This window comes from Agrobacterium sp. CG160-95, from assembly GCF_053521725.1.
Map to the genome: position 1 here is coordinate 451,539 of NZ_JBNWDU010000001.1, position 221,025 is coordinate 672,563.

224 protein-coding genes, 2 tRNA genes, 1 pseudogene and 1 riboswitch (2 of these 228 running past the window's edge) are annotated in these 221,025 nt (G+C 60.1%); of the genes and pseudogenes, 87 read left to right on the top strand and 140 right to left on the bottom strand.

All coding sequences use genetic code 11. From position 1 onward, the window contains the following. The 3 genes from amn to vapC all read left to right on the top strand — a co-directional run. On the top strand, positions 1-1,272 hold the 3' portion of the coding sequence (gene amn, locus ACQZ63_RS02275) for an AMP nucleosidase (protein ID WP_003512205.1). It extends 234 nt beyond the left edge of the window; 1,272 of the gene's 1,506 nt are visible here — the last part of the coding sequence; its start codon lies beyond the left edge, outside the window; its stop codon occupies positions 1,270-1,272. 67 nt (positions 1,273-1,339) lie between these two features. Next, on the top strand, positions 1,340-1,570 hold the full coding sequence (locus ACQZ63_RS02280) for a type II toxin-antitoxin system VapB family antitoxin (protein ID WP_113555899.1): 231 nt from the start codon (positions 1,340-1,342) through the stop codon (positions 1,568-1,570). Further along, complete coding sequence (gene vapC, locus ACQZ63_RS02285; RefSeq protein WP_013635778.1) at positions 1,567-1,956, top strand: type II toxin-antitoxin system VapC family toxin; 390 nt, start codon at positions 1,567-1,569, stop codon at positions 1,954-1,956. The genes ACQZ63_RS02280 and vapC overlap by 4 nt, the downstream gene beginning before the upstream one ends. Positions 1,957-1,960: 4 nt before the next feature. Here the strand turns inward: vapC and ACQZ63_RS02290 are convergent, their stop codons facing one another. The 3 genes from ACQZ63_RS02290 to ACQZ63_RS02300 form a co-directional block, all read right to left on the bottom strand. Then, positions 1,961-2,431 (bottom strand): OsmC family protein, encoded by a 471-nt coding sequence (locus ACQZ63_RS02290; RefSeq protein WP_025592887.1) that lies wholly within the window; start codon positions 2,429-2,431, stop codon positions 1,961-1,963. A 59-nt stretch (positions 2,432-2,490) separates the two neighbouring features. Continuing rightward, complete coding sequence (locus ACQZ63_RS02295; protein WP_038490419.1) at positions 2,491-3,867, bottom strand: aspartate aminotransferase family protein; 1,377 nt, start codon at positions 3,865-3,867, stop codon at positions 2,491-2,493. Positions 3,868-4,078: 211 nt separating this feature from the next. Next, on the bottom strand, positions 4,079-4,987 hold the full coding sequence (locus ACQZ63_RS02300; RefSeq protein WP_003512196.1) for a diacylglycerol/lipid kinase family protein: 909 nt from the start codon (positions 4,985-4,987) through the stop codon (positions 4,079-4,081). Positions 4,988-5,222: 235 nt separating this feature from the next. Here ACQZ63_RS02300 and ACQZ63_RS02305 point away from each other — a divergent pair, with 235 nt between their 5' ends. Both ACQZ63_RS02305 and mgtE read left to right on the top strand, forming a co-directional pair. Then, complete coding sequence (locus ACQZ63_RS02305; protein ID WP_013635774.1) at positions 5,223-6,467, top strand: MFS transporter; 1,245 nt, start codon at positions 5,223-5,225, stop codon at positions 6,465-6,467. Positions 6,468-6,753: 286 nt separating this feature from the next. Continuing rightward, entirely contained in the window at positions 6,754-8,127 is a 1,374-nt protein-coding gene (mgtE, locus tag ACQZ63_RS02310) for a magnesium transporter (protein ID WP_013635773.1), read from the top strand. A 68-nt stretch (positions 8,128-8,195) separates the two neighbouring features. Here mgtE and ACQZ63_RS02315 read toward each other — a convergent pair whose 3' ends face one another. Both ACQZ63_RS02315 and ACQZ63_RS02320 read right to left on the bottom strand, forming a co-directional pair. Further along, positions 8,196-9,032, bottom strand: a complete 837-nt coding sequence (locus ACQZ63_RS02315; RefSeq protein ID WP_003512187.1) for an undecaprenyl-diphosphate phosphatase — start codon at positions 9,030-9,032, stop codon at positions 8,196-8,198. 120 nt (positions 9,033-9,152) lie between these two features. Next, complete coding sequence (locus tag ACQZ63_RS02320) at positions 9,153-9,542, bottom strand: winged helix-turn-helix transcriptional regulator (protein ID WP_003512185.1); 390 nt, start codon at positions 9,540-9,542, stop codon at positions 9,153-9,155. 103 nt (positions 9,543-9,645) lie between these two features. On the opposite strand from ACQZ63_RS02320, the gene ACQZ63_RS02325 reads away from it, so the two are divergent. Beyond that, positions 9,646-10,662 (top strand): zinc-binding alcohol dehydrogenase family protein, encoded by a 1,017-nt coding sequence (locus ACQZ63_RS02325; RefSeq protein WP_013635768.1) that lies wholly within the window; start codon positions 9,646-9,648, stop codon positions 10,660-10,662. A 55-nt stretch (positions 10,663-10,717) separates the two neighbouring features. On the opposite strand, the gene ACQZ63_RS02330 is transcribed toward ACQZ63_RS02325, so the two are convergent. From ACQZ63_RS02330 to ACQZ63_RS02345, 4 genes are all read right to left on the bottom strand, one after another. Next, positions 10,718-11,458, bottom strand: a complete 741-nt coding sequence (locus ACQZ63_RS02330) for a pentapeptide repeat-containing protein (RefSeq protein WP_013635767.1) — start codon at positions 11,456-11,458, stop codon at positions 10,718-10,720. Between the two features lie 302 nt (positions 11,459-11,760). Further along, positions 11,761-13,425, bottom strand: coding sequence for an electron transfer flavoprotein-ubiquinone oxidoreductase (locus ACQZ63_RS02335; protein WP_113555900.1), 1,665 nt, complete (start codon positions 13,423-13,425; stop codon positions 11,761-11,763). Between the two features lie 504 nt (positions 13,426-13,929). Further along, complete coding sequence (locus tag ACQZ63_RS02340; RefSeq protein ID WP_065658115.1) at positions 13,930-14,694, bottom strand: isocitrate lyase/PEP mutase family protein; 765 nt, start codon at positions 14,692-14,694, stop codon at positions 13,930-13,932. Between the two features lie 217 nt (positions 14,695-14,911). Continuing rightward, entirely contained in the window at positions 14,912-15,832 is a 921-nt protein-coding gene (locus tag ACQZ63_RS02345; RefSeq protein WP_113555901.1) for a cation diffusion facilitator family transporter, read from the bottom strand. 143 nt (positions 15,833-15,975) lie between these two features. Between ACQZ63_RS02345 and ACQZ63_RS02350 the strand changes: the two genes are divergently transcribed. Beyond that, positions 15,976-16,764: an SDR family oxidoreductase gene (locus ACQZ63_RS02350; RefSeq protein WP_013635763.1), complete on the top strand. Its 789-nt coding sequence runs from the start codon at positions 15,976-15,978 to the stop codon at positions 16,762-16,764. Between the two features lie 22 nt (positions 16,765-16,786). Here the strand turns inward: ACQZ63_RS02350 and ACQZ63_RS02355 are convergent, their stop codons facing one another. Next, positions 16,787-17,764 carry a sensor domain-containing diguanylate cyclase gene (locus ACQZ63_RS02355; RefSeq protein ID WP_038490403.1) on the bottom strand — a complete coding sequence of 326 codons (978 nt, stop codon included), beginning with the start codon at positions 17,762-17,764 and terminating at the stop codon, positions 16,787-16,789. Positions 17,765-18,063: 299 nt separating this feature from the next. Here ACQZ63_RS02355 and ACQZ63_RS02360 point away from each other — a divergent pair, with 299 nt between their 5' ends. From ACQZ63_RS02360 to ACQZ63_RS02370, 3 genes are all read left to right on the top strand, one after another. Further along, entirely contained in the window at positions 18,064-19,362 is a 1,299-nt protein-coding gene (locus ACQZ63_RS02360) for an Hsp70 family protein (RefSeq protein ID WP_113556035.1), read from the top strand. 43 nt (positions 19,363-19,405) lie between these two features. After that, positions 19,406-20,305, top strand: a complete 900-nt coding sequence (locus ACQZ63_RS02365; protein WP_113555902.1) for a uracil-DNA glycosylase — start codon at positions 19,406-19,408, stop codon at positions 20,303-20,305. A 153-nt stretch (positions 20,306-20,458) separates the two neighbouring features. Continuing rightward, entirely contained in the window at positions 20,459-20,650 is a 192-nt protein-coding gene (locus ACQZ63_RS02370) for a hypothetical protein (RefSeq protein ID WP_003497027.1), read from the top strand. A 161-nt stretch (positions 20,651-20,811) separates the two neighbouring features. On the opposite strand, the gene ACQZ63_RS02375 is transcribed toward ACQZ63_RS02370, so the two are convergent. Next, complete coding sequence (locus ACQZ63_RS02375; protein WP_003512165.1) at positions 20,812-21,750, bottom strand: DMT family transporter; 939 nt, start codon at positions 21,748-21,750, stop codon at positions 20,812-20,814. A gap of 492 nt (positions 21,751-22,242) precedes the next feature. Here ACQZ63_RS02375 and pepN point away from each other — a divergent pair, with 492 nt between their 5' ends. The 3 genes from pepN to ACQZ63_RS02390 all read left to right on the top strand — a co-directional run bounded on the left by pepN (position 22,243) and on the right by ACQZ63_RS02390 (position 27,930). After that, positions 22,243-24,891, top strand: coding sequence for an aminopeptidase N (gene pepN / locus ACQZ63_RS02380; protein ID WP_113555903.1), 2,649 nt, complete (start codon positions 22,243-22,245; stop codon positions 24,889-24,891). Between the two features lie 143 nt (positions 24,892-25,034). Next, positions 25,035-25,355, top strand: a complete 321-nt coding sequence (locus ACQZ63_RS02385; protein ID WP_111798950.1) for a carboxymuconolactone decarboxylase family protein — start codon at positions 25,035-25,037, stop codon at positions 25,353-25,355. Between the two features lie 238 nt (positions 25,356-25,593). Beyond that, positions 25,594-27,930, top strand: coding sequence for a PAS domain-containing sensor histidine kinase (locus tag ACQZ63_RS02390; RefSeq protein ID WP_019564062.1), 2,337 nt, complete (start codon positions 25,594-25,596; stop codon positions 27,928-27,930). Between the two features lie 62 nt (positions 27,931-27,992). Here the strand turns inward: ACQZ63_RS02390 and ACQZ63_RS02395 are convergent, their stop codons facing one another. After that, positions 27,993-30,962, bottom strand: a complete 2,970-nt coding sequence (locus ACQZ63_RS02395) for a bifunctional [glutamine synthetase] adenylyltransferase/[glutamine synthetase]-adenylyl-L-tyrosine phosphorylase (protein WP_111783209.1) — start codon at positions 30,960-30,962, stop codon at positions 27,993-27,995. 323 nt (positions 30,963-31,285) lie between these two features. Between ACQZ63_RS02395 and ACQZ63_RS02400 the strand changes: the two genes are divergently transcribed. Then, the gene (locus ACQZ63_RS02400) at positions 31,286-32,149 is read left to right on the top strand and encodes a MipA/OmpV family protein (protein WP_162763629.1); all 864 of its coding nucleotides are present in this window, start codon (positions 31,286-31,288) and stop codon (positions 32,147-32,149) included. 113 nt (positions 32,150-32,262) lie between these two features. Here ACQZ63_RS02400 and ACQZ63_RS02405 read toward each other — a convergent pair whose 3' ends face one another. The 21 genes from ACQZ63_RS02405 to ACQZ63_RS02505 all read right to left on the bottom strand — a co-directional run bounded on the left by ACQZ63_RS02405 (position 32,263) and on the right by ACQZ63_RS02505 (position 52,149). Continuing rightward, entirely contained in the window at positions 32,263-32,688 is a 426-nt protein-coding gene (locus tag ACQZ63_RS02405; RefSeq protein ID WP_065704910.1) for a thiol-disulfide oxidoreductase DCC family protein, read from the bottom strand. A gap of 191 nt (positions 32,689-32,879) precedes the next feature. Further along, positions 32,880-34,289: a sensor histidine kinase gene (locus tag ACQZ63_RS02410; protein WP_034501730.1), complete on the bottom strand. Its 1,410-nt coding sequence runs from the start codon at positions 34,287-34,289 to the stop codon at positions 32,880-32,882. A 9-nt stretch (positions 34,290-34,298) separates the two neighbouring features. After that, on the bottom strand, positions 34,299-35,057 hold the full coding sequence (locus ACQZ63_RS02415) for a response regulator transcription factor (RefSeq protein ID WP_013635754.1): 759 nt from the start codon (positions 35,055-35,057) through the stop codon (positions 34,299-34,301). A 271-nt stretch (positions 35,058-35,328) separates the two neighbouring features. Further along, positions 35,329-36,882, bottom strand: coding sequence for a Do family serine endopeptidase (locus ACQZ63_RS02420; protein WP_113555904.1), 1,554 nt, complete (start codon positions 36,880-36,882; stop codon positions 35,329-35,331). Positions 36,883-37,038: 156 nt separating this feature from the next. Then, a complete protein-coding gene (locus ACQZ63_RS02425; RefSeq protein WP_019564066.1) occupies positions 37,039-37,503 on the bottom strand; it encodes a cytochrome c-type biogenesis protein in 465 nt (154 codons plus the stop codon). Beyond that, positions 37,500-39,494, bottom strand: coding sequence for a heme lyase CcmF/NrfE family subunit (locus ACQZ63_RS02430; protein ID WP_111796152.1), 1,995 nt, complete (start codon positions 39,492-39,494; stop codon positions 37,500-37,502). Before ACQZ63_RS02430 ends, ACQZ63_RS02425 begins: the two co-directional genes overlap by 4 nt. Beyond that, positions 39,491-40,003, bottom strand: coding sequence for a cytochrome c maturation protein CcmE (gene ccmE, locus ACQZ63_RS02435; protein ID WP_003512141.1), 513 nt, complete (start codon positions 40,001-40,003; stop codon positions 39,491-39,493). The genes ACQZ63_RS02430 and ccmE overlap by 4 nt, the downstream gene beginning before the upstream one ends. Beyond that, entirely contained in the window at positions 40,000-41,154 is a 1,155-nt protein-coding gene (gene ccmI, locus ACQZ63_RS02440) for a c-type cytochrome biogenesis protein CcmI (RefSeq protein WP_162693163.1), read from the bottom strand. Before ccmI ends, ccmE begins: the two co-directional genes overlap by 4 nt. Positions 41,155-41,297: 143 nt before the next feature. After that, positions 41,298-41,726 carry a membrane protein gene (locus tag ACQZ63_RS02445; RefSeq protein WP_025592860.1) on the bottom strand — a complete coding sequence of 143 codons (429 nt, stop codon included), beginning with the start codon at positions 41,724-41,726 and terminating at the stop codon, positions 41,298-41,300. 107 nt (positions 41,727-41,833) lie between these two features. Continuing rightward, positions 41,834-43,234 (bottom strand): sensor histidine kinase, encoded by a 1,401-nt coding sequence (locus ACQZ63_RS02450; RefSeq protein WP_003512137.1) that lies wholly within the window; start codon positions 43,232-43,234, stop codon positions 41,834-41,836. Then, on the bottom strand, positions 43,224-43,895 hold the full coding sequence (locus ACQZ63_RS02455) for a response regulator transcription factor (RefSeq protein ID WP_003512135.1): 672 nt from the start codon (positions 43,893-43,895) through the stop codon (positions 43,224-43,226). Before ACQZ63_RS02455 ends, ACQZ63_RS02450 begins: the two co-directional genes overlap by 11 nt. Positions 43,896-43,991: 96 nt before the next feature. Next, the gene (locus ACQZ63_RS02460) at positions 43,992-44,246 is read right to left on the bottom strand and encodes a hypothetical protein (protein ID WP_003497070.1); all 255 of its coding nucleotides are present in this window, start codon (positions 44,244-44,246) and stop codon (positions 43,992-43,994) included. Positions 44,247-44,385: 139 nt separating this feature from the next. Further along, the gene (locus ACQZ63_RS02465; protein ID WP_003512133.1) at positions 44,386-44,592 is read right to left on the bottom strand and encodes a hypothetical protein; all 207 of its coding nucleotides are present in this window, start codon (positions 44,590-44,592) and stop codon (positions 44,386-44,388) included. A gap of 34 nt (positions 44,593-44,626) precedes the next feature. Beyond that, positions 44,627-48,430 carry a baseplate multidomain protein megatron gene (locus ACQZ63_RS02470; RefSeq protein ID WP_448799079.1) on the bottom strand — a complete coding sequence of 1,268 codons (3,804 nt, stop codon included), beginning with the start codon at positions 48,428-48,430 and terminating at the stop codon, positions 44,627-44,629. Positions 48,431-48,447: 17 nt separating this feature from the next. Beyond that, the gene (locus tag ACQZ63_RS02475) at positions 48,448-48,882 is read right to left on the bottom strand and encodes a C40 family peptidase (protein ID WP_113555906.1); all 435 of its coding nucleotides are present in this window, start codon (positions 48,880-48,882) and stop codon (positions 48,448-48,450) included. Continuing rightward, complete coding sequence (locus tag ACQZ63_RS02480) at positions 48,879-49,763, bottom strand: DUF2163 domain-containing protein (RefSeq protein ID WP_113555907.1); 885 nt, start codon at positions 49,761-49,763, stop codon at positions 48,879-48,881. The genes ACQZ63_RS02475 and ACQZ63_RS02480 overlap by 4 nt, the downstream gene beginning before the upstream one ends. Then, positions 49,760-50,398 (bottom strand): TIGR02217 family protein, encoded by a 639-nt coding sequence (locus ACQZ63_RS02485; RefSeq protein ID WP_013635745.1) that lies wholly within the window; start codon positions 50,396-50,398, stop codon positions 49,760-49,762. The genes ACQZ63_RS02480 and ACQZ63_RS02485 overlap by 4 nt, the downstream gene beginning before the upstream one ends. 90 nt (positions 50,399-50,488) lie before the next feature. Then, a complete protein-coding gene (locus tag ACQZ63_RS02490) occupies positions 50,489-51,070 on the bottom strand; it encodes a phage tail tape measure protein (protein WP_111783215.1) in 582 nt (193 codons plus the stop codon). 97 nt (positions 51,071-51,167) lie between these two features. After that, a complete protein-coding gene (locus ACQZ63_RS02495) occupies positions 51,168-51,389 on the bottom strand; it encodes a rcc01693 family protein (RefSeq protein ID WP_013635743.1) in 222 nt (73 codons plus the stop codon). Next, entirely contained in the window at positions 51,386-51,742 is a 357-nt protein-coding gene (locus ACQZ63_RS02500) for a gene transfer agent family protein (RefSeq protein ID WP_111783216.1), read from the bottom strand. Before ACQZ63_RS02500 ends, ACQZ63_RS02495 begins: the two co-directional genes overlap by 4 nt. Continuing rightward, positions 51,742-52,149, bottom strand: a complete 408-nt coding sequence (locus ACQZ63_RS02505; protein ID WP_003512111.1) for a phage major tail protein, TP901-1 family — start codon at positions 52,147-52,149, stop codon at positions 51,742-51,744. The genes ACQZ63_RS02500 and ACQZ63_RS02505 overlap by 1 nt, the downstream gene beginning before the upstream one ends. 107 nt (positions 52,150-52,256) lie before the next feature. Between ACQZ63_RS02505 and ACQZ63_RS02510 the strand changes: the two genes are divergently transcribed. Then, positions 52,257-53,456, top strand: coding sequence for an MFS transporter (locus ACQZ63_RS02510; protein WP_162763630.1), 1,200 nt, complete (start codon positions 52,257-52,259; stop codon positions 53,454-53,456). A gap of 7 nt (positions 53,457-53,463) precedes the next feature. Here the strand turns inward: ACQZ63_RS02510 and ACQZ63_RS02515 are convergent, their stop codons facing one another. From ACQZ63_RS02515 to ACQZ63_RS02565, 11 genes are all read right to left on the bottom strand, one after another. After that, on the bottom strand, positions 53,464-53,859 hold the full coding sequence (locus ACQZ63_RS02515) for a DUF3168 domain-containing protein (protein ID WP_113555908.1): 396 nt from the start codon (positions 53,857-53,859) through the stop codon (positions 53,464-53,466). Continuing rightward, positions 53,856-54,191, bottom strand: coding sequence for a phage head closure protein (locus tag ACQZ63_RS02520; RefSeq protein WP_113555909.1), 336 nt, complete (start codon positions 54,189-54,191; stop codon positions 53,856-53,858). Before ACQZ63_RS02520 ends, ACQZ63_RS02515 begins: the two co-directional genes overlap by 4 nt. A 3-nt stretch (positions 54,192-54,194) precedes the next feature. Beyond that, positions 54,195-54,764 (bottom strand): head-tail connector protein, encoded by a 570-nt coding sequence (locus tag ACQZ63_RS02525; protein WP_113555910.1) that lies wholly within the window; start codon positions 54,762-54,764, stop codon positions 54,195-54,197. 112 nt (positions 54,765-54,876) lie between these two features. Next, entirely contained in the window at positions 54,877-56,145 is a 1,269-nt protein-coding gene (locus ACQZ63_RS02530) for a phage major capsid protein (RefSeq protein WP_113555911.1), read from the bottom strand. A gap of 37 nt (positions 56,146-56,182) precedes the next feature. Further along, positions 56,183-56,773 carry an HK97 family phage prohead protease gene (locus ACQZ63_RS02535; protein WP_112155263.1) on the bottom strand — a complete coding sequence of 197 codons (591 nt, stop codon included), beginning with the start codon at positions 56,771-56,773 and terminating at the stop codon, positions 56,183-56,185. 40 nt (positions 56,774-56,813) lie between these two features. Next, positions 56,814-57,134 (bottom strand): DUF6107 family protein, encoded by a 321-nt coding sequence (locus tag ACQZ63_RS02540; RefSeq protein ID WP_003512100.1) that lies wholly within the window; start codon positions 57,132-57,134, stop codon positions 56,814-56,816. A gap of 187 nt (positions 57,135-57,321) precedes the next feature. Next, positions 57,322-58,488, bottom strand: a complete 1,167-nt coding sequence (locus ACQZ63_RS02545; protein ID WP_013635734.1) for a phage portal protein — start codon at positions 58,486-58,488, stop codon at positions 57,322-57,324. Positions 58,489-58,675: 187 nt separating this feature from the next. Then, positions 58,676-58,999: a Dabb family protein gene (locus ACQZ63_RS02550; protein WP_003512096.1), complete on the bottom strand. Its 324-nt coding sequence runs from the start codon at positions 58,997-58,999 to the stop codon at positions 58,676-58,678. Positions 59,000-59,042: 43 nt separating this feature from the next. Beyond that, positions 59,043-59,681, bottom strand: a complete 639-nt coding sequence (locus tag ACQZ63_RS02555; RefSeq protein ID WP_113556040.1) for a lysozyme family protein — start codon at positions 59,679-59,681, stop codon at positions 59,043-59,045. Between the two features lie 449 nt (positions 59,682-60,130). Continuing rightward, entirely contained in the window at positions 60,131-61,390 is a 1,260-nt protein-coding gene (locus ACQZ63_RS02560) for a DNA-packaging protein (RefSeq protein WP_162763631.1), read from the bottom strand. Continuing rightward, positions 61,387-61,914, bottom strand: coding sequence for a hypothetical protein (locus ACQZ63_RS02565; RefSeq protein ID WP_013635731.1), 528 nt, complete (start codon positions 61,912-61,914; stop codon positions 61,387-61,389). The genes ACQZ63_RS02560 and ACQZ63_RS02565 overlap by 4 nt, the downstream gene beginning before the upstream one ends. 253 nt (positions 61,915-62,167) lie before the next feature. Between ACQZ63_RS02565 and ACQZ63_RS02570 the strand changes: the two genes are divergently transcribed. Continuing rightward, a complete protein-coding gene (locus tag ACQZ63_RS02570; protein WP_162763641.1) occupies positions 62,168-63,808 on the top strand; it encodes an alpha/beta-hydrolase family protein in 1,641 nt (546 codons plus the stop codon). 26 nt (positions 63,809-63,834) lie between these two features. On the opposite strand, the gene ACQZ63_RS02575 is transcribed toward ACQZ63_RS02570, so the two are convergent. Then, positions 63,835-64,674 carry an SDR family oxidoreductase gene (locus ACQZ63_RS02575; protein ID WP_113555913.1) on the bottom strand — a complete coding sequence of 280 codons (840 nt, stop codon included), beginning with the start codon at positions 64,672-64,674 and terminating at the stop codon, positions 63,835-63,837. A gap of 143 nt (positions 64,675-64,817) precedes the next feature. On the opposite strand from ACQZ63_RS02575, the gene ACQZ63_RS02580 reads away from it, so the two are divergent. Further along, on the top strand, positions 64,818-65,189 hold the full coding sequence (locus tag ACQZ63_RS02580) for a winged helix-turn-helix transcriptional regulator (protein WP_019564087.1): 372 nt from the start codon (positions 64,818-64,820) through the stop codon (positions 65,187-65,189). Between the two features lie 103 nt (positions 65,190-65,292). Here the strand turns inward: ACQZ63_RS02580 and ACQZ63_RS02585 are convergent, their stop codons facing one another. Further along, positions 65,293-65,724, bottom strand: coding sequence for an Lrp/AsnC family transcriptional regulator (locus ACQZ63_RS02585; RefSeq protein ID WP_003512084.1), 432 nt, complete (start codon positions 65,722-65,724; stop codon positions 65,293-65,295). 147 nt (positions 65,725-65,871) lie between these two features. On the opposite strand from ACQZ63_RS02585, the gene ACQZ63_RS02590 reads away from it, so the two are divergent. Next, positions 65,872-66,972: a saccharopine dehydrogenase family protein gene (locus ACQZ63_RS02590; RefSeq protein WP_003512083.1), complete on the top strand. Its 1,101-nt coding sequence runs from the start codon at positions 65,872-65,874 to the stop codon at positions 66,970-66,972. A 137-nt stretch (positions 66,973-67,109) separates the two neighbouring features. Here ACQZ63_RS02590 and ACQZ63_RS02595 read toward each other — a convergent pair whose 3' ends face one another. After that, positions 67,110-68,570, bottom strand: coding sequence for a protein adenylyltransferase SelO (locus tag ACQZ63_RS02595; RefSeq protein WP_113556044.1), 1,461 nt, complete (start codon positions 68,568-68,570; stop codon positions 67,110-67,112). Positions 68,571-68,747: 177 nt separating this feature from the next. On the opposite strand from ACQZ63_RS02595, the gene ACQZ63_RS02600 reads away from it, so the two are divergent. The 3 genes from ACQZ63_RS02600 to ACQZ63_RS02610 all read left to right on the top strand — a co-directional run bounded on the left by ACQZ63_RS02600 (position 68,748) and on the right by ACQZ63_RS02610 (position 71,831). Then, a complete protein-coding gene (locus ACQZ63_RS02600; RefSeq protein ID WP_448799080.1) occupies positions 68,748-69,818 on the top strand; it encodes a sensor histidine kinase in 1,071 nt (356 codons plus the stop codon). A gap of 63 nt (positions 69,819-69,881) precedes the next feature. Next, positions 69,882-71,600, top strand: a complete 1,719-nt coding sequence (locus ACQZ63_RS02605) for a glycoside hydrolase family 32 protein (protein WP_038490330.1) — start codon at positions 69,882-69,884, stop codon at positions 71,598-71,600. A 57-nt stretch (positions 71,601-71,657) separates the two neighbouring features. Next, positions 71,658-71,831, top strand: coding sequence for a hypothetical protein (locus tag ACQZ63_RS02610; protein ID WP_003512077.1), 174 nt, complete (start codon positions 71,658-71,660; stop codon positions 71,829-71,831). A 22-nt stretch (positions 71,832-71,853) separates the two neighbouring features. On the opposite strand, the gene ACQZ63_RS02615 is transcribed toward ACQZ63_RS02610, so the two are convergent. Beyond that, positions 71,854-73,242, bottom strand: a complete 1,389-nt coding sequence (locus tag ACQZ63_RS02615) for an MFS transporter (RefSeq protein ID WP_448799107.1) — start codon at positions 73,240-73,242, stop codon at positions 71,854-71,856. 175 nt (positions 73,243-73,417) lie between these two features. Here ACQZ63_RS02615 and ACQZ63_RS02620 point away from each other — a divergent pair, with 175 nt between their 5' ends. After that, a complete protein-coding gene (locus ACQZ63_RS02620) occupies positions 73,418-73,666 on the top strand; it encodes a hypothetical protein (protein ID WP_003512073.1) in 249 nt (82 codons plus the stop codon). A gap of 28 nt (positions 73,667-73,694) precedes the next feature. Here ACQZ63_RS02620 and cueR read toward each other — a convergent pair whose 3' ends face one another. The 4 genes from cueR to ACQZ63_RS02640 form a co-directional block, all read right to left on the bottom strand. Further along, a complete protein-coding gene (gene cueR, locus ACQZ63_RS02625) occupies positions 73,695-74,120 on the bottom strand; it encodes a Cu(I)-responsive transcriptional regulator (protein WP_003512071.1) in 426 nt (141 codons plus the stop codon). A gap of 139 nt (positions 74,121-74,259) precedes the next feature. Then, entirely contained in the window at positions 74,260-74,868 is a 609-nt protein-coding gene (locus tag ACQZ63_RS02630; protein ID WP_113555915.1) for a class I SAM-dependent methyltransferase, read from the bottom strand. Between the two features lie 34 nt (positions 74,869-74,902). Continuing rightward, entirely contained in the window at positions 74,903-75,724 is an 822-nt protein-coding gene (gene blaOXA, locus ACQZ63_RS02635) for a class D beta-lactamase (protein WP_019564094.1), read from the bottom strand. Between the two features lie 150 nt (positions 75,725-75,874). Then, on the bottom strand, positions 75,875-76,354 hold the full coding sequence (locus ACQZ63_RS02640; RefSeq protein ID WP_019564095.1) for a YcgN family cysteine cluster protein: 480 nt from the start codon (positions 76,352-76,354) through the stop codon (positions 75,875-75,877). A 255-nt stretch (positions 76,355-76,609) separates the two neighbouring features. Between ACQZ63_RS02640 and ACQZ63_RS02645 the strand changes: the two genes are divergently transcribed. After that, positions 76,610-78,805 (top strand): transglycosylase domain-containing protein, encoded by a 2,196-nt coding sequence (locus ACQZ63_RS02645; protein ID WP_013635720.1) that lies wholly within the window; start codon positions 76,610-76,612, stop codon positions 78,803-78,805. Positions 78,806-78,986: 181 nt separating this feature from the next. Continuing rightward, on the top strand, positions 78,987-79,445 hold the full coding sequence (locus ACQZ63_RS02650; RefSeq protein ID WP_003512061.1) for a VOC family protein: 459 nt from the start codon (positions 78,987-78,989) through the stop codon (positions 79,443-79,445). Positions 79,446-79,451: 6 nt separating this feature from the next. Here ACQZ63_RS02650 and ACQZ63_RS02655 read toward each other — a convergent pair whose 3' ends face one another. Then, the gene (locus tag ACQZ63_RS02655; protein WP_113555916.1) at positions 79,452-80,351 is read right to left on the bottom strand and encodes a LysR family transcriptional regulator ArgP; all 900 of its coding nucleotides are present in this window, start codon (positions 80,349-80,351) and stop codon (positions 79,452-79,454) included. A gap of 297 nt (positions 80,352-80,648) precedes the next feature. On the opposite strand from ACQZ63_RS02655, the gene ACQZ63_RS02660 reads away from it, so the two are divergent. Then, positions 80,649-81,257, top strand: a complete 609-nt coding sequence (locus tag ACQZ63_RS02660; RefSeq protein ID WP_003512058.1) for a LysE/ArgO family amino acid transporter — start codon at positions 80,649-80,651, stop codon at positions 81,255-81,257. On the opposite strand, the gene ACQZ63_RS02665 is transcribed toward ACQZ63_RS02660, so the two are convergent. Then, positions 81,254-82,642 carry a M20 family metallopeptidase gene (locus ACQZ63_RS02665; protein ID WP_113555917.1) on the bottom strand — a complete coding sequence of 463 codons (1,389 nt, stop codon included), beginning with the start codon at positions 82,640-82,642 and terminating at the stop codon, positions 81,254-81,256. The genes ACQZ63_RS02660 and ACQZ63_RS02665 overlap by 4 nt on opposite strands. 108 nt (positions 82,643-82,750) lie before the next feature. On the opposite strand from ACQZ63_RS02665, the gene ACQZ63_RS02670 reads away from it, so the two are divergent. Both ACQZ63_RS02670 and ACQZ63_RS02675 read left to right on the top strand, forming a co-directional pair. Next, the gene (locus tag ACQZ63_RS02670) at positions 82,751-83,338 is read left to right on the top strand and encodes a DUF1214 domain-containing protein (protein WP_003512054.1); all 588 of its coding nucleotides are present in this window, start codon (positions 82,751-82,753) and stop codon (positions 83,336-83,338) included. Then, a complete protein-coding gene (locus tag ACQZ63_RS02675; RefSeq protein ID WP_013635715.1) occupies positions 83,331-83,879 on the top strand; it encodes a DUF1254 domain-containing protein in 549 nt (182 codons plus the stop codon). The genes ACQZ63_RS02670 and ACQZ63_RS02675 overlap by 8 nt, the downstream gene beginning before the upstream one ends. A gap of 20 nt (positions 83,880-83,899) precedes the next feature. On the opposite strand, the gene ACQZ63_RS02680 is transcribed toward ACQZ63_RS02675, so the two are convergent. Then, positions 83,900-84,088, bottom strand: coding sequence for a hypothetical protein (locus tag ACQZ63_RS02680; RefSeq protein ID WP_003512051.1), 189 nt, complete (start codon positions 84,086-84,088; stop codon positions 83,900-83,902). Between the two features lie 555 nt (positions 84,089-84,643). Here ACQZ63_RS02680 and ACQZ63_RS02685 point away from each other — a divergent pair. Next, positions 84,644-85,552: a DUF2336 domain-containing protein gene (locus tag ACQZ63_RS02685; protein WP_003512047.1), complete on the top strand. Its 909-nt coding sequence runs from the start codon at positions 84,644-84,646 to the stop codon at positions 85,550-85,552. A gap of 58 nt (positions 85,553-85,610) precedes the next feature. On the opposite strand, the gene ACQZ63_RS02690 is transcribed toward ACQZ63_RS02685, so the two are convergent. The 3 genes from ACQZ63_RS02690 to ACQZ63_RS02700 form a co-directional block, all read right to left on the bottom strand. Then, a complete protein-coding gene (locus ACQZ63_RS02690) occupies positions 85,611-85,964 on the bottom strand; it encodes a DUF1491 family protein (RefSeq protein ID WP_003512046.1) in 354 nt (117 codons plus the stop codon). Positions 85,965-86,076: 112 nt separating this feature from the next. Next, complete coding sequence (locus tag ACQZ63_RS02695; protein ID WP_013635711.1) at positions 86,077-87,000, bottom strand: peptidoglycan-binding domain-containing protein; 924 nt, start codon at positions 86,998-87,000, stop codon at positions 86,077-86,079. Then, positions 86,972-88,501, bottom strand: a complete 1,530-nt coding sequence (locus tag ACQZ63_RS02700; protein ID WP_003512044.1) for a sensor histidine kinase — start codon at positions 88,499-88,501, stop codon at positions 86,972-86,974. Before ACQZ63_RS02700 ends, ACQZ63_RS02695 begins: the two co-directional genes overlap by 29 nt. 485 nt (positions 88,502-88,986) lie before the next feature. Between ACQZ63_RS02700 and ACQZ63_RS02705 the strand changes: the two genes are divergently transcribed. Both ACQZ63_RS02705 and ACQZ63_RS02710 read left to right on the top strand, forming a co-directional pair. Further along, positions 88,987-89,412, top strand: coding sequence for a DUF5330 domain-containing protein (locus tag ACQZ63_RS02705; protein ID WP_025592804.1), 426 nt, complete (start codon positions 88,987-88,989; stop codon positions 89,410-89,412). A 196-nt stretch (positions 89,413-89,608) separates the two neighbouring features. Beyond that, the gene (locus ACQZ63_RS02710) at positions 89,609-90,025 is read left to right on the top strand and encodes a SufE family protein (RefSeq protein WP_025592801.1); all 417 of its coding nucleotides are present in this window, start codon (positions 89,609-89,611) and stop codon (positions 90,023-90,025) included. A 4-nt stretch (positions 90,026-90,029) separates the two neighbouring features. Here the strand turns inward: ACQZ63_RS02710 and ACQZ63_RS02715 are convergent, their stop codons facing one another. The 10 genes from ACQZ63_RS02715 to ACQZ63_RS02760 form a co-directional block, all read right to left on the bottom strand. After that, on the bottom strand, positions 90,030-90,887 hold the full coding sequence (locus tag ACQZ63_RS02715; protein WP_113555918.1) for a DUF6456 domain-containing protein: 858 nt from the start codon (positions 90,885-90,887) through the stop codon (positions 90,030-90,032). Then, on the bottom strand, positions 90,880-91,302 hold the full coding sequence (locus ACQZ63_RS02720; RefSeq protein WP_003512040.1) for a helix-turn-helix domain-containing protein: 423 nt from the start codon (positions 91,300-91,302) through the stop codon (positions 90,880-90,882). Before ACQZ63_RS02720 ends, ACQZ63_RS02715 begins: the two co-directional genes overlap by 8 nt. Positions 91,303-91,693: 391 nt before the next feature. Beyond that, a complete protein-coding gene (gene ros, locus ACQZ63_RS02725) occupies positions 91,694-92,122 on the bottom strand; it encodes a MucR family transcriptional regulator Ros (protein ID WP_113555919.1) in 429 nt (142 codons plus the stop codon). A gap of 431 nt (positions 92,123-92,553) precedes the next feature. After that, positions 92,554-92,886, bottom strand: a complete 333-nt coding sequence (mnhG, locus tag ACQZ63_RS02730; protein WP_003512029.1) for a monovalent cation/H(+) antiporter subunit G — start codon at positions 92,884-92,886, stop codon at positions 92,554-92,556. Continuing rightward, positions 92,883-93,269, bottom strand: coding sequence for a cation:proton antiporter (locus ACQZ63_RS02735; protein WP_003512027.1), 387 nt, complete (start codon positions 93,267-93,269; stop codon positions 92,883-92,885). The genes mnhG and ACQZ63_RS02735 overlap by 4 nt, the downstream gene beginning before the upstream one ends. Then, on the bottom strand, positions 93,266-93,745 hold the full coding sequence (locus tag ACQZ63_RS02740; RefSeq protein WP_013635705.1) for a Na+/H+ antiporter subunit E: 480 nt from the start codon (positions 93,743-93,745) through the stop codon (positions 93,266-93,268). The genes ACQZ63_RS02735 and ACQZ63_RS02740 overlap by 4 nt, the downstream gene beginning before the upstream one ends. Next, positions 93,742-95,319, bottom strand: a complete 1,578-nt coding sequence (locus ACQZ63_RS02745; RefSeq protein WP_113555920.1) for a Na+/H+ antiporter subunit D — start codon at positions 95,317-95,319, stop codon at positions 93,742-93,744. Before ACQZ63_RS02745 ends, ACQZ63_RS02740 begins: the two co-directional genes overlap by 4 nt. A gap of 20 nt (positions 95,320-95,339) precedes the next feature. Next, positions 95,340-95,717, bottom strand: a complete 378-nt coding sequence (locus ACQZ63_RS02750) for a Na+/H+ antiporter subunit C (protein WP_003509263.1) — start codon at positions 95,715-95,717, stop codon at positions 95,340-95,342. After that, on the bottom strand, positions 95,717-96,136 hold the full coding sequence (locus ACQZ63_RS02755) for a Na(+)/H(+) antiporter subunit B (protein WP_003512013.1): 420 nt from the start codon (positions 96,134-96,136) through the stop codon (positions 95,717-95,719). Before ACQZ63_RS02755 ends, ACQZ63_RS02750 begins: the two co-directional genes overlap by 1 nt. After that, a complete protein-coding gene (locus tag ACQZ63_RS02760) occupies positions 96,133-98,502 on the bottom strand; it encodes a putative monovalent cation/H+ antiporter subunit A (RefSeq protein WP_113555921.1) in 2,370 nt (789 codons plus the stop codon). Before ACQZ63_RS02760 ends, ACQZ63_RS02755 begins: the two co-directional genes overlap by 4 nt. A gap of 205 nt (positions 98,503-98,707) precedes the next feature. Between ACQZ63_RS02760 and msrB the strand changes: the two genes are divergently transcribed. Together msrB and ACQZ63_RS02770 are read left to right on the top strand one after the other, a co-directional pair. After that, the gene (gene msrB / locus ACQZ63_RS02765; protein ID WP_003512009.1) at positions 98,708-99,115 is read left to right on the top strand and encodes a peptide-methionine (R)-S-oxide reductase MsrB; all 408 of its coding nucleotides are present in this window, start codon (positions 98,708-98,710) and stop codon (positions 99,113-99,115) included. Positions 99,116-99,231: 116 nt separating this feature from the next. Continuing rightward, positions 99,232-99,858, top strand: a complete 627-nt coding sequence (locus ACQZ63_RS02770; RefSeq protein ID WP_113555922.1) for a LysE family translocator — start codon at positions 99,232-99,234, stop codon at positions 99,856-99,858. A gap of 19 nt (positions 99,859-99,877) precedes the next feature. Here ACQZ63_RS02770 and ACQZ63_RS02775 read toward each other — a convergent pair whose 3' ends face one another. From ACQZ63_RS02775 to ACQZ63_RS02795, 5 genes are all read right to left on the bottom strand, one after another. Further along, positions 99,878-100,375, bottom strand: a complete 498-nt coding sequence (locus ACQZ63_RS02775) for a GNAT family N-acetyltransferase (RefSeq protein ID WP_003512007.1) — start codon at positions 100,373-100,375, stop codon at positions 99,878-99,880. A 107-nt stretch (positions 100,376-100,482) separates the two neighbouring features. Then, positions 100,483-101,151, bottom strand: coding sequence for a PAQR family membrane homeostasis protein TrhA (gene trhA / locus ACQZ63_RS02780; protein ID WP_003512005.1), 669 nt, complete (start codon positions 101,149-101,151; stop codon positions 100,483-100,485). 188 nt (positions 101,152-101,339) lie between these two features. Next, positions 101,340-101,660, bottom strand: coding sequence for a TraR/DksA family transcriptional regulator (locus tag ACQZ63_RS02785; protein WP_003512004.1), 321 nt, complete (start codon positions 101,658-101,660; stop codon positions 101,340-101,342). Positions 101,661-101,721: 61 nt separating this feature from the next. Beyond that, positions 101,722-102,132, bottom strand: a complete 411-nt coding sequence (locus ACQZ63_RS02790; protein ID WP_003512003.1) for a universal stress protein — start codon at positions 102,130-102,132, stop codon at positions 101,722-101,724. Between the two features lie 41 nt (positions 102,133-102,173). Next, positions 102,174-102,422, bottom strand: a complete 249-nt coding sequence (locus ACQZ63_RS02795; protein WP_141566650.1) for a hypothetical protein — start codon at positions 102,420-102,422, stop codon at positions 102,174-102,176. Between ACQZ63_RS02795 and ACQZ63_RS02800 the strand changes: the two genes are divergently transcribed. Together ACQZ63_RS02800 and ACQZ63_RS02805 are read left to right on the top strand one after the other, a co-directional pair. Continuing rightward, positions 102,405-103,265: a VOC family protein gene (locus ACQZ63_RS02800; protein ID WP_113555923.1), complete on the top strand. Its 861-nt coding sequence runs from the start codon at positions 102,405-102,407 to the stop codon at positions 103,263-103,265. The two genes, ACQZ63_RS02795 and ACQZ63_RS02800, sit on opposite strands and share 18 nt — an antisense overlap. Before the next feature lie 83 nt (positions 103,266-103,348). Continuing rightward, the gene (locus tag ACQZ63_RS02805) at positions 103,349-104,533 is read left to right on the top strand and encodes an AI-2E family transporter (RefSeq protein ID WP_003512001.1); all 1,185 of its coding nucleotides are present in this window, start codon (positions 103,349-103,351) and stop codon (positions 104,531-104,533) included. 7 nt (positions 104,534-104,540) lie between these two features. Here the strand turns inward: ACQZ63_RS02805 and ACQZ63_RS02810 are convergent, their stop codons facing one another. The 4 genes from ACQZ63_RS02810 to ACQZ63_RS02825 form a co-directional block, all read right to left on the bottom strand. Further along, positions 104,541-105,617, bottom strand: coding sequence for a trifunctional transcriptional activator/DNA repair protein Ada/methylated-DNA--[protein]-cysteine S-methyltransferase (locus ACQZ63_RS02810; RefSeq protein ID WP_113555924.1), 1,077 nt, complete (start codon positions 105,615-105,617; stop codon positions 104,541-104,543). 116 nt (positions 105,618-105,733) lie between these two features. Beyond that, entirely contained in the window at positions 105,734-106,459 is a 726-nt protein-coding gene (locus tag ACQZ63_RS02815; RefSeq protein WP_113555925.1) for a polysaccharide deacetylase family protein, read from the bottom strand. Between the two features lie 52 nt (positions 106,460-106,511). Then, on the bottom strand, positions 106,512-107,420 hold the full coding sequence (locus tag ACQZ63_RS02820; protein WP_003511998.1) for a dihydrodipicolinate synthase family protein: 909 nt from the start codon (positions 107,418-107,420) through the stop codon (positions 106,512-106,514). 105 nt (positions 107,421-107,525) lie between these two features. Then, complete coding sequence (locus tag ACQZ63_RS02825; RefSeq protein WP_003511997.1) at positions 107,526-107,927, bottom strand: DUF930 domain-containing protein; 402 nt, start codon at positions 107,925-107,927, stop codon at positions 107,526-107,528. A gap of 223 nt (positions 107,928-108,150) precedes the next feature. Between ACQZ63_RS02825 and ACQZ63_RS02830 the strand changes: the two genes are divergently transcribed. The 5 genes from ACQZ63_RS02830 (at position 108,151) to ACQZ63_RS02850 (ending at position 114,651) form a co-directional block, all read left to right on the top strand. After that, positions 108,151-110,250 (top strand): S9 family peptidase, encoded by a 2,100-nt coding sequence (locus ACQZ63_RS02830; protein ID WP_113556048.1) that lies wholly within the window; start codon positions 108,151-108,153, stop codon positions 110,248-110,250. 495 nt (positions 110,251-110,745) lie between these two features. After that, positions 110,746-111,756 carry an ABC transporter substrate-binding protein gene (locus tag ACQZ63_RS02835; RefSeq protein ID WP_111803562.1) on the top strand — a complete coding sequence of 337 codons (1,011 nt, stop codon included), beginning with the start codon at positions 110,746-110,748 and terminating at the stop codon, positions 111,754-111,756. Between the two features lie 241 nt (positions 111,757-111,997). Next, the gene (locus ACQZ63_RS02840; RefSeq protein WP_003511991.1) at positions 111,998-112,906 is read left to right on the top strand and encodes an ABC transporter permease; all 909 of its coding nucleotides are present in this window, start codon (positions 111,998-112,000) and stop codon (positions 112,904-112,906) included. Then, positions 112,899-114,005, top strand: a complete 1,107-nt coding sequence (locus ACQZ63_RS02845) for a quaternary amine ABC transporter ATP-binding protein (protein WP_113555926.1) — start codon at positions 112,899-112,901, stop codon at positions 114,003-114,005. Before ACQZ63_RS02840 ends, ACQZ63_RS02845 begins: the two co-directional genes overlap by 8 nt. 364 nt (positions 114,006-114,369) lie before the next feature. Further along, positions 114,370-114,651, top strand: a complete 282-nt coding sequence (locus ACQZ63_RS02850; RefSeq protein WP_003511987.1) for a hypothetical protein — start codon at positions 114,370-114,372, stop codon at positions 114,649-114,651. Between the two features lie 10 nt (positions 114,652-114,661). Here ACQZ63_RS02850 and dmeF read toward each other — a convergent pair whose 3' ends face one another. Beyond that, positions 114,662-115,672, bottom strand: coding sequence for a CDF family Co(II)/Ni(II) efflux transporter DmeF (gene dmeF, locus ACQZ63_RS02855; protein WP_025592771.1), 1,011 nt, complete (start codon positions 115,670-115,672; stop codon positions 114,662-114,664). A gap of 81 nt (positions 115,673-115,753) precedes the next feature. Next, the gene (dmeR, locus tag ACQZ63_RS02860; RefSeq protein WP_003494395.1) at positions 115,754-116,026 is read right to left on the bottom strand and encodes a Ni(II)/Co(II)-sensing transcriptional repressor DmeR; all 273 of its coding nucleotides are present in this window, start codon (positions 116,024-116,026) and stop codon (positions 115,754-115,756) included. 127 nt (positions 116,027-116,153) lie between these two features. On the opposite strand from dmeR, the gene ACQZ63_RS02865 reads away from it, so the two are divergent. The 4 genes and pseudogenes from ACQZ63_RS02865 to ACQZ63_RS02880 all read left to right on the top strand — a co-directional run. Next, positions 116,154-116,507, top strand: a complete 354-nt coding sequence (locus tag ACQZ63_RS02865; protein WP_111783235.1) for a hypothetical protein — start codon at positions 116,154-116,156, stop codon at positions 116,505-116,507. Positions 116,508-116,603: 96 nt separating this feature from the next. Then, positions 116,604-117,017 (top strand): MerR family transcriptional regulator, encoded by a 414-nt coding sequence (locus tag ACQZ63_RS02870; RefSeq protein ID WP_065658158.1) that lies wholly within the window; start codon positions 116,604-116,606, stop codon positions 117,015-117,017. 205 nt (positions 117,018-117,222) lie between these two features. Beyond that, positions 117,223-117,711 carry a GNAT family N-acetyltransferase gene (locus tag ACQZ63_RS02875; RefSeq protein ID WP_003511975.1) on the top strand — a complete coding sequence of 163 codons (489 nt, stop codon included), beginning with the start codon at positions 117,223-117,225 and terminating at the stop codon, positions 117,709-117,711. Between the two features lie 21 nt (positions 117,712-117,732). After that, positions 117,733-118,287: pseudogene (locus tag ACQZ63_RS02880) on the top strand (type 1 glutamine amidotransferase family protein); the annotation flags it as partial. A gap of 116 nt (positions 118,288-118,403) precedes the next feature. Here the strand turns inward: ACQZ63_RS02880 and ACQZ63_RS02885 are convergent. The 6 genes from ACQZ63_RS02885 to ACQZ63_RS02910 form a co-directional block, all read right to left on the bottom strand. After that, entirely contained in the window at positions 118,404-118,718 is a 315-nt protein-coding gene (locus ACQZ63_RS02885) for a hypothetical protein (protein WP_111783237.1), read from the bottom strand. A 4-nt stretch (positions 118,719-118,722) separates the two neighbouring features. Beyond that, positions 118,723-119,439 carry a CbtA family protein gene (locus tag ACQZ63_RS02890; protein ID WP_113555927.1) on the bottom strand — a complete coding sequence of 239 codons (717 nt, stop codon included), beginning with the start codon at positions 119,437-119,439 and terminating at the stop codon, positions 118,723-118,725. A 10-nt stretch (positions 119,440-119,449) separates the two neighbouring features. Then, complete coding sequence (locus ACQZ63_RS02895) at positions 119,450-119,632, bottom strand: CbtB domain-containing protein (RefSeq protein WP_113555928.1); 183 nt, start codon at positions 119,630-119,632, stop codon at positions 119,450-119,452. A 166-nt stretch (positions 119,633-119,798) separates the two neighbouring features. Continuing rightward, a riboswitch (cobalamin riboswitch) is annotated at positions 119,799-120,023 on the bottom strand. Positions 120,024-120,114: 91 nt separating this feature from the next. Beyond that, positions 120,115-121,035: a c-type cytochrome gene (locus ACQZ63_RS02900; RefSeq protein ID WP_113555929.1), complete on the bottom strand. Its 921-nt coding sequence runs from the start codon at positions 121,033-121,035 to the stop codon at positions 120,115-120,117. An 86-nt stretch (positions 121,036-121,121) separates the two neighbouring features. Further along, on the bottom strand, positions 121,122-121,556 hold the full coding sequence (locus ACQZ63_RS02905; protein ID WP_025592760.1) for a c-type cytochrome: 435 nt from the start codon (positions 121,554-121,556) through the stop codon (positions 121,122-121,124). A 115-nt stretch (positions 121,557-121,671) separates the two neighbouring features. Beyond that, the gene (locus tag ACQZ63_RS02910) at positions 121,672-122,301 is read right to left on the bottom strand and encodes a LysE family translocator (protein ID WP_113555930.1); all 630 of its coding nucleotides are present in this window, start codon (positions 122,299-122,301) and stop codon (positions 121,672-121,674) included. A gap of 133 nt (positions 122,302-122,434) precedes the next feature. Between ACQZ63_RS02910 and ACQZ63_RS02915 the strand changes: the two genes are divergently transcribed. Continuing rightward, positions 122,435-123,160, top strand: coding sequence for a helix-turn-helix transcriptional regulator (locus ACQZ63_RS02915; RefSeq protein WP_113555931.1), 726 nt, complete (start codon positions 122,435-122,437; stop codon positions 123,158-123,160). A gap of 105 nt (positions 123,161-123,265) precedes the next feature. On the opposite strand, the gene ACQZ63_RS02920 is transcribed toward ACQZ63_RS02915, so the two are convergent. Both ACQZ63_RS02920 and ACQZ63_RS02925 read right to left on the bottom strand, forming a co-directional pair. Further along, positions 123,266-124,135 carry a metallophosphoesterase gene (locus tag ACQZ63_RS02920; protein WP_113555932.1) on the bottom strand — a complete coding sequence of 290 codons (870 nt, stop codon included), beginning with the start codon at positions 124,133-124,135 and terminating at the stop codon, positions 123,266-123,268. Between the two features lie 132 nt (positions 124,136-124,267). Continuing rightward, positions 124,268-124,870, bottom strand: a complete 603-nt coding sequence (locus ACQZ63_RS02925) for a superoxide dismutase (RefSeq protein ID WP_003511955.1) — start codon at positions 124,868-124,870, stop codon at positions 124,268-124,270. Between the two features lie 220 nt (positions 124,871-125,090). Between ACQZ63_RS02925 and ACQZ63_RS02930 the strand changes: the two genes are divergently transcribed. Continuing rightward, positions 125,091-125,435: a hypothetical protein gene (locus ACQZ63_RS02930; RefSeq protein WP_448799081.1), complete on the top strand. Its 345-nt coding sequence runs from the start codon at positions 125,091-125,093 to the stop codon at positions 125,433-125,435. Between the two features lie 4 nt (positions 125,436-125,439). Here the strand turns inward: ACQZ63_RS02930 and ACQZ63_RS02935 are convergent, their stop codons facing one another. Continuing rightward, positions 125,440-125,982, bottom strand: a complete 543-nt coding sequence (locus ACQZ63_RS02935) for a GNAT family N-acetyltransferase (RefSeq protein ID WP_019564126.1) — start codon at positions 125,980-125,982, stop codon at positions 125,440-125,442. A gap of 95 nt (positions 125,983-126,077) precedes the next feature. On the opposite strand from ACQZ63_RS02935, the gene ACQZ63_RS02940 reads away from it, so the two are divergent. Next, complete coding sequence (locus ACQZ63_RS02940) at positions 126,078-126,965, top strand: LysR family transcriptional regulator (RefSeq protein WP_113555934.1); 888 nt, start codon at positions 126,078-126,080, stop codon at positions 126,963-126,965. A gap of 173 nt (positions 126,966-127,138) precedes the next feature. On the opposite strand, the gene ACQZ63_RS02945 is transcribed toward ACQZ63_RS02940, so the two are convergent. Next, positions 127,139-129,487 (bottom strand): methyl-accepting chemotaxis protein, encoded by a 2,349-nt coding sequence (locus ACQZ63_RS02945; protein ID WP_003511949.1) that lies wholly within the window; start codon positions 129,485-129,487, stop codon positions 127,139-127,141. 260 nt (positions 129,488-129,747) lie between these two features. Next, complete coding sequence (locus ACQZ63_RS02950) at positions 129,748-130,629, bottom strand: branched-chain amino acid aminotransferase (RefSeq protein ID WP_025592748.1); 882 nt, start codon at positions 130,627-130,629, stop codon at positions 129,748-129,750. A gap of 393 nt (positions 130,630-131,022) precedes the next feature. Here ACQZ63_RS02950 and tam point away from each other — a divergent pair, with 393 nt between their 5' ends. Next, on the top strand, positions 131,023-131,793 hold the full coding sequence (gene tam / locus ACQZ63_RS02955; RefSeq protein ID WP_003511945.1) for a trans-aconitate 2-methyltransferase: 771 nt from the start codon (positions 131,023-131,025) through the stop codon (positions 131,791-131,793). A 108-nt stretch (positions 131,794-131,901) separates the two neighbouring features. On the opposite strand, the gene ACQZ63_RS02960 is transcribed toward tam, so the two are convergent. Both ACQZ63_RS02960 and ACQZ63_RS02965 read right to left on the bottom strand, forming a co-directional pair. Next, positions 131,902-132,273, bottom strand: a complete 372-nt coding sequence (locus ACQZ63_RS02960; protein WP_112751916.1) for a VOC family protein — start codon at positions 132,271-132,273, stop codon at positions 131,902-131,904. A gap of 49 nt (positions 132,274-132,322) precedes the next feature. Further along, positions 132,323-133,033 (bottom strand): helix-turn-helix transcriptional regulator, encoded by a 711-nt coding sequence (locus ACQZ63_RS02965; RefSeq protein WP_112751915.1) that lies wholly within the window; start codon positions 133,031-133,033, stop codon positions 132,323-132,325. Positions 133,034-133,219: 186 nt separating this feature from the next. Between ACQZ63_RS02965 and ACQZ63_RS02970 the strand changes: the two genes are divergently transcribed. Next, complete coding sequence (locus ACQZ63_RS02970; RefSeq protein WP_013635670.1) at positions 133,220-134,047, top strand: aldo/keto reductase; 828 nt, start codon at positions 133,220-133,222, stop codon at positions 134,045-134,047. Between the two features lie 21 nt (positions 134,048-134,068). On the opposite strand, the gene ACQZ63_RS02975 is transcribed toward ACQZ63_RS02970, so the two are convergent. The 3 genes from ACQZ63_RS02975 to ACQZ63_RS02985 all read right to left on the bottom strand — a co-directional run bounded on the left by ACQZ63_RS02975 (position 134,069) and on the right by ACQZ63_RS02985 (position 136,441). Then, positions 134,069-134,680 carry a LysE family translocator gene (locus ACQZ63_RS02975; RefSeq protein WP_038490223.1) on the bottom strand — a complete coding sequence of 204 codons (612 nt, stop codon included), beginning with the start codon at positions 134,678-134,680 and terminating at the stop codon, positions 134,069-134,071. A gap of 125 nt (positions 134,681-134,805) precedes the next feature. After that, positions 134,806-135,612 (bottom strand): AraC family transcriptional regulator, encoded by an 807-nt coding sequence (locus ACQZ63_RS02980; protein WP_112751914.1) that lies wholly within the window; start codon positions 135,610-135,612, stop codon positions 134,806-134,808. Between the two features lie 70 nt (positions 135,613-135,682). Beyond that, complete coding sequence (locus ACQZ63_RS02985) at positions 135,683-136,441, bottom strand: SDR family oxidoreductase (protein ID WP_112751913.1); 759 nt, start codon at positions 136,439-136,441, stop codon at positions 135,683-135,685. 103 nt (positions 136,442-136,544) lie between these two features. On the opposite strand from ACQZ63_RS02985, the gene ACQZ63_RS02990 reads away from it, so the two are divergent. Continuing rightward, a complete protein-coding gene (locus ACQZ63_RS02990) occupies positions 136,545-136,976 on the top strand; it encodes a winged helix-turn-helix transcriptional regulator (protein ID WP_013635666.1) in 432 nt (143 codons plus the stop codon). Between the two features lie 9 nt (positions 136,977-136,985). Here the strand turns inward: ACQZ63_RS02990 and ACQZ63_RS02995 are convergent, their stop codons facing one another. Further along, positions 136,986-137,378, bottom strand: a complete 393-nt coding sequence (locus ACQZ63_RS02995; protein ID WP_003511926.1) for a hypothetical protein — start codon at positions 137,376-137,378, stop codon at positions 136,986-136,988. A gap of 311 nt (positions 137,379-137,689) precedes the next feature. Between ACQZ63_RS02995 and ACQZ63_RS03000 the strand changes: the two genes are divergently transcribed. Next, positions 137,690-139,252, top strand: coding sequence for a helicase HerA-like C-terminal domain-containing protein (locus ACQZ63_RS03000; protein ID WP_019564138.1), 1,563 nt, complete (start codon positions 137,690-137,692; stop codon positions 139,250-139,252). Between the two features lie 60 nt (positions 139,253-139,312). Here ACQZ63_RS03000 and ACQZ63_RS03005 read toward each other — a convergent pair whose 3' ends face one another. Both ACQZ63_RS03005 and ACQZ63_RS03010 read right to left on the bottom strand, forming a co-directional pair. Then, positions 139,313-139,663 (bottom strand): Atu4866 domain-containing protein, encoded by a 351-nt coding sequence (locus ACQZ63_RS03005; protein ID WP_162763632.1) that lies wholly within the window; start codon positions 139,661-139,663, stop codon positions 139,313-139,315. 14 nt (positions 139,664-139,677) lie between these two features. Beyond that, the gene (locus tag ACQZ63_RS03010; RefSeq protein ID WP_065658170.1) at positions 139,678-140,400 is read right to left on the bottom strand and encodes an SDR family oxidoreductase; all 723 of its coding nucleotides are present in this window, start codon (positions 140,398-140,400) and stop codon (positions 139,678-139,680) included. Between the two features lie 122 nt (positions 140,401-140,522). Here ACQZ63_RS03010 and ACQZ63_RS03015 point away from each other — a divergent pair, with 122 nt between their 5' ends. Beyond that, complete coding sequence (locus ACQZ63_RS03015; RefSeq protein ID WP_113555935.1) at positions 140,523-141,419, top strand: LysR family transcriptional regulator; 897 nt, start codon at positions 140,523-140,525, stop codon at positions 141,417-141,419. A 46-nt stretch (positions 141,420-141,465) separates the two neighbouring features. Here ACQZ63_RS03015 and ACQZ63_RS03020 read toward each other — a convergent pair whose 3' ends face one another. From ACQZ63_RS03020 to ACQZ63_RS03030, 3 genes are all read right to left on the bottom strand, one after another. Beyond that, positions 141,466-142,248: a VOC family protein gene (locus ACQZ63_RS03020; RefSeq protein ID WP_025592729.1), complete on the bottom strand. Its 783-nt coding sequence runs from the start codon at positions 142,246-142,248 to the stop codon at positions 141,466-141,468. Positions 142,249-142,348: 100 nt separating this feature from the next. Further along, the gene (locus ACQZ63_RS03025) at positions 142,349-142,837 is read right to left on the bottom strand and encodes a DUF1579 domain-containing protein (protein WP_003511919.1); all 489 of its coding nucleotides are present in this window, start codon (positions 142,835-142,837) and stop codon (positions 142,349-142,351) included. Between the two features lie 26 nt (positions 142,838-142,863). Then, on the bottom strand, positions 142,864-143,592 hold the full coding sequence (locus tag ACQZ63_RS03030; protein WP_025592728.1) for a DUF899 domain-containing protein: 729 nt from the start codon (positions 143,590-143,592) through the stop codon (positions 142,864-142,866). Positions 143,593-143,742: 150 nt separating this feature from the next. Here ACQZ63_RS03030 and ACQZ63_RS03035 point away from each other — a divergent pair, with 150 nt between their 5' ends. From ACQZ63_RS03035 to ACQZ63_RS03050, 4 genes are all read left to right on the top strand, one after another. Beyond that, positions 143,743-144,189 carry a MarR family winged helix-turn-helix transcriptional regulator gene (locus ACQZ63_RS03035; RefSeq protein WP_013635660.1) on the top strand — a complete coding sequence of 149 codons (447 nt, stop codon included), beginning with the start codon at positions 143,743-143,745 and terminating at the stop codon, positions 144,187-144,189. Positions 144,190-144,289: 100 nt separating this feature from the next. Beyond that, complete coding sequence (locus ACQZ63_RS03040) at positions 144,290-144,712, top strand: YciI family protein (protein WP_111783340.1); 423 nt, start codon at positions 144,290-144,292, stop codon at positions 144,710-144,712. A gap of 25 nt (positions 144,713-144,737) precedes the next feature. Continuing rightward, positions 144,738-144,926, top strand: coding sequence for a hypothetical protein (locus tag ACQZ63_RS03045; protein ID WP_111783250.1), 189 nt, complete (start codon positions 144,738-144,740; stop codon positions 144,924-144,926). Positions 144,927-145,085: 159 nt separating this feature from the next. Further along, positions 145,086-146,600, top strand: coding sequence for an ABC-F family ATP-binding cassette domain-containing protein (locus tag ACQZ63_RS03050; RefSeq protein WP_113555936.1), 1,515 nt, complete (start codon positions 145,086-145,088; stop codon positions 146,598-146,600). A 42-nt stretch (positions 146,601-146,642) separates the two neighbouring features. Here ACQZ63_RS03050 and ACQZ63_RS03055 read toward each other — a convergent pair whose 3' ends face one another. The 3 genes from ACQZ63_RS03055 to ACQZ63_RS03065 form a co-directional block, all read right to left on the bottom strand. Next, a complete protein-coding gene (locus ACQZ63_RS03055; RefSeq protein WP_065661265.1) occupies positions 146,643-147,404 on the bottom strand; it encodes an RES family NAD+ phosphorylase in 762 nt (253 codons plus the stop codon). Beyond that, on the bottom strand, positions 147,364-147,747 hold the full coding sequence (locus ACQZ63_RS03060; protein WP_003511907.1) for an MbcA/ParS/Xre antitoxin family protein: 384 nt from the start codon (positions 147,745-147,747) through the stop codon (positions 147,364-147,366). Before ACQZ63_RS03060 ends, ACQZ63_RS03055 begins: the two co-directional genes overlap by 41 nt. A gap of 96 nt (positions 147,748-147,843) precedes the next feature. Further along, positions 147,844-148,266: an organic hydroperoxide resistance protein gene (locus ACQZ63_RS03065; protein ID WP_006312234.1), complete on the bottom strand. Its 423-nt coding sequence runs from the start codon at positions 148,264-148,266 to the stop codon at positions 147,844-147,846. Positions 148,267-148,459: 193 nt separating this feature from the next. On the opposite strand from ACQZ63_RS03065, the gene ACQZ63_RS03070 reads away from it, so the two are divergent. Then, on the top strand, positions 148,460-148,918 hold the full coding sequence (locus tag ACQZ63_RS03070; RefSeq protein ID WP_113555937.1) for a MarR family transcriptional regulator: 459 nt from the start codon (positions 148,460-148,462) through the stop codon (positions 148,916-148,918). A 54-nt stretch (positions 148,919-148,972) separates the two neighbouring features. Here ACQZ63_RS03070 and ACQZ63_RS03075 read toward each other — a convergent pair whose 3' ends face one another. Both ACQZ63_RS03075 and ACQZ63_RS03080 read right to left on the bottom strand, forming a co-directional pair. Beyond that, positions 148,973-149,698 carry a L,D-transpeptidase gene (locus ACQZ63_RS03075; protein WP_013635657.1) on the bottom strand — a complete coding sequence of 242 codons (726 nt, stop codon included), beginning with the start codon at positions 149,696-149,698 and terminating at the stop codon, positions 148,973-148,975. Between the two features lie 159 nt (positions 149,699-149,857). Further along, entirely contained in the window at positions 149,858-150,766 is a 909-nt protein-coding gene (locus ACQZ63_RS03080; RefSeq protein WP_113555938.1) for a L,D-transpeptidase, read from the bottom strand. Between the two features lie 167 nt (positions 150,767-150,933). On the opposite strand from ACQZ63_RS03080, the gene ACQZ63_RS03085 reads away from it, so the two are divergent. Then, positions 150,934-153,654 carry a heavy metal translocating P-type ATPase gene (locus tag ACQZ63_RS03085; protein ID WP_448799082.1) on the top strand — a complete coding sequence of 907 codons (2,721 nt, stop codon included), beginning with the start codon at positions 150,934-150,936 and terminating at the stop codon, positions 153,652-153,654. 45 nt (positions 153,655-153,699) lie between these two features. Here the strand turns inward: ACQZ63_RS03085 and ACQZ63_RS03090 are convergent, their stop codons facing one another. The 4 genes from ACQZ63_RS03090 to ACQZ63_RS03105 form a co-directional block, all read right to left on the bottom strand. After that, the gene (locus tag ACQZ63_RS03090) at positions 153,700-154,665 is read right to left on the bottom strand and encodes an alpha/beta hydrolase family protein (protein WP_113555940.1); all 966 of its coding nucleotides are present in this window, start codon (positions 154,663-154,665) and stop codon (positions 153,700-153,702) included. A gap of 260 nt (positions 154,666-154,925) precedes the next feature. Continuing rightward, on the bottom strand, positions 154,926-156,551 hold the full coding sequence (locus ACQZ63_RS03095; protein ID WP_113555941.1) for a cisplatin damage response ATP-dependent DNA ligase: 1,626 nt from the start codon (positions 156,549-156,551) through the stop codon (positions 154,926-154,928). Position 156,552: 1 nt separating this feature from the next. Beyond that, positions 156,553-157,569 carry a ligase-associated DNA damage response exonuclease gene (locus ACQZ63_RS03100; RefSeq protein ID WP_038490174.1) on the bottom strand — a complete coding sequence of 339 codons (1,017 nt, stop codon included), beginning with the start codon at positions 157,567-157,569 and terminating at the stop codon, positions 156,553-156,555. A gap of 226 nt (positions 157,570-157,795) precedes the next feature. After that, complete coding sequence (locus tag ACQZ63_RS03105; RefSeq protein ID WP_019564151.1) at positions 157,796-159,328, bottom strand: MDR family MFS transporter; 1,533 nt, start codon at positions 159,326-159,328, stop codon at positions 157,796-157,798. 141 nt (positions 159,329-159,469) lie between these two features. Here ACQZ63_RS03105 and ACQZ63_RS03110 point away from each other — a divergent pair, with 141 nt between their 5' ends. Together ACQZ63_RS03110 and ACQZ63_RS03115 are read left to right on the top strand one after the other, a co-directional pair. Then, a complete protein-coding gene (locus ACQZ63_RS03110) occupies positions 159,470-159,985 on the top strand; it encodes a MarR family winged helix-turn-helix transcriptional regulator (protein WP_003511890.1) in 516 nt (171 codons plus the stop codon). 81 nt (positions 159,986-160,066) lie between these two features. Beyond that, the gene (locus ACQZ63_RS03115) at positions 160,067-160,726 is read left to right on the top strand and encodes a glutathione S-transferase family protein (RefSeq protein WP_113555942.1); all 660 of its coding nucleotides are present in this window, start codon (positions 160,067-160,069) and stop codon (positions 160,724-160,726) included. Positions 160,727-160,825: 99 nt separating this feature from the next. Here ACQZ63_RS03115 and ACQZ63_RS03120 read toward each other — a convergent pair whose 3' ends face one another. Together ACQZ63_RS03120 and ACQZ63_RS03125 are read right to left on the bottom strand one after the other, a co-directional pair. Next, on the bottom strand, positions 160,826-161,446 hold the full coding sequence (locus ACQZ63_RS03120; protein WP_111789400.1) for a glutathione S-transferase family protein: 621 nt from the start codon (positions 161,444-161,446) through the stop codon (positions 160,826-160,828). A 225-nt stretch (positions 161,447-161,671) separates the two neighbouring features. Next, on the bottom strand, positions 161,672-162,664 hold the full coding sequence (locus tag ACQZ63_RS03125) for an asparaginase (protein ID WP_111789401.1): 993 nt from the start codon (positions 162,662-162,664) through the stop codon (positions 161,672-161,674). A 73-nt stretch (positions 162,665-162,737) separates the two neighbouring features. Here ACQZ63_RS03125 and ACQZ63_RS03130 point away from each other — a divergent pair, with 73 nt between their 5' ends. Next, a complete protein-coding gene (locus ACQZ63_RS03130; RefSeq protein WP_003511884.1) occupies positions 162,738-163,490 on the top strand; it encodes a DUF3750 domain-containing protein in 753 nt (250 codons plus the stop codon). Between the two features lie 7 nt (positions 163,491-163,497). On the opposite strand, the gene ACQZ63_RS03135 is transcribed toward ACQZ63_RS03130, so the two are convergent. Continuing rightward, on the bottom strand, positions 163,498-164,841 hold the full coding sequence (locus tag ACQZ63_RS03135; RefSeq protein WP_162763633.1) for a chloride channel protein: 1,344 nt from the start codon (positions 164,839-164,841) through the stop codon (positions 163,498-163,500). Positions 164,842-164,987: 146 nt separating this feature from the next. Here ACQZ63_RS03135 and ACQZ63_RS03140 point away from each other — a divergent pair, with 146 nt between their 5' ends. Next, positions 164,988-165,260 (top strand): YlcI/YnfO family protein, encoded by a 273-nt coding sequence (locus ACQZ63_RS03140; RefSeq protein WP_003511882.1) that lies wholly within the window; start codon positions 164,988-164,990, stop codon positions 165,258-165,260. After that, a complete protein-coding gene (locus ACQZ63_RS03145; RefSeq protein ID WP_113555943.1) occupies positions 165,257-165,556 on the top strand; it encodes a type II toxin-antitoxin system RelE/ParE family toxin in 300 nt (99 codons plus the stop codon). The genes ACQZ63_RS03140 and ACQZ63_RS03145 overlap by 4 nt, the downstream gene beginning before the upstream one ends. A gap of 3 nt (positions 165,557-165,559) precedes the next feature. Here the strand turns inward: ACQZ63_RS03145 and betA are convergent, their stop codons facing one another. From betA to betI, 3 genes are all read right to left on the bottom strand, one after another. Further along, positions 165,560-167,209 (bottom strand): choline dehydrogenase, encoded by a 1,650-nt coding sequence (betA, locus tag ACQZ63_RS03150; RefSeq protein WP_113555944.1) that lies wholly within the window; start codon positions 167,207-167,209, stop codon positions 165,560-165,562. A 71-nt stretch (positions 167,210-167,280) separates the two neighbouring features. Further along, on the bottom strand, positions 167,281-168,762 hold the full coding sequence (gene betB / locus ACQZ63_RS03155) for a betaine-aldehyde dehydrogenase (RefSeq protein ID WP_113555945.1): 1,482 nt from the start codon (positions 168,760-168,762) through the stop codon (positions 167,281-167,283). Between the two features lie 11 nt (positions 168,763-168,773). Next, entirely contained in the window at positions 168,774-169,394 is a 621-nt protein-coding gene (gene betI, locus ACQZ63_RS03160) for a transcriptional regulator BetI (protein ID WP_003511878.1), read from the bottom strand. A 346-nt stretch (positions 169,395-169,740) separates the two neighbouring features. Here betI and ACQZ63_RS03165 point away from each other — a divergent pair, with 346 nt between their 5' ends. From ACQZ63_RS03165 to ACQZ63_RS03175, 3 genes are all read left to right on the top strand, one after another. Beyond that, a complete protein-coding gene (locus ACQZ63_RS03165) occupies positions 169,741-169,980 on the top strand; it encodes a ribbon-helix-helix domain-containing protein (RefSeq protein WP_025592709.1) in 240 nt (79 codons plus the stop codon). Between the two features lie 182 nt (positions 169,981-170,162). After that, the gene (locus ACQZ63_RS03170) at positions 170,163-171,965 is read left to right on the top strand and encodes a GGDEF domain-containing protein (RefSeq protein ID WP_013635646.1); all 1,803 of its coding nucleotides are present in this window, start codon (positions 170,163-170,165) and stop codon (positions 171,963-171,965) included. 88 nt (positions 171,966-172,053) lie between these two features. Beyond that, positions 172,054-173,067, top strand: coding sequence for an NAD(P)H-quinone oxidoreductase (locus tag ACQZ63_RS03175; RefSeq protein ID WP_162632936.1), 1,014 nt, complete (start codon positions 172,054-172,056; stop codon positions 173,065-173,067). 383 nt (positions 173,068-173,450) lie between these two features. Here ACQZ63_RS03175 and ACQZ63_RS03180 read toward each other — a convergent pair whose 3' ends face one another. From ACQZ63_RS03180 to ACQZ63_RS03200, 5 genes are all read right to left on the bottom strand, one after another. Then, entirely contained in the window at positions 173,451-174,491 is a 1,041-nt protein-coding gene (locus ACQZ63_RS03180; protein ID WP_003511873.1) for a sulfate/molybdate ABC transporter ATP-binding protein, read from the bottom strand. A gap of 11 nt (positions 174,492-174,502) precedes the next feature. Next, entirely contained in the window at positions 174,503-175,372 is an 870-nt protein-coding gene (gene cysW, locus ACQZ63_RS03185; RefSeq protein ID WP_003511871.1) for a sulfate ABC transporter permease subunit CysW, read from the bottom strand. After that, positions 175,365-176,222, bottom strand: coding sequence for a sulfate ABC transporter permease subunit CysT (gene cysT / locus ACQZ63_RS03190; protein ID WP_038490139.1), 858 nt, complete (start codon positions 176,220-176,222; stop codon positions 175,365-175,367). Before cysT ends, cysW begins: the two co-directional genes overlap by 8 nt. A 201-nt stretch (positions 176,223-176,423) precedes the next feature. Beyond that, positions 176,424-177,449, bottom strand: coding sequence for a sulfate ABC transporter substrate-binding protein (locus tag ACQZ63_RS03195; RefSeq protein ID WP_113555946.1), 1,026 nt, complete (start codon positions 177,447-177,449; stop codon positions 176,424-176,426). Between the two features lie 245 nt (positions 177,450-177,694). Continuing rightward, complete coding sequence (locus ACQZ63_RS03200; RefSeq protein ID WP_025592702.1) at positions 177,695-178,135, bottom strand: RrF2 family transcriptional regulator; 441 nt, start codon at positions 178,133-178,135, stop codon at positions 177,695-177,697. A 204-nt stretch (positions 178,136-178,339) separates the two neighbouring features. Between ACQZ63_RS03200 and ACQZ63_RS03205 the strand changes: the two genes are divergently transcribed. From ACQZ63_RS03205 to cysN, 3 genes are read left to right on the top strand one after another with little or no spacing between them, the layout of a single operon-like run. Continuing rightward, positions 178,340-179,122 carry a phosphoadenylyl-sulfate reductase gene (locus ACQZ63_RS03205; RefSeq protein ID WP_162763634.1) on the top strand — a complete coding sequence of 261 codons (783 nt, stop codon included), beginning with the start codon at positions 178,340-178,342 and terminating at the stop codon, positions 179,120-179,122. 27 nt (positions 179,123-179,149) lie between these two features. After that, positions 179,150-180,103 carry a sulfate adenylyltransferase subunit CysD gene (gene cysD, locus ACQZ63_RS03210; RefSeq protein WP_003511863.1) on the top strand — a complete coding sequence of 318 codons (954 nt, stop codon included), beginning with the start codon at positions 179,150-179,152 and terminating at the stop codon, positions 180,101-180,103. After that, complete coding sequence (cysN, locus tag ACQZ63_RS03215; RefSeq protein ID WP_003511861.1) at positions 180,103-181,584, top strand: sulfate adenylyltransferase subunit CysN; 1,482 nt, start codon at positions 180,103-180,105, stop codon at positions 181,582-181,584. Before cysD ends, cysN begins: the two co-directional genes overlap by 1 nt. A 79-nt stretch (positions 181,585-181,663) precedes the next feature. On the opposite strand, the gene ACQZ63_RS03220 is transcribed toward cysN, so the two are convergent. After that, positions 181,664-181,891 (bottom strand): hypothetical protein, encoded by a 228-nt coding sequence (locus ACQZ63_RS03220; protein ID WP_113555947.1) that lies wholly within the window; start codon positions 181,889-181,891, stop codon positions 181,664-181,666. A gap of 103 nt (positions 181,892-181,994) precedes the next feature. On the opposite strand from ACQZ63_RS03220, the gene ACQZ63_RS03225 reads away from it, so the two are divergent. Continuing rightward, positions 181,995-182,216 carry a hypothetical protein gene (locus tag ACQZ63_RS03225; RefSeq protein ID WP_003511857.1) on the top strand — a complete coding sequence of 74 codons (222 nt, stop codon included), beginning with the start codon at positions 181,995-181,997 and terminating at the stop codon, positions 182,214-182,216. Next, positions 182,213-182,533, top strand: a complete 321-nt coding sequence (locus tag ACQZ63_RS03230; protein WP_112751906.1) for a hypothetical protein — start codon at positions 182,213-182,215, stop codon at positions 182,531-182,533. The genes ACQZ63_RS03225 and ACQZ63_RS03230 overlap by 4 nt, the downstream gene beginning before the upstream one ends. Before the next feature lie 160 nt (positions 182,534-182,693). Here ACQZ63_RS03230 and ACQZ63_RS03235 read toward each other — a convergent pair. Beyond that, a tRNA-Pro gene (locus tag ACQZ63_RS03235) sits at positions 182,694-182,770 on the bottom strand. A 264-nt stretch (positions 182,771-183,034) separates the two neighbouring features. On the opposite strand from ACQZ63_RS03235, the gene ACQZ63_RS03240 reads away from it, so the two are divergent. After that, positions 183,035-183,454, top strand: coding sequence for a hypothetical protein (locus ACQZ63_RS03240; RefSeq protein ID WP_003511854.1), 420 nt, complete (start codon positions 183,035-183,037; stop codon positions 183,452-183,454). 389 nt (positions 183,455-183,843) lie between these two features. Further along, entirely contained in the window at positions 183,844-185,577 is a 1,734-nt protein-coding gene (gene mqo, locus ACQZ63_RS03245) for a malate dehydrogenase (quinone) (RefSeq protein ID WP_162701096.1), read from the top strand. 263 nt (positions 185,578-185,840) lie between these two features. Here mqo and ACQZ63_RS03250 read toward each other — a convergent pair. Beyond that, positions 185,841-185,915, bottom strand: a tRNA-Gln gene (locus ACQZ63_RS03250). Between the two features lie 202 nt (positions 185,916-186,117). Between ACQZ63_RS03250 and ACQZ63_RS03255 the strand changes: the two genes are divergently transcribed. After that, the gene (locus tag ACQZ63_RS03255; protein ID WP_111783261.1) at positions 186,118-187,026 is read left to right on the top strand and encodes an MBL fold metallo-hydrolase; all 909 of its coding nucleotides are present in this window, start codon (positions 186,118-186,120) and stop codon (positions 187,024-187,026) included. A gap of 122 nt (positions 187,027-187,148) precedes the next feature. On the opposite strand, the gene ACQZ63_RS03260 is transcribed toward ACQZ63_RS03255, so the two are convergent. Further along, a complete protein-coding gene (locus tag ACQZ63_RS03260; RefSeq protein ID WP_111783262.1) occupies positions 187,149-188,069 on the bottom strand; it encodes a DUF1499 domain-containing protein in 921 nt (306 codons plus the stop codon). 507 nt (positions 188,070-188,576) lie between these two features. Here ACQZ63_RS03260 and ACQZ63_RS03265 point away from each other — a divergent pair. The 3 genes from ACQZ63_RS03265 (at position 188,577) to ACQZ63_RS03275 (ending at position 190,923) form a co-directional block, all read left to right on the top strand. After that, positions 188,577-189,941 carry a dicarboxylate/amino acid:cation symporter gene (locus ACQZ63_RS03265; protein WP_111783263.1) on the top strand — a complete coding sequence of 455 codons (1,365 nt, stop codon included), beginning with the start codon at positions 188,577-188,579 and terminating at the stop codon, positions 189,939-189,941. A 162-nt stretch (positions 189,942-190,103) separates the two neighbouring features. Further along, on the top strand, positions 190,104-190,466 hold the full coding sequence (locus ACQZ63_RS03270) for an MliC family protein (RefSeq protein ID WP_111783264.1): 363 nt from the start codon (positions 190,104-190,106) through the stop codon (positions 190,464-190,466). A 184-nt stretch (positions 190,467-190,650) separates the two neighbouring features. Then, entirely contained in the window at positions 190,651-190,923 is a 273-nt protein-coding gene (locus ACQZ63_RS03275) for a hypothetical protein (RefSeq protein WP_111783265.1), read from the top strand. Here the strand turns inward: ACQZ63_RS03275 and ppdK are convergent. After that, positions 190,901-193,627, bottom strand: coding sequence for a pyruvate, phosphate dikinase (gene ppdK / locus ACQZ63_RS03280; RefSeq protein ID WP_003511838.1), 2,727 nt, complete (start codon positions 193,625-193,627; stop codon positions 190,901-190,903). The genes ACQZ63_RS03275 and ppdK overlap by 23 nt on opposite strands. Positions 193,628-193,855: 228 nt before the next feature. Here ppdK and ACQZ63_RS03285 point away from each other — a divergent pair, with 228 nt between their 5' ends. Beyond that, the gene (locus ACQZ63_RS03285; RefSeq protein ID WP_113555948.1) at positions 193,856-194,833 is read left to right on the top strand and encodes a VOC family protein; all 978 of its coding nucleotides are present in this window, start codon (positions 193,856-193,858) and stop codon (positions 194,831-194,833) included. 271 nt (positions 194,834-195,104) lie between these two features. Here the strand turns inward: ACQZ63_RS03285 and ACQZ63_RS03290 are convergent, their stop codons facing one another. The 3 genes from ACQZ63_RS03290 to ACQZ63_RS03300 form a co-directional block, all read right to left on the bottom strand. Continuing rightward, on the bottom strand, positions 195,105-198,572 hold the full coding sequence (locus tag ACQZ63_RS03290; protein ID WP_113555949.1) for a chromosome segregation SMC family protein: 3,468 nt from the start codon (positions 198,570-198,572) through the stop codon (positions 195,105-195,107). Positions 198,573-198,656: 84 nt separating this feature from the next. Continuing rightward, positions 198,657-199,337 (bottom strand): DsbA family protein, encoded by a 681-nt coding sequence (locus tag ACQZ63_RS03295; RefSeq protein ID WP_113555951.1) that lies wholly within the window; start codon positions 199,335-199,337, stop codon positions 198,657-198,659. 128 nt (positions 199,338-199,465) lie between these two features. Beyond that, on the bottom strand, positions 199,466-199,978 hold the full coding sequence (locus ACQZ63_RS03300) for a DUF721 domain-containing protein (RefSeq protein ID WP_003511832.1): 513 nt from the start codon (positions 199,976-199,978) through the stop codon (positions 199,466-199,468). Positions 199,979-200,075: 97 nt separating this feature from the next. On the opposite strand from ACQZ63_RS03300, the gene mutY reads away from it, so the two are divergent. Next, a complete protein-coding gene (mutY, locus tag ACQZ63_RS03305; RefSeq protein WP_065658247.1) occupies positions 200,076-201,179 on the top strand; it encodes an A/G-specific adenine glycosylase in 1,104 nt (367 codons plus the stop codon). Continuing rightward, the gene (locus ACQZ63_RS03310) at positions 201,176-201,787 is read left to right on the top strand and encodes an HAD family hydrolase (protein ID WP_003511829.1); all 612 of its coding nucleotides are present in this window, start codon (positions 201,176-201,178) and stop codon (positions 201,785-201,787) included. Before mutY ends, ACQZ63_RS03310 begins: the two co-directional genes overlap by 4 nt. A gap of 336 nt (positions 201,788-202,123) precedes the next feature. Here ACQZ63_RS03310 and ACQZ63_RS03315 read toward each other — a convergent pair whose 3' ends face one another. Next, a complete protein-coding gene (locus ACQZ63_RS03315; RefSeq protein ID WP_003511827.1) occupies positions 202,124-203,266 on the bottom strand; it encodes a site-specific DNA-methyltransferase in 1,143 nt (380 codons plus the stop codon). Between the two features lie 232 nt (positions 203,267-203,498). Between ACQZ63_RS03315 and ACQZ63_RS03320 the strand changes: the two genes are divergently transcribed. Next, positions 203,499-204,599 (top strand): hypothetical protein, encoded by a 1,101-nt coding sequence (locus ACQZ63_RS03320; protein ID WP_065702730.1) that lies wholly within the window; start codon positions 203,499-203,501, stop codon positions 204,597-204,599. On the opposite strand, the gene ACQZ63_RS03325 is transcribed toward ACQZ63_RS03320, so the two are convergent. Together ACQZ63_RS03325 and ACQZ63_RS03330 are read right to left on the bottom strand one after the other, a co-directional pair. Further along, on the bottom strand, positions 204,559-205,020 hold the full coding sequence (locus ACQZ63_RS03325; RefSeq protein ID WP_041694521.1) for a DUF1284 domain-containing protein: 462 nt from the start codon (positions 205,018-205,020) through the stop codon (positions 204,559-204,561). The two genes, ACQZ63_RS03320 and ACQZ63_RS03325, sit on opposite strands and share 41 nt — an antisense overlap. Before the next feature lie 215 nt (positions 205,021-205,235). Next, positions 205,236-205,916 carry a GntR family transcriptional regulator gene (locus ACQZ63_RS03330; protein ID WP_013635630.1) on the bottom strand — a complete coding sequence of 227 codons (681 nt, stop codon included), beginning with the start codon at positions 205,914-205,916 and terminating at the stop codon, positions 205,236-205,238. Between the two features lie 191 nt (positions 205,917-206,107). Between ACQZ63_RS03330 and ACQZ63_RS03335 the strand changes: the two genes are divergently transcribed. Next, a complete protein-coding gene (locus ACQZ63_RS03335) occupies positions 206,108-206,797 on the top strand; it encodes an HAD-IA family hydrolase (RefSeq protein WP_448799083.1) in 690 nt (229 codons plus the stop codon). A 196-nt stretch (positions 206,798-206,993) separates the two neighbouring features. Here the strand turns inward: ACQZ63_RS03335 and ACQZ63_RS03340 are convergent, their stop codons facing one another. Next, positions 206,994-207,533 carry a hypothetical protein gene (locus tag ACQZ63_RS03340; protein ID WP_003511819.1) on the bottom strand — a complete coding sequence of 180 codons (540 nt, stop codon included), beginning with the start codon at positions 207,531-207,533 and terminating at the stop codon, positions 206,994-206,996. A gap of 276 nt (positions 207,534-207,809) precedes the next feature. Between ACQZ63_RS03340 and thrC the strand changes: the two genes are divergently transcribed. Genes thrC through ACQZ63_RS03360 form a run of 4 tightly spaced genes read left to right on the top strand, consistent with a single transcriptional unit; the run spans position 207,810 to position 214,070 of the window. Then, on the top strand, positions 207,810-209,207 hold the full coding sequence (gene thrC, locus ACQZ63_RS03345; protein WP_003511817.1) for a threonine synthase: 1,398 nt from the start codon (positions 207,810-207,812) through the stop codon (positions 209,205-209,207). Between the two features lie 19 nt (positions 209,208-209,226). Then, positions 209,227-210,525 carry a M16 family metallopeptidase gene (locus ACQZ63_RS03350; RefSeq protein WP_003511816.1) on the top strand — a complete coding sequence of 433 codons (1,299 nt, stop codon included), beginning with the start codon at positions 209,227-209,229 and terminating at the stop codon, positions 210,523-210,525. A 33-nt stretch (positions 210,526-210,558) separates the two neighbouring features. Continuing rightward, positions 210,559-211,158: a GNAT family N-acetyltransferase gene (locus tag ACQZ63_RS03355; protein WP_003511814.1), complete on the top strand. Its 600-nt coding sequence runs from the start codon at positions 210,559-210,561 to the stop codon at positions 211,156-211,158. After that, positions 211,155-214,070 (top strand): sensor domain-containing phosphodiesterase, encoded by a 2,916-nt coding sequence (locus ACQZ63_RS03360; RefSeq protein ID WP_113555953.1) that lies wholly within the window; start codon positions 211,155-211,157, stop codon positions 214,068-214,070. The genes ACQZ63_RS03355 and ACQZ63_RS03360 overlap by 4 nt, the downstream gene beginning before the upstream one ends. A gap of 123 nt (positions 214,071-214,193) precedes the next feature. Here the strand turns inward: ACQZ63_RS03360 and ACQZ63_RS03365 are convergent, their stop codons facing one another. The 3 genes from ACQZ63_RS03365 to ACQZ63_RS03375 form a co-directional block, all read right to left on the bottom strand. Further along, positions 214,194-215,300: a zinc-binding metallopeptidase family protein gene (locus ACQZ63_RS03365; protein ID WP_113555955.1), complete on the bottom strand. Its 1,107-nt coding sequence runs from the start codon at positions 215,298-215,300 to the stop codon at positions 214,194-214,196. Positions 215,301-215,467: 167 nt separating this feature from the next. Beyond that, the gene (locus ACQZ63_RS03370) at positions 215,468-215,659 is read right to left on the bottom strand and encodes a CsbD family protein (protein WP_003511808.1); all 192 of its coding nucleotides are present in this window, start codon (positions 215,657-215,659) and stop codon (positions 215,468-215,470) included. 107 nt (positions 215,660-215,766) lie between these two features. Further along, positions 215,767-216,372, bottom strand: coding sequence for a YqgE/AlgH family protein (locus tag ACQZ63_RS03375; RefSeq protein WP_003511807.1), 606 nt, complete (start codon positions 216,370-216,372; stop codon positions 215,767-215,769). A gap of 162 nt (positions 216,373-216,534) precedes the next feature. Here ACQZ63_RS03375 and ACQZ63_RS03380 point away from each other — a divergent pair, with 162 nt between their 5' ends. Both ACQZ63_RS03380 and ACQZ63_RS03385 read left to right on the top strand, forming a co-directional pair. After that, positions 216,535-217,383 (top strand): protein-disulfide reductase DsbD domain-containing protein, encoded by an 849-nt coding sequence (locus tag ACQZ63_RS03380; protein ID WP_111798846.1) that lies wholly within the window; start codon positions 216,535-216,537, stop codon positions 217,381-217,383. A 122-nt stretch (positions 217,384-217,505) separates the two neighbouring features. Then, positions 217,506-217,991 carry a peroxiredoxin gene (locus tag ACQZ63_RS03385; protein ID WP_003511803.1) on the top strand — a complete coding sequence of 162 codons (486 nt, stop codon included), beginning with the start codon at positions 217,506-217,508 and terminating at the stop codon, positions 217,989-217,991. Between the two features lie 64 nt (positions 217,992-218,055). On the opposite strand, the gene ACQZ63_RS03390 is transcribed toward ACQZ63_RS03385, so the two are convergent. From ACQZ63_RS03390 to ispH, 4 genes are all read right to left on the bottom strand, one after another. Continuing rightward, the gene (locus ACQZ63_RS03390; RefSeq protein ID WP_013635620.1) at positions 218,056-218,364 is read right to left on the bottom strand and encodes a Dabb family protein; all 309 of its coding nucleotides are present in this window, start codon (positions 218,362-218,364) and stop codon (positions 218,056-218,058) included. Between the two features lie 128 nt (positions 218,365-218,492). Then, positions 218,493-218,933, bottom strand: coding sequence for a ribonuclease HI (gene rnhA, locus ACQZ63_RS03395; RefSeq protein ID WP_003511799.1), 441 nt, complete (start codon positions 218,931-218,933; stop codon positions 218,493-218,495). Beyond that, entirely contained in the window at positions 218,930-219,898 is a 969-nt protein-coding gene (locus tag ACQZ63_RS03400) for a homoserine kinase (protein WP_003511797.1), read from the bottom strand. The genes rnhA and ACQZ63_RS03400 overlap by 4 nt, the downstream gene beginning before the upstream one ends. 92 nt (positions 219,899-219,990) lie before the next feature. Next, a protein-coding gene (gene ispH, locus ACQZ63_RS03405) for a 4-hydroxy-3-methylbut-2-enyl diphosphate reductase (protein ID WP_019564182.1) crosses the window boundary here: on the bottom strand, positions 219,991-221,025 show its 3' portion. The gene runs 12 nt beyond the window's last position; only the last 1,035 of its 1,047 coding nucleotides appear in the window; its start codon lies beyond the right edge, outside the window; the stop codon is at positions 219,991-219,993.

The window sequence follows — 221,025 nt, forward strand, 5'->3', positions numbered from 1 at the left end:
GTTGATTCGCGCCTTTCCTATGGCCATGTCACCTCCCCCGGCGTCTATACGACGACGATCACCCGGCCGGAGCTTTTCCGCCACTACCTGAAAGAGCAGCTGGGGCTTCTGATCAAGAACCACGGCGTTCCGGTGACGGTTGCCGAATCGGCCACGCCCATTCCGCTGCATTTCGCCTTCGGCGAAGGCGCTTATGTCGAGGCGGCGGCGGCATCCTCGCTGTCCGACGTGCCGTTGCGCGATCTTTTCGACACGCCCGATCTCAACAACACCGACGATCTCATCGCCAATGGCGAATATGATCAGGTGCCCGGCGAACCCGCGCCGCTTGCGCCGTTCACCGCGCAGCGCATCGATTATTCGCTGGCCCGCCTCAGCCATTATACGGCAACGAGCGCCAGCCATTTCCAGAACTTCGTGCTGTTCACCAACTACCAGTTCTATATCGACGAATTCGCCGCATGGGCGCGGCAGTTGATGAAGAATGGTGGCGAAGGCTACACGGCCTTCGTGGAGCCGGGCAACATCATCACCCCCGCCGGTTCCGACAGGCCGGACACGGATGCGGTGCTTGGCCGCCTGCCGCAGATGCCAGCCTATCACCTGAAGAAAAAGGGCCATGCCGGCATTACGCTGGTCAATATCGGCGTTGGCCCTTCCAACGCCAAGACGATCACCGACCATATCGCCGTGCTGCGCCCGCATGCCTGGCTGATGGTTGGCCATTGCGCCGGCCTGCGCAACAGCCAGCGCCTTGGCGATTATGTGCTGGCACACGCCTATGTGCGTGAGGACCACGTTCTGGACGACGACCTGCCGGTCTGGGTGCCGATCCCGGCTCTCGCGGAAGTGCAGCTGGCGCTGGAAGGTGCGGTTGCGGAAGTCACCGGTTACGAGGGCTTCGAGCTGAAGCGCATCATGCGTACCGGCACCGTCGCCACGATCGACAACCGCAACTGGGAGCTTCGCGACCAGGCGGGCCCGGTCAAGCGCCTGTCGCAATCGCGCGCCATCGCACTCGACATGGAATCGGCCACCATCGCGGCCAACGGCTTCCGGTTCCGCGTGCCCTACGGCACCCTCCTCTGCGTCTCCGACAAGCCGCTGCACGGCGAATTGAAGCTGCCGGGAATGGCGACGGAGTTCTACCGCACGCAGGTTGCCCAGCATCTGCAGATCGGCATCCGCGCCGTGCAGAAACTCGCCGCCATGCCAACGGAAACGCTGCATTCGCGCAAGCTCAGAAGCTTCTACGAGACGGCATTCCAGTAAAAATTGATATCGCTAAAAACGTCCTTGGTGTATTGTTTCGAAAATCGATACACCAAGGGTTTTCCCAATGCGCACCAACATTGAACTTGATGACGCCTTGATCGCCGAGGCGATGGAAATAACCGGTCTCTCCACCAAAAAAGCGACGGTAGAAAAGGCATTGCGGGATCTCGTGCGCATTCACCGTCAAATGCGTGCGCTTGATGCATTAGAGGGCATGGGCTGGGAAGGCAATCTGGATGAGATGCGGACGGACTGGGATGCTGAAACGGATTGGGACGTAGAGGATTCCAAATGATCGTCGCAGATACGTCTGCATGGATTTCGCTCATTCGAAAAGATTCACCCGCCCTCGCTTTAAAGCTTCGCACCGCCATAACGCAGAGTAACATCCTTGTCGGAGACATTGTTCTCCTGGAGGTTCTTCAGGGTGCACGCGACGGCCAACATGCTCGCCGTCTGGAGCAAATGTTAAGCGAATTTCCCTGCGTCGCGATGATGTCTCCCCAACTCGCTATCAAGGCTGCCTCGAATTACCGCTTCCTACGGGGGCGCGGTTATACGATCCGTAAAAACAACGACCTCATCATCGGCACTTACTGCATCGAAAACGGATACGAACTGCTGCACAACGACCGAGACTTTCAGCCTATGGCCGATCATCTCGGTCTGCGACTGGCCTGATCTTTCAAACCACCTTCACTGTCCCCTCCACACGCACGGGAAAATTCACCGACCGGGCGATGAAGCATTTGTCGTGGGCATCGTGGTGCAACTCATCAGCCCGCGCAAGATCACCCTTCGAGATGGTGATGACCGGTTTCAACACTACCTCGCTGAATTGCCCGGCGCCGTCCTTTTCCATAACCAGCGTGCCTTCGGCATTGTCGACATAGTCTTCAACGATGATGCCGTTGACGGAGCAGAAATGCAGGTACCATAGCTTGTGGCAGGCCGAGAGCGAGGCAACCAGAAGGTCTTCCGGGTTCCAGCGGGAGGCATCGCCGCGAAAGGCGGGATCTGAAGAGCCAGCGATATCCGCTTTTCCGGACGTGGAAATCGTGTAGTCGCGTTCATAGTCACGGTAGCCCGAGGTACCCTTGCCGCGATTGCCGGTCCACTTCACCTGAACGGCATAGTGATGTTCCTGTCCTGCCATTTCATTTCTCCCTTAGAGTTTTTGTCGCATTTCCCGGACGTAAAAAACAACTACGCGCTTTATTGGAAATGCTCTGGTGTATCGCGCAGGTGATCGAGCCCCTTGCGCAGAGTCTCGATGATCTGGTCCACCTCCGAGCGGCTGATCGTCAGCGCCGGTGATGCCAGCATGCGGTCGCCGGTGGCACGCATGACGAGGCCGTTTGCCAGGCAATGGTTGCGCACGGCGGTGCCGATGTCATCCGGCTTGGCAAAACGCCTGCGGGTCGCCTTGTCGGCCGCAAGCTGCAGGCCACCCATGAGGCCGACATTCACTGCCTCACCCACCAACTCGTGGTCGGTGAGGCTTTTCCAGCCTTGCGAAAAATAAGGGCCGATATCATCCCGCACCCGTTCCACCAGCCCCTCATCCTCGATGATACGAATATTTTCCAGAGCGGCGGCGGCGCAGACGGGGTGGCCGGAATAGGTGAAGCCATGGTTGAAATCACCGACCTCGGACAACATCACCTCCGCCACGCGGTCGGAAACGAGGACGCCGCCAATCGGCAGATAACCGGATGACAGGCCCTTGGCGACGGGCGCGAGGTCCGGCTCCACCCCGAAATGCTGGTAGCCGAACCAGGAACCGAGGCGGCCGAAACCGCAGATCACCTCGTCGGACACCAGCAGAATGTTGCGCGCCTTGCAGATGCGGGCGATTTCCGGCCAGTAGGTTTCCGGTGGCACAATGACCCCACCGGCGCCCTGAATGGGTTCCGCCACGAAAGCCGCGACATTCTCTTCACCGAGCTCGTCTATCTTCGCTTCCAGTTCGCGGGCCACCTTCAGGCCGAATTCCGCGGGTGAGAGATCGCCGCCTTCCGCATACCAATAGGGTTGGCCGATATGGGCGATACCCTCGATCGGCAGATTGCCCTGCTCGTGCATCCACTTCATGCCGCCGAGCGAAGCGCCGGCGACCGTAGAGCCGTGATAGCCGTTGCGGCGAGCGATCACCTTGGTCTTCGTCGGATGGCCGAGCGCTTTCCAGTAGACCCGCGCCATGCGGAACCAGGTGTCGGTGGCTTCCGAACCGGAATTGGTGAAGAACACATGGTTCATCTTCGGCCCGGCACGGGAAGCGATCTTCTGAGCCAGAAGTGTGGCTGATGGTGTCGTAGTGCCGAAAAAGGCGTTGTAATAGGGCAGTTCGTTCATCTGGCGCTGCACGACATCGGCGATCTCGCGGCGTCCGTAACCGATATTGACGCACCACAGTCCGGCAAAGGCGTCGAGATACTTCTTGCCGGTGCTGTCATAGATGAAGACGCCTTCTGCACGCTCGATGATGCGGGTGCCGCTCGCGTTCAGCTTACCCATATCGGAAAAGGGGTGCAGGTGATGGGCGGCATCGATGGCGGCAAGGTTGGACACCGGCTTGGAGACTTCATTCATGACAGATCGCACTCCCGCAAAGACGACGGCGCCTTCCGGAGCCGCACCCAACCGAACATGGCCGGGCGGCTTCGATTTGGCAAGACTGGCGTTTTTTGGGGGATCGAGACGATGAGTCGGCCTTGCCGCTTGTTTCTTCTCCCCCGCCGGGGAGAAGAAATGCGCCGCTACCTTTAAGCAGGTTCGATTCCAGCGTTATGGAGGTGGTGCGCTACGCCAAGACCCCTCGCCCCACCAGCACCTTCAATTCGCCGGCATGGACTTCAAGTGCCACGTCGCGCTCCATCGGCAGCAATTCGCCATCGATGACGCAACGCACGTCATGGCGCTTCTTGGGGAAATGAAGTTCCACACCCGTAACGGTCGTGGCCGTTACAGCAGCGTTTTCCTTCAGCTTGCCGCGCAGGATGTCGAAAGCGAGCCTTGCGACGCCCGAGGGGCGCAAGGGATCGGTGAGATAGAAGCCGAGATGGCCGCCCGAGACATTATCCGCGACCAGAAGTGAGTTCTGCCCGAATTCATTGTTGGAGACGGAAATTGCTGACACCTTGCGGCGCTGCGTCTTGCCATTGACCGTATATTCCACCTCGAAGACCGGCGGATTGAGAATGACGCTGATGGCGGCGCGGACGCTTGCCTTGATCTTGCCAAGGCGGGAGGCGAAGGCGAGATTGTTGCGATAGCGCACCATGCGCGAATGCAGGCCTGCGGAAAACTGGTGGACGAAAAGACGGCCGTTGGCGCTGGCGATATCGACATTGGCGATCTCGCCATTCGCCAGTGTCTCCAGGACCTGGCGGATATCGAGCGGCAGCTTCAGCGAGCGGGCGAACAGGTTCATGGTGCCGGCCGGTACGATACCGAGCGCGATGCCGTGTTTCCAGGCGATACCGGCAGCGGCCGAAATCGTTCCATCACCACCGCCGGCAATGATGCCTTCGATATCAGGCTCATCGGCGGCGCGTTCCATCTCCTCGACAACTTCCTTGCCGGAGACCACGCGGCAGTCGATCGTGTGGCCGGCGCGGGAAAAGACCTCGCGGGCGTGGTCGCAATAGGCGTCCATATCCGTGGTGCGGAAGGTGCCGCCGTCACGATTGAAAATTGCAATGAGCTTCATATTTCCAACCTGATCCTGTGAGGCAGCCGCGCGTAAATGCTTGGGGTTATATAGGGTTCCAAACACCATCGCGTGAAGATGCTCTTTTGCCGAGAATCGCTCTACCGCAATGCATCATTTCATGTTAGATATCACTTAAGGTCATTTTCATGACCGCGCATCTCCAGTCAGGGCAGGCCGTTCCCATACGGTCTTGCCCTTTTTTCTGTGGGGTCCTCCCCCTTTTCAGGTCGCAATGAGCCATTCGAATTTGTCGGAAGCCCGCCTCGAGGCGGAGAGTGAAACCGTTGTTGCGGCAAGGCCTGCCGTGGCACTGACGCCGTTTGCCGTCGCACTCATCGAACTGGCGCTTGCCGCCGGCGGTTTCGGCATCGGCACCGGCGAATTCGCCATCATGGGCCTGCTGCCTGACGTCGCAACGACCTATGGCGTCACAGTGCCCCAGGCAGGTTACGTCATCACGGCCTATGCACTGGGGGTCGTCATCGGTGCTCCCATCATCGCGGTGCTGGCTGCGCGCATGACGCGGCGCACCCTGCTTCTCGGCCTCATGGGACTTTTCGCACTCGGCAATATCTTGAGCGCCGTCGCACCCGATTTCCTGAGCTTCACCGTGCTGCGCTTCATCACCGGCCTGCCGCACGGCGCCTATTTCGGCGTTGCAGCGCTGGTGGCTGCCTCCATGGCGCCAATCCACAAACGTGCCCGCGCCGTTGGCCGCGTCATGCTTGGCCTCACCATCGCCACGCTGCTTGGAACGCCGCTTGCCACTTTCTTCGGGCAGATGCTTTCCTGGCGCGCAGCCTTCATGCTGGTGGGCGGCATCGGGCTGTTGACAGTCGCCCTGCTGTGGCTGTTCCAGCCGCGCGACAGGGTAGAGGAAGGTGCCAGCGTTTGGCGTGAACTCGGGGCTTTCCGCCGCGTGCAGGTGTGGCTGACGCTCGCCATCGCATCGGTCGGTTTCGGCGGCATGTTCTCGGTTTTCAGCTATATCGCCAAGACCACCACCGATGTCGCGATGATGCCGGTTTCCACCGTCTCCATGGTCCTCGCCCTCTTCGGCATCGGCATGAATGTCGGCAATGTGGTCGGCTCGCGGCTGGCCGATATCTCGCTCAACGGCACGATCGGCGGCATGCTCGCCTTTAACGTGGTGGTCATGGCCGTGTTCGGCATGACGGCGCATGACCCATTCATGATGTGTCTCTGCGTCTTCCTGATCGGCTGCGGTTTTGCCGCCTGCCCCGCCGTGCAGACGCGGCTGATGGATGTGGCAGCGGATGCGCAGACGCTTGCGGCTGCCTCCAACCACTCCGCCTTCAACATCGCCAACGCGCTCGGCGCATGGCTTGGCGGCATGGTCATCGCCATGGGCTATGGATATGCCTCCACCGGTTATGTGGGCGCTGTTCTTTCGCTTCTCGGGCTTGGCGTTTTCCTTGTGTCCGTCACCGTCGAACGGCGCGCAAAAGCCGGCTGAAAGCCGGTTTTTCAGCGGCCGCAACACCCGTTCCGGCACCTGCAATAAACCTTACGGAAATTTCACGATCGGCTCGCTTGACTCTTTTTGGTTTCGGGCGCAACACGGCGTTACGCGCAGGCCGTGACCCGGCACAGCGCGGATTTTAACGGAGCATCATTTGATGTCTAGCGACAGTAGTAGTCGATTGCCTTTGCCGAAAGCGGCGAACGGGAACTGATCCGGCACCTGTCGGCTCACCACCGCGTTCGTCGTAATCGGCGAATCGACGGAAAGGTGAGCAATCATGAACTTCCACACCCTCTCCCAGAGAGCCAGCAAGGCCGCACGTCTTCTCCGCAGCGGAAATGCCGGTTCCACCACCATTGCAGAACGCGTCGAGCATCTCAACACACTCGATACGCATGAGGCAGTCGCCGCCCTGCTCGCCATGCCGCAGGCAAAGGCCGTCGCCATTCTCGACCGGCCGGAACTGCATGACGCAGCCGCCATCATTGCCGGTATTCCGCTTGACCAGGCCGCCCGCTTCGTCAACCTGATGTCTGACGACCGCGTTGCCGACGTCATGGCGGAAATGGACGAAGAGCCGCGCGCAAAGCTGTTTTCCCGGCTGGACCGCACGACCGCGCTCTCCATCAAACATCTGATGGGTTATCCGCCGCGCACCGCCGGCTCGATCATGACCACGGAATTCGTCAGCGTGCCGGATAACTGGACGGTGGAACAGACCCTTTCGCACATCCGCGTCGTCGAGCGGTCGCGTGAAACGGTCTATGCCATCTATGTGCTGGCGCAGGACGGAACGCTGTCCACCGTCGTGACGCTGCGTCGCCTGCTGACCGGCGAGGCCGGCGCCTCCATTCTCTCCGTCGCATCGAAGGAAGGCATCGTCTGTGCCAGCCCCTTGATGTCGCAGGAGGATGTTGCCCGGCTCATCCGCAAGCACGACCTTCTGGCGCTTCCCGTCGTTGACGATCATTCGCACATTCTCGGCATCGTCACGGTCGACGACGTGATCGACACCATGATCGCCGACACCACGGAAGACGCTCACAAGTTCGGTGGTATGGAAGCACTCGGCAAGCCCTATATGGCAATGGGCTTTCCGGACATGATCCGCAAGCGCGCAGGCTGGCTGGCTGCCCTGTTCCTGGGTGAAATGCTGACGGCAAGCGCTATGCAGCATTTTGAAGGCGAGCTGGAAAAAGCCGTCGTGCTGACTCTGTTCATACCGCTCATCATGTCATCAGGCGGCAACTCCGGTTCGCAGGCCACCTCGCTCATCATCCGGGCGCTGGCGCTCGGCGAACTGAAGCTTTCGGACTGGTGGCGGGTGCTGCTGCGGGAAATCCCGACGGGCCTGACGCTCGGCTGCATTCTCGGCGCCATCGGCTTCCTGCGTCTGACCATCTGGCAGCAGGCAGGCTTTTATGATTATGGCGACCACTGGCTGCTGGTGGGCGCCACCGTCTTTGCCGCACTCGTCGGCATCGTCACCTTCGGCTCGCTGGCCGGCTCCATGTTGCCATTCCTGCTGCAGCGTCTGCGGCTGGATCCAGCCAGCGCATCTGCGCCGTTCGTCGCCACGCTGGTGGATGTCAGCGGCCTCGTCATCTACTTCTCGGTGGCGCTGGTCATCCTCAGCGGCACGCTGCTCTGAAACACAAAAGGCCCGCTCGAAAGAGCGGGCCTTTTCATTTGCAGAGTTTTCGACAGGGCAACCACCCCTCAACCGCCGGCGCTGATAACGCCCGTTCCGAGAAGTCCCAAAAGAATGACGCCGATGACCACCCGGTACCAGACGAAGGGCATGTAGCTCTTGGTGGAGACCAGCTTGAGGAAGACAACGATCACGGCGTAACCGACGACGAAGGCGATCAGGGTTGCGAGCCCCGTCTGGCCCCAGCCTACAGGGTTCTCCTCGCCGATGCTTTTGAACAGCTGGTAGAAACCGGAACCGAAGACGGCGGGAACGGCGAGCAGGAAGGAATATCGTGCGGCCGCCTCGCGCGTGTAGCCTAACAGCAGGCCGGCGCTGATGGTGCCGCCCGAGCGCGAGACGCCGGGGATGAGCGCCATGGCCTGCGCGAAACCGAACAGGATGCCATCACGCCAGATCAGCTGGTTCAGCTTGTAGCGCTTCTTGCCGATCCTGTCGGCGACGCCGAGAATGATGCCGAAGACAATCAGCATTACGGCGGTGATATAGAGATTGCGCAGCGAATGCTCGATGGCATCCTTGAAAAACAGGCCGAGCAGCACGATCGGCACCGAGCCGACGATGATCAGCCAGCCAAGCCGCGCATCGGACTTGTCATAGGGTCCGAGGCGAAGGTTCTGCCGGAGCCAGGCGGCGGCGATCCGCATGATATCGGACCAGAAATAGACCAGCACCGCCGCTTCCGTGCCGATCTGCGTAATCGCCGTGAAGGCGGCACCCGGATCCGCACCGGAGGGCAGAAACTCCCCGGCTATCCTCAGATGCGCGCTTGAAGAAACCGGAAGAAATTCCGTAAGTCCTTGCAAAAGGCCGAGAAATCCGGCCTCCAACCAACCGATGCTCATGTGATTTGGTGTCCCTGCTGCGAATCGAATTCGCAGCATTATGCATCAAACCGGGCAAATCCGTGTTGCATCGCACCATGAAAAAGAAGTGCGGGAGGGCTTGGTTTTACCCGTTATTTTTCAGGCCGCCTTCTCCGCAGCCTCGGGATGAAGGGTGTATTTCGCACCGTTCTTGCACACAACATGGGCGTCGCCCCAGCTTTTCAGCGCCGAGATCACCGGCTTCATGGTTTCGCCAAGTGGCGTCAGCGCATAGTCCACGCGCGGCGGCACAACCGGGAAGACGGTGCGCGAAATCAGGCCCGCCTCTTCCAGTTCCCGCAGCTGCTTGGTGAGCATGCGCTGGGTGACGCTTGGGATGTGGCGGCGCAACTCGTTAAAGCGCAGGGTGCCCTCGTTGATGAGGTGATAGAGGATCACGCCTTTCCATTTGCCGTCGAGAAAACTCAAGGCAGACTCCACCGGGCAGCCCGGAAAATTGCCGGTAAGCTTGGCGCGCGGTCGCGACATCACAGTATCCTTTTTGTATGTATCATCACAAAATGTGCATTCTTGCGATCGATGTTCATATGTATCAAGTAAGAGGCACGCAAACAAGTAAAGGAGACTGTTCATGCGCGCCATCGGTTACAAGACGAGCCAGCCCATTACCGCAACGGATGCCCTTATCGACCTCGACCTGCCGCAGCCGGAGGCGACGGGGCATGATATTCTGGTGGAGGTGAAGGCCGTTTCGGTCAATCCTGTTGACACCAAGGTTCGCCGCAACCAGGCGCCGGAAAACGGTGCTGCCCGCGTGCTGGGCTTCGATGCGGCGGGCGTGGTGAAAGCCGTCGGCGACAAGGTATCGCTGTTCAAGCCCGGCGACGAGGTGTTTTACGCTGGTGTCATCAACCGCCCCGGCTCCAACAGCGAATTCCATCTGGTCGATGAGCGCATCGTCGGCGCCAAACCGAAGTCGCTGAATTTCGAGGAAGCAGCGGCACTGCCGCTGACCGCGATCACGGCCTACGAGACGCTGTTCGACCGGCTGCGGGTGACAGAGCCCGTTCCGGGTGCGGCAAATGCCGTTCTGGTGATCGGTGGCGCCGGCGGCGTCGGCTCGATTGCCATCCAGCTTCTGCGCGCACTGACCGATCTCACCGTCATTGCCACGGCTTCGCGGCCGGAAACGATGCAATGGGCCAAAGACCTCGGCGCGCATCATGTCGTCGATCACAGCAAGCCGATTGCCCCGCAGGTGGAAGCGCTTGGCCTTGGTGCACCGGGCTTCGTATTCTCGACCACCCATAGCGACATTCACGCCGCAGACAGCGTGGCGACCATTGCGCCGCAGGGCCGTTTTGCGCTGATCGACGATCCGGCCGGCGGTTTCGACGCCATGGCGTTCAAGCGCAAATGCGTTTCAATCCATTGGGAAATGATGTTCGCCCGCGCGGTTTTCCAGACGCCTGACATGATCGAACAGCACAAGCTGCTCAATCACGTTGCGGAACTGGTCGATGCCGGCAAGATCAAGACGACGTTGACCGAGGTTTTCGGCACCATCAACGCCGCAAACCTCATCAAGGCCCACGCCTTGATTGAAAGCAACACGGCCAAGGGCAAGATCGTGCTTTCGGGCTTTTGATCTTCACGTCACACGAAGTGGGAGGTGCGCGCCTGATAAAGCGCGCCCTTCCCGGTCAATCGTCTTCCGGATCTTCCGGGCATGGCCATGCGGCAGGCGTCGTCAGGCCGCTCGGCAGTTTTGTCTTGGCGTCGCCGCAGGCGATGTCGATCTGTTTCTGCTCAAGGCCGGTGGCGGCGGAAAGATCGACCCCCTCTATGCGGGTCAACAGCAGGAAGGCGTTGGCAAAATCCACCGCGCCGCCGAGCTTTGCGCCCTGGAAGCTGGCACGCGACAGATTGGTCAGCGAAAATTTCGAGCCGGACAGGCTGGCATCTTGAAACTCGGCACGCCCGAGTTCAGCCTTGGTAAAATCCGCGCCGTCCAGCTTGGCCTTGTTGAAATTGGTCCGCTGCATTTCCGCATTGATGAATTTTGCGCTGGTGGCGTCGGCGGCGGAAAAGTCACTGCGGTAGGCTTCCACCTTCGTCAGGTTGGCGCCCTGCAGGTTCGCCTCTCCAAGAGCCGTCCGGATGAGTTTCGCCTTTTCAAGATTGGCGCCCTTCAGCGAGGAGCCGCGCAAATCCGTATAGGTGAAATCCGTGCCGTACAGCATCGCCGAATCGAGGTTGCTGCCGCCCAGCATCAGGAGCCGCTTGTTGCATTCGCGCCAGTCGATGCCGGCCATGGCGTCGGCGCGGCAGCTGGCGGCCATCAGCGGGCTGCCACTGAGCGAAACGGCAACTACCATACCTGCCGCCAGACCGGCGACGATCCTTGTATTCCGCACGATATTCAGCCTCTGAAAGCCGGACATTCCATCACTCCTGCCGCCGGGCGACGGCCCAAACGCAACATATGCACATTCAAGGCGTTACCGCATTCCTGACCCACAATCCATGGACCATGCAAAGCTACAACACCCCAACATCCTATATGTAAGAAATCGAAGGGCAATCCACAAATACTAGGGGGGACGAGACTTTCGATGCCTCGCGCACGCGACGTCATCCTTTCGCTCGTCGCGAGGATCCAACCACGTATCGTGAAATCAATCGGTTGCAGATGCCCTGGACTAGCCCGGGCAAGACGAAGGTTGCCGGCAGACCAGCACCACGATCACATATTGGCGTAAACCGGCCCTTCGCCACCCTGCGGCGGAACCCAGTTGATGTTCTGGTTGGGGTCCTTGATATCGCAGGTCTTACAGTGCACGCAGTTCTGCGCGTTGATCACGTAGACCTCCTCACCGTCCTTCTCCACCCACTCATAAACGCCGGCAGGACAATAACGTGTCGAGGGACCGGCATAGACGTCGTGTTCGGAACGCTTCTGCAAGTCCATATCCTTCACCTGAAGATGCACCGGCTGGTCTTCCTCATGGTTGGTGGAGGACAGGAACACCGATGACAGCCGGTCGAAGGTCAGAACACCGTCCGGTTTCGGATAGGCGATCGGCTTATGTTTGGAGGCCGGTTCAAGGCTCTGCGCATCCGTCTTGCCGTGTTTCAGCGTGCCGAAAACAGAGAAACCGAACATCTGGTTGGTCCACATGTCGAGACCGCCAAGACCGACGCCAACAAGCGTGCCGAACTTCGACCACAGCGGCTTGACGTTGCGCACACGCTTCAGGTCCTTGCCGATATCGCCGTCGCGCCATTCCGCCTCGATCTCGGCCACTTCATCATGGGCGCGACCGGCGGAAATAGCCGCGGCGATCTTTTCCGCCGCCAGCATGCCCGACAACACCGCATTGTGGCTGCCCTTGATGCGCGGCACATTGACGAAACCGGCCGAACAGCCGATCAGCGCGCCGCCGGGGAAAGTCAGCTTCGGCACCGACTGGTAACCGCCCTCGGTAATCGCGCGCGCGCCATAGGAAATGCGCTTGCCGCCCTCGAAAGTGTCGCGGATGGCCGGATGCGTCTTGAAGCGCTGGAATTCCTCAAACGGATAAAGATAGGGGTTCTTGTAATTGAGATGCACCACGAAGCCGACGGCGACGAGATTGTCCTCCAGATGATAGAGGAACGAGCCGCCGCCGGTCTTGAAACCGAGCGGCCAGCCGAAGGAGTGCTGCACGAGGCCCTGTTTGTGGTGTTCCGGCTTGACCTGCCAGAGTTCCTTGATGCCGATGCCGAATTTCTGCGGTTCGCGATCTTTCGAAAGGTCAAACCTGGAAATCAGCTGCTTGGCGAGCGAACCGCGCACACCTTCGCCGATCAGCACATATTTGCCATGCAGCTCCATGCCGCGCGTGAAGGCGGGGCCGGGTTCACCGTTCTTCTCGATACCCATATCGCCGGTGGCGACACCGATCACTGCGCCTTCTTCATTATAAAGCACTTCGGTGGCGGCAAAGCCCGGATAGATCTCGACGCCGAGCGCTTCCGCCTTTTCCGCCAGCCAGCGACAGACCAGCCCAAGCGAGACGATGTAATTGCCGTGATTGTTCATGAGCGGCGGCATCATGAAGTTCGGCAGACGGATGGAGCCCGCAGGGCCTAAGAACATGAACTGGTCGTCTTTGACCTCGGTCTTGAAGGGATGCCCCCCTTCCTCACGCCAGCCGGGCAGAAGCCGGTCGATGCCGATGGGATCAACCACGGCACCTGAGAGAATATGCGCGCCGACTTCAGCACCCTTTTCCAGAACGACGACCGAAAGCTCCGGCTCGACCTGCTTCAGACGGATCGCGGCGGCAAGGCCCGCAGGACCCGCACCGACGATCACAACGTCGAATTCCATCGCTTCGCGTTCCGGCAGTTCCATCGCTTCCGTCATCTTGTCCTCTCACCTCGCCGGTCCCATCCGGCTGTTGTTATATCCGCTTCCGGCATTCGCACCGTGTTGCCTGCACTGGCCGAAAAGTCAGTCTGCGACAACACATTCGCCCTAGCCTGTCTTCGCAAAGCACGACGCCTTTGTCGAGCTTCCATAGCGGCAAAACATGTCGCACGCCACTCAATTGTCAGACAACCTGATGAGTATTTTATTACTTTTACGTGCACGTAAGATTGAGAATAGGAGTTGAGTGGGTGGGCGTCAAGGTTTGTCATTATTTGATGGCAAAGGATTGCCAATTCCAAGGATTGCACCGAGCCTAAGTCGCCAGGGCGGTCAGGACGCTTCCCGCCATTCATTGCAGCTCGCACTCCCAGCCATCCAGTCGGCCGAAAACTCGAGCTGCAAAGTGTTTTTCCGCCAAGGCCGACCCAGCCGGGCTAACGCCGCTCTTCCGACTCTGACCTCAGCAATGACGAGATCAGGTCAGTACAAGAGTTGCTTTCAGGCAAAAACGCGTGCGCTGTTTTCCAAGTCTCCGGCAACTTTGATGTATGGCGTGGGGCCAAAACTGATCCGGGCCACACCAAGGTCTGCCAGCTCTCGTATATCTTTCAGGTCGCCCGATATCATAACATTGACCGGTAAAGTCGTGCGGTCGCATATTTCTTTGATCAGCTTTTTGTCTTTTAGCCCGGGCACGAAAAAACCATCTGCTCCTGCCGCCTTATAGGCTGCCCCGCGAGCGAGCACCTCATCCAGCAAGACCGCATGATCGATGCCCTCATCTGCCTTGAGAAACACGTCCGTTCTCGCATTGATAAAGACCGGGACACGGTGGTCTTCGGCAGCGCTGCGAATAGCTCGAAGCCGGTCCACCTGATAATCGACATCATAGAGGCCCGTCCCGTGCACCACCTGATCCTCGAAGTTCAATCCGATGACACCGAGGGTGAGCAGACGACCTACGTTGCGCCTGACCGTTGCAGCATCACTCGAATAACCGCCTTCAAAATCCACAGTGAGAGGCAGATCGATGCATTTCATTATTCGAGCGACGACCGCCAGTGCGTCATCAAGCGGCATCTCCTCACCATCCGAATAGCCTTGCGCGGCAGCAACGGACCAGCTTCCGGTTGCAATGGCCTTCGCACCGCTACGGGCAACGGCCATCGCGCTTCCTGCATCCCAGATGTTATAAAGGACGATGGGATCGCCCGGAATGTGCAAGCTTCGAAACTTTTCTGCACGTTCAATCTGATTGCTCATTTTGGTGTCTCCCGTGTGCTATCTTTGAGCTTTCGCTCATTTCGATCAGCCGTCGCCTGTTCTAAAGGCCGCAGCCGTTACCTGGAAACGACTAGCACCGGGAAAATGCTCAGAACGCCGATTTTCGGGCACCTATTTCTTTTTGTCTAAAATTTCGAAAGTCCTCTACTTGCGAATCAGGATGAGTACCGCAAGCAGCTAAAATCAAACATCCCGTTCAAACCGCCCATTCCTCATCCGTCGTAAACACAATCGTCAGCCACCGATCCGTCCCCTCGCCGCTGAGTGCATCGCCGATCTCGTCGCGGATCGCGTCCCATTCTTCGAGACGCCGGGGTGGCCAGTTTTTCGGGACGATGAAGAAGAGTTCGATCTGGCGGCCTCGGCCCACGCGGGCGACATAGGAATAGTGCGAGGCGAAGCCGAATTTTTCGACGGTTTCGGCCGCTACCCTGTCCACATGCTGCTTGAATTCAAACGGCGTCACCAGAAGGATGTCGGCGAGCGCCTGCTTCACATTGCCGAGCGGCATGGGAATGATGATGAGGCAGACCAGCGCCAGAACGGCGGGGTCGATATAGGGCGCGATCCACTGATGCGCCGTTCCCGTCAGCCCGTAGCCGATGGCGAAGGCGAGGAACAGGGCTGCGCTCAGGAGCGCGCTCATCAGCCAGCTTTTGGCGTCCAGCGCCACGAAGGCCGATTTCATTCTGCGGTTCTGGCGTTTGACGAACCATGCCATGATGAGCGAAACGGCAAAGCTGACGAAGGTGACGATGATGGCGTAATCGAACTCGATCGATCTGCCGCCGTCCATCAGGCTGTCGATGGCGTTGATCAGGGCATAGATCGCAGCGCCCATCAAAAGCGTGCCGTTGAGGCCGAGGACCATCGGCTCCAGATGCCAGAAGCCCATGGTGAAACGCTCTGCCAGCCGGCCACCGGGCCGCGGGGCGGCGGAAGCCGCGATCAGCCGCGCCACCAGTAGCGCCAGCACCGTCATGAAGGCATCCGTCAGGGCATAAACGCCATCGAACACCACCGCGAAAGAGCCGGAAAACAGGCCTGCACCAATGCCGAACGCGGCCAGAAGAACCGTGATGGCAATTGAGAATTTCAGCAGAGATTGTTCGGTCATGACGCGTATTTAACCTTCAAAAGCGGGCGCCGCCTTCCTATAAACAGCACAGATGGAGCGGGATAGCGAAAACTGTGGAAGGTTTTCGCCTGTAGTCACGCTTCGATTCTTTGATCTGCTGCAAACAAGACAGGACAAAACCCATGGATCTCGGCATTTCCGGCAAACGCGCCCTCGTTCTCGCCTCCTCTCGCGGCCTTGGGCTGGGCATCGCCACGGCGCTGGCGAATGAAGGCGTGAATGTTCTTCTCGTTGGCAGAAGCAGCGAAAAGCTGGACGCGAACTGCAAGACGATCAATGCACTCGGCAAGGGCAAGGCCGACTGGGTGCGGGGCGATCTTGGCGATGACAATTTCGTCGAGGCCATGGTTCAGGCCGTGAACGACAAGCTCGGCGGCATTGACATTCTCGTCAACAACACCGGTGGCCCGACGCCGGGTCTTGCGCAGGAGATCACGACCGAGAAGCTGGAGAGCTTCTTCCAGTCGATGGTGCTGCGCGTCATCACGCTCACCAATGCGCTGCTGCCGCAGATGAAGGAACAGGGCTTTGGCCGCATCCTGACCGTTGCCTCCTCCGGCGTGTTCGAACCCATCCCCAATCTGGCGCTCTCCAACACGCTGCGTGGGGCGCTGGTGGGCTGGAGCAAGACATTGTCGAGCGAAGTGGCCGGTTTCGGCATCACCTCCAACCTTCTTCTGCCCGGCCGCATCCATACCGACCGCATCGACGAGCTGGATGGCGCCAATGCCAAGCGCCTGGGTAAAAGCATGGAGGAAATCCGCGAGGCTTCGGTCAAGAGCATTCCGGCAGGCAGGCTTGGCACGGTGGAAGAATTCGCCGCCGCCGGGGCTTTCCTCTGCTCGGTTCCGGCAAGCTACATCACCGGCACAATGCTGCGGGTGGATGGCGGCGCGGCGAAATCGAACTGACGCCGGTGCGACGCCGGAGCGGTCAAGAGGCCGCTCCGTAGACTACGAAGCGGTTTCTGCCGGTATTCTTGGCTTCATAGAGTGCCGTGTCGGCGCGGCGCAGCACATCGCTCGCGCTCTCGCCGGGATCGGCAAAGGCAATGCCGGCCGAACAGCTGTAACGGAAATCCGGCACATCGCTCAGCGGCGATGCCTCGGTCAACGTCGCCAGCAGCTTCTGCATAGTGCTTTCCGCGCTCAGCATTCGCGACCCGCTGAGAACGAGCAAAAACTCCTCACCGCCGATCCGCCCCACCAGATCGTCCCGGCCGATCGCGGCGGAAAGCCGGGTGGCGAAATCCTTGAGGACGAGATCGCCGCAGGCATGCCCGAAACGGTCGTTCACCGCCTTGAAATGGTCGATATCCATGATGATCACCGCAAGCGCCTGCGCCTTGTTGGGGCCAAGCATCTGGTTGAGGATATCCATGGCATAGCGGCGGTTGCCGAGGCCCGTGAGTTCGTCGCTCAGCGCCGATTTCAGCGCCCTGTCGCGTTCCTGCCGCAGATCGCGCAACTGGATGCCAAGCTCGGAAACATCGGTCACGACACACAACATCCAGCCGCCCGGCAGCGTCGTTTCCGTCGTCAGCATCCAGCGTCCATCATTCAGGCTGGTTTCGATGGTGCGGTAAGGCAACTTGCCGCGCCTTGTCCGCGCCGAGCGCAACCACAGTTCGAAATCGGTGGTTTCGACCGCCGTTCCTGTCGAGCTGCGATACCCGCCGCGCATAAGCTCCATCCAGTTCGGAAAACCGTCCGGAGCCATGCCCAGCGCCTCGCGGAAGGCCGCATTGGCAAAGCGCAACTCATCGCTGCCATCGAAAAGGGCATAACCCTGCTGCGATGACGCCATGAGGTTCATAAGCTGGGAATGGAAAATTTCCACGTCGCCGCGAATGAGGACCTCCGGCCCGGGCGGCACATCTTGGAGGGCGGAACATGCCTGCTTGCGGGACATCTGGACTTCCGGGTTACAACGCGACAGCTACAATTAAGAAAGCTCCCTGAGGATATAGCCTTTATCTATACTTTGCGATTGCGAAAAAATATTTAATTTGCATCGCAAAACTGTATTTATAACGGAAAATTACTTTATTCTAATGTTTTAATAAACCGAGAACTGGCGCTTGCCATTCTGCCGGGCCTGTGCAATCAACCGCCCTCCTCTGACATCGGGATGCCAAATGCGTCCCTTATTCTCACGCCGGGCCGCCTTTGGGCCGGGCGAGCATTTCTATCGGCGACAAGGATATGGCGATGACGCAAAAGCGGGCACTGGGCCTCGATTTCGGCACGACCAACACGGTCATGGCTCTTTCCTACGGCGGCGGCGAAAGCCGCTCCATGCAGTTTACCAGCAGCGCTGGCACGGATGACAGCATGCGCACCGCGCTCTCCTTCATGAAGGATTCGGGCCTTGGTGCGGCTGCCCTGCACGTGGAAGCGGGCCACGCAGCCATCAGGCAATTCATCGACAATGCGGGCGATTGCCGCTTCCTTCAGTCGATCAAGACATTTGCGGCCTCGCCGCTCTTCCAGGGTACGTTGATCTTCGCCAAGCGCCAGAGCTTCGAGGATTTGATGGACGTGTTCCTGCGCAAGCTGAAAACCTATGCGGGCGCAGAGTGGCCAAGCGACGTCTCGACCGTCATCGCCGGTCGCCCCGTGCGTTTCGCCGGCAGCAATCCGGATGAGACGCTGGCGCTCTCCCGCTACAACGAAGCGCTGACGCGTGCCGGTTTTCCGGAAATCCACTATGTCTACGAGCCGGTGGCGGCCGCCTATTATTTCGCCCAGAGCCTGAAGAAGGACGCCAATGTGCTGGTGGCGGATTTCGGCGGCGGCACCACCGACTATTCGCTGATCCGCTTCGAGAGCCATGCCGGCAAGCTCTCCGCCACCCCCATCGGCCATTCAGGCGTCGGTGTCGCCGGTGACCATTTCGACTTCCGCATGATCGACAATCTGGTTTCGCCGGAAATCGGCAAGGGCAGCAAGTTCAAGAGCTTCGACAAGGTGCTGGACGTGCCTTCCGGCTACTACGTGAATTTCGGTCGCTGGAACCAGCTGTCGATCTTCAAGACCTCGAAGGAATTCACCGATCTGAAATCGCTGGTGCGCTCGGCGCTGGAGCCGGACAAGCTCGAACTCTTCATCGATCTCGTGGAGCATGACGAGGGTTATCCGCTTTATCAGTCGATTTCCGCCACCAAGATGGCGCTTTCCTCGGCCGAAGAAGCGGAATTCAACTTCGCGCCGCTCGGCAAGGCCGGCCGCAAAATGGTCAAGCGCAGCGACTTCAACAACTGGATCGCCGACGACCTCGCCAAGATCGAGGGCGCGCTGGACGAAGTTCTGGAGAAGACGCAAGTCGCGCCTGAGGCAATCGACAAGGTGTTCCTCACCGGCGGCACCTCCTTCGTGCCGGCGGTGCGCGAGCTTTTCACCCGTCGCTTCGACGCGGACCGGATCGAAACCGGCGGCGAGCTGCTCTCGATTGCCCATGGTTTGGCCATGATCGGCGAAAGCGGTGACATTCAGCGCTGGACAGCGTGATTTACGGGTTCCCCGGGCGGGGAACATGGGATAATTTCACCCCATGATCGCCGCTCACGACCTCTCCCCGGCCGAACTCGCCGCGCTTCTGCATTTCCATGCGGATGCGGGCGTGGACTGGTTGCTGGAAGACGGACCTGTTGACCGTTTCGCCGAATTTGCCGCCTCCCGCCCTGCCCGACCGGCAGCGCGTCAGGAAAGTTCTGCGCCCGCACACCAGATGGACAGCGGCACGGAGCGTCGTGCCGATGCTCCGCAGCGGCAGACGGCAGGTCGCAGCGCGCCGACGAGAGGCGCGCCGCCTGCTCCGGCACTTCAGCAGAATGTTGCCATGCCGGACGAACAGGCCGTGGCGGCTGCCCGTTTTGCGGCTGAAAGCGCAAGGTCGCTTTCCGAACTGAAAATCGCGCTTGAGGGTTTCAGCGGCTGCAACCTCAAGAACAGCGCCCGCAACACGGTATTCACCGAAGGCGACCCTGCTTGCGCCGTCATGGTGATCGGCCCGATGCCGGATGCGGATGATGACCGCGAGGGCCAGCTTTTTGCCGGCAAGACCGGGCTGCTGCTCGACCGTATGCTGGCCGCTATCGGCCTTGACCGCACACGCATCATGCTCGGCAATGTCGTGCCCTGGCGTCCACCGGGCAACCGCCCGCCGACTCAGGCCGAAATGGATATTTGCCGCCCCTTCATCGAGCGCCAGATCGCACTTGCGGAGCCGAAACACCTGTTGCTTCTTGGCAACTTGACCGCACGTTTCTTTTTCGGCGGCACCGGAACGATCCATACGCTGCGCGGACAGTGGCGTGATGTCGCAGCCGGGCATCTGGTTTTACCGGCGCTGGCGAGCCTGCATCCGCAGGAACTTCTAAACGCACCTGCCAGCAAGTCATTGGCATGGCAGGATTTATTGGCGTTTAAGGCAAAAATCTCCGAAGGCTGATTGCCTGATTCTTACTCAGAGTAAACGAAGTATGAAAAAAGCCATGCGTATTACGCATAACAGCGGCGCGCTGACCCGGCTTGCCGAATCCATGCTGCACTGCGATAAGCCAGCCTGTGTCTTGGGAGGAATTCGGTTTAAGGAACCAAGGCAATGACCACTCGCTTCCGTCCGGTACATTCCGGCTTTGAAACGCTCCGACTGGCGGGCCTCGGCCCTCGCTCCAGTCAGGGTTACCATCGTTTCGGCGCTGCCGCTAACGAACAGATGACCGCACGTGCTGCCATGCAGCAGGTTCGCGTCACACGTCCTGCAGCTGTCTTTGCGGATTTCCGCGAGCGCTGAGAGCACTCAGGCCGGTGTAAAACCGGTCCATATCTTTGATTGCGCGCTGGCGTCTTTCTTCGGGAAGGCGCCTTTTGCATTTGCGGGACTAGGCGACGAAACGACAACGGCTCTGGCGCCGACGATGCCGCATGTTTGCGACCTCCGCCAAATTTGGTGCGTTACCCCTGCGGCGTGGAGGCCTTGCGTGCCGCGCGTCTCGCCAGGCCCAGCTGGTGCTCGCGGAAAATGATGAAGATGCCGGCGAAAATCACGATTGCCGTGCCGATCAGCATGGTGAGCGTTGGAATGTCTCCGAACAGGATATAGGAGACCGCTATCCCGAAAACGATGGAGCTGTATTCGAAGGGCGCGATAGTGGAGACCTCCGCGTGGCGATAGCTCTCCGTCAGGAAGATCTGTGCAACGCCGCCACAAATGCCGCTGGTGATCAACAGCACGGCCTGCTTGGTATCCAGAGCGCTCCAGCCGAAGGGTACGCTGACGAGCGACAGCAAGGTGGCCGTGAGCGAGAAATAGAGAACGATGGTCGGCGTCTTTTCCGTTTCCACCAGTTGCCGCACCTGGATCATTGCGAGACCGCCAAGTGCTGCCCCGCAGAGCACGGCAATCGCGCCCAGCCCCTCGCCCGCAGCAAAACCGCCTTCACGCAACAGGGTCATCTTCGGCCACAGGATAACCAGCACGCCCATCATGCCAACGAAAACCGCGCTCCAGCGGTAGATGCGCACCTTCTCGCGCAGGATGAAGGCGGCGAACACGACGGCCAGCAGCGGTGAGGCATAACCGATGGCGATGAATTCCGGCAACGGCAGCAGCGTCAGCCCGTAAAACCCGCAGGCCATGGAGAGAATGCCGAGAAACCCGCGCTTGAAATGGCCGATGAGATTGTTGGTGTGCAGCGCGCTCGTCAGCGCATGCAGCCAGGCAAGATAAACGACGATGGGGATGATGGCAAAAGCGGAGCGGAAGAAAGTGATCTGACCGGCCGGCACATCGGGACCGGAGGCCTTGATACAAGTCTGCATCACCAGAAAAAAGCCAACCGAAATCAGCTTCAGGCTTATCCCCCGAAAGGGATTTGTCGGTTCGGCGTTCATCGGCAGTTACTCATATCGGCTGCGCAAACACGCCATCGGGAGATTGTTCATGCGGGGGAGGACGACGCGGGGGAATTGGATTTGCCCAAGGCTAGAGCATTCCCGAAGCGCTTTACAACAAAAAATGTTATTTACCCATGAATTCCGTTGATCTGGTGAGGCGCAGGATTGCTTTCCCTGGCTTGTGGCCTCCTCACCCCATTGTTCAGGCATTCAGCCCTGATGGCGACGTGAGAATCAGACCAAAAGCGACACGCGCTAAAATTTGAAGAAAATAAAATACAATTTCAGCAATCGTTCAACATTTGCTGGCATGGTCCGCAGGTCCGGCAGCGGCAGGATCGTCTGCAGGGCCGGCAAAGCCTTCCATGGCAGGACAGAACGTCCTCCCGATGCGCACATGATTGTGACGAATACTCTACCTATTTTACATCCGGGCCTTATGACGACATGATGCCCGGAGGACAACGACAAAGTTATTCAGGAACAGTCATGCGAACAGACACGGGCCAGATCGTTCACCTGGCAGATTACCGCCCCACCGATTTCGTTCTGGAGCGGGTGGATCTCACCTTCGAACTCGACCCCAAGAATACCAAGGTCGAAGCCCGTCTGATCTTTCATCGCCGAGAGGGCGTCGATGTGTCAGCGCCGCTCGTTCTCGATGGCGACGAGTTGACGCTTTCGGGCCTGCTGCTTGATCAGGTGGACATTCCCGCAAGCCAATATGACGCGACGCCCGATAGCCTGACGATCCGCGATCTGCCTGCGGAGACGCCCTTCGAGATCTGTGTCACCAATTACATCAACCCGCAGGTCAATACGCAGCTGATGGGGCTTTACCGCACCAACGGCGTTTATTGCACCCAGTGCGAGGCGGAAGGTTTCCGCCGCATCACCTATTTCCCGGACCGGCCCGATGTTCTGGCACCCTATACGGTGACGATCATCGCCGCGAAGGAGGGCAATCCGCTGCTGTTGTCGAACGGCAACTTCCTCGGCGGCGGCAATTACGATGAAGGCCGCCACTTTGCAGCCTGGTTCGATCCGCACCCGAAACCCAGCTATCTCTTTGCGCTTGTCGCCGGCGATCTCGGCGTGGTGGAAGACACGTTCACCACCCTTTCCGGCCGCGAAGTGGCGCTGAAGATCTATGTCGAGCATGGCAAGGAGCCCCGCGCGGCCTATGCCATGGATGCGCTGAAGCGCTCGATGAAGTGGGATGAGGAACGCTTCGGCCGTGAATACGACCTCGATATCTTCATGATCGTCGCCGTGTCCGATTTCAACATGGGCGCGATGGAGAACAAGGGTCTCAACGTCTTCAACGACAAATTCGTGCTGGCCGACCCGGAAACCGCCTCCGACGCGGACTACGCCAATATCGAGCGCATCATCGCGCATGAATATTTCCACAACTGGACCGGCAACCGCATCACCTGCCGCGACTGGTTTCAGCTGTGCCTGAAAGAAGGCCTGACGGTCTATCGTGACCAGGAATTTTCCGCCGACATGCGCTCGCGCCCGGTCAAGCGCATCGCCGATGTGCGTCACCTGAAATCGGAGCAGTTTCCAGAGGATTCCGGTCCGCTGGCCCACCCGCCACGCCCCGATACCTATCGCGAAATCAACAACTTCTACACGACGACCGTTTATGAAAAGGGCGCCGAAGTCACCCGCATGATCGCCACGATCCTTGGCGAAGACGACTTCAAGAAAGGCATGGACCTTTATTTCGAACGTCATGACGGCGAAGCGGCGACTGTTGAGGATTTCGTCAAGAGTTTTGCCGATGCCAGCGGCCGCGACCTGTCGCAGTTTTCGCTGTGGTACACCGAGGCCGGCACGCCGCTCGTCTCCGTTTCCTCCGCCTACGATGCCGCCAAGGCGACCTTCAGGCTGACGCTGGAACAGACCGTCGCACCAACGCCCGGCCAACCGGTGAAGCAACCGCGTCATATTCCGCTGTCGCTGGCGCTGATTCTCGACAATGGCCAGATCGCCGAGCCGCAGGCTGTTACGGGCGGCGAATACCGTGACGGCGTGCTGCATCTGACCGAACGCAACCAGACATTCTCCTTCTCCGGCGTTTCATCGCGCCCAGTGCTGTCGCTCAACCGCAGCTTCTCGGCGCCGATCAACCTGCATTTCGAACAGAGTGCTGCCGATCTGGTGCAGGTTGCCCGGCACGAGACGGATATGTTTGCCCGTTTCCAGGCGCTTACCGATCTCGCTTTGCCGGCGCTGATTGCCGCCACCAGGGCCGTGCAGAACGGCCAAGAAGTACGCTCGGACGCCGACCTTATCGCAACGCTGATCGAAATCGTCGGCGACGCTTCGCTTGAACCCGCTTTCCGCGCACAGGCGCTGGCGCTGCCGAGCGAAACGGACATCGCTCGCGAACTGGGCGGCAATACCGACCCGGACGCCATCCACAAGGCCCGCAACGCGACGATCAAGGCCATTGCCACGGCCGGTCTCGAAACGCTCCGCGGGCTCGCCGACAGCGACGGCAATGGTGAAGCCTACAGCCCCGATGCCGACAGCGCCGGACGGCGTTCGCTTCGCAACGGCGCGTTGAGCTTCCTTGCTTTTGCTGAGGGAACGCCTGACAGGGCGGCAAAGGCCTATGCCAGCGCCACCAACATGACCGATCTTGCGCATGCGCTTGGTGTACTGACCCAACGTTTCCCCGACAGCACGGAGACAAAGGAGGCGCTTGCCGCCTTCGAAGCCCGCTTTGCCGACAATGCGCTGGTTCTCGACAAATGGTTCTCGCTGCAGGCCGCCATTCCCGGCGACGGCGCGCTGGAACGTATCAAGGCGCTGATGACGTCGAAACACTTCATCGCCTCCAATCCCAACCGGGTACGGTCGCTGGTGGGCACGCTCGCCTTCTCCAACCCGACCGGTTTCCACCGCGCCGATGGTGCCGCTTACCGGTTCCTCGCCGAGCAGATCATAGCCATCGACAAGCGTAACCCGCAGCTTGCCGCGCGCATTCTCACCTCCATGCGCTCCTGGCGGTCGCTGGAAGCAAGCCGCGCCGAACACGCCAAGGCAGCACTTTCGACGATCGCCGAAGCAAAAGGTCTTTCGACGGATGTCAGCGATATCGTCGGGCGTATTCTGAAAGGATAATACCCGGCGAACATTCGCCAACTCCCCTATTCCAGACAATGCCTGTGCGCCGTCTTGATTTCCGTCAAGGCGGCGCAACGCATTGCGCGACACAATCGTCAGCGACAGGCCGGAACGCGGCCGCAAGCGGAAAGGGACTTCAGATGACGGATATTTCCAACACCAGCAATTCGTTCCAGCGTTTCATCACCGAGGCCCCGGCCCATCAGGCTGTCTGGCTTCAGGCCGTGCAGGGGCTGGGTGCGGCGTCCACGCTGGATGCCAAGACGCAATGCCTGGTCTATATCGGCATTCTCGCCGCACTGCGGCTTGAAGGCGGTGTGGAATTTCATGTGCTGGAAGCCAAAGCGCATGGCGCAAGCCGTGACGATATCATCAGCGCGGTGCTGACCGGGCTTCCTGCCGCCGGAAACGGCGTTCTCGGCGCACTTGGACCTGCTCTCGAAGCTTTCGACAGGGCTTGAGAACCACCGGCCGTAACACACCGGAACGTCCCAGACCGGCCATCCGGGTGTCGGTTTTTCCAATGCCCGCCGCCGCTGTGCAGACCGTAACGCGCTGTCCCGAAAAAATACGGAGTCGGTTCAAGGGGTTAAAATTCTTTTAACTTTTGCCTCTGGACACGGCGAATCGCATTTGATTCACTATGCATATTCGAGCGGCGGCGCTTCGAATCAGTGGGGATATCTTGAAGGCGGGACAATGACGAACGTGCGGCGGGCGACTGCGGGCGATGAGCGGCCGTATGCCAAATTTTCTGATCTTGCGGCCTGGGGCGAAAGGCTTTCCAGCGACCTGATGGGTTTGATGAACGGCTCCGACCGCCCGATGCCGCAGGTCGAGACCCTGCTGAAGCGCCTCATTCCCATTCTCATTCTTGCATTTCTCGTCGTCATCGCGGCGTCACGCATGCTGGGCATCGTTGCCGAATATAGCCGCATGGAAGAGGCAGCCCGCCACTCTACCGCACTGACAGCGCTGACGGCCAAAGCAGCCCTTATCAACAACGGTATTGTCTTTGCCTCGCAAGAGCGCACCCGCGCGGAGGCGAGCCTTGCCGCAGCGCTGCCTTCGGGCAGCCTTGCTGATGGCACCATGGTGCTTCTGTCGGGCAGCAACGGCCGGATTTTCGCCGGCGCCGGCAAGGGCGCCACGCTTTATATCGGCACCTCCCTGCCGGCTTTGCTTCCCGAAATCGCCATTGTTCAGCGTTTTCCCGGCGCGCCCGGCACCATCGAAACCAATATCGACAACCAGCCGCATTATGCGACGATGATCCCCTTCGGCGACGATGGAGGCATGGTCATCGCGGCGCGCTCGCTTGAGCCGATCCGTTCTTTCTGGCGCAGCGAAATCGCCATGAACGTGACGCTGTTTGCCGGAATCTCCTCGATCCTTCTCGTCGTGCTCTACGCCTATTACATGCAGGTCAAACGCGCCCGCGACGCTGACGACATCTTCGCTGAATCGAACCTGCGGGTGGAGACGGCGCTGTCACGTGGCCGCTGCGGCCTGTGGGACTTCGATCTTTCCACGCGGCGCATGTTCTGGTCCGGCTCGCTCTACGAAATCCTCGGCAGACCGCCGAAGGCCGCACCGCTGTCCTTTTCGGATGCGGCGCGCATGATGCATTCCGAAGATGGGAACCTCTACGAGCTTGCCCGTGCTGTCGGCTGCGGTGATCTGCGCCAGATCGACCAGATCTTTCGCATGCGCCACGCGAAAGGCCACTATGTCTGGCTGCGCGCCCGCGCCCAGGTCATCCGCACCAATAACGGCCCGCGCGTCATCGGCATCGCCATGGACGTGACTGAGCAGCACCGCCTTGCGCAACGTTATGCCGAGGCAGACCAGCGCCTTGCAGACGCCATCGAATCCACCTCGGAAGCCTTCGTGCTGTGGGACAAGAATGACCGTCTCGTCATGTGCAACACCCATTACCAGAAAGCTTACGGCCTGCCGGACAGCGTTCTGGTAGCGGGCACCGAAAAGAGCGCCGTGCAGGCGGCTGCGGCACGCCCGGTTGTGGAGCGGCGCGTTGCGGACCCCGATCAGTCCGGCCTTTCGCGCATGACGGAAGTGCAGCTTGCCGATGATCGCTGGCTACAGATCAATGAACGCCGCACCCGTGACGGCGGCCTCGTCTCCGTCGGCACCGACATTACGCTTCTGAAGCGCCATCAGGAGCGCCTGCGTGACTCCGAACGCCGGCTGATGGCCACCATCGGCGATCTTTCCGCCTCGCAGCATAAGCTGGAGCGGCAGAAGACGGAGCTTTCAGACGCCAACGCCAATTATCTCGCCGAAAAAGAGCGCGCCCAGGCGGCAAACCTCGCAAAGTCCGAATTCCTCGCCAATATGAGCCATGAGCTGCGAACGCCGCTCAACGCCATTCTCGGCTTTTCCGACATCCTGCAAAACGAGATGTTCGGCCCGGTTGGCTCGCCGAAATATTCCGAATATGCCCGGGATATCCACGACAGCGGCAAGCACCTCCTAAATGTCATCAACGACATTCTCGATATGTCCAAGATCGAGGCCGGCCATATGCGGATCAACCGCGAGACAATCGATCTCGCGCCGCTGATCGAGGAAACCCTGCGGCTGACCGCCATCCAGGCGGAACAGAAGAACATCACCGTGCAGCAGAAGGTCTGCGCCGGGCTGACGATGCAGGGCGACCGCCGCGCCATGAAGCAGATCATGCTCAACCTTCTGTCCAATGCCGTGAAGTTCACCGGTAATGGCGGCCGCGTAGCGCTGCGCACCCATGTGCATCAGGCCGCCATGATCCTCACCATCGCCGATACCGGCATCGGCATTCCCGCCGAGGCGCTTGACAAGATTGGCCAGCCCTTCGAGCAGGTGCAGAGCCAATACGCCAAAAGCCAGGGCGGCTCAGGCCTCGGGCTCGCCATCTCGCGCTCGCTCGTCAGGCTGCATGGCGGCACGATGAAAATCCGCTCCTGCGAAGGCAGAGGCACGGTGGTGACGATTATCATCCCGCATGCGGCAGGGTGCTGTGGCACGGTGCATTGAGGAATATCGGGCTGTGCCCCTTGCGTTGCAGTAAGTGAAGGCAGAACGCGCGATACCCACCATCACCCGCCATTCTTCACCGTTGCCACAAACGCCTTCCTGACAACCTTCGCCAGCCGCTTCACCTCGCCCTCCAGCGTGGAAATATCCGGGCAATCCCCGGCCCGGCAAACCAGATCGATAAGACCGGCAGGCGCTTCCTTCGGATTGAAAGCACCGTCGATGCACAGCCGCACGATCTGCGATATCTCGGTGTAAAGCGCCGTCGCCGCCATGCAGTCGTCGAAGGATTGCTGCTCCATCACCGGGGCGGCCAGCACCTGCAATGCCTCTGCCGTGTTGCGACCCGGTTCGTGCGGCTGGAGACCCCTGGCGGGACCGACCAGCGCCAGATATTGGGCGATGAATTCGAGGTCGATCAGCCCACCATTGATGAGCTTGAAATCCCAGATGTTTTCCGGCGGCTTTTCCTGTTCAATGAGGCTTCGCATTTCCAGCACATCGGCTGAGACTTTCGCCACATCGCGCTTCTGGGACAGTACCGAGGCGATGATGCCGCGCGCATCTTCCATCAGCGAGGCTTTGCCACAGATCAGGCGAGCGCGGGAAAGCGCCATATGTTCCCAGGTCCAGGCTTCCTCGCGCTGGTATTTCTCAAAGGCGGAAATGCGCGTCGCCACCGGCCCCTTGTTGCCGGAGGGGCGAAGCCGCATGTCCACCTCGTAAAGCACGCCTTCGGCCGTGGGCGCCGATAGTGCGGCAATCAGCCTTTGGGTGACGCGAGTGAAATAACGCACCACATCGAGCGGTTTTGCGCCGGTCGATTCATGGGCGGCATCGTTGTAATCGTAGAGGAGAATGAGGTCGACATCCGAACCCGCGGTCAGCTCGAAGGAGCCGAGCTTGCCCATGCCCATCACGGCCACGCGCCCGCCCGGATATGGCCCATGTGCCGTCTCCATCTCCGAGAGAACGGCATTCAGGGCCGCTTCAATTACCAGATCGGCAAGATGGGTGAAGGCGCGGGCGGCGATCTCGCCACGGATCGCGCCTGTCAACAGCCGCACGCCGATGAGAAAGCGCTGCTCGGCGGCGAAAATACGGAGCCGGTCGAGAATATCCTCATAGTGGCGGGCATTGGAGAGGAAATTGCCCATGCGCTGGGCAAGATACTCGCGCGTCGGCACGTCGCTCATCAGCGCCGGGTCCAGCATGCCGTCAAAAACATGCGGGCGGGCGGCGATGATTTCGGCAAGGCGCGGGGCCGACGACATGATCGTCACCAGCAGCGACAGCAGCGCCTGATTGTTGCCGAGCAGCGAGAAGAGCTGGATGCCCGCCGGTAGCCCGGAGAGGAAATTATCAAAGCGCAGCAGCGCCTCATCCGCCCGCTTGCTTTCGCCAAAGGCGCGCAGCAGATCCGGCGTAAGCTCCGTCAGCCGCTCGCGCGCCTCGACCGATTGCGTTGCCCGGTAGCGGCCATTGTGCCAGGTGCGTATGACGCGGGAAATATCCTCCGGCCGCTGAAAACCAAGTGCTGAGAGGGTTTTCAGCGTATCTGGATCGTCCTTCTGGCCCGTGAAGACCAGATTGCCTGCCTCACCGGAGAGTTTCGTCTCCTGTTCGAACAGCGCCGAATAACGGCGCTCCACCAGCCGCAGCACCTTTTCCAGCTTCTCGGAAAACGCCTTGGTATCTTCAAAACCGAGCATGAAGGCAATGCGCTTCAGTTCGGTTTCGGTGTCGGGCAGCACGTGGGTCTGCTCATCGCGCACCATCTGAATGCGGTGTTCCACCTCGCGCAGGAACCAGTAGGCGTCCGTCAGGCTATCGCGCGTTTCGGCATCGATCCATTTCGCTTCGGTGAGCGCCGCCAGCGCCTCCTGCGTCGCGCGGACCCTGAGCGCCGGCATACGGCCGCCGGCGATCAGCTGCTGCGTCTGCGCGAAGAACTCGATCTCGCGGATGCCGCCGCGTCCGAGCTTGACGTTATGGCCCTTAACCGCAATCGCGCCATGGCCCTTATGCGCATGGATCTGCCGCTTGATGGAGTGAATATCGGCAATCGCCGCGTAATCGAGATATTTGCGGAAGATGAAAGGTGTCAGTTCGCGCAGGAAATTGTCACCGGCCTTCAGATCGCCCGCCACCGGCCGCGCCTTGATATAGGCGGCGCGTTCCCAGTTCTGGCCCCTGCCCTCGTAATAAAGCAGCGCCGCTTCCACGGGAATGGCGAGCGGTGTCGAGCCGGGGTCTGGCCGGAGCCTCAAATCGGTGCGGAAGACGTAACCGTCTGCCGTGCGTTCCTGCATGATACGCACGAGGCGGCGCATCATGCGGCCGAAATTCTCTGTCGCAGCATAGGGATCATCGATAATGCCGGCAGAGGGTTCAAAGAACACCACTGCGTCGATGTCCGAAGAATAGTTCAGTTCGCGCGCGCCGAGCTTGCCCATGCCAAGCACGATCAGGCCGGAACCTTCGCTTGGCGCGGCCACGTTCTTCAGTTTGAGCTTGCCGGTCTCATGGCCGACAAGCAGCAGGTGGTCGATGGCGGCCGACAGCGAAGCATCCGCCATGTCGCTCAGCCAGCGCGTGGTATCGCGGGCGGTGAAGATGCGCGCAAGATCGGCAAGCGCTGCGACGAAGGAAAGCCGACGCTTGGCGATCCTCAAGCGCGACATCACCTCGTTTTCGACGGGCACGCCGCCCTCTTGCCCCGGCTTCCAGCAATCGCGCGCTTCACGGACGAGATCGGCCAGTAGTGGCTCCAGCGGCTTCGAAATCGCGAGCGTCAGCAGTCCCTCGTCCGCCGCGGCCATATCGCGCAGATAGGGCGACAGCGTGAAAGCCGCAGCGATGAAGTCCTTCAGCGGGCTTTCGGCGGCAAGAAGCGCGGCCACAGCTGGCTCGCCCTTGGCGATATCCTTCAGCGTGGAGAGAACGGATTTCAGTTCCGTCTGCGTATAGGGGCGGATAACTCCCGGCAGAACCTCGCTCAGCCGCCTTTCAGCGGTTTCCCGTTTCGTCACTGTCTCTCTCCCTCTCCCCAGCGACCCATCCTTGCGCTTCGACCGTGCCTGATTCTCAGGAAGGATCGCTCCCCGCAAAATCGTCCTGCCGCCACGCATTGTCGAAGCTTCCGGGCGCATACACTCCGCGTTGTAACAAATGCGTGGCGCTTTGCGATCAGGAAAACCGTTTTTGCCGATCTTTTCCGCGGTCTGGCCTGCGGAAGCGCCATTTCAGTCGTGGCCGGCAATATCGCGTAATGTCTCCGCAATTATGCCCACGTAGCGTCCTGCTCAACGAAACCCGACTCCCAGGTTTTGCAACGCTTGATGCTGCAACGGATATGATCATGAAACAGATTATTACAGTGAAATGGCAAAAGAACCTGCATGCAATGGCGTTGTGCCTGACCGCGCTGCCCCTGGCGCAGGCCGTCTGCACGCCCGTCCTCGCTGCCGATCTCGGCAAATCGGACAGGTTCGCCGAACCGCAGGGCAATTTCGACAATGCCCGCTACAGCAGTTCCAGTGAGTGGAAAATCACACTTGGCGTGGGTACTGCCTACGCTCCCAAATATGAGGGCTCGGACAAGCTGGAAGCAGGCGCTGTTCCCCTGGTTTCCGTTGAGTATGGAGATACGCTGAGCATCGATTTCAGCGGCGTCACCGTCAACCTGCTGAACAGCAACGGCTTCAGACTGGGCGTGAAGGGCGGCTGGGAAGCCGGGCGCAAGGAAAAGGACGACAAGAAAAATCTTCGCGGAATGGGTGACATCAAGGCGGGCGGCGTGGTCGGCGGTGTTATCGCTTATGGCATCGATCCCTTCGAGGTCTATGCGAAGGTGGACAAGACCATCAGCGGCAGCGAAGGGTTGACCGCAACCGTCGGCGCCAGCGTTTCGCACAAAGTCGACCAGTTCATCCTTGGCGCGGACCTCTCCGCCACCTGGGCGGACGACAAGCACATGAAATCCTATTTCGGCGTCACCTCGGCCCAATCCGCCCGTTCCGGCCTGCGCCGCTATGACGCCAAGGCAGGCTTCAAGCGCATCGACGCCAGCGCCTCCCTCACTTACCTTATGACCGAGAACTGGTCGATCACCGGCGCCGGCGGTGTTGGCTTTCTGCTGGGCGATGCCAAGGACAGCCCGCTCTCCAAGAAGGACATCCAGCCCTTCGCGATGATTGGCGTGGCTTACACGTTCTGACCCGATGGCGACGTGGCGTTGCGGGGATGCGTAACCATCTCCGCAACGCCGTCACGTGTCTGTCCCGCCGCCTGAAATTGTCGCCTGCCCTGGGCGGAGGATCGTCGCTAAGCTCAGAGAATCCTGTCCCTGTATTCCGGCGGCGCCACCCAGCATTGCGCACGTTTTCCGAACCAACGATAGCGATTGCGGGCGACAAAACGATAGACGGGATCGCGCAGAAATGCGGGAATTACGCGCAACATGCCAAGCAGCCGCCAGGGCATGCCAAGCGCCTCATAGATCGCAAGAACGCCGTCGCTATCCTGTCGCACCCTGTCGCCATCGACAACGAGCAGGCTGACCGGATTTTTGGGGTCCATTCCGTGCCGCCGGTAGATTTCCGTGCCGACGGCTCCCTGCATGGAGGCCAGCCGGAAATATCCGGCCTTGTCATGCCGCAGTACGAATTGCGCATTCACCGAACAGAGCACACATTCGGCATCGAACAGAATGATCGGTCCATGGTGGTCGCCGACCAAGGGGGCCATGTTTGCCATCGGTCATAAGTCCTTTTGCCGATCGCGATGCGATCCCCTAATAAATTGCAGCTGTAGAACCTTATAGGATATTCTTCCGATCATCTTTCAATTCAATCTCGAGAAACGATTATTTCTCGGAGGTGAACGAATTTCCGCACAAATAGCGGTGACCAGCCGGTGCTGGTGTCGGCGGCGTTGGACAGCGCGGCTTACTGGGTCGAAACGGGAAAGATCATCGAGACGGTCAGGCCCGGGCAGACGGAATTTGTAGTGTCGGTGTCCGACAGCGCGAGCGATCCGCCGTGCAATTCCATCACGGCCTCCACCAGCGACAGGCCTAGCCCCGTGCCGGGTTTGGAGCGACTTTCGTCCAGCCGCACGAAACGTTTCAGCACCTCGCCGCGCTTGTCGGCGGGGATGCCGGGGCCGTTATCGGAGACGGACAGCACGATGGCGTCCGGTTCGCTCACCAGACGCACGATGAGTTTTTTGTCGCCCTCGCATTCGCAGGCATATTTCATGGCGTTGTCGATAAGGTTCGAAAGCGCCTGGCCGATCAGCTCACGGTTGCCCTGCACCGAAAGACCGGGTTCGATCTCGGCCTCAAGCGTAAGTCCCGCGTCCTCGGCCACCGGTTCGTAAAGTTCGGCGCTGTCGGCGGCGATTGCCGACATGTCCACATCGGTCATTTCGGCGGCGATGGAGCCTGCCTCGACGCGGGAAATCATCAACAATGCATTGAAGGTGCGGATCAACTGGTCGGATTCGGCGATGATGCCTTCGAGTGCCGCGCGCCGTTTCGTCTCATCGTCGTCATCCAAGGCGGCCGCTGCCTTGTTGCGCAGCCGCGTCAGTGGTGTCTTGAGGTCGTGGGCGATGTTGTCGGACACCTGCCGCAAGCCCTCGTTCAGCTTTTCGATACGGCCGAGCATGGCGTTGAGCGAGCCGGACAGCCGATCGAACTCGTCGCCGGAGCGGCCCTGCGGCAGGCGCTGCGAAAGATCGCCGGCCATGATCTTCTTGGTCGCTGCCGACATGCGGTCGATGCGTTTCAAGGCATTGCGGCCGATGCCGAACCAGATGAGCAGCGCACCGGCGCTCATGATGGCAAGCGCCACCATCAGCGCATTGCGCACCAGCGCCCGGAATTTGGTGGGTTCGCCGAGATCGCGGCCGATCAGGATGCGTAGGCCGTTGTCCAGCATGAAGACATTGGCGGTCGCCATATGCTGCACGCTGTCGCCGCTTTCGGAATAACGTTCGTAACGGAAGGGGAAACCCGTCCAGCCCTCCTTGTCAAACACGCCGGGCTGCACGGAAGCGACGTTGCCTGCAAGGATTTCGCCATTGGGGCCGGCGATGATGTAAAGGCTCGCCCCCGGCTGGCGGGCACGGCGCTCCATCATCCGCAACAGCGGGTTGATGCCGCCGCGATTGTAGATGCGCTGCACATCCGACACTTCCTGCAGCACCGCGTCACGCGTCTGCTGGTTCAGCAGCCGTTCGGAAAGGGCGGTGACATAAAAGACCAGAAAGGCGGCGCAGAGCGCAAACAGCAGGATATAGAGCGCAGAAAGGCGCACCGCTGTTGACCGGAACAATATTCTGAGGCGGACCATTTTCGCCAATCAGCCCTCGTCCTTCATCATGTAACCCGCGCCGCGAATGGTCTTCAGCAGCGGCTTTTCGAAGTCCTTTTCGATCTTCGAACGAAGGCGGGACACATGCACGTCGATGACATTGGTCTGCGGGTCGAAATGATAATCCCAGACGTTTTCCAGAAGCATGGTGCGGGTCACCACCTGGCCGGCATTCTTCATGAGATATTCCAGCAGGCGGAACTCACGCGGCTGCAACAAGATTTCCTTGCCACCGCGCCGGACATCGTGGGAAAGCCGGTCAAGTTCGAGATCGCCGACACGGTAGACCATGTCCTGTTCGGGTTTGCCCTTGCGGCGGCCCAGCACTTCGATGCGGGCGAGAAGTTCGGAAAAAGCATAGGGTTTGGGCAGATAATCATCGCCGCCGGCACGCAGGCCGGTCACGCGGTCGTCCACCTGCCCAAGCGCCGAAAGAATGAGAACCGGCGTCTCGATGCCGCGCCGGCGCAGCTCACTGATGACGGAAAGTCCGTCGCGGCGCGGCAGCATGCGGTCGATCACCATCACGTCATAGGAATTCTCACAGCCCATGAACAGGCCGCTTTCACCATCGCTCGCGTGGTCAGCAACGATACCGACTTCCCGGAACGCCTTGGTCATATAGGCCGCAGCCTCGAGATCGTCTTCAATAACAAGAATCTTCATGTGCGGGACAATAGCGCCCTCGCCCTTTTCCGCACAACCGGAAACAGATGCGACAGACATTTCCTGAACCTTGTTTTCCATGAGATTTCCTCCTCGGTGCTGACTGGACCGGCTTTGTCGGTCCTTGTCTTCTCCCCCGCCGGGGGGAAGGTGGCCCGAAGGGTCGGATAAGGGGGCAAGGGCGCGGTCTATCGCTGGCCTTACCCTTGATCCCGCTGCCGCGACCTTCTCCTCCCCAGTGGAGAAGAAACAAGCGGCACGCGCGTTCCACATACTCTGTCCCGCCCTCAAGGTGAGAGACAGTCCCGAGCGACGCCGGCTCGAAGAAGAACCGGCGTCGCATCTCAGATTATCAACCCTGGTCGATATCCAGTGCGATGAAGCGGCTGCCGCTGTCCGTCTGGATCTGGAACAGCGCCTTGGAGCGTCCGTCCTTCTTCGCCTGCTCGAGAACCTTCTCGATATCGGCGGCAGAAGCCACCTGCTGGTTGTTGACGGAGGTGATCTTCTCACCCGTCTTCAGGCCACGGGCAGCGGCGTCGCTGTCCGGATCGACATCAGTGATAGCAAGGCCGTTGCCGTCGTCAGCGGGCGCAACCGTCAGGCCGAGGCTCGACAGCACCTTTGCGCTGGAAGGTTTGCTGCCACTGTCGTTTTCCTGGCCCGGCGTTGCTTTGGAGGCATCGTCGCTTGCGAGATCGCCAAGCGTCACGGTGACCGACTGCGACTTGCCGCCGCGCCAGAGCGAGATTTCAACCTTGCTGTTTGGCGTCATGCTGCCGATGCGGCGCGACAGATCGCGGGCATCTTTGACCGGGTCGCCATTGACGGCAGTGATGATGTCACCCTGCTTGATGCCAGCCTTGTCGCCCGGCGAACCGGACTGCGGCGAGACGACGAGCGCGCCCTTCGCTTCGGCAAGACCAAGCGACTCGGCAATGTCCTTGCTGACGGGCTGGATCTGCACGCCGAGCCAGCCGCGTTCGACCTTGCCGTCCTTTTGCAGGTCGGCGATCACGTCCTTGGCAACGGACGACGGAATGGCGAAAGCAATACCGACATTGCCGCCGGAGGGCGAGAAGATCGCGGTGTTGATGCCAACGACTTCACCGTTGAGATTGAAGGCGGGACCACCGGAGTTGCCGCGGTTCACGGCGGCGTCGATCTGCAGGTAATCGTCATAGGGGCCGGAGCCGATATCGCGGCCACGGGCAGAAACGATGCCCGAGGTTACGGTGCCGCCGAGGCCGAAGGGGTTACCGACGGCTACGACCCAGTCACCGACGCGAATCTTGCTATCGTCGGCAAACTGCACATAGGTGAACTTGCGGTTTACATCGACCTTCAGCAGCGCCAGATCGGTACGCGGATCACGGCCAACGAGCTTGGCTTCGAGTTCGGTACCGTCATTCATCACCACCGTGTAGGCGGAGCCGTCATCGACAACGTGGTTGTTGGTGACGACATAACCGTCTTCGGAGATGAAGAAGCCGGATCCTTGAGCGACGGGGCGCAGCGGACCCTTGCCGTCACGGTGACGGTTCGGACCACGGTCGGGACGGTCCTGGTTGGGACCGCCGAATTCCTTGAAGAAGCGCTTCAGGGGATGGTCGTCCGGCAGCTGGTCGAGACCACGGCCGCCGAAATTGAAGGAAAAGTTGCTGGAATCATCGGAAGCGGGCTGCACGTTCGACTGGACGCGAACGGAGACGACGGCGGGCGAAACCGCCTCGACCACATTGGCGAAGCTCGGAACCTGCGGCGCAGTCACCTCAACCGGAGCGGCAAAGGAATGAACGATCGGTGCGGCGATGCCTGTGGAAAGCATCAGCGCGGCAAGACCGCCAACGGTCGTTGCCTTCAGAACCGTCTTCAGCGAGGAGAGTCCGTTTTGTGAGTGAGACATGGTGTACCTTCTTTCTTCATTCAGACTGGAACCCGTTTGACCGGGGGAGAAGCGGTGGATGATGAAGATATAGGAGGCGACACCTTACAGCGAAGTGTCTGACGAATGAAAAAACCGTAATGTTGAAAAAGAACCGAGGACGGATATGAAAATCAGTTATTTTTCAATGAGATTACGAATTCTCTCTTCTTCGTCCGCGCTCAGTTTTTCCGGCCGCTCCTGGGTGGCGCGCCGACGCGAAAAAACGAGGATGGCGAATATTCCCGCAAGCGCCAGAACGATGGGCGCGCCCCACAAAAGTGCGGTGCGCATGCTGAAACGCGGTTTCAGCAGCACGAATTCGCCGTAACGAGACACGACGTAGTCGACAACAGCCTGATCGCTATCGCCTGCCACCAGCCTGTCCCGCACCAGAACGCGCAGGTCCCGTGCCAGTTCGGCATTGCTGTCATCGATCGACTGGTTCTGACAGACCATGCAGCGCAGTTGCGACGTGAGATTGCGGGCGCGCTGTTCCAGTGCGGGGTCTTTCAGCACCTCGTCCGGGTTGAAGGCGAAGGCCGGCCATGACGTAAACATGAGAACGAGAAGGAGCGTGAGCCCCGACACAACCTCCCTCATTCCGCCGCCTCCGGCATCGCGGCCGTTTTTGCCGGCTTCGCCTTGCGGCTCGGTGCGCCCACCCTCAACCGTCTGTCGGAGAGCGATATCAAACCGCCGGCCATCATGAACAGCGTGCCGCCCCAGATGCACAGGATGAAGGGTTTCCACCAGATGCGCACGACCATGCCGCCATCCGCCATCGGGTCACCGAGCGAGACGTAGAGCTGGCTGAGGCCGAAGGTCAAAATGCCCGCTTCCGTGGTCGGCATTCGCCGTGCCGTGTAGAGCCGTTTGGAGGACCAGACGTCGGCCACTTCCACACCCGCCTTGCGTATGGTGAAATGGCCGCGATCCTCGGTGAAATTAGGGCCGACTGCATGGCGGATGCCATCGAAGGTGAGACTGTAGCCGCCCGCCTTCGCCTCCATGCCCTGCTTCATTTCAAGAACGGTTTCGGTCTCGAAGGTGGTGACGGTGACGATGCCAAGCACGGTGATGCCAAGCCCCATATGGGCAAGTGCGGCACCGAAGGCCGAACGCGGCAGGCCCTTCAACCGGCGGAATGCGATGCCGAAGGCCAGTTTGCCGAAATTGGCCCGATACCAGAGATCGGCAAGCGCCCCGAAGATCAGCCAGAAACCGGCTGCGATGCCAAGTGCGGCCAGCACCGGGCCGCCGTTCTCCACGTACCAGAGCGTCAGCCCGGCAAGGGCTGCAATGGCGGCCGCCACATACAGCCGCTGGAAAGCGCCGAGAAGATCGCCGCGCTTCCAGGCGAGCATCGGCCCGAAGGGCGTGACGATCAGGACCGGGATCATCAGGAGGCCAAAGGTGAGGTTGAAGAACGGCGCGCCGACCGAGATTTTTTCGCCTGTCAGCGTTTCGAGAATGAGCGGATAGAGCGTGCCGATCAGTACCGTTGCGGTCGAGACCGTCAGGATCAGATTGTTGAGGACCAGCGCCCCTTCGCGTGAGATCGGCGCGAACAATCCACCCACCTTCAGCGAGGGCGCCCGCCATGCGAACAGCGCGAAAGCTCCGCCGATGAAAACGGTAAGGATGCCGAGAATGAAGATGCCGCGGCTCGGATCGGTGGCAAAGGCGTGCACGGAGGTCAAGACGCCGGAGCGCACGAGGAAGGTGCCGAGCAGCGACAGCGAAAAGGTCATGATCGCCAGAAGCACGGTCCAGATTTTCAGCGCTTCGCGCTTTTCCATGACGAGTGCCGAATGCAGCAGTGCGGTGCCCGCAAGCCATGGCATGAAGGAGGCGTTTTCAACCGGATCCCAGAACCACCAGCCGCCCCAGCCGAGTTCGTAATAGGCCCAGTAAGATCCCATGGAGATACCTGCCGTCAGGAAGGTCCATGCGGCGAGCGTCCACGGCCTTACCCAGCGCGCCCAGGCCGCATCGATCCGGCCCTCCAGAAGTGCAGCGACGGCGAAGGAGAAACAGACTGAAAAGCCGACATAACCGAGATAAAGCAGCGGCGGATGTATGGCGAGGCCGAAGTCCTGAAGGATAGGGTTCAGGTCCTGCCCTTCGGCCGGCACCCGCTCCAGACGCATGAACGGATTGGAGGTGAGCAGGATGAACAGCAGGAAAGCGACGGAAATCCAGGCCTGCACGGACAGCACATTGGCTTTCAGCGTTTCCGGCAGGTTGCGACCAAAGACGGCAACGAGCGCGCTGAAAAATACCAGGATCAGCAGCCACAACAGCATGGAGCCCTCATGGTTGCCCCAGACGCCGGTCAACTTGTAGAGCATCGGCATCAGCGAATGGGAGTTTTCCCAGACGTTGCGCACGGAGAAATCCGAGACCGCATAGGCCCGCGTCAGCGCCGCAAAGGACAAGGCCACGAGCACGAACATCACGACGGAGCCGAGCGAGGCGATATCCATCAGCGCCCGGTCGTTGCGGCGCGCGCCGATCACCGGCAGCGTCGAGACGATCAGCCCCACGGCGAGTGCCAGAACCAGAACGTAGTGGCCGATCTCATTGATCATTTTATCGCTCCGGTCTTGTCGGCTGAAGCTCCCGCAGGAGAAGGCGCTGCGCCGGAAGGTTGCCCGCCCTCTCCGGTGTTCTGCCACAGGCCCTTGTCTTTCAGCCGGTCGGCCACTTCCTTCGGCATGTAGTTTTCGTCATGCTTGGCCAGAACGCTGTCGGCAACAAAGCCATGGGTCGCGGCATCGAAAACGCCTTCCGTCACCACGCCCTGCCCCTCGCGGAAAAGATCGGGCAGAATGCCGGTATAGCTGACGGGCACGTTTGCTTCACCGTCAGTCACCGTAAAGCTCACCGTGCGGCCCTCCCCGCGCTTGACGGAGCCTTCCGCCACCAGCCCACCAAGGCGGATGCGGGTGCCGGGATTGACCGGCGTCTTCTCCAGATCGGCCGGCATGTAGAAATAGGCTATGGACTGGCCGAAGGCGAACATGACGAGCAGCACGGCCGCGACGATGAAGCTCATGCCGCCGCCGATGATTGCGAGCCGTTTCTGTTTGCGGGTCATTGCGTCACTCCCTGCGGCATCGCGCGCCCTTGCCCGTCCATGCGAACGGGTCCGGCGGAAACTCCCAATTCCTTCGCCAGCGCCAGAAGCTGCTTACCCTCTTCGCCCTCAGGCGGAAAAACCTGCAAACCGGCTCTCAGTGCCTCGCCCGCCTTCGCTGCATTGTTCAAGACGGAATAGGCGCGTACGAGGCGCATCCAGCCTTCGAAATCACCGGGATTTTCCTTGAGCTTGGCGTCGAGGCTCGCCACCATGCCCTCGATCATCGCCTGCCGGTCGGCGGGCGTCATATCTTTCGCCGCCGCCACGTCGCCTGCGGTCGGGCCGGGCGCTGCCTCGCCGCCGGTTCTGGCGATATGTTCCCGCACCAGCGGCAACCATGGCGCACCGGCTGGTGCATCCGCCGCCAGTGCTGCAAAGGCCGCACGCGCCTCCTGCGCCTTGCCCGCCTGCTCCAGCGACAGCGCCAGATAAAAGCGGGCGCGTGGATTGCCGGGTCTCAGCCGCTCGGCTTCGGCAAAGGCCTCACGCGCAGCCTCGATGACGATGCCGTCATTGCTCGCCACCAGTGTTTCGCCAAGTCCCGTCAGCCGTTCTGTGCTCGGCCCTTGCAGACGAAGCGCGTTGCGATAGGCAAGCTCGGCATCGCCAAGCCGCATCGTCTTGAAATAGATCGGCGCCAGGATATCCCAGCCTGCACCGTCGTCGGGGTTTTCGGCCAGGTGCCGCTCGGCACGGGCGACCAGAAGGTTCATGTCGTTACCGGGTTGCTCCAGACGTGCCTCGAGCGGCATGTCCGGCACTTCCGGACTTCCCTTCCAGATGTAAAGACAGAGGCCAAGTGCGGGTAGCAAAACGGTAATCAGGGTTACGGCGAGATTGTGCCGCAGCGGCCGGGCGCTGCTTTCAGCGTCTTGACGGGTATCGGCTGCGGCAAGCAGCCGGCGGCCGATTTCGGCGCGGGCATATTCCGCCTCCGTCTCGCCGATCAGGCCAGCGGCACGCTCGCGGTCCAGTTCGGCAAGCTGGTCGCGATAGACTGCAACCTCGCCGTCGCGGCGCGTCTGCGACACCTCGGTCTTCCGCATCAGCGGGTACATCAGGACGATGGCGACAGCCGCCGTCAATATCGCAACGACAATCCAGAACATATGGCTCAATTACTCGAATGCACGGCACATGGAAACATGAAGCGCGGAGATGACGCGAATTTGAGACATCACGCCGCACCGCCCGGCGTCCAGGTGCATCGCTATAGCCCTTCCTGTCACTCGGAAAGGTCCATGACCTTGATTTACGTCAAAGGAGACCAGCTGCCATCGGCATTGCGACAGGCCGCACCGCGAACCCGGGTTTCCTTTTCATCGACAGTCAGCGTGTGGGAATATTGCCGGCAATTCTGGTTGCCCACCTGATAGGGCGCATTGGCAACCACCTGGCCACTGGCATCGTCGCCGGTCCATGTCACCGGCGTACCGACCGGGGCGGTTTCCAGTGCGCGATATTCGGCCTCGAGCGCTTTGGTGCGGTCGCCCTTTTCGAGCTGCAGACCGCTTCGTCCGACAATGCCGCCCTGCATGTTGGCAAGGAACGGCGTTGAAGGTTGTGCCGAACCGCCGAACAGACTGCCACCGGCCGAGCGGGTGCCCGTGGTGGTGCAGGCGCTCAGCATCGATACGCACAGGATCGAGAGAAGTGCCGGGCGTGACACCAGCGAACGCATCGTCACGGAGCGGCAGCCATCATACACGTCAACCAAACCCTGTCCTCTTTTCCTTACCGCACCGCGCGTTATATATCGGCATTGAATTTCTTGCCTTTTTTCTTGCCTCACGCAAGCTCTTTCGAGAGGCCAGGCAAAATCAGATCGGCTTTCAGGCCACCTATCCCGCTGCGCGAGAGGGAAAAGTGGCCATGGTACTCAGACACCACTTCGGAAACGATCGACAATCCGAGGCCGGTGCCCGGACGGCTTTCGTCCAGCCGCCTGCCGCGCTTCATCGCTTCGCTTATCTGCCCGGGCTCCAGCCCCGGCCCGTCATCCTCCACGATCAACTCCACCCATGAGCGCCGGCCCATTTCGGGGTCGGAGGACGGGTGAGTGCCGGTCGCAAGCGTGACGACGACTTTGGTCTGTGCAAAACGCGCGGCATTCTCCAGAAGATTGCCGACGATCTCCTCCAGATCCTGTTGTTCCATGCCCAGCACCGCCCCCGGATGCTCGAAATTCAGCTCGAACTGCTTGTCGGGGTTGAGGCGGCGCATGACGCGCACCAGCCGTTCCAGCGCCGGCTCCGCTTCCACACGGGCAAGGATCGAGCCGCGCTGGGCGGCAATGCGGGCGCGGGAAAGATAGGATTGCACCTGCGCCTGCATGGCGTCAGCCTGCGCGCGCACCAGATCGCCATGCTGCGGCTCCAGCGTGCGGGCCTCGTTCAGAAGCACGGCAATCGGCGTTTTCAGCGAATGTGCGAGATTGCCGACCTGCATGCGGGCGCGCTCGACGATGCGCCGGTTGCTGTCGATCAGCGCATTGACTTCGTTCGCCAACGGCTGGATTTCGCGCGGGAATTCGCCTTCGAGGCTTTCCGCCTCCCCGCCCCTGATCTTTCCGAGCGCCAGACGGGCCTGATCGAGCGGCCGCAGACTGTAGAGAATCGCAAGGCCATTGACGACCAGACTGCCGACGCCGAAGACGGCGAGCGCCAGATAAAGGCTGTTGGAGAAATTGCGCACATCGTCTTCAACGACGTTGAGGTTGCCGGAAACGCGGAAACGCGCCGCACGGCCTTCACCATCCAGCACGACTTCCGTTTCCGCCACCCGCACCTTGTTGCCCGCCTCGTCGGTCACGGCATAAAAACGCTCGTATCTGTTATCGAAGGGAGCATCGATAATGCTCGGCACCGGCAAGGACGCGACGCCGAGCGAAGAGGAGACCAGCGGTGCCGTCTGGAAATTGCCGAGCGGCTCCACCACCCAGTACCAGCCGGTATCGGGCTGCGAGAACCGGAGATCGCCGAGCTGCGGGCTGCCGGCCAGCGTATTCTCGTTCGAAATCGTCACGGAATTAATGACGTTATAAAGCTGCGCCCGCAGAAGATCGGTGAAGCTGCGCTCCACGCCCTGCCGGTAGAGCGTCGAGATCACGACGGCAATGACCACCAGCGCCAGCGCCGACCAGGCCGAGGCGAGAAGAAGAACGCGGGCGGTAAGAGAGCTACTTCGCATCTGCCGGCGCTTGCATCCGGTAACCGAGGCCACGGATGGTCTCGATCAGATCAACCCCGAGCTTCTTGCGCAAACGTCCGACAAACACCTCGATCGTGTTGGAATCCCTGTCGAAATCCTGATCGTACATATGTTCGACCAGCTCCGTGCGCGAGACGACCTCGCCCATGTGATGCATGAGATAGGAAAGCAGGCGGAACTCATGCGAGGTGAGCTTCAGCGTCACGCCGTTGACCGTTGCCTTGGAGGATTTGGTATCGAGCTTGACCGGTCCGCAGACGAGTTCGGAGGAAGCGTGGCCAGCGGCGCGGCGGATGAGCGCACGCACGCGGGCAAGAACTTCTTCCACATGGAAGGGCTTGGTCACGTAATCGTCGGCACCGGCATCGATACCCGCCACCTTGTCGCTCCAGCGGTCACGGGCCGTGAGAATGAGGACCGGCATGGCCTTGCCCGCCGCGCGCCATTTCTCGACGACGGTGATGCCGTCCATCTGCGGCAGGCCGATATCCAGAACGATCGCGTCATAGGGTTCGGTATCGCCGAGATAATGGCCTTCCTCGCCGTCAAATGCCTGATCGACAACATAACCGGCTTCTTTCAGCGCGTCGGTCAGCTGACGATTGAGATTGGCATCGTCCTCAACCACGAGAATACGCATTATCCGCCCTTTCCTTACGTCCCGGCCCGCGCGCGCGTCGCCGGTCATGCTAACTGTGTCGGATTGTTTTCCGATATTTCGGCGATGCGGGCAAGGCTACATCGGCACGCGCATCGTTACCTTGCGCGGGCGCTCGCCATTACCCTGGACGAGAACGGTAACTACACAGGACTGACCGTCACCGGAGGGATAGACCGAAAGAAGCTGGCCACCGGTTTCGCGCACCACGCGGGCAACGGCCGCGCCGCAATCGCTTGCAGCCAGAATGTAATGGCCCTGCAAATCAGCCTCGGGCGCCGTGAAACCGGAAAGCCCGGCTGCAAGCGTCGCGATGATGAGAGGTGATGCCATTGCACAAATCTTCCAAAAAAATCGGCTGCGTCTCGAACCGTATTGTGACCGAATATGTAGCGCAAAGCGTCTGAATGGCAAATGAATGCCGCCCCCGACGCCACGACGCACGGCGGGGACGGTATGGGCGCAACTGGCGTCAGCGGATGGCACGGGTTGCCGAAAGGCGGCCGTAAAGTGCGACGAGGCCGCCAATTCCGCCCGCAACGGTCACCAGTCCCTCCGCCAGCTCGCCGTGCAGGCCGGCGGGAAGATCAAGACCAGCGACGCTGAAAAGCGGTGCGAAAACCGCAACCAGGGCGCCCCATATCGTGCGCGATTGATACCATGCCTTGGTACTCTCCATAATCTCGTCCTTTGCGTTGTTTTTCAGGTGGTTGTCAGAGTGGGAGAACGGCGTGCGCCGCCACTCCCAGAGGCACCGCACGGCCGAGCTGACGGACACGCACGGAAATGTGATCCCGCAAGGTCGGGAAATCTGTGAGTTCGCCCGCTCTGGGGTACAGCCAGAAGGGTTCGGAGACCTCTGCCGTGCGTCGAACGGCCTCGCGATCCAGCACCTCCACGCGGTAACGCTCGAACGGCTCTTCCAGCGGTATCTCGCTCGCGTCCCAGCCATCGGCCTCCATCCGGCCTCGGCGCACCCAGCGCAGCAAAATGCCGTCCCTGCGCCGCTCGGCCGCAAGATGCACCGGCGCAAGCGGCGTTTCAGCCCGCAAGCCACCCTCGAAGACAAAAGGACCGGCGGGGGCGCCCGCCATTCCCGCCGCCTCGGCGATCCAGTTCAGCCGCCGTCCGCGTTCGGTCGCGGCAAGACCGAGCGGCTGCACCGCCGCGTCCAGCACCACAACAGGGGCGCCCACCGGCGCGCCAATGGCCAATGCATCTTCCGTGCCGCCAAGCCCACGCAACAAAGCGGAAAGCCGCCAGCGCGCGGGCGCAATTTCCTCCGCGCGCGCGAAAGCGATGATCTCCCAAACACCGTTTGCGGCCCTCACCGCCATGCGGTTCTCGCCGTTCAGCACCGAAAGCTCCGTGGCCGAGGAAAGCTCGCTGGATGGCAGATCGATCAGGATGGTGTTTTGCCGGTCGAAACGGCCGGAGGGGCCTGATGTCAGCGGCATGGCCAACGTGCCGATCATCGCGGGCCGGTCAAGCACGGCGCGCTGCCGGTAGCCCTCCGTGCCGGCGGAGGACGAAACGACGATTGGCCGCCATGGCCGTGCAAAAACGGCAATCCGCGCCGAATTTTCAGACGCTGTGCCGTCATGGCGCGGCAGGTCGAGAAACAGCACCTCCGGGGCAAAGCCTTCCGCGCCGTTTGCCCCGCCAACACGACGCTCATCCACAGCGCCCGCAAAGGCGACGGATGCCGCGGAAAAGGCGCGCGCCTCCACCTGCCGTACAGTACCGTCCTCAATCCGGCTGACCAGGAACCTCCCTGCCGGAGCCTCCGAAAACACACTCTGCGGGAGACGGATGCAATCGCCGGGTTCCAGAGCGATATCTGCGGGCGGCAACGCAAAACGCAGTGTGCGCCGTGCCTGCCTGTTGTCACGCAACAGGGCCTCAGCCGCGACTTCCCCTGTTTCCGCCGGGAGTGCCGCGCTAAGGTCGAGCCGCATGACGCGGCTGCCGGCATTGTCGATACGGCGCGAACGCACACTCGCCTGCTCGTAGTCCAGCGCCGGATTGAACGAGGTCAGCACGGCCTCTGCGGCGAAATCACTGTCATGTCCGCGATTTTCCGACCACAGCGGTTCGTCGTCCAGATCGGCCAGCACGGCAGCGTCACGCACGGGCAGAACCGCCGTATTGCGCGAGCGGAAGCGCAGGGTTCCGCCGTCCTCGGCCACATCCACCTGAAACGCCGACATCAGCGGCTCCAGGAGGTTGCGGGCCGAGGTCACGTCGCCCTGCACATACCCCGTCAGATCGCCACTGACGGCGGAGACGTCGAAGCCGGAAAATCCATGGTCCGTCAGGATCGCGGCGATGGTATCGGCAAGCGTGGCAGTCCCAAGCCGGCCGTTCAGCCAATGGCCGGTACGCCAGTTGGCCCCATCGCTCCAGGCCGCGCCGTTCTGCGGAAAGGCGGGGAACGGCCGCGCATCCCAGGTCCACATATAGACGCGGTTCGGATCCACCATCGCCGCATCGCCCTTCCCCCTCCAGTGGTCGAGATGCGCCTCCAGAAACCGTCGCTGCTGGCTATCGGCGCGGCTTCTGCGGGAAAAATAGGGATAAGCGTTTTCCGCCGATTTCGGATCGGGAAAGACATTCGGGCGCGTCGCACTCTTGTCCACCGCCGGGCAGCCGAGTTCGGTGAACCAGATCGGTTTCGACCCCGGCACCCATGCGGTTGGCGTCAACTTCTCCGCGCCGCGCACCCGGTCAAAATGGGGATTCTGCCACCAGCTTCGCAGGTCCTTGTAGCGGAATACCCACGGCTTGCCCCTGAGACCATCAGTGATGGGCTTGCGTCGCCGCGCCGCGCGGTCGGCATCGCTGGCGTAATACCAGTCGAAACCCTCGCCCGCCGTGATGGCATAACGGAGGGCGTTAGCATCGTCCGGGCCGCTCATACCATCAGGATTGCCGTTTGCAGCATCCTCGTCGCGCCAGTCGGAAAGCGGCATGTAATTGTCGATGCCGATGGCATCGATATCAGGGCTTGCCCACAGCGGATCTAAATTGAAGAACACGTCGCCGGAACCGTCCGCCGGCTGATAGCCGAAATATTCGCTCCAGTCCGCGCCATAGGTCAGTTTCGTTGCCGACCCGACAACGGCGCGCACATCCGCCGCCAGCCGCACCAGTTCCTCCACGAAAGGAAAGGCGTCGTTATGGTCGCGCAGGCTTGTCAGCCCGCGCAGCTCCGAGCCGATCAGGAAGGCATCCACCCCACCCGCCTGCGCCACCAGCGCCGCATAATGCAGCACCATGTGGCGATACCCCTCAGTGCGGTTGCACAAGGTGGAAATCTCCGTGCGCGTGCCTGCACTGCGGTCGGGCGAACCTGCCAGGCCCGGTGCCGGAAAACAGGTGATGCGTCCGCGCCAGCCATAGGCGTCCTGCTCGCCTTTGCCGTAGGGGTCCGGCAGGCCGTTGCCGGCTGGCACATCCATCATCACGAATGGATAAAGGCAGACCTTCAGACCACGCGCCTTGAGGTCGGCTATCGCCTGCACAACGCTTTGATCATCCGGCGTGCCACCATAGGCCGGGCCGCCGCCGTGATGGCTGACGAGATGCGCTTGCCCACGCGAAACACCGGCGACGGACCATGCCGCACTTTCCCTGTCGCGACCTGCCACTTCCACACCCGGCAGAATGCGGCATTCGCCCGCGCGCATGTCGGTGCCGAACCAGCTCACCACCAGCGCCACGCTTTGCAGATTGGGGCACAGCGCCTGCAATTCGTCGATCGCGGCCTGCCAGTCGGTCAAGGCCGTCAGGCAATTGCGGTTCATGATGCGGCTTTCACCCATGCCGGTGCGTTCCGAAACCTGCGCCGTGGCGTAACCGTGTTCCGTCGCACCGGGAATGACGGTGATGGCACGGATGGCTTTTTCCAGCCGGCCGACCGGTCGCACCGCCTCGAACTGCATCAGCGGAATGCGGTTGCCATAGCTGTCAAGCGGCAGGCGTTCGAACACCACATAGGCCAACCCGCGAAAGGCGGGTGCATTGCCTGCGCCCTGTTTTGCCTCGATCAGCGGATCCGGTAATTGCGTCTCGCTGCCGGGATAAAAGCGCATCTCGATGGCGCTCAGGTCCAGTTCCCGCCCATCGGCCCAGACGCGCCGCACCATGGCCGCCTCGCCCTCGCACAGCCCGACGGCGAGATTGGCGAAGTAGCGAAAGGTCTCGACCTTCGGGCCGCGATTGCCCTTGCCGCCGCGACGCGTCACCTCGACGCTTTCCTCAAAGCGCGTCGCCCAGATCAGCGTGCCGCCGATCCTCGCCGTGCCGTAAAGCCGGTTGATGGCCGCGCCTTCGTCCGCACCCGGAATACGCGCTGTGGAAAGCCGGGCGCCGGACACCGTCCGCCCGTTCGAAAGCAGCGCGCGGTCGACGGCATGGCCTGCCAGCGCGCCAGCCGCGCGGCCGATGATGGCACCCACGGGGCCGAAAACGCCGCCGAGTGCTGCACCCGCCGCCTGAAAGAGAATGGTCGCCATGGTCGCCTCGAAAAATGTCAGGGTTCGGGAAAACGGAAGACGCCGGCAATACGTCGCTTCCAGCCGGGCACCAGCGCCGAGCGCACAACTGCCACCTGTTCATAGGCATGGATGAAATGCTGCGGCCCGGCGAGGATGCCGAGATGTTTCGCCGCTGCATCGGCCCGCCAGCGGAACAGCAGCAGGTCGCCCGGCATAGCCTCTTCCATATCAGGCACCGCCGAAAAATAACGTTTCGCGGCCTCCAGCAACCGGTCCTCGCCGCCCCGCTCGGCCCAATCTGGTGCGTAGGGCGGCGGCAGTTCCGGTTCCTCGCCGTAAAGCGAGCGCCAGATGCCCCTGACAAGGCCGAGGCAATCGCAGCCAACGCCTTGCAACGATGCCTGATGCCGGTAGGGCGTGCCGATCCAGCCTTGCGCGACCGCCAGCACTTTTTCTGAGGTAATGCTCATGGAAACAGCGCCTTGCCGTCATGGGTCTGGCCGCCGCTGGCGTAGGAATAGGCGAAATCCGCCCCCGGCAGATGCGGAAAGCCACGAAAGTTCAGGTGATTGGCGAATTTGGCCTTGCAGGTCGCAAAACTCTTGTCGCAACCGGCGATGACGGAAAAAACATCACCCGGCTGCGGCGGTTGCTCCGGAGCGAGCCAAAAGGACAGAAGCGTGGCGCCATCGCGTTTCTCGTGGCCGTCGAGATCGAAACCCTTGCCGGCAAGTTGGCCGCTCAGAAACTGCAATTTCCCACGGCTGAAGAAACCATCGGCGAAAGCGTCCAGCCCTGTCACCAGCAGGTTGCCCGCCGCGTCCGTGCCCGCAACGCTGCCGGTGCCGGTAAATCGATTGAGATCGACGCCGCATCGCCGATCACCAAGGGCGGCATCGCAGCGCCGCCCATAGACCCTGCCCTGCGGCTGGGAAAGACGATGGGCGATGCTGCGCAGCTCGGCACGAAACGCTCCGCCCGCCCGTGTCACCTCACCGATTTCGCGCATGTTCAGCAGCACATGCTGTTCCGGCACCTGCCAGTTGACGAGGTAGAGCGCCACCTGCGCACCATCGAAACGTCCGGCGGCCAGATCGCTTTCGGAAATCGCCTCACTGGAAAAGCCGCCCGTCACTTCGCCCGCACTCGCGCCAAGTCCGGCCTCGCTGTCGCTGTCACTCGCACCAAAGCCGCTTGCGGCCAGATAGGCGGTACCGGCGAAGGAAAGGGTACCGTCATGGTCGGTAAAACCGATGACCTCGCCGTCCTTCAGCGTCACTTTCCAGCAATGGCAGGTGGTCGTGGCCTCGCCCGCCAGATGTTCGGCCAAAGCGGCAGGAATGGTCTTCATGGCAGGATTTCCATCAATGGAATGGAGGGAATGCGGCCCGCCTCGAAGGCGGTGAGGTTCACGTCGATGCGGTCGATTGCAAATCGCACCGGCACGTCGAATTCGAAACCGGCCCGAATTGCGGCACCGGCAGGCGGCGCCTTACCGGCGCGAAACGTCACCGTACCGGTCGCATGGTCGACCGAAAAATCCGACAAAACGGCTTTCACCCCATCGACTGAGATGATGACCGAAGCCTCGACCGGCTTCTCCACCCGCCGGGTGAAAGAACCGCCCGCATCGGCATAGGTCTTCACCAGCTGAAAAGCCGTCGTCGTGCCGTCACCGGTGCCAATCTTCTGGTCGCTTGCAGCAGGTGTCTGGCCCGGCGGACATGATTTGAAATCCACCGGGTCGCGAAACCGAAAGCCATGGAGTTCACCGCGCCGCGCCTCGAAAAAGGACAGCACCTCGTAAAGATCGGCAACGGAGCGAATGCCCGACCCTGCGTCATAGGCGCGTCTGGCATTCTTCCAACGCTGGTTGCGGTTCTCCCGCCCATTGGAAAGGTTGACGATATCGGTTCTCCTTACCGGCCCGCCGCTCACGCCAAGCGCCAGCCTCAGCGGAAACCGCACTTCATGAAATGCCGCCATGTCGTTGTTCCTGGATTCGTTTTGATAGTCTGGGAAAGATGGAAGGGTCACGCTCGACACAGAGGTCTTGCAGGGAGGAGGTCCAATCCGTCACAGGCCGCGCTGGCCACGCCCGACGCTGCGCGCCAGCATGGCGGCGATCTGGCCTTCACTTTTTCTGAAGCTCGCCGCATCCGTCGCCGTCACATTGAAAACGATCTGCGCGCCGCCGCCACCCGCCGGTGCGGCAACACCGAGCGCCCCATCCGAACCACGCTTCAGCGGCAGGATCGCCTCGGCACCCGCTTCGCCCATCAGGCCAAGCCCGCCGCCCATCGGAAAGAAGGCCGGGCTTGCGACCACACCGCCATCGGCAAAGGGCGTGATACTGCGTCCCGGCACCCCGCCATCGGCAAAGGCAAACAGCGAACCGCCGCCATTCAAAAGCCCGCCCACAGCATTGCCGATCATGTTCTCAAGCGGCTTCAGCCCGGCGGAAAGCGCAATGCCGGAGAGCCGTTCGCCAAGCCCGCGCAACACGTCATCCAACCCCTTGCCGCCCGTCACCGCGGCCTGCATGGCAGAAGTCAACGCCGCCCCGAACCGCTCGGAACGCCGTTCGAGATCACCCATCACCTCCGAGAGCGCTTCCGCTTCCTCGCGACTGTCCGCAATCGATACTTCGCCTGCCATCACGCTTGCCTTTCTGATTCAAAACGGAACCGTAGATGTTTGAATTGCCTGGTCGTTTTCACGAAAGATGCCCGTCCCCCAAAATAGCAAACCACACTCACCCATCCGGAAACCGTCGCATCATCGCATCCATCGCCGGGCGGTCGAGGGTGTGGAAAGCGGGGCGGATGCCGCCGGTCATGGCAAAGAATTCCCTTGGCGTCAGCCGCCAGAAGGTTTCGGAGGAAAGCCGCAGCAGGTGGAAACCGGTGTGTATTACCGCCTCCCAGGGAAAAGGACGCGGCGTCAGATCGCCCACCTCACCTGCTGCGGCACTCAAGGGTCCGGCGGCGTGCCCCTCGAACCGGCAAAGGTGGCTGTCAGGAGATCGGCGACGATGGCGGCGTGGCCGGCAACGCCGCCTTCCACCGTGGCTGCGGCCACGTCCTCATCGGAAAACACGTTGCCCGCGCCGCGCAGACCTGCGCCGATCACCCGTATCATATCGGTCGCCTTCATACGTCCGGCTGCGAAACGTTCGGCGAGCGCGGTGAGATCATCGGCCTGAAAGGCGGTTTCGAGTTCGGCGAGAGCGCCGAGCGTCAGGCAAAGAACGCGCCTTTCGCCATCGATCAGCGCCTCGATCTCGCCGCGATGGCGGTTCGCCCGCCCGTAACGTAACCCTTGCGGCATCACAGTGCTCCGAAATTAAGGAAACCGGCCGATTCCAGCGCGGTCTCGAATTGCACTTCGCCATCGTGGCGACCGGAATATTCGAGCGCGACGATCTGGAACGGCCCGGTGATCGTGCCAAAGTCAGGAATGACGATCTGCCAGCCCGGAATGGAGCCGGCGAAAAATGCGCCACGCACCAGCGCATCGCTTGCCTGATCCTTGAAGATGCCCGACGCCGTCAGCGATGCCCGCTGCACGCCGGCGCCGGCCAGAAGCTCGCGCCAGCGCCCGGCGCTTTCGCCGTCGGTAATATCGACCGCCTGCGCGTTGAAGGCCAGACGCTTGGTTCTGAGCCCCGCCACGGTCACATAGGAGCCGGCGTTGTTGAACTTCAGCAGCAGGTCCTTGCCCTTCTGCGCCACCATGGTGTTCTCCCTCTCGTTTCGATTGATGTCGTCTCGTTTGATGTTGCCGGGTCGCAACTGGCCTGCTACCAAAAGCATTCCCGCATCTCGCACCCGCGATTTTCATCATGTCTGATGCCACCCCCTTCACGTCTCGCGCGCGCCTTATCGGCGTGCTTGCGGTTGGGCAGGTCGTCAGCTGGGGCACCGGTTTCGACATGCTGGCCATACTGGGGCCACGCATCGGACAGGAACTGGCCATCGCAAACGAGGTCGTTTTTGCCGGTCTCACCGTCATGATGACGATCAGCGCCCTCTGCGGCCCGCTTCTGGGAAGAACGCTGGTGCGCCGTGGTGCCGCCCCTGTTCTTGTGGCGGGTTCGTTGCTGTTCACGGCGGGTTTTGTCGTGCTCGCCTTTGCGGGCGGCGTGATAAGCTACGTCCTCGGCTGGGTCGTGATGGGTCTGGCCGCGACCTGCGGCCTGACGACGGCGGCCCATACGGCTGTGGTGGAACGTGTCGGCGCGGAAAGTGGCCGGTCGCTGACGCTTCTGATGGTGTTTACCGGACTTTCGGCAGCGGTTTTCCTGCCCGTCACCACCGTCGCAGATCAGCACCTGGGCTGGCGCGGCACCCTTTTGGTATATGCCTGTCTGCAGATATTCGTGCTTCTCCCACTCTATGTTTTTGTCCTTCCCGGACGAAGGACGAGCAATACTCAGGGCACTTCGAAAGGCGCTGCGGTCTCGACATCGCCTGTCGATACGCGGCGCGCCTTTCTGCTTCTGGCGGCAATGACGACGCTTAGCGCCTTCACAGCCTTTGGCTTTTCGCCGCTCCTGCCTCTGCTGCTGGTCCATGCCGGCGCATCGCAATCGCTCGCCGTGCAACTGGCAGCCGTGCGCAGCGTGCTTGCGATCATGGCGCGCGGGCTGGATTTTCTGCTTGGAAAACACGGCAATCCCTTCGTCACCTGCATGATCGGCTTAGGTATGCTGCTCGCATCCTTCGTGCTATTGCTCGTTTTTGCCCCGGCCATGCCCGCTTTCATCGGCTTCATCATTTTCTTCGGCTTTGGCGCGGGCGTGCTCACCGTCAGTCGCGCGGTGTTGCCGCTCGCAGTATTTTCACCAGAACAATATGGCCTTCAGGCTGCGCGTATCTCCCTGCCGCAAAACCTTGCCATTGCCGTGGCGCCCATCATTTTCACGCTGGCGCTGGATCGCGGCGGGGTGGCGGCCATGCTCACCATCGCCGCCGTGCTGATCAGCATTTCGTTTCTGCTGCTGATCGTGCTCTGGCGCACCGTGCGCAAACAGAATTCCTGAACCGACCCTATTCCGTTACCGCCCTGAAACGCATTTCTGCGAGGAAGTTCCGTGTCTTCGGCTCGCGCCGCGAACGGCTGGAGAGAAGCTGCAGATTGACGAGCGAGATACCGACAAGCGGAAGGGCGGCATCGTCGAGCAGGGGTTTCACCCGCCCGGCAATCTCACCCGCGCACATGCGGCCATTGGCATCGCTCCAGATGTCCAGCGACAGAAAATGTTCTTCGGCCTTTTCCGTCGCGGTGGAGTAATCGCGGCTTTCAAGTTCGCCGATAACGATCAAGGGCAGGACGGCGCGCGGCAAAAGCCGGTCGACGATACCGCCGGGGATAAGCGCCATCAGAGCAGCGTCGCCGGAAAGTCTTGCGAAAATCGCCTGTAGAAGCACATTTGCGGCACTCACGGGCTTTCCTCCTCACAGCGGCAGACGATGAAACGGCGGGTCTCGTCCGGATCCATCACGGCCCGGATCGCCAGAATGCGCCGTCCCTTGCGAAAGCGCATGCCGGCAACAATGTCGCTGCGCCAGACCAGCCAGACGCGGTGGGTGATTGTTACGCCCTCAGCCGAGGCCCGCTCATGCGAGGCATTCGAAACAGGTTCGATAGCCGCCCAGAGCGAACGCAGGAAACTCCAGCTTTCCGCGACCCCACCCTGCCCGTCCGTTACCCCGTTGCGCACCTCAAGTTCCAACCGCGCCGTAAGCTTGCCGGGGTCGAGAAAAACGAGGTTCATGGCTCAGAGCCCCACACGGCAGAACGGCGACACCAGCCGCTCGTAACCGGCCGGAACCGCTGCGGGTTGATTTTCCAGAGCAACGGCGCCGCGGAAGGCGAACATCTGGGCCACATGCATCAGCATGGCGCGTTTCAGCGTATCGGGCACATCGGTTCCCGCCTCACCGTAACCGGCAATGAAGTCGATCTCGATGCCGTTCATCACCCGTCCGGGTGCTGGCGGGTCGCGCAGCCACAGCCGCGCCGGGCGCGCCTCACCGTCAAGCAATCTGTCGGCGGCTGTGATGTCGGCCGCGCGCCCTTGACCGTCAAAAACCAGAATCGTTTCGATGGTTTGCACCGGTCCCTTACCAATCAGAATCATGCCACTCGGCGGCCACCGGTCGAGATAGAGCCGCCAGGTCTGGCGTATCAGGCAAAGTCCCGTCGTACGTTCCAGATGCTCGCGGGCGGTAAGGATCAGCGCAGCGAGCAGCGCATCCTCGTCGCCGCCGTCGAGACGCAAATGCGCCTTCACCTCGGCAAGCGTCAGCGGCTCCGCCTGCGGCGGATGAATGAGGGCATAGGTCATGGGGTCTCCGGATATGGGACAGAAAGAATTCCGGCCGAAAACGTTTGGCGAAAATGTAGCATCCGCACGCCGTCACCCCCGACTTGGTCCGGTGTGACGGGGAAGATTGTGGTCAATTCACCCCGAACTTCACCAGCTTGATCGCCTCGAAGTTCTGCACGCCGCCGCCCACGCGCTTGGTGGTGTAGAACAGCACATAGGGTTTTGCCGAATAGGGATCGCGCAGGATGCGCACGCCGGTGCGGTCCACCACGAGGTAACCGGCGCGGAAATCACCGAAAGCGATGGCGAAGCTGTTTGCCGCGACATTCGGCATGTCTTCGGCCTCCACCACCGGAAAGCCCATCAGCGAGGCGGGCTGCCCGGCGGCAGCGGGCGGATGCCAGAGATAGGCGCCGCTGGTATCCTTGAAGCGGCGCAGCGCCCCTTGCGTCTTGCGGTTCATCACGAAGTTGCCGTTCTGGCGGTGGCCTGCCTTCAGTCCATAGACGGCATCCAGCAGCACATCCATTGGCCCCGCGGAGGCGAAGCCACCCGCAACACCGGTGGCGACATAACCGATATTGCCCCAGCTCCAGCTGTCATTGGCGACGGCCGTATAGGAGAGGAAACCCTTCGGTTTGTTGGTACCGTCGCCGGCGATGAACGCCGCTGCCTCCTGTTCGGCAAAGGCAATGTCCACTTCCGAGGCGATCCAGGCCTCGATATCCACGGCCGCATCATCCAGCAACCCCTGTGTTGCGGCAGGCATGGCGTAGAGTTCCATGGTCGGGAAGGAAAGTTCGGAGAGCTTCGGTGTCGTCGTCTCGGGGCGAGCCGCCGTTTCAGAAACCCAGCCGGTGGCAAATCCACCCGGCGAAAACGGCTTCTTCAGCACGGCAGTGGAAACCTGCCGCACGGTCGCAAGCGACCGGATCGGTGAAATCGCCGTCATGCGGCGGCCGATCTCGCCATCCGTTTCGGTGGGCAGCAGATAACCACCATCGGCGCCTGTCGATCCGGCAAAGGCCTTGGCCTCCAGATCGCGCAGCGCGCCCTCCTCACCCCGGCGGATATAGGCCTCGAAGGCGGCCTTGTGCTCATCCGTATCGAGGGAATGCGCCTGCTTGCGGCCGAGCGCCGGGCGCGCTTTCTTGAGCGCCAGATCGTCCATGATCTTCCGGTTGTCATCGAGCGCCTTGTCGATGCGGTCGAGCTTGTCGCGGGTCACGACGTCGGACCCCATCTTGCGTTCGATATCGGAAAGCCGCTGGTCGTTGGTGTCGCGGAAGGCCTCGAAGGCCTCCATGAACTCGTCGAAGGCCGCCGTCATCGTATCGGGCACGGCCTTCACCTGCGGCGCAACCGTCATTGCGGCCGGTTTTGTCATCTGGTCTGTCATGTCGCCATCCTTGTTTTCGGAAGTGTTTGGGAGGAAGTCAGCGTTTGAAGGCTGTGTCGAAAAGCGAACGCGCCGCGCGGCGCATGGTGCGCACCAGCTCGGTTTCGCGGTCGCGGAAGAAGCGGGCGTGTTTGACATCCGATACCCGCGCGGACGGCAGCATCGGAAAGGTCACCACAGAGATTTCCCAGAGATCGGCCTCCAGAATGCGCCTGACGCCAGAGCGTGCCGCCTTGCCGGAGCGCCCCTCCTTGCTGAAACGTACCGTGCGAAAACCGATCGAAAGCCCGTCCAGCGCGCCTGTCTTCATCAGCGAATGGACCTCGCGCGAACGGGCGACGCCGGGGGCGAGAACACCTTCCACGTAAAGCCCGCGCTCATCCTCGCGGATGGTACGCCATGCGCCGATCGGCTCGGCCGGATCGTGCTGGTAGAGCATCCGGATACCGCCCGCACCGCGTTCCTTGATGGAGCGGCGGAAAGCGCCGCGCTCGATCACGTCGCGGCCGAGATCGACCTCGCCGAAGACGCTGGCATAACCGGAAAACGTGCCGTCGCCAGCTATGCCGCGCAGTTCCAGATTGGCGAATTTGCGCGTGGCGGGGCGCGGCCCGCGATAGACGTGCATGGGAAACTCCTACGATGTGAAAAGGGGTGCCGCGTCGAGGCTAAGCGCGCGGACGGGCGTTGTAGCGGTCGGCCACGCGCACCAGCAGGCCAAGCCCCCACCAGGCCACCATGCTGGCAGCGGCGGAGCCCGCCACCATGATTTCCCGGCCGGAAAGCGCGCCGGCAATCTCGAGTTGCTGCACGATCCACAGGCCCACGGGGCCGCCGAAGATCATGCCGCAGGAGACGCCGGTCACGAAACGGCTCGCCGCCTCGCGTTTGCTTTTCGGCAGGAGGTAGACGAGCGACACACCCGCGCCTGCGACGGCACCGGTGATGCGGGCGGCCCAGATGCCGCCTTCATTGGCGAATTCAGACATGGGTAATCATTCCGGTTTAGGATGTGAAAAATCGGACAGACGCGTCGCGTCGCCCGCAGGTCGGGTGTGCAGTTTCAAAACGCCATTTCGCGAGTCTTCAGAATCGCTTGAACGGCGAACCTCACAAAACGATTCCGCTGGTTCAGAAATTGGTCGAAGACGCAGCCCGGTGGCTCAAGCACGGTGGCTAATACCCCACCGCCTCCCGCTTTTCCTCGTCGGTCAGAAACGATGCTGCGCCGATCCTTGTCCACAGGGCGTCCCGCTCACCGGCAAGACCGGCGATCCTGTCAAGATCCGGTTCCAGCCGCAGCCCGGAGCCGAAAATCGGCGATAGCCAGCCGCAGAGCCGTGCCGCCGTGCGGTTGACGAGCGGCAGCACGGTGAGACGATAAAAAGCGCGGTTTGCCTCCTGGTAATTGGCATAGGTATTGTCGCCGGGAATGCCGATCAGCATCGGCGGTACGCCGAGTGCAAGCGCGATGTCGCGTGCGGCACCGTTGCGTGCTTCCAGAAAATCCATATCGCGCGGCGAAAGCCCCATGGCCTTCCAGTCGAGACCGCCTTCCAGAAGAAGCGGCCGGCCTGCATTCATCGCGCCCTGATAACCTTCCTCCAGCTCGCGCTTCAGCCGCTCATATTGCTCGGTGGAGAGATTGCCACCCTCTTTCGGCTGATAGACCAGCGCACCGGAAGGGCGAGCGGAATTGTCGAGCAGACGTTTGTTCCACTGGCTTGCGGCATTGTGGAGATCGAGAGCCGCGCCCGCCGAAGCAAGTGGCGCGAACCCGGCCCGATCGTCCAGCGGATGAAAAAGCTTCAGGTGCAGCAGCCCCAGCCCGTCACGTTCAGCGGCAATGCGCCTGATGGCGCGGCCCTCGGCACGATAATCGTAACCCACGGGCCAGCCATCCGCGCCTTCGATGATGCTCACCCGGTCCGGCCGTAGAAGATGCAGCTCGCGCAGTCGTTCGCCGACCACTAGCGGTTCGATATAGGCGTTGCCAGCCAACATCAGATGGCCATACAGCGTCTCGAAAAAGTCCGGCCCGCCCATATGAGCGCTGGGCTTGCCTAGAAGTGCGAGCAGCGGATGATCGCCGATCTCCTCATCGCCATCATAAAGCAGCCAGCTCACCGATGCGGAGGCTTCTGCCACCATGCGGGCGGCGCGGTGCGCTACCGGGTTTTTCATGAAGCCCTCGCGTGCGAGTGCGGCATAGGAGCGGCCGGACCAGAATGCCTGCCCACCCTGCGCCGCAACCGCCATGAAGCCGCCCGCCGCTGTCTTGCGTTCAGGCACGGCTCTGCCATCCGCCGGGCGCCGCCACGGCAGGGAAAACGGAAATCGCATGAAATTGTCCTTGTTTTAATGCGGGCTCAGTTTCCCGCCAGGCACTCATCCCTGTGCTCGTCACAGGGATTCAGCCAGCCCAAGTTTTTGGACTGAAAGCACTCCTTTTCGCCGCGCAGACGCGCGTCGGCTGGCTTCCTGTGACAAGCACAGGAATGAGGGTGGAGGGCCCGAGTCTTGACGAAACTTACCGGATTGGCGCTTTCACTGCCGTATCGCTGTTGAAATCAGCGGCAACCCGCGTCTCGCGCAGCGGCTTCACCGTGCGCGTCGAAAGATCATAAGCGGGGTCGGCTTTGTAGGCCGCGAGCGCCGCCTCGTTTTCGAACTCTCCATAAACGATGAAATCGACCGAATTGCCCCATTGGTCCTTCTTCACATTCTCGCCGATTTCCAGCTTCAGCGAATGCGGTATGGCGGTGAGGCCGGAGAGCCCCTTGCGCACGGCGTCGCGGTTTTCCTCGGGAACGGTGAAAAAAACGATATGGCGGATCACGGTGTCACCTGTCATGCAAAATTCGAATATGGCCCTTGCGGCGCTTGCTAACGGGTTATCATCTGGCCCGCGCCGGTTCAATCCGCGCCGCCAAAAGGGCGCGATGAAATGCCTGGCCGTAGTCCCCGACAAGCCGCGCCCGGTCGCGGCCATTGATGATGGCGCGCGCACCCTCCCAATCCTCACGCTTGCCCTCGAAGACATCGGCAAGTTTCCGGCCGGTAAAGCTTCCGGCTACCATGCCGTGGATCAGGATCGCGGTTGCCACATCCGGTTCCATGGCGCGTTCTGGGCGCGCCAGAAGGTCCACACCGGTCAGCTGCGACATGGCCTCGTAATTGCGGCGATGCGTCAGTTGCACGAAACCGCGCCCGAGCCAGCTTTTGCCCTCGGCGTCTGGCCGCCAATAGGGTTTGCGCACCATGGGCAGCCTGCCTGCCGCAAAGGCCCGGTCCAGCCTTGCGATCGCCTCGGCATCGTTTGCCGCCAATGTCTCGCGCACCGGCTGCATGGTCGCAGCCGTCTCGTGAAAAGTCGTGGCCAGCATGTAGGCGAGCCAGCGGGGATCACCACCCGGCAGGGCCTTGCCGAAACCGGCCAGGATCGTCTTCGTGCCGTCAAGCTGTGCAGCTCGCAGGCGACCACCGTAGATGGAAATTCGCGCCGACGCGAAGAATCGCGCCTCGTCATAGGCCACAACCGGCTCCTGAAAATCGGGGGCGATATCACCCTTTGTTTTTTCCACATGACGGCCGTCAGAACTAAATCGATTTAAAAAATCCTAATCGATTTTAATCCGCTGACCGGGGTTTTGAGGTAAAAAATTCCTTGAGTTGCGGAACCTTAGCGCGCTAACTCCATTCACCGCGCACTTCCGCAGCGTTGACCATTCAAGGAGGAATGCCACCATGACAGCGACAATCCCCCAGACCGTTTATGACCGGCTCGAAAACGAGTGGCGCCAGATGCGCGAAACCGGTTCTCAGCCGAAACCCGCGCAGTCTCCGAAGAAGTAGCATCTGACAGACGTCCGATTTTGGGCGTTAACGGCGACCCGAATTTCTTCTCCCCGCCGGGGAGAAGAACCAATATGCGTCGGCTGGATAGGCAATTGGCTCTCATTCATGGGGCCAATTAGCGCCGATATCACATTCCGCGCACCCTCGGCTCACTCGCAACACTCGTCGTCAACGCCGTTATTGCCCAGACCAGCGCATCCAGCCGGTCGGGCGAGCGTCCGGATGAAAGACCGTCGGGTCCGAAATCCGCCATCTGGTCGGTTAGTTTTTCAAACCGTGCGGCGTGGCGCACCCTGCCCTGTTCGTACAGTGCCGCCACCGGCTCGGCGCGGGTGAACTTGCCCCGGCTTGCCCGCACCAGGGTCAGCGGCAGATTGGCGTCTATGCTCTGCAACATTGCCCGCACCATCTCGCCGCCCTGATTGACTTCCGCCACCACCCGGTCGCCCTCATGACGGCGAACGGCAGCGACAACAGCCCGCGCCCAGCCGGCCGGTGTTTCACCTTCCACCGAACAATCCGCAAGCACGACCAACTTGCCTGATATGCCAAGCCCGGCCGCCACGATGCCGCAGCAGGAATTTTCACCGATACCGGCGGGCGGGTCTACCGCGACCACGATCCGCGCCAGCGGCTCATGGTCGGTTTCCACAATTGCTTCCAGATCGGCACGTTTCCACAGCGCGCCTTCGCGCTCATCAATCAGTTCGCCGCCGATTTCCTGACGCCCCAGCCGCGTGCCGCCGTAACGGTCGTGCATGGCTTTCAGGAAACCGGGTGAGAGATTTTGCGCATTCATCGCCGTCGGCATTTTGGCCACCCGGCTCGAAGGGTCGGCGAGAAGCGCCTTCAGGAGCGGAATGGGCCGTGGCGTCGTCGTCACCAATTGCCGTGGGGCCTCACCCAGACGCAGGCCAAATTGCAGCATGTCCCAGGTTTCCTGCGGATATTTCCATTTTCCAAGTTCATCGGCCCAAGCCATGTGAAATTGCGGGCCGCGCAGGCTTTCTGGGTCTTCCGAGGAAAACACCTGCGCCATGGCCCCGTTTGGCCAGATGAGCCGGCGGCGCGATACCTCGAAGGCGGGACGGCAACGGCGGGCGATACGGCAGATGCCGGAAATGCCGTCAATCATCACCTCACGGGCATCCCCCAGCGTTTCCGCAACAAGCGCGATGCGCAAATCAGATTGCTTGCCGGCGGACGCAATCCTGTGCACCCATTCGGCCCCGGCGCGGGTCTTGCCGGATCCTCGCCCACCGATCAGAAGCCACGTCCGCCAGTCACCCTCAGGCGGCTGCTGCGGCAGGTTACCGATGAAACGCCAGTCGCGCAGAAGGGTGAAGACCTGCTTTTGCAGTTGGGGTTCGCTCGAAACATCCGTCATGTGTCAGCTTCTGTAGATGCACTACGAGCCAGATCGGCCTCCAGCCTCGCGCGGCATTTCTGTTCCGCCAGTTCGTCGATGCGTTTGAGGAAATGCGCCACCGCCATTTCGTAATCTTCGGTATCGGCTTCGTCCTCGCCGGCAAGAGCCTGCCTCTCTTCTGCCAGCACCCGTTGCAGGGCATCGATCCGTTCCAGTGTGCGCACAATCAGCGAAAGCTGATCCGTTGCGGCCTTCACGTCGGCGCGCGCCTGCTTGCCCGAGGCATCCTCCACCGTTGATAAAAATGCCGCTTCGCTTGTCTGCCGCAGGTTGCGGTACATGCAGAACTGTTCGCGCATCTCAACCGTCAGCTCGTTCAGCAATTGCCGCAGATTGCCATTGCGCGCCGCATCTTCGGCAGCCAGCTTGTCGGCCCGCGATTTTATCTCGGGTGCGGCCTCCAGCCTGCCCTCGCCGCCATAAGCGCAGCTTTCCTGCCAGACGCCGTGGAGCGCCAGATCGCAATTGCGGATATTTGCCATGAGGTGGACCTGCGAGAGAAGTGACGTGTCGCGGAAAGAGCATCGGCTAAACCGACCTTTGCCGCTCAGCCGCAAATCTCCGACTGTGACCTAAACCTATCAAACCACCGTCACGCTGTAAAGGATTATTTTCCTATGCTTGTGATTTTTATCCTGCGAACAGGGTTTGCACCCTCGCCCGCCGCATACTACACTCGTGCCAGACGGCGGGAAAAAGGGGCAAGTCAAGTTGTTGAAACAATGGGTTGGGCGGTTGTTTGCGGGTCTTTCGGCAACCGGCATCGTCTTTGGCACTATTCTGTTCTGCGCTTCGCTCACGCCGTCTCTTCTGCCGCGCACATGGCTGATGCAGGGTGTGCTGTGCGGATTTTCCTTTGCCATCGGTTATCTGATCGGCGTGGCGCTCACCGCCATATGGACCTATCTGGAATTGCCCCACCCCTCGCGCCATAACCGGCGCAGCATCCGCTTTCTCATCGCCCTTGGCAGCGCGATAACGGCGATCGCGTTTCTTTGGCAGGCGAAAGACTGGCAGAATTCCATCCGTATCCTGATGGAGCTCGATCCGTTGCCCAGCGCCCACCCCACCAAGACCGGCGGCGTTGCGGTACTGGTCTCCGCCCTCCTCATCGGCGCTGGACGGCTTTTCCAGCTCATCCGGCGATTCTTCTCGGTGCGCAGCCGTCACTTCCTGCCGCGCCGGCTCGCCAATGTGCTCGGTATCGCCGCCGCCATCGTGCTGTCATGGATGCTGCTGAACGGTCTGATCTTCGATATCGGCCTGAAGTTTGCCGATTCCTCGCTGAAACAGGTGGATGCGCTGATCGAGCCGGATGTACCGCGCCCTTCCGATGCGCTCAAAACCGGCAGCAGCGCTTCCCTGATGACATGGGAATCGCTTGGCCGCAGAGGCCGCGAATTCGTGGCCGGCGGGCCGGAGGCACAGGAGATTTCCGCCTTCACCCACCGCCCGGCCAGGGAACCGCTCAGGGTCTATGCAGGCCTGAATTCTGCGGCAACGCCCGAAGAAAGGGCAGCACTTGCGCTGGAGGAGCTGAAGCGGGTTGGCGGGTTCGAGCGCAAGGTGTTGCTGGTCGTCATTCCCACCGGCACCGGCTGGATCGATCCGGAAGCGCTTGATACGGTCGAATATCTGCACGACGGGGATATCGCCAGCGTTGCCGTGCAATATTCCTATCTTTCCAGCTGGATCGCGCTTCTGACCGAACCGGATTACGGTGTGGAAACGGCGCGCGCGCTGTTTCAGGCCGTCTACGGTTACTGGACCACCCTGCCGAAGGAAACGCGCCCGAAACTCTATCTGCACGGGCTGAGCCTCGGTTCGCTGAACTCGCAGAAATCATCCGATCTTTACGATGTGCTCTCCGACCCGTTCCAGGGTGCCCTGTGGAGCGGTCCGCCCTTTTCCAGCCCCACATGGCGCATGGCCACCAATGGGCGCGTGGCGGGTACGCCGGAATGGCTGCCGCGTTTCCGCGATTCCTCGGTCATCCGCTTCGCCAACCAATATACCACTGCGCATATGCCTGATGCGAAGTGGGGCCCGATGCGCATCGTCTATCTGCAATATGCCAGCGACCCGATCACCTTCTTCGAGGCCGCATCGCTTTACCGGCGACCGCAATGGATGGTTCATCACGGCCCTGACGTCTCCACATCCTTCCGCTGGTTCCCGGTCGTGACCCTGCTGCAGCTCGGTCTTGATGTTGCCGCCGCCACCACGGCGCCGATCGGTTACGGCCATGTTTACGCGCCGGAGCACTATATCGATGCGTGGATGGAGGTAACCGCACCGCAGGGCTGGAATGCGGATGATATCCAGCGGCTCAAGATGTTGTTCAAGGCCCGCCGCGGCTCCACCGATCCGGCGTGACGCGACGGGCGTGTCGTTTCTGAGCGTCAGTCCTTCAGCGCGGCCACATGGTCGGCCACATAGGTTTCCAGCGAGCGCGGTGCGTGGCCGGTCAAAGTCTCGACATCACCGGTGACCGCCGACGTCCAGCCTTCGCGCACCGGATAGAAGATCGACGCGAGGAAGGCGGCGTAATCCTTCGGAACGCCAGCGCCGGTCAGAATGCCGATGAAAACATCGTCCGAAACCGCGCTATAGCCGACCGGCTTGCCGATGGCCTGCGAGATGATCGTGGCCGCCTCGCCGTAACTCAGAGCCTTCGGCCCGGTCAGGTTGAACGCCTTATTGTCGAAAGCCGTCGAGGTCAGCGCTGCCGCTGCACTGTCGGCGATATCGCGCACGTCGATGAAGCTCGACTTGCCTTCGCCTGCCGGAACGGCGATCTGGCCGTGTTCGATGCCGGCCTTCCAGTAGGTGTGGAAATTATCGGCAAACCAGTTGGGGCGCAGAATGACGTAAGGCGCGCCGGAAGCGATGATCTTCAGTTCCACCTGGCGATACGGAATGGAATCGTCGGCATCGACGCCGAAGACGCTGAGAAACACGATCTTCACCTTGCGGCGGGCAGCTTCCTCGACAACCGGCGTCAGCGCGTCGATTGCATCCAGACGCCCGCCAGCCAGGATCAGAAACAGACGATCAACGCCATCGAAGGCATCCGTGTAGGTCGAGGCGTCGGTATAATCGAAGCGCACCCCTTCCGCGCCTTCGGCTGCCTTGCCGGTGCGCGAGGCTGCTTTCACGCTTTCGCCCTTGGCCAGAAGCGCCTTTACCAGCGGCGTGCCGATGGTGCCGGTGGAGCCGATTACGAGTATCTTGCCAGTCATCTCAAATCTCCGTAGTATCTAGTAGAAACCATGTTTCGAAAACATACGTACTGCGTATTCGAAATCAGGAAAAGAGAGCACTTTCCGGTTATCTGGTATCCTCAAGGAAACCGACCCGGGCTTTTCAGAGCGGGATGAGACCCATGGAACATGTCTATGACGTTTACGAGGATCGCTGCCCCACACGCATGGTGCTGGACAGGATCGCTGACAAATGGGCGCTGCTGATCCTCGACAAGCTGCGGGTGGACGCGGTGCGCTTCAACCTGCTGCGGCGGGAAATCAAGGGCATTTCGCAGAAGGTTCTGTCTCAGACGCTGAAAAAGCTCGAGCGCGACGGCCTGATTTCGCGGCAGGCCTTTCCGACGGTGCCGGTCACGGTCGAATATTCCCTGACGCCGCTCGGGCGCACGCTGACCGACACGGTTGCGGCACTGGCCCACTGGGCGGAGGGCAACATGGACGCGGTGCTGGCGGCGCAGAAGGCTTATGACGAGAGGGGTGGGTTAGGGTAAGGCAAGCCCCCACCTTCCTGATTTCTGTGCTTGTCAAAGGGATGAGGGAGACGAGAGCATTGCGCGCACTCGTCCGCCTTTCGCCTGCCAAACCCTCCAACGCCTACCGCGAAATCCGCGTGGAAAGAATGATCGACGATAGCGTGCGTTCCACGCCGTCCAGCGCGCCGATCCTGTCGATCAACCGGTCAAGGTCGAGAATGGAAGGTGCTGCCAGAATGGCGATCAGGTCGAAAGTACCGCTGACCGAATGCAGCGTTGTCACCTCCTTGATGGCGGTGAGCGCCGCCGTCACGCCGGGCAGCGCCTTTGGCCCGATGGTGATCAGCACATGGGCGCGCACCAGCCCGGAAAGATAGCTTTCCGAAAGTCTCAGGCCATAACCGGCGATCACCCCTTCGGCCTCGAGCCGCTCGATGCGAGCCTGCACGGTGGTACGCGAAAGGCCGAGTTTGCGGGCCAGTTCCGCCACCGGCATGCGGGCGTTTTCGGAAAGCAGGGCGAGCAGCGCCCGGTCCTTGTCGGCAATCGTCATAATGACCAATCCTGTCGTCTAATTGTCCAATATTAACCCGCTATCCGCACATAGTGAAGCTGCGAATCGTCCAAAAAAGCTGGCATTCTGTCTATGAAGCGCATCCGGTGCGCAGAGGCATATGAATTTACTGCGGGGAACAAAAACATGAAAAACATCGTCGTCATCGGCGCGGGCAATATCGGTTCAGCCATCGCCTGGATGCTGGCTGTCACCGGCGATTATCGCATCACGGTTGCCGATCGCTCGGCAGACCAGCTGACGAATGTGCCGGCGCATGAGCGTGTCGACACTGAAATCGTCGACATTGGCGACCGTCCGGCGCTGGAAGCGCTGTTGAAAGGCAAGTTTGCCGTGCTTTCCGCTGCCCCCTTTCACCTGACGGCGGGCATTGCGGAAGCTGCGGTTACAGTCGGCACGCATTATCTCGATCTGACTGAAGACGTCGAATCCACCCGCAAGGTCAAGGCACTGGCGGAAACGGCTGAGACCGCGCTCATTCCACAATGCGGCCTCGCCCCCGGTTTCATCTCCATCGTCGCCGCAGATCTTGCCGCCCGGTTCGACAAGCTGGACAGCGTGCGCATGCGTGTCGGCGCGCTGCCGCAATATCCGTCCAATGCGCTGAATTACAACCTCACCTGGAGCACGGACGGGCTGATCAACGAGTATATCGAGCCCTGCGAAGCCATCGTCGAAGGCCGCCTCACCGCCGTTCCGGCGCTGGAAGAGCGCGAAGAGTTCTCGCTCGACGGCGTGACTTATGAGGCCTTCAATACCTCGGGCGGCCTCGGCACGCTATGTGCGACGCTGGAAGGCAAGGTGCGGACGATGAATTACCGCACCATCCGTTATCCCGGCCATGTCGCGATCATGAAGGCGCTTTTGAACGACCTCAACCTGCGCAACCGCCGCGATGTGCTGAAGGACCTGTTCGAAAACGCCCTGCCCGGCACCATGCAGGACGTGGTCATTGTCTTCGTCACCGTCTGCGGCACCCGCAACGGCCGTTTCCTGCAGGAAACCTATGCCAACAAGGTCTATGCCGGCCCCGTTTCCGGCCGGATGATGAGCGCAATCCAGATCACCACCGCAGCCGGCATCTGCACCGTTCTCGACCTGCTTGCGGAAGGCGCCCTGCCGCAGAAGGGGTTTGTCCGGCAGGAAGAAGTGGCCCTGCCGAAATTCCTGGAAAACCGGTTTGGAAGATATTACGGCGCGCATGAGCCGCTGGCCCGGGTTGGCTGAGTTAAGGGGAGCAATCGGCCCCGACACTATCATCCTCGGGCTTGTCCCGAGGATCTAACGTCTCACGAAATCGATAGGTAGCAGATGCTCGGGGCAGGCCCGAGCATGACGACGAGCGGCGGAATGCCTCTCCCAAATCACGTCCCGCAAAAGGTCCGAAACACCTTCTCATCGCTCATCGGCGGCTGCATGTAGACGAAATTGTCCGGCCGTTCCTCAAATGGCGTGGCAATCGCCGCCAGCATGGCGTGGAACGGTTCGAAATCGCCGTCTTCCACCGCCGCCTCGATCAGTTCCTCGATGCGGTGGTTGCGGGGAATTATGGCCGGGTTGACGGCGAGCATCGCCCGCGACCTCTCGGAGGCAGAAACTTCATCCCGCCCGGCCCGCTCCTGCCAGCGCGCCAGCCATGCATCCGCCGCCGCGATATCGGTGAACGTGCCGCGAAACGGCTCGGCATCGCCCTCTACCGCGTGAGAAAGACGCCGGAAGGTCAGCGTATAATCGGCTTCCGATGCCTGCATCAGCGAAAGAAGCGCCTGCACCAGCTCGATATCGCCCTCCTCTTCGCCCGTCAGCCCAAGCTTTTCGCGCATGCCGGCAAGCCAGCGCTTGGGAAACGCGGCGGCGAAATCAGCGAGCACGGCGTTTGCGAGTTCGGCTGCTTTCTCCACTTGAGGGTCAAGCAGCGGCAACAGGCATTCCGCCAGCCTTGCAATGTTCCATTGGGCGATACCCGGTTGATTGTTGAAGGCGTAGCGCCCCTGTGCGTCGATGGAGGAGAACACCTTGTTCGAGTTGTATTCGTCAAGGAAGGCGCATGGACCGAAGTCTATCGTCTCGCCGGAGATCGCCATATTGTCGGTATTCATCACGCCGTGGATGAAGCCAACCATCATCCAGCGGGCGATGAGTTCGCACTGCCTCTGAGCGATGCCCTGCAACAGGGCGAGATAGGGATTGTCCGCGTTTTTCACTTCGGGATAGTGGCGGTCAATCACATAATCCGCGAGATTTCTGATCCCCTCATCATCCTCGCGCGCGGCGAAGAACTGGAAGGTGCCGACCCTGATATGGCTTGCCGCAACACGGGTGAAAACCCCGCCCGGCAGACCCACCTCGCGCTGCACCCTGTCACCGGACAGGACGGCGGCGAGCGCCCTTGTCGCGGGAACGCCGAGCGCGAACATTGCCTCGGAGACGATATATTCGCGTAGCACCGGGCCGAGCGCCGCGCGCCCGTCGCCCCTTCGCGAAAACGGCGTCGGGCCGGAGCCCTTCAGCTGGATATCCCGACGTTTGCCGTGTTTGTCGATGACTTCACCGAGAAGAATGGCACGACCATCGCCGAGCTGCGGCACGAAACCGCCGAACTGGTGGCCGGCATAGGCCATCGCCAGCGGCTCGGCCCCTTGCGGTACCACATTGCCGGAAAAGATCGCCGCCAGCCTGTCGTCGTCGAGGCCTGAGACGTCGAGAAGAAGCTCGTCTGCCAGCGCGCGATTGAAGGCGATGAGGCGTGGCGCCTTCACCGGCGTTGGCAAGACGGCGGCGCTGAACCTTTCCGGCAGGCGGGCATAGGAATTGTCGAATGTGATCACGGGTAAACTCCCTGCTTTTACCTGATATGGCCCTTTTTCCGCCCGGTTGCGAGGGGTGAATAGCCACAATTACGGGAAGCCGCAGCGAAGTTTGGAAAAATCAATTTGAACTACAGGTATATTTGAACATACAAACATCCAATGAATGAGCCGCAATGCAAGCAGGATAAATTCGTGCCAGAGTTCCCCTATGACGACAGTGAAATGGGCGAGGCCATCCGCCGCTTCGACTGGGCGTCGACAAGCACGGGGCCGATAGAGACATGGCCGGTATCACTCAAAACCACCGTGCAGATGATCCTCAAGCAAGGCCATGCAATCTGTCTGTTCTGGGGGCCTGACCTCAACATCGTCTACAACGACGCCTACCGCCCGTTTCTTGGGCTGAAGGAAGAGGGTGCGCTCGGCAAGCCGTTTCACATCATCTGGTCCGATGTCTGGAACGATGTGAAACCCTTCGTTGATCAGGCACTCTCCGGCAAGGGCACGTTCGCCGAGGACATGCATCTCGTCATGGACCGCAACGGCTACCCCGAAGACACCTACTGGACCTTTTCCTACAGCCCGCTTTACGACGACCAGGGCAAGATCGCAGGGCTAATAGACATAGCCGTCGACACGACCGGAGCGGTGCAGAGCCGCAGCCGGGAGGATCTTCTGCGGCGCGAACTCGTCCACCGGGTCAAGAATACGATGGCGATCACCACGGCGGTCGTCAGCGCCACCCTGCGCCATTCGCAGACGCTTGAGGATGCGCGCGACACCATCAAAAGACGTATCGCAGCACTCGGCAACGCACAGAACCTCATTCATGCTTCGGGAAAGGGTGCCAGCATCTCCGCGCTTGTCCGCGAGTCCGTTTATCCGCATCTCGACGACAAGGCGCGCGTAACGATTTCCGGACCGGACATGGAAATCGCGCCGCAACAGGCGCTGGGCCTGTCTCTGGCCATTTATGAACTGGCCACCAACGCGATGAAATATGGCGCACTTTCCAACGAGAGCGGCAAAATCGAAATCTTTTGGACGCTGGACGAGGATGACCGCTTCGAACTGCGCTGGCGCGAGACGGACGGACCTGAGGTCAGGACGCCGACGCGTACGGGTTTCGGCTCGCGGCTGACCAACCAGATCGTTGCGGCTTACTTCTCCGGCGAAGGCCGCACCTTCTATCATCCAGACGGGCTGCTGTTCGAGCTGGATGGCAAATACGAGGCTGGCGACGGCGAAACCTATGGCGGTTGAACTTTCTTTCGTCCCATTCGTTGCGTTTCCTGAAACAAAGTAGCCGCAACGAAAGGAACGGGAATGACCGTCGTTGAAGCCGTAGCCGCCGAGCCGGAAAGCGCAATCCGCATCCTGCACACCGATCTGCCTGTTAACGCCACTTTCCATGTATGGCTGAAGGCGAAAAAACCGGCGGAACCCGGCGCCGTCTCCTTTTCCAATGCGAATGGAAAATTCGCTGAGGTTTCAAGCCTCAACACGGAAGAGTTCGGATTTAGAATCTATCAGGTCTTCGGCGGCGGCCATGTGGAACTGAGCTACGATACTGTCACGACCGCCGTTTCCGTCATCTACTGGTTCACCGCCGCCGACGTGCTGGAAACCGGGATAACCGTCGTCCATACCAAGCCGGACAATGCCGCACCGGAACTGCCTGACAGCTACCACTTCCGCCCGCCCTTCGGCTGGATGAACGATCCGAACGGCTTTGGCCGGTTCGAAGGACGACCGCATCTGTTCTACCAGCATTATTCACACGGGCTGCGCTGGAACACCATGCATTGGGGCCACGCGGTTTCCTCCGATTACCTGCGCTGGAGGCATTTGCCGATCTTCCTCTTCCCTTCAGAGGACCTGACAACGCGGCCGGACAAGCGCGGCGGCGCTTATTCCGGCTCGACAATTCCTTTGGTCGAAGGTTCGGGCATCCGCGTGTTCTTCACCGAGCAGGTGCAGGATCGCATTCCCGAACAGCAGATCCAGCTCACCGCCACTTCTTCCGATCTCATCATGGCCGGACAGGCCGAAGTCATTCTCGGCCATCGCCCGGACGGACAGGGGCTGACGCCGGATTTCCGCGATCCTTACGTCTTTCGCGGCCCGGATGGACTTTGGAAAATGCTGCTCGGAAGTCAGAGCGACGGTGGCGGCGTCATCCTGCTTTACGAGACGCTGGACCCGACGGCGGCGTCAGGCTGGACCTATGTGGGCAAGCTTTGGGTGGAAACGCGCTACAAGACCACTGCCATTGAATGCCCCTGCCTTCTGCCGCTCGACGGCCCGGCCAATGCCCGATCCACGCGCTGGGTTCTGGTCTATGGGCTGATGCATTCCGAAGACCCTGAAACCGGCCGCAAGAACCTGACCATGGCTGATGTCGGCTGGTTCGACGGCAAGGTCTTCACCAAGGAATTCGGGCAGGAGCTGGATTTCGGCACCGACAATTACGCCTTCCAGGCGTTTCTGGATGGCGACAGCATCATCGGCATCGGCTGGCTCGCCAATTGGGCGGATGCCAATCCGGAGATCGATTTCCCGACATCCATGACGCTGCCGCGCCGGATCCACTATTCGAACGGCGAGCTACTGACCCCGCCCATCGGTGCGGCGGAAAGCCTGCGAAGCCATATTGTCGATCGCACGCGGCTGGCGGCCGGGGAGCGCGTCACCTTCATCAACGGTGCGGTGGAGATGCTGATCGAGCTTGCTTCGCCCGGCACACCGTTCGAGTTGGTGCTCGATCATCCCGTGGTCACACTGGGCCTCATCGCCGATGAAACGGGCCTGTGGATCCGCCATGATGACGGGCGCGATGGCCCCTCGCCGCACTATATCGCCAGAGGGGCAAGGGCCTCGCACATCCGCGTCTTTCTGGACTACGGATCCATCGAAGTGTTCGCCAACCGGGGCCGGTATGTGGGCACAAAACGCATAGAGGGTTTCGAGCCCGTGCGTTCAGCGCTCCTCAAGGCAGCGCCGGGGGCCGTAGTGCACGCCACCAGCTGGGCGCTACGTCCGTGAGGAACCTTTTGGCGGATCTGCTGTTGATAAGCAGCAACCGCTCAAAGGAGAAACGGCATGACAAAAATCAGCGATTCCCGCGATCCCATCCTGTTTCCGACAGAAGCCAACGAAAACAAGACCGAGAAAAAACGCGCGGGCAAGGGTGTCGTCATCATTATTGGCGCAGTCGCGATCATGGCTTTCGTGGTGTATCTGGCGGCGATCACCATCGCCACCACGCAGTCTTAACGGCACACACGCCGCAGAGGCGTCAGCGCTGTCCGCTTCGCAAGCCGCGGGTTGTCAGGATCGCCAGAAGCGAGACGATGACACCCAGCCCATAGAGATAGAGCATCGGCATCGTCACATCCGCACGATCGATCTGCAGAACGAGACCGCTCGCGGCAGCGACGGTGCCGCTTGCGCCCGCACCGGCCGCGGCACCCAGCGTCGCGACCGTAGGCAGCAGCGCGCCCGTCATCTTGCGCTCCTCTTCCGGCGCGGCTTCCATGGCCGCCTGGCTGATGCCTGCCCAGGACATGCCGAAAGCTGAACCGATCAATATCTGCCCGATCAGCATTTCCGGCCAGTTCCCCGTCGCCAGCCCAAGCCCGAGCAGCGCACAGCCCGGCACCATCTGGTAGGGTCCGTAATTCAGGCAAAGCTGCCGCAGGCGGCCCGAACGCAGGCTGCCGATCAGCATTGCCACGAAGCTCCAGGCAAGCGGCATCGTCACGACAATAAAACCGGCGAAGGTCGGCTCATGGTGCCAGAGATTGATGGCGACATAAGCGAGATAGACGCTGCCGAGTGCATGGGCATAGGACATCAGGAACAGCACCCAGAAACCGCTGCCAAGTACCGTTTTCAACCGGAAGGAATCCCTGGGGAACAGGCCGGAGGAAGGCTGGATGCCCGCCTTCAGCGATGCCCACAACAGGGCCGCACCAACCAGCAGCGACATGATGCGCAGACCGGCATCCTCAAAGGCGGAGGGTGCGGAGAAAGCCAATGCGCCGACGAGGCAAAGGAGCAGCGGCACCATCGGCTTGCGCGAGGTCGCGACCGACCGTTCCGCCGAGACCGCAATCGCCGTATAGGCCAGCAGCAGCACGATCAGCGGCGCAGACAACAGGAATGTGGCGCGCCAGGAGATATGCTCCGTGGCAAACCCGCCGGTGAGCGGCCCGACGAAGGACGCCACCGCCCAGATGGCCGCCTCGATGGCAAAGACCTTCGGCAGTAGAGCCGAGCGAAAGCCGGCAGGTATGAGGCTGTAACACACCGCCACGATCAGGCCATCGGCAAGTCCCTGCAACGCCCGGCCGATGACGACCCATAAAAAGCTGTCGGCGAGCGCCGACATGACGGAGCCGAAGGAAAAGATAAGGCAGCACAGGAATAGAACGCTGCGTGCGCCAAAACGCTCGCGAAACAGAACAGCGGTGACACCGCCTGCCACGGAACCGACGAAATAGAGGCTGTAGGCCCAGCTATAGAAGGCCGCGCCGCCAATCTCGCGCACCGCGACCGGCAGGGCCGTGACTACTGCAAACTGGTTGAAGGCATGCAGGCCGATACCGGAGGAAATCACGGTCAGAAGCGAGAGGTTCGCCCCAACAAGCAATTCCGACCAGCTATTTTTCTCCGTCATTTCCAGACTCGTCAAAGCCGTATCCTTTCCATTCTTGCGATACGGCGGGCAAACTAGAACCTCAAGCACCATTGAGGTCAAGGCGCCTTTTCACCTATTCCGCTCGAGCGAACTTGCAGGCATCAGGAACCCTCTGCCTCCCCGGTCGTTTGCGCAATGACCAGACAGAAAGGATACCACCATGGACCGCAAGAAAATCACACCTCTCAACGAAGACGCCATGGACGAGGAACTGCTCGATCTCGATATCGACGCCCTTCCGGCAAAGGGAGAAATTCCGCAGTCCATCGAACATGAAATCGAGGAAGAAGAGGCCGAGAGCGAGGACGACCCCTATCAGGAAAGCGACGAGGCCCTTCCCGATGACGCGGAAGAGCGCGTGATCGACCGCAATCCCTCGCGCGAAGGCGGTGCGTTCGACGAGGTTTAGGGACTGGCGGCGGGGCGGGATGCGGCAGTCAGTGGGCCTTCGCAGGCTTGTGGGCGGCCTTTTCGACGCCTGCCGCTAGATCATCGAGGATCGGGCAATCCGGCCGGTGGTCGCCGCCGCAGCAATGGGCAAGGTGGGACAGCGTCTTCACCATGCCCTTCATCTCGGCAATCTTCTGTTCGAGATCGGCGATATGGCCGAGCGCAATGTCCTTCACCGCCGAACTCTCGCGGCTCTTGTCCTGCCAGAGTTTCAGGAGCGTTTCCGTCTCCTCCAGCGAGAAGCCAAGCGTGCGCGCCCGCTTGATAAAGCGAAGATTATGCACGTCCTGCTCGCCATAGACCCGGTAGTTGTTGCCGGTGCGGGCGGCGGGGGTGATGAGGCCGATCTGCTCGTAATAACGGATCATCTTGGCGGAAACGCCGGATGCATCCGAAGCCTGTCCGATATTCATAATGCCACTTCCCTCAGGGCGACTTTCGCCCGTTTATGGCTACTATGTAAGGATTCCCATCATGGGAAGGTCAAGGGATAACGACATTTTTTATCGCACACACAATCGTGAGTGCTTGGCAGGGCTCTGAATTCGATGGTTACGCCGCCACACGTCTGGCGAGATAAATCGTCGCCCCACCGCAATCGGGATCGTTGACGATGTGGTCGAGAAGTCGAAACCCGTGCGCGGCAAGCAGGCTTTCATATTCTTCGCGAGCGAGGCTGGCATGGTAAAGCAGCTTTCCCTGAAGGGTCCCCGTCGCTTCCCCGTGTCCCGGCCCGGCCGTGAACATCAGTGCGGCGCCGTCATTGGCGTGCTGCCGGAAAATACCGAACATGCGGCGCTGATCGTCGGCCTTCAGACGGAAAAAACTATGCCAGGCAATCAACCCGTCGAAGCGGCTACTCAACACGAGTTCACGCATATCGGCGACCACCCAGCGCTTTTCCGGAAATCTGGTGCGGCAAATTTCTATCAGGGGATATGACGTATCGATGCCGGTCACGTCATATCCGTTGCCGATGAAGTAGCCGGCGATCGGCTCGCCTGAACCGCAGCCGATATCGAGGATGGATCCGCCCTGCGGCAAAAGCGACGTGAACCGATCCAGCCAGGGTTTTTCGGCGAGTGAACGACCGCGCAGCCTGTCGAAATCGGCCCCATGGTCGGTGTAGAGCTTGATCACATCGTTGGAGGCATCCGCCATGTCCGCTTTTCCTTGGGGCTGGCCAGCCGTATAATCATCTGTGCACTGCCAGCCGGGCAATATCGCGCAGGAAGGCGTCGCGCACTGCGGGGCCGAGCGGTTCACTCGACGGCTTGTCGGCAACGCGAAGCCTTGCGAAGACGATGTGCTGGCCTTCGCGCTCCGCCCAGCCAACGAACCAGCCGAAGGGGCGGCTTCGGTCGGGGTTGCCTTTTTCGTCGCGCATGAAGCCCGTGCCGGTCTTGCCGTGCACGCTCCAGCTCTCCGGCGCATCGAACACCGGCACGATCGCCCGCGTCTTTGCCTGCGCGTCGCGCGAAACCGGCAGATTTCCGGCCAGAAGGCGGCGGATGAAGCCCACCTGCTCGACCGGGGAAACGGTCAGGGAAGCGCCGAGCCAGGAATGGGTGAGACCGTTATTCTTGCCGGGCTCACCCGAGACATCGGCATTGCCGTAACCCAGACGTTTGACATAGGCGGCGAATTTTTCCGGGCCGAGGCGGCGGGTGAGTTCGCGCGAATACCACAGCACCGAATCCTGCTCCCATATGGTCGGATCAACCGTCTTGCGGTCTTGCGCGCGGGCTTCCGTGCCGGGTTTCCAGTCCCATGCGGGGGTCTTGTTATCCAGCAGGATGCCGGCGTCATAACCGATCAGAGCCAACGGCACCTTGAAGGTGGAGGCCGGCGCCACGCGCTGATCGCAGGCGCCCTGCTGGTTGATGACAGCGCCGGTCTCGATGGAGGTGACCAGCGTGCATTCAAAAGCCTGCGATTGCTGGGCGGAGGCGGAAAGCGGCAGAATACCCTGAAGGGCAATGCACGAAAGAACGATGGCGGGCAGCCGATAGCGCATGCGTTTTGATGTCCCTCGTCCGCATTCTGCGGATCATATGCCGGAATGGATGAACGGCGGCCCTTGTTTCAGGCATGCCGTTATTCCGAAACATGCCTTAAGAAAACGATGGGGCAGGAATAGGACCAACACGAAAATTGGCGACTTCCGTCAGCTATTCTCTTTTTCGCCCGCCGTCTCACCCACTGTGAGCGGCCAGTCCACCACATAATCCTCGAAATCGTCAACCTCCACATCCAGCTCGTTGACGGTGCGGCCGCGCGCGGAAATGCCGGCCTGATGCACCGTGTTCACGTCGCCGGAGACGAGATAGTGCCACCAGTACAGATCCTTGCCATCGCGCACCAGCGCGTAGGCACAGGTGGGCGGCAGCCAGCCGATTTCGTGCACCTTTTTCAAATCCAGCTGGATACAGTCCGGCACGGTTGCGCGGCGGTTCTCATAGTCGGAGCACCGACAGCTTTCACCGTCAAGCAGCTGACAGCGGACCGACGTGAACACCACTTCGCCGGTGTCCCAATCTTCCAGCTTGTTCAGACAGCACAGGCCGCAGCCGTCGCACAGGCTTTCCCATTCCTGGCCACTCATCTCTTCCAGTGATTTGGTTTTCCAGAACGGCGCGTCATTCATCGTTAACATTTCCGTTCCATTTTGATCTCTTGGAGGGCAAGGTTTAACCGATCCCTAATCCTTAATATCGTATCGCCAAGGGCTGGTTTGTACGATATTTTAGCATTTTGGCGAGTGGCAAAGGGTCATTGACCCGCGAGAGGCCGCCGCGTCAAGCAATTCCAGCAGAACCATGTCATGGTTTTGCGTCCGGAATTGGATGAAGCGCAGAAACATCGACAATCCGCGTTGCGTTGAACAGGAAAACATCGCCAGGTGCAGGAAGAAAAAGACGATAAAAACGGTCGCAAAAAGCGGCACATCCTGCTGAGAATCGATAGCTTTATCGACTCCGGCCTGTGGACGGCTGCGGCAAGGCTGGTGGATTTCTGGGAAGACGTCACCATTGCCTCGCGCAAACTGCATGTGCGCGGCTGGAAGAAGCTTCTCGTCAACCTGACATGCGACGCGCTGACCTTCGGAACGGCCGGCTGTGTCGTTCTTCTGGCGCTTGCCATGCCCGCCTTTGAGGAGACCAAGAAGGACTGGCGTTATCGCGGTGATTTTGCCGTGACCTTCCTTGACCGTTACGGCAACACCATCGGCCATCGCGGCATCATCCATGAGGATTCCGTCCCGATCGACCAGATGCCGGATCATTTCATCAAGGCGGTTCTGGCCACCGAAGACAGGCGTTTCTTCGACCATTTCGGCATCGATTTCATTGGCCTTGCACGCGCCATGAGCGAGAATGCCCGCGCCGGCGGCGTGGTGCAGGGCGGCTCGACGCTGACGCAGCAGCTTGCCAAGAACCTGTTCCTTACCAATGAGCGCTCGCTTGAGCGCAAGATCAAGGAAGCCTTCCTCGCGCTGTGGCTCGAGGCCAACATGTCGAAGAAGGAAATCCTCAGCCTTTATCTCGACCGCGCCTATATGGGCGGCGGCACGTTCGGGGCAGCAGCGGCGGCGCAATTTTACTTCGGCAAGAACCTGACCGATGTCACGCTTGCCGAATCCGCCATCCTCGCCGGCCTGTTCAAGGCGCCGGCTAAATACGCACCGCATGTCAACCTGCCCGCCGCACGTGCGCGCGCCAACACCGTGCTTTCCAACCTGGTGCAGAGCGGGCTGATGACCGAGGGTCAGGTGATCGGCGCGCGGCGCAATCCGGCCACCGTCATTGACCGCGCCGATGTGAAGGCCCCGGATTATTTCCTCGACTGGGCGTTTGACGAGGTACAGCGGCTGGCGGCGCAGGGCAGGTTCAAGGACCATACCGTCGTCGTGCGCACCACCATCGATACCGGGCTGCAACAGGCAGCCGAGCAGGCGATGGAAATGGAGCTGCGCGAGTATGGCGAGGGCTACCGCGTCAAGCAGGGCGCGATGGTGATGATCGAAAACGGCGGCGCGTTGCGCGCCATGGTCGGCGGGCGTGACTACGGCGAAAGCCAGTTCAACCGCGCAACGGCGGCGCTGCGCCAGCCGGGATCCTCCTTCAAGGTCTATACCTACTCGGCCGCCATGGAAAAGGGCATGAAGCCGGAGACGCTGATTTCCGACGCGCCCGTGACCTGGCGCGGCTGGTCTCCGCAGAATTATGGCCGCTCCTACGCCGGCAAAGTGACGTTGCAGGTGGCGCTTGCCAAATCCTACAACACCGTGCCGGTGCGTCTCGCCAAAGACGTGCTCGGCACGCAGGTGATCGTCGACACCGCCAAGGCGATGGGCGTCGCCACGCCGCTGCGCAGCGACAAGACCATTCCGCTCGGCACATCGGAACTGACGGTTCTCGATCAGGCGACGGCCTATGCCGTGTTCCCGGCCGATGGCATGCAATCGCGCCGCCACGGCATCGAGCAGGTGCTGGATTACGAGGGCAAGGTTCTCTACGATTTCGGCCGTGACGAGGAACCCGCCAAGCGGGTGCTTTCCGAAGAGGCCAATTCGAAGATGAACCAGATGCTTGTCACCATTCCCGTGATGGGAACGGCCCGGCGCGGCGCGCTTGAAAACGGCATCGTTTCCGGTGGCAAGACCGGCACGTCGCAGGCTTACCGCGACGCCTGGTATGTGGGCTTCACCGGCAATTACACCACGGCGGTCTGGTTCGGAAACGACGATTTCACGCCGATGAACAACATGACCGGCGGCGCGCTTCCCGCCATGACCTTCAAGCGGCTTATGGACTACGCCCATCAAGGCATGGAGCTGCGCCCCATTCCCGGCATCCAGAACCCGCTGCCGACAGGCGCGCGCCCGCAGCCTTCGGCCCAGGTCGCTGCCGCATCCGCCACCGCTGCACCCGCCATGCCGGCACTCACCCGCCCACGCTCGCTCTCAGCCGAAGCAACCCGCGTCATCCGTTCCATCGCCAAGAAGATGAAGGAAGCCGCGCCTTTGACAGTCACGACGCAAAAGGTTGCTGATGCGTCGTTGCGGGATGGCCCGGGGGATGCGGCCCGGCGGTGACGGCTTGGCAACCTTGGCTCATAATGCTGAAGGCGTTTTTCCCTCCAGATTGCTGCCTGCACCCGGCTTTAGAAAAATCCATATTTGGTGCTTGACCTCAATCATGGTTGAGGTTGCACAGTCCGGTTGCAAGAAAGCGAATGCCCGAAAGGCGCAGCGCTAAGGCAATTGAGGACAGGAAATGGTGAAAGTAAAAGCATTGTTCGAGACGCATTTGACGGTTTCGAACCTGGAACGCTCGGTTGAGTTTTATCGTAATGTTGTCGGTCTGGAGCTGGCACAACGATTCCCTGAACGGAATGTGGCGTTCTTCTGGACCGGCGAACGTGGGCATTCGATGCTTGGCCTATGGTCCATCCAGTCCGCACCCATCAATATGAGACTGCACATCGCCTTCAGCGTCGATTTTGATCAGCTTCTCGCCGCACCGGACTATTTACGCCGTAACGGCGTAACGCCGCTCGGTTTTGACGGCGAAAACGAGATCGACGAGCCCGTCGTCTTTCCATGGATGCCGGCAGCCAGCGTCTATTTCAAGGATCCCGACGGCCACTCGCTGGAATATATCGCGTTTCTTGGCGGCGAAGCAAAACCGCAGATTCCGCGCGTGTTGAACTGGAGCGAATGGCAGACTATTTGATCTGCCTCAGGAAAGAAGCGCCGCCCGTGCTGTTTCCACCACATGGGCGGTGAGCGTGCCGAGGCGTCCAGCGGCGAGCCGATTGACCTGCCAGTAGAGCGGGATATCGAGCGGTGTGCCGGGAACGACTTCCATAAGCCGCTCCGCCTCAAGGTGCTCTGCCACCAGCTGCACCGGGTTGAGGCCCCAGCCCATGCCGGCAAGACTTGCCTTCACGAAACCGTCGGTCGAGGGCAGCCAGTGGGTGGGATAGGATATATCCTCACCCAGCGCTTTTTTGATCCAGCTGGCCTGCAGCCTGTCCTTCTGGTTGAAGGTAAGCCCCGGCGCGCGGGCAAGCGTGGCGGGCGTGACGCCATCGGAGAAATGGCGCGCCATGAAAGCCGGGCTGGCGGTGGCGTGATATCTGAGCACACCGAGAGCCAAGACCCGGCAGCCCTGCACAGGCTTGGCATGGGCGGTGACGGCGGCGAGCACCCTGCCGCCGCGCAGCCATTCCACCGTATGGTCCTGATCGTCCACCGCGATGTTGACGAGATAGTCGCTGCCACCGGTGAATTTCGAAACCGCGTCGAGAAACCATGTGCCGAGACTATCGGCATTGGTGGCAATGTTGAGTGTGACACGCTCTGCCGCCGCGCCCGCTTCCGAAAGAACCGGAAGCTGCCGGAACAGTTCGGTTTCCAGCATGCCGACATGGTCCATGTGCCGGCAGAGCCACTCGCCCTTTTCCGTCGCCACGCAAGGATTACCGCGCACGATCAGCACCACGCCGAGGCGCTCCTCCAGCTGCTTGATACGCTGGGAAACGGCCGAGGGCGTGACACACAGCACCTGTGCCGCCTTCTCAAAGCTGCCGGTCTGGGCCACGAGCGCCACGGCGCGCATGGAAGGATAGTCCAGCATCACAGGCCTCCTTGTAAAGGTTGATACGGGCGTGTTGGGCGGGAAGCGTCCGGGCAGTAGCAGTAGCACTCTCCTCTTCCCTCATTCCTGTCCTTGTCACAGGAATGAGGGTCAGGCGAGGTGCCCGCAGATGAAATCGCCCTGTCGCATAGTTTTTGCCCGTCATTAGTTTTACTTACTTGAACTGAGTTTGTTTAATTTGATTAAACCATGCGAGGGAAATATCAAAGCACTCGGTCTGGAAGCGGTGGCATCATCCATCCGCACAGGCAGAGACAAAAAGGCAGCAGCCAGCACATGGACATTCAGATCTTCTTCACCGGCCTGACGATGGGTCTCAGCCTCATCGTTGCCATCGGCGCGCAGAATGCTTTCGTTCTAAAGCAGGGGCTGGCGCGCTCCCATGTCTTTGCCGTCTGTGCCACCTGCGCAATTTCCGATGCGCTGCTGATCACCGTCGGCGTCTTCGGTTTTCAGCGGATAAGCGCCGTCATGCCGGCACTCGATCCCATCATGCGGTATGCCGGTGCGGCGTTTCTCATCTGGTATGGCGCGAAAAGCCTACATTCGGCCCTGCGTTCGTCGGAGGTGCTTTCGGTGGCGGAAAGGCGGGAGGCGAGCCTCTGGCAGACGCTTGCCATTTGCCTGGCGCTGACCTTTCTCAACCCACATGTCTATCTCGATACCGTCGTGTTGCTCGGCACCATCTCCACGCAATTTCCCGGCTTTGAAAAAACCTTCGCGGCGGGTGCCGCCACCGGCTCCCTGCTGTTCTTCTTTTCGCTGGGTTACGGCGCGCGCTGGCTGCGCCCGATCTTCGAAAAGCCGTCCGCCTGGCGCATCCTCGAAGGGGTTATCGCCTTCACCATGTGGGCCATCGCCTTCAAGCTGGTCATGGGCGCTTAAAGCGGAGGGGTATCTCCCTCTCCGAGGTCCCAGTAAAGCCCGGCCATGATGGCAAGCGCCTCGCGGGCAATCTCTTTCGGCAGATGTTCGTTCGGCGCATGCTGAGAGCAGCCGGGATAAGAATGCGGCACCCAGATGGTGCGCAGTTTCAGTATATCGGCAAAGATATCGTTGGGCAGCGAGCCACCCAGATTGGGAAGAAGTGCCGGTTTCTTGCCCGTCGTGCGGGCCATGGAACTCAGAGTGAAGCCGACCCATGGGTCCTGCGGATCGAGCCGCGTGGCGCGGAAAATCTCGTCGCCGGCGGGTACGATCCGAACCATGCTGAACCCCTGCCGGTCGAGATGGCGGCGGATGGCGGGCAGCACCGCTTCCGGATCGATGCCGACAACGAAGCGCAATTGCAGCCGCGCCCATGCCCGTGGCGGAATGGCATTGACCGGCGCGCGCGGATTGCCGGTCTCGAAGGCCAGCACCTCCAGCGCACACCAGCCGAACACACGCTCGGCGGTGGAAAGGCCGGGCTCGCCCCAGTCAGGATCGATTTTCGGACCATCCGGGCCGCCATCGATCTCGCAATCGGCAAGCGCGTCACGCACCGCCTGCGGCAGCTCTTCGGGCACCAGTTCGGGCACGCGGATCTGCCCGGATGGGCCAACGAGGCTTGCCATGGCATGCGCCAGCTGGACGCCGGGGTTGGACAGCGCCCCGCCCCAATTGCCGGAATGATGGCCGCCTTCCCGCGCCTCGATCACCAGATCGAAGGTAATGCCGCCGCGCGCACCGAGAAAAACGGTCGGCCGCTCCGCATTCAGGCGCGGGCCGTCGGAGGCGATCAGAAGATTGGCTTTCAGCCGCTCGCTATAGTCCCGGCAAACTTCCCTCAAGCCGGGAGAACCCCTCTCCTCGCCCATCTCGATCAGATATTTGGCGTTGAACCCAAGTCTTCCACGCGTCTCCAGCACCGCTTTCAGCGCCGCCATGTTGACCGAATGCTGCCCCTTGTTGTCGGCGGTGCCGCGCCCGTACCACCTGCCATTGCGCTCGGACATCACGAAAGGCGAAAGGCCTTCTGCCCAGCCGTCGTCAAGACCACGCACCACATCGCCGTGGCCATAACCCAGCACGGTCGGCAGATTTTCACCCTCGAAACGTTCGGCGATCAAAAACGGCAAATCCGCCGCCGGGTCGCGCAGGATCGTGCAGGAAAACCCCATGGCGGTGAAAGCGGGCTGCATTTCGCGCTCCAGATAGAGCGCCAGCTCGGCACCGCGCGCCTCATCCTGGCTTTCGGTGCGCAGCGAAACGCGCCGCGCCAAGTCCTGCTCGAACCTGCCATCGTCGAAAAAGCGGGTGGCGTGGTCGACGGCGGCTTGTCGCGACATGGTGGAATCCCTCTTCTGGTCATTTCCATCAAGACTAAACAAGGCGTACCATTTTCCAAACAGGGAATCAGTGATAGTCCTCGACCTGTTCAAAAACGGGAAAACAGCGTGTTTCGAGTTCCATTCCTTGTCGGCATCGCCCTATTGATCGCCTTTGGCGGCGGCATTGCCGCGACGCTGGCAGCACTTGAGGCGACATCCGGCTTCGGCTCGATCCGCATCGGCTCATGGGATGCCTTTCCGGAAGCGCAGACGATCGAGGCCGATCCCTACGCCAAGTCGCACCGCGCCGATGCCGGCAAGCTGCTTTATGGAACGGCCGAGGGGCTGGCCTTTACCGCCTCCGTCGACAGCGACGGCCAGCGCCTGACCGGCGAATGCCGTTACCAGCTGGCGGGCGCCGTGCCGCCCTCACGGTTCTGGACGCTCTATACCGCAGACCAGCAGGGCAATGTTCTGGCGGAAGATGCCGGACGACCCTTTGCGCTCAATTCGCGCACGCTGTTGCGCAGCGCCGATGGCGGCATCGACATCACCATTGCACCCGATGCCCAGACCTATAACTGGCTGGCTGTGCCGCAGGGGCAGACATTCAAGCTGGTCATGACGCTGCTCGACACGCCGGTTGCCGGCAGTTCCGGCCTTATCGACATCGCCATGCCGCAAATCCGCAAGCTGGGGTGTGGCAATGCTTAGGACCCTGCTCGCCATCCTCACCGGCCTTGTCGCCGCCGCCGTGCTGCATGTCGTCATTCTTCTGGCGATACCGCATTTCAGCAATCGCGACGCCTATACCCGCGCCTTGGCGGAAGGTAAGCCGCATCAGTTTCATCTTCTCGAAGAAACGACGGAGAAAAAGACACTGGGAAGCGGCGATCCCTTCATGCGGGTTGCCGTCTGCACCTTCAATATCGAGGAAAAGCCCGTCAGGCTGACGGCCATCGGCGCGGTGCCCTTCTGGTCGGTCGCGGTTTACGACAAGGCGTCGAACGAGGTGTTCAGCATGAACGACCGCACGTCCGCAGGCGGGGTGATGGATATTCTGGTGGCGGATTCGGTGCAGATCGCGGCCATTCGCAAGGCGCAGCCGCCATCCCTCTCACAGGCCATTCTGGCGGAATCGGATCAGACGGAAGGGTATGTGGTGTTGCGGACCATGGTGCCGCAGCCGAGCTTCGGGGAAGAAGCGGAACGGTTCCTGAACGAGGCGAAATGCCAGCCGACACCGTGGAAATAGCGCCGGTCAACCAAGCGTAATCAGGATTTGAAGACGGTTTCCGGTGCGGGCTTGCGCTTGCGCGCGTCCTTGCCAGCCGGTTCCGTATCGCGTTTTTCATAACGCACGCCGGTAAACAGCACGACCTTTGCCGGGCCCATAACCTTGCCGGGCATTCCGGCCGGGCGCAGGCTTCGTCGGGCTTCGGCGATTGGAATAATAACTGCCATGCTCGTCTCCTCTTCGGGAGTCAATGTTGCCCATGGGAACCGCGCAAGCCTCGTCTTGCGTCGGGAATTTCATCACCATCACATTGCGCATAATCCAGCCCACAGACTGGTTTTGGCACGACCCAAAAATCGATGGCGATTTTGCAAGGTGTCGTGCGCATATCAAGGCTTCGGCATGCCATTTTCGAAATTATTCTATCAATCAGAATAACATGGAATCCTAATACTGCCCATGAAATTAGAAACAGACAGAGGTTAATGATCCGTTAACCCTAATCGCCGGGCGCCAACTTATCCTTCATAAAGCTGCACCCGTTGAAAACAAAGGCGAGACGGCAAGGTTCCATGACGTTTTGTCCGTCACGAAGGTTTTAAAATTTCCTTGTTGATAAACGCACAATAACGCTTGCCACCCCCCATAGTTAACAGGGTGTCAACGGATTTGCTCTAATTTGAACCGATATTGTGTTTGCGTTTTTGTTGGGTAGTGCGTTGACCGACCGGTTTCGAGAACTTGAGAGGCCAAGAGCCGTGAGGAAGAAAGATGTGGTGCTAATGGCCACTGTCACGAATTTTGAGACTGTTCCCCATCCGTCAAAAACGGACCTTCGGCAGTTTGCCGAGCTTTTCATGCCGCTTTTCAACGCTTCCACCGAAGAGGCCAAGCGGGAAGCCATTGCAGCGCTTTCCCAGCATCCCAACGTGCCTTCGGCGGTTGCCTTCTTCATCGCCTGCCAGCCGATTTCCATTGCCGCCCCCTTCCTGATTTCGTCGAAGTGCCTTGATGACGACACGCTGATCACCATTGCCCGCACGCAAGGGGCCGCCCATGCCCGCGCCATCGTGCGGCGCGAGGACCTGTCGCCGACCGTCATCGACGCGCTAGTCGGCCTGCGGCACATGGAAGACCTGAAGCGACCCGATGATGCGACGCCTCCCGCCATGCCGGAGCCCGCCATTGCGCAGCCGGCAGACGCCCAGATCAAATCCACCGCCGTGGAAGAGGAAATGCGCCAGCGCATCAAACGGATGGCGCATCAGCTCAGCCGCCCGGAAAGCGACGTTCTTGGCCTGCGCCGCCTGAGTGACGTGCAGGAAGCGCTGCTCGTGCGGTTCGCGCGCGAGCGTGATGCGCGGCAGTTTGCGGTGACGCTGGCGGATTCGCTGTCGTCCAGCTACTGGCTGTCGGAGCGCATCATGCTCGACATATCAGGCACGCAGCTCGCCACCACCCTGATCGGGCTCGGCATGGAATTTTCCGAAGCCGCCTTCATATTGCAATGCTTCTATCCGCATCTTGCCGCCGCAGAAGGCGATATGAGCCGCGCCGAGGCCATGCTTGACCGCCTCGAAATCATTGAATGCGAAGAGCGGGTGGAAAGCTGGCGGCGCGCCGACAGCTACACCCACGGCCGCGAACGACCGAACCACAGCGCACCTGTCATTCACAGAACGGGGACGTGAGGGTTAAGGCGGCCACCCCTCGCCCGGAGCAATTCCGGGCGCAAAGCTGATGCACGCTTTAAATCTTCGGTTGGTCCACCAGCGTCAGGAGAGTGCCGATCTCGTCCGTTTCGATCTCGACGACCCACAGATCGCTGTCGAAGCGCCGCTCCCTTTCGAGAAGAGCAGCACTTTCCTCCCCCTCCACACCCGCAAGGCGCGTCTCGAAACGGCGTTCGGCCCGGACCTCCTCGTCCTCGGCAAAACTCTGCGGCGCGGGTCCATAGAGGTTTTCGCGGCCATCACGAAGGCGCTGGCGGATGAAGATCGCACCGGCCTCTTCCGCACCCTTCTTTTCGACAGCGGCAAAGCCACCAGCGGAAAACACGCGGCGGATAAGGGCTGATACGAAGATTTCGGATTTGAGGCGCATTGGGGTGCTTTCGATGGAAGCGGCAGGCCGCTGCCTGTCCGTGTTGTTACGCTCTCTTCTTTCCTCGTTCCTGCGCTTGTCACAGGAATGGGGAGAGTTGAGACCCAGTCCCCTAAAGCGCCCCGATCGATTTCAGCTTCTTCAGCACGGCTTCGCTGGGTTCACCGGTCTCCGGCAGGCGGTAGTGTTTTTCGAAATGGCGGATGGCGTTGCGGGTCTGCTCGCCGGCCACACCGTCCACCTTCACATCGGCATAGGCGATGTTGATCAGTCCCTGCTGGATCTTTGCAATCAGATCGCGGCTCACCGGCTTTGAAGCGGCGGCAGCGCTGTTCAAGGAGACCGGTTCGGCCTTGGGACGAGGCGCTTCAGCCTTGCGGATTGCGGCCGCGACCGGGTCGATCTCAACGCCGCCGCCGGTGTTGGCGTCGGAAGGCCGATCCTTCGGAATTGCGGCGACGGTTGCGCCGTCGATCCTGAGCGCCGCCAGCACCCGTGTCGTCGGTTCGCCGGTCTGTTCCATGCCGAGTGTTTCTTCGAAGAACATGATGGCGGCAGCCGTGCGCGGTCCCATCTTGCCGTCCGCCTCGCCTTCGTAAAGCCCGCGTTTTTTAAGTTCGGCCTGAATATCGGCAACGATCTGCTGCGGCTTCTGGTTTTCCGCCGCAACCGATGTCGCGGGCGTCGCCGTTGCGGCCGCCGGTTGCTGTGCCGTTTCGGTTTCGCTCGGGCGTTCTATGCGGAAGGTCGTGACATGGCCCTGCGTGCCGAGCGGCTCTGCCGCGCGATAGCCGGCAATGCCGTTCGGGTTTGCCGCATCGCGGGTACGCAGAAAAGGAGACGGATGAACGCCCGGCTGGTACCAGAGCGCGTTGGCGGCGACAAAACCGAAGACGACCACGAAGGCGCCTGAGCCGCCCACCAGTTTGGGACGGCGCAGCAGTTCGCGCCCGATGGCCGAAACCACCAAGGAAACAATCCCGGCGCCAATCTGGGCCGTTGTTTTCTTAGGCGATTTTCGCTTTCGCGGGGCCATCGTCACCATCCTTCTTCATAATCGCGGCCATTTCGCCGAGCCGTTTGATGCGCGGCGGAAACTCCACCATGCATTCGGTTTCAGCGTTTTCGCCACCTGCCATGCCGGAACCGTCGGCAGGCAACATGATCGTTACGACCGTCCCCGCGCCGGGCTGGCTGGTGATGGCGAAAGTGCCGCCATGCAGTGCTACCAGACCCTTGACCAGGGACAATCCCAGACCCGTGCCCTCATAGCGACGGGTATATTCATTCTGGACCTGCATGAAAGGCTGGCCCAGGAGTTCAATCTTGTCGGATGCGATGCCGATGCCGGTATCGCTGACCGTCAGTTTCAGCATCCTGCCTTCACGCGCAGCATCGATCGACACTACACCGCCGGCATCGGTGAACTTGATGGCGTTACCGGCCAGATTGATGAGAACCTGGCGGATGGCGCGCTGGTCGGCGGAGATTTCGCCGATACCGCGCTGGATGCGGCTGGTCAATGTCAGACCTTTTTCCTTCGCCTGCAAGCCGAGCATGGCCTCGCAGGACGAGATGGTTTCGCCGATCGGGAAGCTTTCCATCATCAGCTCGTAACGGCCCGCTTCCAGCTTGCTCATATCCAGCATGGTGTTGACCACCGACAGGAGATGCGCGCCGGACTGGCGGATCAAGCCGACATATTCCCGCTGGCGGTCGTTTTCCAGCCGGCCGAAATATTCGCCCGCCAGAATGTCGGAAAAGCCGAGGACGGCGTTGAGCGGGGTGCGCAGCTCGTGGCTGACGGCAGCGAGGAACCGCGACTTGGCGTCGTTGGCCGATTCCGCCTCTGCCGCCTTGCGGGCGACATCGCGGCGCAGAAGCTCCATCTCGGTGACGTCGGAGAGCTGGGCGACGACGCGGCGCAGCCTGCCGGCCGCATTGCGGATCGCCGTCATTTCCATACGCGCGTGAATGAACTGCGCCTGGCGCGATTTCGCACCGGTTTCGAACCGCAGTTCCACGCTGGACTTTTCCTCGCCCTGCCGCAGAAGGTCGAAAGCCTGCATCAGCTCGATGCGATCAGAAACATAGACATATTCGGCAAAGACATGGCCCTTGCAGGCCTGAAGATCGGCTGGAAACGTTTCAAGGTCGCGGCCAGAGACGCGCTCGACGAGGCCGTTTTCATTGATGGTGAGTACGAGGCCGGGCACCTGCGATGCCGCAACGAGGTCATCGTCGCCGGCTTGAGCGGACAGGGACGCTGCGCCACGGGCAGGACGCGAAAAGGCGATCAACAGGGCGGCTGCGGCCAGATAGAGCGCCAGCACCAGAGCGGCGCCGATGGGCAGCGCGATGGCGGGGCTGAAGACGAGGCTGAACAGGGCGGGAACGACCAGAAAGCCGACGGCACTGAAGGCAAACAGGCGGCGCAGGCGCGCAACGGTGCCGGCGCGCCTTTCGGCGTCCTCCTCCATACGCGCAAGCCATCTGCCTGCGGCATGGTCGACCAATGCGACCGCTTTTTTTCTCATATTACGCAATACCAAACCTGAATCCCTGAGACGGATCTAACGGCTCCGACAATAGAAGCCCGCGGCTTAAGGAATGGATAAAAAGAACGGCACCAAACAGCCGCGAAATGCGCCGCAGTCCCATTACGGAGCATTTCAACCAAGCTTTGCCAATCATGGTTAATGACGGGTAAGCGACGGATTTCGCTTTATTTTTGCCATCGCGTTAACCTTTGTGGCAGCACGGATGAGCACTTTTGCCCGGAACAGACGGCATCTGTCGCAATTATGCTTAACATGGACTGTTAAAATGCGACGGAATTGCTGGAGCCGGTCCCGATCCGAGGAGAATAGATACAATTTGAATTAAATTGCGCGGCTTTTTGCAATTGGCTGTTCGCCGGTCGCCTGTAGCTTCTCTCCAAGCCCGAAAAACGGGACAAAGGCCGATGACCCAAAAAGGGCGGGGCTTCAAAACAAAGATCATCTGGCAGGGTAGTCTGACAATGTGGTTTCTGATCAAAGGAACATTCTGGTTTTCGCTGGTGCTGGTCGCGCTGTCCTATTTCGGTAGCAGCAACGATCCGACCAAGGAACCTTCGGCATTCGATATTCCCAGCGCCGTTTCGGCAGCCGGTGAGGCCTATCGTTATGTCAGCGCCATCTGCATCGAAAAACCCGACGTCTGCGTCAAGGGCGCCGAAACCTTCCATGCGCTCGGTGAACGGGCAAAGGAAGGCGCCAAGGTCGCCTATGAATTGCTCGACGCGCAGCTTGCATCCGGTGATAAAACGGCACCCGCAGCCGAACTCGCCAGCGAGAGCGAAAAACTGGCCGCAGCACCGGCGATCAGCGTCGAATTCCCTGGGAATGCCGACATGCTGAAGACCGGCACCATCATTCCTCTGCCGCAGAAGCGCCCCACCCCCTGATATTTTGCGCCGCCGCCTAACGCCGCGCCGCCCCTTCTCTGCAGCCGGATATGTCCGCCTGCGTGACTGCCTGCCAAACTTGCCCACGGAAACCTGTTTTCCGTGGGCTTTTTCATGGTCCGCATGGTTCAAAACCGTCTGCACTTGCCCTATATCGTAGCAAAGCATGGCAATAACGAACGATACGGCGCGCAACATGGCCTCTCTCGATACGATCCTTGACGATTTCGCCTTCCTCGACGACTGGGAGGATCGCTATCGTTACGTCATCGAACTCGGCAAGGCGCTTCCCGACCTTGCGGAAGACAAGCGCACGCCTGAGAACAAGGTGCAGGGCTGCGCAAGCCAGGTCTGGCTCGTCAGCCACAGCGATGGTGCCGAAGATCCTCTCATGACCTTCGAGGGCGATTCCGATGCGCATATCGTGCGCGGCCTCGTCGCCATCGTTCTTGCCGTCTATTCCGGTAAAAAAGCTTCCGAAATCGCCGGTCTGGACGCCATTGAGGTGTTCGACAAGATCGGGCTGGTGGAACATTTGTCCTCGCAGCGCGCCAATGGCCTGCGTTCCATGGTCAAACGTATCCGCGAGGAAGCGAGACTTCTGACCGCCTGAGCCTTCATTCTGTTGCCATCGTTGGCGCCATCGGCGGGCGATAATCTCCGTCGCCCCAATGGTGGCTTGTCCTTCTGCTGCGTTGCGCTTGCGGCGCATAATGCCGGGCAAGCGATAGCAGAGCGGCCCGCAGCAGCAGTTTTGCCGAACGCGCCGGCCATTGCCGCTCGCGCTCTACGGCCTCCAGCCCCTTTTCAAAGCAGCAGATATCGATGGCGACACCTGAAAGTTCAGGCCCCATAGCATCGGCTGCACGGGAAAACCGCGTCCGGGCGGAAATCGCCGCATCGGTAAGATCGAGCTTGCCACCCGCCTCCCCCTTCGTGCGGCTTGCAATTTTCGGTTCCCAAGTTGCCGTAACCTTCGGGTTCAATTGCGCGCGGTGAAAATCGGCGGCGAGGCGTTCGCCCGCCTGCAAGGCGTCGCTGGGGAAGAATGCCGTGCCATCCTTTTCCTTCAGCCGTGAAAGGCCTGTCAGTGGCGAGCTATTGAGGTTGCGCCGGGCCGGCTGCCTGTCCTTGCCGACATCCAGAACCACCGTCTGCAAATCCCAGTGCTGTTGCTGAAAAATCTCGTCGCGATCCCTGGCTATAGCGCGCTTCAAATAGGAGGCGAGCGGCGGCGCGGCGGAGAGTGTGTTTTCGCGTCTTTCGATCAGCCCCGAAGAGAGGGCTAGCTGCACCGTAGCGGCCGGAAACCGCAACGCCGGACGCCCTGTCCTGCCGTTCCCGGCCTCCGGTCGCTGCAATACCATATCGCCGCGATCCTCCGATATCGCAGCCGTGCCCGCAGCAATGCAGCGCAGGAGCCGCAACAGGACAGGATCGGGAAGTATCGATGGAGCGCTTTTTGTCTCACTCATCCCGAACACCCTTCATCACGTTGAAAATGCTGCCGGAAAGCCGCTCCAGTGTGGCGACGAACTCGTCAAAGGCGGGTTCGTCGCGACGATCCTCAACCACCTGGCATGCATGGCCGACTGTCGTTCTGTCCCTGCCGAAACAGGGGCCGATATCTGACATGGGAATACCGAGCTGCACATGGCACACATACATGGCGATCTGGCGGATATGGCATTCGGTGCGCCGCCTGTCCCGGCGCGCAGCCACACGATCGCCGGTCAATTGCACCATTTCCCCGGCCAGTTGCCGGACCAGCCGGCAAATCCGGGAAATCTCATCCCGCCCGGCAGCAGGCGGAAAACGGCGGAAATTGCTATCGGCAACCTGCACACAGGGCCGAAAGGGGGCAGGCAAAGACGATATGTCCGAAGGCATATGCAACTCCTTTACGAATAGGAATTAATTCATACACCTGAGGATGGACGCGGGGAAGGGCAAATTTGGCGTTGAAAAACATGCGATTGATTTCGCTTTGTTTTTGAATAAAGGTGACGCCTCAACAAGGATTTTTTTCCTCTGTCGAAATTGCGCGCGGCAATAAAAAAGCCGGTCTAAGGACCAGCCGGATATAACACTATGGTGCAAGTTGTGTATGGAGCGGGCATGCGCGCCCTGCCGCCATCTCCTGCTAAGGGAAAAGGTCACGGCGGCGAGTTAAGGGGCAAGGCCAGCAATATGCTGCCAAGGTCCCCTTTATCCGGCGCTTCGGGCCATCTTTCCCCGGACGGGGAGAAAATACAGCCGCGACACAATCCGTCTTAGAAAATCAACGGGTCGCCTTGCGGCGCTGACCGAGACCCATTTCCTTGGCGAGCCGCGAACGGGCTTCGGCATAGGCGGGAGCAACCATCGGATAATCGACCGGCAGATCCCATTTTTCGCGATATTCTTCCGGCGTCATGCTGTGATGCGTCGTCAGGTGGCGTTTGAGCGACTTGAACGAGCCACCACATTCCAAACAGACGATATGATCGTCCTGAACCGACTTGCGAACGGACACAGCAGGCTTCTGCTTTTCAACATTGACCGCCACCGATGCCGGTGCCGATGTTCCGCTGAGTGCCGTATGAACATCCGAAATAAGGCCGGGAAGCTCAGTTACCGGAACGACGTGGTTGCTAACATAGGCAGCCACAATATCCGCCGTCAGTTCGACCAGCAGATCCTGGGCGTTACCGTATGCAGTTTCCGTCATTTAAGTATCTCCTGTTATTTATCTCCAGACACGGATGAACGCCGCATCGAGCGATGTGAAGTTACCCGGTGCCCCTCCTTCGCCCTGTTGAAACCAACGTGAAATCTACCCCTAGATTTCAAGCGAAACCGGAAACGAATTGATCCGAGATTCAACTTGTAGCCCGCGACATGGCCAACAAAGGTCTGATCAACCATAGATTAGACATTAATAAAATGCCTATGCCGACCATGAAGAGGCTAGATGCAAATCGCAATAAGCAATTTTACACTTAATTTGGATAGCATCAAAACAGCAAAAGTCAAATTCCTATTATGATTTTTTCAGTTCAAAACAGTCTAATTGGAATACAAAAAATCACGGGTAATAAAATACTATGCCAAGTAGTAATGCAAAACGAAGACCCCCCATTATTAGGGGGTAATTCAACTTCAAATTTTCTTTAGGTCATCAACTACCGATTTATCAGCAAGTGGATAACCTGCCTTGTGTGCAGCCATTGCAAGAAGATGTGCGGAGACCGGTGCTGTCAGAACAAAGAAAAAGAAACCGGCAAGTGCCCGTGCCAGCGTCGATATTTCCGTGGAATGAATGCCGACAGCCAGCAGCAACAGGCCTGAGCCCACCGTTCCCGCCTTGGAAGCCGCATGCATGCGGGTGTAGACATCCGGCAGGCGATTAAGCCCGATTGCCGCAATCAGCGAGAAGGCGGCACCTGAGACCGTCAGTGCCGCAACCAGAATAGCCACGATCCAGCCCATCATCGCCCGCCCCTTCTTTTTCCACGCCTGGATACTTGTTTTTCAGGTTTTTCAACAACTTCCGATGCCCGCTCGCCGTCCAGAACAGCCTTTGTCCTGCGCCTGCCATCTGCACCGCGCGACAGGACGAAGCGGGCAAAAGCCACCGTTGCGAGAAAACCCACCAGTCCGAGCGCAATGGCGATATCGACATAAAGATCGACGCCGGTGCGGATGGCGATAACCGCAATGAAGCCGATGGCGATACCGACCAGCATGTCGAGCGCGACGATTCGGTCCGGCAAGGTCGGACCGACGACGACGCGATATACTGTCAGCAAAAAGGCAGCGGACAGTACAACCGTGGCAAGTACAGTTGCAAATGAAACTATGAGTTCCGGCGTCATCCCTGAAACGCCTCCATGATCTTTTTTTCGAAGCCGTTTCTGATGTCATTCTTGGCGGCTTCGATATTGCTGCAATCGATCGCGTGGACGTAGAGCGTTGTTTTATCCTCGGAAACATCGACCGAAAGTGTGCCGGGGGTCAGCGTGATGAGATTGGCAAGCAGCGTGATCTCGAAATCCGTCGTCAGCCTGAGCGGATAGGCGAAGATACCGGGCTGCACATCGAGCTTCGGCCGCGTCACCATCACCGCCACCTTCCAGGCCGATAGCGCCAGCTCCTTGAAGAACAGCAGCAGCAGCGACAGCACGCGGACCGGACGCAGCCGATGACGGCCGCCCTTGGGGATCTGGTGACGAATAAGGCCCAGAGCCAGCGCCGAGACGATGAGGCCGAAGAGAATGTTCGCCGGCGTGACGCTGCCGCTCACAGCGAGCCATACGCCAACGAAGAGCAGTAACAGGATGTAGCGGCTCATGGTCTACTCCCTTCGGGAAACACCGACTGGATATAGGCTTCGGGGTTGCCAAGCCCCGCAGCCGCCTGCTGGCTGAGATTGAGCAGGCTTTCCGGAAACAGGCCGAAGAACACCACCAGCAATGTCAGCCCGACCAGCGGGACGAAAGAAGGGGCCGCCAGATGCGACGCAGGCAGCGACGGCGCCTGGCCGGTTGAGGCCACTGCCGGGCGCCAGAAACATAAGAGGAAGACCCGCCCGAAGGCGATGGTGGCGATGAAGCCGGACAGGAGAAGGGCTGCGGCAAGCCACCAGGCGCCGATATCGATCGCCGATTTGACGAGAACCACCTTCGGCCAGAACCCGGAAAACGGCGGCAGGCCGGAACCGGCGAAAAACAAGGCGAGCGCGAGGCCCGAAAACCACGGCGCCTGCCGATAAAGGCCACCGAGCGAAGTCAGGGTAAAACTGCCGCCAAGGCGGGCGGCGTGGCCGGCGGCGAGATAAAGCGCCGTCATCAGCACCATGGAGTGCAGCGCGTAAAAGATCGCGCCAGCAACGCCGGAGGGCGTGCCGATGGCGATGCCCGCCATCATGTAACCGATGCCCGATATGACGATGTAACCGAGCATGCGGCGGATATCGTTCTGTGCCAGCGCACCCATGGCGCCGAGCACCATTGTCAGCGCCGCAGAGATGGCGATGACGATACTCAGCTCCTCCCGCTCGACCGGAAACAGCATGACCATGACGCGCAGCAGCGCGTAGATGCCGACCTTGGTAAGCAGGCCGCCGAACAGGGCGGAAACGACGATGCGCGGCGTATGATAGGAGGCGGGCAGCCAGAAATTCACCGGAAAGGCCGCCGCCTTCATGGCGAAGGCGAGAGCAAACAGGCTGGCCAGCGTCATCAGCGGAGCCGTGCCGCGCAGCTGCGTCGCCTTCAGCGCGATATCGGCCATATTGAGCGTGCCGAAGATGGCATAGAGATAACCGACCGTGATCAGGAACAGCGTCGTGCCGATGAGGTTGAGGATGGCGTATTTCAGCGCGCCATCGATCTGCTCGCGCGTGGAGCCCAGCACGATGAGGCCGAAGGACGAGATCAGCAGCACCTCGAACCAGACATAGAGGTTGAAGAGGTCGCCGGTCAGGAACGCACCGGTGACACCCGCCATCAACAGCATCAGGAATGGATAAAAACCGTATCGCCTGCCGCTGGCGTCGATATCGGCGCTGGCGTGGATGGCACCGGCCAGCGCTACGATGGCGGCGGCGAGCGACAGCAGCGTGCCAGTCAGATCAGCCGTAAAGGCAATGCCGAAGGGTGGCAGCCAGCGGCCCATGACCATGGTGAACGGCCCTTGGGTCACGACCTTCCACAGAAGCGCAGCATCGAGCAGTACCAGCAGAACAAGTGCCGTGATTGCAATGGGCGCATGCAGACGCATGGTGTGGCGCAGCATCATCAGCACCGCACCTGCGCCTATTGAGAGCGCGACGGGAAGGATGATCAGCCAGTCGGATAGCGGCACGGGTGCCGTGACAAGCGCTGCGGAAATATCTGATATTGCGGAAGTGGTGGATGAAGCCATGTGTCTGTGCCCCGCCCCGCTCAATAACCGAGCGGCGGCAAAGGCTCGCCTGCCGGTTCTGCGGTGCGCATTTCGTCGGTGTCGTCGGTCTGCAATTCCTGGAACGCGCGCCAGGTCAGCACCAGCAGGAAACAGAAGAAGGAAAAGGAAATGACGATTGCCGTGAGGATAAGCGCCTGCGGCAGCGGATTGGCGGCACCCGCCGGCAGCGTGTCCATGCCGGGCGGAATGATCGGCGGCACTTCGCGCGTCAGCCTTCCCGCCGTGAACAGCAGGAGGTTGACTGCGTTGCCGAGAATGGCGATGCCGAGCAGCATGCGGATGCTGTGACGCGAGAGCATGAGATAGATCGCCACCGAAAAAAAGATGCCGACGAGAATGGAGAAAACAGCTTCCATCAGTCGCTATCCCTTTCTTCCAGAGCCAGCGCAATGGAGGTGATGGCACCGACCACGACGAGATAAACGCCGATATCGAAGGACATGACGGTGGAGAGTGGCACTTCCACACCGAGCAGGCTCGGATAGACCCACAGCCCGGTCATGAAGGGCACGCCGGCTGCAATCGAGACGAGACCAGACAACATCGCCAACAGCAGCCCCGCGCCGGCAATGGACAGCGGATGGTACACGATGGCGCGCCGGACTGCGGCCACACCATAAGCGATGCCGTAGATCGCCAGCGCCGAGACCGCGATCAACCCGCCGATGAAACCGCCGCCCGGCTCGTTATGGCCGCGCAGCAATACAAAGATGGAAAACAGCACCATGAGGCTGGTGACTACGGGGGCGACGGTGCGCAGGATAAGCGTGTTCAAGCCCGCGCTCCCTTCTTCTTCGCTATTTTTGCTGGTCCCTTGATGGCAGCAGCCGGGCGGATGCGGATGAGCGCGAGAATGGCCAGGCCTGTTATCATCACCACCGCAATCTCGCCCAGCGTATCCATGCCGCGGAAATCGACGATGATGACGTTCACCACATTCGCCCCGTGGGCGATGACCTTGGAATAGGTGTTGTAGAAATCGGTGAGGCGATTATCGAGCGACGCTTCCGTCGCCTGCATCAGGAACAGGGCAAAGCCGGTTCCGCAGGCAATGGCGATGGTGCTGTCCAGAAGCTTCTGGCCAGGGCCGCGGTGGTCTGACGGCGACAGGCGAAGCCTTGTCATCACCAGCGTCAGAATGACCACGGAAAGGGTTTCGACCATGAATTGCGTAAACGACAGATCGGGCGCACCGAACAGCAGGAAGATGACCGCCACCGCAAACCCCTGAATGCCGAGCGCGATGATGGCCGTAAGCCGACTGGACGCCGTGAGCACAGCGACAAGGCCCGCAACCGCGATGGCAATGAAGGTCAGCTCATGGATTTTCATGTCGTGCGGCCACGCCGGCATGGACGGCATTTCGCCATAGAGAAACAGCGGCGCAAGCAGCACGACGGCGATGACGGCGAAAGTGGCGGTGACGTAAAATTCCAGCCTGCCGGGCTGGATAAGCCTGACAACGTGGAACGAGATTTTGACCAGCGTTTCGATGAAAACATCGAAGCCCCTGTCCGGCCCTGCACCCAGCGCCTTGAAGGTGCGCACCATCAGGCCGCGAACGGCGGAAAGCTGCATGTAGAGGACGATGCCGAGCGCGATCGTCAGCAGCGACAGGCCGAGCGGCACGCCGATATGGGGAATGAGCGAGATTTCCACCGGGCGCGCCTCACCCGCGATCGCGCTTGCCATCGGCGTCGAAATGTAAAAATGCGAAAGGCCAGCGAAGAGAGCGATGGTCAGCCCCTTTATCGCCAGCAGCGCCGGGCCGAGCCACAGCAGCAGTGGTCCCTCATGAGCGTGTTTCGGGGTTTTCACGGGCTTGCCGAGGAAAGGTTTCAGCGCCACGGCAAAAGCGACGGCAAACATCAGCGCATTGCCGAGAATGGCGATGCCGGTGAACAGCACGGCACGCGGATTGCCATGCGCCAGCGCATAATAAATCTCCTCCTTGGCGAGAAAGCCGAAGAAGGGCGGCAGGCCGGCCATGGAGATGGCTGCGGCAAGTGCTGCCGCAAAGGTGATCGGCATGGCTTTTCGCAAGCCGCCGAGCTTCGTCACATCGCGGGTTCCGGTCTCGTGGTCGATGATGCCGGCGACCATGAACAGTGCGCCCTTGAAAAGCGAATGCGCCACCAGATAAAGCACAGCCGCCTCAATCGCGTGGTCCGAGCCGAAGCCAGTCAGCATCACCAGCAGACCGAGCGAGGACATGGTGGTATAGGCCAGCATCAGCTTCAGGTCGGTCTGGCGCACGGCCAGCAGTGCGCCGGTAAGCATGGTCAACCCGCCGAAGAACGGCAGCAGGATCTGCCAGGCAGCGGTATCGCCGAGAACGGGGTTGAGGCGCATTAGAAGATAGACGCCGGCCTTCACCATGGTTGCCGAGTGCAGATAGGCCGAAACCGGTGTCGGTGCCTCCATCGCGTTGGGAAGCCAGAAATGGAACGGGAACTGCGCCGATTTGGTGAACGCGCCGCCGAGAACCAGCAGTAGCGCAGCCAGATAGAACGGGCTGTCGCGTAATATATCGCCGCCACGCACCAGCATGGACAATTGCGTCATGCCGCTCATGTCCCAGATGAAGATCAACCCGGCGAGCAGCAGCAGACCGCCGCCGCCCGTTACCACCAGCGCCTGCAAGGCGGCACGGCGTGCGGCCGGGCGCGCATGGTCGAAGCCGATCAGCAGGAACGAGGTTATCGAGGTCAGTTCCCAATAAACGAACAGCATCAACAGGCTGTCCGAAACCACGACGCCCAGCATCGCGCCCATGAACAGAAGCAGGAAAGACAGGAAGCGGCCCTGCTGCGGATGCCCCTTCATGTAACCGCCGGCATAAAGCACGATCAGCAGACCGATACCGGTGATCAGAAGTGCAAAGGTCAGCGACAGGCCGTCGATGAACCACGAAAAGCTGAGGTTGAAACTTGGAACCCAGACGTAACCGCCCGTGACCACGCCGCCAGCCGCCACCTGCGGCAGCATCAGTGCGAAGTGGACAAAGGCCAGCGCGGGCGCGATCGCCAATATCCAGACGGCATTGTGACCTAATCTTTTCACCAGCATCGGTGCGGCAAGCGCTGCCAGAAACGGCAAAAACAGCGACAGGAATGTCAGCTGCGTGACATCTGATGTCATTCACATCTCCCAGGGCTTCCCCTACCCCTGTACGCCCATGAATGGCGTTCTTTTCAAATCGTATTTTTCAGTTAAGGCATAGACACCGCCATCTCAACCCAAATCGACTCTCATACCTGCCCATAACGTACTCGTTATGACAGCTGCCCTCTTTCAATCTGCAGCGCCGATGCCTATTTCTGGCAGGAACAGAAAGGATCATTCCATGAGCGATCTGACATCCCCGAAAGTGAACAAGAGCGATGCCGACTGGCGCGAGCAGCTGACGCCGGAGCAATATCGCATCCTGCGTGAACACGGCACCGAGCGCCCATTTACCGGTCCCTACTGGGACACGTTCCAGAAAGGCCTCTATCGCTGCGCCGCCTGCGACGAACCGCTGTTCCTCTCCGATACCAAATTCGATGCAGGATGCGGCTGGCCGAGCTATTTCGAACCGGTGAAACCGGGTGCGGTGACGGAACATCGCGATGCGACGCTTGGCATGGTGCGCACCGAAATCCGCTGCGCCAATTGCGGCGGCCACCTCGGCCACGTCTTCCCGGACGGCCCACCGCCCACCGGCCTGCGTTATTGCATCAACGGCCATTCGATGGTGTTCGAACCGATCTGATGAGAGACAGGTAACGGCCGGTTGCCTGCCGGCCGTTTTTGCGAAGAAAATGACCGTCTCGACAGCCGGACCGGAGAGTGAGATTATCGCGATCTCACTCCTTCCGGATCACCGTCATGGCGCTCGAAACCATCCTCATATTCATTCCCGCCTGCTTTGCCCTGAACATGGCGTTCGGGCCCAACAATCTCCTGTCGATGACGGTTGGTGCGCGATACGGCATGGCAACGGCAATGATGGCCGCGAGCGGCCGGCTGGTTGCGTTTGCGGGCATGATCGCGATCGCCGCTTTGGGCCTCGGCGCACTTTTGATGGCTTCCGAAATGATGTTTTCGCTGATCAAATGGATCGGCGTTCTCTACCTGCTGTGGATCGGCTTCAAGCTCATCCGCTCAAGGGCGGATGTCACCGCTCCCGATATCTCCTCGGGCAACGGAAATATTCTCAAGACCTATCTGCGGCAGGAGTTTTTTGTCGCCTCCGGCAATCCGAAGGCCATCCTGATCTTCACGGCCTTTTTCCCGCAGTTCATCCAGCAGGACGCCTATTGGCAGAGCTTCGCCACGCTCGGCACAATTTTCCTGCTGCTCGAGGTGATGGCGATCACCGTTTATGCCTTTGTCGGTTCGCGACTGTCCGGTCTTATGCGCAATGCGCGCGCCCTGAAGCGCGTCAACCGGATCAGCGGCTCGATGATGATGGCTTTCGGTGTCATGCTGGCCTTCGCCCGGCGCCCTGCCTGAGAGAAATCCCGGCCGCATACTAGTTCAGTTTAAGCTCCATGCAGGTCAGGTCCAGCCAGCGGCCAAACTTGGTGCCCACTTCCGAAAACCGGCCGGCAACGGTGAAACCGAGGCTTTCGTGCAGGCGGATGGAGGCGGCGTTTTCCGATTCGATCGCGGCGATCAGCACATGCACATCGTTGCCGGAGGCGTGGTCGATGAGCGCCTGCATCAGCCGCTTGCCGATGCCGTGGCCGCGCGCGTCCTTGTGGACATAAACCGAATGTTCGCGGGTGTGGCGATAGCCGTCGAAGGCGCGCCAGTCGCCATAGGAAGCGTAGCCGGCAACCTTGCCGTCAAGAATCGCGACGATCACAGGAAAGCCGCGTGACTTGCGGGCGGAAAACCATTCCTTGCGGTTTTCCAGATCGACCAGCACTTCGTTCCAGATCGCCGTCGTGTTCAGGACCGCGTCGTTGTAAATCTCCATGATGCCGGAAAGATCGTCCACGGTGGCATCGCGCAGTTCCAAACTCATTATCGTTCGCCCTCATTCTTGTCTGCATCGCGCGCCCAACGTTCCGGGGCACGACCTTCAGCCGAGCATTAGGCGATGACGCGGATGGCTGTCCAGTGCTCTCTAGCTCAGGAAGACATGGGAACGAGGCTGAAGGAAGTGACCACGGCAAAATAGTGGACAACGGCGGCGGCAACGACGAAACCGTGCCAGATGGCGTTCTGGAATCGCAGCTTTTCCCAGACATGGAAGACCACGCCGAGCGAATAGATGACACCGCCAGCGACAATCAGCCAGAGCGTGACGGGGGCCAGATGCGTTGAGAGCGGCTGCACAACCATGATGCCGCTCCAGCCCATGGCGAGATAAAGGCCTATGGCGACCCGGTCGTAACGGCCGGGAAACAGGCATTTGAGCAAGATGCCGCAGATGGCGGCAAGCCAGATCAGCCCCAGCATGGTGGCAATCAGCGGCTCGTGGATACCGCGCATCAGGAACGGCGTGTAGGTGGCGGCGATCAGTATGAAGATCGCCGAGTGGTCCAGCCGGCGCAGGAACCATTTTACGTTGGAATGCGGCCAGATATTATAGGTGAAGGACACGGAAAGGCAGGCGACAAGGCCGAGTCCGTAAATCCAGGCGGCCGCGATGGCGCTGAGGCTGCCCCAGACGGTCGCGTAAAAAATCAGCGCCGTGGCGCCCACCAGCGCAAAAACGATACCCACGCCGTGGACGATACCATCGGCGACAATCTCGTGAAAATCATACTGGCGACCAAACCGCCACACGTTACTCATAGTCCATTCCCGTTTGCCTGCTTGGGGCCAAGCATGACGGCAATATTAGACAGGAACAAGACAGCAGCCGGTTAACGGCGATCAAATTGCGTTCCGGGCTGTTGCGAAAGGAGAGGTTGAGCGGTGGCCTCGCCGTTTCCCTCATTCCTGCGCTTGTCACAGGAATGAGGAGGGAAAAAGGAGCGCCCTCACAAGGCCGCAGCGCATTCCTGGCAGAACGGCGTATAGGGCACGGCTTTCAGGCGGTCTTCCGAAATTTTCTTGCCGCATTTGACGCAGGTGCCGTAGGTACCGTTCGCGATGCGGTCGAGTGCGGCGTCGATGGCGCGCAACTCGTCCTGGCCCACCTGCCCTATTTCATCCAGCACCTCGTCATTGCTGCGTTCAGCGGCGCGGTCGTCATCATCGGGGTTGCGCGGTTCTTCGAAATCCGCCTCGATTTTGTGCAGGCGGCTGTAAAGCTCGCGCTGGCGGTCGCGCAGGATTTTCTCGTAACTTTCGACATTCATGGTCTTCTCCTCCAGCCGGTGCGGGCGAAAATCGCCCGCTACCCCAAGATTTCAACTCACTTTACCTGTCAATCAGCACCGAGCACTTGGCATGGCGCACCACGCGGTCGGCGGTGGCGCCGATGAAATAATTGGTAAAATCAGGCATATGCGATGCGATGATGATGAGATCGGCCTTGTGCTCTTCGGCAGCGGCAATGATTTCACGCGCCGGCGCGCCGCTTCTGATTTCGTGCTTGCCCTTGAAGCCGGCCTTCGCCTGAATATCCGCAAGTTTCGTCTTGGCATCCTTGATGGCATTTTCGATGAGGTCTACCGGCAGGTCGATCGCCATATAGCCGGGCAGTTCCTCAACCACATTGATGAGGACGATCTCGCCATCGGCATCCAGCAGCGCCCTGGCCTTGGCGAGAATCTTCTCTCCCTTGTCGATGGCGCTGAGGTCTACCGGTACGATGATTTTCTTGTACATGGCTATCTCCTTTGGCGTAATCTGCCGTTCACGTGTCGGGCTCATATTTCCCTGCCGATGCGCCCTTCGCCTTGATTGAAGTCAAAGCCGCGTCGGAGCAGCAACAGGGGCATTGTCAACGAATAGTGGACGGTCAATCGCCAGATGGCGATCTTTGCTGAACGACAAAACCCGCCCATATTCACCACAAATGAACGCCGCAAAGCGGCGTCGGCTGATGCAGATGCGCAAATCCGCGTCGTCAGCACGCCGGATTCAATATGGAGATTATGATGAGTGAAATCAAACAATTCGCCCTGACGCGGCCGGCTTATGTCGGTCAGGCTCATCTTGTCGTTCACGATCTGCCGCGCATTTCGGAATTCTACCAGAAAATCATCGGCCTCTCCGTCATCGAGAAAAGCCCGAGCGGCGAGGTTCTTGGTGTCAACGGCCAGCCGCTGCTGACACTTTCCACCTCCGGCACGGTTGAACGCGCGCCGCGCAATGCCGCAGGCCTGTTCCACACCGCCTTCCTGATGCCGCGCCGCGAGGATCTGGCCCATTGGCTGGCCCATGCCGCGCACAACAATATCCAGCTTCAGGGCGCATCCGACCATCTGGTGAGTGAAGCGATCTATCTGGCCGACCCCGAAGGTAACGGCATCGAGGTCTATCGCGACCGGTCGCCGTCGGAATGGACCTACCAGCAGGACGGCACGGTGGAGATGGCTACGCTCCGCCTCGACCTACAGGCGCTGTATGACAGTGCGCCGAAAACGGCGTTCGAGGGCGCTGCCGATGGAACGGCCATCGGCCACATGCATCTGCAGGTCGGCAATATTCCGCAGGCAGATGAGTTTTATCGGGATGTACTGGGGTTGAAGATCATGGCGCGTTATCCGGGTGCCAGCTTCTTCGGCTCGGGCGCATATCATCACCATGTGGCCGCCAATATCTGGAACAGCCGCGGCGCCACGGCCCGCAAGGACAACATGACGGGCCTTTCGGGCTACTCGCTGAAGTTCAACGACAGTGCGGCGCTCAAAACTGCAATAGCTGCTCTCGACCGGCTGGAAATAGCTACGGAACGACAGAGCGACGGTATTGTTCTCAAAGATCCGTGGGGCATAGGCCTGAAGCTTTCCGCGTAAAGACCACGGGGCGGCAGAAATTTTTGCCGCTCCGGAACCGCCTCATTTTTCGAACGTTTGATGTCTTATTGGGGGACAGTTCGATGAATGAGAATGCCAGGCCGGAAAAAACCGGCATATTGGGCAATATCGGGCGGCGCGCCGCAAACGCTCCGTCGACGAAGGCCGACCCTTTCGAGGGTCTGGCGTCCGGCTCGCACCGTGACGACGCGCGCAGCCAGCAACCGCTCGGCCGAGAAGCGCTCGATGTGGCCGTTGCATGGTCGGTGATCGGCATTTTTCTCGTCGTCATGATGGCGGTGATTCATGAATTGTCTCTGATCCTCATACCGGTGGTGCTGGCGATTGTCGTGGGCATGATCCTCGGCATCGCGGCGGAAAAGCTCAGTTCCTATGGCATTCCTGGTGCCGGTGTGGCGGTCATTCTCTCCGGCCTTGTCGCGGCCGTCATGTTTTTCGTGATCAATTCGCTGATCGACCCTTTGTCGCAGCTCGCCTCCGAAGGACCAGCGCTGATCGAACGCAGTATGGACCGCTTCCTGCCCTATCTTCAAAGCATCCGATGGCTGAACATTTCGGCAGCGACCTTCAGCATGGGGTCGATTTCAATGGAGTCGCTGATTTCGCGCAGCGGCGAGATAATTTCCCTGCTCGGTTCCAACGTCACCCCCGCAGTCGTTCAGGGCATGATCTTCCTCGCCGCGCTTTTGATGTTCCTCTACAGCCGCCTGCGGCTGCGCAAGGCGATCATCATGGCCTTTCCGGCCCGGCACCAGCGGCTGAGGGCCATTCGGATCATCGCTTCGGTGGAAGAAGTGCTCGGCACCTATTTTGCCACGGCAGCGCTGATCTATGCGGCGCTGGGCGTGACGATGGTGGCGATCGCCTATTTCGGCGGGCTGGCCATGCCGCTTCTGTGGGGGCTCTTCGCCTTCCTCTCCAGCTTCGTGCCGTTTCTCGGCATCACCGCCATGACGGTGTCGCTGGCGGTGGCAGGCATCATCACGCATGACAACATGGTGCTGGCATTACTGCCATCCGCGATCTTCTTCACCATTCACCTGTTGATGGAAAACCTGGCCTTTCCGGCAGTGGTGGGCCGCAATATGGAGATCAACCCCTTCCTCGTCTTCGTGATGATCATCTTCTGGACGTGGATGTGGGGTGCTGCGGGCGCCATGCTGGCACTGCCGCTGTCGCTGATCGCCATGACAGTAACGCGCGAGCTGTTTCCTTCACGCCGCATCGTTCCAAACCTGCCGGCCTGATGGCCGGTCAGGAGGCGAGAGGGATGCGGAGCTTATCGGCCATGCGCCTCTCGTGCTCGATCAACCATTTCTTCCGCCACAGACCACCGCCATACCCGGTCAGGCTGCCATCTGCGCCCAGCACCCGGTGGCAGGGAACGACGATGGCGATCTGGTTGGCGCCATTGGCGCGGGCGACGGCACGCACGGCGGATGGCCGTTGCATCGACGTCGCAAGCGAAGAATAGCTGACGATCTCTCCCGCCGGTATCTCCCGCAATGCGTGCCAGACATCGCGCTCGAAGGGTGTGCCGTGTCCGGCAAGCCGGGTTTCGAAGTCAGCCGAGTGCCCGGCGAAATAGGCCGCGAGTTCTGCTGCGATCTGGCCGGTGACCGGCGTCCTGCCCAGCACCATATCCGCGCCGGTGCGGGCCTTCAGCCGCTTCAATTCGGCCGGAAGCGCTGGACGGTCGGCAAATTCGAGAAGATGCAGGGCGTGATCATCGGCAACCACCAGCATCGGGCCGATCGGCGTGTCGATCCAGTCGCCCTTCAGGAACCCCTTGCCTTTCATGGCGGCGGGAGAGGTGCCGAAGAACTGGTTGATGGCCGAGCGGAAACCGCTGCCGGATTCATATCCGGCATCGATCTGCGCGCCGATCACGGCTTCTCCTGATGCGAGGCTTGTCGCCGCATCTCCCAGCCGCCGCAACCTTGCGATTTCCAGAAAACTCATGCCGAAACGGCGTTTGAAGGTGCGGCGCACGGTGGAAGGGTCATGGCCCATCGCCACCACATCCTCCTCATGCCAGCGCCGCGCCGGTTCGTTTTCCAGTGCCGTCAGAAGGGTGGTGACGGTTTCATCCGCCGTGCCATAGGAAAGCATCGGCTTGCAGCGCTTGCAGGGGCGGAAGCCAGCTTCCAGACATTCGGCGATGGTTTCGCGAAAGCGGCAGTTTTCGATCTTCGGCTTTCGCGCCGTACAGGTAAAGCGACAGAAAATCTTCGTCGAGGTCACGCACACATAGGCCACGCCCTCATAGGCGGGGTCCTTGTTAACAAGGGCGGAATATAGGGTTTCGGTGTCGGGGCGTTTGAACAGCATGGGAGGATGCTAGCGCAAATTTGCGCGGTATGCCGCCGAAAAACGGGCGTGGATGTGGGATGCTCATTTCCCTCGTTCCCGTGCTTGTTACAGGAATGAGGAGAGAGCCGCCCCGCTCAATTACCCGGCGGCGTAAACGACGGGTCGTCCAGCCTTGTGAACACCACGCCGCGCGCCTTCAGCGCCAGAAGTCCCCTCACCACGCCCTCACCCGCTTCGTGGGTAGGCTGATTGATGTGGGAGATGATAACGTCGCCGTCCCTGGCTGAAGCGATGTGCTTTGCCGTGGCGGCCGCGCCCAGAAGCGAGCCGCCATCGCCATTGACGGAATAACCCGCCACCCGCATGCCGAGCCTGTTGATGGTGGCCATAGACGAGGCGGTATATTTCGCCGTCGCACCGCGAAACCATTGCGGTTGAAAACCGGTCATGGCGACAATTGCCTGCCTGCCGCCCTCGACCTCCTGCTCGACTGCCGCTTCCGAACCGGCAGCGGCAATGCCGTAGATGGCAACGGGCTTGTCCACCGCTGGTACATGGTTTTCGCCGTGGTTTTCAATCTCGAACAAATCCGGATGCGCCATCATTACGGCAAGCGCTTCGCTATTGTGCTTCAGCCAGCGGGCAGTGACGAAGATCGTCGCCGGTATCTTTTCCTGCACCAGCGTATCGAGAATGCGATGGTCGGTCTTGCCCATGCAGGCGTCCAGAGTCATCGCCACCCGCACCCTGCCGTCATGCCTCGGCGTCATTTTCAGCGTCGGCTCGACGAGACCCGTCCCCGCGATGGCGGCAGTGGAGAGCGACAGGAAGAGAGCGGCAAAGGGCAGGCTACGCAGCATTTTTCAGTTTCCGAAGGGTAAGATGTGGCAATCCGCCTGCAAAACGCCCGAATTATGGCGCGGCTTCCAGCGTGGACAGAGCGTTCAGCACCTCTTCCACCCGCTGGCGCTCTGCGCTGGTGAGCGACAGGATTGGCCGGGGCGGCTCGCATGCCGTTACCGACAAAGCATTGGCGGCGGCGTAGATCACGCGGATACTGCCGAATTCCTTGAAGAGCGCCCAGAGCGGCTGGAAGGCCAGATCGAGCCTGCGCGTCTCCTCCGCATCCCCGGCCTGGGCGGCGCGCATCAACCGCAATGCCGGAACCGGCAGCAGGCCCGCAACGACGCTGTACCAGGCATCGCCACCGGCAAGCGTTGCTTCCGCACATCCCCAGTCGCCGCTGTAACCGATGGCGAAATCATCCGTCAGTTTCGGCCGCAGCCGCGCAAGCTCTCCCGCATAGTCGGAATCGGCCGGCAGCGGCATCTTTATGGCACGGATATTCGGGATATAGGCGAGCCTGACCAGAAGCTCATCGCTGAAGGAGAATCGCGTCGTCGTCGGGTTGTTGTAGATGGCGAGCGGCAAATCGGTTGCGCCGGCGACGGCGGCGAAATGGTGATAGGCCTCTTCCTGGGTCAGCGGCGTATAGGAAACGGGTGCCAGAAGCAGCGCATCGGCACCGGCAGCTTCGGCATCCTTCGCCAGCGCCACGGCCTCATCGGTACGCAATGCGCCGACGCCTGCCATCAATGTGCGCCTGCCCTTGAGGACGGCATGGGCTGCCTCGACCGCGCGCCGCCTCTCGGCACGCGACAGATACATATAGGTTCCGGTGCTGCCGAGAATACCGATGGAATCGACCTCCGCCGCATCCAGCCGCTCGACGAGGGCGGAAAAGGCTTGGCTATCCACCTGCCCGGCCTCGTCAGCGGGCGTGATCGGAAAAGCCGAAAGTCCCTTGAATTGCTTCGCCATGTTCTCGCCCCTCACTTCGATCGAAGGACAGCGTTACAGACCCATTGGCAGGGCGGCAAGAAAAGCGGGGTTTAAACCGGCGACCGCAGACGAAGAATTCCCCGATCAGTCATAAAGATACAACTTCTTCCACTGCTCTTCGGGAATCTTGTCGCCGACACGGTAATCGAAGGACTGGATGGAGAGGCTGTCGCTTTTCAGCTGGCACTTGTATTTGAGCTTGTACCATTCACCGGCGCTTCTGAAGACTGCACCCGACGCCTTGATCGAATTCTTGCCAACCTCGGGATCACCGAAGGTATAGGCAATGACCTTATCCGGCTTCATGCCCTTCTGCTCCGTCGCGATCCGCTCCATCGCCTCTATGTCGCAACGCTGCTCCAGACGCTCCTCGGGGGCGAGCACGTTCAGCTGCCGCATGACGTTGGCGTCTATTGCGAAAGCGGGTGTAGATGCCTGCAAGGCAAGGAAAAACGCAGAAAGAGCAGCGGGAAGAAACTTTCGCATGGGATCCTGTCAGTTTTCGTTTGTTCTTATCGATGCACGGCAGGCCGGTGGCAGGCGCGTATCATCGCTGATTTGCCGGATATTGCCAAAATGTGATCGAAAACTGACGAAATTGTGCCAAAGCCTCATTTCACCTGTGGAGATTTGAAACTTGATCGGTGGTGAGGGGCACTCTACATCTTGGGTGCCGCCCACGCATTTTTCATACGAAAGCGAGTTTCCCTTGCCGATTTTCAAGAACCTGCCCGCCGCCCCGACCGCCGAAAAACGGCCTGTCCAGGATACGCATCACGGCATCACCCGTACCGATGACTACGCATGGTTCCGGGCCGATAACTGGCAGGCCATGTTCAAGGACCCTACCCTACTCGACCCAGCCATCCGCGCCCATCTGGAGGCCGAGAACGCCTATATGGAAGCCGCAATGGGCGACACCAAGACGCTTCAGGAAAAGCTGTTCGAGGAGATGAAAGGCCGTATCAAGCAGGATGATTCCTCTGTTCCGGTCAATGATGGACCTTATGCCTATGGCACGCTGTTCGTGACCGGCGGCGAGCAACCGCATTATTTCCGCACCCCGCGTGATGGCGGCGAAAAGCACGTGCTGCTTGATGGCGACAGGGAAGCTGAAGGCAAGGATTATTTCCGTCTTGCCGGCCTCGACCAGTCTTCCGATCACAGTCACGGCATCTGGGGTTATGACGACAAGGGTTCGGAATATTTCACGCTGCGCATCCGTAATCTCGAAACCGGTGAAGACCTTGCCGATGTCGTGGAAAATACCGGCGGCGGCGGGGCATGGGCGCCTGACGGCAAGAGCTTCTTCTATACGCTACAGGACGAAAACCACCGCCCCTCGAAGGTCTTCCACCACATCATCGGCGAGCCGCAGTCGGCCGACCGGCTGGTCTATGAGGAAAAGGACCCCGGCTTCTTCATGGGCGTTGGCGCGTCCGTGCTCGACGACTTCATCTTCATCGACATTCACGACCATGAGACCAGCGAGTACCGCATTCTTTCCACCAAGGACCTGATGGCCGAGCCTGTCGTGGTTGCGGAGCGCGAGGAAGGTATCGAATATTCGATGTGCGAAGGCGGCGATGTCTTCTACATCCTCACCAATGACGGCGATGCCAAGGATTTCCGCATCATGGAAGCGCCGGTGACCGCGCCGGGCAAGGAAAACTGGAAGGAGGTCGTGCCGCACGAGCCGGGTCGCCTCATTCTCTCCGTCGATGCCTATGCCCGCCATCTGATCTGGCTGGAGCGCCGCGACGGCCTGCCGCGCATCGTTATCCGCGATCGCCGCACGGGCGAGGAACATTCCATCGCCTTTGCCGAGGAAGCCTATTCGCTTGGCCTGCATGGCGCTGCAGAGTACGACACCGATGTCATCCGCTTCTCCTACTCCTCGATGACGACGCCGAGCCAGTTGTTCGACTACAATATGGTGACGCGCGACCGCACGCTGCTGAAAACGCAGGAAGTGCCTTCCGGCCATAATCCCGACGATTACATTACCCGCCGCATCATGGCGCCTGCCCATGACGGCGAGTTGGTGCCGGTCTCGCTGCTTTACCGCAAGGATGTAGCGCTCGACGGTTCGGCCCCCTGCCTGCTTTATGGCTACGGCGCCTATGGCATTACCATTCCCGCTTCCTTCTCCACCACAACGCTGTCTTTGGCAGACCGTGGCTTCATCTATGCCATCGCCCACATTCGCGGCGGCAAGGACAAGGGTTTCGAGTGGTATGAAACCGGCAAGATGAAAGACAAACAGAACACATTTAAGGATTTCATCGCGGCTGCCGATCATCTGGTCAAGGAAGGCTTTACCTCCTACGATCGCATCATCGCGGAAGGCGGTTCGGCAGGGGGAATGCTGATGGGCGCCGTCGCCAACATGGCCCCGGAAAAATTTGCCGGCATCATCGCTGCGGTTCCCTTCGTGGACGTGCTGACGACCATGCTTGATGACACGCTGCCGCTAACCCCGCCGGAATGGCCGGAATGGGGTAATCCGCTGGAATCGGAAGAGGAATATCAGTGGATCGCCGCCTACAGCCCCTATGACAATGTCGGGGAAAAGCCCTATCCGCCGCTGCTTGCGCTTTCCGGCCTCACCGACCCGCGCGTGACCTATTGGGAACCGACCAAATGGGTGGCGAAACTGCGCGAAAAGACGACGGGGGAAGCCCCGATCCTGCTCAAGACCAACATGGCGGCTGGCCATGGAGGCAAGTCGGGCCGTTTCCAGCGGCTGGAAGAAATTGCCTTCGAATATGCCTTCGCACTGAAGGTCGCGGGCAAGGACACCGTCTGACACGCTGAATGCAGAAACGGGCGGCGATCCAATCGTCGCCCGATCTTATTTTGGACTAAAATACCTGCAAAAATCTCGTTATTGAATATTTTTTCCACAAATTATCATACGCATCTTTTATTTAAATAACATCTTTATCGACATTGAATTTTTATTTCCAGTTGCTGCAACTCATAATATATCTTCCGCAAACGCAAATAATTACCATGTATTACGTCACCTGAAAAAATGTTCCGGAAATCGAACGCATGGCTGCGTTGCGCCATTTCGCATTGCAATATCACTTTTCGGCCGTATTATCCGGGCCGTTGACATATTCATGCGCCTTTTCGCCGCCTTTCTCGCGGCAATCCTGCAGCACGTCTTGCGGATAATCTTATCGCCGGATTTTTTCGGCTTTTTCATGCGCCATGTCAGTTCGCCCTTGGCAATCCGGGCTTTGCAGTGCTCCCGCTTTGCCAATTGAAAACACTGCATCAGACTTGGAGGTCTCCCATGAAGAAACTCCTAGCCTCGACCATTCTCGTAACGGGCTTTACCATCGCTGCCGGTGCAGCAAATTCCGCCAACGCCGCAGAAACATGTGGCAGCGTCACCATCGCCGAAATGAACTGGGCATCCGCCGGTGTTGCGGCTTACGTCGACAAGTTCATCATGGAAAACGGCTATGATTGCACGGTCAACGTCATCAGCGGCGACACCACTCCCACATTCACCTCCATGAATGAAAAGGGCCAGCCGGATATGGCGCCCGAAATGTGGGTGAATACCCTTGGCGCCCCCTATGAGGACGCCGTCAAGAAAGGCAACCTGATCCAGGAAAGCAAAATCCTGAGTGAAGGTGGCGTTGAAGGCTGGTGGATTCCCAAATATCTCGCCGACGAACACCCCGATATCAAGACAGTTGAGGACGCACTCAAGCATCCCGAGCTTTTCCCCGCGCCGGAAGACGCCAGCAAGGGTGCCGTGTTTGGCTGCCCGCCGGGCTGGGGCTGCCAGCCAACGACCGCCAACCTGTTCAAGGCACGCAAGGCCGACGAGAAGGGCTTCGCCCTGATCGATACCGGCTCCGCCGCGGGCCTCGATGGCTCGATCTCCAATGCCTATGAGAAAAAGCAGGGCTGGCTCGGCTATTACTGGTCCCCGACGGCCATTCTTGGCAAGTACAACATGGTGAAACTGGACGATGGCGTGGCACTCGACCGCGAGGCCTACGACAATTGCATCGCCAAGCCTGATTGCGCCGATCCCAAGCCAAACGCCTATCCGGTGGCAGAGGTATTCACTGTTGTCACCAAGGACTTCGCCGAGAAGGCCGGTCCTTCCATCGACTATATCCGCAAGCGGCAGTGGGACAACGAGACCGTCGCCAAGGTTCTGGCCTGGATGGATGAAAACCAGGGCACCAACGAAGACGGCGCGGAATATTTCCTCGAGAACAACGAGGATATCTGGACGAAGTGGGTTTCGCCCGAGGTGGCGGAGAAGATCAAGGCTTCGATGTGATCGTATGGGTGAAAGGGAAAAGCTTCGGTTTCCATCCGTGGCTTTACCCCCCTCTGCCCTGCCGGGCATCTAGATCGGCTGGGCTCACCCTTCTCACAAATCCGCAACCTGTTTGATGGGCGAGACTTTGTCTCGGATCGATCTCCCCCCTTGTGGGGGAGATGTCCGGCAGGACGGAGGGGTGCCCCGCGCTCCAGCCTCGACCACCCATCCCCCAAAACCCAAAGGGAAAACAACAATAATGGCCCTCTGTAACTATCTGCCGGATATGCTGTGCAAGTTTCCGGCCATCGATAACGGCACGATGCGTGTGGCACGCAAGACCATCGATGACGGTTTTCGCGATATCGTGCGCAATTACGGCGATGCGATCGATGTGATCGTGCATCCGCTGCAGCTCTTTCTCAACTCCTCGGAGCGGCTGTTCATCCAGACCCCGTGGATCGTCACCATGCTGGTCATTCTGGCGATCGTGCATCTGGCCGGGCGCAGCTTCAAGATCACCGGTGGCACGGCCATCTCCCTGCTCATGATCGGCGCAGTCGGCCTCTGGCGCGACGCCATGACGACGCTTTCCATCGTCGCCATCGCCACGCTGATCGCCATCGTCATCGGCCTGCCGCTCGGCATTTTGATGGGACGCTCCGAACGGTTGCAGCGTATCATCAATCCCGTGCTCGACGTGATGCAGACCCTGCCAAGCTTCGTTTATCTCATCCCCGTGGTGGTGATTTTCGGCATCGGCAAGGTACCGGGCCTGATCGCAGTGGTGATCTATGCCATTCCGCCCGTCATCCGCCTGACCAGCCTCGGCATCCGCCTGGTAGACCGGGAGGTGCTGGAAGCCGCCGATGCCTTCGGCTCCTCCAACGGCCAGAAGCTGTTCAATGTGCAGCTGCCGCTGGCGTTGCCCACCATCATGACCGGCATCAACCAGACCATCATGATGGCACTCGCCATGGTCGTCGTCGCCTCCATGGTCGGCGTCGGCGGTCTCGGCAAGAATGTGCTGCAGGCCATCAACAACCAGTTTTTCACGGTGGGCTTCCTGAACGGTTTCGCTCTGGTCGCCATCGCCATCATGTTCGACCGGGCAAGCCAGGCTTTCGGCAAGCGCCTGCAGAAATACCGCGAGGTCTCCCATGGCTAAAAGCATCGAAATCAGGAATCTTTACAAGATCTTCGGCAAGCATCCCGAGAAATATCTCGAAGCGGTGCGATCCGGCATGGACAAGGTCGAGCTGAACGACAAACACAACCATGTGCTCGGTCTCAACAACATCAACATCACCATGCCGGGCGGCAAGATCACCGTGGTCATGGGGCTTTCCGGTTCCGGCAAGTCGACGCTGATCCGCCACATCAACCGGCTGATCGACCCGACCGCAGGTGAGGTTCTCTACGACGGCGAGGACATTTGCGGCATGAGCACTTCGGCGCTGCGGAAATTCCGCCGTCACAAAACGGCGATGGTGTTCCAGAAATTCGGCCTCCTGCCGCACCGCACCGTGCTGGAAAACAGCGTCTATGGCCTCGATATTCAGGGCGTGCCACGCAAAGACAGCGAAGAGAAAGGCCGTTACTGGCTGGATCGTGTCGGTCTTGCCGGCTATGAGGATTATTATCCGAACCAGCTTTCCGGCGGTATGCAGCAGCGCGTCGGCCTTGCCCGTGCGCTTGCCAACGATGCCGATATTCTCCTGATGGACGAGGCCTATTCGGCTCTCGATCCGCTGATCCGTGTCGATATGCAGACGATGCTGCTCGACCTTCAGCAGGAGCTGAAAAAGACCGTGGTGTTCATCACTCACGATCTGGATGAGGCTTTGCGACTCGGCGACCACATTGCCATTCTGAAAGACGGCGAAGTGGTGCAGCAGGGCGACGGCCAGAGCATCATCCTTTCCCCTGCGGATGGTTACGTCACCGACTTCGTGCGCGACGTCAACCGCAGCCGCGTGCTTCAGGCCACCACCGTGATGGAACCGCTGACGGCGAAACCCGAGGGCATGTCGGTGCCGGAAAACGCGACACTGGAAACCATCGCCCGCGATATGTCGGAGGCGAACGAAACCAGCGCCCATGTGGTGGATGAAGACGGCAAGCCAGTCGGCGTCATCGGCCTCGACACGCTGGTGGCGGCGATGGTCACGCCGGCACCTCAGGAGACGGAGGCCGGGGTGGCAGTCGTGGAGGAAGCGGAAAAAATCCCGGAACCGGCGGCGCCTGTGGAAAAGGAAACTGCGTAATCCGGCACCAACAGGATTTGCCTTTCTTTCAGAGGACCGAAAAAGCCCCAGCCCCGCTGCGCAAAAGACATCGGAGCTGCCTGGCCGCGTCCAAACTCTTTCGTCATACCGGCCTAGAGCCGGTATGACGGGAGTGGGGTGTTTGGCGCCAGAGTTTGAGCGGCACAACAGGGTCGCCATGGCGAGCACGACGCGAAGTGTGGGCAAGGCCGGTAACGCCCGCCTTCCCATCCAACCATGCAAAAACGAAGCACCCCTTTGCCACGTGTCAAGCCGGGAACGACATTGCAATGCAGCAAGCGCAAGCTTCGGGCAAGCCGCCGCCGTTAACCATTTGTTAACTTTTGAACGCGGAATCACTGGCATGCAGATCGAAAGCAATATTGGCGGATACAATTATCAGGCTCGTGTCCGCGACATCGAAAAACCCGGCAGCGCGCAGAGCGCGCCCGAGGAACAGGCCGTTAAACGCGGCCCCGGCAACCCGACCGTTTCCAGCACCGTTCTTTCCCGTTCGCTGGCCAACGTGCTGTGGGCCGTCGGCAATGGCAGCGCGCCCGCCCACACGCAGGCTGCGACCTCCGCCGAGGACAAGGCAGAAGCGCAGGCCGAATGGGTGCGCAGCGCCTATTCCGAATACGAATAGATGATTCCGATCAGGCCCTTGCCGGGCTGACCTCCACCGTTACATGTGAGAGTTCATGTATGGCTGCAAGCTTCTGCTTGTAGAAAGCCGGTGCCTTCGGCACCTGCGAGTGGATGGCGACAATGGCGGCGTGATGCCCCGGCCCCACCTGCCAGACGTGCAGGTCGGTGATGCGATCTTCTTCCGTTTCCACGCTTTCACGGATTTCCTGCGGCAAGTCCTCCGTCAGCGGAACCGCATCAACCAGCGTCGTTGCCGTGGAGCGAATGAGTCCCCATGACCAGCGGGCAATCACCACACCGCCGACAATACCCATCAACGGATCGAGGAAGGACCAGCCGTTCCACTTGCCGAGCAGCAACGCGACAATGGCGAGAACGGAAGTCAGCGCATCGGCGAGTACATGCAGATAGGCTGCGCGCAGATTATTGTCCCTGCCGCCCTTCGCTCCGTGCTCGCCGTGATGCGCGTGCGAGCCGTGATCGTGATGGGCGTGGCTGCCATGGCCGTGATGGGCATGCGAACCATGTGCGTGACCATGGCCATGGCCGTGATCGTGGTCATCCTTCAACAGCACGGCGCTGACGAGATTGACGATGAGACCGATGACGGCGACGAGGATCGCCTGATTGAAGTCGATCTGAACAGGATTGAAAAGCCGCATCGCACTTTCGACGGCGATGAGCAGCGCCACCACCGCCAGCACGATGGCGCTGGCAAAACCGGCGAGATCACCGAACTTGCCGGTGCCGAAGGTGAAGCGCGGATTGCGCGCCTCGCGCCGGGCATAGAGATAGGCCAGCGCCGAGATGAGCATTGCGCCCGCATGGGTGGACATGTGCCAGCCATCCGCCGTCAGCGCCATGGAACCGAACCAGTGGCCGGCGACGATCTCAGCCACCATCATGACTGTGGTCAGCGCAATCACCATCCACACGCGCTTTTCATTGCGCTCATGGTTCCGGCCTAGGAAAACATGGTCGTGGCCGGACGCTGCGGAAAATTCGGATGTCGTCGTCATGTCGCTAATCCTGTTCGATCCTGGAATATTCTGTTTCACGCATGTCTTTTCCCAAAGCCGCGGACACTTTTGGGAGAGAGGTTAGCGGATGTAGGTCTTCAGCACCTGGGCCAGCTCTTCCGCCGCACGCGCCCGCTCGTCTTCATTTTCGGCGTGCACGACGTGCTCATGCAGATGTTCCTGCATCACCTCCCCCGTCAGGCCGGAAAGCGCACCGCGCACCGAGGCCAGCAATTGCAGCACCTCGCCGCAGGGCTTGGAATCGTCCAAAGCACGCTCCACCGCCTCCATCTGCCCCTTGAGGCGACGGATGCGAGCGAGAAGCTTCTCCTTGTTGCGGATCGTATGGGACATGAGTACCTCATATACTATAGGGGGGTATACTATATTGCGATGTTTTTTGGTTCAAGCCCTGCGCGACGCAACCTTCGCGAATGTTTCGACCCCTAAAAATACCCCATGAAACTTAGGGGACTCAGTCATGACGACTATCGCAGCAACAACCAGCAGCTATTACGCAACTCCGGTCCGAACCCTTGAGCCGACAAAGACCAGGGAAACAAATGCAACCACCGAGGCCTTGCTGGAACTGACACGGGCGGCACACCGCGCGATTTCCAGCGCCGAGAGCGTTGCCGTTTCCGCCGCACCTGCCGCCGCCAGCGTTTCCGCCGGACTTGCCGCAGCACTTTGGAACCTGGACAGCGGCGCACAGGCCACAACCGAACCGGCGGTAGATATCGCCGCATCAGCGCAGCCTGACGCCGCCTCCAGCATCGAGACAGAAGTTCTCAAAGCCCTGGCGCAGGCACTCGGCGTGGATGCTGCCGCCTGACACCCATTGAACGGCAGGCTGAAAAGCTATATCTCTAGAGACTAGAGCATCCGGCTCGTTCTTGTCCCGGCTGCTCTTGAGGATATGGAGAAGGCAATGCTGTCCATCGGTGAATTGTCCAAACGTACCGGCGTGAAGGTTCCGACGATCCGCTATTATGAGCAGATGGGCCTCATCCGCGAGGCAGACCGCTCGGAAGGCAACCAGCGCCGTTACGAAAAATCCGATCTCGAAAGGCTGGCTTTCATCCGCCATGCCCGCGATATCGGGCTCAATATTGACGCTATCAAAGAATTGATTGCGCTCAGCCAGCACCGGCAAATGCCGTGCGAGGGTGCGGACCGCATTGCCGCCGAACACCTCGCCCATGTGCGCGAAAAAATCAGCAGCCTCAAGAAGCTCGAGCATGAGCTGGAACGTATCGTCTCCCATTGCCATGGTCATTCGATCGAGGATTGTTACGTCATCCGCGCACTTTCCGACCATGGCATGTGCGAAGGCGAGCATTGAGGCTGAAGAGCAGGCTTGACAGATTTCAGATTCGAGCGCATTGCATGGACATGATCAACGAACGCGCACCCATCTCCTGCTCGTACTTTTGGGCCTACCTGTAAAGGGCGGCTCGACAGATCATTTTGTCAACAAGCCGCCGTCAGGCGGCTTTGTTGTTTTTCAAGCGTCCTGACGGCATCGATAAAACCGAAGGACCAGAAAAATGACCGAAGATAGTTCCCTTACACTGGAAAGACCGCCCGTCGTCATCATTCGTGGCGCACGCAAGACCGATTTGCCTGAGCTCAATGAGATGATCACCCTGCTTGCCACCTTTCATGGCGATGCGGCGGCGATTACGCCGGCGAAACTGGAACGCGACCTGTTCGGCCCGCTTCCCTGGGTGCATGGGCTGGTTGCGGAAGCCGACGGCGCATTGATCGGTTACGCCCTGATGCTGCCGCTCTACAGGGCGCAGGAAGGCCGCCGCGGGCTTGAGCTACACCATCTTTTCGTGCGTGACGGTCACCGCGGCCATGGCACCGGCCAGCACCTGGTTTCCCGCGCCCGCGATATCGCCAAGCGCCTCGGTTGCGACTATCTTTCCGTCAGCGCCACGACCGGCAATGTCGCCGCGCATCGTTTCTACGAAAGCATGGATTTCGCGCCGCGCCCGGTCACCGGCATGCGCTACATGCAGTCTATCGCCTGATTGCAACCTTTGGAGACGGCCATGACACGGATTGCCATTGCGCTTGCGCAGGATTTTGCGGACTGGGAACCGGCGCTGCTTGCCGCCGCCGCGCGCGGCTATCTCGGCGTCGAGATCGTTTACGCAACCCCGGACGGCCGGCCCGTGGTTTCAATGGGCGGGCTCAACGTTACGCCCGACACATCATATGACGCGCTTGATCCTGCTAACATCGATGCGCTCGCCATTCCCGGCGGCCTTAGCTGGGAAAAGGGAACGGCTGTCGATCTTGGCGGGCTGGTACAGCGGTTTCGCGAGAAGGGCCGACTGGTTGCCGGCATCTGCGCGGCTGCCAGCGCGCTTGCAGGCACGGGCGCCCTTGATGACGTCGCCCATACCGGCAATTCGCTCGCCTCTCACAAGGCCTCTCCGTCCTATCGCGGCGAAGCGCTCTATCGCGACCAGCCGAAGGCGGTCAGCGATGGCGGCATCGTAACCGCAGCCGGCAGTGCACCGGTCAGTTTCGCAGTGGAAATTCTGAAACACCTCGGCCTCTTTGGTCCGGAAGCCGAGGCGGAACTTGGAATTTTTGCGGCGAACACCGGTGAAGCTCACCTTGGTGTCGAGAGTTTTGCGGATCCTCCCACCCTCATTCCTGTGCTTGTCACAGGAATGAGGGTGGTGGAGAAGTTAAGCCGCGAGACCATCACAAATCACCCCTGATCAAGCACCCGGCAGACACGGGGCGCGACATCCCCGCACTCCCCCGCAATCGCACGGCGGATATCGCGGCTGTTGAGATGCAGACTGCGACCGGCCGGTAAAGCCGAGCGTTTTATCTTGGCAAGGGCTGCGGCCGTAAAGGCAGCCTCATTGTCATGAAAATAGGCGAGCGCCGCTTCCCGTTCCGGGCTGACGACGAGGACTGCCTTGAAGGCAAGGCGGTGCACGGCGCAGAAAGCGCCGTGACCGGGAACGGCAAAACGCAGCGCGTCGAGTTCCTCACTCCATTCGGCTGCGTCCTGCATGGTTTCAAGCCTGCTGGAAGCGCTTCAGGAAAAACGCGCTCAATGTTCCGAGCAAGGCCCAGAAGACAAAGCTGGTCACGGCGGCGGCAACGATGAACTGTCGTTCCAGCGGCAGCGGTGCCAGCGCATGTTCACCTTCCGGCGGCAGGGGCGCGCCCACCACATGTGGTGCAACGATCAACACCAGTGCGAGCACGATTGCCCAGGGTTCGCGGCGGAATGCGATCAGCGCAATGCCGCCTGCGGTCGCCGCAACCGTCGAAAGCCACCAGATTTGACGCGCCTCAAGCGCGGCCGCCGGGCTGCCCGGTAGTTCCGGCGGCAGGCCGATCATCGGCGCAAGCATGACGGCGGCAAAACCGGCCACACCCCACAAAAGGCCTTCGCGCCAGCCGGCATCGGTGCCGCGTAGCGAGATGAGGCCGGTGAGCACCAGTGCATAACCGATGGCGGTCAGCACGTTGGCGGCGACCGTATAGGCGGTGCGCTCGAGGCCGTCGGCCGGAGACCAGGCTTCCTCGTTATGTTCGTGCGCGGGAACGGCAGCGCCGGTCGTGGCCGGAGCATCGTGGCTGTGGGGCGCTTCGCCACCCGCATTTTCATAGGTTTCCGCCTTCAGGATCAGCGGCGTGGTGCCGAAAGCCTGCATGGCCGAAACGGCGAAGCCGCCAACGATGCCGACGAGGACGGCGGTAAAAACGATATTGCGAAAGAACGACATGCTTTTTCCCTCAATGGCAAGGGAAAGCATTGGCATGACGTGTGTCATGCGCAGCGTTGTGAACGGCTTCCACATGCGAAAAGCCGACAAAACCGACGACGAACAGACCAAGCACGATCGCCGTCAGCGATTGCGCCAAGCTCCCCGTTTTTGCTGAAACGGCGGCATTTACCGTATTCTGGTTGATGGACATGGTGACCCCTCTTACGGCGCGACCCCGCGCCTTTAGACGCGGCGGAACGGCAAACGCCGTACAGCCGCATGCGATACACTTCACCACGGGGATACGAGACTGACACAGGGCGGCACGTTCAAGCACCACCACCCTGAAATTCCGCTCTTCCGGACACCCCGCCGGCATGGACATTTCCGTGATGGCAGGTCTCCTGGCTTACGGGTCAAAACCTGAAACACCTTCCCGGCATTGCCCTCGCCCATATCCGGCGAGATGCTTACCAGTGGCATTTCGTTTCAGGCTCTCCGCTCACAGTTGCGGGGGCAGCCACGAATGAGGATGTCTCCCTATCGTGTTCCCTTTTCACCTTCCGGAACGCCCGGAAGGAACCATCACAGGATCGTTATCCGATGGGTGTGGGTGGGAGTCAATGGCAGGCCGGCGTGAGAATCGCGCGCCGTGGCTGGATGCCGGATCAAGTCCGGCATGACGGCAAAGGGCTACCGTGCCGGGATGGCCTTCAGATAGGCGGCGATCGCATTGCGGTCATCAGCCGTCAGATGCGCCATATTCTGCTGCACCTTGACCATGGAGCCGCCGACGCTGTCGAATTCCGGGGTGAAGCCGGTTTCCAGATAGTTGGCAATATCGGCCGCCTCCCAGCTTCCGACGCTCTGCGAGCCGGGGGTAATATCGGGAATGCGGCCCTCGCCTTCGGGATTTGGACCACCGGCCAGCCATTTGCCATCGAGAAAACCACCAAGCGCATTGCGCGGCGTGTGACATTCGCCGCAATGGCCCGGGCCTTCCACCAGATATTGGCCGCGCAGCAATTCGGCATTGGCATCGGCAAGCTCGACGCGGGGTGGCGCGGATGTATCGAAATAGAGGAATTTCCAGCCGCCCAATGCCATGCGCATGTTGAAGGGGAACGGCAGTTCGTGATCCGGCACGTCATTCTGGCTGGCGGGCAGAACCCGCAGATAACCGAAGAGGTCGTTGATGTCCTTCTGCGTCATGCGGGCATAGGAGGCGTAAGGGAAGGACGGGTAGAGATGTTCGCCGTTCTTGCCGACGCCGCGCGTCATCGCATCGCCGAATTCCGAAAGCGTCCAGCCGCCAATGCCATGCTGCGGATCGGAGGAAATATTGGGCACATGGAAGGTGCCGAAGGGGCTTTTCAACGCTTGCCCGCCCGAAAGCGTCAAAAGCGCATCGCCCTTGGCATCTGGTGCCGCATGGCAACTTGCGCAGCCGCCCGCCCAGAACAGCGTTTCGCCATTGGCAAGGTCCGGCTCGCCAAGGCTCACCCAGTGGCTGGGTGCCTGACGCACAGGCGCGGTGACCCAGGCGAAAATGCCGAAACCGGCAATGGCCGCCACCGCGATCCCGCCCGCGAGCTTCGTCCAAATGGAGGCCATGACCCCTCTCCCCATTATCACCTGATGAGATCAGGCATCATTCCCGCTGAAAAAAACGCCGCCGGGAAGCGGCGTTCTTAATAGGATCACTTCTTTAGACGGTAGGTCTGGTGGCACGCACCACAATCGGCACCGAGGGTCTGCATGGCGGCGGTGACGCCTGCCTGATCGGCGGGAAGGCTGGCGAGGACCTTGTCCGCATCGGCACCGAGCTTGGCGGCCTTGGACTTGAAGTCATCGAAATTTTCCCAGATCGCGGGTGCCGCAGCACTGCCGGTCTCGCTGCCCGGGGGAAACTGGTCGGGGAAAGCCTTGGCGTTGGTGCTGATGGTCGTCACGGCAGCCTTTACGGCTTCGGCGTCATAAGGCTTCTGGCCCTTGGAGATGGCAGCAAGCGCCCCCATGGAGCCGCCGATCTGCTTCATCATGCCTTCACGTTTTTCGACTTCGCCGGCAGCGTAGACCGCTCCGGCGCAAAGACAGCCGAAAAGCATGGCCGCCGCGATGGTTTTCAGTTTCATACATTCTCTCCTTGATTCCGGCAGATGCCGAACGCGCGATAACGGCGCGAGGATGCCCTTTCCGCATGGCGAAAAGAAGTCACATTGCAGTGAATTTCCCCAAGAAAACAGAAGTCTAGGAGAGTGCTTCCCAAAGCGTAACCAGGGCTGCGGCAATCAGCATGAAACCGGCGGCGCGGCCGATGAAAATCGTCGCGGCAGGCGAGGAAACGAGCCATGCCCGGCTTTTATCCGCCGTCAGCGCCAGAGCGCCATAGACCGTGAACTGCGTGATGGCCACCATCGCGCCCATTACCAGACCCTGCATCCAGATTGGACCATAGTCGGGTTTGAGGAATTGCGGATAGATCGCCATCATGAAGAGATAGGCTTTCGGATTGGAAAGGCAGGTGAGCACGGCCCGCCAGAACGCCTTTCTGACAGAGGCGCTCGCCTGCGCTTCATCGCCATTGACGGTAATGGCGCTGCGCATCAGGCCGATGCCGATCCAGACCATGTAAGCGGCGCCGGCGACCAGCAGCGGCAGGAACAGCGACGGCATCCAGGCGGCAAGCATGCCGACGCCCAACGCACCGTAAAGTGAATGCACCATGCCGCCGGCGCTCATGCCGCTTGCCGCGGAAAGCCCGGCTCTTTTGCCACCCGTCAACGCACTTGCCAGCACGAACAGCATATCCATGCCCGGCAGGATGATGATGCCGAACAGGACCAGAAAGAAAAGCCAGAGATTTTCGGCGTAACTCATGTCAGTATCTCCCAAAACAGTTTTCGACACATTCGGGAAAACTCATGTTTCTCAATGTGTTTTGCTGCTTATAGGAAAAGCCAACTGACAGCGTTGTGTCAGTTGCGTTGGGAAACCACCGGGAAAAACGGCAATGCGCAAGGCATCGAGACTGTTCGAGATCATCCAGATCCTGCGGGTGGCGCGCAGGCCGATCACCGCGCAGACCATTGCCGAGGCACTGGAGGTCACGGTGCGCTCGGTCTATCGCGATATTTCGGCCCTTCAGACCATGCGCGTACCGATCGAAGGCGAACGCGGCGTCGGTTATATCCTGCGTCCCGGCTTCAACCTGCCGCCGCTGATGTTTTCCATCGAGGAGACGGAGGCGATCGTGCTTGCGCTCGCCATGGTCGCGCGCACGGGCGATACCGAATTGCGGCAGGCGGCCAAAAAGGTCAGCGACAAGATTGCGGCATCCCTGCCCGAACCCCTGTCGAAAACCCTGTCGGCCAATGCCCTGCACGCCTGGGGCAGCATCGCGCCCTCACCCGCCGGCGTCGATCTTGCCATGGTCAGGCGGGCGGTGCGCGACGAGGAGCGGTTGGACATAACCTATGGCGACGAAACCGGCGTGGAGACCCGGCGACAGATCCGGCCCATCGCCATGATCTATTATTCGGAGACGACCAATATCGTCGCCTGGTGCGAGCTCAGGCAAGCGATCCGCAATTTCCGCTCCGACCGCGTTCTGACCTGCAAGACAACCGGCAGCTTTTTCAAGATGGAAGGCGAAAGGTTGCGGCAATTGTGGATGAGCGGCTGGCAGAGCAATCAGCTGGGGACTTCGGAACGAACGACGAATCAAGCCGGCGCGTAAAAGCAACTGATTTAGCGCGTCTTTCAATCTTCGTTGTGTGTCGGTGCCCCCGTCTCAACCGCCATTCCTGTGACAGTAATGACGGTTGAGAGGGTGGTGCTGACTTCAAAGCAAGGCAGCGTTATGCCGCAAATGCTCCAGCACCCTATCGTCCTCGCGCCCGAAACCGCGGATGACGATTCGGTCGGCAAACACATCGGCAATGGCGAAGGTGTTCTGGTCGGGCGTATCCACCATGCCCTTGAAGTTGACGAAGTGAGTGTTGCCCAGCACCCCGTAATTGCCCTCATGATTATGGCCGCTGAACCATGCGACGACCGAAGGGTGTACATCCAGAAGATCAACGATGCGGGGCGCGTCCCACATATTATGGGCGTTGTTCGGATAGACCGGATAGTGGCAGAGAATGACCACTTGTTCACCCGCCGCATCCGCCTTTTGCAGAACGGTCCGCAGCCATTCGAACTGTTCGTCGCTGAGCGACGCATTCCAGTCCTGCGCATTGATCGCACCCACCTCGTGCAGGTGCTTCAGACGCTCTTGCGCCAGCGTGCGGCGTGGATCGCCGGGCGGCGGGGCAAACAGGCTGACCTCGTTGCCGTCAAGCACCACGAAACGTATCTCACCGATGGTGAAATCGTGCCAGGGCGACGCCATGCCGAGGCGGGAATGGATGGCGGACAGGTGTTCGGCGGCAACGGCGAAATCGTGATTTCCCGGCAGCATCACCGAAGGGTGGCGAAGCTGCTCGTAGACGCCAAGGATCGCATCGAAATTTTCAAAACCGCGATCGATGATATCGCCCAGCGTTACCACGAAGGCCAGTTCCTCGCGATTGAAGGCGTCGATCGCTTCGCCAAGCTTTTTCGGGCTTTCGGCATAATACCGGCCCATATCCGGGCGGGGTTCGGCATCGGCATATTGGGGATCGGCAACAATGCCGAATGAGAAGAGCGGTGTGGTTTTTTCAGTCATGATGCGCCGCGATAAACCGGGCGGATGACAGGCTTGTGACAAATGGAAGCGACACGCTGGATTGTCGATCTCAAAAGCAGAACACCCGGCCTTTGGGGGGCCGGGTGCTCAAAAAATTACAATCCGCAAAACTTACTTGGAAGCGGCTTCGTAACGCTCCAGGACGTAGTCCCAGTTGATGAGGTTGTCGACGAAGGCTTCGAGGTACTTCGGACGCAGGTTGCGGTAGTCGATGTAGTAGGAGTGTTCCCATACGTCGACGCCGAGGATCGGTTCTGCACCATGAACCAGCGGGTTTTCGCCGTTCGGGGTCTTGGAGATTTCGAGCTTGCCGTTCTTGACGGAAACCCATGCCCAGCCGGAGCCGAACTGCGTGGTGCCGGCAGCGATGAAATCAGCCTTGAACTTGTCGTAACCGCCGAGATCGGAGGCGAATGCCTGTTCCAGCTTGCCCGGCAGCTTGTTGCCGCCGCCGTCCTTCTTCAGCCACTTCCAGAAATGGACGTGGTTGTAATGCTGGGCAGCATTGTTGAAGAGACCAGCATTGGTGCCAAACGACTTCTTCACGACTTCCTCAAGCGAAAGGTCGGAAAGACCGGCTTCCGCCGCCAGCTTGTTGCCGTTGTCGACATATGCCTTGTGGTGCTTGTCGTGATGGAACTCGAGCGTCTCGCGCGACATGTATGGTGCAAGCGCGTCGTAGTCGTAGGGGAGTTCAGGAAGTTCGAAGGCCATGGTTTTTACTCCTTTTTGCAGCGGGTTACCGCTCCTAGAAACCGTGTGAGCGGACCATAGGAGCGAACCTCTGTTTGGGCAACCTGTGAAATATCAAAATGTTCCGACAAAAGAGAAAATTCCTCTCAAGCCAGCCGCCACCACATTTGTTTCACAACCCTGGCGTACTGTTTTCCACCCTATCGGTTCGCTTTTGATGAAATTGCAGGAAGGAAATTCCATGACCCGCCCCATGATCCATCGCGCGCTGCTTCTCGCCGCCTTCTCCTCGCTGGCGCTACCCGCCGTCGCATCGTCTGACGATGCGTGGAAGGAATTCGTGGCGGATGTGCAGACGGCGTGCCTTGGCGCCGGCAAAGACATGATCGAGGACGCCAAGGTGGTGGTCGATCCGGTGGGCAGCGAGAATTATGGCCTCGCCGTCCTCACCGGCAAGGCCAAGGGCGCGGATGCGACGATCAGCCATATCTGCGTTTACGACAAGAAGACCAAGGCCGTCGAACTCGGCAGCGAGCTTGCCAGCGATACGCTGAAGGTTGAAATCCCCGGCTCTACCAAGCCCTGAGGTTTCAGAAACGGGGCGTGGTGTCGCCATCGCCCAGCGCGCGCTGCATCAGCACCGTGTCCAGCCACTGGCCGTGTTTCCAGCCGATGGACTTGAATGTGCCGACATGCTCGAAACCGGCGGCGCGGTGAACCCCGATGGAGGCGGCGTTGGCGCTATCGCCGATGACCGCAATCATTTGCCGGAAGCCGCGCGAAGTCGCATCCTCGATCAGCGCATCGAGCAGCTTGCGGCCAATTCCCATGCCCTTCATGGCCGGATCGATATAAACGGAATTCTCCACAGCAGCACCATAGGCCGGGCGCGGACGATAGGCGCCGGCATAGGCATATCCGGCTATCTTTCCGTCGATTTCGGCGACGAGATAGGAGTAGTTGCCTTCTACCAGCAGTCGGCGGCGCTCAAGCATCATATCCACGCTTGGCGGATCGATCTCGAAGCTGGCGCGGCCATGCAGCACGGCATCCCGGTAGATTTCGGTAATGGCTGGAATATCCGCCTCCTCGCAGGGGCGGATGGTAAGGCTGGAAATTGTGGGAAGGGTCATTCTCGTGTCCTGTGGTCATTCACGGCATTATTGTGCATTGCGGCTCAGTCAAAATAAAGATTATCTGTCTTATACAAACGATAAGGTTTTCTTTGATGATGGACCTCGATCTGCGGCAGGTGCGCAGCTTCATGGATGTCGCCGAACTCGGCAGCTTTTCCGCCGCAGCCGATAAGGCGGGGCTGACGCAGCCGGCCATCAGCCTGCACATCCGGCTGCTGGAAAAGCAGCTCGGTGTGCGGCTGATCGAACGGGTCGGCAGGCGCGCGCAGCCGACGGCGGCGGGCCGGGACTTTCTCATCCATGCAAGACGGATTGCGGAAGAAGTGGCGCATGCCATCGATACCGTAGCCCCTCATCGCAGCGGCGTGACGGGACGCCTGCGCATCGGCACGGGCGCCACCGCCTGCATCTATCTTCTGCCGCCAGTGCTGGGCAAAATCCGCCAGGTGATGCCGGGGATAGACATCGTCGTGCAGACCGGCAATACCCACGATATACTGAGGCTTCTCGAAGCCAATACGATCGATGCGGCGGTGGTGGCCCTGCCGGCCAGCGACCGCAGCCTCGATATCAGCGACATCCATCTCGATGAACTGGTTGCGGTTTTCCCGCATGGCACCATCAGCGACGCAACAATCCTGAATGCCGAGACGCTTTCGACACAGCCATTGCTGCTTTACGAGGGCGGCAATACGCGCAAGCTCGTGGATCAATGGTTTTCGGCAAGCGGCCGCACCGTTCAACCCGCCATGGAACTGGGCAGCGTCGAGGCCATCAAGAAACTGGCGGGCGCGGGCCTTGGCCTTGCCATCGTGCCACGCATGGCGATGGAGCATGAAGGTGCTGCATCGGGGCTTGAATGGCGCTCGCTCGAGCCGCCGCTCGAACGGCGGATCGCCCTTGCCCTCAGACGCGACAAGCACATGACCGCGCCACTAAGGGCGCTCGCTGCTGCATTGCCAAACCTGCAGAAACGATGAAGCCCGCGTCGGTTTCGGACGCGGGCTTCGATCTGTTGGTGCTTGCGACTTTTTGTTTCGTCATGCCGGACTGGATCCGGCATCCAGCCACGGCGCGTCTGCGCCGTGAGAAGAGTCGTACGCGATCAGAGAACCGATCGCGCTAGACCCCGAAGCCAAAGGCAATCTCGTCCTCAGAACTCGGTCCAGTCATCACCCTTCACGGCCAGCGCGGCATTGCCACGCGAAGCAGTGACCGGACGGGACCTGGACGGCTGGGAGACGGGTGCACGTGCGGGGCTTGCCTCACGCATGTGCCTTGCCGTCTCGCGCAATGCGGAGGTCTGCTGACCGAGCTGGAACTGCGCCAACAAAGCCTGGAGATTGGCACATTCCTGCGCAAGACCCGCACCGGCCGCATTCATTTCCTCGACCATCGCGGCGTTCTGCTGCGTAGCCTGATCCATGTGGTTGACGGCGGTGTTGACCTCGGAGAGACCGGCGGACTGTTCCTGCGCCGCGGTGGCGATGGCGTCCATATGCGTGTTGACGGACAGTACGAGCTGCTCGATCTCGGAAAGCCCGACGCCAGTATCGGCGACAAGCTTCACGCCTTCACCCACCGCAACGGCTGACGTGTTGATGAGCTGCTTGATTTCCTTGGCGGCCTTGGCGGAACGCTGGGCCAGTTCGCGCACTTCCTGTGCAACGACTGCAAAACCCTTGCCCGCATCGCCCGCCCGCGCCGCCTCGACGCCCGCATTCAGCGCCAGAAGGTTGGTCTGGAAGGCGATTTCGTCAATAACACCGATGATCTGGCCGATCTGGCGCGAGGAATGCTCGATGCGTTCCATGGCGGAAACGGCATCGCGCACCACCTTGCCGGAAAGATCGGCCTTTGCCCTTGCCTCACGCACCGTGTCACGCGCATCGCCTGCCCGCTTGGAGGTGGCCGAAACATTGGCGGTGATCTCTTCCAGCGCGGCAGCGGTCTCTTCCAGAGAGGCAGCCTGCTGCTCCGTGCGGCGGGAAAGATCGTCGGATGCCGACGAAACCTCGTGAGCGCCGCCATTTACCGTCTGCACGGACTGGCCGACACTTGTCAGCGCTTCGCGCAGTTGAACGACGGAGCTGTTGAAATCGTGCCGCAGCGCCTCGAATTGCGGTGCGAACGGCGTGGCGATCTCGCAGACCATATCGCCGGAAGCGAGACGGCGAAGACCGCCCGCCAGCGAACCCGTGGCCTGATTGAGCCGTTCTTCGGCCTCGGCCTCGGCGCGCTGCTGCAACTCGATACGGTCCCGCTCGGCCCGCTCGCGGTTGGCCAGGGCTTCGGATTCCAGCTGCCTGTTGCGGATTGCCGCCTCGCGGAAGATTTCCACCGCGCGGGCCATCTCGCCGATCTCGTCGCCGCGTTTTGCGCCGGCGACATCGATCGAAAGATTGCCGCCCGAAAGCTCCATCATCGCGTTGGTCAGGCGGCTGATCGGGCGGGTGACGCGGCCGACGATGACGGCAAGCGAGAGGATACAGAGCGCCAGTGTCGCGATGAAGACGACGAGATAGATCATCGCATCGATGAAGGCGTCCTGTTTGGCCTGTGCGGCATTTGCGTCCAGAACATCCATGGCGGCAGAAGCGATTTTCGCAATCGTGCCGAGGTTTTCGGTGACGGTGGTGCGCCAGCTGTCCATGGTGAAGGCAGGCGTGCGACCATTCATGAGATCGTCGATGAGCTTGGCGCGCTGCGTGCTGAAATCGCCCTTGAAGTAAGTCTTGTCCGCCGTGGCGTAGATATCCTTGAGCGATTGCGGCGTCGATTCATGCGTAACCAGATCGCCGGTCGCTTTCCAGGCGAAAGCCGCACCCGCATCGAATGCGCCGAGCTGCTGCATCTCCTGCGCCGTCAGTGGACGGTTCTGGGCAACGGCAGCGTTGAGAATGACGGTGGCGCTGCCGCCAAGGGCACGGGCAGACCAGCCGTAAGAGCGCAACTGGATCAAACCGGTCTGACCCTGATCGAGAGAGCGAACAGTGCCTTCAAGCGCCGTCGAGCCCGCCTCGAGCGAGGCGAGGAAATCGCCGCCGAGCGCCATTACCGTCTTGTCGAGCCCGCCTTCGCGCCGGTCGAGCGGCAGCGAAACGTTGGCGTCAACCTTCTTTCGCAATTCGACGAACTGCGCGTAGACATCTTTAACGCGCTTCAGCGGTGCCTGAAGCTGCGTGTCTTCAAGCGACGAAGACTGCGTGAGGAATGCCGTCATGGCAGCATCCACCTTCTGGCGTGCGGCCTGCACGCTGGCGACGCTGCCCGTCGATTTCGACGGATCGAGCGTCAGTGCCGTGGCGCTGTCGCCGCGTTCACTGCGGAAATTCAAAAGAGCGTTGAAAAGAAGCTTGTCGAGCGAGACGAGTTGCGCAACCTCTGAAAAGGTGCCGGCGCGATTGGCCGACCGCCACAACTCGTTTCCGACCAAACCGGCCAGCGCGAGGCTGATGGTAAGAAAAAATCCTACAAGTACATTACGAATGCTGAAAGACATCTGGCGGCCCTCGTTAGCCGGAAGGGAAGATGCTGCAAACTACGTGTGGTTTGTCTAAAATTGGATTAAATTCCCCTCAGTTTTCGCGGGAAAATACTGCACTGCAAAAACAAAAGGCCACGGCAAGCCGAACGCCTGCCATGGCCCTGATCGAAATACCTGTCAGCCTTGCCCACCAGACAGAAAATCACATTCGATTTTCGTCCGTAACGATGCGCAGATTAAAGAGAGTCAGAGCGTCCGGCAGGACGCACGGCGCTCTAGACGTCTGCGCCGAGACGTGCCCAATCCATGTAAAGATCGAGCGCCTTGCGGGCGACCGGGCCTGCCTGCAATGCGCGGTCATCCAGTTTCACAACAGGGGAAACCTTGGAATAATTGCCCGAGCAGAAGATTTCATCCGCCCCGCGGAAATCCTCGACCGACAGGGTCGCTTCGCGCACTTCGAAACCGGCCTGGCGCAGAAGGCTCATCACCCGCGAACGGGTGATGCCCGCAAGGAAGGTGCGGTTCGGAACCGGGGTGAAGACGACGCCGTCCTTGACCATGAAGACGTTGGACGATGCCGATTCAGCGACATTGCCGTTCATGTCGCACATCAGGGCGTTGTCGAAACCGCGTGCACGGGCTTCCAGAATGGCACGGCCGCTATTGGGGTAAAGGCTACCGGCCTTGGCATCCGTCATCGCGGTTTCCGGTGAAGGACGGCGCAGCGGCGAGACGGTGAGTGTCAGCGATGCGCCGGCATTCATCGGCGCTTCGAAAAGGCACAGCGCAAAACGGGTGGAATTGGCATCGGGCGCGACGACGCTGCCCGGCGAACCGTGTTCTGCCCAATACATCGGCTTGATGTAGATTTCGGTCTTGCCGTCGAATTTATTGACGCCTTCCAGCGCCAATGCCTCGATCTCTTCCGCCGTCATGGTCGGCTTCATGCCCATGTTGGTGGCCGAGCGGTTGACGCGCTGGCAATGCAGATCGAGATCGGGAGCCACGCCATCGAACCAGCGCGCGCCGTCAAACACCGTGGAGGCCAGCCACATGGCATGCGAGGTCGGGCCGATGAGCGGCGGATTGCCGGGCAGCCATTGACCATCAACATAGGTCCAGGTGGTTGATCGGGGTGCGGTATCGACGGTCATGACTGTCTCCTGTCTTGAGCATCTCCGCCTTTCTGCAAAAAGCGAAAGAGCTCCATCTTTTTCGTCCTGCCACATTGCCGCACGCAAAACCGCTTCGCACTTTCGGTGGCAATGCTCTGAAATCGGCGGGAGTGAATGCCTCTGACCGGGTGAGGTCAAGTTTTAATTGCCGCCATGTCTTATTTTGATGGAAAATAACAAATGCATGCCCTGACAAAGACGTTTTGTGAGGCGAAACAAAAGGTTGATGAATAGATCCATCACAATAATTCATGCGTTGGATGATGGCGGGGGGATTTCGCCCATGCGATGCTGGCAGTCTGACGGCGCTTGCAACGCCCCTTACCATTCTTGTTCGCCGATCCGAATGCAACACGTCAGCAGGAGAAAATCATGGCATGGTCCGCCCAGCAATATCTGAAATTTGAAGACGAGCGGACACGCCCGGCAAGGGATCTTCTGGCGCAGGTGCCGCTGGAGCGCGTGCTGAACGGTTACGATCTGGGCTGCGGCCCGGGCAATTCCACCGAGCTTTTGACCGATCGTTACGGCGTCAACGTCATCACCGGCATAGACAGCGACGACGACATGCTGGAAAAGGCGGCGGACCGGCTGCCCAACACCCGTTTCGGCAAGGCCGATCTCGGCAACTGGCGGCCCAGCCAGAAGGCGGACCTGCTTTATGCCAATGCGGTGTTCCAATGGGTGCCGGATCATCTTGCCGTTCTTTCGCAGCTGATGGACCAGCTGGAAAGCGGCGGCGTGCTTGCCGTGCAGATGCCTGACAATCTGCAGGAGCCGACACATCGCGCCATGGAGGAAACGGGAGCAGACGGCCCCTGGAAGGACAAGTTTGCGGATGGCAGATTACGCCGCAAACCCCTGCCCGCGCCATCAGCCTATTTCGATGCGCTGACACCGAAATCCGCGCGGGTGGATGTGTGGCACACCATCTACAACCACCCCATGAAGGATGCGGAAAGCATTGTGGAATGGGTGAAGGGCACGGGTCTGCGCCCCTATCTTGCCGCCGCCGGCGAGGAACACCGCGAGGCCTTCCTCAACGACTATACCAGGCGCATCGCAGCCGCCTATCCGCCCATGGCAGACGGCCGGCTGCTGTTGCGTTTTCCGCGCCTGTTCGTGGTGGCGGTGAAGAAGTAGCGTAGTTTTCGCCTCCCCTCATTCCTGTGACCAGCACAGGGATGAGGAGAGCTTAGAGTACGACATGGCTACGACACTATTTAGCCAATCGGCCTCAACGCATTATCTCTAACCCGCGAAGGCGTAGACCCTCAGACGATGGCCGTCGGGGTCGGCCGCAGTGAATGTGTAGCCGAAGTCCATCGTGCCGGGCTGCTGCAAAATGGCGATGCCCTTTGTCTTCCAGTCGGCGAAGGCTTCATCCACCTGCGCACCGCTTTCGACGCGGAAGGCAAGCTCGCCGCCACCGCCCCCCGTTAACGATGCCTTCGGCTCCACCGTATGCCTCGACCAGAGGCCGAGCTTCATACCGTTTTGAAGCACGAACAGGGAGAATGTCGGAGAGGCTTCGACCGGCTCTGCGCCGAGCAGGGCTTTATAAAATTCCGTGCTGGCCGGCGGGTTGTCGACGTAGAGAATGGTGAAATCGGGGTGGGTCATGGCTGTTCTCCTTGAGTTGCGGATGAACAGGTTCTAGCCTCCCGTGCTGTCAGTTTTTGTCAGCATGATTTTGTTGCCGTCGCTGTTTTTCCCGCTCGCGCCAGTCCTTCAGCAGGGACTGGCGGCGACGGGGATAACGCTTGTCCAGAAGGTTGAAGCTCTCGATGCGGTCGGCCCGGAAACTGCGGAAATCCTGCCGCGTCTCGCACCATGCCAGCACCACCCGCACCAGATCGAAAAAGGCGAGCGCGAAGGGCCAGATCACCCGCTCCGTCAATTCACCCTTCTCGTCGCGATAGGTCATCACGACCTTGCTCTCCTTGCGAATAATATCGCGAATGGCGGCGAGATCGACGTGGATGGTGGCCATGGCCTGCCCGGGGCCGACAAGCAGGGTGGAATTATCGAGCTCCTCACGCAGGGCATCGGGCAAAACGGCGGCGATCTTGACGAGTGCGGCGCGGGCGGCCTGCGCCAACCCCTCATCGGCACGGCCCGCGACCCATCGCGACCCGAGCACAAGCGCCTCGATCTCCTGCTGCGAAAACATCAGCGGCGGCAGCAAAAAACCGGGACGCAGCACATAACCCACACCCGCCTCGCCCTCGATGTCAGCACCCTGCGCCTGAAGCGTTGCTATATCGCGGTAAAGCGTGCGCAGGCTGACGCCGGTTTGCGCGGCCAGCGCCGTACCGCTGACCGGCATGCGGTGGGCGCGCAGGATCTGCAACAGATCAAGAAGCCGTTGTGAGCGCGACACGCGTGGTTCCTCCACATTCCGATCATGCCATCTACGACGTTTCGCCATCGACTGGTAGCCTCGCGCACAGCGCCTCGCAATGGCGAGACGCTTGAAACCAATGGCGCGGACACCAGTTAATAAAAGACCGCTTCCCCATCCGGCAGTCCTTGCCGGCCATGTTTGCAATAAACAGGAGAGACATGCATGTATGACGTCAACGCGAATGGCGCGAACATTCCCGCCCTCGGTTTCGGCACCTTCCGCATTCCGGAAGAGGATATCAGGCGCATTTTGCCGGAGGCGCTGAAACTCGGTTTCCGCCATGTCGATACGGCCCAGATCTACAAGAATGAAGGTGCGGTTGGCGAAGTGATCGCAAAGTCCGGCATTTCCCGGCACGATATTTTCCTGACCACCAAGGTCTGGGTGGACCGCTACCGCCACGCTGATTTTCTCGCCTCCGTCGATGAAAGCCTGCAAAAGCTGAAGACGGATTATGTCGATCTCCTGCTGCTGCACTGGCCGAAAAGCGATGTGCCGCTGGCGGAAAGGATCGGCGCGCTGAACGACGTGCGCAAGGCCGGAAAGGTGCGCAATATCGGCATTTCCAACTTCAACGTGGCGCTGACGGAAGAGGCGGTCAAACTCTCCGACACGCCGCTTGCCACTAACCAGATCGAATACCACCCCTATCTGGACCAGACGAAGGTGATTGCGGCCGCGCGCAAACACGGGCTTTCGGTCACTGCCTATTATCTGATGGCGGATGGCAAGGTGCCCGACGATTCGGTTCTGAAGGATATTGGTGCAAGGCACGGCAAGACGGCCGCACAGGTGGCGCTGCGCTGGGCGGTGCAGCAGCCGGATGTCGTGGCGCTTTCCAAGACCGCAACCGAAAGCCGCCTCAAGGAGAATTTCGACATTTTCGATTTTGCGCTCTCGGAAGAGGAAATGCAGGCGATCCACGCGCTTGCCAAACCCGATGGCCGCATCGTCAACCCCGGTCACCTCGCGCCCGACTGGGACGATTGACTGCGTGAACCCGGTCCGGTCTCACCGCTGCGTCAACGCCAGTTTCGCCCCGAGCGCCACAAACGCGGCGGCGAAACTGCGTCTCAGCCAGGTGAGTACGGCCGGGCGCGCCACAACCTGCCGCCTGACCGAGGCGGCAAAACAGCCGTAAAGCGCAAAGACCAGAAACGTCATGGCCATGAAGATCAGCCCGAGATCGACCATGCGCCACGTCGGAGAAACCTCCTCCGGCGCGATGAATTGCGGCAGGAAAGCAAAAAAGAAGATCGACAGTTTCGGGTTCAGGAGATTGATGAGGATAGCCTCACCGATGACCCGCCCTGCCTTGCGGTGCTCCTGCTTGTCGTCGATCTTCAGCGCCCCATCTTCCCGAAGCGTGTTCCACGCCATGTAGAGCAGGTAGGCGACACCCAGATATTTGATCACGCCGAAGGCAAGGGCGCTCGCGTGCAGAATGGCGGCAAGTCCGGTGATGGCGGCCAGCAGATGCGGCACGATGCCGAGCGTGCAGCCGAAAGCCGCGACGACGCTCGCCTTCGACCCTTGGGACAGGCCGGCGGCCAGCGTGTAAACCACGCCTGTTCCGGGAGAAGCGGCGATGATCAGGGATGTGATGAGGAATTCGGGCGTCATGGATTCTGCAGGTCCTGTTGAACGGAGGACAGGAGCATGACTGTGTCCGGCGCGGGGGTCTTGGATGAAATTGCAGCGTTGAGGCTTGGAGGCTCGCGTCTGTAGCCCTATTACCCCAACCTGCGCTACGAAGCCGCCGCCCTATACGCCGCGGGCGTCACTCCGAACTGCCGTACGAAAAACCTGTTCAAATGGCTCTGGTCGGAGAAACCGGCGAAAAACGCCACATCTGCGGGTGGAGCACCCCTGGCCAGCGCACCCCGTGCCAGATGCAGGCGTCGCTGCAAAAGGTAGCTGTGCGGCGTCAGCCCCGTGGTCTTGCTGAAGGATCGCAGGAAGCGGAACTGGCTCATGCCGGCCTCCTGCGCCAGATCGGTTAGGCGCAATGGCAGGGCAGGATCGTCATCGATCCTGCTTTTCGCCCGTCTTATGCTATCGGGCGCTGCCGTCTCGCGTGGTGTTGCCACAGTTTCCATTGCACCCACGAGCAGCATAAGGAGGGTCTCGTCGCAGCGAAGGGTGTCACCCGGGCGATCAGTTGCCGTCACGGCTGAAAAAAGCGCACGGAACCGGTCCGCCAGAGGCCTTGTATCGACGGGATAGGCGAATTCGAAAAAGCCATGATCCTTTTCGATGATATCGGCAATGGCGGCCTGCACGATATCGATGTCGAGATAGATCATCCGCCAGGCGCGCCCGCCCTCTCCGAGCGGAATGCCGTCATGAACCTCACCCGGATTGACGGTGATGACATCGCCGGCTTCAGCCTCCACCATGCCGCGCCCGCTCAGCGATTTCTGCGCGCCGCGCTCCACAAGGCCGATGCCGAACTGGTCGTGCATGTGACGTGGAAAAGAGCGGTCGCTATCCGCAACCACGGCAGCAATACCGGGCATGGCGGTTTTCGGCATGAGGAATTGACGGCTGCCCATGAAAAGCTGGCGCTCCCTTTAAAGAGCGCCACGCTATCACAGGCGATGCGTGCGAGACAGGGTCGGGCCTTTACGGATGCATGCCGTTGACCATCGAAAACACCTGATCGAAATTGCCGTTCTGCACGGCGAAACGCAGCGGCTTGCAGCGTTCCACAACCACTTCTTTCTCATCGGGGCGACCGCCGAGAATGTCCATCACTTCCGAAATGAAGGCCTCGAGCGGCATGGCTCTTTCGTCGCTTGCCTGGCCTTCCCCCATCAGCGTCGTCTGCACATAGGGCGGCACGATTTCGATGACCTCAACCGAGGTTTCTTTCAGCTGTTCGCGAAGTGCGACCGAGTAGGCATGGATGGCCGATTTGGTGGCGCTGTAGGTTGGGGTGACCACCATGGGCACGAAGGCCAAGCCGGAGGATACCGTCAGCACTGTCGCTTCAGGCTGCTTTAGGAAATGCGGCAGCAGCGCCGCCGTCAGGCGAATGGGCGCCAGAAGGTTGGTGGCGATGGTTTCCTCCGCCGTGTCCAGATAGTCCGGGGCCGAGGCGATGTCCTCCGGCCGCATGATGCCGGCATTGTTGATGACGGCGTTGAGCGTCGGATGTGTCTTGATGAGATTGTCGGCGAAAGAGCGGATGCCTTCGGCGTCGGTCGCGTCCATGACCATCGCGGCCATGCCGGGATTGGCGGCGGTTACCTCATCCAGCACATTCTGGCGGCGGCCGGAAATGACGACCTTGTTGCCCAACCGGTGAAACGCTTCCGCCAGCGCCCGGCCGATGCCGGAGCCGCCACCGGTGATGAGAATGGTGTTGCCTGTCGTTTTCATCGAAAAATCCTTTGCCTGTTGGATGACGGGAAATTAGCGGCTATACTCTCCATTCGTAAGTAGGCACCCAAAAGAATTATACTTACCCAAAGGAGAGTGTGAGATGAAACGGTATGCCGCCGATCCCATGATCGAGAACAGGCGCAAGTCTCCGCCGCCCACGGAAACCGATCCGGTCATCGAGGCGCTGGTTGAGGATATCATCGCGAAAGTGGCGGACAAATGGACGATGCTGATCCTTGAGGTGCTGGAAGAGCATGGCACGCTTCGCTTTACGCAGATCGGCAGGCTGGTTGGCACCATCAGCCAGAAGATGCTGACGAAAACGCTGAGGCAGATGGAAAGCGACGGACTGGTGCGCCGCACCGTGCACCCCGTCATTCCACCGCATGTGGATTATGGCCTCACGTCTCTCGGAGAGACCCTTGGCAGCGCCTTTTGCGGCGTGTGGATATGGGCGGAAACCCACCATGCGGAAATAGAAGAGGCGCGGCGCCGGTTCAATGAACAGCCGCCGCGCCCCGCTATCGAATAAAATGTCGCCTTACGCGAACTGGCTGAGGCCCGGAACCGAAGCGATCACCTGATCGACAGTCTCATCGCCCGCGTGCTGGCGAGCAACGGCGATGGTTTCCTTGGCGAGCGTGGTGATTTCGCTCATGCCGATGCCCTGGCTCATCAGTTGCTGGCCGAGACCCATGATGCCGCCGCCGCCGATCGCGCTCATCAATCCGCCCAGCAGACCGCCGCCACCAGCGCCCTCGCCATTATACTGTGCCACGAGATCGCTGGCACCCGGAATGGCTTCGATCATGCGGGCGATCGGACCATCTGCCGCCTCGCGCTGGAGAAAACCCAGAATCATGCCAACAGCCTTTTCGGCCAGCGCAGGGTCTATGCCCGCCTTTGCGGCGATCTGGTCAACGACTTCGTTCATTCTTGCCTCCTGTTGAAAAACGACGCCAACACCGAATAACTGACGTTAACGTCAACGTAAAACAATCTCATGCCGCATTCAAGCGGGCGGCAGGCGGGTGCGGCAACTTTCATGAAGCGGTTTTTCTTCATCGCCATCAAGCAGTTGTTGCGCCTTGAAACTGTCCTTATAAGATCATCACAACCATACTATGAAAAGGCCGCTTTGGCAGTAGCGGCCAGAGGGTGCCGTAAAAGTTCAATTCGGACATGACCATCTTCAAATCGATCGCGATTTAAGGGGCATGCATCAGTCGCAGGAGAAAATGGTCGATGTTGCAGGACGGACAGATCTATATCGGGACCAGCCGCAATCCGGACGACAGCCTGAACAAGGGTGAATATCTGGAGCTGAAATTCGGCAACCGCCACGGCCTGATCACCGGCGCAACGGGCACGGGCAAGACCGTGACCCTGCAGGTTCTTGCCGAAGGTTTCTCGCAAGCCGGCGTTCCCGTTTTCTGCGCCGATATCAAGGGCGACCTTTCCGGCATCGCCGCGCAGGGCGAAACCAAGGACTGGGTGCAGAAACGTGCCGAACAGATCGGTTTCACAGATTTTTCCTATGGCAAATCGCCAGTGATCTTCTGGGATCTCTACGGTGAAAAAGGCCATCGCGTGCGCGCCACCATTGCCGAAATGGGCCCGCTGCTGCTGGCGCGACTGATGGATGCTTCGGAAGCCCAGGAAGGCGTGCTCAACATTGCCTTCAAGATCGCCGATCAGGGCGGGTTGCCGCTGCTCGATCTCAAAGACCTGCAATCGCTGCTGAACTACATGGGCGAGAATGCAAGTGCGCTGTCCAGCCAGTTCGGCCTGATTTCCAAGACCTCTGTCGGTTCGCTGCAACGCGGGCTGCTGGTTCTCGAACAGCAGGGTGCCGCAAACTTCTTCGGCGAGCCGGCGCTGAATATTGCCGACATCATGCGCGTCGGCACGGACGGGCGTGGCACGGTTTCCGTTCTCGCCGCCGACAAGCTGATGATGAACCCGCGCCTTTACGCCACCTTCCTGTTGTGGATGCTCTCCGAACTCTTCGAGGAACTGCCGGAAGTGGGCGACCCGGAAAAGCCGCGTCTGGTGTTCTTTTTCGATGAGGCACATCTGCTGTTTAACGATGCGCCAAGGGTGCTCGTCGAGCGCGTGGAGCAGGTGGTGCGGCTTATCCGCTCCAAGGGTGTGGGCGTCTACTTCGTGACGCAGAACCCGCTGGACGTGCCGGAAACCGTTCTTGCCCAGCTGGGCAACCGCGTGCAGCATGCGCTTCGCGCCTATACGCCGCGCGAGCAGAAAGCTGTGCGCACCGCAGCCGATACGTTCCGCCAGAACCCCGCCTTCAACACAGCCGACATCATCACCACGCTCGGTACGGGCGAGGCTCTGATTTCGACCCTGCATGACAAGGGCGCGCCCTCCATCGTCGAGCGCACCCTTGTGCGGCCGCCCTCGGGCCGCGTCGGGCCGCTCACCGATGCCGAGCGCAAATTGCTGATGGATACCGGCCCGCTTGCCGGTCAATACGACAGGGATGTGGACCGGGAATCGGCCTTTGAAATCCTCAACGCACGCGCCCAGAAGGCTGCGGAAGCCGAAGCCGCCAAGCGCGCGGAAGAGGAAAATGCCTCCAGCCAGTCCGACAGTGCCTCGGGACGCTGGCGCCTGCCCGGTTTCGGCGACGAGGAACCCACAAAGGCCTCCACCACCGGCACCCGCAAGACGAGCGGTTATCAGCGCGAAACCGTGATCGAGGCAGCAATGAAAAGTGCCGCCCGCTCGGTTGCCACATCCGTGGGCCGCGCCATCGTGCGCGGCATACTGGGAAGCCTGAAGCGTTAAAACAAATAAGCCGCCCGGCCTCGATCGGCCGGGCGGTTTTTATCCTGTTAGCGTGACGGTTCACGGCTCGCGATAGAAAATCATGCCGCCGTGGTAGAGCACATCGTCGATGAACTCGCCATCGGCGGTAAAGCCGGTATCATCCCAATAGTCGATATGGTTGCCCCTCACCTCGTAACGCCCCTGATAGGCGCTTTTGCGTTGGCCGCGCGCCTCGTCGTAGCGGCCATCAGGCAAAAGCTCCTGACGGATATGGCCGTCGCCGGTGACCCACATGCCGATATAGGGGTGGCTTTCGGTCTCGGCCATCTTGTCCATATTCCCTTTCACGGCACGATTCTCCTGATGGTGGCCGGTATCGGCGGCGGCCGTTGCGAGTACAAGGGCAAGCGATGTCGAAACAATCTTCATTGGCCCGATCCTCCCTATGCGGCGGTCGGGCGGACGACGATTTCATTGACGTCCACGTCGTCGGGTTGTTCGATGGCATAGCGGACTGCGCGGCCAATGGCGTCCGGCTTCAATGCTATGGCCCGGTAGCTTTGCATCAACTCCGCGGCGGCCGGATCGGTGATGGTGTCGGCAAGTTCGCTTTCCACCACGCCGGGATGAATGCAGGTGACACGCAGGTCGCGGTTTTCCTGTCGCAGCCCGTCCGAAATCGCCCGCACCGCAAATTTCGTCGCGCAGTAAACGGCAGCCGTGGGCGAAACGGCGAGCGCACCGATGGAGGCGATGTTGACGATGTGGCCGGATGCGCGGGCGGTCATCTCAGGCAGAACGGCGGCGACGCCATAAAGCACGCCCTTGATGTTGACGTCGATCATGCGGTCCCATTCATCGACCTTGAGGGACGACATCAACGATAGCGGCATGATGCCGGCATTGTTGACGATAACGTCGATCCGTCCGAACGCCTTGCGTCCCGCCTCGGCAAAATCCTCGACACTCTGCCTTTCCGTGACGTTAAGGGGATGCACGACAACCTCAGCGCCCGTTTGGCGCAGTTCGTCGGCCAAAGCCTGCAAACGGTCCATGCGGCGCGCACCCAGAACCAGTTTCGCGCCTGCAGCGGCAAGTTCTCTGGCGATACCCTCACCTATCCCGCTCGACGCACCTGTTATGAGAATAACTTTGTTCAATGTCATGGCTTTCTCCTTGGCTTTACGGCTCGCTTTTTCGAGAGGAGGCCGTTGCAGGAAAGATAAAGCTTTGCCATTGTCGTGATAATTACCTCAATGATAACCTCCATGGATAGATTTACTAACCAATGAATGTTGATCTCAACGCGCTTTCCACCTTCTGCATGGTTGCCGAGGAACGCAATTTTCGGGCTACGGCGGACAGGCTCGGCGTAACACGGTCAGCCGTCAGCCAGACCATCCGCAGGCTTGAAGAAACGATGGGGATAGCGCTCGTTCAGCGCACAACGCGCAGCGTCAGCCTGACGGAAGCGGGGCAACAGCTTTACGCCGATGTTTCGCCATCTATCGGCAACCTCATGCAAGCGACACAGGCCGCCTCTTCCCTGAGTGGAATGCCTCGGGGGCAATTGCGGCTTGCCGTTTCCTCGATAGCGGAGCGCTTCTTGTCCGGGCCATTGCTGGCGCGCTTTGCTGAAATCCATCCGGAAGTGCAACTCGATATTGTCGTGACGGACGAGGAATTCGATATCGTCGCCCAACACTACGATGCCGGCGTGCGTCTGGGGGAGCTGATCGCGCAGGATATGATTGCCGTTCCGGTTTCCGGGCCGCAGCGGCAGCTCGCCGTCTGTTCCCCGCAATATCGAGATCGCGTCACCTTGCCGACGCAGCCGCGCGAACTGATCCATCACAAATGTATCGGCTGGCGCCCTCGTCCGGACGTGGCGCCATATCGGTGGGAATTTGCCGAAAATGGACGGGAATTCGCGGTCGCTGTCCAGCCGGACTTCACCACCAACGACATGCAGTTGATGATAAAGCTGGCCTGTGCCGGCGCCGGAATCACATTCGGCATGGAAGAGACCTTCCGTCCCTACCTGGAGAGCGGCCAGCTTGTTTCCATGCTGGAGGACCATTCTCCGACTTTTGCGGGATTTTATCTCTATTATCCCAATCGACGTCATCTTGCGCCGAAGCTCCGCGCCTTTATCGATCACGTTCGGCTACCGAGAAACCGGTAATCTGCCGGAGTAGCCTCCGGCAGATCGGTATATCAGCCCAGAAGGGTTACTTCTTCTGCGACAGCAGCGAGAAGAAAGCGCCCTGCGGGTCCTGGCAATTGACGATCCAGCTCTCGCCGGGAACCTCCATCGGGCCGTTGACGACCTTGCCGCCACCGGTGCTGACCCGGGTGATGGCGTCATCGATGCCGTCGACGTTGAAATAATAACCCCAATAACAGGTGGGCGCACCCGCCATGCATTTCATCATGCCGCCGACGACCTTGCCGTTATGGGCGAAGATGCGATACGGGCCCATTTCTGCGCCCATGTCAAAATCATGGTCCTTGGTCCAGCCGAAGACCTCACCGTAAAAGGCTATGGCGTCGTCGACATTGTTGGTGGCAAGTTCGTACCAGCCGACGTGACCCGGCAGGTTCTGCGTCTCCTGCGGAAAACCGCCGGTTTCCATCGGCAGCGGCGTCATGATGCACAGAACTGCACCGGAAGGATCAGCCACCACGGCGAAACGGCCGATCTCCGGGATATCCTGCGGCGGACGCCTGACCGAACCGCCCTTTTCCGCGAAAAGTTTTGCCGTGGCGTCCACATCGTCAACGCCGACATAACCGGTCCAGTTGGGAGGAATGCCCTGGCCCTTGTGTTCTTCGGTCAGTTCCATGATGCCGCCCATGCCTTTGCCATCGGCTTCCAGCACCAGATAGGGCATTTCCGGCGAACCGAAATCCTTGGTCTGCCAGCCGGCGACATGACCATAAAAGCGGGCCCCCTGCTCCATGTCAGGCGTCATCAGTTCAACCCATATGAATTTTCCGTGTGTATCGGACATTGAATCTCTCCGGGGTTATGGCGTCATTTTTCTGGCGATCGGCCGCCGCAGGACGCGGCAGCGCATTATTCGGCGTGATCGGGCAAATTCCGGCGGGGCGTCATGCCTTACGCTGGAACTCCGATGTCATGAAGGTCTTGAAACTGCCATCCGGCTGCCGGACGCTGCCGGAAAAGCTGCGGTTATTGTCGTCGTGCAGCACCAGCACGTCGCGATAGGTATCGATGCGGCCGGAACCGTCAAAGGCCGGTCCTTCCGCTTCGAGTGTCAGGGTCTTGCCGTCGTCTTCCAGCCAGCCCTTGTAGACCCAGAGATTGGTCATCATCGACCCCACCCAGGTGCCGACGAAATGGCCCTTGGCAGGGTCGAAACCCACGGTGATGACAGCCGTCATCTCCGTCCCGTCAGGCATCTTTCCGGTGCCGTGCCCGATGATCCACAGCCCGCCGATGGAGCTGACGGTTTCGGTGAACCGCTGGGCGGGGTCATCGGGATCGTATCCCTCATGCCCGGAACTGGCGGTCATGACCCAGTCGCCGACGATCCTGCCCAGGAACGCGTGTTCCTTCTGCGGCTTGGCATTTTCCATTGTCGTCTCCTCCTCCTCGTCCTATTTCAGTGGCAGCAAGACGCGGCCTTGGGCTCGTCCTCGTACTGGTCGTGCCGGCGCACCCAATCCATTACACCGTCTTCATTACGGCCTTTTGGCACCAGATCGAGCAGCATCAATGTACCGAGCGTCTCTTCCATGCCGCGGGCATAGGCGGAATAGCTATGGTAGATCCTGCCGTCCTCGCCCTTGGCGAAAATGCTGACGCCGTGCAGGTCCTTCAGGTCGCCCATCGGCTCGATCTCACGGTAATTGTAGGTGATCGCCCCGCTCTCGATATCCTCATCACGGAAGGAGGCCTGATAATCATAGTTGAAGTCGCTGCCGTTGGCCGAGACCCAAGGGAATTTCCAGCCCATGCGTTTTTTATAGGCCTCGATCTTTTCGAGCGGTGCGCGCGAGACCGCAACGAAACCCGCATCGCCGTGCTTCAGGTGAACCATCGCACCATCGACATGGTCGGCGAAAAAGGAACAGCCGGTGCAGCCCTCCTCCCAGTCGGGTGCCAGCATGAAGTGGTATACGATGAGCTGGCTGCAATTGCCGAAGAGTTCCTTCAGCGATTTCGGGCCGGACGGCGCGTCGAAAATATAATCTTTCGTCACCTCTTCCCATGGCAATGCGCGGCGCGCCTCGTTCAGCCTGTCGCGCGCGCGGGTCAATTCCTTTTCCTTCACCAGCAGATCGCGGCGGGCCGCAAGCCACTCCTCATTAGAAACGACGGGATGAGACATGATCTTTCCTCCTTGGATCCGTCTTTCACCACGGCACCGCTCCGCCTCCATGGTGGGCGCCGCCTGTGTCTGCATTGAAAGCCAGGAAAACCGTCAGCAAGGCTACAGGTTCCGCTTGACTAATTACGTTGATATCAACATATATAGTCCATGTCAAACGCCAGCGTGATTCCTTTTTCGGCAACTCTTTTAGTGCGGGACTCCTGTCTTTGCCTGCATGCGCAACGTGCAGCGCGGGCGCTGGCGCGGCTGTTCGATAACGCATTGAAGCCCGTGGGCATCAACAACGGCCAATTTTCCCTGCTGATGTCGCTCAACCGGCCGGAGCCGCCGCCGATGGGGCCGGTCGCCAATCTTCTGGCGATGGACCGCACGACGCTGACGGCAGCGCTGAAGCCACTGGAGCGGCGTGGGCTGGTCAGTATCGAGCAAGACCCAAAGGACAAGCGCGGCAAGCGGCTGCGGCTTACGGTGGAAGGCATGGCCGTACTCACCGCCGCCTTCCCTATCTGGCAACAGACCCACGCCGAAATCGAGGCCCGCATCGGCAGCGGCGACCCCGACCGGCTGCGCCGCGACCTCATTGATCTCGGCTGACGGGAAAGCGGCATATTGCCACTTTTATCCGTGAAAATGTCATCTACCCGTCGTGCCGGGCGGCGAAACTAACGAGGAAGACGCAACAAGGGAGGAAACCATGCGTGTTATCGTTTTCGTAAAGGCCACTCGCAGCAGCGAGGATGGCATAATGCCGACCACCGAACTGATGGAAGCCATGGGCAAGTTCAACGAGGAACTGGTCAATGCCGGCATCATGCTTTCCGGTGATGGCCTCCACCCCTCCTCCAAAGGCAAGAGAGTTGTTTTCGATGGTGACAGCCGCAGCGTGATCGACGGCCCCTTCCCGCACACCAACGAGCTGGTTGCCGGCTTCTGGCTCTGGAAGGTGAAGGACATGGATGAGGCCGTGGAGTGGGTGAAGCGTTGCCCCAACCCGATGCTGGAGCGCAGCGAGATCGAAATCCGCCCGATGTTCGAAATGGAGGATTTCGGCGACGCGGTGACACCTGAAATCGCCGAACATGTGGAAAAACTGCGCGAGCGCGTGGCAAAACACTAAGGGCGCCGCGCTGGAGGGCTGGAGAATGCGGGTCGCCGTATTCTCCGGCACCACCCTCCTCTTCAAAAGCCATTGCCTCGAACCCCTGCCGCTGTTAATTGTTGGACTGTTGAACACGTATCAAGAAAGGAGGCTTCGCATGGATATTTCCTGCTTCTGGCGCAACCGCCAGATCTGCCACCTTTTTGCCCTGCAGACGCGTTTGCAGGGCTGACCGGAACACCAAAACTCTGGTTTGCCCGAAAGGCCGCGCAGAATGCAGCTTGTCTGCCGTTGCGCATGTTTTCACGACGGATCACCTCGAACCGATATCCCGTACTGCATTGTCGCAGACCACGGTTCGTCACAGATCCGTTTTGCCAGAGACAATTTCATGACCCTTATCACGCTTCGAAACCTCGGAATCATTCTGGGAAAGCCGCTTTTTTCCAATCTTGGCCTCACCGTGAATGCCGGAGACCGCATCGGCATCGTCGCCGCGAATGGCCACGGCAAATCCACCCTGCTGAATTGCCTTGCCGGTGAACTGGACGCTACCAGCGGTGATATCACCCGGCTGCGCGGGCTGACGCAGTCCATCGTCCACCAGCACCTGCCCTCCCCGCTTCTGGAAAAGACGATGCGGGACGCCGTACTTTCCGCGCTGCCGACGGATGAGATCGACAATGAGAGCTGGCGCGCCGACATTATTTTTGATGCCATGCTGGTGCCGGAACCCTATCGTCATCGCCATTTGAAAGAGCTGAGCGGTGGCTGGCAGCGACTTGCCATGCTGGCGCGGGCGTGGATCACCGAGCCTGACGTTCTCCTGCTCGATGAGCCGACCAACCATCTCGACCTCGAGAAAATCAACGTGCTGGAAAGCTGGCTCGGTCAATTGCCGCGCGAGACGGCGGTCGTCATCGTCAGCCATGACCGCGCCTTTCTCGACAATGTCACGAAGACCACGCTGTTCCTGCGGCCGGAAAATTCGGCACTGTTCCGGCTACCTTACGGCCATGCGCGCACGGCACTCGAAGAGGAGGATGCCGCCGATGAGCGGCGTTTCCAGCGCGACATGAAAACCGCGCAGCAATTGCGCCGGCAGGCCGCGAAGCTCAACAATATCGGCATCAATTCGGGCAGCGATCTTCTGACCGTCAAGACCAAGCAATTGCGCCAGCGTGCCGAGAAACTGGAGGAGAATGCGCGCCCAGCACATAGCGAGCGCTCCGCTGGCAAGATCCAGCTCGCCAATCGCGGTACCCATGCCAAGGTTCTGGTCACTCTGGAGGATGTGCCGGTCTCGACGCCGGACGGGACATTGCTGTTTCGCACCGGCCGGCAATTTGTCCACCAGGGCGACCGCATCGTCATTCTCGGCCGCAACGGCGTCGGCAAGACGCGGCTGATCTCGCTTCTGAAAGCGGCGGTGATGGATGAAGGCCAAATACAGGACGGCATAAAGACCACGCCTTCGCTGGTGGCCGGATATGTCGATCAGTCGCTTGCCGAAATCGACGACGACAGCACGCCATTTGCGCTCATGACCCGCCGATTCGACATTGGCGACCAGCGCATACACGGCCTGCTTGCGGGTGCCGGTATCGACATGGAAATGCAGAAACGTCGGATCGCAACGCTTTCCGGCGGCCAAAAGGCGCGGCTCGCCATGCTGGCGCTGCGGTTGGCGGAACCGAATTTCTACCTGCTGGACGAGCCCACCAACCATCTTGATATAGATGGGCAGGAAGCGCTTGAGGCGGAAATCATCAACCGTTCGGCCAGTTGCGTCTTCGTCTCGCATGACAGGAGTTTCGTGCGGGCGGTCGGAACACGTTTCTGGCTGATCGACAAGCGCAGGCTGGTGGAAGTCGATGATCCCGAAGCGTTTTTCACGTCGGCATGAGGCCCGTCAAACGGGCTGAGAGTAAAACAAGCGAAACGCCCGTCAGCCCAACAGGCTGGCGAGGCGTGGATCACCGGAAAAATCCGCGACCGCAAACCCTGTTCTGCGCATCGGAAATTCGCACAGTGCCTGCACCCCGGTCTTCGACAGGCGGATGCGCCAGCTCATCCGTTCCACCGGCATTTTTTCGGCAAAGGCTTTCGGCGACAGCACCGCGATATTGAGGCCGCCTGCGGGATCGCGCACCGAGCGGTATAGGATCGCCTCGATCTTCGCCAGACGCGCCTGCTCGGCCAGTGCCTGGCATGGCTCGTAATTCTGCAGGTCGGTCCACAGCGCCTCGTCCCGGTTCAATTCCGGTTGCGTCAGGTCCAGCGCCGCATCGGTGGCGATACGGGCAGCAAAGGCGGAATAGTCCGCGGGATTGGCAGGCAGCGGTGTGCCGGGAGATTCCGCATAAAACAGCAGCCGGTAGAAGGCCATTTCTGCAAGCGCGGTTTCCACCTTGGCTGCGGCATAATAAACGCCTTCGGTAAAGCCAGCCCGGCGGAAACGCGAGCCATATGGATAGGCCGCGCCATACCGGAAGGGCGTGGCAAGAAGATAATCGAGCCCGGCGCATTCCGGCGGAAATGGCCGCTTGCTCGCCTCCAGAATATCTTCCAGCAGCGATTGCTCCTCCACCGTATCCACCAGCTTCATGGTGGAAACCTGATGCTGCGCTTCCACCAGCCGCCAGTATTTTCCCGATGCGGCGCGCTTTTCAGACAGGAGCGCGTCGGGCGTCCAGATAGGAGAGGACATCGATCAATCCGGTAATGGTGGTGAGCCTCTCGGCAGGCACGGCGTTGAGCGCCGTATTGTGATTGCGCAGCCAGTTTTTGGCTACCGCCTCGTCGCCGCCGGCGATTGCATCCAGCGAACGGAAAACCCGGATCAGCAGCACCGCAAGCTCGAAAGACTTGGCGCCCGGCTCCAGCAGGAAATCGAGCCGCTTCATGCGCGACACCGTAGGGGCGGAAACACCGAGAATATCCGCGGTGCGGGCGGCATTAAGGCCCAGCCGCTCGGCAGCGGTCATAACGGCCTTGGTTACGACCCTGCCCTGCGAAGCAGGATCCATGGCAGTCTTGGCGTGAATATTCATGGCATAAATCCTTTCCTTAGAAAGAATATAGCACTTTTCTTTCCACAAACAAGAAGGCCGGGGATTAACCCGGCCTTGCTGCTGGAACTTGCTGGATCAGGCCACAGAGACCGGCACTTCCGTGGAGGTGCGCATGGCGTGGCTGTAAGGGCACACGATGTGAGCGGCGGCTACCAGTTCTTCTGCCTTTTCGCGCTCAAGACCGGGAATGTTGACCTTCAGCGACACTTCGATGCCGAAGCCGGTGCCGTCTTCGCGCGGCCCGATGCCAACGGTTGCCGTCACAGTCGTGTCTTCAGGAATCTTTACCTTGTGCTTGCCGGCGACAGCCTTCAAGGCGCCGAGGAAGCAGGCGGAATAACCGGCTGCGAAAAGCTGCTCCGGATTGGTGCCGCGGGCGCCATCGCCGCCGAGTTCCTTCGGAACGGTCAGCGTTACGTCGAGCACGCCGTCTTCCGACTTGGCGTTGCCGGCGCGGCCACCGGTGGCGGATGCTTTGGTCGTGTAGAGAATAGGCATGGCATTTACTCCCGTTGGGTTGGTGTTAGGTTTCTTATAATGCACAATTCAATTGTGCGCAATATAATTTTGCACATTGAATAAAAAATTGTTTTTTGCGATAATTTCACGAAATTTCGCCGCGCATCCATGTGGCAGGAACCGAAAGGCAGGGCTGATTGTTCCCTTCCAGGTTGATTTTTGGAGCAGAACAATGGGCGCACAGAGCGACGACACCAATTTGGAAAGCCTGCTGAGGCTGGACCAGCAGATATGCTTTGCCCTTTACGGCGCGGCGCACGCTTTCACCCGCGCCTATAAGCCGCTGCTGGACCCGATCGGCCTGACCTATCCGCAATATCTGGTCATGATGGCCCTGTGGGAAAAGGAAACCTCCACCGTCAAGGCGCTCGGTGAAATGCTGGGCCTCGATTCGGGCACGCTTTCGCCGTTGCTGAAAAGGCTGGAACATGCCGGGCTGATCACCCGCAAACGCGGAACTGTTGACGAGCGGCAGGTGCTGGTGGCCGTAACGCCCAAGGGCGCCGATCTCAAAAAGGAGGGCGTGAAGATCATGGCGGCAATCGGCGACGCCACGGGCTGCGGGCTGGAGGAACTGGTGCAGCTGCGCGACCAGGTTAATGCGCTGAAGGAAAATATCGCCCGGCCGTGATCCCGAAAAAACAAAGGCGGCACAAGGCCGCCTTTTTATTCGAACAGGCTTGGCTTACTGCCAAACAACCACACGCGCCTTCTGCGGCACGCGGTCGTAGAGGTCGATGACGTCCTGGTTCATCAGGCGTACGCAGCCGGAAGAGACGGCCTTGCCGATGGAGTTCCATTCCGGCGATCCATGGAGGCGGTAAAGCGTGTCCTTGCCGTTCTGGAAGATATAGAGCGCGCGGGCACCGAGCGGGTTTTTCAGGCCCGGTGGCATGCCGCCGTTCTTGGAAGAATATTTGACCAGTTCCGGCTGGCGGGCGACCATTTCGTCCGGCGGGGTCCATTTCGGCCATTTCTGGCGCCACTGGATGACGCCTTCGCCGGACCAGGCGAAACCATCACGGCCGATGCCGACGCCGTAACGCATGGCGCTGCCGCCCTGCTCCACGACATAGAGGAAACGCGAGCGCGTATCCACGACGACGGTGCCGGGGCGTTCGCCGGTCGGATCGACGACGCGCTGACGATAATAACGCCGGTCGATCTTCTGATAGGGAACCGCGGGAATGACGTAACCGCCATCCTCGACCGAACCGTACATGACGGCCAGTTCCGCATCGCTAACGCCCGACGAGAACATCTGGCGGAAATCGCTGCCGATGCTGCTCGCCTGCTGGCGAATGGCTTCACCCGTGCCGGAAGAAGCGCAGCCCGCCAGCAACGAAGCGGAGGAAATACCCAGAAGGGAAAGGAAAGTGCGTCTGGAAAGATCTGTGTCGGTGCTTGTCATAAGGCCGGATTGTCCCACATTTCGAACGGCTATATCGCCGTTGTACATCGTTTGTTCCACGTACACAGGCGTATTGCGAAAATAGTTAACCGACCGCTAAAAGCCAGTCAGAAGGCGCTGGGGGAACCCCACGATGCAGCGCTTTCTTTTAGAAAGTGGTCAGATAACCACAATCTGTGCGCCCTTCGGTACGCGCTCGTAGAGGTCGATCACATCCTGATTGAGCATGCGCACGCAGCCGGACGAAGTTGCCTTGCCGACGGACTGCCAGTCGGGCGTTCCGTGCACGCGGTAAAGCGTGTCCTTGCTGTCCTTGAAAATATAAAGGGCACGCGCGCCGAGCGGGTTGTTGAGACCCGGCGTCATGCCGCCATTGGCGGCGGAAATGGAGGTGAGTTCCGGCTGGCGCCTGACCATTTCGTCGGGCGGCGTCCAGCGCGGCCATTTCGCCTTCCACTGGATCTTGCCGCGACCCGACCAGGCGTAACCGTCGCGCCCGAGGCCAACGCCATACCGGATAGCCTTGCCGCCCGGCTGCACCAGATAGAGAAAATGCTGCTTCGTATCCACGACGATTGTACCCGGCGCTTCCGCCGTCTGGTAGCTTACCTCCTGGCGGAGATAACGCGGATCGATGCGACCATAGGGAATGGCCGGCAGGGACCGGTCGTCATCGCGGATCGGGCCATACATGACCCGGTGCAGCGGATTGGAGACCGGAAGGCCATAGGCCATCGCCTGACCTTGCGCCTGCGGCACATTCAATCCCTGCACCTGTGGCGCGCTCAGGCCCTGCCCGCGCACCGGCGGACCGTATTCCTGATGGAAGCGGGTTCTGAACAGATCCGGCGGGCGCGTGGAAAGCTGACCCGGCTGTGGTGGCAGTTCCGGCTGGCGATTGGAGCTTACGGAATTGAAATTGAACACCGGCGCCGTTTCCTGAACGAAGACGTCCGGGTTCATCCGGCTCGTATCCGTCACGAAAAGGCAGCCGCTCAGGAAAGGCAGCAGCGCAATAACCGCCAGCGAGGCCGCCCGGCGGCAGTTTTTCAATAGGAGTGCTGTCATCTGAACCGCTTCATGAAACCAAGTTTGAAGGCATGATGCATTGCGCGGCTGGCGCGAGGCTGGTGTGTGCCTTTCAAAAAAAATCGGAAAAGCGCATTTTTGCCCTTGAACCTCTAGTTGCTAGAGGTGCCAGATTGGCTGTCGAGTGGAATTCAGGAGCTAGAACCATGAATATTTCGACACGCGGCAGTTTGAACGGGGAATCAGGAGACCTGACCTTCACGGTCGGCGGCATGGATTGCGGCAGCTGTGCGGCGAAGATCGAAACGGCGCTCTCCCGCCTGCCCGGCGTTGCCGACGTCAAGGTCTCCGTTGCGCGCGAAAGGCTGAACCTTTCGCTGGCGGAAGACAAAACGTCGGTCGCAAAAATCGAGGATACGCTGCGCAAACTTGGCTTCGAGCCCGCTTTGCTGCCGCAGGACAAGGCTCCGCGCGAAAAGATTGCGGCGGAACATCACGATCATGGGCATGATCATGACCATTCATCGTGCGGTGGTCATCACCATGCGGAAGCAGCACCGAGCATCGAGCAGAAAAATGCCCTGACCTTCTCTGTCGGCGGCATGGATTGCGGCAGCTGCGCGGCCAAGATCGAAACGGCGCTCTCGCGTCTGCCCGGTGTTGCCGACGTCAAGGTATCCGTTGCGCGCGAAAGGCTGAACCTTTCTCTGGCAAACAACAAAACCCCGGTCGACAAGATCGAGGACACGCTGCGCAAGCTCGGCTTCAAGCCTGCCTTGCTGCCGCAGGAAAAAACCGCACTCGGCAAGGTCGAAGAACATAATCATGATCATGCGCACGACCATGACCATGGATCATGCGGCGGTCATCACGGCCATGATCACGATCACAAACATGATCATTCAGGCCACGACCATTCGAGCCATGACCACGCCGACCACGACCATTCAAGCTGCGGCGGCCACCATCATGACGATGCGAAGCACGCGCATAGCCACGGGAGCGTTGAAACCGTCGCGCAGAGCGCCGACATAGGCCACGCCCATGGCGCGGATGAAAAAGGCGTGTGGTGGCGCACGGCCAAGGCGCGCAACACCTTCACCGGCACCATTCTCGTGGCCGTTGCCTATGCTGCGGAGCTTGGCTTCCCGGCATGGGGCAGTTACGCCTTCATCGTCGCAACGCTGGTCACGCTGTTTCCCATTGCGCGCAACGCCTTCAACGCCGCGCGTTTCGGGGCAATCTTCACCATCGAGATGCTGATGACGATTGCCGCCATCGGCGCCATCATCATTGGCGAGGCGGAAGAAGCGGCGATCGTCGTGCTGCTGTTCTCCGTTGGCGAGTTGCTGGAAGGCTTTGCCGCCGCACGTGCCCGCTCGGGCATCAAGGCTCTCGGTTCCCTGCTGCCAAAAACGGCACTGGTGGAAGAAAACGGTACGCTTCGGCAGGTGGCCGCCGATAAGGTTCGCATCGGCCAGGTGGTCGTGGCGCGTCCGGGCGACCGCATTGCCGCCGATGGCGTGGTGATGGAAGGCGAATCCAGCGTCGACGAATCGCCGATGACCGGCGAGAGCATTCCGGTCGCCAAGGAAAAAGGCGCACGCGTCTTTGCGGGTTCGATCAACCATGACGGTTCGCTGCGCATTCGGGTCGACCGGGCGCCGGAAGACAACACCATTGCCCGCATCATCACGCTCGTTGAAGAAGCACAGGACGCCCGCGCCCCGACCGAGCGCTTTATCCAGAACTTCTCGCGTTATTACATGCCGCTGATCGTCGCGATTTCCGCACTTACCATCGTCGTGCCGCCGCTTGTGGGCCTTGGCGATTGGGACACCTGGATTTATCGCGGTCTCGCCCTGCTTCTGATCGGTTGCCCCTGCGCACTCGTCATTTCCGTTCCGGCTGCCATCGCCTCCAGCCTTTCGGCTGCGGCACGGCACGGTATGCTGGTGAAGGGCGGTGCGGTTATCGAGATGCTGGCAGGCACCGAAACCGTGGCCTTCGACAAGACCGGCACGCTGACGCTCGGCGAACCTGTCGTGACGGATGTGGTGGCTCTTGACGGCAACGATGCCGGGCTGATCGCGCAAGCCGCAACCATCGAGAACGAGTCCAGCCATCCGCTTGCCAGAGCCATCGTCAACCATGCCAACAAGGCAGGCGTAACTCCCCTGCCCGGCTCGGAGATCAAGGCGATTTCCGGTCGTGGCATGCAGGGCACCGTCGGCGGCAAGCGCCTGTTCATCGGCGCGCCGCGTTTTGCAACCGAAGTCGGGACCGTATCGACGGAACTTGCAGAGCGCATTTCCGCACTGGAAAGCGAAGGCAAGACCGTGGCTGTCGTCATGGCCGAGGGTGCGGCAAGCGGTCTCTTCGCCATGCGCGACGAACCGCGCAAGGATGCGGCAGAAGGCATCAAGGCATTGAAGGAGATGGGTATTTCCTCGCTTATGCTGTCTGGCGACAATGCCCGCACGGCAAAGGCAATCGGCAACAAGCTGGGACTTGAAGCGCGCGGCGAGCTCCTGCCGCAAAACAAGGTCGAGGAAATCCGCAAGCTTGCCCAGAAGAAAACCGTGGTGATGGTGGGCGACGGCATCAACGATGCGCCCGCCCTCGCGGCTGCAAGCGTCGGTGTCGCCATCGGCTCGGGCACGGATGTGGCGATGGAAGCGGCGGATGCAGCGCTGATGCGCAACAATGTCGGCGATGCTGCCCGCCTGATCGGCCTATCGCGCGCCACCATGCGCAATATCCACCAGAACGTAACGATCGCGCTCGGCCTGAAGGCGGTATTCCTGGTAACAACGGTTACCGGCCTCTCCGGCCTGTGGCTCGCTGTCTTCGCCGACACCGGCGCTACGGTTCTCGTCACCGCCAATGCCATGCGGCTGCTCGGCTACTTCAAGAAGAGCGCCTGACTTTACGAGAGGGCCGAAAGCTGCAAAGCGGTTTTCGGCCCTTTTTTATGCAAATTCGTTGAAAAAGCGGATGCTTTCCGTCACGGCGCCCGGCACCACGCCATTGTGTGTGCCGGGCAGCAGTTTTTTGTCGACCTTGAATCCCGAATACACGGCGCGGTCGACGAAAAGCTGGTGATCGGCGTCGAACGGGCGCTCCTCCGTGCCGCGCAGCAACAGCGCCGGGCATTTGAGGCTGGGACCGAAACAGACCGAAGAGCGCATGATGAATTCCCGCTCGTCGGTTTCGTCGAAACAGAGTTCGTCCGAATAGCGGTTGAAGTAACGCCATGAATTGACGCCCGCAGAAATCGGCGCGGCGGCACGGAATTTGCGGCTCATGGCGGCCAAGAGCGTCAGCGTGCCGCCATTGGAATGCCCGGCGATGAAGAAGCGTTTCCTGTCGATACCGGGCAGGCTTTCCAGATAGGCCGCCGCCGCCAGCGCATCCGCTGTTTCGTCGTAGAAACCGGAATAATTGCCGTTCTGGCCGTTTTCGCCCCGGAAGGACGGCAAAAGCACCACGAAACCCGCCTCCCAATAGGGCTTCATCATCGCCCAATGGCCGTCACCGGTGGCGTTGCCGCCGTGCAGGAAAAGCACCGCGGGTTTGAGTACCGTCGAGGGCTGATAATGGGAAAGCCAGGCCACAAGCTCGATGGAACCATCCGGCCCGCCACGATAGGTGACCCGTTCCGCGCCCGGCGGTGTGCCGAGCGGCGATGATTTTTCCGGAGCGGACATTTTGCGCAGCAAATGGGTATGGAACCGTTTGCGCGCCTCGCCGTAATCCTGCTTTTCCAGCGGCAGCACTTCGGGCGTGGGAATTCCCGCTTTCGCACCCGCGGGCAGAAGTGCCGCTGCTGACAGGCCCATGGCACCCACAAGCAGATTGCGCCGCGTCAGGCTCCTTAAGGTCGCGCCGCTTTCTTCCTGTCCGAATGCTGAGGAGAGAAAGCGTTTATCTGGCATATGCGCACCTGAGTGATCAAAACATTAGAAGCAGTTCAGCACTGCGGCGAGAGGCTGTCCAATCACGGATTCGCGAATGACAACAATGTATTCGCAGCCATCATGGCATTTTCTGGACAAAACATTCCCTTACTCCTGGGCTTGTTACAGGAATCCAGTCGACGCGCATCGGCGCGGCGGGAAGAGTCCCATCAGCCCAAGGACTTGGGCTGGCTGGATCCCTGTGACAAGCACAGGGATGAGGGAGACAGCGGAGACCCCTACCCATCAACGCCATCGATCATCGCCACAAGCGTCGCCAGGCGATCCGCCTCCGCCGGGAGTTTGTCGGCGCGAAGCCTCGCAATGCGTGGAAACCGCATGGCAACGCCGGATTTGTGGCGGTTGGAACGGTTGATGCCCTCGAAAGCCACCTCGAGCACGAAACCGAAATCCGGCGTGGCGCGCACCGCGCGCACGGGCCCGAAACGCTCGACGGTATTGTCGCGCACGAACTTGTCGAGCACTTCCAGCTCCGCATCGGTAAAACCGAAATAGGCCTTGCCAACCGGCACCAGCTGTTCACCATCCTCCCCTTCCGCCCATACGCCGAAGGTGAAATCGGAATAATAACTCGAGCGTTTGCCATGGCCGCGCTGCGCATACATCATGACAGCATCGATATTGTAGGGATCGCGTTTCCACTTGAACCACGGTCCTTTGGCCCGGCCGGCCTGATAGGCGCTGTCGCGGCGCTTGATCATCACGCCTTCGATCACCGGATCGGGCGGCGCGGCGCGAAGCGTATTCAGCTCGTCCCATGTTGAAAAACCGATGAGCGGAGACAGGTCGAAGCGGTCATGCGGGGCATGTTCGATGATATCCGACAGGCGGCCACGGCGTTCTATATACGTCTGCGCGCGAATGTCGCTCTCGCCATCGAACAGCAGGTCATAGGCGCGGATGAAGGCCGGATAGTCATCCTGCATCTTGGCCGTCACCGTCTTGCGATTCAGCCGTTGTTGAAGGTCGGAAAAGGTGCGCGTGAGATTGTTGGAGCGCGCCGTGCCGCCAATCAGCAATTCACCATCCATGACGCCTTCGAAATCGATGGCATCGAGCACGTCGGGAAATGCGCCGGAAATATCGTCGCCGGAGCGGGAGTAGAGTTTGCGCGTCTCGCCTGCGCGGGAAAGCTGCACACGGATGCCGTCCCATTTCCACTCGGCCGCATAATCGGCAGGGTCCAGACCATCGAGATCGCCGTCTGCAACCGGGGTGGCCAGCATTACCGAGTGAAAGATGGCGGGCGTTGCCAGAACCGGTCGCTCGGACTTGCCCTCCAGCCAGGCGAAAAGCGTCGTGTAAGGCGGCGTCAGACCGTGCCAGAGGGTTTCGATTTCGATGATGTCCTTATCCGCGAAATCCGCCAGTGCCTGCCGCGCCAGCCGCGCCGAAACGCCGATGCGAAGGCTGCCGGTTGCGAGTTTCAGGAAGGCGAAACGCGAGGAGGTATCGAGCCGGTCGAGCAGATCGCGCACCGCTCCGCGCACTTCGGTGCGGCCGAGCGAATTCATCAGCGTCACGACTTCGCCAAGACGGGGATCCTGCGCCTCGGAATCATCCAGACCGCCGATATTGCCCCAGACGAGCGAGATGGTCTCGGCCAGGTCGCCGACATAATCGTATGAATAGCGGAACAGCACCTCGTCCATGCGCTCCAGCACCAGCTCGCGCAGCATTGCGGGCTTGACGCTTTTGAGGTCCAGCGTGCCGGCAATCGCCGCCAGCCCGTACCCCCGGTCTGGGTCAGGCGTATCGCGGAAATAATCGGTCAAAAGCTTCAGCTTGCCGTTGCGCGATGGGGTGAGGACAAGTCGGTCGAGAAGGGTGGCGAAGGCTTTCATCTCAATCCCCCTCGTCTTCGTAACCGACAAGATGCAGCGGTTTGGCAGCAATGCCCTGCAATTCGCACCAGCGCACCAGCGCCTCCTCGCGACCATGCGTGACCCAGACGGCCTGCGGGCCAATTTCCTTGATGGTTTCCAGCAGTTCCGGCCAGTCGCAGTGGTCGGAGATGACCAAAGGCAGCTCCACGCCGCCCTGTTTCGCCCGCTGTCGGACCATCATCCAGCCGGACGCGAATGCGATCAGCGGCTCGTTGAAACGACGCGCCCAGCGCTCCTGAAATGCAGAGGGCGGGCCGACGACGATCGCGCCCTTGAAGATGGCGGGATCGCTTTTTTCAAGCGTCGCGGGGCGTAGATCACCTAGATCGATGCCCTGCGACACGTAATAATCGCAGAGCCGCGCCAGCGCGCCGTGGATATAGATGGGATCGGCATAACCATTGTCGCGCAGGAGCCTGATAACGCGCTGCGCTTTGCCGAGTGAATAAGCGCCGACCAGATGAGTGCGCTCGGGAAACTGCTTGATGGAGGTGAGCAGCTTGCCGATTTCCACCCGCGGCAGCGGGTGGTGAAACACCGGCAAGCCGAAGGTGGCCTCGGTGATGAAGACATCACACGGCACCGTTTCGAAGGGTGTACAGGTGGGATCGATACCGCGCTTGTAATCGCCGGAGGCAACGATGCGCATGCCATTCATTTCCACGGAGATCTGCGCCGAACCCAGCACATGGCCCGCCGGGTGGAAACCGACGGTCACGCCGTTTACCTCCACCGTCTCCCCGAATGCGACCGCCTGCTCGCTGCCACAGAAGTCCTCGCCGTAACGGATGCGCATGATATCGAGCGTCTGGCGTGTGGCCAGCACCGCCCCGTGGCCGGCGCGGGCGTGATCGGAATGGCCGTGGGTTATCAATGCACGCGCCACCGGCCGCACCGGGTCGATATAAAAATCGCCCGGCGGGCAATAAAGACCCTTGGGCGTGGAGTTCAGGAGCTGTTCCGGCTTCATATTCATTGAGATAGGGCCGCCCGCGCGAATTTAAAGTGCTGCGAGCATAACGCGGAACGGGCGTTAAATTTCCAGGGGTGCGGTTTTGTTTTCGCGCTCAGAGGTCACGGGCATATTGGAAAGGCCCGGAACCATCCCTCATCCTTGTGCTTCTCACAGGGATGAGGGAAGAGCTAGTTGCCGGAGGAAGGCACAGCTCGAGTTAACCGCGCCTTATAAGGACAGCCGCCCCCTACTCCCCCGCACTTTCCGCCGGCTTGGCCGCCTGTGCTGCGGCTGGCAACCGGACAGGTTTCAGCATCAGTGCTGCGGCAAGGCCGATGGCGGCGGTTGCGGCGGCTGCGAAGAACAGCGGCGTGAAGGCATCCGAATAGAGCGAGGCAACGGCGGCCTGGGATGCCGCGGGCAGTTCGGAGAGCATCTTCGGCGTCAATTCCTCAATCCGTCCGACACCCGGAATGGTCACGGCAACGCCCTTGAGGCTGGAGGTGACGATCGCGCCATAGACCGAGATGGCGATTGCTGCGCCGCCCATGCGGGTGAGCGTCACCGCGCCGCTTGCGGCACCGATATCGGCCTTCGGCGCGGAATTCTGCACGCCGATAATGGGTGCCTGCTGGCCGAGGCCGACGGCGAAACCCTGCGCCAGCATGAGAATCGCAATCAGCCAAAGCGGCGTTCCCGCATGCATCTGCGTGAAGAGCAGCATGGCGATGACATTGATAGTAAGCCCGGCCACCGAAAACGGTTTGTAGACGCCGGTGATCGAGATCAACCGCCCGGCCGACAGGGAACCCATGACGATGCCGCCGGTGACGGCGATGAAGAACAGGCCGGCATGGGATGGGGAAAGCCCGGTCGTGGTCTGCAGGAACAGCGCGTAATAATTGACCATGCCGATGCCAATGCCGCCGCTGGTCAATGAAACGATCATCAACAGCGGAAAGGTGCTGTCCTTAAAGAGCCTGAGCGGCACCACCGGCTCCGGCGCGCGACGTTCCACCTGCACCCAGAGGAAGGCGGCGATGACGGCGAAAGCGATGATACCGAGGCTGGGACCTGCAATAAGCGAACCGAACAATTCGCTGCTGTCGGCCCAGAAGACGACGCTTGCGATCGTCGCTGCCAGCAGGACGGCGCCGAGATAGTCGATCTTCGGCTGACGCGCGGGACGGCGGTAGGGCAGCAGGAAAATCAGGCCGGTGATGACGATAAGCCCGAGTGGCAGGTTGATGAGGAAGATCGACCGCCAGCCGAACAGATCGCTCATCGTGCCGCCGAGAATGGGCCCGACGCTGCCCGACGCCATGATGGTGAGGCTGGAATAGCTCTGGTAACGGGCTCTTTCACGCGGTTCGAACAGATCGGCATTGACGGAGAAGATCGAAACCATGATGCCGCCGCCGCCAAGGCCCTGAAGCACGCGGGCCGCGATCAGGCTATCCATTGACCAGGCCAGCCCGCAGGCGAGCGAGCCGAGCGTGAAGATGATCACCGCCGCGATCATCACGTATTTTCGCCCGAACAGGTCTCCGAGCTTGCCATAAACAGGCATGACCGCACTGGTCGCCAGAAGATAGGCCGAACCGATCCAGCCGAAACGCTCCAGCGCGCCGAACTCGCCGACGATGGTGGGCAGCGCTGTCGAGACGATCTGGTTGTCGAGGGTAGCCATGAACATGGCCAGCATCAGAAACAGGAAAACGATGAGCCTACGCCGGTGATCCGACACAAGCGGCGCCACGGGGGCAACGGACATATCCATGAAAAATCTCGTTGAGTTTCGGCAATTTTGCTGCGACAATTTGTGTGCTATTAGCATATATATGTCAATGGCAAGTTTTTGACATCCATGATATTGGCGCTAAATGTGATCGCAAATCGGGATTGAAAGGAACGGCTGAGCGTGTCGACTGAGGAAGACTGGAACGAGGATCTGCCCGAAGACATCAAGCGCATCGGCAATACGATGACGCGTATGCGCATCATGATCGGACGGCGCATCATCGGGCGCATGGCGCTTGCCAAGGTGGCTCCGGGTCTGGAACTCTCCCATATCGACGTTCTCGATATATTGCGCCGCGCGGACGGTGATGTCACCGTTGGTGCGATTGCCGAGGGCATGCGCATCGACCCCTCGCGCGGTAGCCGGGTAGTGGCGGATATGGTCGGGCGCGGCCTGTTGAAACGCGGCGTCTCGCAGGAAGATGCCCGCCGCAGCATCGTCGAGATCACACCACTTGGCACCAGTCTGCTTCAGGAAATGCGCCGTACAAAGATGAGCGTCATCCAGGACGTGATGGATGGATGGCCGGAGGAGGATGTCGAGACATTCGCGCGGCTTTTCGATCGGTTCATCGACCGTTTCGAGGCCCGGCTGTCACCGGATACGGACCTCCTGACGGATCAGAAAAAATCATAGTTGACCCTGACATCCACAACTTCACTTTAAAAGGACGAGACCTTAACGTGCCGCCATCGAAAAGGTAAAAGGGTGACTTCGATGTTGACGATCTATGGTGTCTACCGTTCCCGCGCCACGCGCACGCTCTGGCTTGCCGGGGAACTGGGCATGGAATTCAAGCACGTGCCTGTCGTGCAGGCCCGCCGCGTTGCCGATCCCCTGGCCGCAGACGCGCCGCTCAACACGCTGTCCCCCGCGTTTCTGGCCATCAATCCGATGGGCACCATCCCCTGCATCGAAGATGACGGCATGGTGCTTTATGAATCCATGGCCATCAACCTTTATCTCGTCCGCAAATATGGCGGACCGCTCGCACCGGTCGACCTGAAGGAAGATGCGGCGATGCTGCAATGGTCGTTCTTTGCCGCGACCGAAATCGAGACCAATTCGCTGAAGATTTCCTCCGCCATCGCCGAAGGGCTTTCGGAAAGCGATGCCGGCAAAGCGGTGATCGATGTCGCCGCGCGCCTCTTGAGGCGGCCCTTCCGGGTGCTGGAGCAACATCTTGCCAGCCACGATTATCTGGTAGGCGACCGTTTCACCGTCGCCGATCTCAACGTGGCGGAAATCGTCCGTTACGCGCAGGGCCACCAGCCGCTGATTGACGCCCATCCGGCGCTGAAAGCCTGGCTGGAGCGCTGCCAGGCCCGCACGGCATTCAAGTCCATGTGGGACAGCCGGGCCGCCGAGGCGGCGTGAACGAAGGCACTAGCTAGGGGATAGTTGGCAGACCTCTCTTCGCACTCGACGTCATCCTCGGGACAAGCACGAGGATGACGAAGCAAGCTTTTTAGCACATCACCCCTTCTCACCCGCCAGCGCCCGCTGCACGGCCGGGCGCTCGTCCATGCGTCTGAAGTGATCATGCACCTTCGGGAAGCGGGCGATATCCACGCCGTCGCTTTCCAGCCAGCCGGACATGACGAATAGATAGGGATCGGCGACCGAATAGGCGGTGCCCAAGACCCATGGGCCGTGCAGCATGCCGTGCTCGATCAGTTCGAAACAATCGGTCATGGTCTGCGGCACCTTCGCTTTCATATCCGCCAGGGAACTATCCTCGCTCGCCCAGCGGCTGCCGCGCCGGCCATGCGCATGGGCGACATGCACCGTGGAGGAAATGAAGGCGTTGAAGGCTTGCATCAGGGCGAATTCGAAGGGATCGTCGAGTGGGGCGAGTTTCTTCTCCGGAGCCATCTGCGCAATGAAGGCGAGGATGGCAGGCGTTTCCGTCAGCACCCCGCTTGCCGTTGCCAGCGCTGGCACGCGGCCTTTCGGGTTGATCTTCAGGAATGCCTCGGAGCGCTGCTCGCCCTCGGCGAAGTTGACGCGATGGGCCGTGTAAGGCAGGCCGGATTCCTCAAGCACGATATGGCTGGCGCGGGAGCAGGAACCGGGGGAGAAAAACAGTGTGAACATGGATATGCAACCTCCAGGGCAATGAGGGGCGCCTACCTCCTCGCGTGCAGACGCCAGCCCCTGCGGCGGCGATCTGGCAGACCATCACATGCAAGGGCAATCCATCATCCTGCCGGCAGCGGGCCGCGTCAAAGGTTATTTCTGACGCGCGTCGCGTTTAACCGAAGGCATACCGCGCGCCTTATTTTTTGTCTTAAGCCGCTGCGCAGTTTTACAGGAGATGCTCTAGAGGCCGACAACCCGGATATCGCCGACGTGGATGCCGTTCCAGTTGCGCATCTGCCGGTTTGCCATGGCAAGCAGCGCCTCGTTCTCGGCGCCATCGAAATATTTCGCCAGCATTGCGGCAATCATCGCTTCCGCCGCACGCGTCGTGCCGTCTTCGCATTTCACCGCCATGGCGATGCCCTTTTCCGGCAGTGCGGCCACGAACACGCCTTCTGCGCCGGTCTTGGCGAAAATCCTGCCCGGCGCGATCTGCATCAGCCTGGTGCAGGTGCGGCCAGTGCCCGCCACGTAAAAGGGTTCCGCCATGCAGGCGTCAAAGAGCCGGCGGGAGGCTTGCGCGCGCCCGGCCTCCAGCCCCCTGCCCGTCGCCATCTTGGCAAAACCATGCGCCAGACCCTTGAGCGGCACGGCATAAGTGGGGATCGAGCAGCCGTCCACGCCGCAATTGTCGTGGCCAAGCGTCGCACCCGTCAGGCTTTCCATCGTCGCGCGGATTTCCCGCTGCAGGGGGTGGTCGTAACCGACATAGCCCTCGGGGTCGGTGCCTGTGTGACAGCAGGCGCAGATGAAGCCGGAGTGCTTGCCGGAGCAGTTATTGTGAAGTGCCGTCGGCTTTTCCAGCGTGCGGGCCTGATGGATGATGGTCTTCTGGTCGGAAGACCAGTGCGCGCCGCATTCCAGCGTATCCACATCCCTGCCCGCCCTTGCGAGCATGGAGGCGGCGAGCGCCGCGTGTTCGTCCTCGCCGGAATGAGAAGAGCAGGCAAGCGCCAGTTCGCGATTGCCGAAGCCATAGGCATCCGCCGCGCCGCTTTCCACCAGCGGCAGCGCCTGCATGGCCTTGCAGGCAGAACGCGGGAAAACGCCACGCTCGACATCACCAGCTGAAAACACGACGCCACCATCGCCATCCACCACCACTGCAAGACCCTGGTGGCGGCTTTCGACCAGACTGCCCCTGAGGACTTCGACGGTAACGGAATTGTTCATTTTTGCGGCCTCAAAAAGTTCTGATTTTATGTCGTTGATAGCGCAATTGATTTTTCGATGCACGAGGCTATCAGTGAAATTTGCAAAACGTCTGCTGCTGGCGATTGCCATCATCTATCTGCTGCCAGCTCTGGCATCGGCGGGGTTGTGGGCCATGAGGGATCACCCGCAGGGCTGGCGTGACGCGCGCTGGTCTTCTTCCGGCACCCTGCCGCAAGCAGGTGCCGACCGGCAGGCGGCGGTTTACGTTTTTTCCGCCATGACCGGTGGCTTTAAAGGCTCCGTCGCCAGCCATGCCTGGATCGTGCTGAAAAAGCCGGGCGCGACGGCCTACGATCGCTACGACAAGGTGGGCTGGGGAATGCCGATACGCCACAATGGCTATCCGGCGGATGCCTATTGGTATTCCAACACGCCGCGTCAGGTGGTGGCCATTCATGGGGCGGCAGCGGAAAAACTGATCCCGAAGATCGAACAGGCGATTGCCGACTATCCCTATGGCAAACCGGGCGGCTATCGTATCTATCCCGGTCCCAACTCCAACACTTTCGTTGCCCATGTGCTGCGCAGCGTGCCGGAGCTCGGTGTGGTTCTGCCATCAGACGCGGTGGGCCGCGACTATCTGCCCAACGGCGCGTTTTACCACGTCGCCGACGACTGGAAGGATGCGAGCCTCTCGCTTGGCGGGTTGTTCGGTATTTCGGCCGGCGCACGCAGTGGCTTCGAGGTCAATTTCCTCGGCCTCGTCGCGGGTTTCGATTTCAGCCGGCCCGGTGTGAAGATACCGGGACTTGGCTATTTCGGAGTAGCGGGTATCCGCGCGTAAAGTCGGGTCAGGTCTCAGCGGCCTGTGCTGCGCGTTTGGCGCGGATGCTCTGGGCAATAAAAACACGCGACAGGCCGTGATAGAGCGGCTCCCGGGAAAACAGTCGGGAGGTTAGATATCCCAGCATCGATGCCACCATGATGGGGATGACGCCGTCATGATTGCCGGTCATTTCGAGGATGATCACGAAAGCCGTCATGGGGGCCTGCACCACGCCCGCGAAATATCCCGCCATGCCGACAATGGCGCCAAGGCCGATGCTCGTACCCAGCAAAGTCGACATCGTACTGCCAAAGCCCGCGCCCACGGACAGCGACGGCGCGAATATACCGCCCGGAATGCCCGACATCATCGCCAGAAACGTGGCCGCCAGCTTTTCGATGAAGAAGAATGCCGGTGCGGCCTGGCCCTCGATTGCGGCGCGCGCCTGTTCGTAACCCGTTCCGAAGGTCGCGCCATCAGTTGCAATACCGATGACGGCGGAGGCAAGGCCGCAGGCGGCGGCAACCGCCAGCATCCGCCTTGACGGCATGGCCTGGGCGAAGCGCCGGATACGCGCGGACAGGCGCAGCGCCCCCGCGCTGAACAGCGCGCCGAACGCACCGCCGCCAATGCCGCAGACCAGCACGAGCAGCCAGTCCATCATGGTTTTCGCCATGACGGAACTGGTGCCAAAGTAAGTATAGCTGCCGACCAGCGCCAGCGAGGCAAGGCCGGACAGGATGACGGCGGTAAGGACGAGGCCGTTTGCCCGGGATTCGTAGGTCTTGCTCATTTCCTCGATGGCAAACACGATGCCGGCCAGCGGTGTGTTGAACGCTGCCGCAATACCCGCCGCTGATCCGGCAAGAATAAGACCTTTTGCCTGTGCCATGCCGCCCCAGCGCGCCGCCTGAAGCATGATCGAGGCCCCGACCTGCACGGTTGGTCCCTCTCTCCCGATCGACGCACCGGACAAAAGCCCGACGACCGTCAGCGCGACCTTGCCGAAAGCGAGTTTCAGCGACAGGAGCCGCGAACGATCCGCGTCGTCACGCAGGTGCCGCGCGGCGATGGCCTGGGGAATGCCGCTGCCGCCTGCATTGGGAAAAACCGTCAGCGCCAGCCAGGCGCACAGCGTGAAACCGAGCGGCGTCACGACAAGCGGCAGCAGAAACGCCCATTCGCCGGAAGATGTTGCCGAGAAGAAAAGATGCTGGGCGCGATCCGCCGCCCAGGCAAAACCGACGCTGATAAGGCCCACCGCAATCGCGCCGATCCAGAAAACCGCCCTCGGCTTCCACACCCGCCATGAACCCCACACAACACGGGAACGGCGGAGCATCTTCAGCTTTTTGTAGTCGACGGGCATGGGGATCCAGATCGGTGATTTCAGTTATTGTCGGGCGGGATGCCCTTTTATCGGCCTGCCAGCCGGCGATTGCAAGTTTTGCATTTGACTCGTTGCGACAGATGGCAGAAGCTGCGCATCGCAAATGCAACGCATGGAGAGAAAAGATGAAAACCGCAACTTTGCCTTCGCTGCGTGTAACGGCGGATTTCCGCGAGGCGGCAGAAAGCGTTCTGAAAGACGGCGAGACGCTATCGTCATTTGTCGAGGATTCGGTCCGCAGGCAGGTGGAAATCCGCAAATCGCAGGCGGAATTCATTGCGCGCGGGCTGGCGTCGCTCGAACAAGCGGAGCGAACCGGTGTCTATTATAGCACCGACGATGTTCTTTCGATGATGCAAAGAAAACTCGATGCTGCGAAAGCCGCGAAACGGAAATGACATATCAGCTTCGTTATACCGAAGAAGCACTGGCGGATTTCGATCGCATCTATGATTTTCTGATCGCATACGACATCGATGTGGCCGAGAAGGCCATTCACGCCATAAGAGCAGGATTAGACATTCTTAGCGATTTTCCCTTCAGTTGCCGTAAGGCATCTTCTGAAAACGGGCTGATACGTGAACTCCTCGTGCCGTTCGGGTCATCCGGCTATATCGTGCTGTTCCGCATCGACGGCCCGGAAACAGTCACCATTGCCGCCGTTCGCCACCAGCGCAAGGACGATTACCATTGATCCTCACCGGTCGCTGACAGCCGCGCGCGGGTTTACCCACGGCTCCTGATTGGAGCGCGGCAGCGGGGTTTTGCCAAGGATGTGGTCCGCCGCCTTTTCGCCCGTCATGATCGAGGGACCGTTCAGGTTGCCATAGGTCACGTGCGGGAAGATCGAGCTGTCGGCGACCCGCAGCCCCTCCACGCCGATCACCCGGCATTCGGGATCAACGACCGCCATGGGGTCGTTCCTGTCGCCCATGCGGCAGGTGCCGCAGGGGTGATAGGCGCTTTCCAGATGTTCGCGCAGGAAGGCGTCGATCTGTTCGTCCGTCTCCACCTTTTCGCCCGGCTGGATTTCAGGCCCGCGAAAATCGTCGAAGGCTTTCTGGCCGAAAATCTCGCGCGTGAGGCGCACGCAATGGCGGAATTTTTCCCAGTCTTCCGGGTGGCTCATATAGTTGAAGCGGATGACGGGGTCGTCATGTGGATCGGCGGAACGCAGCGTGACATTGCCGCGCGACTTCGACAGGTTGTAGCCGACATGTGCCTGAAAACCATGGCTTTTCGCAGCAGCCTTGCCATCATAGGAGATGGCGACGGGCAGGAAATGGTACTGGATGTCAGGCTGTTTCAGGCCAGGCGCTGAACGCAGGAAGGCGCAGGCCTCGAACTGGTTGGAGGCCCCTAACCCGCCTTTCGACAGCAGCCATTGCGCACCAGCGACCCCCTGCCAGAACCAGGGCAGCCAGGAGTAAAGCGACACCGGCTTGGTGGAGACTTGCTGGAAATAAAACTCCATATGGTCCTGAAGGTTTGCACCGACACCCGGCCGATCCGCCTTAACCTCTATGCCCATGTCCTTCAGATGAGCGGCAGGCCCGATGCCCGAAAGCATCAGCAATTTCGGCGAATTGAAAGACGATGCCGAGACGATGACCTCACGATCGGCCCTGATGGTTTTCACCCCGCCCCTGCGCTCGATTTCGACGCCGACGGCACGGCCGTTCTCGATGACGATCTTGCGGGCGAAGCCATTGACCAGCGTGACATTACCGCGCTTCAGCGCCGGCTTCAGATAGGCATTGGCGGCGGACCAGCGGCGGCCATTATGGATGGTCTGCTCCATCAGGCCGAAACCTTCCTGTTTGGAGCCGTTATAGTCGTCTGTCAGCTCGAAGCCTGCCTGCGCACCAGCCTGAATGAAGGCGTGGAACAGCGGATTGCTGACCGGCCCGCGCTGAACATGCAGCGGCCCATCCGTGCCGCGCCACCCCTCTTCGCCGCCATGGCTGTGTTCCATGCGCTTGAAATAAGGCAGCACATCCGCATAGGCCCAGCCATGCGCGCCCAATTCCTCCCAGCGGTTGAAATCCTCGGCATGGCCGCGCACGTAAACAAGGCCGTTAATGGAGGACGAACCGCCGATGACCTTGCCGCGTGGGGCGGTGATGCGGCGATTGTCGAGGTTCGGTTCGGGTTCGGAGAGATAGCCCCAATTGTAGCGCTTCATACTCATCGGCCAGGCGAGTGCGGCCGGCATCTGGATGAAAGGCCCGAAATCCGAGCCGCCAGCCTCAATGACAATCACCGAATAACGGCCGTCTTCCGACAGGCGATAGGCGATGGCGGAGCCTGCGGAACCGGAACCGACGATGACGTAATCTGCGTGCATGATTTGCTCTCTCTTCAATGAGCGTTGGTTCCGATTAACGGGCTGAGGGTGGCCCCCCCCCCCACCAAATCTCAATAAGGCGCGTCCACCTTCCCCGTGCTCACATAAACCGTCTTCAGCTCGCTATAATGCTCCAGCGCCGCCGCCGAATTCTCGCGCCCGAAACCAGACTGCTTGGAGCCGCCGAATGGGATTTCCACCGGGCAGAGATTGTAGGTGTTGATCCACAGCGTGCCCGCCTCCAGCTGGTCGACCACGCGATGAGCGCGGGCCAGATCGGCGGTGAAGACGCCGCCGGCAAGGCCGAATTCGGTGGCGTTGGCGCGGGCGAGAACCTCATCCTCATCATCGAAATCCAGCACGCACATGACCGGGCCGAAGATTTCCTCGCGCGCGATTGTCATGTCATCGGTGACATCGGCAAACACGGTCGGCTGCACATAGGCGCCCTCGCCTGCAACATTGTTGGGAATGCCGCCGCCGGTTACCAGCGTCGCACCCTCCGCCTTGCCCTTTTCGATATAGCCAAGCACCTTTTCCTGCTGGGCTTTGGAGACCAGCGGGCCGAGATGGGTGGCGTAATCCAGGGGGTCGCCGAGGATCATCGCCTCGGTGCGGCGCTTCAGGTTTTCGAGGAAGCGGTCCTTTGCCTTTTTCTGCACGAAAACGCGGGTACCGTTGGAGCAGACCTGACCGGAAGAATAGAAATTGCCGAGCATCGCCCCGCCGACAGCGCTTTCGATATCGGCATCGTCAAACACGATCAGCGGCGATTTGCCACCGAGTTCCATCGTCACGTGCTTCAGATGCCCGGCGGCGGCGGCCGCCACCTTGCGGCCGGTGGGCACCGAGCCGGTGAGCGAGACCTTGGCGACATCCGGGTGGTTGACCAGAAGCGGGCCGGTATCGCGATCACCCTGAATGACGTTGAACAGGCCCTTGGGCAGCCCTGCCTCGATCAGGATTTCGGCAATCTTCAGAGCGCCGAGCGGGGTGTTTTCCGAGGGCTTGAAGACCATGGCGTTGCCGGCAACGAGCGCCGGGGCCGCCTTCCAGCAGGCGATCTGCTGTGGATAGTTCCATGCGCCGATGCCGACACACACGCCGAGCGGCACGCGCTTGGTATAGGCGAAATCGCCGCCGAGCGGGATGTAGTTGCCGTTCAGCGCGGAAGGCGCGATACCGCCGAAAAATTCGAAGGCATCGGCACCCGAGGTCGGATCGGCGACGATGGTTTCCTGGATCGGCTTGCCGGTATCCAGCGTTTCGAGCGTGGAGAGCGCCTCGTTGCGTTCACGCATGATATCGGCGGCGCGTTTCAATATACGCCCGCGCGCCATGGGGCTCATTGCCGCCCATTCCTTCTGGGCGCGTTTGGCCGATGCAATGGCGCGCTCGACAATCGCGGGCGTTGCCGCATGCAGCTTTGCAATGACTTCGCCGGTGGCCGGAAAGACGCTTTCGAAAAGCGTGCCGGCATTGTCTTCGACATAGTCGCCATCAATGAAATGCGAGGCTTTGGGCTGCGCCCTGAGAGACGTCGCGATAGTCATGTCGAATACTCCTAGAGAATGCGGACGGACGGCTTCGGGCGCTGTCCATCAGGATATGGTTTGAGCTGCAAGTCGAAATAGTCTTCGACAAGGGCCGGCGCTGAGGCGAGCCCAAGCGGGGCCGAACGCAGGCTGTGCCTGATATACAGCCCGTCGATAAGGGCTGCCGCCCCTTCCGCAATGCGCGCGGCGTCATCGGGTGGACATAGCCGGTTCAGGCTTGCCATGAGGTTCGAGCGCAGGCGACGGGAATAGAGCACCAGCAGGCGGCGCGTTTCTTCCGAGCGCTGCGCCTCCACATAAAAGGCAAGCCATGCCGCCACCGTCTCGGGCGTGAACTGGTCGCTCTGGAAAGAGACGTGAACGATGGCGCTCAGCCGTTCGCGCGGGCCATTGGCGCGGGTCAGCGCCGCCACCGCATCGCGCCTCAGATCCCGCAGCAGGCTGCGGATGGTTTCCAGAAGAAGCTGCTGCTTGCTGCCGAAATAATGATGCGCAAGCGCCGGAGATACGCCCGCTTCCCGGGCAATATCCGACATTGTCACATTCAGCGAACCATGGTGGCCTATGGTGCGTAACGCCGCATCCACAAGCGCCTTGCGGCGCAAAGGCTCCATTCCGATCTTGGGCATAAGGGTCTCCTTGATGGCGGGCAAAATATTCTTGATTGATCAATCAATCAATAAAAAACGCGCCATTTCATGTCGCTGATTTGCCATGGATCAAAGAAAACCGGGCAAGGCCGGATAAGACTAGCCGCTCCCATGCTGAGGAGCCGCTCACAGGGGAAAAACTAAACCGTGATATACTGCAAATTGGGAATGGAACACGTTTCGTGCTAATATGCTGAGTGATACAAATTTCGCTGGAAGCGGCGCCAGACGAAAACTGAAAAAACGCCCGCAAGACCGCGATCCCCATCAGGTCCCGACACGGACCGGAGATGCCTTCGCAACGGTTGAACAAGGGAGTGATATCATGCCAATGGTGACAGTATCGATTTCCCCGGAACAGGCAGCAAGAATGCGCGAGGCCGTGAATAGCGGCGCCTACGCATCCGGCAGCGAGGTCGTAAGGGCCGCGCTGAGACTATGGGCGGCCTCTGCTGCCGCAACCGGCGCAGATACAGAGGCTGCAGCACCTGTCGAGGCGGATCGCGAACGCCTGAATGTTGCGGAACTTTACGCCGCTCACACCGGCCATGTGCGCCGGGCCTGAGGGCCTGCCGGATACCCCTGGCTATTGAGGGGCCCGTGACAAAACCTTCATTAAAGCTTCACAGTCGTGAAAGCTTTTGTTGACCTGTAATCTGCGATTGTCTGCTGAAAAGAGACAAGTTCCCGTGTGTGCATTTGACTTGTCATGCCACCAACGGGAACTGGCAATAGCGGAGAACAGAAATGCCGGCCGTAACGCTGGAGAACGATGTCATAAGGCGGTTTGCCTCCGGGCACATGTTTCCCATGGCGAAGCTTGTGCTTGAAACCGCGTTTCAGCCGATCGTCGAGGCGACGACGGGCACGATTTTCGGATATGAATCACTGATGCGCGGGCATGACCGGCTTGGGTTTTCCAATCCGCTCGCGCTTCTCGACCAGGCTGCCGAGGATGGCGAGCTGAAGGCCTTCGAGCAGATGCTGGCAAGCCGGGCGCTCGCTAAATTCTCCACCCTGGCGGATTTTTCCACCACCACCCTGTTCCTCAATCTCGATGTAAGGCTTATCCCGCACGGGGACGCCATTCTTGACAAGCTCGTTGGCCATCTGGCGCGGGCGGGCATTCCGGCCTCCTCCATCTGCTTTGAACTTTCCGAACGTTTCGACAATACCAGCGTGCCGGAGTTCAAGGCGCTGATCGCCCGCATGCGCAAGGAAGGTTTCAAGCTGGCGATCGACGATTTCGGCGCTGGTCACGGCGAGATGAAGCTTTTATGCGACTATCCGCTTGATTACCTGAAGATCGACCGGCATTTCATCAGCGGTGTCGATCATCTTCCGCGCAAGCAGCATCTCGTGCGCAACATCGTCAACATCGCTCATGTTCTCGGCGTCCGGGTCATTGCGGAAGGCATCGAAACCGAAGCGGAATTTCTCACCTGCCGCGAATATGGCGTCGATCTGGTGCAGGGCTGGCTGATCGCCAGGCCGACGGTTTTCACCAGCGAGCTTCCCGAGAGCTTTCCGCACCTCAACCGCGTGGGCGTGGCGCGGCGCAACAGCCAGTCGCTGGACGAAATCCTCATCCGTCGCGAAATAGAGCGTCTTCCCACCGTCTATGAGCATGACAGCGTCGACAGCGTCTTCGAATTGTTCCGCAGAAACCCGCAGCAGGCGTTTTTCCCGGTGCTCAACGCCAATGGCGAACCGCGCGGCGTCATCAACGAATATCACCTCAAGGAATACATCTACCGACCTTTCGGGCGCGATCTCCTCAAGAACAAGATCTACGAGCGCACCATTTCCCACTTCGTCGATCCTGCGCCGATCGTGGGTCTCGACGCCGATGCCGATCAACTGATGAACATGTTCGCCAGCATGGGCGGCAGCGCCTGCATCATCCTGACCGAAAACATGCGTTACGCCGGCATCGTCTCAGCCGCATCACTCATCAAGGTCATCAATGAAAAACAGCTCAAGATGGCGCAGGACCAGAACCCGCTGACGGCGCTGCCGGGCAACCGCGCCATCGGCGGCTTCATCGCCGACAGCTGCGGCGATGGCGATGAGACCCGTTTCTTCTGCTATTGCGATTTCGACAATTTCAAACCCTTCAACGATAAATACGGCTTCAATGCCGGTGACCACGCCATCACCCTGTTTTCCGCACTGATGCGTCGCTACTTTTTCGCCGGCGACTGCTTTCTCGGCCATATCGGCGGCGACGACTTCTTCGTCGGCGTGCGTGACTGGGCGGTGGAGGAACTGACGGAAATCCTCGAGCGGCTGCTCAGCGATTTTCACGGTGAAGTGGCCGAACTCTATTCGCCAGAGGACCGTCAGGCTGGTCGCATGGTCGGGCTGGACCGTCGCGGCAATGAGCGGGATTTTGCCCTGCTGCGTTGCTCCATCGGCGTTCTCACATTGCCAAAAGGTTTGATCATCGCCAATCCCGAGCGCATCGGCAGCGAGATCGCCGGCATCAAGACAGCCGCGAAAGAAAACGAAGGCGGCCTCGTCATCCGGGTGTTTGGGGAGACAAAATGACATCAGCGACAAAGGGCCTCCTTCCCTAAGCGGTACATCTGTCCTAAATCTTCAGGTAACGCCGACAAATGAGGAATTGCCCCTGGCCATGCCCGAAAATGTGACCCTGCCCGAAAAAATGCGCTTCATCGACCTTCCCTCCCATGGTGGCCCGGAGGTGATGCAGCTTTCGCAAGCACCTTTGCCAACCCCCGCCAGAGGCGAAATCCTGGTGAGGGTCGAGGCGGCCGGCGTCAACCGCCCCGATGTCGCGCAGAGGCAGGGCGCCTATCCGCCGCCGAAGGACGCAAGCCCGATCCTCGGCCTCGAAATTGCCGGAGAAGTGGTGGCGCTCGGCGAAGGCGTCAGCGAATTCAAACCTGGCGACAAGGTCTGCGCGCTCGCCAATGGCGGCGGTTATGCGCAATATTGCACCGTGCCGGCCGGTCAGGCCCTGCCCTTCCCCAAGGGGTACGACGCCGTCAAGGCCGCCGCGCTGCCGGAAACCTTCTTCACCGTCTGGGCCAATCTCTTCCAGATGGCGGGCCTGACCGAAGGCGAAAGCGTGCTCATCCACGGCGGCACCAGCGGTATCGGCACAACCGCCATCCAGCTCGCCAAAGCCTTCGGCGCTGATGTCTATGCGACGGCGGGTTCTGCGGAAAAATGCGAGGCCTGCGTCAAGCTTGGTGCCAAACGGGCCATCAATTACCGCGACGAGGATTTCACCGCCGTCATCAAGGCCGAGACCGATGGCAAGGGTGTCGATGTGGTTCTCGACATGATCGGTGCGGCCTATTTCGAAAAGAACATTGCCGCACTCGCCAAGGATGGCTGTCTGTCCATCATCGCCTTTCTGGGCGGCGCCGTGGCTGAAAAGGTCGATCTGCGGCCAATCATGGTCAAACGCCTGACCGTCACCGGCTCCACCATGCGGCCACGTACCGCTGACGAGAAACGCGCCATCCGTGATGAGCTTATCGAACAGGTCTGGCCACTCATCGAAAGCGGCAAGGTTACGCCTGTCATCAACAAGGTCTTCACGCTGGACGAAGTTGTGGAGGCCCACCGGCTGATGGAAACCAGCAATCATATCGGCAAGATCGTGATGCGAGTGTCCTGATCAGACCTCTTGCATTAATGACGAATCGTACTACCTTCTAGTTATGTTCAACGTATCGGAAGGAGGTGATCCAATGTCTAATGAGATTTCGGTCTCTGGTGCAGGCAATGGAAAGGGTGGGTTTTCGACGGGGCAGCCCTCGGCGTAAAAACCTCTTGCCTTCGGAACGTTGAGAAACAGTCCCGGGTCTGTAAACAGGACCAAGCTCATGGAAGGGTCGCCTCTGGCGACCCTTTTCCGTTTCTGGGGTTATCGGCGCGTTTACCCGGTTCCCTCATCTCTGTGCTTGTCACAGAGATCCAGCCAGACCAAGTGTTTGGGCTGAATGGATACCGGCTCAAGGCCAGTATGACGGGGAACCGCCAGCTGCAGCCGCATCTGCCCTACTTCTTGCCAAACACCTTCCACCGTGTCGGACGAAACCGCAGTTCGGCACCTACCGCCACGGCGGCGTTGAGCGGCACCTCGATTTCGAGGTGATAGGGGTCATGGCCGTTATTGGCGATGTCGATTTCGGCGATGCGGGTGCCGGCGAGGCGGCGACAGGTGGTAACCTTGCCGTAAAGCGCGTTTTTCTCGTCGGTCAACACCACATCTTCCGGACGGAAGAACAGCTCGCCCTCACCTGCGCCATTTTCGGCGACGCCGATGCTCTCGCCCTGAAACACCACCTGGCCGTCGCGGATCGTCACCGGCAGGCTGGAGGATTCGCCGATGAAGGAGAAGACGAACGGGGAATTGGGCGTGTCGTAGACGTCATCCGCCGTGCCGACCTGTTCGATCTTGCCCTGGCTCATGACGACGACGCGGTCGGCCAGTTCCAGTGCTTCTTCCTGATCGTGGGTAACGAAGACGGTGGTGTGGCCCGTGCGGTCGTGGAACTCGCGCAGCCAGCGGCGCAGTTCCTTGCGCACCTTGGCATCGAGTGCGCCGAAGGGTTCATCGAGCAGCAGCACCTTCGGCTCGATGGCGACTGCGCGGGCAAGTGCCACGCGCTGACGCTGGCCGCCGGAAAGCTGGGTGGGGTAGCGCTTTTCGAGGCCGGTCAGATGCACCATGTCCAGAAGCTCCGAAACTCGCCTGCGGATCTCCGCTTTCGGCGGGCGGGAGGCGGAAGGGCGCACCTTCAGGCCGAAGGCGATGTTGTCGGCAACCGTCATGTGGCGGAACAGGGCGTAGTGCTGAAACACAAAACCGACATTGCGCTCCTGCACCGAGCGGTGCGAGGCATCCTCATCGCCAAAGAAGATGCGGCCTTGGGTCGGCTGCTCCAGGCCGGCGATGAGGCGCAGCAGCGTCGTCTTGCCGGAACCGGAGGGACCGAGCAGCGCGATCAGCTCGCCGGAACGAATGTCGAGCGACACGTCGTTCAGCGCCGGAAAGCGATCAAACTGCTTGGTGATGCCGGAAACTTTCACTTCCATGAATATGCCTTTCAATGCTTGCCGGCTGCGTTGCCCGCGCCAAAGCGTATTTCGAGAATGGTTTTGAGAACGAGTGTCACGAGCGCCAGGCCAGCCAGCAGCGTCGCCACCGCGAAGGCCGCGCCGATATTGTACTCATTATAGAGTATCTCGACATGCAGCGGCATGGTGTTGGTCTCGCCGCGAATATGGCCTGATACGACAGAGACGGCGCCGAACTCGCCCATGGCGCGGGCGTTGCAGAGCAGCACCCCGTAGAGCAGTCCCCATTTGATATTCGGCAGCGTGACATACCAGAAGGTCTGCCAGCCGGTTGCGCCAAGCGAGATCGCCGCCTCCTCATCGCCATTGCCCTGCTCCTGCATCAGCGGGATCAGTTCACGCGCGACGAAGGGAAAGGTGACGAAGATGGTGGCTAGCACGATGCCCGGAACAGCAAAGAGGATTTCGATGCCATAACTCTTCAGCCATGGCCCGAGCACGCTGTGCGAAGAGAACAGGATGACATAAACCAGACCCGATATGACCGGCGAGATCGAGAACGGCAGGTCGATCAGCGTTATCAGGAATGCCTTGCCCTTGAACTCGAATTTCGCAATCGCCCAGGCGGCTGCGACACCGAAGATAAGGTTGAGCGGCACCGAAATGGCGGCGACAAGCAGTGTCAGACGGATGGCGGAGAGTGCATCCGGCTCGACGATCGCTTCCCAGAAGGCATCGGCGCCTTTGCGAAATGCCTCGAAGAACACCGATACCAGCGGCAGCACGAGGAAAGCCGCAAGGAATAGGAAGGCAATGGCAATCAGCACCAGCCGGGCAGGCAGGCTCTCGCTGGCGGGATCGCGGAACGGTCGGGACGAGGTGCGGGAAGCATCAGACATAACCGTACCTCTTGCGGCTCCAGGCCTGAATGAGATTGATGAGGAACAGCATGGCGAAGGAAATGATCAGCATGATGGTGGCGATGGCCGTCGCGCCCGCATAATTGAACTCCTCCAGCCGTATGACGATGAGGAGCGGTGCGATTTCCGAGACGTAAGGAATATTGCCGGCGATGAAGATGACCGAACCGTACTCTCCGATACCACGCGCGAAGGCGAGTGCGAAGCCCGTCAGGATGGCGGGCGTGAGGCTTGGCAGCAGCACCCGGCTGATGGTCTGGAAACGGTTGGCGCCGAGCGTTGCCGCCACCTCCTCCACCTGCCGGTCTATTTCTTCCATGACCGGCTGCACGGTGCGGACCACGAATGGCAGGCCGATGAAGATCAGCGCGATGACGATACCGGTCGGCGTAAACGCGATCTTGATGCCGAAGGGTTCGAACAGCGAGCCAACCCAGCCGCGATTGGCATAAAGCGTGGTGAGCGCGATGCCGGCAACCGCCGTCGGCAGGGCAAAGGGCAGATCCACGATGGCATCAACGAAACGCCGGCCGGGAAAACGATACCGCGTGAGAACCCAGGCGACGATGACGCCAAAAACAGCGTTCACCAGTGCGGCGATGAAGGCGGTGCCGAAACTGACGCGCAGCGCATTCAGCGTACGGCTATCGACAGCGATCGCAATAAAATCTGCAAAACCAAGTTTCGCCGTGGACCAGACGAGGCCGCCGAGCGGAATAAGAATGATGAGAAACAGATAGACGACCGTGTAACCGAACGTCAGGCCGAAGCCGGGTATCACGCTCGATTGACGCCACTTCCACCTGTTTCCGGATGTATTATTGCTCATCAACGCTCCGGATAATCTTTAGTTTGGCACATTTCCGGACAGAAAACCGGGGTCCACTTTTCCTGGAAATGCTCTCTGGGAGCCGGTGTTCCCCGGCCTTGTTATAAAGGATCGACCGGCACGGTGTCCGGTCGATCGATTTGTCGTTTTTCAAGTTCCCTTAAGCGGGTTGGGCGGATTTGTCTTCAGCCCATCTTCCGCTTACTTGGCGGGCTTGTAAATCTGGTCGAAGATGCCGCCGTCACCGAAATGTTCAGGCTGCGCCTTGGCCCAACCGCCAAACTGCGGATCGTCGATGGTGACGAGCTTGATGTCGGGCAGCTGCTTCAGCAGATCCTTGGAAACAACTGCGGGGTTCGAAGGACGATAGAAGTGCTTCGCCGCGATATTCTGACCTTCGTCGGAATAGAGATATTGCAGATAGGCTTCCGCCGCCTTGCGGGTGCCCTTGGCGTCGACGTTCGCGTCAACCACGGCGACCGGCGGCTCGGCGAGGATCGAGATTGGCGGCACGATGATGTCGAAGGCATCCGCGCCGAATTCCTGACCGGCCAGATAGGCTTCGTTTTCCCAGGCCAGCAGCACGTCGCCGATCTGGCGCTGCGCAAATGTGACCGTGGAGCCGCGGGCACCGGTATCGAGCACCGGAGCGCGCTTGTAGAGTTCGCCGACATAGGCCTTGATCTTGTCCTGATCGCCCTTGAACTCTTCATTCGCCCATGCCCAGGCGGCAATGTAATTCCAGCGTGCGCCACCAGAGGTCTTGGGGTTCGGGGTAACGATCTGCACGTCGCCCTTTACCAGATCGCCCCAGTTATGGATGCCCTTCGGGTTGCCCTTGCGGACGAGGAACACGATGGTGGAGGTGTAGGGCGAGGAATTATGCGGCAGGCGGCCGCGCCAGTCCTTGTTGATCTTGCCGGAATTCTGGACGATGGCATCGATATCGCTCTGCAGCGCCAGCGTCACCACATCGGCTTCCAGACCGTCGATGACCGAGCGAGCCTGCTTGCCGGAGCCGCCATGCGACTGCTGGATCGTGACATCCTCACCGGTATCGGCCTTCCACTTCTTGGCGAAGGCTTCGTTGAAATCCTTGTAGAGTTCGCGGGTCGGATCATAGGACACGTTAAGCAGCTTGGTCTGCGCGGCAGCCGAGCCGACACCTCCCAGAGCCAGCGATAGACCGAGAGCGAAAACGCTCAAACCGGACAGAAGCTTGGACATCGGTATTCCCTCCTGATGAAGATGGCTTAACTCTACTGGACCGGTAGAGTTGGTCAATGAGGCCGAATACGATCGAAAAAGTGTTTCCCGAGAGCGTTTCCACGGGCAACAAATACAGCGCAGCATAGGCGAAAGGCGCAACAAGCGTCGTGTAAAACTTTGCTGAATGCAAAACCGTTTCACATTTTTGACGATTTTTTGGCGTTACGGCGAAAAATATTCAGGGGTTTTAGACGATTTTTTCGTCAGGCCGTCAAAAGTTCGGGCACTTCCACGCCTGCAACGGCATCCGCAACGGTGGTGTTGAAAAGGATATTGCGGGTGGCATCGGCCACGCGGGCGAAGACGTGGCGTATTTCGCACTGCTTTTCGCCATCGCAATCCTCGCACCGGCGATAGGCGGTCTGCGACAGGCAGGGCAAGGGAGCGAGCGGCCCGTCGATGAGGCGCAGCACCTCGCCGAAGGTGATATCGGCAGCCGGGCGCGCCAGCAAATAACCACCCTGCTTGCCGCGCCTGCTTTCGACGATGCGTTCCTTCTTCATTTCGAGAAGGATCTGTTCAAGGAATTTTTTCGGAATGGCCTGTTCGCGGGCAATATCGGAAATTTGCACAGGACAGCCGCCGTCGGCCTTTGCCAGCGAAAGAAGCGCCCTCAGCGCATATTTTGCCTTCTGCGAAATCATCGTGAAACCAGTAGAACACAAGCCCGGATACCCGGCAATTCCGGCTTAGCGCAGAAGTTGTCACAATTCAAATCCAAGCTGCAAAGAAGGTGAACGGGCATCTTTTGCTCATAGATCGTGCGCGTGAGGCATTTTTGCTCTGAAGTGCAGCGCACAAAGACTGTCATTTCTGTTCCAGAGGCCCGATTTCAACAATAATCGGCCATGGAAATCCCGGACGTGACAATGACGATCAATTCAGCAAATGCCTCTGCCGATACCGCTTCCCTCGACGCCACGCTTGCCGGGCTCGATCTTGCGGGACGACTTTCCTTTATCGCCGGTCTTGGCGGCCATGCGGTCTTCACCACCAGCCTCGGCATCGAGGATCAGGTCATCACGGCGGCCATCGGCACCCACCGGTTGCCGATCGACGTCGTGACGCTGGAAACCGGCCGGCTCTTCAAGGAAACCGTCGATCTCATCGAGGAAACCGAGGAACGCTTCGGCATCGACATCCGTCGCTTTCGGCCCGAACAGGACGATATCGACGCCTATGCCGAAAAATACGGCCTCAACGGTTTTTACGAAAGCATCGAGGCCCGTCACGCCTGCTGTCATGTCAGAAAGCTGATCCCGCTCGGCAAGGCGCTGGAAGGTGCCACCTTCTGGATCACCGGGCTCCGCCGCGGCCAGTCGGGCAATCGTGCGACCACACCTTTTGCCGAATTCGACGCTGAGCGTAATCTGATCAAGGTCAATGCCTTGGCGGACTGGGACATCGACCAGATCAAGGCCTATGTCGCTTCTGAAAACATTCCCGTCAATCCGTTGCATGCGCGTGGTTACCCCTCCATCGGCTGCGAGCCGTGTACACGCGCTATCAAGCCCGGCGAGCCTGAGCGCGCCGGACGATGGTGGTGGGAAAACGACGAGAAGCGCGAATGCGGTCTTCACGTCGCCGGTGCGGACCAGACGTCCGCCATTTCCGCCATCCCACAACGATAATCATTCAGACCAGTTCCGGAGTTTAAAATGTCCAACGCAGTCCACGAGACGGACAGCAAGAATACTGTCGCATCCAAGCCGCCGCTCGATCCGCATCTGAAGGCGCTTGAAAACGAAGCCATTCATATCTTCCGCGAAGTCGCCGCCGAATTCGACAATCCCGTGATGCTCTATTCCATCGGTAAGGATTCGTCCGTGCTGCTGCATTTGGCGCGCAAGGCATTCTTCCCAGGCCGCGTGCCCTTCCCGCTGCTGCACGTCAATACGGGCTGGAAATTCAAGGAAATGATCGAATTCCGCGACAAGATCGTCAAGGAATATGACCTCGATCTCATCTCCTATACAAACCCGCGCGGCGCGAGCGAAAACGTGACGCCCTTCACCCACGGTTCGGCGCTCTACACCGACATCATGAAGACGGAAGCGCTGCGCCAGGCGCTGGACGCCGGTCAGTTCGATGCCGCCTTCGGCGGTGCGCGCCGCGACGAGGAAGCAAGCCGCGCCAAGGAGCGCATCTATTCCTTCCGCACGCCGGACCACAAGTGGGACCCGCGCAACCAGCGCCCTGAGCTGTGGAACATCTATAACGGCATGGTCCGCAAGGGCGAAAGCGTGCGCGCCTTCCCGCTCTCCAACTGGACCGAAGTCGATATCTGGCGTTACATCGAGGCGGAAAACATTCCGCTGGTGCCGCTCTATTACGCTGCCGAGCGCCCCTATATCGAGCGTGACGGCATGATGATCCTTGCCGAAGACGAGCGGCTGGAGCTGCTGCCCGGCGAAGAGATCCAGCACGGCTCGATCCGCTTCCGCACGCTCGGCTGCTTCCCGCTGACCGGCGCGATCCACTCCGAGGCGGCGACGCTTCAGGAGGTCATCGCAGAGCTGGAAATCGCCACCGTTTCCGAGCGGCAGGGCCGCGCCATCGATCGAGACCAGTCCGGCTCGATGGAGAAGAAGAAGCGCGAGGGCTATTTCTGATGACCGCCGCTGCTACCAACACCGCCTCCACGGCCACCATTCTGCCCTTTGCCGAACATTCGAAGGCGACGCGTGATACGCGCCCGCTTCGTCTCATCACCTGCGGCAGCGTCGATGATGGCAAATCGACCCTGATCGGCCGTCTCCTGTGGGACACCAAGGCCGTCAAGGAAGATCAGGCCGCCACCCTGCACCGCGATAGCGGCAAGCAGAACGATCTCGGCCTGCCAGATTTCGCGCTGCTGCTCGACGGTTTGCAGGCAGAGCGCGAACAGGGCATCACCATCGATGTCGCTTATCGCTATTTCTCAACCGACCGGCGCGCCTTCATCGTGGCCGACACGCCCGGCCATGAGCAATATACCCGTAACATGGCGACCGGCGCTTCCACGGCCGATCTCGCCGTACTTTTGGTCGATGCGCGCACCGGCATTCTGGAACAGACACGCCGACACGCCACCATCGCGGCGCTGATGGGCATCCGGCAATTCGTGCTGGCCATCAACAAGATCGACCTGACGAATTACGACAAGGCTGGTTTTGAACTGATCGCCCACGAATTCCGCGATTTCGCCTCCGACCTCGGCATCAAGCAGATCACAGCCATTCCAATGTCGGCGCTGAAGGGCGAAAACGTCGTGCTATCAGGCAAGGCCTCCATGCCCTGGTATGAAGGCCCGACGCTGGTCGAAACGCTGGAGCTTGCCACGGTGCGCTCGGCGCAATCGGGTGGTTTCCGCTTCCCCGTACAGCGCGTGTCGCGCCCCGGCGAAAGTTTCCGCGGTTATCAGGGCACGGTTGCCGGCGGCTCGGTCAAGCCGGGCGATAGCGTTGTCGTGCTGCCGTCGGGCATGGTCGCGAATGTCAAGCAGATCGTCACTTTCGATCTGGTGCGTAACGCCGCCGTTGCTGGTGACGCGGTCACGCTCGTTCTCGACCGTCAGGTGGACGTCTCGCGCGGCGACATGATCGTGTCCATCGAGGCACAACCGCAGACAGGGCTTGCCTTCGACGCGCAGATCGTGGCGTTGCAGCCGGGTGGCATCGAGGCTGGCAAACGTTACTGGCTGAAAAGCGGCAGCCGCCGCCAGCGCGTCAGCGTGCAGCCAGTCAGCCAGCTCAACCTGAAAGAAGGCGAATGGCAGGCGCACGAGACATCGCTGCCGATGAACGCCATCGGCAAGGTGCGGCTCTCCTTCGACGAGACGGCAATCTTCGATGCCTATGAGCAGAACCGGGCAACCGGCTCCTTCATCCTGATCGACCCCGACACCAATAACACGGTGGCGGGTGGCATGATTGCCGGAAAACGCAGCGTTGGCGCGACGGAAGAACAGGGTGACCGCGTCATTCTCTCCCTGCCCGCCCATCTGGCCGAGAAGCTTCTGGCAAGCGAACTGCTGGCCAAGCACCGCGACGAGATCGACATCCGCCGCACGGATGGTGCGACAGCCTCACGGCTGATCAGCGATCTGGACTGACAGACACCCGCGCACAACAAAAAGGCGACCGTCCAAGCGGTCGCCTTTTTTGTTTGAAAGCCTTTGGATCAGGCCTCGTTTAAAATACGAACATGTAAAGCAGAATGATCACAAAAATCGGAACACCCATCGCCCACAGTGCAATACCTTTTAGCATCTTATCCTCCATCGTTGTTGTGGTGGGATAACGGTTGAGGCGCAGTTGCGTTCCCTGCGACTGCGCTGACGACGGGTTCATCGCAGTCGATAACGTCAAACGCATCAAGTTTTCGACGCTTGTCAGAGCCGAGAAGATGGCCAGCGTCATGGCGCTGTGTTCAGGCCCGGTTAATGACCGACAACTCACTCTCTCAGCAATGGAACTGCGTGGTTCAGCGCACGTTAGTGTCCGTCATTGGGAGATGAAGATTATGAAAATTCTGACTGCAGCGATCTGCCTGGTTTCGGTGGGCATCCTAAGCGGCTGTGTCGATGATCGGGGCTACCGTAGCGGCGGATATTATACGACGGGCGTGTACTACCGCACCTATGAACGCGATCGCCACTACCGTGACTATGACCGTCGCGACTGGCGCGACCGGAGGGATTGGCGTGATCGTCGCGACTGGCGCGGTGATTACCGCTACCGATGATCGACTGGACCTACATTCAAGACCATTGGGATTGGGCAGGGCACATTCTAGAGGCCGTCATCATGGCGGCGATTGTCGCCGTTCTGTTTCGCCTGCTCGTTAGCTGGCGAAACGCGTGGATAATCGGGCTGGCCTTCGCCACCGGTCATTTTCATGGCCGGGAAAAGCGGGACTACGAGGTGTCCGTAGAAATGCCTCCTCCCCATGTGGACGGTTATTACTTCTGGAATTGGTCCTGGGATGGTTTAACCGACTTCTGGCCGACGGCTGTTGTTTGCGTTTTGCTCATTCTCCCGTTGGCAAGGAGGAGAAATTGACCTTCCGTGCAATCACCAAAGTCGTGATTTGCAGTTGCGGACGCCGAATGCGTTTACCCGTCCGGTTTTAAACGGTCAGGTCTCCGTGCGATGCCTTGATCCAAGGATCTTCAGAAGTGTTGGGATCATTTGAAAGCCCCGGGAAATATTGGGCTTAAGCTGGTCGGAGTGAGAGGATTCGAACCTCCGACCCCGTCGTCCCGAACGACGTGCGCTACCAGACTGCGCTACACTCCGTGACCAGCGGCGCTTCTATAGACCAGCCTCCAGCATTCGACAAGCGGCATATTGCATTTTTTGTGACAAGTTTTCAACGCGCTGCGAAGAGCGGTCGCCAAGTGCCTGCCGCACCGGGCGGCGTGTGTGAAAACGTTACAAAAAAGCAATTGTGGCAGGAAATTTTCGTCAAGCGGCACAGCTCCCCTGCCCGTCGCCGCCAAATCTGCTAGGGGAACGTAATGACCGGCGGGAAGCCGGACACGGCACAAAGGACATTTCACCATGCTATTTCGCAGCGTAACGCTCGCAGGGCTCGCCATTGCGCTCTCCGCCTGCACGACATCGACGGGCTCTGCCCCTTCCTTCACCCAGAAGAGCCCCGTTGAAACGCGGTGGGTCGGTCAGTCCGCAGGTATTTTCTTTGCAAAATTCGGCCCGCCGCTGAGCGACACGGAAACCGGCAGCTCGACCATCTATAACTGGCGCGGCGGTTACAAGAAGGCCACCATTCCGGCCAAGTTCGAAGAAGGCAAGGACGGCAAGAAGGGTCGCCAGATTTCGCCCGCCCGCACCGCCTCGCTCTCCTGCACGGTTCAGCTCACCGTCTCCAGCGACTACACGATCACTTCGGTACGCACGGTTTCCGACCGCCCCGGCGTCAACGGCCCGAGCTATTGCGCGGAATTCCTCGCCGCAAACTGAGTTTTCGTCCAGCAGACGAAACGAGCCAAGGCCTGCCCTAACCGGCGGGCCTTTTCACTTTTTTGCGATTATTCTTATTTTTTCTGAATTTTTTTCACACGGACCAGCGCGACCTGATCCGCCAAGCGCGGCAAACGCCGAATTGACGGCGTTTTCGCGATATTCGCGCTTGAGACACTTTCAACCGTTTGAAAGCACCGTCTAATCCTCGCGACCACAAAAATGACAATCCGCAAAATGGCAAAAACAGCCAATGCGACCTTATGTCCCGGCAAAATCCACGCAAAATCGCTTGAACTGGAGTGAATAAGTCAGGGTTGTGCCTGTTTCGGCTTTGCTGTAACGGGGCGGCTGGGAGGAGTGTTTTTAACACAAAACAAGAATCAGGTATGGCCGTGACTCCCATCGATCAAGACAAATCCCAGCTCACTGATCTTTCCTCAGACGCGCTTCTCTCCCATGCGCTTCCAATGAACCGCAGACAGGTTCTCGGCACTGCGCTCGCAGGGCTTGCAGCGACAGCGCTGCCGACATCCTCGCTTCTCGCCAATACGGCTACCAAGAAAGTCGACGTGCTTCTGATCGGTGGCGGCATCATGAGCGCGACGCTCGGCGTGTGGCTGCGTGAACTGGAGCCGACCTGGTCGATGCAGATGCTCGAGCGGCTGGACGGCGTGGCGCTTGAAAGCTCCAACGGCTGGAACAATGCCGGCACCGGCCATTCCGCGCTTGCCGAGCTGAACTACACGCCGGAAGACGACAACGGCAACATCAAGATCAGCCAAGCCGTCAACATCAACGAATCCTTCCAGATTTCCCGGCAGTTCTGGGCATGGCAGGTACGTAACGGCGTTTTGAAGAACCCGCGCTCCTTCATCAACCACACGCCGCATATGAGCTTCGTCTGGGGCGATGAGAACATCGCCTATCTCGAAAAGCGCTACGAAGCGCTGAAGGCAAGCCCGCTTTTTGCCGGCATGGAATATTCCAGCGACCCCGAGCAGCTTAAGAAATGGGTGCCGCTGATGATGGAAGGGCGCGATCCTTCCCAGAAGATCGGCGCGACCTGGTCTCCGCTCGGCACCGACATGGAATTCGGCGAGATCACCCGCCAGTTCGTTTCGCATCTGCAAAGCGACCGAAATTTCGACCTGCAAGTCAATAGCGAGGTTTCCGATATCCAGCGCAATGCCGATGGCAGCTGGCGCGTGACCTATAGCAACCTAAAGACCGATGCTGAGCAGACCGTGGATGCGAAATTCGTGTTCATCGGCGCCGGCGGCGGTGCGCTGCATCTGTTGCAGATGTCCGGTATTCCGGAAGGCGACAATTACGCCGGTTTCCCGGTTGGTGGCTCGTTCCTGATCAACGACAATCCTGACGTGACGATGCAGCATCTGGCCAAGGCCTACGGCAAGGCCTCGGTCGGCTCGCCGCCCATGTCGGTTCCACACCTGGATACCCGCGTGCTTGGTGGCAAGCGTGTCATCCTGTTTGGACCTTTCGCCACCTTCTCCACCAAGTTCCTGAAGGAAGGCTCCTATTTCGATCTCGTCTCCTCCGTCACGACAAGCAATGCCTGGCCGATGGTGCGCGTTGGCATCGATGAATATCCGCTGGTGGAATATCTCGCCGGCCAGCTGATGATGTCGGACGACGACCGCTTTGCCGCGTTGAAGGAATATTTCCCGAACGCGAAGCAGGGCGAATGGCGCCTGTGGCAGGCGGGCCAGCGCGTGCAGATCATCAAGCGCGACGAGGAAAAGGGCGGTGTACTCAGGCTCGGCACGGAAATCGTCGCCGCGCAGGATGGCAGCATCGCCGGTCTGCTCGGCGCCTCCCCTGGCGCCTCCACGGCCGCACCGATCATGCTGAGCGTTCTGGAAAAGGTCTTCAAGGACAAGGTGGCAACACCGGAATGGCAGGCCAAGATCCGCCAGATCGTTCCGAGCTACGGCACCAAGCTCAATGACGACCCGGAAAAAGTGCAGCAGGAATGGGCCTATACGGCCGAGCACCTGCAATTGCCGACCCCGCCGCAGATCGATCTTGGCGCGCTGAAGGGCGCGGGAGCGGCACCTGCTGGCGCGTCGGTGAAGAAGGTTCCGGATATCGCGCTTTAAGGCTTAGCCGCGATTTTAAGTTTGGACGCCGCGTGTCTTTGGATGCGCGGCGTTTCTGTTTAAGCAGGCCTTTAACACACACGCGTCATCCTGGCCTCTTCGCGAGGACCCATGGATTTCAACGGCTTGTGGATTCTTGGGTCAAGGCTGGTGATGACGGAGGACAGGTTTTCGCGCGTCACAACATCCGGGATCGCAGCGAAATAGCTCGGCTGGTAGATGCACGCCGGCACCTGTGCACGCTGTTCTGATTTTGGAAGTGATGGCTGGGGCGCCAGGATTCGAACCTGGGAATGCCGGTACCAAAAACCGGTGCCTTACCGCTTGGCGACGCCCCAACAAGGCAGCTTGGGCGAAACGCCGCTGCCTGAACCGGGCCTGATTAGCAAAGCCTGCCCGACGCGGCAATGACCTGACGGCTTATTTTTTCACAAAATCCAAGCTTTTTGGATGCCGCGCCTGACATGGCATGTTAGGGCTTGGCGATTGCGCGGCTGAGGCTGCGGCTTTGCGTGGCATAGCATATTTCAGGAGGTCTTGATGGCGGACCCGGCATTCGATCTCGATTTCAGGCCGGCCTATGGCGAGGCGGTTCCCGTTGCCCCGCTCATCCAGCGCATCACCGTCAACAATCCTTCCGCGTTTACCTTCCATGGCACCAACTCCTATATCGTCGGCGACCGGTCCGTTGCCGTCATCGATCCCGGCCCGGAGGATGAGGCGCATTTTCAGGCGCTGATGGCGGCGCTTGATGGCCGCGAGGTCACCCATATCTTCGTCAGCCACACACATCGCGATCACTCGCCGCTTGCGCAGCGGCTGCGGCAGGCGACCGGCGCTATCACAGTTGCGGAAGGCCCGCACCGCGCCGCCCGGCCACTGCATGTGGGTGAGACCAATCCCTTTGCCGAAAGTTCCGATACGGCTTTCGTGCCGGATGTGGCACTTGGCGACGGGCAGAGCCTTTCCGGCGACGGCTGGGCGCTGACGGCACTGCACACGCCGGGGCACACCGCCAACCACGCCGCTTTCGCACTGGAAGGCAGCGGCATCGTCTTTTCCGCCGATCACGTCATGGCCTGGGCCACCACCATCGTCGCACCGCCTGATGGGTCGATGAGCGATTACATGGCCTCGCTGGAGCGCCTGCTCGCCCGCGACGACCGGCTGTTCCTGCCCGGCCATGGCGGCCCGGTCAACGATCCCGCAGCCTTCATGCGCGGGCTTCGCGCCCACCGCCGCATGCGGGAACGGGCGGTTCTGAAGCGCATCCGGGAAGGCGACCGGCGGATCGCCGATATGGTGAAGGTGATCTATGCCAGCACCGACAAACGCCTGCACGGGGCTGCGGCACTTTCTGTACTCGCGCATATCGAAGACCTGATCGAAAAGGGCGAGGTGCGGACCGAGGGTGCGCCTTCGTTGCTGGGGGAATATTTTTCGGCGTGAGGCAGGCGTCTGGGCGCAACGCTCATATCGGCGTCATCATATCCGGTTCAAAAATTCAACCACCGTCGCATTTCCCCGTCGTTCCGGCATTGAGCCGGAATGACGAAGAAGGAAACTAAGCCTCAATTGTCGTTCAGGCCTTGCATTTCCGCATCCAGCGCATCGAGATAGGCTTCTGCGATTGCTGCTCCCATGCCAAGATCGTGCGGGCCGTAACGGGAGGCAACGCGCACATCGACGATCGTGGTTTCCGCCTCCTCTTTCAGGCGGATGAGGATGTCGAAACGCAGGCCCCAGATGCGCGTGCGCTTTTCGCCCTGCATCAGAACCACGCCGCTGCCGTTAAAGAAGGTGGGCTGCGGTGCCTCGACCGGCCGTGCCATGGGAACCGGCACGATGGAGGGCAGGTCCTCTACCGGCGCTTCCTCGGTGGGCTGCGACTTGTCCTGTTCGGGAACGCCGACGGAGGGCGGCTCCACCGTGCCGATGACGCCTTTGGTATGGGTGATGCGGATGCTCTGGGCGGCGGCCATTTTTTTGGCGGCGGTGTAGATGCGGTCTATCGCACCTTCATAACGGCGTCCGGCAAGGCTCGCATAGGCCACCGCCTGCGCGTCCCGGTCCGCTTTTGCAACAGTGGCCGGTCTTGCCAGCCATTGCTGATTGGCAACGGGCGGCACCAGCCATCCCGGCGCATCGGCAAGATCGGTGGAGATGTCGTATATCTTTGGCTGCTGCCAGTACAGAAATGCGCCGTAACCGACGACGCCGAGCGGCAGCGCCGACAACAGCAGCGCGGCAAGCGCAGAAAGGCCGCCGCGCGCACCCGTGGTCCACAGCCGTTCAAGACCAACCAACGCCAGAAGCATCGCCACCAAAGCGATTCCAGCGGCTATCATCAGCAGGCCGACGAGATCGGGCGTCGTCAACGGTCCGAAACGGTGGATGCCGGCGGCGACAAGAAAAAGCGCCAGCGCCGCCATACCGAGATAGCGGGAAAGATAGGCTGCAACTGAAAAAGGCCGGACAAAACGCACAGTCATGGAAGCGGATATCCGTTAGATCGCATTGGCGTAAAAGCGTTGCACCCGAAATCTGGCAAGGGAATCACCTGCATATGATGTCATAGACCGGATTTGCGGTTAGGAAAACAAGGACGCGTCTGATCTGCGGGTAAAGTGCGTAAACCCGCCTTTGTCGCGCCGGACTTGATCCGGCATCCAGCCACGGCGCGTCTGCATGCTGAAAGAAGCCTCCCGCGATCAAGGACTTGATCGCAATGGACCCCGGATCTGGTCCGGGGTGACGGAGTGGGAACGCAACGGCCTCAGCCTACATCGTTTTGAGCGCGTGAAAGGCTGCGCCCACGATAGAGCGGAATATTTTTCCGCATTATCTCCCCTTAAGAGAATAATGCATCGGCAGTGCAACAAATACGCAAGCTCATCCCTTATTTGCTGAGGAAATCGGCGTATTCTTCGTCCCTTCCTTCGAGAATGCGTGTAAAAAGTGCATTATCCTCGTTTTCTTGCATAAAAAAGAGACAAGCCATGTCACAGGCAACGACGCCAGCCCGCTCATCCGGGTCAAAACCCTTTTATCGCAACTTCGGCTTTCAGGTTCTGATCGCCATGGTCATCGGCCTGCTGCTCGGGCTCGTTGCGCGCAATATCGGTCCTGATGCCGCCGGCAGCCCGAACTGGCTTTCCGTGACGTTGCAGACCATCGGCAGCATTTTCGTGCAGCTGTTGCGCGCGCTGGTGCCGCCGCTGATTTTCACGGCCATCGTCGCCTCCATCGCCAATCTCAAGAACCTCTCCAATGCGGCAAAGCTCGTCTGGCAGACGCTTCTGTGGTTCGCCATCACGGCGCTGATCGCCGTGGTCATCGGCATCGTCCTTGGCCTCGTCATTCAGCCGGGCGTGAACACCGCGATTGCCAATACGGCAGCGGCAGCCCCCTCCTCCACCGGTTCCTGGCTCGACTTCCTGAAGGGTCTCGTGCCGGCCAACGTGTTCGGCCTCGAGGCCTCGACCAAGGTCAATAACGGTTCCGCTAGCACCTTGCTGAACTTCAACGTGTTGCAGCTGCTCGTGGTGTCGATTGCCTTTGGTGTCGCGGCGCTGAAAGCGGGCAAGGCGGCGGAGCCGTTCCTTGCCTTCAACCAGTCGCTGCTTGCCATCGTGCGCAAGATCCTGTGGTGGGTCATCCGCCTCACGCCCATTGGCACCATCGGCCTGCTCGGTCGCGCCGTTGACCAATATGGCTGGACGACGCTTTCGCAGCTTGGCTGGTACGCGGCGGCCGTTTATATCGGTCTGGCGCTGGTTCTCTTCGTGGTCTATCCGGCGCTGCTTCTCGCCCATGGCCTGAAGCCATCGCGCTTCTTTGCGGGCGCATGGCCGGCAATCCAACTCGCCTTCGTGTCGCGCTCTTCTATCGGCACCCTGCCCGTCACCGAAACCGTGACGGAAAAAAGCCTCGGCGTGCCACGCGAATATGCCGCCTTCGCCGTGCCGCTCGGCGCCACCACCAAGATGGACGGCTGCGCCGCCATCTATCCGGCGATTTCAGCGATCTTCATCGCCCAGTTCTTCCAGGTGCCGCTCGGCATTCAGGACTATGTGCTGATCGTGTTCGTCTCGGTGCTTGGCTCGGCCGCAACGGCGGGCCTGACGGGTGCCGTGGTGATGCTGACGCTGACGCTCTCCACGCTCGGTCTCCCGCTCGAAGGTGTTGGCCTGCTGCTCGCCATCGACCCGATCCTCGACATGGGCCGCACGGCCGTCAACGTCGCCGGTCAGGCGCTGGTGCCCACCATCGTCGCCAAACGTGAAGGCATTCTGGACGAGGCAGTCTACAACAACGCCAAGGACATCGAGGCACTCGATGACCGCGACGCGGTTCCTGCCTGAACAAAGAACCACTGAAAGTGGTGCCGCCGGGGTGGTACCTTCATATCTCCATAATGGGCGTCGCTATCACTTTAGCGACGCCCACATTGACAATAATCCCAAAAATATTGAAGTATAAATTTGCGAATCATCAATTTTAACTGCAATTATCATAATATAATTATGGAAAACAAAATTGCACCGAGAAAAAATATGAAAAAATTGTCTATAATTCTCCTGAGTATTTTCTCCTTCATTGCATTCCCTAATTTGACCGCAGCAGCGGGAACAACTGTTGATTCCGTATCCTATTCGTGCGCCAACAACGAAGTCCTACGTGTAGTTTACGTCAACGGCGTCGATGGAAAAAGCTTCGCGATCCTCCAACAAATGGAAGAAATGATCCCTATGGCGGAAACAATATCGGCGTCCGGAGCGGTCTATAACGCAATAGACCCGAACTATAGCTACACTTTGCGCACGAAAGGCAACAACGCCTCGCTTGAAGATAGCAGGGGCACGATACTGGACGGCTGCTCAGAGTAATAATGCAAAACAAGAACGGGTGGCGGCCGCGGCCATCCCTGGCGTGAAAAGAAGATTGCGGCATCAGGCAATAATGGACGATGCAACTTTCCAGTCTTCACCCGCTTTTCCCGATCATGAATCAGGCGTATTAATCGCGGCAATAAAAGTGCCGCCCGGCTGTCATGTTCTTGGGAGAAACAAAATGCGCGTTTCCATCGTCTTAGGTTCGCTCACCGCTCTACTGGCGCTCACCGCCTGCCAGACGCTGACGCCGGAAGAGCGCCGGGCGCGGGATGAGGCGACATGCCGGGGTTATGGTTTCCGCCCCGGCACCGACCCCATGGCGGGTTGCCTTCTCGATCTGGAAATGGATCGTCGCGCCGACAACCGCGCCTGGCAGGCGCAGATGAACCGCGACATGTTCTATCGGCCGGTGGTGGTGGAGCGGCGGATCATCGTCCAACCAAACCCCTGACCGGAATGAAGGCGACATTGCTGGCGGTTTCACCCTGCCTTGCCCTTGCGGCAAGCGTCGCCTGCGCGGCGGCAAGACGCGCGATGGGCACGCGGAAGGGCGAGCAGGACACGTAGTCGAGATCCGCATCCTCGCAGAAATGGATCGAGGCCGGGTCGCCGCCATGTTCGCCGCAGATGCCGAGTTTCAGCTCCGGCCGCGTCTGGCGGCCGCGCTCGGCGGCAATGCGGATCAGTTCTCCCACACCGTCGAAATCGAGCGAGATGAACGGATCGCGTTCAATAATGCCCTTGCGCTGATAGGTATTGATGAAACGTGCCGCGTCGTCACGGGAAATGCCGAAGGTCGTCTGCGTCAGATCGTTGGTGCCGAAGGAGAAGAACTCCGCAGCTTCCGCAATCACATGCGCGCGCAGCGCCGCACGCGGCAATTCGATCATGGTGCCGGTCAGATATTCGAGCGTCATGCCGGTCTCTTCCGCCACCTCGGCGGCCACAGTGTCGATGACAGCCTTGACGTAATCGAGTTCGGACCGGAGGCCGACCAGCGGCACCATGATCTCAGGCACGACAGGCGCACCGGTGATGCGCGCCGCCGCAACCGCAGCCTCAAAAATGGCGCGCGCCTGCATTTCGGCAATTTCGGGATAGGAAATGGCAAGCCGGCAACCGCGATGGCCGAGCATGGGGTTGAATTCGTGCAGCGCATCCAGCCGCTGGCGGAATACGGTCTGCGGCATGCCCATGGCGGCGGCGACCTCTACGATCTCGCCATCGCTCTTCGGCAGGAATTCGTGCAGCGGCGGATCAAGCAGGCGGATCGTCACCGGCAGGCCGTGCATGATCTGGAAAAGCTCGGTGAAATCCGAACGCTGCATCGGCAAAAGCCGGTCAAGCGCTGCCCGCCTGCCCTTTTCGCTTTCGGCGAGAATCATCTCGCGCATCACATGAATGCGGTCGCCTTCGAAGAACATATGCTCGGTGCGGCAAAGACCTATACCTTCTGCACCGAAAGCACGGGCGGCGCGGGCATCGGCCGGTGTATCGGCGTTGGTGCGCACTGTCATACGGCGCAGATTATCGGCCCATTGCATCAGCTTGCCGAAGTCGCCTGACAGTTCAGGCTGCGTCATCGGCACTTCACCTTTCATCACCCGGCCGGAAGAGCCGTCGATGGTGATGACATCGCCGCGTTTCAGCATGCAACCAACGCCGATCAGCACCTTGTTGCGCATATCGACGCGCATCGAACCCGCGCCGGTAACGCAGGGAATGCCCATGCCGCGCGCCACCACGGCGGCGTGGCTGGTCATACCGCCGCGCGTCGTCAGAATGCCTTCGGCGGCATGCATGCCGTGAATATCTTCCGGACTGGTTTCGATGCGGACCAGAATGACGCTTCGGCCTTCGGCTTCCGCAGCGACCGCTTCTTCCGAGGTAAAGACGATCTCGCCGGTTGCCGCCCCCGGGGAGGCAGGCAGGCCGGAGCCGATGATGGGCCGGGAAATACCGGGATCGATGGTGGGGTGCAGCAATTGGTCGAGCGATGACGGCTCGATGCGGCAGACGGCTTCTTCCTGCGAAATCAGCCCATCCTCGACCATATCGACGGCGATCTTCATGGCGGCGCGTGTGGTGCGCTTGCCGGAACGGGTCTGGAGCATCCAGAGCTTGCCGCGCTCGATGGTAAATTCCAGATCCTGCATGTCGCGATAGTGGGTCTCCAGCCGTTTGCAGATCACCATGAACTCGGCGAAAGCCTCTGGCATCAGCTTTTCCATGGAGGGTTTGTCGGAACCCGACGCCAGCCTCGCGGCCTCGGTGATGGATTGCGGCGTGCGGATGCCCGCTACCACATCTTCACCCTGGGCATTGACGAGGAACTCGCCGTAAAGCTCCGCCTCTCCGGTGGAGGGATTGCGGGTGAAGGCAACGCCGGTTGCCGATGACGAGCCGAGATTGCCAAAGACCATGGCCTGGACGTTGACCGCCGTGCCCCAGTCGCCGGGAATATTGTGCAGGTGTCGATAGGTCACGGCGCGATGGTTCGTCCAGCTGGCAAAGACTGCACCGATCGCGCCCCAGAGCTGAACATGGCAATCCTGCGGGAAAGCCTCTCCCAACTCGTCCTCGATCAGTTGCTTGTAAAGCGCAACGACATGCTGCCACTCGACCGCCGACATATCGGTATCGTATTCATGGCCGAGCCGGCCTTTCTCGTCTTCGAGAATTTCTTCGAACAGCTCATGGTCGAGACCCATGACGACATCGGCATACATCTGGATGAAGCGGCGATAGCTGTCCCAGGCGAAACGGGCGTCGCCCGCATCGTGGCCCAGCGCCTGCACCGTGCGGTCGTTGAGGCCGAGATTGAGCACCGTGTCCATCATGCCCGGCATGGAGGCACGCGCGCCTGATCGAACCGACAACAGCAGCGGCGTCTGGCTGCCGCCGAATGTCTTGCCGGTCACGGCTTCCATGCCGTGAAGGCCGGCCATGACTTGCAGCTTCAGCTCTTCGGGGAGATCGCGGCCGTTCTTGTGATAAAGGGCGCAGGCATCGGTTATGATGGTGAGGCCGGGGGGAACGGGAAGGCCGAGACTTGCCATTTCGGCAAGGTTTGCACCCTTGCCGCCCAATATAGCAACGTCACCTGCCCGGCCTTCGGCAGCACCGTTGCCGAAGGTATAAACCCACTTTTTCATTCCACGCTCTCCACCCAGAAGCGTTGTCATTTTTCTATCATCTACAGCATTGGCAGCATGTTGGAAACGCCACAACGTCCAGTTTACATCGCAGTGCAGCATAATTGCGGCGAATTGCGCGCCAGAATTGCCGCAAAAGCAAAATAACAGCGTTACTGACGCATTCGTGTAGTGCGCAGAAACGGAGTGTTCCCTAAGCCATCCACATCGCCCAAAAAGAGATTATTCATGCAATTTACTCGCCGTCACACGTTGAAATTTGCCGGAATTTCTTGCGCCGCCACTGCCCTTGCCGGTGCTCTTAGAGCAGAAGGCGCCCCACCCGCAGCAAGTGCAGGCACCGCCCTTCCCTTTGCGCTGACCACGCCGATGCATGTCAGTCAGGCGGCGCTTCGGGTGCGCGATCTCGATCCGATGATCGATTATTACCGTTCCGTGCTCGGGTTGAATGAGGTTGCGCGCAACGCACGGGGCGTGACGCTCGGCGCCGGCACCGTTCCCCTGCTTGATCTCGTTCACAAGCCAACGGCGGATTATGAAAGCCCCACCTCAGCCGGCCTGTTCCACATCGCCTATCTGATGCCCACCCGCAAGGATCTGGCGCGGTGGCTGGTACATGCGGCGTTAAGGCAGGTGCCGCTCACGGGCTTTGCCGACCATAATGTCAGTGAAGCGGTCTATCTCAACGATCCCGAAGGCAACGGCATCGAGGTTTACAGCGACCGGCCGAAGGATACATGGGTCTGGAGCGGCAGCGTGGTTAAAATGGGGACCGAACCGCTCGATGTCGATGATCTCGTAACGCTGACCGACACCAAAAAGAGCGATTACGAGGCCGCACCTTCCGGCATGCGCATCGGGCATATTCACCTGCGGGTCGGCGAGATTGCCACCGCACGCGCCTTTTACGAGGAAGCCGTTGGTCTCAAACCGACGCAGGATGCCCGTTCGGATGCCTCCTTCCTGTCATCGGGCGGATATCACCACCATCTGGCCGTCAACACATGGAACAGCCGGGGCGCGAAAGAGCGCAACGCCACCGAAACCGGCCTCGACTGGTTCTCTCTTGCCATCAAAAATCCCACGGACCTTGAAGCGCAGAAAATGCGGCTGCGGGCGGCCGGTTATGTGCTGGTGGAGATGGAAAACAAGGTTGTGGAAGCGATTGATCCGTGGGGCACGCGGCTGCGGTTGGTGCCGGTGTAAGAGGGCGGCAAGTCGGCTGGTTTCCTGTGACTGGTACAGGAACGAGGGACGCGAGGCACAACACCAAAAAAAAGCCTTGCGAGGCCACGGCAGCGACCTCGCAAGGCTTTCCATCCGGTACAGGAAACCGGATGGGGGGTCGGGAAAGAGCCCAAATTCCTTTCAAAAAGACATAGCAAAATGCCGCGCATTGTCGCCCACCCGAATGGGTGATGCGGCCAGATAAATTCGCGATGGACAAGGCTTAAGGGGCAGACCCGGAACGGGAAACTCAAAAGGCTTCGCGCAGTTGCTCGGCAGTCTGCAAATCCACGGAAACCAGTTGCGACACGCCCTGTTCGGCCATGGTGACGCCGAAGAGGCGGTTCATGCGCGCCATGGTGATGGGATTGTGGGTGATGATGACGAAACGCGTTTCGGTGGAGGCAACCATTTCGTCCATCAGATTGCAGTAACGCTCGACATTATGGTCGTCGAGCGGCGCGTCCACCTCGTCCAGCACGCAGATTGGTGCGGGATTGGTGAGGAACACCGCAAAGATCAGCGCCATGGCCGTCAGCGCCTGTTCACCGCCGGAAAGCAGCGTCATGGTCTGTGGCTTCTTGCCAGGAGGACGGGCGAGAATTTCCAGGCCGGCTTCCAGCGGATCGTCGGATTCGATCAGCTGCAATTCCGCCGTGCCGCCACCAAACAGATGGGTGAAAAGCCGCTGGAACTGCGAATTGACCACATCGAAGGCCGCAATCAACCGTTCACGGCCTTCGCGGTTGAGGTTCTGGATACCGGCGCGCAGCTTGCGCACCGCGTCGATGATATCGTCGCGTTCCTTGATGAGGGCCGCGAGCTTGGCGGAAAGATCCGCCTGCTCTTCCTCGGCACGCAGGTTGACAGCGCCCAGCCTCTCACGCTCGATCTTCAGCCGGTCGAGATCGCGCTCGACATCGCGAATATCTGGCTTCGGCTGGTCGGGACCAAGGCCGGTCAGGCGCAACGCCATATGCGGCTCGGTATTCAGCGTTTCGCGGATGCGATGTTCGGTTTCCTGCCGCTTCTCGCGGGCGGAAACAAGCCGCTCTTCGGCGCGGCCGCGCTTTTCACGGGCTTCTGCCAGTTCGGAAAGGGCGGTGGTTGCAACGCGGTCGGCGGCGCGTTGCAGGTTTTCCGCCTCCGCCAGCCGGTCCGCGGCCAAGCGGCGGGCGTCTTCGGTTTTCTGAAGCTCGGTCAGGAGGTTGCGGCGTTTCTCGTCGAACTCTTCCGGCGCAATGTCCAGTTCGGCGATTTCCTCGCGCGCCTCTTCCTCACGCTCGCGCAGGGTGGCGATGTGATCGGCGGCACTGGCGGCCCGCGATGCCCAGGTGGAGCGCTCCTGCGCGATTGCCTGAAGCCGGCGCTGGCGGCTTTCCGCCTCGCGGCTCACCCCCTCGTGGCGGGCGCGCGCTTCTGCCAGCAGGCCACGGTCTGTCGCGACTTCCAGCTGGCTTTCACGCAGGCGCAGATCAAGGGCGGAAAGATCCGGTGCATCTTCCATTTCGATGCGGGCGTTTTCTTCCTGAACGACGATCTCGTCGATCTGCGCGCCGATCTGGTTCAGCGCTTCCGAGACGATATCCCGGCGGCGCAGAAGATCGCCCGAGGCGCGTTCGGCTGATGTCAGCGCCTCTCGTGCCTCGGCAAGATGACGCGTCACCAGTCGGCTTCTGTCGCGCACTTCCGAAAGCCGCAACTCGGCGCTTTTGATGTCGTCGGTCCTGATGGAGAGCTGTTCTTCGGCCTCCTCCAGACTGAAACGGGCCTCTTCCAGTTCCGTCTCGATTTCGGCAAGCCGGTTCTTTTGTGCCAGACGAAGGGCGGCGGCTCCCGGCGCATCAGCGCTGGCGATGTGGCCATCCCAGCGAAACAGCGCGCCCTCGCGCGTCACCAGCCGCTGACCGGCCTTCAGCGACGGCATCAGGCGCAAGGCTTCCGCAGTGTCGGCTGCAACGCCGATCTGGGCGAGACCGCGCCTTAATGCGTCCGGCGCCTGCGCATAGTTCAGAAGCGGCTTGACGCCCTGCGGCAAAGCAGGATCGCCCGCACCATCGCCATTGCCGGCCCAATAGGCGGGAGCAGCGGGATCAAGGGCACTTTCGAGGTCGTCGCCAAGGGCTGCACCAAGCGCTGCCTCAAAACCACGTTCCACCGTCATTTCTTCCGCCACCGGCGTGAAGCTGCCATTGGCGGCAGCACTGGCCGCCAGGATTTTGGTGATGGTGCGCGCTTCCGTATCCAGAGCGTTCAGCCGGTTTCTCGCCGTTTCCAGCGGGCCGCGCGCCAGCGCTTCGGCGGAACGCGCCTCGGCAACGGCGGCTTCGGCTTCCTCCGCCACGATCAGAGCATCTTCCACCGCGATCTCGGCTGCCTCGACCGCCTCGCGGCGCTCCGAAGGATCGGGAAGGCCGGAAAGTTTTTCATCGACGGCATCGATCTCGGAGGATGCCTCCTGCGACTGGCGTTCCAGCCGGAGTTTACGATCGGAAAGCTCGCGGATCGCCCGTTCCAGCTGCTGGCGCCCGGCGGCGGCCTCGGCGCGCTCGGCGGTGATGGAAGTGAAAACGGTTTCGCTTTCAGTCAGTTTAGCGGCAGCTGCCTCAAAGGCTTCGCGCATCTCTTCGGCATGACGACCGGAATCGGCGAGAATTTCGAGAAGGTCTGCCTCTTCCTCATCGAGCCGTGCAAGGATCTGGGCGTTATCAGAGACAAGCCGTTCTTCGCGAACGATGTCTTCGCCAAGCTGCGATAGACGGCGCGCCAGCTCATCACGGCGGCGCAGCAGGCGGTTAGCCTCGTCATCCAGCTGGGTGCGGGCAATCTGTAGACGTTGCAGGGCGGCAGCGACACGCGCTTCATCCTCGCGCAATTCCGGCAGCTTCAGGCTGGCAATGCCCTGCTGTTTGGCCGCCTCCATCTGCGCCTGCGCCTTTTCGGCAACGATGTTCGTGGCTTGATTAAGCGCGCTTTCCGCTTCGCCTTCGGCTTCCTTGGCTTCTACCCAGCGGATATGCAGCAGGGTCGCCTCGCGGGCGCGGATATCCGCCGACAGCATCTTGAAACGGTTGGCCTGCCGCGCCTGGCGTTTCAGGCTTTCGATCTGGCTTTCAAGCTGGGCGGTCACATCCTCCAGCCGCTCCAGATTGGTCTCCGCAGCACGCAGGCGAAGCTCCGCTTCATGGCGGCGGGAATGCAGGCCGGAAATGCCGGCCGCCTCTTCCAGAAGCTGGCGGCGGGCCTGCGGCTTGGCATTGATGAGTTCACCGATACGCCCCTGCCCCACCATCGAGGGCGAACGCGCGCCGGTGGAGGCATCGGCAAACAGAAGCTGCACATCCTTGGCGCGCGCTTCCTTGCCGTTGATGCGATAGACCGAGCCGTTTTCGCGCTCGATGCGGCGCGTCACCTGAATTTCATCGGCATCGTTGAAGGCGGCGGGCGCGGTGCGATCGGAATTGTCGAGATAAAGGCCGACCTCGGCGGTGTTGCGGGCCGGGCGATTGCCGGAACCGGAGAAGATGACGTCATCCATGCCGGATGCGCGCATGTTCTTGTAGGAGTTTTCGCCCATCACCCAGCGAAGCGCTTCGACCAGATTGGACTTGCCGCAACCATTGGGACCGACGACACCGGTCAGACCCGGCTCAATGATGAATTCCGAGGGTTCAACGAAGGATTTGAAACCGACGACGCGGAGCTTGTTGAACTTCATGCCGCTCCGCTCCGCCTGAAATAACGGCAATAAAAAACGGGCGAACGGAAATATCCGCCGCCCGTTCCTTTGAGGGTTCGGCGATCAGAGCAGCTTGTCGATGACAGCCGACATGGTTTCAACCGACATGTCTCCCGCGTATTTCTTGCCGTTGATGATGAAAGTCGGCGTGGAGTTGACGCCGAATTCCGTCGCACCGCGTTGCATCGTTGCGTTCACATCATCCAGAAGCTTCTGGTTCGTCAAGCAGGCCTCGAAAGACTCCTGTGAGAAACCGGCCATTTTCGACAATTGCAGCAGGGCCGCACGGGCATCCTGGGCTGTTGCCCAGCTCTGCTGCTGCTTGAACAGCATGGAAACGAACGGGAAATACTGTCCTTCCGGTGCGCAGCGCGCCAGCATGAAGGCAGCGGCGGCACGCGGATCGAACGGGAATTCGCGGATGACGAAATAGGCCTTGCCGGTATCGATGTATTTCCTCTTGATCTCGTCAAAGGTCTTGTTGTGGAAATTGGCGCAATGCGGGCAGGTCATCGACATATATTCGACGATCTTTACGGGAGCGTTCGCATCGCCGAGCGCCGCTTCCGGCAGCGGACCGGGCTTCAACACCGCAGCCATATCCACGTCACCGGTGGATTCAGGCAATTCCTGCGCCTGGGCAACGCCCGGCGTGAAGGCAAACGGCAGGGCCGTGGCAAGGGCAGCAAGTGCAACGCCGCCGAGAAGGCTGCGACGGGAAATGGTCAGTTCGGAAAAATGCATGAAAGCACCTGTTGGTAATAGACTCTATTGTCTGTTGATTCCGATATAGCGACGGCCTGTTCATCACAAGCGGGGTTTTGAACTCTTCTTGTCAAAGAATTGTGACCAGTCAAGGACCGTGCGCGACATCAAATCGTCCCGCCCCGCGGCTTCTTCTTCTGCATCACCGCCGTGCCGAGCCTTTCCACTGCCTTGCGCAGCGCTTCGCTCTCGATGCCGTCCATCATGTCGTCGAGACGTTTTGCCGCATCACCGCGCAGCGGCGGCGGCTTTCGCCGGCGGGGAACGGGCTGCGATACCGGCTTCTGCACGATTCTGATCTGGCGTACCGCCGGAAAGCCAAAAAAGCCGTTGATGCGGGCGATGAGCTCGCCCTGTGCGTGGGTGAGGAACAGAGCGCGCGCGCCTTCGCAGGCAATCGTCAGCACGCCCGGCTGGTAACCGCCGCGATCCGGCCCCTCGTCGCGCCGCGGCCAGGTGATCTTTTCCGGCCGCGTGCAATCGGCGAAGTCATCGCCGGCGATCTCGTCCCACGAGCCGAGCAGCGCCGTGTTGATGCCCGCCCGTTTCGACAGGAGGGGATCCATGATGCCATTGGCTATTTCGGCAATCTGGATGACGCCTTTGCGTGGATATCGCATTTTTCACTCGGGTTTCAGGACCGGACAGTCCGGAGCTTCTTGATAGGTCGGTATGAATGGCCCAACTATAGGCCGAATCGAAGAGAAACGGCAAACCATGCTTCAAAAAACCGCCCCGTCATCGCACGCGCAGATGCTGCTCGCATGGTACGACCGCCACCATCGCGAGTTGCCTTGGCGCACCTCGCCAGCCATGGCGGCACAAGGAAAACGTGCCGATCCCTATCATGTCTGGCTCTCCGAAGTGATGTTGCAGCAGACGACGGTGCAGGCGGTGAAACCCTATTTCCTGAAGTTCCTCGCGACGTGGCCTCATGTCAGCGATCTGGCGGCGGCACCGGTTGAGGATGTGATGGCTGCATGGGCGGGACTTGGTTATTACGCGCGCGCCCGCAACCTGAAAAAATGTGCGGAAGCTGTGGCGAAAGAGCATGGCGGCGTCTTTCCCGATACCGAAGAGGGCCTGAAGAAGCTGCCCGGCATCGGCGACTATACATCTGCTGCCGTGGCGGCCATTGCGTTCAACCGGCAGGCGGCGGTGATGGACGGTAATGTGGAGCGCGTCATCTCCCGCCTTTTCGCGATAGATGCACCCCTGCCCGGTTCGAAACCCGCCATGAAGGCGAAGGTGGCGGAGCTTACGCCTTCCGACCGGCCGGGCGATTTTGCGCAGGCGATGATGGATCTCGGTGCGACGATCTGCACGCCGAAGCGCCCTGCCTGCGCGCTCTGTCCGTTCAATGGCGGCTGTCTGGCGCTTGCCCATGACGAGCCGGAGCGGTTTCCGGTCAAGGCCGCGAAAAAGGCAAAACCGGTGCGGCTGGGAGCCGCCTTCGTGGCGGTGAATGCAAGCGGCAAAATTCTGCTGCGACGGCGCATAGAAAGCGGCCTTCTCGGTGGCATGACGGAGGTGCCGACAACAGCATGGACCGCCCGCGTGGATGGCGGCACCGACACGAGCCACGCGCCTTTTGCCGCGTCTTGGCAAGCGGCGGGCGTCATTGTGCATGTCTTCACCCATTTCGAGCTGCGGCTCACCGTCTATCGGGCACAGGTACCGGATGGGCTTGAAACCGGCGCGGATGACGGATGGTGGGAGCCGGTTACAAATCTTGACGCGCAAGCCTTGCCGACGGTGATGAAAAAAGTCATCGCACAGGCTATTCCATCCGCATTCGATGAAAGCAGGAAGTTTCGATGACCAAGATTGAGCATATCGTATTCGACATCGGCAAGGTGCTGATCCACTACGATCCGCATATTCCCTATAGCCGCCTCATTCCCGATGCCGACGAGCGCAAATGGTTCTTCGAGAATGTCTGCACCCATGACTGGAACCTCGAACAGGATCGCGGACGCGGCTGGGAAGACGCCGAGGCGCTGCTGATGGAGCAGTTTCCCGAGCGGGAAGAGCATATCCGCGCCTTCCGCAAGTTCTGGCATGAGATGGTCTCGCATTCCTATGACGACAGCGTCGCGATCATGACCGGCCTGATCGATAACGGTCACGACGTGACGATGCTGACCAACTTCGCCTCCGATACCTTCCGCGAAGCGCAGAAGATGTTCCCCTTCCTCACCCTGCCGCGCGGCGTGACGGTTTCTGGCGACGTGAAGCTGCTGAAACCGGATGTGGCGATCTACGAACTGCACGCGAAGGAATTTGGCCTCGACCCTGCCGCAAGCATCTTCATTGACGATACGCTTGTGAATGTCGAAGGCGCCAAGGCCGCCGGCTGGCAGGCGGTGCATTTTACCGGAGCGGAAAAGCTGAAGCAGGATCTGCAATCCTACGGCGTGGATGTCTGACACACCATCAGATCCAAAAAGAAAATTGGCGCAGGCGGAAATGGCGGTCTCCTGCCTGCGCCAGTCCTGCCGCAAGCGGCATGGGACAGCAATGTTTTCGTGAACTTTCCGAACCGGATTTTCACAACCATTGCTTTGCGTAGGACACTATGACCGTTCTCTTGCGCGAAACTTGTCTGGCTAAATTTAGATATTCAAAAATACCAACGCCCGACACCGAAGTGCCGGGCGTTGGTCGTTCTCCATCCGGGACTGAAGGTACTAAACCGGACGGAGACGTATGCTGACAATGGCGGGCGGTGGATCGTTGCCTTCAGCCTTTTGGGCTTTAGACTGTCAGGCCTTTGCCAGTTCACTGCGGATGATTGTTCTCAGATCATCGATAGGCTTCAGCTGGTCGCCATCCTCGAAGTGCCAGAACGTCCATCCGTTGCATGCGTCGAGACCCTGCACCTTTGCACCAAGACGGTGAATGGAGCCGGCAGTCCCGCCGGATGCAATCGTACCATCGGCACGAATAATGGCGCTATAACGGCGCTTTGCATCGGTCAGCACCTGGCCGGGACGGACGAGACCGCTTTCCACCAGGGTGTTGAAGGCAACACGCGGTTCGGCCCTCTTGCCGGTCATAACGGTCAGCTCCGCCTTGCCGAGCGGCTCGACGGCGGCGATGCGGGCAGACGCCGCGTCGATGTAATCCTGTTCGCGTTCGATACCAACGAAGTGGCGGCCGAGACGTTTTGCAACCGCACCCGTGGTGCCGGAGCCGAAGAACGGGTCGAGCACGATGTCGCCAGGCTTGGTGGAGGCCATGATGATGCGTGCCAGCAATGCTTCCGGCTTCTGGGTCGGATGCACCTTCTTGCCGTCGTCACCTTTCAGCCGCTCATGGCCGCTGCAAATCGGGAACAGCCAGTCGGAGCGCATCTGAACGTCGTCGTTGGAGGCCTTCAGCGCTTCGTAGTTGAAGGTATAGCCCTTGGCTTTCGGATCGCGGCTCGCCCAGATCATGGTCTCATGGGCGTTCTGGAAACGGCGGCCCTTGAAGTTGGGCATGGGATTGGTCTTGCGCCAGACGATATCGTTCAGGATCCAGAAATCGAGGTTCTGGAGCATGGAGCCGACACGGAAGATGTTGTGGTAGGAGCCGATGACCCAGATGGTACCATTCGGCTTCAGCACGCGGCGGCAGGCCAGCAGCCAGGCGCGGGTGAAGGCATCATAGGCCTCGAAGGAGGAGAACTGGTCCCACTCGTCATCGACTGCATCAACCAGCGACTGATCTGGCCGGTGAAGCGTACCGCCAAGCTGGAGGTTGTAGGGCGGATCGGCGAAAATCGCATCCACCGACTGGCTCGGGAGGGCATCCAAGGCAGCGACACAATCACCTTTGATTATGCTGTCTTTCCAGGCGTCACTCTCGCCCGCACGATCAAAACCGGCACGCCGAAAATCGGCCAGCGGAAAAACTGCTGCCATTGGTACTCGCTCCATACGCTTACTCTCTACTGATGCTTATGGTTACCGAAGATGGTTATCAAAGCCTGAACAAGTCACGGAAAATGCGAAATAAATGGCTGTTGCGGCCGACACGCGCAATTTGCTGGCGCGGGCGGGGAACCCGAAGTGGCGCAAAAACGTTGTGCACAACGGGTTGTCCTGTTCCGCATGTCGGTGCTGGCAATACCGGCAACTCAGGGGGTAATCCGCAATGACGTCCGTAACGCGAGTGGCTTCTTTTTCAGTGCATGCCTTTTCCGCGGCTCTTCTTCTGGCGGCGCTACCGTCAAGCTTGGGGGCGCAGGAGCCGGCACCGCTATACAACGTCGTCACCGACGCTGTGCTGTTCGATGGCGGCCCCTCGCTCGGCAACAGCGACAGGGTGCGTTGGGATTTTTACAAGGCTGACCGGGCCGGAGTGCGCAGCGACGTCAATGCCGGCGGTTCCTACGACGCCACCTTCGAAGCGAAGCTGCCGGCGGGCAAATATGTCGGCGTGGCAGCGCTGGGCAACATCCGTCGCGAAATACCCTTCGAGGTGAAGGAGGGAAGCCTAACGAGGCCAAAGGCTAATTTCGACGCGGCGGAACTGACGGTAGTGCCAAAACGCAGCCCCGGCGGCGATGTGGAAAGCCAGGCGAAAACCGAAATCACCAAAGAAGATTTCAAGGACAGCGTTTACGGGCAGAACACGACCTTCGTGCCGGCGGGCGAACTCCTCCTCACCGGCAGCATCGGCCCTGCGCGTGCGCAGGAAACGCTTGCCATCAAGGCGGGCGAGACGATCAGCCACGACCTTGTCATCCCGAGCGGCGTGGTCGTTGCCAAGGCGGCCTATACGGACGGTGGCAAGGCTGTGGAAACGGACGATATCCGTTTCGAAGCGCTTTCAGCCAAGGAGACGCTTGATGGCACGCGCCAGACCATCAACGGTGTTTACGGCACCGGCAAAACCATGGAAATGCCTGCCGGCGATTTCGTGATGCGCGCGCGTCTGGGCAAGGTCACGGTGGAACAGCCCTTCACCGTAACTGCAGGAAAACGCACTGAGATCAACCTCAACCTCGATGCTGGTGTTCTGGCAATCACGGCACCGGGTGCGGAGCGGATCGACATCGTCGAAACGACCAAGGACCTTCAGGGTACGCAAAAGGAAATTTCCGGCCGTTATGGCAACCGGCATCAGGAGACCCTGCATCCCGGCGATTATTCGGTGAAGGTGAGCTACGACAAGAAATCCGGGCGCGAGCCGAAGGAGATCAAGGCGACGGTCAAGGCCGCCGAGAGAACCGAGACGAATGTGCCGGAGTAGCAGTAAGCCGCTGCCCGGCCGGGTGCGGCGGCGGCTCGCCAATCTTCACGCCGGTAAATCCTGATGCCGCGATGCGATCGCACAGCCTAATCCACTGGCAGCCGCGACAGGCCTGCCGGATGTCTCCGGCGGCGAAGGCCAGACGCATTTTCTCCAGCAGCTCCGGCGTTGCCCGCAGCCGCTTTCCGGCGGTGATTGTCTCGTTCAAAAGCGTTGAAACCGAAAGCCGGGCCGCCTCGTCCCTCTGGACCACGCCCTCGTTGAAACAGTGGGCATGGCTTTCGCACAACAGGCCAACGCAGATATCGTCCGGCCCATCGACCAGCTCGATATCCTCTTCGCCGGCGTTCAGCCGAGCGGCGACACGGTCGTAGTTTTCGACAAAGCCGGAGGTATATCCCTTCCCCACATAGGTCAGCATACAGAGAAGGTGATGGGGGCGAAGGCGGACCGTCACGGGACGCGTTTCCGATGAAGGAAACAGATCGGCGGACAAAGGAAAAATCCGCTCCGTGATTTCGCCGTATCAGCAGCCATCCATGCTCCCTTCACGCACCGCGGATCGTCATCGCGGGCGGATATCGATAACCGACTTTTCCGGCGGAGTCCAAACGAGCCCAGCCAATCGTTCCCGGCCTATCCGACGATGGCGAAGGCATCGTGCACCGAGCCTGAAGGGGTGCGGATTGCCTTGCGGCCGATCCATTGCACATGCCCGTCGAGAATTCGCACCGCCTCCTCGGCACGGCCGCCGCGCAATGCGTCGAGGATCGCGCGGTGATCGGTATCGGTGCGGCGCTCCCATCCTGCCCGCCAGGCGGAAAACAGGAACCGGGCGCTCGCGGCATGCAGGCCGTCGATCGCCTCCATCAGGCGCGGCATGTTGCAAGGCGCCGTGATGAGGCGGTGGAAGCGGCGATTGGCCTCTTCCCAATGCTGCACATCGACCGCGCTATCGCCTTCGAGCGTGGCGGCCTCCGCCTGGTCGAGAATGGCTGAAGTCATATTTGGAATGGCGTGGCGCAGCGCCAGAACCTCAAGCGCGGCGCGCATTTCCGCGACTTCGCGCACATCGGCGAGGCCGAAATCCGCGACCCGCACGCCGCGGCGCGGAATGCTGGCGGCCAAGCCCTGCGCCTCCAGCCTGCGGAACGCTTCGCGCACCGGCACATGCGATGCGCCGAATTCGGCGGCAATGTGATCCTGCCTCAGACGTTCACCCGGCGACAGCTCACCGCGCACGATGCGGTCAGCCAGTGTGCGGCTGATGCGTGCGGCAATGGTATCTTCGGGTCTGGTTTTCGCTGTCTTGGGCATAACATCCCATAACGCATCCGGCGCTGATCTGTGTAGCTGTTTTTGCACGCAGGAAACGCGCAAAGCCAAATCCCAGCTATGAGCCGGGCGCGACCGACCCTTGCGGGCCAGCCGGTTGAGCTTGACGCGGACTTGGTCTAAAAGCCCGGGCATCACTTTTTTCCAAGGCAAATCCGATACAGGGAGCGCCCATGAGCGGCTTCGACCTCATTATTTTCGACTGTGACGGCGTTCTGGTCGATTCCGAAATCATCGCCGCACAGGTGGAGTCCCGCCTTCTGACCGAGGCCGGGCATCCGATCTCCGTCGAGGAAATGGGCGAGCGTTTCGCCGGCATGACCTGGAAGAACATCCTCCTGCAGGTGGAAAGCGAAGCCAGCATCCCGTTTTCCGCATCGCTGCTCGACAAGTCGGAAAAGCTGCTGGACGCGCGGCTGGAACGCGACGTGAAGATCATCGAGGGCGTCAAGTTCGCTCTGTCGCGCCTGACGACACCGCGTTGCATCTGCTCGAATTCCTCCAGCCACCGCCTCGACATGATGCTGACGAAAGTGGGCCTGAAGCCCTATTTCGCACCGCATATCTACTCCGCCAAGGATCTCGGAGCCGACCGCGTCAAGCCGAAGCCGGATATCTTCCTTCATGGCGCAGCCCAGTTCGGCGTTTCACCGGATCGCGCCGTCGTAATCGAGGATTCCGTGCACGGCGTGCATGGTGCAAAGGCAGCCGGCATGCGCGTCATCGGCTTCACCGGCGCATCCCACACCTATCCCAGCCATGCCGACCGGTTGACGGATGCGGGCGCGGAAACGGTGATTTCACGCATGCAGGACCTGCCCGCCGTTATTGCAGCGATGGCGGAATGGGAAGGCGCTTTTTAATCTCTGGCTTTGTCACAAACGCCACTTCGTCATGCTCGGGCCTGTCCCGAGCATCTGCAACGCGTTGATTTTGCTATACGTGTTTGAATCCTCGGGACGGGCCCGAGGATGACGTTGCGTATGAGCCATGGTTTGTTTGCGATCTGCCCGAAAGCCCGCAAAAGCAGCCTCCGGTTTTTACATTTCGCCCGTCAAATCACCGGCGCTTGGTCTTGGCCTTTGCGCCCTGCTCGGCAAAACCGATATAGACACTGACCGACCTCGGTGCGCCGCCCGGTCCGTTGGGAATGGCGACATGATCGTTGTTGAAGATGAACTGCGTGCCGGCACCGCCTGCAGCAACGTCGATGGCGAAATTGGTCGTTTCGCCGTAAATCTCGCCGTCGCCGTCCTTAACGGTGACGCGGATCGGTACGGTCACGCGGCCGGGCTTCGACATCGGGCCGGGAACGAGACGGCCCTGGGCCAGCACGTTTACCGTCAGCGTGGTTTCGTTCGCGGTACAAGAGCGCGTCGTGTCTGACAGCGAAACCTGATAGGCGAGTTTCTGCGGATCGTCCTTTGCGCCACCGGCATAGACGCGGTGGACGGCATTGGCATCGAGAACCGTGACCGTCGGGCAGTTGGCCTGCACCACCGGAGCAACGGCATTTGCCTGCGCCGCCGGAGGGTTGACGGCAAGCGAGTCTGACGGATTGGAGGAATTGCATCCTGCAACAACGGCCAGAAGCGACATCGCGGCGGACAAACGCAAGAAATTCCCTGACACTCTTCTAATTCCCTCTCCATTGTCCCGGATCCGAACCGGAGACGCTGTTTATTGACCTTTCACGCAGGTTGGCGATGGTCTATAGCAGCGACGCCGGAAAAAATCGATTGGCATGTTTGGTTTTGCTTGAATTTTCAAAAAAGCCCTTCATTACCTCGCCAATCGCCTCATTCCGGCGGGATGCTGCTGATAAAGAGCCGGTAACGGCAACGGACAGACCGGTAAACGACAAGGGACTATCTCGTGAAATATGTATCGACCAGGGGTGCGGCCCCTTCGCTTGGTTTCTGCGACGCGCTTCTGGCGGGCCTTGGCCGTGATGGCGGGCTTTACGTGCCGCGCGAATGGCCCTCCATGTCGAAAAAGGAAATCCGCAACCTGCGCGGCAAGTCCTATCAGGACATCGCGTTTGAGGTTCTCTACCGTTTCACCGGCGGTGAAATTCCGGCCGACAAGTTCCGGGCGATGATCGACGACGCCTATGCGACGTTCCGCCATCCGGCCGTAGCACCCCTGACGCAGACCGGGCCGAACACCTTCGTGCTGGAGCTTTTCCACGGCACCACGCTTGCCTTCAAGGACGTGGCGATGCAGCTTCTCGCCCGCCTGATGGATTATACGCTGGCTGAGCGCGGCGAGCGCGCCACCATCGTCGGCGCCACCTCCGGCGACACCGGCGGCGCAGCCATCGACGCCTTTGCCGGGCGCGAGCGCACCGACATCTTCATCCTTTTCCCCAACGGCAAGGTCTCTCCGGTGCAGCAGCGCCAGATGACGACCTCCACCGCCTCCAACGTGCATGCGCTGGCGATCAACGGCAATTTCGACGATTGCCAGAACCTCGTCAAAGAAATGTTCAACGACGCGAAGTTCCGCGACGGCGTCAAGCTTTCGGGCGTCAACTCCATCAACTGGGCGCGCATCATGGCGCAGGTGGTCTATTATTTCACGGCGTCCCTGTCGCTCGGCGGTCCCGACCGGAAGATTTCCTTCACCGTTCCAACGGGCAATTTCGGTGATATCTTCGCCGGTTACGTCGCCAAGAAGATGGGCCTGCCGATCGACAAGCTTGTCATCGCCACCAACGACAACGACATTCTGGCGCGCACGCTGAAGACAGGCCGTTACGAGATGCGCGGCGTCACGCCCACCACCTCGCCCTCGATGGACATCCAGATATCCTCGAATTTCGAACGGCTGCTGTTTGAGGCCTATGGCCGCGATTCCGCTGCGGTAAAGGCGTCGATGGATGGCCTCAAGCAATCCGGCGCGTTTGAAATCCCGCCGCATGCGCTGAAATTCATCAAGAAGGATTTCCGCGCCGGCCGTGCCACCGAAAAGCAGGTGGCGGCGACGATCCGCGATACGCTTGAGAAAACCGGTTACCTGATCGACCCGCATACGGCGACCGGCGTTTTTGTGGCGGAAAAACACGAAAAGGCATCAAGCCCGATGGTGGTCCTGTCCACTGCCCATCCGGCTAAATTCCCGGCCGCCGTAAAATCCGCTTGCGCAATCGACCCGGCGCTTCCAGTATGGCTAGCTGACATTATGAACCGGGAGGAGCGTTTCGACATTCTGGACGCAGAGCTGAAGACGGTGGAAACCTTCATCGGCAGCCACGCACGCGCCGGCAAATAGAGACGCGGAAAGACTTGATATGAGAGTTAATGTGACCCGGCTTTCGTCCGGGTTGACCGTTGTCACGGAAAGAATGCCGCATCTCGAAAGCGTTGCTCTTGGGGTGTGGATCAAATCCGGGTCCCGCAACGAGACGACTGCCGAGCACGGCATCGCCCATCTTCTCGAGCATATGGCCTTCAAGGGTACGGCGCGCCGCACCGCCCGGCAGATCGCCGAAGAGATCGAAAATGTCGGCGGCGAAGTCAACGCCGCGACATCGACGGAAACAACTTCATACTACGCCCGCGTCCTGAAAGACCACGTTCCGCTCGCCGTCGATATTCTTGCAGACATCCTGACGGAGTCTCTGTTCGACGAAGACGAGCTGGAGCGGGAGAAAAACGTCATCCTCCAGGAAATCGGTGCCGCCACCGATACGCCTGACGATGTGATTTTCGACAATTTTTCCGGCGTCGCCTATCGCGACCAGACCATCGGCCGCCCGATCCTCGGCACTCCGGAAACCGTGCAATCCTTCACCAGCGCCCAGATCAGGCATTATCTCGCCCGCAACTATACGACGGATCGCATCTTCGTCGTTGCAGCAGGTGCTGTCGATCACCAGAGCTTCGTGAAGCAGGTGGAAGAACGTTTTGCCTCGCTGCCGCAGCTGCCGGTCACCACGCCGGTTCTCGAAAAGGCGATCTATACCGGCGGGGAAATCCGCGAGACCCGTGACCTCATGGACGCGCAGGTGCTTCTCGGCTTCGAGGGCAAGGCCTATCACGCCCGCGATTTCTACTGTTCGCAAATTCTCGCCAATATTCTTGGGGGCGGCATGTCATCGCGCCTGTTCCAGGAAGTGCGAGAGTCCCGCGGCCTTTGTTATTCCGTTTATGCCTTCCATTGGGGTTTTTCCGACACCGGCATTTTCGGCGTGCATGCGGCGACCGGCGGCAACGACCTGCCGGAACTGATGCCCGTCATCGTCGACGAGTTGCGCAAATCTTCCCAGACCATTCATCAGGAAGAAATCGACCGCGCCCGCGCCCAAATCCGCGCGCAACTGCTGATGGGTCAGGAAAGCCCGGCAGCCCGTGCCGGCCAGATGGCACGGCAGATGATGCTTTACGGCCGACCCATCCCCAATGAGGAGATGATGGAGCGCCTGAACGACATCACGCGGGAACGCCTGACCGATCTTGCAGGACGGCTGTTTTTCGATACAGTTCCGACATTGTCTGCAATTGGCCCGCTCGAACAGCTGCCGCCTCTTTCAGACATTACTGCCGCGCTTTCCGCGCAGCAGCCCGCAAGGATAAAGGCGAACGGCTGAGGGTTGCGGTTTCTTTCCGTACAGGGATGGTGAATGCTGCGTTTTCTTTCCCGACATAACGACACCCCGGAACTGCGCAGCGCCAACCATCTTCTCAGACTGCCGCGCTATGGCGATTTCAAGCAGTGGCACGTTCTGCGCTCGGAAAGCCGGCAGTTTCTCCAGCCATGGGAACCCACCTGGCGCCCGGACGAACTGACGGAAGGCTCCTTCCGCACGCGTGTGGTGCGCAACGGCCAGGAGTTTTCCTCCGGCACCGCCGTGTCGTTTCTGCTATTCGAGAAGGAGACGTTGCTCGTTGGCGGCATCACCATCGGTTATATCAGGCGGGGTGCTGCACAAAGCTGCATGATAGGATATTGGGTGGGCGAACGCTACGCCGCGCAAGGCCATATGTCTGCCGCATTAAAATTGGTAATACCCTATATCTTCAACGGACTTCAGTTGCACCGTATCGAGGCAGCCTGTATTCCGGAAAACTTCAAAAGCATCCGGCTTCTCGAAAATGCCGGGTTCCAGCGGGAAGGCCTCTTGCGGGAATATCTGAAAATCAACGGCCAATGGCGGGATCATACGATGTTTTCCCTTCTTGCCGACAAGCAAAGCTCCAGTGGAACGAAGTACGATACATGACTTACACTCACTCTGCGCCGTGCCTGTCGAAACGTCTGGCGGCAATTGCACTGGCTGCGCCGTTCTTCCTGTTTTTCCTGCTTTTTTCGTCTCTTTCCTACGCCTTCGAGCCGGTGAAGATTTCCCGTGACGATACGGCGCTCGATCTCACCGCGACAACCGATATCTATGCCAATCAGGGTGAAGCCTTTCAGGTCTCGACCGCGCCCGGTCCGGATGGCATCCGCCGCCGTATCGAGGTGCGCGCCAGCTCCACCGACCATCAGGGCGACTGGGCCGTCTTCGCGCTCGCCAACGTCTCGGAAGAGCAGCTGGAGCGCGTTATCGTCGCACCGCATTTCCGTCTGGTGAATTCCAAGCTGTTCTGGCCCGATCTCGGCTCGCAGCGCATCATCGCGATCACACCGAGCGAAGGCTTTGCGCTTGACCGGCAGCCAAGCCCGGATGCCGACGTCTTCCGCATCACGCTCAATCCCGGCTCCGTCATCACCTTCGTCGCCGAGCTGTCGACCCCGCAATTGCCGCAGATCTATCTGTGGGAACCGGAAGCCTACAAGGATACGATCAACGCCTTCACGCTCTATCGCGGCATCGTTCTCGGCATTGCCGGCCTGCTGGCCGTGCTCCTGACCATCCTGTTCGTCGTCAAGGGAACCTCGGTTCTGCCGGCGTCGGCCGCGCTCGCCTGGGCGGTGCTCGCCTATATCTGCGTCGATTTCGGCTTCCTTGAAAAACTCATCACCGTCACATCCAGCGATCAGCGAATATGGAGGGCGGGCGCCGAAGTGGCTCTCGCCTCCAGCTTCGTGGTCTTCCTGTTCACCTATCTCAATCTAAACCGCTGGCACGCGCATCTGGGTTATGCGACCTTTGCCTGGGTGGTGGGTCTGGCGCTGCTGTTCGGCGTCGCGATTTACGATCCTTCGGTCGCCTCCGGTATCGCGCGCGTCTCCTTCGCGCTGACGGCGACGGCCGGCATCGCACTCATCATCTATCTCGGCTTCAACCGTTACGACCGGGCGATTTTGCTCGTTCCGTCCTGGGCGCTCATCCTCGTCTGGCTGTTCGGCAGCTGGCTGACGGTGACCGGACAATTGGACAACGACATCGTTCAGCCGGCGCTTGGCGGCGGGCTGGTGCTGATCGTGCTTCTGATCGGCTTCACAGTCATTCAGCATGCCTTTGCCGGCAGCGCCTATCAGCAGGGCCTGTTTTCCGATCTCGAACGGCAATCTCTCGCACTGACCGGCAGCGGCGATACCGTGTGGGACTGGGACGTGACGCGCGACCGCATCGTCACCACACCTGACATTTCCAACCGTCTGGGGCTGGAGCCCGGCACGATGCATGGTGCTGCGCGCAACTGGCTGCCGCGCCTGCATCCTGACGATCGCGACCGGTTCAAGGCAACGCTCGACGTGCTGCTCGACCATCGCAAGGGCCGCCTCAATCACGAATTCCGCATTCGCGCTGAAGACGGACATTTCCATTGGCTGCAAATCCGCGCCCGCCCGGTTCTCGGCTCCAACGGCGAAATCATCCGCTGCGTCGGCACCATCACCGACATCACCGAGCAGAAGAACTCGGTGGAGCGGCTGTTGCAGGATGCGATGAATGACAATCTGACCGGGCTACCAAACCGGCAGGTCTTCCTCGACCGCCTGCAATCGATCCTCAACCTCTCTCCTGAAAGCGACGGCGTGCGCCCGACGGTGATGGCGATCGATATCGACCGTTACAAGCTGGTCAACGATACGCTCGGCATTGCTGCAGGCGACAATATTCTCATCGCGCTGACACGGCGGCTGCGCCGCCTGTTGAAACCGCAGGATACGCTGGCGCGTCTCGGCGGCGATGAATTCGGCCTGATCCTGACCTCGGAGCGCGATCCGCAGCGGGTGGCCGATTTCGCCGATGCGGTGAACAAGGCAATCATGGTGCCGATCAATTTCGCCAATCGCGAAATCATCCTCACCGCCTCCATCGGCCTCGTTTCATGGATCGACCAGCAGGAAAGTGCCGCAGGTCTCTTGAGCGATGCGGAACTGGCGATGTACCGCGCCAAGCGCGCTGGCGGAAACCGCGTCGAGCCGTTCCGTCCCGCTTTCCGCACGTCCGGCACCGACCGCCTGCAAATGGAAAGCGATCTTCGCCGCGCCATCGAGCGCAAGGAGCTGTCGCTCGCCTATCAGCCCATCGTCAAGCTTGACGATGGCGCGCTGGCCGGTTTCGAGGCGCTGATGCGGTGGGAACACCCCAAACGCGGCAACATTCCGCCGAGCGAATTCATCCCCATCGCGGAAGCCTCCGGCCTGATCGAACCGCTCGGCATGTTCGCGCTGGAAAGGGCAGCGACCGACCTGATGGACTGGCAGCATTCCATCGAGAAGATGCCGATCTTCATCTCCGTCAATATTTCCAGCGCGCAATTGCTGAATAACGAATTGTATAACGACGTGCGCGGCATGCTGACGCGAACGCGCTGTAATCCGCAGCAGCTGAAGCTGGAGCTGACGGAATCCGTGGTGATGGAGAACCCGGAACAGGCGCGGCTGGTGCTTTCCAAGCTGAAGGAAACGGGCATCAGCCTCGCCATGGACGATTTCGGCACCGGCTATTCGTCACTTGCCTATCTCACCCGCTTCCCCTTCGACACGATCAAGCTCGACAAGGCACTGGTGGCCAATACCAGCGACAAGCGCAACGTGCTGCTGCGCTCCGTTATCGCCATGGCGCGCGCGCTCGATATGCAGGTGGTTGCGGAAGGCATTGAAACGCCTGAGGATGCGGCGGAACTCTCACGCATGAACTGCCATTTCGGCCAGAGCTTCCTGTTCGGCACACCGGTTTCCGGCGATGCGGCGCTGAAGCTTCTGCGGGAGCGGTTCCAGCTGACGAAGCGAGCTTCGTAAGAGGAATTGGAGTATGGGGTGGTAAAGGGCTACTCCATCCACCGCCGTCATTCCGGCATTGAGCCGGAATGACGGGAGAAGGAAACGACGCGTTTCCTGACTATGACTTCTCGTGTCTCGTATTCACTGCGCCATCGAGAACTGCTGCATCTGCTGTTGAGGCATCGCGTCGATCCTGCCCTGTAGCAGGTCGTGGATGAATTCCATCTTGCTCACAACAGGCGGGGCCAGCACGAAGGGATAAAGGTCCGCCTCCCCCATGCTGCGCTGGATCGAGTTGATGGCGACGCTGAGCGGAATCCAGGCCTTGACCAGTTGTGCGGCGCTACGGGCATTATAGGGATCGAAAGTGACCTCCGCCGCCATTTCCTCATGTCCATCGGGGTCTATCGCCACGCCAAAGGCGCGCGCGGTTTCCAGCGTATCGACGATGTGAAGATAATGCGCGAAACACTCGGCAAAATCCTCCCAGGGATGCACGGAGGCATAGGCGCTTATGAAGGTTTCCTGCCAGTTGGGGCGCGGCCCCTGCTCGTAGTTGCGCTGTAGCGCCGCGGCATAGTCTTCGCGCTCATCGCCGAATACCGCGCGGCAGGCCTCCAGTCGGTTCTCATCACGAACCAGCTTGTTCCAGATGAAATGCCCGACCTCATGGCGGAAATGGCCAAGCATGGTGCGATAGGGCTCGTTCATGTTGGCGCGCACCTGCTCGCGCGTCGCATCATCCACCTCTGCCGCGCGAATGGCGATCAGGCCCTCGTCGTGGCCGGTCATGGCGGGAATGACGGAACCGTCAGGTGCGACCTCGTCGACCAGAAAGTCGAAGACTAGCCCGCCGACAGGATCGGCACCGCGGTTGGGATGCGGCAGGCCGAGACGCAATATCGAATAGAACAAATGCCGCTGCGCCTGGCTGATGCCGCGCCATTGTTCGATACCCTCATCCGTCGCGATATTTGGCACGAGACGGTTATGGCTGCAGGCCGGGCAAAAGGCGTTCTGGCTTTCCGCCGGCACAGACCAGTTGCAGATGTCGTTCACCTCATTGGCGCAGAACCGCACCTGTCTTTCCGGCTGGGCAACAAGTTGCCAGTTCGGCTCTCCCGCAGGCGCCAGCGCTTCCATGGAAAGGCGCTCCGGCACGAAGGCCAGACGATGGCCGCAAGAGACGCAGAAACGATTGTCGAAGTGGACCGGCTGGCCACAGGAAGCGCAGGAAAAAAGCTTCATTCATGAAACCCTTGCGGTGGATGAGTTGGGTGAAGGCGAATATATGAGACCAAGGTGAAAGGCGTAACACACCCGCCCTTCAAGCCTCCAGACGACAAGAGCGCATGTGCGATAACACATGCGCTCCAAAGCACCGCATCAAAGACACCGGAGCCCGTCAGGCGACATTACATACGATCAACGACACCCTTGACCGCATCCTTGGCCTTGCCGACGTTCTTCTGTACCTTGCCTTCGGTTTCCTGAGCGGCACCCTTAGCGCGCAGCTCGTTGTTGCCGGTTGCTTCGCCGACGTTTTTCTTGACCTTGCCAGCAACTTCCTTGGCTGTACCGGCGATCTTGTCTGATGTGCTACCCATGTTACTGCTCCCTAGTTGAGCCGTACTGTCTGTGCGGCTTTCGGGACTGTTAACGTCAGGGATTGGGATTGGTTCCAGCAGTCGACAAAAGGAGCATCACGAAAAAATCAGGCGTGGCCGGCTTCCGCAGAAAGCATGCGAGCATCCACACCCATAAGCGCAAGCGCCCGCTCGTATTTGTTGTCCAGTCCACGGTCGAAAATCAGCTCTTCCGCCGCCGGGCAATTCAGCCATCCATTATTGGCGATCTCGTTTTCCAGCTGACCCGGACCCCAGCCGGCATAACCGAGCATCATGGTGGCCTTTTGCGGGCCGCGACCGTTGGAAATGGCGCGCACGATATCCAGCGTCGCCGTCAAGGAAATGTCGTCGCTGACCGGAATGCTCGATTCACTCAAATAATCATCGGAATGCAGCACGAAACCCCGCCCGGATTCGACCGGGCCGCCGCATTGGATCGGAAATTCCCGGGTGCGGTTGGGCAGCATGATGGCGTCGTTGCTGTCCACCAGCTTCAGATGCAGCAGAATATCCGTGAAGGTGATCTGCTGCGGCCGGTTGATGATGAAACCCATGGCTCCGGCATCCGAATGGGCGCAGATATAGACCACCGAACGGGCAAAATTGCCATTGTCCAGCCCCGGCATAGCTATAAGGAACTGGCTGTCAAAAAAGCCACGTTCGCGTTTGTCCATCAGGGTTGAAAAGCTCACCGGCGCCTCCAGCTTGCCGAATTCCATCGTTGAACGGGAAAGCGGCGTTCGCACTTCGACAAAGCACAGGATGCGGCATCGCGCCCGATCAATCAACCGAAAATGATGAACCGCACGAATTCGTAACTGGTCCATCGGGCGATGTTGGGTTAGACGGAAAGAATGAGCGTCAGGACATTCTTTCGATTTTCACATCTTCGCCTCGCCGTTGCCTTCGCCGCCCTTCTCGGTAGCGGGCAAGTAGCGCAGGCCGAAATTACCGACTGGGCGAGAAGTGAAGGCGGCCAGATGCGTGTGGCAAGCCTTGCCATGGATGCGGACGGCGTGGTGCGCGGCGTGTTGCAGATCGAGCCGAAAGACGGCTGGATAACCTATTGGCGCGAACCGGGCGAAGCTGGAATACCGCCCAAGATCACGCTTGATCCGGCAAGCGGTGTAAGCCTGACATCGATGGCCTATCCTGTTCCCAAGCTCATCGAGAACGGCGATATCACCGATATCGGCTACGATCACGCCGTCAGCATTCCCTTTCAGTTGAAAGCCGTGGACGCCAAAGCGGGAGGCAATATCGACCTCACCGCCTTCATCGGCGTCTGCCAGAATATCTGCATTCCCTTTGAGGCGACGTTTTCGATCAGCCGCGGCAATGCGGGCGATGACGACCACGAAGAGCGGCGATTGCTGGAAGAGGCGCGCGAGACGCTGCCAGAGGCTGCGTCCGACGATTTCAAGGTTGTCGATTTCCACATCACGCCCGACAAGACCATGCTTGGCGTGCAATTGCAGCTGCCGGAAAACGCGCCGAAGGAGACCGAGATATTCATCGCCGGCCCCTCCGGTTTTGCCTATTATGAGCCGCAGAACCTGGTGCGAGACAAGCGCAAGCTCTCCTTCTACATGAACATCAAGGGCTTGCCAAAAACCTATCAGGTGCAGGGCAACAGCTGGCCCATTCTGGTCAAATCCGGCGATCGGACCATGGAGACCATGCTCAATTTTCCAAAGCCCTGACGGTTCAGGCGGCATATCCCGAACGGGTGTCTCAGCCATGTAATTTCCCGCGAAAACCGTATGACAGTTTTCTTTTCCTTGCTCTATAGTCGCGCGAACCAAACGGCCATAGGAGCATGGACATGACTATCAAGATCGGCGAAAAACTGCCTTCCGCAACCTTCAAGGAAAAGACCGCCGATGGCCCGGTGGAAACCACCACCGATGCGCTTTTTGGCGGCAAGACGGTGGTTCTTTTTGCCGTACCCGGCGCTTTCACTCCCACCTGCTCGCTGAACCACCTGCCGGGCTACCTCGAAAACCGCGACGCCATTCTCGCAAAGGGCGTGGATGACATCGCCGTCGTTTCCGTCAACGACTGGCACGTCATGGGCGCATGGGCACAATCGTCCGGCGGCCAGGGCAAAATTCACTTCCTCGCCGACTGGGACGCCGCCTTCACCAAGGCGCTCGGCCTCGATGCCGACCTCTCCGGCGGTGGCCTCGGCGTGCGCTCCAAGCGCTATTCGATGCTGGTGAAAGACGGCGTGGTTACATCGCTCAACGTGGAAGAAAATCCCGGCCAGGCGACGGTCTCGGCCGCTGCAGCGATGATCGAGCAGCTTTAAGCCACCTCTCTGTCGTCGCGAATGAAGCACAGTATCCATTAAAGGGCGGTCAAACCGCCCTTTTTCACACGTTCATATCAAACACCAGAAGCCCGGCCAGACCGCCATCGGTCAGCGAGACCAGACGTTGACCGACTTCCATGTGTTGCGGGTGCGCCAGATATTCGTCGCGGGCTTCCGGGCTGTCCAGCGTCACGATGAAGCCATCGACGAAACCGCCATTCAGGCCTTCCGGCGAAACGTTCTGGCCGTATTTCACGTCGATTATGCCGGGTATCACGTCCTTGAGGGCCGCAATTGCTTCAAACACCGCGTGTTTTTCAGAGGATGCCGTTGCAGCCTTGAACCGTAGAAATACACAATGCAGGATCATCTGAATGTCTCTCCTCCGCTGGAACATCGTCCAACTGTTTGACGACAAGATAGATCGGGTTTCAGTTTTCACAATCCCTTATCACGGTTGGCCCGGATCAGGGCCGCATGGAAGAAATCAGTCTTCCGTTACCGGCGTTTGAATGGCTCCATGCCCTTGCGTGCCAATTCGTCGGCGCGCTCGTTTTCCGGGTGGCCGGCATGGCCCTTGACCCAGTGCAGCGTCACTTTATGGCGCTCCTGCGCCGCCTCCAGCGCCTGCCACAGCTCCACATTCTTGACCGGCTTGTTATCGGCGGTTTTCCAGCCCTTCTTTTTCCAGCCGAAAATCCACTTGGTGATGCCATCCTTGACGTAGGCGCTGTCGGTATAGAGATCGACTTCGCAGGGACTTTTCAGCGCGTTGAGCGCCGAGATGGCCGCCAGCAGTTCCATGCGGTTGTTGGTGGTATCAGCCTCGCCGCCGGACAATTCCTTTTCGGTCTCGCCATATCGCAGCACGGCACCCCAGCCGCCCGGACCGGGATTGCCGGAGCAGGCGCCGTCGGTAAAGATATCGACATGTTTCATTCGCCAACCAGCCCGTATTCGGCGACATGGCTGATGGAGCGGTGGAACCGCAGCTTGCGCAGATATTCCAGCGGGTCTTTCTTCACCACCAGCGCGCCCGCTGGCGTCGTCAGCCAGTCATAGAGGCGGGTCAGGAAGAAGCGCAGCGCCGAGCCGCGTGCCAGAAGCGGCAAGGCATCCAGTTCCGCCTCGCTCAACGGACGCACCGACTGGTAACCTTCCAGCAGCGCCTTGCCCTTGGTGACGTTGTACGCACCATCCTTCTCGAAGCACCAGGCATTGAGGCAGATCGACACGTCATAGGCGAGCAGGTCGTTGCAGGCGAAGTAAAAATCGATGAGGCCGGAAAGCTCGTCACCGAGGAAGAACACGTTGTCCTGAAACAGGTCCGCATGGATGACGCCCGCGGGCAAATCCTTCGGCCAATGGGCGGCGAGATAATCGATTTCCGGGCGGATCTCTTGCTTCAAGCCCTTCTCCACCTCGTCGGCGCGGTCTTCAGACTTGTCCCACAGCACCTTCCAGCCATCGACGGAGAGTGCGTTGGGGCGCTTGATCTCGAACCCCTCACCGGCAAGATGCATGGCGGCCAGCGCCTTGCCGACTTCCCGGCAATGTTTCGCTTCCGGTTTTCGCAGCCACATGCCTTCAAGGAAGGAGATCAGCGCCGCCGGGCGGCCGGACAATTCGCCCAGCAGTTCCCCGTCCTTGCGCGGCAGCGGCAAGGGGCAGGACAGACCCTTGGCGGCCAGATGCTGCATGAGACCGAGGAAGAACGGCAGATCGGATTTTTCCACGCGCTTTTCGTAAAGCGTCAGAATCAGCGGATCCTTCGTCGTATGCAGCAGGAAATTGGAGTTTTCAACGCCTTCGGCAATGCCCTTATAGGATGTGAGGCTGCCAACGTCGTATTGTATGAGGAAATTCCTCAGATCATCTTCGGTGATGTCCGTATAAACTGCCAATTTCAAATCTCTTGATGAAGGATAGAGTGAAAATCTGAAGAGGGGATGACATGTGCGCGGTGGGAACCACTCACATATCTCGCCATCCCGGTCTAGGCGCCAGTGGCGGCTTTCGGTGGCAGGGCATTGCTGGCATTGCCGTTCACGAAAGCCATGTCGTCCGTCGTCAGCTCGATGCTGCGCAGTTCGCGGTTGACGAGGAAATGTTCCGTTTCCTCCACCGTGACGGCCAGATCGAGCGTCGTATCGAAACGCGCCTTGAAGGCTTCGATGATCTCATCAACGATGACCTCCGGCGCGGAAGCGCCCGCCGAAAGACCGACGGTGCGGATATCGCCGATCGCATCCCAGTCGATTTCCGCCGCACGCTGCACCAGAACTGAATGTTTGGCGCCAGCGCGCAGCGCCACTTCCACCAGCCGCTTCGAGTTTGACGAATTGGGCGCGCCGACCACGATGAAGAGATCGCAGCCGGGGGCCGCCTGCTTCACCGCATCCTGACGGTTGGTGGTGGCGTAACAAATGCTGTCGGCGGCTGGCGCCTGAATGGCCGGGAAACGCTCCTGCAACCGGGCGATAACGCCTGCGGTATCATCGACAGACAGCGTTGTCTGGGTAACGAAACCGAGGTTTTCTCGGTCCACCGGTTCATAGGTGCCGGCATCCTCCACCGTCTCGACCAGCGAAACAGTACCTTCGGGCAGCTGGCCCATGGTGCCGATGACCTCAGGGTGACCGGCATGGCCGATCAACACGACATGACGGCCGAGGCGCTGGTGGCGCATGGCCTGCTTATGGACCTTGGAGACGAGCGGGCATGTGGCATCGAGATAAAACAGGTTGCGCGCCTGCGCATCCTCCGGCACGGATTTGGGCACACCATGGGCGGAAAAGACCACCGGCTGCTCGCGATGCTCGGTGGGGATTTCGTGCAGTTCCTCGACGAAAATAGCGCCCTTGGCTTCCAGCCCCTCGACCACGTATCGGTTATGGACGATTTCGTGGCGGACATAGACCGGCGCGCCATAGGCTTTCAGCGCCAGCACGACGATCTGGATCGCCCGGTCCACGCCCGCGCAAAAGCCGCGCGGTCCGCACAGCCTTATCGTCAAAGGGGGTTTGGAAAC

What these genes read in the sequence shown, in the direction of transcription:
- ACQZ63_RS03385 (WP_003511803.1), top strand. Translation starts at nt 217,506, where the DNA reads ATGACTATCAAGATCGGCGAAAAACTGCCTTCCGCAACCTTCAAGGAA.
- ACQZ63_RS02930 (WP_448799081.1), top strand. Translation starts at nt 125,091, where the DNA reads ATGACCCGCCCCATGATCCATCGCGCGCTGCTTCTCGCCGCCTTCTCC.
- ACQZ63_RS02875 (WP_003511975.1), top strand. Translation starts at nt 117,223, where the DNA reads ATGACCGAAGATAGTTCCCTTACACTGGAAAGACCGCCCGTCGTCATC.
- ACQZ63_RS02805 (WP_003512001.1), top strand. Translation starts at nt 103,349, where the DNA reads ATGAATGAGAATGCCAGGCCGGAAAAAACCGGCATATTGGGCAATATC.
- ACQZ63_RS03000 (WP_019564138.1), top strand. Translation starts at nt 137,690, where the DNA reads ATGTTGCAGGACGGACAGATCTATATCGGGACCAGCCGCAATCCGGAC.
- ACQZ63_RS02745 (WP_113555920.1), bottom strand. Translation starts at nt 95,319, where the DNA reads ATGGCTTCATCCACCACTTCCGCAATATCAGATATTTCCGCAGCGCTT.
- ACQZ63_RS03365 (WP_113555955.1), bottom strand. Translation starts at nt 215,300, where the DNA reads ATGAAGCTTTTTTCCTGCGCTTCCTGTGGCCAGCCGGTCCACTTCGAC.
- ACQZ63_RS02485 (WP_013635745.1), bottom strand. Translation starts at nt 50,398, where the DNA reads ATGGCGGCATTTCATGAAGTGCGGTTTCCGCTGAGGCTGGCGCTTGGC.
- ACQZ63_RS02350 (WP_013635763.1), top strand. Translation starts at nt 15,976, where the DNA reads ATGGATCTCGGCATTTCCGGCAAACGCGCCCTCGTTCTCGCCTCCTCT.
- ACQZ63_RS02460 (WP_003497070.1), bottom strand. Translation starts at nt 44,246, where the DNA reads ATGGCATCACCTCTCATCATCGCGACGCTTGCAGCCGGGCTTTCCGGT.
- ACQZ63_RS02695 (WP_013635711.1), bottom strand. Translation starts at nt 87,000, where the DNA reads ATGGCCCCGCGAAAGCGAAAATCGCCTAAGAAAACAACGGCCCAGATT.
- ACQZ63_RS02450 (WP_003512137.1), bottom strand. Translation starts at nt 43,234, where the DNA reads ATGCGAAGTAGCTCTCTTACCGCCCGCGTTCTTCTTCTCGCCTCGGCC.
- ACQZ63_RS03115 (WP_113555942.1), top strand. Translation starts at nt 160,067, where the DNA reads ATGTTGACGATCTATGGTGTCTACCGTTCCCGCGCCACGCGCACGCTC.
- ACQZ63_RS03295 (WP_113555951.1), bottom strand. Translation starts at nt 199,337, where the DNA reads ATGCATTTTTCCGAACTGACCATTTCCCGTCGCAGCCTTCTCGGCGGC.
- ACQZ63_RS03070 (WP_113555937.1), top strand. Translation starts at nt 148,460, where the DNA reads ATGGGCGCACAGAGCGACGACACCAATTTGGAAAGCCTGCTGAGGCTG.
- ACQZ63_RS02580 (WP_019564087.1), top strand. Translation starts at nt 64,818, where the DNA reads ATGGAACATGTCTATGACGTTTACGAGGATCGCTGCCCCACACGCATG.
- dmeF (WP_025592771.1), bottom strand. Translation starts at nt 115,672, where the DNA reads ATGACGACGACATCCGAATTTTCCGCAGCGTCCGGCCACGACCATGTT.
- ccmE (WP_003512141.1), bottom strand. Translation starts at nt 40,003, where the DNA reads ATGACCCGCAAACAGAAACGGCTCGCAATCATCGGCGGCGGCATGAGC.
- ACQZ63_RS02520 (WP_113555909.1), bottom strand. Translation starts at nt 54,191, where the DNA reads ATGAACCTCGTTTTTCTCGACCCCGGCAAGCTTACGGCGCGGTTGGAA.
- ACQZ63_RS03025 (WP_003511919.1), bottom strand. Translation starts at nt 142,837, where the DNA reads ATGGAAAATGCCAAGCCGCAGAAGGAACACGCGTTCCTGGGCAGGATC.
- ACQZ63_RS02455 (WP_003512135.1), bottom strand. Translation starts at nt 43,895, where the DNA reads ATGCGTATTCTCGTGGTTGAGGACGATGCCAATCTCAATCGTCAGCTG.
- ACQZ63_RS02705 (WP_025592804.1), top strand. Translation starts at nt 88,987, where the DNA reads ATGTGGTTTCTGATCAAAGGAACATTCTGGTTTTCGCTGGTGCTGGTC.
- ACQZ63_RS03340 (WP_003511819.1), bottom strand. Translation starts at nt 207,533, where the DNA reads ATGTCGCTTCTGGCCGTTGTTGCAGGATGCAATTCCTCCAATCCGTCA.
- dmeR (WP_003494395.1), bottom strand. Translation starts at nt 116,026, where the DNA reads ATGTCCCATACGATCCGCAACAAGGAGAAGCTTCTCGCTCGCATCCGT.
- ACQZ63_RS03330 (WP_013635630.1), bottom strand. Translation starts at nt 205,916, where the DNA reads ATGCCCAAGACAGCGAAAACCAGACCCGAAGATACCATTGCCGCACGC.
- ACQZ63_RS02910 (WP_113555930.1), bottom strand. Translation starts at nt 122,301, where the DNA reads ATGAGTTACGCCGAAAATCTCTGGCTTTTCTTTCTGGTCCTGTTCGGC.
- ACQZ63_RS02660 (WP_003512058.1), top strand. Translation starts at nt 80,649, where the DNA reads ATGGACATTCAGATCTTCTTCACCGGCCTGACGATGGGTCTCAGCCTC.
- ACQZ63_RS02430 (WP_111796152.1), bottom strand. Translation starts at nt 39,494, where the DNA reads ATGATCAATGAGATCGGCCACTACGTTCTGGTTCTGGCACTCGCCGTG.
- ACQZ63_RS03035 (WP_013635660.1), top strand. Translation starts at nt 143,743, where the DNA reads ATGTCAAACGCCAGCGTGATTCCTTTTTCGGCAACTCTTTTAGTGCGG.
- ACQZ63_RS02405 (WP_065704910.1), bottom strand. Translation starts at nt 32,688, where the DNA reads ATGGCAAACATGGCCCCCTTGGTCGGCGACCACCATGGACCGATCATT.
- ACQZ63_RS03370 (WP_003511808.1), bottom strand. Translation starts at nt 215,659, where the DNA reads ATGGGTAGCACATCAGACAAGATCGCCGGTACAGCCAAGGAAGTTGCT.
- ACQZ63_RS02700 (WP_003512044.1), bottom strand. Translation starts at nt 88,501, where the DNA reads ATGAGAAAAAAAGCGGTCGCATTGGTCGACCATGCCGCAGGCAGATGG.
- ACQZ63_RS03300 (WP_003511832.1), bottom strand. Translation starts at nt 199,978, where the DNA reads ATGCGATATCCACGCAAAGGCGTCATCCAGATTGCCGAAATAGCCAAT.
- ACQZ63_RS02710 (WP_025592801.1), top strand. Translation starts at nt 89,609, where the DNA reads ATGGCCTCTCTCGATACGATCCTTGACGATTTCGCCTTCCTCGACGAC.
- ACQZ63_RS02345 (WP_113555901.1), bottom strand. Translation starts at nt 15,832, where the DNA reads ATGACCGAACAATCTCTGCTGAAATTCTCAATTGCCATCACGGTTCTT.
- ACQZ63_RS03360 (WP_113555953.1), top strand. Translation starts at nt 211,155, where the DNA reads ATGACTTACACTCACTCTGCGCCGTGCCTGTCGAAACGTCTGGCGGCA.
- ACQZ63_RS02990 (WP_013635666.1), top strand. Translation starts at nt 136,545, where the DNA reads ATGAAACGGTATGCCGCCGATCCCATGATCGAGAACAGGCGCAAGTCT.
- ACQZ63_RS02810 (WP_113555924.1), bottom strand. Translation starts at nt 105,617, where the DNA reads ATGCTGTTCAAACGCCCCGACACCGAAACCCTATATTCCGCCCTTGTT.
- ACQZ63_RS02425 (WP_019564066.1), bottom strand. Translation starts at nt 37,503, where the DNA reads ATGAGGGAGGTTGTGTCGGGGCTCACGCTCCTTCTCGTTCTCATGTTT.
- ACQZ63_RS02925 (WP_003511955.1), bottom strand. Translation starts at nt 124,870, where the DNA reads ATGGCCTTCGAACTTCCTGAACTCCCCTACGACTACGACGCGCTTGCA.
- ACQZ63_RS02360 (WP_113556035.1), top strand. Translation starts at nt 18,064, where the DNA reads ATGACGCAAAAGCGGGCACTGGGCCTCGATTTCGGCACGACCAACACG.
- ACQZ63_RS03220 (WP_113555947.1), bottom strand. Translation starts at nt 181,891, where the DNA reads ATGACGCTGGCCATCTTCTCGGCTCTGACAAGCGTCGAAAACTTGATG.
- ACQZ63_RS03085 (WP_448799082.1), top strand. Translation starts at nt 150,934, where the DNA reads ATGAATATTTCGACACGCGGCAGTTTGAACGGGGAATCAGGAGACCTG.
- betB (WP_113555945.1), bottom strand. Translation starts at nt 168,762, where the DNA reads ATGACTATCGCGACGTCTCTCAGGGCGCAGCCCAAAGCCTCGCATTTC.
- ACQZ63_RS02605 (WP_038490330.1), top strand. Translation starts at nt 69,882, where the DNA reads ATGACCGTCGTTGAAGCCGTAGCCGCCGAGCCGGAAAGCGCAATCCGC.
- ACQZ63_RS03265 (WP_111783263.1), top strand. Translation starts at nt 188,577, where the DNA reads ATGTCACAGGCAACGACGCCAGCCCGCTCATCCGGGTCAAAACCCTTT.
- ACQZ63_RS02735 (WP_003512027.1), bottom strand. Translation starts at nt 93,269, where the DNA reads ATGACGCCGGAACTCATAGTTTCATTTGCAACTGTACTTGCCACGGTT.
- ACQZ63_RS02940 (WP_113555934.1), top strand. Translation starts at nt 126,078, where the DNA reads ATGATGGACCTCGATCTGCGGCAGGTGCGCAGCTTCATGGATGTCGCC.
- ACQZ63_RS02815 (WP_113555925.1), bottom strand. Translation starts at nt 106,459, where the DNA reads ATGCTGCGTAGCCTGCCCTTTGCCGCTCTCTTCCTGTCGCTCTCCACT.
- ACQZ63_RS02920 (WP_113555932.1), bottom strand. Translation starts at nt 124,135, where the DNA reads ATGACTGAAAAAACCACACCGCTCTTCTCATTCGGCATTGTTGCCGAT.
- ACQZ63_RS03045 (WP_111783250.1), top strand. Translation starts at nt 144,738, where the DNA reads ATGCGGGTCGCCGTATTCTCCGGCACCACCCTCCTCTTCAAAAGCCAT.
- ACQZ63_RS02620 (WP_003512073.1), top strand. Translation starts at nt 73,418, where the DNA reads ATGGACCGCAAGAAAATCACACCTCTCAACGAAGACGCCATGGACGAG.
- ACQZ63_RS02400 (WP_162763629.1), top strand. Translation starts at nt 31,286, where the DNA reads ATGATCATGAAACAGATTATTACAGTGAAATGGCAAAAGAACCTGCAT.
- ACQZ63_RS02715 (WP_113555918.1), bottom strand. Translation starts at nt 90,887, where the DNA reads ATGAGTGAGACAAAAAGCGCTCCATCGATACTTCCCGATCCTGTCCTG.
- ACQZ63_RS02835 (WP_111803562.1), top strand. Translation starts at nt 110,746, where the DNA reads ATGAAGAAACTCCTAGCCTCGACCATTCTCGTAACGGGCTTTACCATC.
- ACQZ63_RS02960 (WP_112751916.1), bottom strand. Translation starts at nt 132,273, where the DNA reads ATGACCCACCCCGATTTCACCATTCTCTACGTCGACAACCCGCCGGCC.
- ACQZ63_RS02330 (WP_013635767.1), bottom strand. Translation starts at nt 11,458, where the DNA reads ATGTCCGGCTTTCAGAGGCTGAATATCGTGCGGAATACAAGGATCGTC.
- ACQZ63_RS03195 (WP_113555946.1), bottom strand. Translation starts at nt 177,449, where the DNA reads ATGTCCAAGCTTCTGTCCGGTTTGAGCGTTTTCGCTCTCGGTCTATCG.
- ACQZ63_RS02655 (WP_113555916.1), bottom strand. Translation starts at nt 80,351, where the DNA reads ATGCTGGACTATCCTTCCATGCGCGCCGTGGCGCTCGTGGCCCAGACC.
- ACQZ63_RS02890 (WP_113555927.1), bottom strand. Translation starts at nt 119,439, where the DNA reads ATGTCGTTCTTTCGCAATATCGTTTTTACCGCCGTCCTCGTCGGCATC.
- ACQZ63_RS03125 (WP_111789401.1), bottom strand. Translation starts at nt 162,664, where the DNA reads ATGAACAATTCCGTTACCGTCGAAGTCCTCAGGGGCAGTCTGGTCGAA.
- ACQZ63_RS02290 (WP_025592887.1), bottom strand. Translation starts at nt 2,431, where the DNA reads ATGGCAGGACAGGAACATCACTATGCCGTTCAGGTGAAGTGGACCGGC.
- ACQZ63_RS03015 (WP_113555935.1), top strand. Translation starts at nt 140,523, where the DNA reads ATGAATGTTGATCTCAACGCGCTTTCCACCTTCTGCATGGTTGCCGAG.
- ACQZ63_RS02975 (WP_038490223.1), bottom strand. Translation starts at nt 134,680, where the DNA reads ATGACGCCCGAATTCCTCATCACATCCCTGATCATCGCCGCTTCTCCC.
- ACQZ63_RS03040 (WP_111783340.1), top strand. Translation starts at nt 144,290, where the DNA reads ATGCGTGTTATCGTTTTCGTAAAGGCCACTCGCAGCAGCGAGGATGGC.
- ACQZ63_RS03170 (WP_013635646.1), top strand. Translation starts at nt 170,163, where the DNA reads ATGCCGGCCGTAACGCTGGAGAACGATGTCATAAGGCGGTTTGCCTCC.
- ppdK (WP_003511838.1), bottom strand. Translation starts at nt 193,627, where the DNA reads ATGAAAAAGTGGGTTTATACCTTCGGCAACGGTGCTGCCGAAGGCCGG.
- ACQZ63_RS02740 (WP_013635705.1), bottom strand. Translation starts at nt 93,745, where the DNA reads ATGAGCCGCTACATCCTGTTACTGCTCTTCGTTGGCGTATGGCTCGCT.
- cysW (WP_003511871.1), bottom strand. Translation starts at nt 175,372, where the DNA reads ATGTCTGATGCTTCCCGCACCTCGTCCCGACCGTTCCGCGATCCCGCC.
- blaOXA (WP_019564094.1), bottom strand. Translation starts at nt 75,724, where the DNA reads ATGCGCTATCGGCTGCCCGCCATCGTTCTTTCGTGCATTGCCCTTCAG.
- ccmI (WP_162693163.1), bottom strand. Translation starts at nt 41,154, where the DNA reads ATGTTCTGGATTGTCGTTGCGATATTGACGGCGGCTGTCGCCATCGTC.
- ACQZ63_RS02760 (WP_113555921.1), bottom strand. Translation starts at nt 98,502, where the DNA reads ATGACATCAGATGTCACGCAGCTGACATTCCTGTCGCTGTTTTTGCCG.
- mnhG (WP_003512029.1), bottom strand. Translation starts at nt 92,886, where the DNA reads ATGATGGGCTGGATCGTGGCTATTCTGGTTGCGGCACTGACGGTCTCA.
- ros (WP_113555919.1), bottom strand. Translation starts at nt 92,122, where the DNA reads ATGACGGAAACTGCATACGGTAACGCCCAGGATCTGCTGGTCGAACTG.
- ACQZ63_RS02720 (WP_003512040.1), bottom strand. Translation starts at nt 91,302, where the DNA reads ATGCCTTCGGACATATCGTCTTTGCCTGCCCCCTTTCGGCCCTGTGTG.
- ACQZ63_RS02415 (WP_013635754.1), bottom strand. Translation starts at nt 35,057, where the DNA reads ATGGAAAACAAGGTTCAGGAAATGTCTGTCGCATCTGTTTCCGGTTGT.
- ACQZ63_RS02945 (WP_003511949.1), bottom strand. Translation starts at nt 129,487, where the DNA reads ATGTCTTTCAGCATTCGTAATGTACTTGTAGGATTTTTTCTTACCATC.
- ACQZ63_RS02935 (WP_019564126.1), bottom strand. Translation starts at nt 125,982, where the DNA reads ATGACCCTTCCCACAATTTCCAGCCTTACCATCCGCCCCTGCGAGGAG.
- mqo (WP_162701096.1), top strand. Translation starts at nt 183,844, where the DNA reads ATGGCCGTGACTCCCATCGATCAAGACAAATCCCAGCTCACTGATCTT.
- ACQZ63_RS02995 (WP_003511926.1), bottom strand. Translation starts at nt 137,378, where the DNA reads ATGAACGAAGTCGTTGACCAGATCGCCGCAAAGGCGGGCATAGACCCT.
- ACQZ63_RS03075 (WP_013635657.1), bottom strand. Translation starts at nt 149,698, where the DNA reads ATGACAAGCACCGACACAGATCTTTCCAGACGCACTTTCCTTTCCCTT.
- ACQZ63_RS03310 (WP_003511829.1), top strand. Translation starts at nt 201,176, where the DNA reads ATGACCAAGATTGAGCATATCGTATTCGACATCGGCAAGGTGCTGATC.
- ACQZ63_RS02685 (WP_003512047.1), top strand. Translation starts at nt 84,644, where the DNA reads ATGGCCACTGTCACGAATTTTGAGACTGTTCCCCATCCGTCAAAAACG.
- ACQZ63_RS02300 (WP_003512196.1), bottom strand. Translation starts at nt 4,987, where the DNA reads ATGAAGCTCATTGCAATTTTCAATCGTGACGGCGGCACCTTCCGCACC.
- ACQZ63_RS02885 (WP_111783237.1), bottom strand. Translation starts at nt 118,718, where the DNA reads ATGCAGGACGCAGCCGAATGGAGTGAGGAACTCGACGCGCTGCGTTTT.
- ACQZ63_RS02845 (WP_113555926.1), top strand. Translation starts at nt 112,899, where the DNA reads ATGGCTAAAAGCATCGAAATCAGGAATCTTTACAAGATCTTCGGCAAG.
- ACQZ63_RS02390 (WP_019564062.1), top strand. Translation starts at nt 25,594, where the DNA reads ATGACGAACGTGCGGCGGGCGACTGCGGGCGATGAGCGGCCGTATGCC.
- ACQZ63_RS02340 (WP_065658115.1), bottom strand. Translation starts at nt 14,694, where the DNA reads ATGAGCAATCAGATTGAACGTGCAGAAAAGTTTCGAAGCTTGCACATT.
- ACQZ63_RS03005 (WP_162763632.1), bottom strand. Translation starts at nt 139,663, where the DNA reads ATGAAGATTGTTTCGACATCGCTTGCCCTTGTACTCGCAACGGCCGCC.
- ACQZ63_RS02690 (WP_003512046.1), bottom strand. Translation starts at nt 85,964, where the DNA reads ATGCGCCTCAAATCCGAAATCTTCGTATCAGCCCTTATCCGCCGCGTG.
- cysT (WP_038490139.1), bottom strand. Translation starts at nt 176,222, where the DNA reads ATGAGCAATAATACATCCGGAAACAGGTGGAAGTGGCGTCAATCGAGC.
- ACQZ63_RS02980 (WP_112751914.1), bottom strand. Translation starts at nt 135,612, where the DNA reads ATGGGCAGCCGTCAATTCCTCATGCCGAAAACCGCCATGCCCGGTATT.
- ACQZ63_RS03380 (WP_111798846.1), top strand. Translation starts at nt 216,535, where the DNA reads ATGAGCGTCAGGACATTCTTTCGATTTTCACATCTTCGCCTCGCCGTT.
- ACQZ63_RS03100 (WP_038490174.1), bottom strand. Translation starts at nt 157,569, where the DNA reads ATGAATATGAAGCCGGAACAGCTCCTGAACTCCACGCCCAAGGGTCTT.
- ACQZ63_RS03120 (WP_111789400.1), bottom strand. Translation starts at nt 161,446, where the DNA reads ATGTTCACACTGTTTTTCTCCCCCGGTTCCTGCTCCCGCGCCAGCCAT.
- ACQZ63_RS03325 (WP_041694521.1), bottom strand. Translation starts at nt 205,020, where the DNA reads ATGCTGACCTATGTGGGGAAGGGATATACCTCCGGCTTTGTCGAAAAC.
- ACQZ63_RS02970 (WP_013635670.1), top strand. Translation starts at nt 133,220, where the DNA reads ATGTATGACGTCAACGCGAATGGCGCGAACATTCCCGCCCTCGGTTTC.
- ACQZ63_RS03205 (WP_162763634.1), top strand. Translation starts at nt 178,340, where the DNA reads ATGGAAATCCCGGACGTGACAATGACGATCAATTCAGCAAATGCCTCT.
- ACQZ63_RS02320 (WP_003512185.1), bottom strand. Translation starts at nt 9,542, where the DNA reads ATGTCGCGACCGCGCGCCAAGCTTACCGGCAATTTTCCGGGCTGCCCG.
- ACQZ63_RS03255 (WP_111783261.1), top strand. Translation starts at nt 186,118, where the DNA reads ATGGCGGACCCGGCATTCGATCTCGATTTCAGGCCGGCCTATGGCGAG.
- ACQZ63_RS03140 (WP_003511882.1), top strand. Translation starts at nt 164,988, where the DNA reads ATGAAAACCGCAACTTTGCCTTCGCTGCGTGTAACGGCGGATTTCCGC.
- ACQZ63_RS03290 (WP_113555949.1), bottom strand. Translation starts at nt 198,572, where the DNA reads ATGAAGTTCAACAAGCTCCGCGTCGTCGGTTTCAAATCCTTCGTTGAA.
- ACQZ63_RS02530 (WP_113555911.1), bottom strand. Translation starts at nt 56,145, where the DNA reads ATGACAGACCAGATGACAAAACCGGCCGCAATGACGGTTGCGCCGCAG.
- ACQZ63_RS02410 (WP_034501730.1), bottom strand. Translation starts at nt 34,289, where the DNA reads ATGGTCCGCCTCAGAATATTGTTCCGGTCAACAGCGGTGCGCCTTTCT.
- ACQZ63_RS02665 (WP_113555917.1), bottom strand. Translation starts at nt 82,642, where the DNA reads ATGTCGCGACAAGCCGCCGTCGACCACGCCACCCGCTTTTTCGACGAT.
- ACQZ63_RS02585 (WP_003512084.1), bottom strand. Translation starts at nt 65,724, where the DNA reads ATGACGATTGCCGACAAGGACCGGGCGCTGCTCGCCCTGCTTTCCGAA.
- ACQZ63_RS02325 (WP_013635768.1), top strand. Translation starts at nt 9,646, where the DNA reads ATGCGCGCCATCGGTTACAAGACGAGCCAGCCCATTACCGCAACGGAT.
- ACQZ63_RS02985 (WP_112751913.1), bottom strand. Translation starts at nt 136,441, where the DNA reads ATGAAAACGACAGGCAACACCATTCTCATCACCGGTGGCGGCTCCGGC.
- ACQZ63_RS03050 (WP_113555936.1), top strand. Translation starts at nt 145,086, where the DNA reads ATGACCCTTATCACGCTTCGAAACCTCGGAATCATTCTGGGAAAGCCG.
- ACQZ63_RS02480 (WP_113555907.1), bottom strand. Translation starts at nt 49,763, where the DNA reads ATGAAGACCATTCCTGCCGCTTTGGCCGAACATCTGGCGGGCGAGGCC.
- ACQZ63_RS02610 (WP_003512077.1), top strand. Translation starts at nt 71,658, where the DNA reads ATGACAAAAATCAGCGATTCCCGCGATCCCATCCTGTTTCCGACAGAA.
- ACQZ63_RS02470 (WP_448799079.1), bottom strand. Translation starts at nt 48,430, where the DNA reads ATGGCGACCATTCTCTTTCAGGCGGCGGGTGCAGCACTCGGCGGCGTT.
- ACQZ63_RS02915 (WP_113555931.1), top strand. Translation starts at nt 122,435, where the DNA reads ATGCGCAAGGCATCGAGACTGTTCGAGATCATCCAGATCCTGCGGGTG.
- ACQZ63_RS03180 (WP_003511873.1), bottom strand. Translation starts at nt 174,491, where the DNA reads ATGGAAGTGAAAGTTTCCGGCATCACCAAGCAGTTTGATCGCTTTCCG.
- ACQZ63_RS03095 (WP_113555941.1), bottom strand. Translation starts at nt 156,551, where the DNA reads ATGAAAGCCTTCGCCACCCTTCTCGACCGACTTGTCCTCACCCCATCG.
- ACQZ63_RS02950 (WP_025592748.1), bottom strand. Translation starts at nt 130,629, where the DNA reads ATGACCGTCGATACCGCACCCCGATCAACCACCTGGACCTATGTTGAT.
- ACQZ63_RS02510 (WP_162763630.1), top strand. Translation starts at nt 52,257, where the DNA reads ATGTCTGATGCCACCCCCTTCACGTCTCGCGCGCGCCTTATCGGCGTG.
- ACQZ63_RS02385 (WP_111798950.1), top strand. Translation starts at nt 25,035, where the DNA reads ATGACGGATATTTCCAACACCAGCAATTCGTTCCAGCGTTTCATCACC.
- ACQZ63_RS03200 (WP_025592702.1), bottom strand. Translation starts at nt 178,135, where the DNA reads ATGATTTCGCAGAAGGCAAAATATGCGCTGAGGGCGCTTCTTTCGCTG.
- ACQZ63_RS03055 (WP_065661265.1), bottom strand. Translation starts at nt 147,404, where the DNA reads ATGTCCTCTCCTATCTGGACGCCCGACGCGCTCCTGTCTGAAAAGCGC.
- ACQZ63_RS02465 (WP_003512133.1), bottom strand. Translation starts at nt 44,592, where the DNA reads ATGGAGAGTACCAAGGCATGGTATCAATCGCGCACGATATGGGGCGCC.
- mgtE (WP_013635773.1), top strand. Translation starts at nt 6,754, where the DNA reads ATGAACTTCCACACCCTCTCCCAGAGAGCCAGCAAGGCCGCACGTCTT.
- ACQZ63_RS02280 (WP_113555899.1), top strand. Translation starts at nt 1,340, where the DNA reads ATGCGCACCAACATTGAACTTGATGACGCCTTGATCGCCGAGGCGATG.
- ACQZ63_RS02640 (WP_019564095.1), bottom strand. Translation starts at nt 76,354, where the DNA reads ATGAATGACGCGCCGTTCTGGAAAACCAAATCACTGGAAGAGATGAGT.
- ACQZ63_RS03335 (WP_448799083.1), top strand. Translation starts at nt 206,108, where the DNA reads ATGAGCGGCTTCGACCTCATTATTTTCGACTGTGACGGCGTTCTGGTC.
- betA (WP_113555944.1), bottom strand. Translation starts at nt 167,209, where the DNA reads ATGCACGCAGATTACGTCATCGTCGGTTCCGGTTCCGCAGGCTCCGCC.
- ACQZ63_RS03275 (WP_111783265.1), top strand. Translation starts at nt 190,651, where the DNA reads ATGCGCGTTTCCATCGTCTTAGGTTCGCTCACCGCTCTACTGGCGCTC.
- mutY (WP_065658247.1), top strand. Translation starts at nt 200,076, where the DNA reads ATGCTTCAAAAAACCGCCCCGTCATCGCACGCGCAGATGCTGCTCGCA.
- ACQZ63_RS02775 (WP_003512007.1), bottom strand. Translation starts at nt 100,375, where the DNA reads ATGAGTTTGGAACTGCGCGATGCCACCGTGGACGATCTTTCCGGCATC.
- ACQZ63_RS03260 (WP_111783262.1), bottom strand. Translation starts at nt 188,069, where the DNA reads ATGACTGTGCGTTTTGTCCGGCCTTTTTCAGTTGCAGCCTATCTTTCC.
- ACQZ63_RS02500 (WP_111783216.1), bottom strand. Translation starts at nt 51,742, where the DNA reads ATGCCGCAAGGGTTACGTTACGGGCGGGCGAACCGCCATCGCGGCGAG.
- ACQZ63_RS03315 (WP_003511827.1), bottom strand. Translation starts at nt 203,266, where the DNA reads ATGGCAGCAGTTTTTCCGCTGGCCGATTTTCGGCGTGCCGGTTTTGAT.
- ACQZ63_RS02375 (WP_003512165.1), bottom strand. Translation starts at nt 21,750, where the DNA reads ATGAACGCCGAACCGACAAATCCCTTTCGGGGGATAAGCCTGAAGCTG.
- ACQZ63_RS02525 (WP_113555910.1), bottom strand. Translation starts at nt 54,764, where the DNA reads ATGACCTATGCCCTCATTCATCCGCCGCAGGCGGAGCCGCTGACGCTT.
- vapC (WP_013635778.1), top strand. Translation starts at nt 1,567, where the DNA reads ATGATCGTCGCAGATACGTCTGCATGGATTTCGCTCATTCGAAAAGAT.
- ACQZ63_RS03230 (WP_112751906.1), top strand. Translation starts at nt 182,213, where the DNA reads ATGATCGACTGGACCTACATTCAAGACCATTGGGATTGGGCAGGGCAC.
- tam (WP_003511945.1), top strand. Translation starts at nt 131,023, where the DNA reads ATGGCATGGTCCGCCCAGCAATATCTGAAATTTGAAGACGAGCGGACA.
- ACQZ63_RS03390 (WP_013635620.1), bottom strand. Translation starts at nt 218,364, where the DNA reads ATGATCCTGCATTGTGTATTTCTACGGTTCAAGGCTGCAACGGCATCC.
- ACQZ63_RS03020 (WP_025592729.1), bottom strand. Translation starts at nt 142,248, where the DNA reads ATGTCCGATACACACGGAAAATTCATATGGGTTGAACTGATGACGCCT.
- ACQZ63_RS03145 (WP_113555943.1), top strand. Translation starts at nt 165,257, where the DNA reads ATGACATATCAGCTTCGTTATACCGAAGAAGCACTGGCGGATTTCGAT.
- ACQZ63_RS03165 (WP_025592709.1), top strand. Translation starts at nt 169,741, where the DNA reads ATGCCAATGGTGACAGTATCGATTTCCCCGGAACAGGCAGCAAGAATG.
- ACQZ63_RS03105 (WP_019564151.1), bottom strand. Translation starts at nt 159,328, where the DNA reads ATGGATATGTCCGTTGCCCCCGTGGCGCCGCTTGTGTCGGATCACCGG.
- ACQZ63_RS02865 (WP_111783235.1), top strand. Translation starts at nt 116,154, where the DNA reads ATGACGACTATCGCAGCAACAACCAGCAGCTATTACGCAACTCCGGTC.
- pepN (WP_113555903.1), top strand. Translation starts at nt 22,243, where the DNA reads ATGCGAACAGACACGGGCCAGATCGTTCACCTGGCAGATTACCGCCCC.
- ACQZ63_RS02785 (WP_003512004.1), bottom strand. Translation starts at nt 101,660, where the DNA reads ATGAATGTCGAAAGTTACGAGAAAATCCTGCGCGACCGCCAGCGCGAG.
- ACQZ63_RS03350 (WP_003511816.1), top strand. Translation starts at nt 209,227, where the DNA reads ATGAGAGTTAATGTGACCCGGCTTTCGTCCGGGTTGACCGTTGTCACG.
- ACQZ63_RS02590 (WP_003512083.1), top strand. Translation starts at nt 65,872, where the DNA reads ATGAAAAACATCGTCGTCATCGGCGCGGGCAATATCGGTTCAGCCATC.
- ACQZ63_RS02445 (WP_025592860.1), bottom strand. Translation starts at nt 41,726, where the DNA reads ATGCGTTCGCTGGTGTCACGCCCGGCACTTCTCTCGATCCTGTGCGTA.
- ACQZ63_RS02475 (WP_113555906.1), bottom strand. Translation starts at nt 48,882, where the DNA reads ATGAGCATTACCTCAGAAAAAGTGCTGGCGGTCGCGCAAGGCTGGATC.
- ACQZ63_RS02895 (WP_113555928.1), bottom strand. Translation starts at nt 119,632, where the DNA reads ATGTCCATCAACCAGAATACGGTAAATGCCGCCGTTTCAGCAAAAACG.
- ACQZ63_RS03135 (WP_162763633.1), bottom strand. Translation starts at nt 164,841, where the DNA reads ATGCCCGTCGACTACAAAAAGCTGAAGATGCTCCGCCGTTCCCGTGTT.
- rnhA (WP_003511799.1), bottom strand. Translation starts at nt 218,933, where the DNA reads ATGAAACATGTCGATATCTTTACCGACGGCGCCTGCTCCGGCAATCCC.
- trhA (WP_003512005.1), bottom strand. Translation starts at nt 101,151, where the DNA reads ATGAGTAACGTGTGGCGGTTTGGTCGCCAGTATGATTTTCACGAGATT.
- ACQZ63_RS02825 (WP_003511997.1), bottom strand. Translation starts at nt 107,927, where the DNA reads ATGCGAAAGTTTCTTCCCGCTGCTCTTTCTGCGTTTTTCCTTGCCTTG.
- ACQZ63_RS02355 (WP_038490403.1), bottom strand. Translation starts at nt 17,764, where the DNA reads ATGTCCCGCAAGCAGGCATGTTCCGCCCTCCAAGATGTGCCGCCCGGG.
- ACQZ63_RS02560 (WP_162763631.1), bottom strand. Translation starts at nt 61,390, where the DNA reads ATGACGGATGTTTCGAGCGAACCCCAACTGCAAAAGCAGGTCTTCACC.
- ACQZ63_RS03225 (WP_003511857.1), top strand. Translation starts at nt 181,995, where the DNA reads ATGAAAATTCTGACTGCAGCGATCTGCCTGGTTTCGGTGGGCATCCTA.
- ACQZ63_RS02535 (WP_112155263.1), bottom strand. Translation starts at nt 56,773, where the DNA reads ATGCACGTCTATCGCGGGCCGCGCCCCGCCACGCGCAAATTCGCCAAT.
- betI (WP_003511878.1), bottom strand. Translation starts at nt 169,394, where the DNA reads ATGCCCAAGATCGGAATGGAGCCTTTGCGCCGCAAGGCGCTTGTGGAT.
- ACQZ63_RS03065 (WP_006312234.1), bottom strand. Translation starts at nt 148,266, where the DNA reads ATGCCTATTCTCTACACGACCAAAGCATCCGCCACCGGTGGCCGCGCC.
- ACQZ63_RS03060 (WP_003511907.1), bottom strand. Translation starts at nt 147,747, where the DNA reads ATGAATATTCACGCCAAGACTGCCATGGATCCTGCTTCGCAGGGCAGG.
- ACQZ63_RS02900 (WP_113555929.1), bottom strand. Translation starts at nt 121,035, where the DNA reads ATGGCCTCCATTTGGACGAAGCTCGCGGGCGGGATCGCGGTGGCGGCC.
- ACQZ63_RS03285 (WP_113555948.1), top strand. Translation starts at nt 193,856, where the DNA reads ATGCAATTTACTCGCCGTCACACGTTGAAATTTGCCGGAATTTCTTGC.
- ACQZ63_RS02295 (WP_038490419.1), bottom strand. Translation starts at nt 3,867, where the DNA reads ATGAATGAAGTCTCCAAGCCGGTGTCCAACCTTGCCGCCATCGATGCC.
- ACQZ63_RS02490 (WP_111783215.1), bottom strand. Translation starts at nt 51,070, where the DNA reads ATGGCAGGCGAAGTATCGATTGCGGACAGTCGCGAGGAAGCGGAAGCG.
- ACQZ63_RS03240 (WP_003511854.1), top strand. Translation starts at nt 183,035, where the DNA reads ATGCTATTTCGCAGCGTAACGCTCGCAGGGCTCGCCATTGCGCTCTCC.
- msrB (WP_003512009.1), top strand. Translation starts at nt 98,708, where the DNA reads ATGAGCGATCTGACATCCCCGAAAGTGAACAAGAGCGATGCCGACTGG.
- ACQZ63_RS02305 (WP_013635774.1), top strand. Translation starts at nt 5,223, where the DNA reads ATGAGCCATTCGAATTTGTCGGAAGCCCGCCTCGAGGCGGAGAGTGAA.
- ACQZ63_RS02315 (WP_003512187.1), bottom strand. Translation starts at nt 9,032, where the DNA reads ATGAGCATCGGTTGGTTGGAGGCCGGATTTCTCGGCCTTTTGCAAGGA.
- ACQZ63_RS02545 (WP_013635734.1), bottom strand. Translation starts at nt 58,488, where the DNA reads ATGCGATTTCCGTTTTCCCTGCCGTGGCGGCGCCCGGCGGATGGCAGA.
- ACQZ63_RS02420 (WP_113555904.1), bottom strand. Translation starts at nt 36,882, where the DNA reads ATGTCTCACTCACAAAACGGACTCTCCTCGCTGAAGACGGTTCTGAAG.
- ACQZ63_RS03080 (WP_113555938.1), bottom strand. Translation starts at nt 150,766, where the DNA reads ATGACAGCACTCCTATTGAAAAACTGCCGCCGGGCGGCCTCGCTGGCG.
- cueR (WP_003512071.1), bottom strand. Translation starts at nt 74,120, where the DNA reads ATGAATATCGGACAGGCTTCGGATGCATCCGGCGTTTCCGCCAAGATG.
- ACQZ63_RS02575 (WP_113555913.1), bottom strand. Translation starts at nt 64,674, where the DNA reads ATGACTGGCAAGATACTCGTAATCGGCTCCACCGGCACCATCGGCACG.
- ACQZ63_RS02840 (WP_003511991.1), top strand. Translation starts at nt 111,998, where the DNA reads ATGGCCCTCTGTAACTATCTGCCGGATATGCTGTGCAAGTTTCCGGCC.
- ACQZ63_RS02505 (WP_003512111.1), bottom strand. Translation starts at nt 52,149, where the DNA reads ATGGTGGCGCAGAAGGGCAAGGACCTGCTGCTGAAGTTCAACAACGCC.
- ACQZ63_RS03090 (WP_113555940.1), bottom strand. Translation starts at nt 154,665, where the DNA reads ATGCCAGATAAACGCTTTCTCTCCTCAGCATTCGGACAGGAAGAAAGC.
- ACQZ63_RS02565 (WP_013635731.1), bottom strand. Translation starts at nt 61,914, where the DNA reads ATGGCAAATATCCGCAATTGCGATCTGGCGCTCCACGGCGTCTGGCAG.
- ACQZ63_RS02335 (WP_113555900.1), bottom strand. Translation starts at nt 13,425, where the DNA reads ATGACGGAAGCGATGGAACTGCCGGAACGCGAAGCGATGGAATTCGAC.
- ACQZ63_RS02790 (WP_003512003.1), bottom strand. Translation starts at nt 102,132, where the DNA reads ATGTACAAGAAAATCATCGTACCGGTAGACCTCAGCGCCATCGACAAG.
- ACQZ63_RS02770 (WP_113555922.1), top strand. Translation starts at nt 99,232, where the DNA reads ATGGCGCTCGAAACCATCCTCATATTCATTCCCGCCTGCTTTGCCCTG.
- ACQZ63_RS02650 (WP_003512061.1), top strand. Translation starts at nt 78,987, where the DNA reads ATGGTGAAAGTAAAAGCATTGTTCGAGACGCATTTGACGGTTTCGAAC.
- ACQZ63_RS02540 (WP_003512100.1), bottom strand. Translation starts at nt 57,134, where the DNA reads ATGTCTGAATTCGCCAATGAAGGCGGCATCTGGGCCGCCCGCATCACC.
- ACQZ63_RS02550 (WP_003512096.1), bottom strand. Translation starts at nt 58,999, where the DNA reads ATGACAGGTGACACCGTGATCCGCCATATCGTTTTTTTCACCGTTCCC.
- ACQZ63_RS02870 (WP_065658158.1), top strand. Translation starts at nt 116,604, where the DNA reads ATGCTGTCCATCGGTGAATTGTCCAAACGTACCGGCGTGAAGGTTCCG.
- ACQZ63_RS02630 (WP_113555915.1), bottom strand. Translation starts at nt 74,868, where the DNA reads ATGGCGGATGCCTCCAACGATGTGATCAAGCTCTACACCGACCATGGG.
- ACQZ63_RS02750 (WP_003509263.1), bottom strand. Translation starts at nt 95,717, where the DNA reads ATGGAAGCTGTTTTCTCCATTCTCGTCGGCATCTTTTTTTCGGTGGCG.
- ACQZ63_RS03175 (WP_162632936.1), top strand. Translation starts at nt 172,054, where the DNA reads ATGCCCGAAAATGTGACCCTGCCCGAAAAAATGCGCTTCATCGACCTT.
- ACQZ63_RS02365 (WP_113555902.1), top strand. Translation starts at nt 19,406, where the DNA reads ATGATCGCCGCTCACGACCTCTCCCCGGCCGAACTCGCCGCGCTTCTG.
- ACQZ63_RS03010 (WP_065658170.1), bottom strand. Translation starts at nt 140,400, where the DNA reads ATGACATTGAACAAAGTTATTCTCATAACAGGTGCGTCGAGCGGGATA.
- cysD (WP_003511863.1), top strand. Translation starts at nt 179,150, where the DNA reads ATGTCCAACGCAGTCCACGAGACGGACAGCAAGAATACTGTCGCATCC.
- ACQZ63_RS02905 (WP_025592760.1), bottom strand. Translation starts at nt 121,556, where the DNA reads ATGAAACTGAAAACCATCGCGGCGGCCATGCTTTTCGGCTGTCTTTGC.
- ACQZ63_RS03030 (WP_025592728.1), bottom strand. Translation starts at nt 143,592, where the DNA reads ATGTCTCATCCCGTCGTTTCTAATGAGGAGTGGCTTGCGGCCCGCCGC.
- ACQZ63_RS02675 (WP_013635715.1), top strand. Translation starts at nt 83,331, where the DNA reads ATGCTTAGGACCCTGCTCGCCATCCTCACCGGCCTTGTCGCCGCCGCC.
- ACQZ63_RS02820 (WP_003511998.1), bottom strand. Translation starts at nt 107,420, where the DNA reads ATGGCGAAGCAATTCAAGGGACTTTCGGCTTTTCCGATCACGCCCGCT.
- ACQZ63_RS03320 (WP_065702730.1), top strand. Translation starts at nt 203,499, where the DNA reads ATGACGTCCGTAACGCGAGTGGCTTCTTTTTCAGTGCATGCCTTTTCC.
- ACQZ63_RS02850 (WP_003511987.1), top strand. Translation starts at nt 114,370, where the DNA reads ATGCAGATCGAAAGCAATATTGGCGGATACAATTATCAGGCTCGTGTC.
- ACQZ63_RS02370 (WP_003497027.1), top strand. Translation starts at nt 20,459, where the DNA reads ATGACCACTCGCTTCCGTCCGGTACATTCCGGCTTTGAAACGCTCCGA.
- cysN (WP_003511861.1), top strand. Translation starts at nt 180,103, where the DNA reads ATGACCGCCGCTGCTACCAACACCGCCTCCACGGCCACCATTCTGCCC.
- ACQZ63_RS03270 (WP_111783264.1), top strand. Translation starts at nt 190,104, where the DNA reads ATGGAAAACAAAATTGCACCGAGAAAAAATATGAAAAAATTGTCTATA.
- ACQZ63_RS02800 (WP_113555923.1), top strand. Translation starts at nt 102,405, where the DNA reads ATGAGTGAAATCAAACAATTCGCCCTGACGCGGCCGGCTTATGTCGGT.
- ACQZ63_RS03355 (WP_003511814.1), top strand. Translation starts at nt 210,559, where the DNA reads ATGCTGCGTTTTCTTTCCCGACATAACGACACCCCGGAACTGCGCAGC.
- ACQZ63_RS02680 (WP_003512051.1), bottom strand. Translation starts at nt 84,088, where the DNA reads ATGGCAGTTATTATTCCAATCGCCGAAGCCCGACGAAGCCTGCGCCCG.